We start from the raw sequence: 222,897 nt of genomic DNA, 5'->3' as shown, positions 1-222,897 counted from the left end.
AACAAGGAGATGCAGTGAGCGTCACGGCAGCAAAGGGATTCACGGCGGCGGGCATCGTCGCCGGGATCAAGGAGAGCGGTAACCCCGACCTCGCCCTCGTGGTCAACGAGGGCCCCCGTCTGGCCGCCGCCGGCGTCTTCACCTCCAACCGCGTCAAGGCCGCTCCGGTCCGCTGGTCCGAGCAGGTGCTCAAGGGCGGGCAGGTCTCGGCCGTCGTCCTCAACTCCGGTGGTGCCAACGCCTGTACCGGTCCGCTGGGCTTCCAGGACACGCACGCCACCGCCGAGAAGGCGGCCGAGGTGCTGGGGGGCAACGCGGGGGAGATCGCCGTCGCCTCGACCGGCCTCATCGGGGTGCGGCTGCCGATGGACAAGCTGCTGCCGGGCATCGGGAAGGCCGCCGCCGAGCTCTCCGCGCACGGCGGTGAGAAGGCCGCCATCGCCATCAAGACCACCGACACGGTCCACAAGACGGCCGTGGCCCAGGGCGACGGCTGGACCGTCGGCGGCATGGCCAAGGGCGCGGGCATGCTCGCCCCCGGCCTCGCCACGATGCTCGTCGTCCTCACCACCGACGCCGACGTCGACGCGGCCGGACTGGACGCGGCCCTGCGCTCCGCCACCCGGCAGACCTTCGACCGGGTCGATTCGGACGGCTGCATGTCCACCAACGACACCGTGCTGCTCCTCGCCTCCGGTGCCTCGGGCACGGTCCCGGCCGCGGACGCCTTCGCCGAGGCCGTGCGGACGGTCTGCGACGATCTCGCCCGCCAGCTCATCGGGGATGCCGAGGGGGCCTCGAAGGACATCCGTATCGAGGTCGTCGGTGCCGCCACCGAGGACGACGCCGTCGAGGTGGGCCGCTCCATCGCCCGCAACAATCTCCTCAAGTGCGCCATCCACGGCGAGGACCCGAACTGGGGCCGGGTGCTTTCCGCGATCGGCACCACCTCGGCGGCCTTCGACCCCGACCGGCTCAATGTGGCCATCAACGGTGTCTGGGTCTGCAAGGAGGGTTCGGTGGGCGAGGACCGCGACCTCGTCGACATGCGCTACCGGGAGGTCCGGATCACCGCCGATCTGTCGGCCGGCACCGAGTCCGCCGTCATCTGGGCCAACGACCTCACCGCCGACTACGTCCACGAGAACAGCGCGTACTCCTCATGAGCGACACGAGCCCGGCGACCACCCCGCCGACCACCGCCCGCAAGCACACCGCCCTGCCCAAGGCCCGGACCCTCGTCGAGGCCCTGCCCTGGCTGACGCGGCATCACGGCAAGACCGTCGTCATCAAGTTCGGCGGCAACGCCATGGTCGACGAGGAGCTGAAGGCCGCCTTCGCCCAGGACGTCGTCTTCCTGCGCCACGCGGGCCTGCGCCCGGTCGTCGTGCACGGCGGCGGGCCGCAGATCAGCGCGCAGCTGGAAAAGCTGGGCCTGACGTCCGAGTTCAAGGCCGGGCTGCGGGTCACCACCCCCGAGGCGATGGATGTCGTGCGGATGGTGCTCGCCGGGCAGGTGCAGCGCGAGCTGGTCGGGCTGCTCAACGAGCACGGGCCGCTCGCCGTCGGTATGACCGGCGAGGACGCCCACACCATGACCGCGACCAAGCGCTACGCCGAGAGCGACGGTGAGCGGGTGGACCTCGGCCGGGTCGGCGAGATCGCCGCGATCGACACCGGGGCCATTCAGGCGCTGCTGGACGACGGCCGGATCCCCGTCGTCTCCTCCATCGCCCGCAGCGCGGACGACGATCACGTGTACAACGTCAACGCCGACACCGCCGCGGCCGCCCTCGCCGCCGCCCTGGGCGCCGAGACGCTGATGGTCCTCACCGACGTCGAGGGGCTCTACGCGGACTGGCCCAACAGCGACGACGTCATCAGCCAGCTCACCGCGAGCGAGTTGGAGACGCTGCTGCCGGAGCTGGCCAGCGGGATGGTCCCCAAGATGGAGGGCTGTCTGCACGCCGTGCGCAACGGCGTCACCACCGCCCGGGTGATCGACGGCCGGGTCCAGCACTCGATCCTGCTGGAGATCTTCACTGATGAGGGCGTCGGCACGATGGTCGTGCCGGACAAGCCGGTCGAGGGGGCCACGCTGTGAGCAACGACGAGCTGACGCGGCGCTGGCAGGGCGCCCTGATGGACAACTACGGCACCCCGCGGATCCCCCTGGTCCGCGGTGCGGGCACCGAGGTCTGGGACGCGGACGGCAAGCGCTATCTGGACTTCGTCGGCGGCATCGCCGTCAACGCCCTCGGCCACGCGCACCCGGCCGTCGTCCGGGCGGTGTCGGAGCAGATCGCCACGCTCGGCCACGTATCCAACCTCTTCACCGCCGAGCCCCCGGTCGCGCTCGCGGAGCGGCTCCTGACGCTCGCCGGGCGCCCCGGTCGCGTCTACTTCTCCAACTCCGGTGCCGAGGCGATCGAGGCGGCCTTCAAGATCGGGCGGCGTACGGGCCGTACCCACATGGTCGCCACCCTCGGCGGTTTCCACGGCCGCACCATGGGCGCCCTGGCGCTCACCGGCCAGCCGGCGAAGCAGGATCCGTTCCTGCCGCTGCCCGGCGAGGTCACGCACGTCCCGTACGGGGATGCCGAGGCGCTCCGCGCCGCGGTCACCACCGACACCGCGCTGGTGGTGCTGGAGCCGGTGCAGGGCGAGAGTGGCGTGGTCGTGCCGCCCGCGGGCTATCTCGCCGCCGCCCGTGAGATCACCCGGGCCACCGGGACGCTCCTGGTCCTGGACGAGATCCAGACAGGTATCGGCCGCACCGGCCATTGGTTCGAGCACCAGGCGCAGGGTGTCGAGCCCGATGTCGTCACCCTCGCCAAGGGCCTCGGCGGCGGGCTGCCGATCGGCGCGACCCTGGCCTTCGGCCCCGCGGCCGACCTGCTGACGCCCGGTCAGCACGGCTCGACCTTCGGCGGCAACCCGGTCGCCTGCGCGGCCGCCCTGGCGGTCCTGGACACCCTCGCGGGCGACGGGGTACTTGACGGAGTCAAGCGCACGGGAGAGTTGCTGCGTGACGGGATCACCGCCCTCCGGCACCCCCTGGTCGACCACGTCCGTGGCGCGGGCCTTCTGCTGGGTATTGTCCTTTCGGAGCCCCTCGCACCGAACGTGCAGCAGGCGGCACAGGACGCCGGCCTCCTGGTGAACGCGGTCGCACCCCACGTGGTGCGGCTGGCCCCTCCGCTGATCATCACCGAAGATGACGTGGAATCGTTCCTCCGGGCGCTGCCCGGTGTCCTGGACGCTGTCGCGGGGGCGCACGAGGCCGACGGGGCCCATGGGGAACGACGATCCGGAGACTGACGAGACGATGACCGAGGCGCAGGAGCCCGAGCCGTTCCACGGCGGGCAGGCAGTACCGCAGACCCGCACCGCCCGCCACCGCCGGATCGTGGACATCCTCGGCCGGCAACCCGTGCGGTCCCAGAGCCAGCTGGCCAAGCTGCTCGCCGACGACGGCCTGTCCGTCACCCAGGCGACGCTCTCCCGGGACCTCGACGAGCTGGGCGCGGTCAAGATCCGTAACACCGGTGGCGAGCTGATCTACGCCGTGCCCTCCGAGGGCGGCGACCGCACCCCGCGGGCCCCGCTGGGCGAGTCCGCGACCGAGGCCCGGATGGGCCGGCTGGCGGCCGAGCTGTTGATCTCGGCGGAGGCGTCCGCCAACCTCGTGGTGCTGCGCACCCCGCCGGGGGCCGCCCAGTTCTTCGCCTCGGCCATCGACCAGGCGGGCGTCCACGAGATCATCGGCACGATCGCCGGCGACGACACCGTCATGCTCATCAGCCGCGACCCCAAGGGCGGCCAGGCGCTGGCGGACCACCTGCTGCGGCTGGCCCAGAAGGAAGGCTGAGCCCCGGCGGCAGCCGCCCCACCGCCCCACGGCCATCCCGCGCGCCTCGCGCCGGGGTGGCCGTCGTCGTGTGACGGGCCGTCACGGGGCATGGCCGCAGCCAATGAAAAACGGCCCCGCCGCCCGGAGGAGAACCTCCGAGCGGCGAAGCCGCTTCCGCACCGTCGGGACGACAGGATTTGAACCTGCGACCCCTTGACCCCCAGTCAAGTGCGCTACCAAGCTGCGCCACGTCCCGGTGCACGCCCCGTCTGCGGGTTTCCCCTGAACGGGCGCGCAGAAGAAAAATACCCTGTTCCGGGGCGAATATCGAACTCGGGTCACCGACCCCCCTGTGCGCGGCCCCCGCACGGCCCTCGCCGCTGCCGTCGGACGCCCTCGCGGCGCGGGACCGTCCCCCTCGGAGTCCTCCGGATGAGGGCGTTTGATTCCGGTTGATCACTAAACGGCCGCCCCGCCGACCCCGTCCGACGCCCGGATTCCCGTCGACGTTGACGAAACATACGGTCCAGTGCATACTTATGCTCATCAGCGTTTGCACCGTAAGGAGAAACCCGTGACCGAGCGCGTCGTACTCGCCTACTCCGGCGGCCTGGACACCTCCGTCGCCATCGGCTGGATCGCCGAGGAGACGGGCGCCGAGGTCATCGCCGTCGCCGTCGATGTCGGCCAGGGCGGCGAGGACCTGGACGTCATCCGCAAGCGCGCGCTCGCGTGCGGTGCGGTCGAGGCGGAGGTCGCGGACGCCAAGGACGAGTTCGCCGACGAGTACTGCCTCCCGGCGATCAAGGCCAACGCCCTCTACATGGACCGCTACCCGCTGGTCTCCGCCCTCTCCCGGCCGACGATCGTCAAGCACCTCGTCGCCGCCGCCCAGAAGCACGGCGCGACCACGGTCGCCCACGGCTGCACGGGCAAGGGCAACGACCAGGTGCGGTTCGAGGCCGGTATCTCCTCCCTCGCCCCGCAGCTCAAGTGCATCGCGCCGGTCCGTGACTACGCCATGACCCGGGACAAGGCCATCGCCTTCTGCGAGGCGAAGGACCTCCCGATCGCGACCACCAAGAAGTCCCCGTACTCCATCGACCAGAACGTCTTCGGCCGGGCCGTCGAGACCGGCTTCCTCGAGGACATCTGGAACGCGCCGATCGAGGACGTCTACGACTACACCGCCAACCCGGCCACCCCCCGGGAGGCCGACGAGGTGATCATCACCTTCGAGCAGGGTGTCCCGGTCGCCATCGACGGCAAGCCCGTCTCGGTCCTGCAGGCCATCCAGCAGCTCAACGAGCGGGCCGGTGCGCAGGGCGTCGGCCGGCTCGACATGGTCGAGGACCGGCTGGTGGGCATCAAGTCCCGGGAGATCTACGAGGCGCCCGGCGCGATCGCGCTGATCACTGCGCACCAGGAGCTGGAGAGCGTCACCGTCGAGCGCGAGCTCGCCCGGTACAAGCGGCAGGTCGAGCAGCGGTGGAGCGAGCTGGTCTACGACGGCCTGTGGTTCTCCCCGCTCAAGCGGGCCCTGGACGGCTTCATCGCCGAGGCCAACGAGCACGTCTCCGGTGACATCCGGATGACGCTGCACGGCGGCCGGGCCGTCGTCACCGGGCGGAAGTCCGAGCAGTCGCTCTACGACTTCAACCTCGCCACCTACGACACGGGCGACACCTTCGACCAGTCGCTGTCCAAGGGCTTCATCGAGATCTTCGGTCTGTCGTCGAAGATCGCCGCCAAGCGTGACCTGGTCTGACCCGTCGCGTTAAGCGCCGCGACACGGCTTTCACGCCTGTCACCCCTCGTTTCGAAGCCGCCTCCCCGCCCCCGGGCGGGGAGGCGGCCGCACACCACCAGCCTTGAGGAGCAGCAAGTGAGCAACGCCAGCAGCGGCGACGTACGGCTGTGGGGCGGCCGGTTCGCGGACGGACCCGCCGAGGCCCTCGCCAAGCTCTCCGCGTCCGTCCACTTCGACTGGCGTCTGGCGCCCTACGACATCGCGGGCTCCCGCGCGCACGCGCGCGTGCTGCACCGGGCCGGGCTGCTGACGGCGGACGAACTCCAGCGGATGATCGACGGGCTCGGGCTACTCGAGGCCGACGTCGCGGCCGGCTCCTTCGTCGGCACCATCGCCGACGAGGACGTGCACACCGCCCTCGAGCGGGGGCTGCTGGAGCGGCTCGGCCCCGACCTCGGCGGCAAGCTGCGCGCCGGCCGGTCCCGCAACGACCAGGTCGCCACGCTCTTCCGGATGTATCTGCGCGACCACGCCCGGATCATCGGCGGACTGATCACCGACCTCCAGGAGGCCCTGGTCCAGCTGGCGGAGGCGCACGCGGACGTCGCCATGCCGGGCCGCACGCACCTCCAGCACGCCCAGCCGGTGCTCTTCGCCCACCACGTCCTCGCCCATGTCCAGGCGCTGGGCCGGGACGCCGAGCGGCTGCGGCAGTGGGACGAGCGCACGGCCGTCTCCCCGTACGGCTCGGGCGCCCTCGCCGGATCCTCCCTCGGGCTCGACCCGGAGGCGGTCGCCGCCGACCTCGGCTTCGAGCGCGGCTCGGTGGGCAACAGCATCGACGGGACGGCCTCGCGGGACTTCGTCGCCGAGTTCGCCTTCATCACGGCGATGATCGGCATCGATCTGTCGCGGATCGCCGAGGAGATCATCATCTGGAACACGAAGGAGTTCTCCTTCGTGACCCTCCACGACGCCTTCTCCACCGGCTCCTCGATCATGCCGCAGAAGAAGAACCCGGACATCGCGGAGCTGGCCCGGGGCAAGTCCGGGCGGCTGATCGGCAATCTGACCGGGCTGCTGGCGACGCTCAAGGCCCTGCCGCTCGCCTACAACCGCGATCTCCAGGAGGACAAGGAGCCGGTCTTCGACTCCTGTGACCAGCTGGAGGTCCTGCTCCCGGCCTTCACCGGGATGATGGCGACCCTCACCGTCAACCGCGCCCGGATGGCGGAACTGGCCCCCGCGGGTTTCTCGCTGGCCACCGACATCGCCGAGTGGCTGGTCAAGCAGGGGGTGCCGTTCCGCGTGGCGCACGAGGTCGCGGGGGAGTGTGTGAAGGAGTGCGAGGCGCGGGGCATCGAGCTGGACGAGCTGACCGACGAGCAGTTCGCCGCCATCTCGCCGCACCTGACGCCCGAGGTCCGCACGGTCCTCAACGTGCCCGGCGCGCTCGCCTCGCGCTCCGGCCGGGGCGGTACGGCGCCGTCGGCGGTCGCCGTCCAGCTGACCGAGGTCAAGGCCGACCTCGCGGTCCAGCGGGAATGGGCGGACGCGAAGCGGAGCTGACCGGGTCCCTGACGCACCACTGAGACGTCGACCCTGAGACGTCGACCCTGAGACGGCGATCACCCGAATGAGACATCACTGTCTCATTCGGGTTATCGTCGTCTCATGAGTGTCGACCGTGACCATGTGCTCGCCGAGGCGGCCGCCCTGCTCACCCGCAAGGCCACCGCCTCCATGGACGAGATCGCCAAGGCCGCCGGAATCAGCCGCGCCACCCTCCACCGCCACTTCGCCGGGCGCGACGCGCTCGTCCGGGCCCTGGAGGACCTGGGCATCGAGCAGTTCGAGCGGGCGTTGGACGAGGCCCGGACCGAGGAGGGTGACGCGGCCGAGGCCCTGCGCCGGCTCATCGCGGCGACCGAACCGGTCGCCGGGATCATGGCCTTCCTCTACACCGAGAACCAGCTCTACGAGGCCGGCCTCAACGAGGGCTGGAACAGACTCGACGCCCGCGTCACGGCCCTCTTCCAACGGGGCCAGGAGGAGGGCGCCTTCCGGCTGGAGCTGTCACCCGCCTGGCTCACCGAGGCGCTCTACGGACTGATCGGCGCCGGAGCCTGGGCCGTACAGGACGGCCGGGTGGCCGCCAAGGACCGCACCCGCATGGTCGCCGAGCTGCTGCTCGGGGGCGCGCAGCGGAGGATGAAACAGTGACCGGCCCCACCGACAGCCGTACCGACGGCCCGCAGTCCGAAACGCCGCGTCCCGGGCGCTGGCTCGCACTCACCGTCCTCGTCCTCGCCGTCCTGCTCGTCGCCATCGACGCGACCGTCCTCGGTCTCGCGACGCCCTTCCTCAGCGAGGACCTGCGCCCGTCGGCCACCCAGCTGCTGTGGATCGGCGACATCTACTCCTTCGTCATCGCCGGACTCCTGGTCTCCATGGGCAGCCTCGGTGACCGCATCGGGCGCAAGAGGCTGCTGCTGACCGGCGCCGTGGCGTTCGGCGCGGTGTCGGTGCTCAACGCCTACGCGACGAGCCCGGAGATGATGATCGTCGCCCGCGCCCTGCTGGGCGTGGCGGGCGCGACGCTGATGCCCTCCACCCTCGCCCTCATCCGCAACATCTTCCACGACCCCAAGGAGCGCAGCTTCGCCATCGGCATCTGGGGTGCGATGGCCTCCGCGGGAGCGGCCGTGGGCCCGGTCGTGGGCGGCTTCCTGCTGCAGCACTTCTGGTGGGGTTCGGTCTTCCTGATCAACCTGCCGGTCATGGCCGTCCTCGTCCTCGTCGGCATCAAGCTGCTGCCCGAGTCGCGCGACCCCTCGCCCGGTCCGTGGGACCTGCCCAGCGTCGCCCTGTCGATGATCGGCATCGTGGCGATCGTCTTCGCCATCAAGGAGGGGGCGGCGAACGGCCTCCACTGGTACGTCCTCCTCGCGGCCGCCGTCGGCGTGCTGGCGCTGGTGTGGTTCGTCCGCCGGCAGCTCACCCTGCCCTCGCCCCTGCTGGACATGCGGCTCTTCCACCACCGGGGCTTCTCCGGCGCCGTCCTCGCCGATCTGCTGACGATCCTCGGCCTCTCCGGGCTGGTGTTCTTCCTCTCGCAGTTCCTGCAGCTGGTCCAGGGCCGCGACCCGCTGGAGGCGGGCCTCGCGGAGCTGCCGGCGGCCGTCGGCGCGGTCACCGCGGGTCTGCTCGCGGGCAGGGTGGCCCGGCGCTACTCCGTGCGGTCCGTGGTGGCGGGCGGGCTCGGCGCCATCGGTGTCTCCCTCGCCGTGCTCGTGTGGCTGCAGACCGACACGGCCTATCCGATCCTCGGTGCGTTGTTGCTGCTCGTCGGTGTCGGTGCGGGCTTCTCCTTCACCGTCACCGCCGATGTGATCCTCTCCAGCGTGCCCAAGGAGCAGGCGGGCGCGGCCTCGGCGGTCTCCGAGACGGCCTACGAGCTCGGTGCCGCCCTCGGCATCGCCCTCCTCGGCTCGGTCGTCACCGGCGTCTACTCCGACTTCGCCACCCCCGAGGGCGTCCCGCCGGCCGCGGCGGCCGAGGCCCACGAGTCCCTGGGCGGCGCGGTCGAGATTGCCGCCGACCTCCCGGCGGACACCGGTGGGGCCCTGCTCGCCTCGGCCCAGGAGGCCTTCGTCGACGGCCTGCAGATCGCCTCGGGCGTCGGCGCGGTGGTCCTGCTCGCCACGGCGGTCGCCGCCTGGTTCCTGCTGCGCGGACAGCGGCTGGAGGGCGGCGGGCACTGAGGCCGCCCGGCGGAGCCCGCAACGTCACGCGGACCGGAGCATGTTGCTCCGGTCCGCGTGACGTTTTCGTGAACAAAAGTGTCTTGACGGGGTCCTTATGCGCGCGGAACCATCGTGGTTACCGGTCGGTATTGCCGAACAGCGTTCGGCTGGTGTGTCCGGACGACGACGTTCGGACGAGAGTCCCGTGCCTCGAAGGAATCCCCCCATGCGTCTGCGTAGAACAGTCCGGTTCCTGATCGCCGCCGCGGCCACCGCCGCGCTCGGCCTCACCGGTCTCTCGGCCCCGGCCTCCGCGTCGGTGCTCGACGTCCCGCCCAGCGGTGCCAACGACTGGTCCTGCAAGCCGGATTCGGCCCACCCGCAGCCCGTCGTGCTGGTCAACGGCACCTTCAAGCTGATGGCGGAGAACTGGTCGAAGCTCTCGCCCAAGCTGAAGGAGGCGGGCTACTGCGTCTTCGCCTTCAACTACGGGCACCTGGAGACCGACCCGATCCCGCAGTCGGCCGCCGAGCTGCGGGACTTCGTCGAGGCCGTGCGGGGCGCGACGGGCGCCGAGAAGGTCGACATCGTCGGCCACAGCCAGGGCGGCATGCTGCCGCGCTACTACGTGAAGTTCCTCGGCGGCGCCGACAAGGTCGACGACCTCGTCGGCATCGTCCCCTCCAACCACGGCACGAAGAACCCGCTCGCGATCGCCGCCGGCTGGACCTTCTGCCCGTCCTGCGTCGACCAGCAGGTCGGCTCCGAGCTGCTGCAGAAGCTCAACGCGGGTGACGAGACCCCGGCCGGACCGGACTACACGGTCATCACCACGCGCTACGACGAGGTCGTCATCCCGTATACGAGCGCGCTGCTCACCGGGGAGAAGGAGCACCTCACCAACGTCGTGCTCCAGGACAAGTGCCCGCTCGACCTCTACATGCACGACCAGGCGACCAAGGACCCGGTCGTCGCCCAGTGGGTGCTCGACGCCCTGGCGCACAAGGGCCCGGCCGACCCGGGCTTCCAGCCCCGTTGCGTCGGCCGGGCCTAGTGGTCCCGGGTCAGGAGTGCTGCCGTCGGGCGGCCGTCAGGCAGCCTTCTCCCGTGCCTTGGTCGCGTACATGTCGACGTACTCCTGGCCCGACAGTCGCATGACGTCGCTCATGACCTCGTCGGTGACGGCCCGCAGGACGTAGCGGTCGCGGTCCATGCCCTCGTAGCGGGAGAAGTCCAGCGGCTCGCCGAAGCGCACGGTCACCGGCGCGATGCGGGGGATGCCCTTGCCGTTCGGCTGGACCTTCTCGGTGCCGACCATCGCGAACGGGACCACGGGCGCGCCGGTCATCAGCGCGAGGCGCGCGATGCCGGTGCGACCGCGGTAGAGACGGCCGTCGGGGGAGCGGGTGCCCTCCGGGTAGATGGCGAAGACCTTGCCCTCCTGCAGGACGCGCTTGCCCGTCATCAGCGCCGCGGCGCCACCGCGGCCGCCGTCGCGGTCCACCGGGATCATGCCGGACGAGGTGAAGAACCACGCCATCAGCCGTCCCTTGACGCCCTTGCCCGTGACGTACTCGTCCTTGCCGATGAAGAAGACCTGCCGCTTGAGGATCAGTGCGAGGAACAAGGAGTCCACGAAGGTGACGTGGTTACCGGCCAGGATCACCGGACCGTTCTCGGCGATGTGCTCGACGCCCTCCACCTTCGGGCGGTACAGGACGCGCATGAGCAATCCGAGAAACGCCTTGAGCAAGATGCGGGACAACGGGCCCTCCGGTCGTGATGTTCGGTGTGGCGCATGCCTGCGCAGGTGAGGACGATACTCGCGGGTACCTCCCCCGCGCACACCGGGTTCACGGAGTGGATACACAGCGTTGACGTGAGTTTCCACCACGTTCCCGCCCCGTCTTCCCCTATGACAGTCGTACGTGTCTACGATCGGCGCGTCTGACAGGTGCCGGACAGGTGCCGGACGAAAGCACAACGAGGAGTGTTCATGCAGCAGGAGCAGCGGCCGGGCAGGCGCACGCTGCTGGGGGCCGCCGCGGCCCTCGGCGCCGGAGCGGTCGTCGTGGGCAGCGGTGCGGCCCCGGCGGTGGCGGCGCAGAGCGGCACGGGACGCGACGGTCAGGCCGGCCACGGCGGCTCGTACAAGGACCTGCCGAAGCCGACCGTCATCGGCCACCGCGGCGGCAGCGGCTACCGGCCCGAGCACACCCTCGGCTCCTACCAGTTCGCCCTCGACAACGGCGCGGACGTCATCGAGCAGGACGTCGTCCCCACCAAGGACGGGCACCTCGTCTGCCGCCACGAGAACGACATCACCGGCACCACCGATGTCGCCGCCCGCCCCGAGTTCGCGTCCCGCAAGACCACCAAGACCGTCGACGGCGAGGCGCACACCGGCTGGTTCACCGAGGACTTCACCCTCGCCGAGCTGAAGACGCTCCGCGCCAAGGAGCGCATCCCCGGCACCCGCGGGCACAACACCCTCTACGACGGCCGCTGGCAGGTGCCCACCCTCGAAGAGGTCCTGAAGTGGGCCGACGAGCAGGGCCGCAAGCGCGGCCGGCGGATATGGCTGCACATAGAGACCAAGCACCCCACGTACTTCCGCAAGGCCGGCCTCGGCCTGGAGGAGCGCCTCGCCAAGCTGCTGCGCCGCTACGGGCGCGCCGGGCGCAACAGCCACACCTTCCTGCAGTCGTTCGAGCCCGGCAGCCTCCAGCGGCTGAACCGGCTCGGCGTCGACTGCCCCAAGGTGCTCCTGCTGGACGACCTGAACACCCGTCCCTGGGACTTCGTCGAGGCCAAGGACCCGCGCACGGTCGCCGACCTCATCACGCCCAAGGGCCTGAAGTGGGTCACCGGCTTCGCCCAGGGCATCGGCCCGTGGCTGAACCTGATCATCCCCCGGGACAAGAACGACAAGCTCACCAAGCCCACCACCCTCGTCCGTGACGCGCACGCCGCGGGGCTGATCCTGCACCCCTACACGATGCGCAACGAGAACAGCTTCCTGCCCGCCGACTTCCGCCGCGGCACGGACCCCAACGCCTACGGTGACGTCTTCGGCGCGTTCAAGACCTACTTCGCCACCGGCATCGACGGCATCTTCTCGGACAACTGCGACACGGCGGCCCTCGCGCGGGCCGACTTCGTCAAGGGCTGACCCCGGCCGGGTCTCCCACCCCGGGGGACCCGCGTCAAGGTGACCCCGTCAACGGACGGCCCCGCCCCGGCGCGGGGGCGGGCGGCGCCACGGCGTACGCCCACCCCCGCGCCGGGCCGGGCCCCACCGGCCTCTCGCGCCGGGTGCCCGCCCCAGGAACCATTCTTCTCCCGCCGGGTAAACCCACTCGTGCGAGTGATGGCACCCCGCACCCGGAAACCGACGGATCGCGCGGCACGTCCCGCCCGGCATGACACCGAACGATCTTCTGACCTCGCTGCGCCCGCTGCTCGCGGCGGAGTGCGCGGCGGAGGCACCGGCGGCCGGCGTGGAAGCGGCCGACCTCGAACAGGGCGTCTGGGTACGGCTGCTGAGCGAGGGCCGGCACGGCCCCTCGGCGATCGGCCGCGGCAGGGGAGCCGCCGCGCGGTTACGCGCCGCGGTACGGGCCGAGGCCCGCGCCGCGCGCCGCCGCGCCCGGCGCGAGGTGCCGTACGACCCCACCGGCGTCGAGCCGCCGCAGCCCGCCCCCTCCCGTGACGGGTCCCGCGTCGAGCAGGAGGTCCTCGCTGCCGAGACGGGCCGCGAACTGCGCGCCGCCGTGCGGCGGCTGCCCGGCCGGTGCCCCCGGCTGCTGAGCGCCCTGCTGTCCGGGAGCGACCCGACCTACCGAGAAATCGCAGGGGAGTTGGGTATCTCACAAGGATCATTGGGGCCGGTCCGTTCCCGATGCCTGGGATGCCTGCGCAGAATGCTCATGGCGGAGGTTGCGGCTCCTGAACGCGGGGGAAAGGAGCGTTAGACGGCCGACGTCACGGAGACGACGTACAGCGCGGCGGCTCCTGTCAGAGCGGACCGAACCGAAAAGGGGAGGCATGCGCACATGGGCATGAGCGTGACCATCTCTGCGGCGACCGAGCACGATGCCGAGCAGATCTTCAAACTCCAGTACCTCTGTTACCAGAGCGAAGCCGAGCTGTACGGCGACTACTCCCTCGAACCTCTGACGCAGAGCCTCGACGCGCTCCGCGCCGAACTGGGCGACGGCTGTGTGCTGGTGGCCCGGCTGGGCGAGGAGGTCGTCGGATCGGTGCGCGGCACGGTCGACGGACAGGGCACGGCCGTGATCACGGGGCTCATCGTGCATCCCCGGATGCGGCGGCACGGCCTGGGCGGCCGGCTGCTCGGCGCGCTCGAGGAGCGGCTGGCGGGGGAGTGCTCCGCACGTCTGTACCGCCTCGCCACCGGCCAGCGCAGCGAGGGCAATCTGCGGCTCTACCGCAAGTGGGGCTACGCGCAGACCGGCACCGAGCAGGTCACACGGAAATTCACCCTGGTCACGCTGGAGAAGGCGGTGGGGGCCGCACAGGAGGTCCAGGAGGCCGTCTACGTGCCGAGCGCCTGAGGGGCCGGCCGGTCTTGGCGGGTGTGCGCTTGGCCCAGCGGGCCGTGGCGTGTGCACCTCCGCTGCGCGGCGGTGTCCTCAAGCGCTGGACGGGCTGCTGTGCTGTGTCCTCAAGCGCCGGACGGGCTGAAATCAGCCCGTCCGGCGCTTGAGGACGCGCCCGCAGGGCGCTCGCCGCCGCAGGCGGGACTTTGCTGACACGCCCTAGCGGCGGGCGGACCGGCGCAGCCAGACCATCGCGGTCACGGGCAGGATCACCGGGATGAAGAGATAGCCCATGCCGTAGTCCGACCAGACCGTCGCGTCGGGGAAGGCGGACGGTTCGACGAGCGTCCAGGTGCCGACGACGAGGACACCGGCCAGCTCGGCGGCGCAGCACACCAGCGCCGCCTTGCGGGCCGTCTCGCCGCCGCGCACCAGGGAGTACGTGATGAAGGCGTACACCACCGCGGCGACGGCGGACAGGACGTAGGCGAGCGGCGCCCGGCCGAAGTCCAGGATCACCTGCACGACGGAGCGGGACGCCGCCGCGACGGTGAACACCCCGTAGAGCCAGACGAGCAGTCGCCCCGGGCCGCTGCCGAGATCGAAACCGGGCTTGTCGTCGGACGCGCCGGCGGCGCCTTCGCGCACCTTCACGGGTTCGGACACGGTCAGCCTCCCCAGATGTCGTACAGCCGGACTTCGAGCACCGCGAGGATCACGGCACCCGCCGAGACGGTCGCCGAGCCCCAGCGGGTCCGCTCGGCCAGCGACATGAACCCCGCGGCCGGCACGGTGGCCGCCGAGCCGAGCAGATAGGCGAGGAAGATCGCCATGCCCTGTGCGGGCCTGTCGCCGCCGGCCAGCCGCACCACACCGACGACGAGCTGGACGAGCGCCAGGACGGACACCACGGCCATGCCGATGAAGTGCCAGTCCTTGGTGGACTGGTCGCGCGAGAACGCGAAGCCGCACCAGGCGGCCAGGGCGAGGGCGGCCAGGCCGACCGCCAGCGTCAGCGCGTCGATCACCGGGGCCTCCGGGCTGCGGCGCGGACGGGCGGAGGGGGCTGGACAAGCATGGGACGACTTTAATCGGCGGACGCGGGGCCACCGCGCGCGGCCCCGGGCCGACGCGTGCGCGAGGCCGCCGCCGCGACGGGCCGGGAGGCCCACCCGGCAGCGACGGGTACCGTGGCCTGTGCCACACCCGAGGCGTCCGGGGTGCCGGCCGGACGACTCCCCGACGAGGGCTTACCGGCGGTATTCACGCAGGCCACAGGTGCTGTGTCGAAGATCGCCGAAGGTCACGGCGAACGGGGGGAATACATTCCGGATCCGTCCGCCCCTCGAACAATCTCGTCCAGTATTCGGACAAGCTTGTTCGACTCGCATGTCCTTCTGTTTTACTGGCTCGCATGACCACGACGAGCAGCCGCACCCTTGCGACCGAGGCGATGACCACGCCCGGTGCTGCTTGCATGTGTCGAATGTGTGACCGCTGAGGGCCCCCGTTCTGTGCCTCGCGCCCCGAAGCGAGACCCTGTGAGCCCCCCGACCGGCACCGCCGCCGGACCGGACCGCTCCGCCCCGCGTCACCAGGAATCCCGAAGCCGCGCCTGACCGCGCCCGCCGGGTACTCCCCATGCCGCGTTCCGCAATGAATGCCCGTGCCCGGTGGCACCGCCACCGCGCACTCGACAGTGACGGAATCCCCTGTGATCACCACTACGGGCCTGACAAAGGTCTACCGCTCACGCGGCCGCGAGGTCACCGCCCTCGACGGCGTCGATCTGCATGTGCGTGAGGGCGAGGTGTACGGCGTCGTCGGCCAGAGCGGCGCCGGAAAGTCGACCCTCATCCGCTGCGTCAACCTCCTGGAGCGCCCCAGCTCCGGCACGGTCACCGTCAACGGTCAGGACCTCACGGCCCTCGCCGGCCGCGGTCCCCGCGCCAACGCGGGGCTGCGCAAGGCGCGCAGCCACATCGGCATGGTCTTCCAGCACTTCAACCTGCTCTCCTCGCGGACCGTGCAGGCCAACGTCGAGCTGCCGCTCGAGATCCTCGGCCTCTCCGGCAAGGAGCGCAGCCGCAAGGCCCTCGAACTCCTCGACCTCGTCGGCCTCGCCGACAAGGCCAAGGCCTACCCCGGTCAGCTCTCCGGTGGCCAGAAGCAGCGCGTCGGCATCGCCCGCGCCCTCGCCGGCGACCCCAAGGTGCTGCTGTCCGACGAGTCGACCTCCGCGCTCGACCCGGAGACCACCCGCTCCATCCTCCAGCTGCTGCGCGACCTCAACCAGCAGCTCGGCCTGACCGTCCTCCTCATCACCCACGAGATGGACGTCGTCAAGACCATCTGCGACTCCGCGGCCCTGATGAAGGGCGGCCGCGTCGTGGAGTCCGGCACCGTCTCCGAGCTGCTCGCCACCCCCGGCTCCGAGCTCGCGGCGGAGCTCTTCCCCGTCGGCGGCGAGCCGTCCGGCCCCGACCGCACCGTCGTGGACGTCACCTTCCACGGCGACGCCGCGACCCAGCCGGTCATCTCCCAGCTGTCCCGCACGTACAACATCGACATCTCGATCCTGGGCGCCGCGATGGACACCGTCGCCGGCAAGCAGGTCGGCCGGATGCGCATCGAGCTGCCCGGCCGCTTCGAGGAGAACGTCGTCCCGATCGGCTTCCTGCGTGAGCAGGGCCTCCAGGTCGAGGTCGCCCCCCACGGGGAAACGGCCTCCGCCACCGTCCCCTCGCCGGCCCCGGCCGACGCGCTCCTCAAGGAAGGTGCCAAGTGACCTGGTCCGAGATGCAGCCCCTGCTGCACGACGCGTGTCTGGACACCCTCTTCATGGTGTGGTGGTCCGCGGTCTACTCCGTCATCGGCGGCGTCCCGCTGGGCATCCTGCTGGTCCTCACCGACCGCGGCGCGCTGCTGCAGAACGTGGTGGTCAACCGGGTGATCGGCACGATCGTGAACCTCGGCCGCTCGCTGCCCTTCATCATCCTCATCGTCTGGCTGATTCCCCTCAGCCGCGCGATCGTCGGCACGTCCATCGGCCCCAGCGCCGCCGTGGTGGCCCTGGTCATCGGCGCCGTCCCGTTCTTCGCCCGCCTGGTGGAGACCGCGGTCCGCGAGGTGGACAAGGGCCTGGTCGAAGCCGCGCAGTCGATGGGCGGCGGCACCTGGACCGTCGTCTTCAAGGTGCTGCTCCCGCAGGCCCTGCCCTCGCTCATCGCGGGCCTGACCACCACCGTCATCGCCCTCATCGGCTACTCCGCGATGGCCGGCGCGGTCGGCGGCGGCGGCCTGGGCAACCTCGCCATCACCTACGGCTACATGCGCCACGAGACCGGCCTGATGAACATCACCATCGTGCTGCTGATCGTCATCGTGACCGTCGTGCAGTTCGCCGGTGACCTGGCCGTACGGCGCCTCGCCCGACGCGGTGGCGCCCAGGCGGCGGCCGTGGGCCTGCGCAGGCTGTGGGCCCCGTCCGTCAAGCCCGCCGCACCGGCCCCCACGCCGGAGCCGGCCACGAACGAAGCGGTCGCTCTCACCGAGACCCGCTGACCGGCGGGGCCACACCCCCCACCGAACCCACGAGCCCGGACCCTTTGCCGGGCGGCAACACCTCGTGAACCCGAGAAACACAAGATAGGGGCACTCTTCGTGCGTACCACCATCAAGCTCACCGCCGCCGTCGCCGCAGCAGCCGCGCTCACCCTCGGCCTCAGCGCCTGCAGCGCCCCCTCCGACACCTCCTCCAGCGGCTCGGGGAAGAAGGGGAAGGACGCCGACCCCAAGGCCACCCTCGTGGTCGCGGCCAGCCCCACCCCACACGCCGACATCCTGAACTACGTCAGAGACAACCTGGCGGAGAAGGCCGGTCTGAAGCTGGAGGTGAAGGAGTTCAACGACTACGTGCTCCCCAACACCGCCACCCAGAACGGCGAGGTCGACGCCAACTTCTTCCAGCACAAGCCGTACCTCGACGACTTCAACAAGAAGAACAAGACCGACATCGTGCCGGTCGTCAACGTCGAGATCGAGCCGCTCGGCCTCTACTCCAAGAAGGTCGACAAGGTCGGCGACATCACGTCCGGCAACACCGTCGCCGTGCCCAACGACGCCACCAACGAGGGCCGCGCCCTCAAGCTCCTCGCCGACAACGGCGTCATCAAGCTGAAGGACGGCGTCGGCGCCGAGGCCAAGCTCTCCGACATCGAGGACAAGAAGGGCATCCAGTTCACCGAGCTGGAGGCCGCCCAGATCCCGTCCCGCCTGGCCGACGTCGACGCCGCCGTCATCAACGGCAACTTCGCCATCGGCGCCAAGCTCAACCCGGCCAAGGACGCCCTGGCCCTGGAGAAGGCCGAGGGCAACCCCTACGCCAACTTCCTGGCCGTGAAGAAGGGCAACGAGGCCGACCCGCGCATCGCGAAGCTCTCCAAGCTCCTCAACTCCGACGACGTCAAGAAGTTCATCGAGAAGAAGTTCTCCAACGGCGCCGTCCTCCCCGCCTTCGGCAACGCGCAGAGCTGACGCTCCGTAACCTCCGCCGACCGCATACCTCCGGCCCCGCGTACGCTCACGGCGTGCGCGGGGCCGAGGCGCTTGGCGCACCACGGTGCACATGCTGCATGCTGGTGCACTCAAGACGGTCCTGAGCCCACCCGCCCCCGGCGTTGGAGCAGCGCATGACATCCATCTTTCCGGACATCTCCCTCAGTACCGACCGGCTGGTGCTGCGCCCCTTCGACGCCGCGGACATCCCCGCCCTCGCCGAGATGATGAACGACGAGCTCATCACCGCGTGGACGTCCGTGCCCCACCCCTACACCACCGCCGACGCCCGCGAGTGGGCCCTGGTGCGCGCCCCCGCCGAGCGCACCGAAGGACGCGGGATCGTCTTCGCGGTCACCGAATTCCTCACCCACCGCCTCGTCGGCATCGTGTACCTGCGCCACACCGACTGGCGCACCCTGGCCGCCGAGGTCGCCTACGCCGTCGCCCCCTGGGCCCGCGGCGAGGGATACGCCTGCGAATCCGTGGTCGCCGTCGCCCAGTGGCTCTTCCGCGACCAGAAGTTCGAACGCCTCGAACTGCGCACCGCCGCCGACAACACCGCTTCCCAGCAGGTGGCCCAGAAGGTCGGCTGCATCAGCGAAGGCGTCCTGCGCAACGCCTGCATAGCGCGCAGCCGCACCGAGGACGGCGGCTGGACCGACATCCGCACCGACCTCATCGTCTGGAGCCTCCTCCCCGAGGACCTGGACGAGATGGAGGAGCAGTACAGCGGCGGCACCGACTACGCCGCCGCCTTCCCCGACTGGCGCTGAGCCCCCCTTCTTCCGCGCACCGCCGCACCCCCTCCGGTCCGGGCCTGCCGGGGTACCCTCACCGTGCCCGCGCAACCACGGGCCCCGCCCCGCGACAAGCCCCCCGCGACAAGCCCAGGAGACTGACGACGATGGCCGACCGGGTCACGGTGATCGGGTGGGACGGCTCCCCCCTGTCGGACGCGGCCCGCTCCGCCCTGGCCGCCGCCACCCTCGTGGCCGGCGCCGCCCACCACCTGGCCCTGCCCGAGCTGCCGCCCACCGCCGAGCGCGTCCGGCTCGGCAGCGTCGACCTCGCCGCCCGCCGCATCGCCCAGCACCGCGGCTCCGCCGTGGTCCTCGCCGACGGCGACCCCGGCTTCTTCGGCGTCGTACGGACCCTGCGCGCACCCGAACACGGCCTCGAGGTCGAGGTGGTACCCGCCGTCTCCTCCGTCGCCACCGCCTTCGCCCGGGCCGGCATGCCCTGGGACGACGCCCAGATCGTCGTCGCCCACGCCCGTGACCTGCGACGCGCCGTCAACGTCTGCCGCGCCCACCCCAAGGTCGCCGTCCTCACCTCGCCCGGTGCCGGGCCCGCCGAACTCGCCCTGCTGCTCGGCGACGTCCACCGCACCTTCGTCATCTGCGAGGAACTGGGCACCGCGCGGGAGCGGGTCACCGTCCTCACCTCCGACAAGGCCGCCGACCACTCCTGGCGCGACCCCAACGTCGTCATCGTCATCGGCGGTTCCGGCGCCGCCCCGAGCCCCCCGCCGGGCGCCGTCCAGGGCAGCGGACACCCCCGGCCGAGGACCCCGGGCGGCTGGATCGCCGGCCGCGACCCCGGCTACCCGCCGGCCCTGCGCGGCTGGGCGCTGCCCACCGACGCGTACGGCGGCGGCCGGGGCGAGGGCGAGGGCACCGAACTGCGCGCCGCCCAACTGGCCCGGCTCGGCCCGCGCGTCGGCGACCTGGTCTGGGACATCGGCTCCGGCAGCGGCGCCCTGTCCGTCGAGGCCGCCCGCTTCGGCGCCGCCGTCCTCGCCGTGGACCGCGACGCCGACGCCTGCGGCCGCACCACCGCGGCCGCCCGCCGGTACGGGGTCCAACTCCAGGTCGTCCACGGCACCGCGCCCCAGGTGCTGGAGGACCTCCCCGAGCCCGACGTGGTCCGCGTCGGCGGCGGCGGGGCCCCGGTCGTCAGGGCCTGTGCCGCCCGCCGCCCCGAGCGCATCGTGACGCACGCGGCCACCCGCGACGAGGCCGAGGCCGTCGGCAGGGCGCTCGCCGAAGGCGGCTACGCCGTGGAGTGCGCGCTGCTCCAATCCGTGGAGTTGGACACAACCGCCTGGGTGGAGCGCGAGCGCGCCGTAGCCTTTCTGCTGAGTGGTCGTCGTACGCACCCGTGACCTCGGACGACTGTGCGGAGGGTAGGCTGGCGGATCGTTGTGCCGCCGCCCGGTGTCCGACGCCACAGTCACCAATGTCCCGAACGCACCCCCTTCTTGGCGGGGCGCACGGCAGGGTGGGTGCGGGCGACGTACAACGTGCCGCGAGGCACGGACGCTCGTTCTTGACTATGGGCGTGAGCGGTTGGAAGGAGCACTACCGATGGGCGAGGGGTACGCATGACCGACACCGGCCAGTTCCCGGGCGAGGGACAGCCGGAGAACGCAGGCGCACTGACCGGCCAGCCGCACCCCGCGGAGGCCGCAGCCCCTGCCGACACCGGTACCCCCTCCTACACCTTCCTCGACGCCGCCGACGGCACCGAGGAGGACGACCTGCTGCTGATGCCGGGCGCCCAGGGCGCCTGGATGGAACAGCCGGCGGTCCAGGGCGGTACGCACGAGTCCGGCGGCCGGGACACCGGCTCCGTCGACTACGGCGACGTCCGCGTCCCGCCGCCCGCGGCGCCCTCGCGGCGCCCGCTGCACATGGGCCCGCCCGTGCCGGATCCCACCGGCGGCGTCGTACGGTCCCTCGCCGACCGGGGCCCGGCGGCACCCCAGCCGGTCCAGCCCGTACCCGTCCCGGTCCAGCAGCCGGGCCCCGAGTACCTCGACGTCCCGCGTGCGGACCCGGCCTCCGCGCAGCTCCAGCAGCCCGGCGCGGCCCCGGCCCAGCCCGGCCCGTGGGACGCCCAGCCCCAGCAGCCCCAGCAGTCCGTGCCCGCCCCGGCGGTGCCGTCGGTCTCCGCGGTGCCGTCTGTCCCTTCCGTGCCTTCGGCGTCTTCAGCGCCCGTGGCAACGGCTGCCCCGCAGGCCGCCTTCGTCCCGCAGCAGGCCACGGGCGGTCCGTCCGAGCAGGCCATGGGCGCGCCGGTGTCCGTCCCCGGTCAGTCGATAGTCGCCGATGAGCCGTCACAGACCGCTGTGCAGGCCGTCGTGGAGCCGGCCGTCGAGGCCGCCGCGCCGATCGCACCCGCCGTGCCCGTCGAGCCGGCCGCTGCCGTCGTCGCCGAGGCCACGGACGCACCCGCGAACGTGACCGAGCCCGCGGCCCCTGTGGCCCCCGTGGCCGCCACGCCCGCCGACGAGCAGCCGGAGCAGACGACGTCGGCCGCGCCCGACGTGGTGGCGCAGGCCGCCGACGCCGTCCAGCAGCCCGCGACCGCGCCGATCCCCGACGCACAGCCCGTCGCCGCCGTCCCGCAGCCGGTCGCGCCCGTCGCGGAACCCGCGCAGCCCGTTCCCGCGACGGCACCTGACAGTGTCTCCGTGCCGGCGCAGACCGCCCCCGGCCCTGACACGGTGTCAACCACCACCGAGGCCCCTGACGCCCCGGCCGTCCCGCAGCCGGTGGCCGAGGCGGCCCCCGCCGCGGAACCGGAGCCGACCGCGCCGGTCGCCCCGACCACGACCGCCGAGGCCCCCGAAGCCGTCACCGCCGAGCCCGAGGCGCAGGCCGCCGCGCCGGTCGCGGCCGAGCCGCAGACCCCGGTAGTGGCGCCTGTGCCGCCGGTCACCGCCGAGGCCGTGCCCGAGGCCGCCCCCACGCAGCCTGAGCAGCACACCCCGGCCGATGTGCCCGTCGTCCCCGCTCCCGTCGTTACCGCTCCCCAGCAGCCTGCCCAGGCAGCCGCGCCGGTCCCGGCCGAGGCCGCACAGCAGCCGGTCCCGGCCGAGGCCGCACAGCAGGAGCAGGTTCCCGCCACGGCCCCCGCCGAGCAGACGCCCGTCGTCGCCGTGCCCGAGCAGCAGGCCGCTCCCGTGGCGCCGGTCGCCGAGGCCACGCCGGAGGAGCCGACGGACGTCCACCGGCTGGCCGCCGAGAGCGAGCCGTCGGCCCAGCCGGTCCAGGCCGTCGCGGACGCCGCGCCCCAGGGTCCGGTCGTGCCGCCCGCCGCCGAGACGCCCGAGTCCGTGCCCGGTCAGCAGGACACGGCCCCCGTCGTCCCGGCGCCCGCCGAGCCCGTGCAGCAGGCCCCGGCAGAGGTGGCCACCCCGCCGGTCACCGCCGAAGCCGTGCCCGAGGCCGCCCCCGCGCAGCCCGAACCGCAGGCCCCCGCCGACGCGACCGACACCGAGGGCGCGCAGCGGACACCCGATCAGGACGGCGAGCCGGCCGGTCAGGCCGAGCCGACCCCTGCTGCCGGTGCCGACGCCGCCACCCCGGCCGAGACCCCGCACGCCGCTCCCGAAGGCGCCCCCGCGGCAGCGCCCGCCACCCCCGGACAGCAGGACTCGGCCGCAGTGCACCTCCCGACCACCCCGCAGACCGTCCCCGACCCGGCCGCGGAGGCCCCCGGGGCCCCCGAAGCCGTGCACCTCGAACTCGTACGGACCGAGCCGGAGCAGACCGAGGCCGCCCCGCAGGAGTCGGCCGCCGCCCTCGCTGAGGAGAGCGCCCCGGCCGAGGAGTCCGCCGGGGAAACCGTCCCCGCCGAGGAGAGCGCCCCGGCCGAGGAGCCCGCCGAGGAGCCCCTGCCCGCCGAGTCGGCGGGACCCGCCGCCGTCGGGTACGGCGACGCCGAGCGCGCCGCCGTGCACCGCGTGATGCGCGAGCGCCGCGACATCCGCAAGGGCTTCCGCACCGACCCCATCCCGCACGAGGTGCTGCTGCGCGTCCTGGAGGCCGCGCACACCGCGCCCAGCGTCGGGCACTCGCAGCCCTGGGACTTCGTCGTCATCCGTTCCGCCGAGACCCGGCAGACGATGCACGAGCTGGCGGCCCGGCAGCGCGACGCGTACGCGAAGTCGCTGCCGAAGGGGCGGGCCAAGCAGTTCAAGGAACTGAAGATCGAGGCGATCCTCGACACGCCCGTCAACATCGTCGTCACCGCCGACCCCACCCGCGGTGGCCGGCACACCCTCGGCCGGCACACCCAGCCGCAGATGGCCCCGTACTCCTCCGCGCTGGCCGTCGAGAACCTCTGGCTCGCCGCCCGCGCCGAAGGCCTCGGCGTCGGCTGGGTCAGCTTCTTCGACGAGCGCGAGATGGTCCGCGAACTGGGCCTGCCGGAGCACCTCGAGGTCGTCGCCTACCTCTGCGTCGGCTACGTCGACGAGTTCCCGGACGAGCCCGAGCTGATGCAGGCCGGCTGGTCCAAGCGACGGCCGCTGTCGTGGGTCGTGCACGAGGAGGAGTACGGCCGCCGTGCGCTGCCCGGCGAGGACCCGCACGACCTGCTCGCCGAGACCCTGCGCGGCATCCGCCCGCTCGACGCCAAGGCGCTCGGCGAGGCGTGGGAGCGGCAGAAGCGCATGACCAAGCCCTCCGGCGCGCTCGGCATGCTGGAGATCATCTCCGCGCAGCTGTGCGGTCTGTCCCGCAAGTGCCCGCCGCCCATCCCGGAGCCCGCGGCCGTCGCGATCTTCGCGGGTGACCACGGGGTGCACGCCCAGGGCGTCACCGCGTGGCCGCAGGAGGTCACCTCGCAGATGGTCGCCAACTTCCTGGGCGGCGGCGCCGTGTGCAACGCCTTCGCCAACCAGGTCGGCGCCGAGGTCTGCGTCGTCGACGTCGGCGTCGCGGGCGAACTGCCCAGCACCCCCGGCCTGCTGCCCCGCAAGATCCGCCCCGGCACCAACGACTTCACCACCGGCCCCGCGATGTCCCGCGAAGAGGCGCTGCGCGCCGTCGAGGTGGGCATCGAGACGGCCCGTGACCTGGTCGCCGCCGGCAACAAGGCGCTGCTCACGGGCGAGATGGGCATCGCCAACACCACCGTGTCGGCCGCCCTCATCTCCATCTACACCGAGGCCGACCCGGGCGAGATCACCGGTCGCGGCACCGGCATCAACGACGAGATGCACGCCCGCAAGATCGACGTCGTACGGCGCGCCCTGGAACTCCACCAGCCGGACCCCAAGGACCCGATCGGCGTCCTCGCGGCGGTCGGCGGGCTGGAGCACGCCGCGCTCGTCGGACTGATCCTGGGCGGCGCGTCGCTGCGCACCCCCGTGATCCTGGACGGCGTGAGCGCCGGAGCGGCCGCACTCGTGGCCCGCGCCATCGCCCCGGAGGCGCTCGCCGCGTGCATCGCGGGCCACCGCAGCGCCGAGCCCGGCCATGTCGCCGCGCTCACCAAGCTGGGCCTGCGCCCGCTGGTCGACCTCGACCTGCGCCTCGGCGAGGGCACGGGCGCGCTGCTGGCCCTCCCGGTGGTGCAGAGCGCCGCCCGCGCCATGCACGAAGTGGCGACGTTCGACTCGGCCGGGGTCGCCGAGAAGGGCTGACGCCACGGGGGCAGGCTGCTGCCCCTGCCGAGTACGTTCCCGGAACCGGGGCGCTGTCGCCCTCGATCGCCGGGCGGGCCCGAAGACCAGGCCCGCCCGGCGATCGAGGGCATCCGGCTCCGTCGGAGCCCGGGCACCCGGCACCGTAGGGTGTCCCCCAAGACTCTGACCAGCCATTCCGGAGGAGATCAGCACCCCCATGGCCGAGCACACCGAAGCCGCCGCCTACCCCGTCGGACTCCGCCTCGCCGGGCGTCGCGTCGTCGTCCTCGGCGCCGGACAGGTCGCCCAGCGCCGACTGCCCGCGCTGATCGCGGCGGGCGCCGACGTCCTGCTGATCTCCCCCTCCGCGACCCCGTCCGTCGAGGCGATGGCGGAGGCCGGGGAGCTGCGCTGGGAGCGCCGCCGCTACCGCGACGGCGACTTCGAGGGCGCCTGGTACGCCCTGATCTCCACCGACGACCCGGCCGCCAACGAAGCCGCCTCCGCCGAGGCCGAGGCCCGCCGGGTGTGGGCCGTGCGCAGCGACGACGCCGCGGCCGCCTCCGCCTGGACCCCGGCCACCGGCCGCAGCGAGGGCGTGACGGTCGCCGTACTCACCGGAGCGGACCCGCGCCGCTCGGCCGCCGTGCGCGACGCCGTCGTCGAGGGCCTGCGCGACGGCTCGCTGGCCGCGCCGCACTACCGCAGCCGCGCCGACCGACCCGCCGTCGCCCTCGTCGGCGGCGGCCCCGGCGACCCCGACCTGATCACCGTGCGCGGCCGCCGGCTGCTCGCCGAGGCCGACGTGGTCATCGCCGACCGGCTCGGCCCCCGCGACCTGCTCGACGAACTCCCGCCGCACGTCGAGGTGATCGACGCGGCGAAGATCCCGTACGGCCGCTTCATGGCCCAGGAGGCCATCAACAACGCCCTCATCGAGCACGCCAAGGCCGGCAAGGCCGTCGTCCGTCTCAAGGGCGGCGACCCGTACGTCTTCGGCCGCGGCATGGAAGAGGTCCAGGCGCTCGCCGAGCACGGCATCACCTGTACCGTCGTCCCCGGCATCTCCAGCTCGATCAGCGTCCCCGCCGCGGCCGGGATCCCCGTCACCCACCGCGGCGTGGCACACGAGTTCACGGTCGTCAGCGGGCACGTCAGACCCGACGACCCCCGGTCGCTGGCCGACTGGGAGGCGCTCGCCCGGCTGCGCGGCACCCTCGTCCTGCTGATGGCGGTGGAGAACATCGCCGCGATCGCCGAGACCCTCGTGGCGCACGGACGGTCGCCCGAGACCCCCGTCGCGGTGGTGCAGGAAGGCACGACCGCCGCCCAGCGCCGCGTCGACGCGACGCTCGCCACGGCGGGGGAGCGGGTCAAGGCCGAGGGGATACGCCCCCCCGCCGTCATCGTCATCGGCGACGTGGTGGCGGTCGGCCCGCCCGTCGACCGGTAGACCGGCCCCGCATCCCCCGTAGGCCCGACCAGGACAAGGCAGTATCACCCCGTGGCTGAACTCATCACCATCGACGACCCCGACGACCCGCGCCTGCACGACTACACCGGCCTGACCGACGTCGAGCTGCGCCGCCGCCGCGAACCGGCCGAAGGGCTCTTCATCGCCGAGGGCGAGAAGGTGATCCGCCGGGCCCGCGACGCGGGGTACGAGATGCGCTCGATGCTGCTGTCGGCCAAGTGGGTCGACGTCATGCGTGACGTCATCGAGGAGTCGACGGCCCCCGTCTACGCCGTGACCCCGGCCCTCGCCGAGCAGGTGACGGGCTATCACGTCCACCGGGGAGCGCTGGCCTCCCTGGAGCGCAAGCAACTGCCCCCGGCCGAGGAACTGCTGCGCGGCGCACGCCGCGTCGCCGTCCTGGAGTCGCTCGTCGACCACACCAACATCGGCGCGATCTTCCGCAGCGCCGCGGCCCTGGGCATGGACGCGGTCCTGCTCTCCCCGGACTGCGCCGACCCCCTCTACCGGCGGTCCGTGAAGGTCTCCATGGGCGCCGTCTTCTCCGTGCCCTACGCACGCCTGGACAGCTGGCCCCGCGACCTGGAGACCGTCCGCGAGGCCGGCTTCAGGCTCCTGGCCCTCACCCCGGACGAGAAGGCCACCCCCCTCGACACGGTCGCCCCGCACCGCCTGGACCGGGTCGCGCTGATGCTCGGCGCGGAGGGCGACGGCCTGTCCGCCCGCGCGCTGCGGGCGGCCGACGAATGGGTCCGCATCCCGATGGCCCACGGAGTCGACTCGCTCAACGTCGGCGCCGCGGCAGCCGTGTCGTTCTACGCCGTGGCCACGGGCCGCCCGCAGGACTGACCCCTGCGGGCTCCACGGGGTCAGCCGGTGGACGGTCCGGAAACGTTCGCCACCGCCGGGACCGGGGGCACGGCACCCTTGCTGTTCGCCGGCCCCTGACAGCCCTGCGCCGCCGCGATCCCCAGCGCGACCAGCAACGTCACCACGACGAAGACGATCAGCCGCTGCCGGAGCAACCGGGGGTCGGCCGGCCGCCGGGCACCCGGCCCCGTACGGCCGCCCGGCCGCGAACCGGTGCGAGGAGTCCGTGCCGCGCCGCTCGTCCCGCCCGTCCGTCGCGCACCGCTCGGGCGGGCCCCGCCCGGACGCGGCGCCTGCGGCCGGTTCGCCTCGGCGGGCCGGGACGGCGATTGCGGGCGCGGCGGCGGGGTGCTGCCGGGACGCCGCAGGGTGCGCTGCTCCGCGTACTCCGCGGCGCGCTGCCCGGACGGCCGCTCCGGCTCACGGCGCGGCGCCGGCGGGCGTCCGTCCGAGAGGCCCTGCGCCTCGCGCGCCGCGATCTCCTTGAGCCGCAGCGACAGCTGAAGCGTGCTCGGCCGGTCCTCGGGGTCCTTGGCCAGACAGGCGTGCACCAGCGGCGCCAGCGCGTCCGGCACGCCCATGAGCTGCGGTTCCTCGTGCACGACGCGGTAGAGCATGACCTCCGAACTGCCCTGGCCGAAGGGGGAGTCCGCGGTCGAGGCGTAGGCGAGGGTCGCGCCGAGGGCGAAGACGTCCGTCGCGGGCGTCACCGCGGCGCCCCGCACCTGCTCGGGCGCGAGGAAGCCGGGTGAGCCGACCGCCGTGCCGACGTGCGTCAGCGTGCTCGCCCCGGTCGCCCAGGCGATGCCGAAGTCGATGATCCGGGGGCCCTTGGGGGAGAGCAGGATGTTCGACGGCTTCAGATCGCGGTGCACCACCCCCGCGTCGTGCACCGCGAGCAGCCCCTCGGCCAACGCCGCCCCGATGGAGGCGGTCTGAGCCGCCGACAGCGGCCCTTCCTCGTTCACCTTGTCGTGCAGGGAGGGGCCCGGTACGTACTGCGTGGCGAACCACGGACGGTCCGCCTCCAGGTCCGCGGCGACCAGCCGCGCCGTGCAGCCGCCGCGGATCCGCCGCGCGGCCGACACCTCCCGCGCGAACCGCGAACGGAACTCCTGGTCCTCGGCCAGATCAGGCCGGATCACCTTCAGCGCCACCCGCTGCCCGCGCCGGTCGGAGCCGAGGTACACCACGCCCATGCCGCCGGCGCCCAGCCGGCGGTGAAGCCGGAACGAGCCGACGACACGCGGGTCCTCGCGCCGGAGCCGCATCATCGTCATCTTCATCCCCGCTGCCCGGTCCCGTCTGACGTGGCACAGCTTACGGATTGCCGGGCGGGCGCGCTGATAGGCCGCGCATGCGTCGGCGACCGGATTGTCAGTGCCCGGTGGGATCCTGACGGAGTGGGCACGGAGCGCCGGCAGCGGGGCCCCGGCCCGGGTGCGCGACCTCAAGAGGCCGTCGCGGAAGGGGGATTGAAGCCGTGAAGGGTGATCGGGTGGAGATAGTCGTGGACGCGGGGGACACGACACGGACGTACGAAGTGGTGGCCGGCAGGGCCGGCCGGAGGGTGGAGACGACGGTGCGCCGGGGCGTGGTGGAAGTGAGCGAAGTCACCCGGGGAGGCTCGGTCGTGCGTACGGCGCGCTTCATGGCCGGCCGGGTGCTCGCCCTGGTGGAGCACCCCGTGCCGAGGGCCGACGAGACGCCCTGACCCTGCCGGCCCCTGGGGGAAGACCCCAAGGCCCGGGCCCCGGTCTCCACCCAGGGGAGTAGCCCCGCGCGGTCCGGGTCATCCTCGGGGAGGCCCGTCAATGGGTACGAGGGCATGACGCCGGGATGTCGCCCGGCGCCTAGATTGGAATCGAGCGGCGGGCGGCAGCACTCGTCCCCCGAGGTCAGGCGCCCGCCGCTCTCGAAACGACAGGAGAGGGACGATGGCGGACAGTGCAGGACGCGCGGCCGACCGGTCGCAGGAGCACCGACTCGCGGGCGTCTTCGGCGACCGTCCGTCCGGCACCCGTCATCCCCTGGTCGCGGCGGCGATGGTGCTGCCGCTGGCGACCCTCCTCGCCGTGGTCTTCGGCGGCTGGGACGCCGTCGTCACCCAAGCGTCGTCCGTGGCCGGAATGCTGGGGCACTGAGAACGTGCCCCGGGCCCGGGAGAGCGGCCCGGGCCGGGGGCAGGCCGGCCGATAACCCCGTGGGGACGGGGGTGCGGCGGACGGCACGAATGGCCGGGCACCTGGGGAGGTGCCCGGCCATCGCGCGTCCGCATACACGGCATACGACGACAAAGGGCCGGAGCTCGAAAGCCCCGGCCCTCGGCCGATTCCTGTGCGCGATACTGGGATTGAACCAGTGACCTCTTCCGTGTCAGGGAAGCGCTCTCCCGCTGAGCTAATCGCGCGGGAGGGTCCGTGAAGACCCTGGTGGACGATACTGGGATTGAACCAGTGACCTCTTCCGTGTCAGGGAAGCGCTCTCCCGCTGAGCTAATCGTCCGGGATGTACTGCGTTTCCGCAGGTAGCGTGCGCGATACTGGGATTGAACCAGTGACCTCTTCCGTGTCAGGGAAGCGCTCTCCCGCTGAGCTAATCGCGCGGGAAGGTCTATGAAGACCCTGGTGGACGATACTGGGATTGAACCAGTGACCTCTTCCGTGTCAGGGAAGCGCTCTCCCGCTGAGCTAATCGTCCTTGGAGGTGGAGACGGGATTTGAACCCGTGTAGACGGCTTTGCAGGCCGTTGCCTCGCCTCTCGGCCACTCCACCAGGAGTGTGGGGGCCGGGAAGACCCCCATACATCGAGCGGACGACGAGACTCGAACTCGCGACATCCACCTTGGCAAGGTGGTGCTCTACCAGCTGAGCTACGTCCGCAGTGTCTGCCCGGTCCGCTTGCGCGTCCCGGCGACGTGTTGAACTCTAGCGGATTCCAGCGCCAGCTCAAATTCCGTTTCCCCAGCTTGCTGCGGTTTTCTTTCACCCTTCCGGCCACCGGCCGCCCCGAGACGTTCACGCCGACCGCCCCGGACGACCTCGCCATAGACTCGTTGACGTGCACGACCTCCCTCCCATGGCCCGCTTCGGCGGCCTCCTCGCCACCGACCTGCGCGACGTCACCAGTGATCCCGCCGCCCTGGACTCCACGGGCTGGTGGGCGGTGGTCGCGGACTTCGAGGGACGCCTCGTGTGCGCCCGCTTCGGCGACGTACGGCCCGACCCCGCCCCCGCGGTGGCCCCCGGCCGCTGGCGCGGGCCCGCCCCCGACGCCTGGACCAGCTCCCTGGACCGCGCCGCCTACACCGCGGGCGTACGACGCATCCGCGAGCACATAGCGGCCGGCGAGGTCTACCAGGCCAACCTCTGCCGCGTGATGAGCGCACCACTGCCCGATCCCGGGGCGGCCGATGTCGACGCCCTGACCGCGCTGCTCGCCCACGGCAACCCCGCCCCCTACGCGGGAACGGTCCGCCTGCCCGCCCACGGCGTGGAGGTCGCCACCGCCTCGCCCGAGCTGTACCTGCGCCGCACCGGCCGGACCGTGACGTCCGGGCCGATCAAGGGAACCGGCCGCACCGCCGAGGACCTGCTGGAGAAGGACCACGCCGAGAACGTCATGATCGTGGACCTGGTCCGCAACGACCTCGGACGGGTCTGCGCCACCGGCTCGGTGACCGTTCCCGAACTCTGCGCGATCGAAGCCCACCCCGGGCTCGTCCACCTCGTCTCCACCGTGCGCGGGGAGCTGCCCGCGGACCCCCGCGGCGGCGGGGCCGGCTGGACGGAGCTGCTCGCCGCGACCTTCCCGCCCGGGTCCGTCACCGGCGCCCCCAAGGCCAGCGCCCTGCGCATCATCGAGGCCCTGGAGACCGCGCCCCGCGGCCCGTACTGCGGCGGCATCGGCTGGGTCGACGCCGACCGGGGCACCGGCGAGCTGGCCGTCGGCATCCGCACCTTCTGGATCGACCGGCAGGCCACCGGCGGCCCGGCCCTGCGCTTCGGCACCGGCGCCGGCATCACCTGGGGCTCCGACCCCGAGCGCGAGTGGGCCGAGACGGAGCTCAAGGCGGCCCGGCTGCTCGCGATAGCGTCGGGAACCCATCAGCCGCTCGGAGGGACACCACGGTGACGATCTGGCTCGACGGAGCGCTGCGTGACGCGGACAGCGCCCACGTCTCGGTATTCGACCACGGGCTGACGGTCGGCGACGGCGTCTTCGAGACGCTCAAGACCGTCCACGGCCGGCCCTTCGCCCTCACCCGGCACCTCGCCCGGCTCGCCACCTCCGCCCGCGGCCTCGGCCTGCCCGAGCCCGACCTCGACGAGGTCCGCCGGGCCTGCGCGGAGGTCCTCGGCGCCAACCCCGTGCCGCTCGGCCGGCTGCGCATCACCTACACCGGCGGACTCTCCCCGCTCGGCTCGGACCGCGGCACCACCGCGCCCACGCTCGTCGTCGCCGTCGGCGAGACCACCCGGCGCCCCGACACCACGGCCGCCGTCACCGTGCCCTGGACCCGCAACGAACGCGGTGCCCTCGCCGGACTCAAGTCCACCTCGTACGCCGAGAACGTCGTCGCGCTCGCCCGGGCCCGTGAACACGGCGCCTCCGAGGCGCTGTTCGCCAACACCGTCGGCGCGCTCTGCGAGGGCACCGGCTCCAACGTCTTCGTCGTCCTCGACGGGCAGCTGCACACCCCGCCCGTCGCCTCCGGCTGTCTGCCCGGCATCACCCGGGCCCTCGTCGTCGAGTGGACCGGGGCCAGGGAGACCGACCTGCCGCTCGACATCCTGGACCGCGCCGAGGAGGTCTTCCTGACCTCCACCCTCCGCGACGTCCAAGCCGTGCGCATGCTCGACGGCCGTGAACTGCCCGACGCGCCGGGCCCGGTGACCGCGAAGGCCATGCGGATCTTCGACGAGCACGCGAGCGCGGACCTCGATCCGTAAATCCCGTGACGCGACGCCGCCGGGCCGGTACAACACCAACGTGACCACCACCCTGCGGCCCACCGCACCCGAACAGCGCACCGGCGACGGAGGCCGCTCCCGCTGTTACGAGATCTGCGTCAACAGCCGGCCCGTCGGCCGCGTCGAGCTGACCACGGACCGTCGCTTCGGCCCCCGCGTCGGCAGGATCGCCCACCTCGCCGTGGACGAACGCGACCGGCACCGCGGCCGCGCCACCGTCGCCGCCCTCGCCGCCGAGGAAGTGCTGCGCGGCTGGGGCTGCGAGCGCGTCGAGGTGTCCATAGAGGCCGATGCCGAGGTGGCCCTGGGCCTCGCCGGTGCCCTCGGCTACGTCGAGCGCAACCGCAACATGGCCAAGCCCCTGACCGACGCTCCCCGGCTGCCCGAAGGCGCGGAGGGGCGGCCGATGACCGAGGCCGAGTTCGCCGTCTGGCAGGAGCGGGCCAAGGCCGCGTACGCCCAGGACTGGATCAGCCGCGGCGTCCCCGCCGACCAGGCGCACGCCAAGGCCGAGGCCGACCACGCCGGCGCGCTGCCCGCGGGCCTCGCCACCCCCGGCACGCTGATCAGCGTCCTCACCCACCACGGCACCACCGTCGGCACCCTCTGGATCACCCTCCGGGAGGGCGGCCCGGACGAGCCGGGCGCGTACGTCTACGACGTCGAGACCGCCGAGGAACACCGGGGCCGGGGGCACGGACGGTCACTGATGCAGCTGGCGGAGACGCAGTCCCTGGCGGCCGGTGCCCGCCTCCTCGGCCTCAACGTCTTCGCGAACAACACTCCGGCGCTGCGCCTGTACGAGTCGCTGGGCTACCGGCCGACCGTCTTCCACCTGTACAAGGCGCTGCTCTAACCCAGCAGCCGGTCCACGATCTCCTCGATGCGCTCCCGCAGCCCCTCCTGGCTCTGACCGCCGTCCAGCCGCTGACCGTCGATGACGTACGTGGGCGTGCCCGTCACCCCGATCGCCTTGCCCTCGGCCTGGTCCGCGTCGACGATCAGCAGGTGCCGCCCGTCGATGAGCGCGGTGTCGACTTCCTCGGCGTCCAGGCCCAGCTCCTCCGCCACCGTCACGAGCAGCTTCTCGCCCCGCTCGCCCAGCTCCTCGGCCCGCGCCAGCACGGCCTCGACGTACGGCCAGGCCTGGCCCTGATCGGCGGCCTCCTCGGCGGCCTGCGCGGCCGCGTAGGCGTGCTTGTGCTTCTCCAGCGGGAAGTGCCGCAGCCGGATCTCCAGGCGGTCGCCGTAGCGGGCACGCAGCGCGTGGAGGTCGTCCAGGGCCTTGCGGCAGTCGGGGCACTGCAGCTCGCACCAGACATCGAGGACGGGGCGGACGGGGCGGGTGGTGCGGTCGGTGTCGGCATCGCTCATGGGGCCAGTCTTCCAGCCCGCGCCCTCCCGGTCGGCCTCCGGCCCGGCCCCGAGGCCGGGCCCCCTCGGCCCTGAGGAGGAGAGCGCCCCTGCCCAACCCCTAGATCCCCCCGATCCCGGCCCCGATCCTGGCCCGCCTCGCACCGACCGGTGCAGGATGGACAGGAGGAGCCCCACGGCTGGAGGACCGGATGTTGATCTCGACCGTCTGCGCCGCGGTGTCAGCGGCCGGCCTGGGCATCGCCCTGCTGACGGCTTACCGCAAGCGTTTTCTCGCCGCGACCCGCATCGCGGCCTATGCCCTGATACCCGTCGGCCTGGTCATGACCGGCATCATCGACTGGGTCACGGACCTGGTCCTCAAGCCCAGTGTCTGGGCGGGCTTCGGCGTGCTCGCGCTCTCCGTCGCACTGTTCATGATCACCAGGGCGGTGGAGCGCCGCGGCGGCACCACGGGCACCCGCAAGGAGCGCCGGGCGGCCGCCGCCGAGCGGCCCGAGGCCGTGGCCCCCGCTGCCGCCGCACCCTCCCTGGGTCCCGGCCGTACCGCGCGGGCACCCAAGGCCAAGGCCAAGGGCAAGCCGGGGGCGGGCGGCGACGACTTCTCCGACATCGAGGCCATCCTGAAGAAGCACGGAATCTGATGAACTGACGTGCCGCGGAGGCGCATTGGTAAGATCACCGCCTCCGGCTACGCCATGATCAGGCGGAGATGAACGATGAACCCGCCGAGCTGACCGAGGAGCCGCGCGGATGTCTTTTCGCGCTCTCCCAACCGCCGCTGATGTTGTTTCTCGCCTTCGTCGGCACCCTGATCTTCCTGACCGGCCTGCACGATCTGTACCGCTGGTGACCCGCCGCACCGCCCCCGCGGCCCCGGCGGCCGCGCGGGTCTCAGTCCGCCGCTTCCTTGCGGCGCGCCCGGTACGCGGCGACATGGAGCCGGTTGCCGCAGGTCCGCCCGTCGCAGTAGCGGCGCGACCGGTTACGGGAGAGGTCCACGAAGGCCCGCCCGCAGTCGGGCGCCTCACAGCGCCGCAGCCGCTCCCGCTCACCCGCCACGACGAGGAACGCGAGCGCCATCCCGCCGTCGGCCGCGAGGTGCTCGGCGACCGAGGCGCCGGGCGCGAAGTAATGCACATGCCAGTCATAGCCGTCGTGATCCGTCAGCCGCGGTGTGGTCCCGGCCTCGGCCACCAGCGCGTTCAGCAGCTCCGCCGCCTTCCGCGCGTCGCCGGCTGCGAACACCTGAGCGAATCGGTCCCGCACGGCCCGTACGGCCGCCAGGTCCCGCTCGCCCAGCGCGCCGACATCGCTCAGGTCCGTGCTCTCGACGAACCGGCGCAACGCCGCCAGATCCGTCAGTCCGTCGCCCGCCGGGCCGTCGGGCCCCTCCGGGGCGGTGTTCAGCAGCTCGACGACGGCGTTGAGCGCGCACCGGGTGTCGTGGTTGATCAGCACGGGCGTTCGCTCCCTGGCCTGCCGGGGACAGACGGCATCTGTTCGATTGCGGGCCGACTCTAGCGGCTCCCCACGCGACGGCGCCGTCGCGCGCGGTGGATCCGCGGCGACGGCGCCGTGCACATGCCGTATGCGAGGGTGCGCACCCCGCCTCCCCGAGTGGGCGGGTGCGCGTCGGGCCGGATTCCTCCCTGACTCAGCTCTCGGCCAGGATGTGGGACAGCTCCGTATCCAGGTCGAAGTGCCGGTGCTCGGTGCCCGGCGGGACGGCGGCGTCGGTCCGCTTCAGGAACGACTCCAGGGCTCGCGCCGGGGCCTCCAGCAGGGCTTCCCCCTCCGGAGAGCTCAGCGCGATGCAGACGACGCCCTGACCGTGGCTGCGGGACGGCCAGACACGGACGTCGCCGGTGCCGGTGGGACGATGCAGCCCTTCGGCGAGCAGATCTCGCGCGAAGACCCATTCGACCGTCTCTTCGGCTCCGGTGTGGAAGGTGGCGTGCACGGCATACGGATCGGCCGTGTCGTAACGCAGCCCTGCGGGTACAGGCAGTGAGGACTCGCTCGACACGACGAGGCGCAGGTGCAGCTCGCAGCTGACCGTGGTGTTCATAAGCGCCAGGGCCTTTCGCTCAGTGTGCGCTCGGGGATTCGCACGTCGGCGAAATCGACATGCCACCTACGGTGCCGTTGTAAACCCCTCTGACCGTTTTGAGGCTCTTCGGATACCTCGGACGGCGGTGTTGTTCCGTCGCTTGTACCGCCATACCGGTGAGCACTTCCCGGTCGGGTACGTTGGACCCCATGAACGCGGAGAGTGACGAGCGGCCAGCGGCGGCCGCGGCGGGGGACAGCGCCAAAACCGAGCCGCCTCTCGGCTCGAAGGCGCCGCACTTCATCAAGCGGTCCCGGCCCCTGCACGTGAGCTGGCAGGTCGGCGTCTTCATCGTCGGCCTCGCCGTCGTCGTCGCCGGCATCATCATGCTGCCCCTGCCCGGCCCCGGCTGGCTGGTGATCTTCGGCGGCATGGCCATCTGGGCCACCGAATTCGTCTGGGCCCAGCTCGTGCTGCGCTGGACCAAGCGCAAGGTCACCGAGGCCGCCCAGCGCGCCCTCGACCCCAAGGTGCGCCGCCGCAACATCATCCTCACCACCGTCGGCCTCGTGATCATCGCGGTGCTCGTCGGCGTCTACGTGTGGAAGTTCGGCATGGAGCTGCCGTGGAAGGTCCGCGACTGATTCCCGCCCGCCCCGGCACAGGGTGGCCGCCATGGTCCAAGGCACCGTCTGACATGCGGTAATGTTTGCGGTGCGCCCGGGCGATTAGCTCAGCGGGAGAGCGCTTCGTTCACACCGAAGAGGTCACTGGTTCGATCCCAGTATCGCCCACATCGGACCGAGGGTCCGCGAGGTTAACCCCTTGCGGACCCTCGGTTTTTTGGTGTCCGCTGACCCCCATGCCCCGCAGCCGCCACACCTTCCGCTTCCGCAGTGACTGGACCCTGCCCGCCCCGCCGGATGCCGTCTACGCCGCCCTGGAGGCCGTGGAGAGCTACCCCGCCTGGTGGCCCCAGGTCCGGGACGTGCACACCCTCGACGGGACCAGCGGCACCGCACGCTTCCGCTCCCTCCTGCCGTACGACCTCACCGTCACCGCCCGCGAACGACGCCGCGACCCGGCCGCCCGGATCCTCGAGATCACCATGACCGGCGACCTCGAGGGATGGGTCCGCTGGACCGTGCAGCCTCACGGCGCCACGGGCAGCCACGTCCGCTTCGAGCAGGAGGTCGAGGCCCGCAGCCCCCTCATGCGGCGCTTGGCGCTGCCCGCCCGCCCGCTCTTCGTCGCCAACCACGCGTGGATGATGCGCGCCGGACGACGCGGACTGCGCGCGCACCTGGAGCGCCGGGCGGGGGAGATTTGATGGAGAGCCGCCACGGGCTGTATTGTTCACTGCGTTGCCGGGGGAAACGCCGGGAACGCACTCGGGCGATTAGCTCAGTGGGAGAGCGCTTCGTTCACACCGAAGAGGTCACTGGTTCGAACCCAGTATCGCCCACCCGAGAAGGCCGGTACGTCAAATGACGGACCGGCCTTGTGCGTTGTGCGCAGCGGCCGTCGCAGCGACCGCCGGCGGACCGCCCGCCTGAGGGCCTCACGCCGCGGCGGGCACATCCGGCCGCAGCGGCCAGGCCGGGTCGCACACCTCCTCCGAGCCGTTGCGCGCGAACCACGCCTGAAGGCCACGGGCCTGCGCCGAGTGCCACACCGCCTGCCGCGTGTGCAGCTCCGCCGGGCTCAGCCGCTCCAGCCGCGCCGAGAACCGGCGCCCCACCGCCCGCACCACCTCCAGCGCCGCCGTGGCATCCGCCGCCGCGTCATGGGCGCCCGTCAGCTCCACGCCGTACTGCGCACACAGATCCGTCAGCGTGCGGCGCCCCTTGCGGTACCGGTCCAGATGCTTGTCGAGCACCCAGGGATCCAGCACGCACAACGGCGTGACCCCCAGATACTCCGACAGCGGCGTCGCCCGGTGCCGCCGCAACTCGCGGTCCAGCAGCGTCAGATCGAACGGCGCGTTCATCACGACCAGCGGCACCCCCCGCGCCGACTGCCGCGCGAGCGCCCGCGCCACCTCCTCCATCACCGGAGCCGGCCAGCGCCCGTTCCGCTGGAGGTACTCATCCGTCAGACCGTGTATCGCCGTCGCCCCCTCGGGCACCGGCACCCCCGGATCCACCAGCCAACTGGTGACGATCGGCGCGGCCCCCGACTGCGACTGCAGCACGAGAGCCGCCGACACTATCCGGTCATTCTCGACATCGACCCCCGTGGTCTCGGTGTCGAAGGCGGCGAGCGGTCCCTCGAACCAGCACGACATGTCCACAACTCCTCGCGCTTGACCGGCAATTGGCGTGTTCTCCTCCTTGCCAGGTGATACCCGGCCACCCCCGGATGCGAACCGTCCCTGTTTGCAACGGAGTTCATACGGTGACAACACAGATGTACGGAACCGTTGGACCGGTGCAGCCCGGAAGGTATTTCGGACATGACCCTCGCGCAGCCCGACCCGGCCCTGCCGGCGAGCGGCCTGCTGCCCGACCGGATCCCCCCGCCGCGCGGGACGCTCGCCACCACCGCCTGCATGGAGACCCTCCAGGTCGGCTATCTGCACGCCGTCGCGGCAGCCGCCGGCTGCTCACTCGCCCAGCCCTTTCCCGACTACGGCATCGACTGGCACGTCAGCCACAGCACCCCCCGCCACGCCGTCGACGACGAGGTGACCATCAAGGTGCAGCTCAAATGCACCTACCAGCTCGCCCCCCGCCCACCCGGGCCGACCTTCTCCTTCACCCTCGACAACGACCACCTGGCCAAGCTCGCCCGCACCCCCGTGTCGGTGCACAAGATCCTCGTCGTGATGATCGTGCCCCGGGCCCGGGACGATTGGCTGCGGGCCGGCCACGACCGCCTCGAACTACGCCACTGCTGCTACTGGACCAACCTGGCCGGCCATCCCGTGACGGGCAGGCGCAGAACCACAGTGCGGATCCCGACCACGCGCGTCTTCGACGACCGCGCGCTCTGCGAGATCATGACGCGGGTCGGGGCGGGAGGGAGACCCTGATGCACCGACCGGCCGACGGCCCCCTACGACACCCCGCCCGGGAGCGGGTCGATCCCTTCGTCCTCGGCGCCCTCCTGGCCCGCCACGGCTGGCGCCGCCGCGGCGGAGAAGCGGGCCGCTACGGCCGCTGGACCCCACCCGACGGCACCGGCACCAGCCTCCTCGTCCCCGAGAGCCCCGCCTTCCCCGACAGCGCCGACCTGCTCGCCGAAGCCCTCACCGCCCTCGAACGGAGCCCCGTCCCCTCCGCCCGCGACGTCCTCGTCTCCCTGCGCACGCCCAGCGACGAGGTCCGCTGGCGCCGCGAGGTCGCCGAACCCGCCGCCCCCGCCGCCGCCTGGACCGCGCAGGAACGGCTCCGGGCCGGGGCCCGCGCCATGCTGCTCGCCGGAGCGCTCGCGGCCCACGGGCACGCGGGCCACCACGGCGCGCGCCGCCGCAGGCAGGCCGAGACCGCCCTGGACCCGCTGCTGGTGGGCCCCGCCCCGGGCGGCCGTGAACTGACGGTCTTCCTGCCGGTCGGGACACCGGGCCCCGCGGGCCCGGACGCCATCGGCGGCCGCCGGGTCGCCACGGCCCTGTTACGGGCCCTGCAGGCGACCCGGGACGCCACCGACTACCAGCGGGCGACCGGCAGGACCGAGGCGTTCGACGCGGCGCCGGAGGCGGGCGTGTGCCGCGAGCTGACCGAGGCGATCACCGCGCTGGTCCGCGGCTCGCAAGGCATCCGCGTCACCCTCGACTGGGCGCCGGCCGTCCCCCCGCCCCAGGGGTTCGCAGCCCGGCCCGAGCCGGTGGAGTTCTCCCCGGGCGACCTCCCCGCCCTCCGGGCCGCCGGGGCCCGGTACGTACGCGACGAGCCCTCCGTACCCGTGCGGCTCACCGGCACCGTCGTGCGGATGCGACGCGAGGCGCCGGGCGGGACCGGAGTGGTACGTCTGCGCGTGCTCGCCGGCGCGGACGTGGCACAGGTGCGGGTGGCGCTCGACGAGGACGACTACCGGATCGCCGGCCACGCCCACCTCGTAGGACTCCCGCTGCGCGTCAGCGGACGGCTGGAGAGCCGGGGCGGCTTCCGCCGGCTGACCGGGGCGAGCGACGTCGTACCGGTACACGTCGACGAGGCGGAGCGGGACCGCCTGCTGAAGTCCCTCCACGTCGCCTCCTTCGAGGAGACGCGCGACGACTGACGTCTGCCCGGCGGTCTTCCGACCGTGGTTCGTCGTGCCGGCTGCGGGCGCGACACCGCTGCGCAGCGGTGTCGCGCCCGGCCACTGCCCGCGCGGCAGCGGCACCCGGACCGGGTGAGCGTGCGCGCAGCGCAACCGTTTCGCGACCAGGGTGCCCGGCTCGGTACGATTCAGGCGCGCAGCGTTCGCTGTCGCGCCCCGTGAGTCAGGAGAGACCGGTGTCAGACGTCCGTGTGATCATCCAACGCGATTCCGAGCGGGAAGAGCGCGTGGTGACGACGGGCACTACGGCCGCCGACCTGTTCGCCGGAGAGCGCACCATCGTCGCCGCCCGTGTCGCGGGCGAGCTGAAGGACCTCGCGTACGCGGTCGCCGACGGCGACGAGGTCGAGCCCGTCGAGATCTCCTCCGAGGACGGCCTCAACATCCTGCGCCACTCGACGGCGCACGTCATGGCCCAGGCCGTGCAGGAGCTCTTCCCCGAGGCCAAGCTGGGCATCGGCCCGCCGGTCAAGGACGGCTTCTACTACGACTTCGACGTCGAGAAGCCCTTCCACCCCGATGACCTCAAGGCCATCGAGAAGAAGATGCAGGAGATCCAGAAGCGGGGCCAGAAGTTCTCCCGCCGTGTGGTGACCGACGAGGCCGCCCGCGAGGAGCTCGCCGACGAGCCCTACAAGCTGGAGCTGATCGGCCTCAAGGGCTCCGCCTCGCACGAGGACGGCGCGGACGTCGAGGTGGGCGCCGGCGAGCTCACCATCTACGACAACCTGGACCCGAAGACCGGCGAGACGTGCTGGAGCGACCTCTGCCGCGGCCCGCACCTGCCGACCACCCGGTTCATCCCGGCGTTCAAGCTCATGCGCAACGCGGCGGCCTACTGGCGCGGCAGCGAGAAGAACCCCATGTTGCAGCGCATCTACGGCACCGCGTGGCCGACGAAGGACGAGCTGAAGGCGCACCTGGAGTTCCTCGCCGAGGCCGAGAAGCGCGACCACCGCAGGCTCGGTTCCGAGCTGGACCTCTTCTCCATCCCGGATGAGATCGGCTCGGGTCTCGCGGTCTTCCACCCGCGCGGCGGCATCATCCGCCGGGTGATGGAGGACTACTCGCGCCGCAAGCACGAGGAGAACGGCTACGAGTTCGTCTACACCCCGCACGCCACCAAGGGCGCGCTCTTCGAGAAGAGCGGCCACCTGGACTGGTACGCCGACGGCATGTACCCCCCCATGCAGCTCGACGCGGGCACGGACTACTACCTCAAGCCCATGAACTGCCCGATGCACAACCTGATCTTCGATGCGCGCGGGCGTTCGTACCGTGAGCTGCCGCTGCGTCTGTTCGAGTTCGGGACCGTGTACCGCTACGAGAAGTCGGGTGTGGTCCACGGCCTGACCCGCGCCCGTGGCTTCACGCAGGACGACGCGCACATCTACTGCACCCGCGAGCAGATGGCGGAGGAGCTCGACACGACGCTGACCTTCGTCCTGGACCTGCTCCGCGACTACGGTCTGACCGACTTCTACCTGGAGCTGTCCACCAAGGACGAGACCAAGTTCGTCGGCTCCGACGAGAACTGGACCGAGGCCACCGAGACCCTGCGCAAGGTCGCGGAGAAGCAGGGCCTGGAGCTCGTCATGGACCCGGGCGGCGCTGCCTTCTACGGCCCGAAGATCTCGGTGCAGGCCAAGGACGCGATTGGCCGTACGTGGCAGATGTCGACCATCCAGCTCGACTTCAACCTCCCGCAGAGGTTCGATCTCGAGTACACGGCGGCCGATGGCACCAAGCAGCAGCCGGTCATGATCCACCGTGCGCTGTTCGGCAGCATCGAAAGGTTCTTCGCCGTTCTGCTGGAGCACTACGCGGGCGCGTTCCCGGCGTGGCTGGCTCCGGTGCAGGCGGTCGGCATCCCGATCGGTGACGGGCACGTCGAGTACCTGCAGGAGTTCGCCGCCGAGGCGAAGAAGAAGGGTCTGCGGGTCGAGGTCGACGCCTCCTCGGACCGGATGCAGAAGAAGATCCGAAACGCTCAGAAGTCCAAGGTGCCTTTCATGATCATCGTCGGTGACGAGGACATGGCCGCGGGTACGGTGTCCTTCCGCTACCGGGACGGGTCGCAGGAGAACGGGATTCCCCGTGCCGAGGCGATCGCGAAGCTCGTTGATGTCGTAGAGCGTCGCGTCCAGGTGTGACGCGTTCCCCGCGCAGGCGGGGGTGAGCCGCGCTCCGGTAGTTTGAAGTCCAGCTGGATTGTGTTCTCCGCGACCGGCGGGGTGAGAGGGGCGGCCCATCAGGGCCGCCCCTCGGCGCATCTTCGCCCGCCCGGGGAATATGCTGCTCAACATGACGACTGAGCCGGAACAGCAGATCGGAGTCGGGACGCCGGACGCGTTCCAGCGCCTGTGGACGCCCCACCGGATGGCGTACATCCAGGGTGAGAACAAGCCGACCGGCCCCGGTGCCGACGACGGCTGTCCGTTCTGCTCGATTCCCGAGAAGAGCGACGAGGACGGGCTGATCATCGCCCGAGGTGAGCGCGTGTACGCGGTGCTCAACCTCTATCCGTACAACGGCGGGCACCTCATGGTCGTCCCCTTCCGGCACATCGCCGATTACACGGAGCTCGACGACGCCGAGACCCTGGAGCTCGCGGAGTTCACCAAGCGGGCCATGGCCGCCCTGCGGGCCGCCTCCGGGGCGCACGGGTTCAACATCGGCATGAACCAGGGCAGCGTGGCCGGCGCCGGCATTGCCGCCCACCTGCACCAGCACATCGTGCCGCGCTGGGGCGGGGACACCAATTTCCTGCCCGTCATCGGCCACACCAAGGTGCTGCCCCAACTGCTCGCCGACACGCGGAAGATGCTCGCCGACGTCTGGCCGACCGTCTGACCTCGCCGTATAGCCGTAAGACGAGGACACGCCTCAGTTAAAACGGGCAAATCGCCCCAATTGTTTATAAAGAAGCTCTAATGGTGCGGTGACCTTCCTTCACCGCCGCACGGTGCTGCGCGCGGCCGCGCGCGGTGCCCTCGCCGGGGCCGCGGGGGCGGCCGCCGCGGGCTGCGCGGGGCACGACGGGACCGCCGGCGGTGGCGCGGCGGCCAGGAGCCCGGCGGCGTCGACGTCGGCCGGGGCGTCCAAGAAGCCCGTCGCGCCCAGGCCGCTCGTGCTGCCCGCGCTTCCGGCCGGGCTGCCCGCCCAGATCGAGCACGGTCCGCGCACCGGCAACGCGGTGGCCCTCACCTTCCACGGCCGGGGCGATCCGAAGATGGCCACGGACATGCTGGCGGCGGCCGAACGGGCCAAGGCGCGGCTGACGGTGCTGGCCGTCGGTGACTGGCTGGACGCGCAGCCGCGGATGGCGCGCCGGGTGCTCGACGGCGGGCACGAGCTGGGCAATCACACCATGCGCCATCTGGACATCTCCACGATGAGCGCCCCGGCGGCCGCCGCCGAGATCCGTGAGTGCGCCGAGCGGTTGCGGCGGCTCACGGGCGGGATCGGCCGCTGGTTCCGGCCGTCGCGCGCGCGGCACGCCACCGATCAGGTGGCCCGGCTCGCACGCGAGGCCGGATACCCGCACGTCCTGTCGTACGACGTGGACTCCCTGGACTTCACCGACCCGGGCGCGGAGGCGGTCCGGCGTACCGTGTTGGGCGCGGTGCGGCCCGGGTCGGTCGTGAGTCTGCACTTCGGGCACGCCGGCACGGTCGCCGCGCTGCCCGCGATCCTCGACGGCTTGCACCGCCGCGGTCTGCGCGCGGTGACGACTACGGAGCTGCTGACCCGATGATCCTCCTCTCGCACCACCGTTCCCGCCCCCGCCCGCGGGGGGCCCGCCGGGCCGCGCTGTTGGCGGCCGCCTGTGCGCTGCTGGCCGCCGGCTGCGGTGGCACCGCCTCGAACGACGCGGCGGACCAAGGCTCGCACCGGGGCGCGCACCATCAGAAGGTGGCCGCGCCACCGGGGCTGCCCGGCATGCCTCCGGTGCTCGACCCGAACGACCTCTACGCGGCGGACCGGCCGAACGCCCTGTCTCCCGTGGTGAAGAACTTCCCGTCGCGGGTGTACGTGCCCAATACCGAGTCCGACACGGTCAGTGTCATCGACCCGGAGACGTACAAGGTCATCGAGACGATCCCGGTCGGTGTGCAGCCACAGCACGTGGTGCCGTCGTGGGACCTGAAGACGCTGTGGGTCAACAACAACCGCGGGCACACCCTTACGCCCATCGATCCGGCCACCGGCGAGGTGGGGAAGGCCGTCGAGGTCCACGACCCGTACAACCTCTACTTCACGCCGGACGGCAAGTACGCGGTGGTGATGGCGTCGATGGACCGGGAGTTGGTCTTCCGCGACGCGCACACGATGGAGCGGAAGCGGACGGAGCCGGTGACGTGTGCGGGGGTCAATCACGCGGACTTCTCGCCGGACGGGAGGTACTTCGTCGTCTCGTGCGAGTTCTCCGGTGAGCTGCTCAAGGTCGACACGGCGAAGATGAAGGTCATCGGTCAGCAGAAGCTGCCGTTCAAGGGCGCGATGCCGCAGGACGTGAAGATCTCCTCGGACGGCAAGACCTGGTACATCGCCGACATGATGGCCGACGGCGTCTGGGTGCTGAACGGCGACAAGTTCACCAAGCCCTGGCTGATGCCGACGGGCAAGGGCGCGCACGGGCTCTATGTGAGCCGGGACTCGAAGTCGATGTACATCTCCAACCGGGGCGAGGGCTCGGTCTCGGTGCTGGACCTGCCGAGCCGCAAGCTGGTGAAGAAGTGGGAGCTGCCGGACGGCGGCAGCCCGGACATGGGCGGGGTGTCGGCGGACGGCAAGGAGCTGTGGCTGTCCGGCCGCTACGACTCCGAGGTGTATGTGATCGACACCCGGGACGGGCACCAGATCGCCCGGATCCCGGTGGGTGCCGGGCCGCACGGGCTTGCCGTCTACCCCCAGCCGGGCCGCTACTCGCTGGGCCACACCGGCATCTTCCGCTGAGGGACTCCCGGGCCGTGCAGGGCCCCTGACGCATAGTGAGGCCCCGGGGCGCCCATCAGGTCCCGGGGCCTCACCCATGCGGTGTCAGGGTGCGGATCAGGCGTTGTACACGTCCGCCTGAGTGGGCTTCACATCCTGGATGGCGACGCTGAGCGAGCCGGCGCGCTTGCCGAAGTGCTCGGTGTCCACGCCGTTCTCCTTCAGCACGCGCAGGGCGGCCTCGTGGACCACCCGCAGGACGGGGGTGGCGGCGCGCAGCGCGTCGTCGGCCATGAAGCGGTGCCGCCAGGGCTTGTCGGCCCAGGCGTGGCGGAGACCGAAGGGCTCGGGGAGGACGAGCTTGCCGCCCCAGTACTCCAGCAGGGGCGGGTACCAGGTGAGGGGGGCTCGGGCGGCGAGCCGCACGACCTCGCGGGGGGCGACGACGGGCAGGGTCACGGTCCGGGTCTCCCAGAACTTGAGACCCTTCTTGAAGGTCTTGGTGCGGTTCTTGGGCTTGCCGTTGAACACGGAGTGGGTGGGGCCGAGGGCGTGGCCGGTGACCTCGATGCGCAGCGTCTTGTGCAGCACGGTGACGGTGATCAGGAGGGTGATGACCAGCTGGCCGTCCCAGAGGACGAACTGGACGCCCAGGTAGTGGCGGTCGCCGCTGCCGAACTGCTGCTCGTTGCAGATCTTCTGGAGCTCCGCGCCGCGTATCTGGAAGGCGCCTTCGGTCCCTTCGGGCCGGGAGACGGCGGTCGCGCCCTCGCCGATGGGGGAGACCACCCAGTGCTCGACGAAGGGCGGGGTGAAGCCGCCGGTGTGGACGGGGCTGCGCTCGAGGAGGCGCAGCTGGTCGTGGATGGCGCGGATGACGTCCCAGCTGCGGAAGGGGTTGATTTCCTTGTCGGGGTCGAGGGGGATGAGCTCCTCGGCGAGCTGCCAGCTGCCCCAGCGGGTGCCCATGCCGAGTATGCCCTTGGGGCCGGCGTAGAAGACGATGTTGCTCCGCTGGTCGGCGCTGAGCCTCTCCAGGCTCTGGCGCAGTCGCTCGGCGGCGGTCTCGCCGGGGCTCTGGGGGACGGCTTCGGGGATCTTCGCGGCGACGCCACCGCCGCCGAGCAGCCCGGTCCAGGCGCTACGGAGGTCCTTGGCGGTGCGCTCGCAGATGCGCTTGGCCCACAGGCCGCCGATGACGGGGGCGATGACCATGGCCCGGACGTAGATGCTCCAGAAGCCGTGGACGGGCAGTTTGACCAGGAAGATGACGGCGATGACGCCGAGGACGGTCAGCAGGAGGGTGCTGAGGGCCCCGGCGCGCTTGTTCTGCGCTCCGGCGAGCATGCGGCGGAGCTGGAAGACGCCGAGCCAGAGCAGGACGCCGGGCAGGAAGAGCAGCCCGCAGACGGCCATGATGAGGGTCAGTCTGGCGTCGCGCTGTTTGCGGATGCGGTTGGCGGCGAGGCAGTGCTCGACGACGGGCCGCGGTTCGAGGCCGAAGGACTGGATGAGGGGTTTGCCGCCGAGCATCCGCTGCTGCACGGCGCGGGAGAAGGCTTCGCCCAGATTGGGTTCGAAGAGGGCGATGCGGGGTTTCTTGACCTCGGAGGTGGCCCAGTCGGAGTTGGCCTTGAGCAGTTCCTCGACGGCGTCGTCGCGGTAGGCGGCGGAGGCCAGGGCCTGCGTCGCCGCGGTCTGTCCGGCGGCCCCCGAGAGCGGAATCTGTGCGCCCGGACTGAAGTCGAACGGGTCCCCTGCTGCCACTGTTGCCCCCAATGCCGCGCATTCCCGATGCTGCGACGTGCTCCCGACTACGGCCCGATGTCATACGTTATGGGCCGCGTGCTCAGCGTAACGGGTGGGGTGCCGCCTGTCGTGGGAGATCGGAAAGCCGCCCGCCTCCGGTCAGTTGGGGCGGGCGGCTTGTGAACTATGCGCCGTTCTCGGCCTGTTCGCGGACGCGGTCCGCGACGTTCTGCGGCATGGGTTCGTGCCGGGCGTAGGAGCGGCTGAAGCGTCCGGTGCCGTGCGAGAGGGAGCGCAGGTCCACCGCGTAGCGGTCGATCTCGATCTCCGGGACCTCGGCCCGTACGAGGGTGCGGCCGTCCCCGGACTGCTCGGTTCCGACGACGCGGCCGCGGCGGCCGGAGAGGTCGCTCATCACCGGGCCGACGTAGTCGTCGGAGACCAGGATGCGTACCTCGGCGACGGGTTCGAGGAGGTGGATCCGGGCCTCGGCGGCGGCTTCGCGCAGGGCGAGGGCGCCCGCGGTCTGGAAGGCGGCGTCGGAGGAGTCCACCGAGTGGGCCTTGCCGTCGAGGAGGGTGATCCGGACGTCGACGAGGGGGTGGCCGGCGGCGACGCCGCGGGCCGCCTGGGCGCGGACGCCCTTCTCCACCGACGGGATGAACTGGCGCGGCACGGCGCCGCCGACGACCTTGTCGACGAATTCGATGCCGGAGCCGCCGGGCAGCGGTTCGACCTCGATCTCGCAGATGGCGTACTGGCCGTGGCCGCCCGATTGTTTGACGTGCCGCCCGCGCCCGGCGGCCTTGGAGCCGAACGTCTCGCGCAGGGACACCTTGTACGGCACGGCGTCGACGCGTACGCCGTAGCGGGTGCGCAGCCGCTCCAGGGCCACGTCGCGGTGGGCTTCGCCGAGGCACCACAGGACGACCTGGTGGGTGTGCGGGTTGTGTTCCAGGCGCATGGTGGGGTCCTCGGCGACCAGGCGGGCCAGCCCCTGGGAGAGCTTGTCCTCGTCGGCCTTGCTGTGTGCCTGGATGGCGACGGGCAGCAGGGGGTCGGGCATCTCCCAGGGTTCCATCAGGAGCGGGTCGCCCTTGGCGGAGAGGGTGTCGCCGGTCTCGGCGCGGGTGAGTTTGGCGACGCAGGCGATGTCCCCGGCGATGGCCTGGTTGAGCGGCCGCTGGTGCTTGCCGAAGGGCGAGGAGAGGGCGCCGACGCGTTCGTCGACGTCGTGGCTCTCGTGGCCCCGGTCCTCCAGTCCGTGTCCGGAGACGTGCACCGTCTCGTCGGGGCGCAGGGTGCCGGAGAAGACCCGGACCAGGGAGATCCGGCCGACGTACGGGTCCGAGGAGGTCTTGATCACCTCCGCGGCGAGGGGGCCGGCCGGGTCGCACTCCAGGGGTGGGCGCGGGGCGCCCTCCGGGGTGGTGACGACGGGGGTCCGGCGTTCGGGCGGGGTGGGGAAGGCGCCGGTGATCAGTTCCAGCAGCTCGACGGTGCCCAGGCCCGCCTTGGCGCCCTCGGCGGCGGGGGCGGCGGCGAGGACCGGGTGGAAGGTGCCGCGCGCGACGGCCCGTTCCAGGTCCTCGACGAGGGTCTTGACGTCGATGTCCTCGCCGGTCAGATAGCGGTCCATGAGGGTCTCGTCCTCGCTCTCGGCGATGATCCCCTCGATGAGCTTGTTGCGGGCCTCCTCGATCAGCGGCAGGTGGTCGGGGGCGGGCGCGCTGTCCGTCCGCGTCCCCGAGGAGTAGTCGAAGATCCGCTGGGAGAGCAGGCCGATGAGGCCGATCACGGGGCGGTGCCCGTCGGGGCCCTCCGCGCCGCGCAGCGGCAGATACAGCGGCAGTACGGAGTCCGGGGAGTCGCCGCCGAAGGCGTCGCGACAGGTGCGGGTCATCTCCTCGAAGTCCGCGCGGGCCGCTTCCAGGTGGGTCACCACGATCGCGCGGGGCATGCCGACCGCCGCGCACTCCTCCCACACCGTGCGGGTCGCGCCGGCGATGCCTTCGGTGCCCTCGGCCGCCGAGACGACGAAGAGGGCCGCGTCCGCGGCGCGCAGACCGGCCCTCAGCTCGCCGACGAAGTCGGCGTAGCCGGGCGCGTCCAAGAGGTTGACCTTGATTCCGGCCCATTCGACGGGGACCAGGGACAGCTGTACGGAGCGCTGCTGGCGGTGTTCCATCTCGTCGTAGTCGGAGAGGGCCGCGCCGTCCTCGACCCGGCCCGCGCGGTTGACCGCGCCGGTGGCCAGGGCCAGGGCCTCCACCAGCGTCGTCTTCCCGGACCCGCTGTGGCCGACCAGCACCACGTTCCTGATGCGGCTGGGCCGGTCGGCCGACGCTGCCCTGCCCGCGGCCCCTGGGTGTGTGCTCGTCTTCTCGCCCATGTGTCTTGCCTCCCGGTCGACACCTGCGGTCCTTCGAGCTTTCCACCGTGGTCACGCTGCGTCCATACGTCGAACACGGGGCCGCCACCGTCGGCCGGGCACGCGGCCGGGCCTGCGGGAGGGGGCGGCTCCGGTCTCCCCGTCCCGTGCGGCGGGTCGGCCGGGCCGTGGACCTGCGGGTTTCGGCCCGGGGCCCGCCGGGTGTGCCGGGCCGGCCGACCGGGGGCGGGCGCGAGTGCGGGCCGGGACGCCGGTGGGTCCGTTCGACGGAGCCCCGCCGTAGGACGTCCGGTTTCCGGCCCTGTCTTCCGGCCCTGCTTTCCGGTGCCGCCGGTCGGGGTGGAGGTGCCGGGCGGGCGGGGGAGCAGCACGTGATCTTCCGCATGTCGTGCGCCGCGGGACGGCGGCCGCGCCGGGGGGCGCGCGCGGCGGGCCCGCCACCGGGCCGCCCGCGATCGGCCGTCGGACCGGGCCCGTTGGCCGGGGCGGCACGGAGGCGGCCGGTCGGGCACCGCCGTACGGGTGTGACCTGCGCCTTGGGCTCCACGAGTGATGCGTGCGCGGCGGGCCCCGGGCGCCTGGCTACGATGGGCCAGCCGGTGGCCTTCCGACCACCCGGCCCGACACGACCCTTCGGGAAGGCCATGCTGAACAAGTACGCGCGTGCGTTCTTCACGCGTGTTCTCACGCCGTTCGCCGCCCTGCTCATCCGCCTGGGCGTCAGCCCCGACGCGGTGACCCTCATCGGTACCGGCGGTGTGATGGCGGGTGCGCTGGTCTTCTACCCCCAGGGGGAGTTCTTCTGGGGCACGGTCGTCATCACGCTGTTCGTCTTCTCGGACCTGATCGACGGCAACATGGCCCGTCAGCTGGGCCGCTCCAGCCGGTGGGGGGCCTTCCTCGACTCCACCCTCGACCGGGTCGCCGACGCGGCGATCTTCGGCGGGCTCGCGCTCTGGTACGCCGGAGGGGGCGACAGCATCACCCTGTGCGCGGTGACGATCTTCTGCCTCGCCAGCGGCCAGGTGGTCTCGTACACCAAGGCACGCGGCGAGGCCATCGGCCTGCCGGTCAATGTCAACGGTCTGGTCGAGCGGGCCGAGCGGCTCGTCATCTCCCTGGTGGCCTGCGGCTTCTCCGGACTGCACAAGTTCGGCGTCCCGCACATCGACAAGCTGCTGCCCATCGCCCTGTGGATCGTGGCCGTCGGCAGCCTGGTCACCATGATCCAGCGGGTGGTGACCGTGCGCCGCGAGGCCGCCGAGGCGGACGCGGTGCCGGCCGGCGGGGGCGAGACCGGGTGAAGGAGAAGCTGACCGACGCGCTGTACGGGCTCGGCTGGGCCACGGTCAAGAAGCTTCCCGAACCGGTCGCCGTACGGCTGGGCCGGCGGATCGCGGACACCGTCTGGAAGCGGCGCGGCGCGGGCGTGCGGCGCCTGGAGGCCAACCTCGCCCGGGTGGTGCCGGACGCGGACGCGGCGCGGCTCGCCCGGCTGTCCCGGGCGGGCATGCGCTCGTACACCCGCTACTGGATAGAGTCCTTCCGGCTGCCGGCCTGGAGCAGGAGCCGCGTCCGTGACGGCTTCACGCCCGAGGGCCTGCACCACCTGGAAGAGGCCCTGGCGGCGGGGCGCGGCGCGATCATCGCCCTGCCCCACATGGGCAACTACGACCTCGCCGGGGCCTGGGTCACCACCAAGCTCGGGGTGCCCTTCACCACGGTCGCCGAGCGGCTCAAGCCCGAGGCGCTCTACGACCGGTTCGTCGCCTACCGCGAGGGGCTCGGCATGGAGGTCCTGCCGCACGCGGGCGGCAGCGCCTTCGGGACGCTCGCCCGGCGGCTGCGCTCGGGCGGTCTGGTCTGCCTGGTGGCCGACCGTGATCTGTCCTCCTCCGGCATAGAGGTCACCTTCTTCGGCGAGGCGGCGAAGATGCCCGCCGGGCCCGCGATGCTCGCGGTGCAGACCGGCGCGCCGTTGATGCCGGTCACCCTCTGGTACGACCGTTCGCCGGTCATGCGGGGGCGGATCCACGCGCCGATCGAGGTGCCCGCCACGGGCACCCGGGCGGAGAAGGCAGCGGCCATGACGCAGGGGATGGCCGACGCCTTCGCCTCCGGCATCGCCGAGCACCCGCAGGACTGGCACATGCTCCAACGGCTGTGGCTCGCCGACCTCGAGCCGCGGACCGGTCGCGCCGATCAGAGTTCCGGAACGGGGAAACGTTGAGGATCGGGATCGTCTGCCCGTATTCGTGGGACGTGCCCGGTGGCGTCCAGTTCCACATCCGGGACCTCGCCGAGCACCTCATCCGGCTGGGCCACGAGGTGTCCGTGCTGGCCCCGGCGGACGACGAGACGCCGCTGCCGCCGTTCGTCGTCTCGGCGGGCCGTGCCGTGCCCGTGCCGTACAACGGCTCCGTGGCGCGGCTCAACTTCGGCTTCCTGTCCGCCGCGCGGGTCCGCCGCTGGCTGCACGACGGCGACTTCGACGTCATCCACATCCACGAGCCCACCTCGCCGTCGCTGGGCCTGCTGGCCTGCTGGGCCGCGCAGGGGCCGATCGTGGCGACCTTCCACACCTCCAACCCGCGCTCCCGCGCCATGATCGCCGCGTACCCGATCCTGCAGCCCGCGCTGGAGAAGATCAGTGCGCGGATCGCCGTGAGCGAGTACGCGCGCAGGACGCTCGTCGAGCACCTCGGCGGCGACGCGGTGGTCATCCCCAACGGCGTCGACGTGGACTTCTTCGCCCGCGCCGAGCCCAAGCCGGAGTGGCAGGGCGGCACGATCGGCTTCATCGGCCGCATCGACGAGCCCCGCAAGGGCCTGCCCGTCCTGATGCGCGCCCTGCCGAAGATCCTCGCGGAACGCCCCGGCACCAGGCTGCTGGTCGCCGGGCGCGGTGACGAGGAGGAGGCCGTCGCGAGCCTGCCCGCCGGGATGCGCGAACGCGTGGAGTTCCTCGGCATGGTCAGCGACGAGGACAAGGCGCGGCTGCTGCGCAGCGTCGACGTGTACGTGGCGCCCAACACGGGCGGCGAGTCCTTCGGCATCATCCTGGTCGAGGCGATGTCGGCGGGCGCGCCCGTCCTCGCCAGCGACCTGGACGCCTTCGCCCAGGTCCTCGACCAGGGCTCGGCGGGCGAGCTGTTCGCGAACGAGGACGCCGACGCGCTCGCCGCGGCGGCCCTGCGCCTCCTCGCCGACCCCGCGCACCGCACCGGACTGAGCGAACGGGGCAGCAAGCACGTGCGCCGCTTCGACTGGTCCCGGGTCGGGGCGGACATCCTGGCCGTCTACGAGACGGTGACGGCGGGTGCGGCCTCGGTGGCCGCCGACGAACGCGTCAGCCTCCGCGCCCGCTTCGGCCTGGCGCGGGACTGAACGCTCGCCGCGTGGCCGCTCGCCGCTCGGCCGCTGCCGCGCGGGGTGTGCCCCCGCGGAGGCGGCCTCTGTTCCCCCGGGCATGGCCGCCCGGTGTGCCGAGCCGAACGCCCGGCCCGGACTCCGTCGGCGTGGTCCCCCCCCCGCCATGCCTTCGGGTGGGGCCCGGCGGACGGTCCGGCAGAGCGGCGGCCGTCCGTCGCGTCGTCGGCTCGTGGTCCCGGCTGAGCCGGGGAGTGGATCGCACGGCCGTAGCGCGGCCGTCGGCCGGTTCGGCGGGCCTGTGCGAGTCCGGCGGCGCGGCAGTGGCAGCCGCGGTGGGGCAGGGGTAGTGAGGGCTGCCGTTTCGTCAGCTCGTGGCCCGGCGGAGCCGGAGGGGTGCGGCCGCTGGGTCGTACCGCGGTGGTCGGCCGGTTCGGCAAGGCCGTGGGCGGGGCCCGGCGGACGGTGCGGCAGGGCGGCGGCCGTCCGTCGCGTCGTCGGCTCGTGGTCCCGGCTGAGCCGGGGGGTGAGCGGACCGCACGGTCGCACCGCGGCCGTCGGCCGGTCCGGCGGGCCCCTGGGCGGAGCCCCACGGCGCGGCAGCGGCACCCGCGGCGAGCGGTAACGTGAGGCCGCGTGACCACACTGATCTGGATCGCGGCCGCTCTGGTCGTCATCGGCGTCTATCTGAGCTGGACGGCCGGCCGACTGGACCGGCTGCACAGCCGTATCGACGCCGCGCGGGCGGCGCTGGACGCCCAATTGCTGCGGCGGGCCTCGGTCGCCCAGGAACTCGGCACCGCCTCCGTCCTCGACCCCGCCTCCTCCATCGTTCTCTACCAGGCCGCGCACGCCGCCCGGCAGGCCGAGGAGGAGCACCGCGAGGTCGCCGAGAGCGAGCTGAGCCAGGCGCTGCGCGCCGTCTTCGCCGAGGCGCCGCAGGTCGAGGCCGTGCGGCAGGCGCCGGGCGGTGAGGAGTCACTGCGGGAGCTGACGGAGGCCGTACGCCGGGTGCCGATGGCCCGGCGGTTCCACAACGACGCGGTGCGCGCCGCCCGGGCCGTGCGCAGACACCGGGTGGTGCGCTGGTTCCGGCTCGCCGGCCACGCGCCGTTCCCCCTCGCCTTCGAGATGGACGACGAGCCTCCGGTGGCGCTCGGGGACCGGGCGGGCCACTAAGAAGCCACCGGCCTCGGATTGGCCCTTTTTCCCCGGGCCAGGCGCTGGGTTGTATGAGGGTGCAGTATTGCCGCCGCCCTTGATAGTGAGGTCACCATCGTGTCCAGCACGACCACCAGCACGTCCGCCAACCCCGAGACCGGCACCGCGCGCGTCAAGCGCGGCATGGCCGAGCAGCTCAAGGGCGGCGTGATCATGGACGTCGTCAATGCCGAGCAGGCGAAGATCGCCGAGGACGCGGGCGCCGTCGCGGTCATGGCGCTGGAGCGGGTTCCGGCGGACATCCGCAAGGACGGCGGCGTGGCCCGGATGTCGGACCCGAACATGATCGAGGAGATCATCGGCGCCGTCTCCATCCCGGTCATGGCCAAGTCCCGCATCGGCCACTTCGTCGAGGCCCAGGTCCTGCAGTCCCTCGGCGTCGACTACATCGACGAGTCCGAGGTCCTCACCCCGGCCGACGAGATCAACCACAGCGACAAGTGGGCCTTCACCACCCCCTTCGTCTGCGGTGCCACCAACCTGGGCGAGGCCCTGCGCCGCATAGCCGAGGGTGCGGCCATGATCCGCTCCAAGGGCGAGGCCGGCACCGGCAACGTCGTCGAGGCCGTGCGCCACCTGCGCCAGATCAAGAACGAGATCGCCCGTCTGCGCGGCTACGACAACAACGAGCTGTTCGCCGCCGCCAAGGAGCTGCGCGCCCCGTACGAGCTCGTCAAGGAGGTCGCCGAGCTCGGCAAGCTGCCGGTCGTGCTGTTCTCCGCCGGTGGCGTCGCCACCCCCGCCGACGCCGCGCTGATGCGCCAGCTCGGCGCCGAGGGCGTCTTCGTCGGCTCGGGCATCTTCAAGTCCGGCGACCCGGCCAAGCGTGCCGCCGCCATCGTGAAGGCCACCACCTTCTTCGACGACCCGAAGGTCATCGCGGACGCCTCCCGCAACCTGGGCGAGGCCATGGTCGGCATCAACTGCGACACCCTCCCCGAGTCGGAGCGCTACGCCAACCGCGGCTGGTAGTCCCGTCGTCTTCCGTGTGGGCGGTCCCCTTCCGCGGGGCCGCCCACCGGCCGTAGAAAGTGTTTGAGAGGTCCCACCGTGTCCACTCCCGTCATCGGCGTACTCGCTCTCCAGGGCGATGTCCGCGAACACCTCATCGCCCTCGCCGCGGCGGACGCCGTCGCCCGCCCGGTCCGTCGCCCCGAGGAGCTCGACGGCCTCGACGGCCTGGTCATACCCGGCGGCGAGTCCACCACCATGTCCAAGCTCGCGGTGGCCTTCGGCATGCTGGAGCCGCTGCGCGAGCGGGTGCGGGCCGGGCTGCCGGTCTACGGCACCTGCGCCGGCATGATCATGGTCGCCGACAAGCTGCTGGACGGGCGGGAGGACCAGGAGACCCTCGGCGGCATCGAGATGATCGTGCGCCGTAACGCGTTCGGGCGGCAGAACGAGTCCTTCGAGGCGGCCGTCGAGGTGGCCGGCATCGAGGGCGGACCGGTCGAGGGCGTCTTCATCCGCGCCCCGTGGGTGGAGTCCGTCGGCGCCCGGGTCGAGGTCCTCGCCAGGTACGACGGGCACACCGTCGCCGTGCGGCAGGACAACGTCCTGGCCACGTCCTTCCACCCCGAGCTGACCGGAGACCACCGGGTGCACGCCCTGTTCGTCGGGATGGCCCGGCAGCGCATGGGTACGGTGGGCGCCACGACCTGAACCGATCCCGGTAGGATCTCAGTCGTTCGTTAAGTAATTGGTTACGCGAAGGAGACAGGCGGATGTCCGGCCACTCTAAATGGGCTACGACGAAGCACAAGAAGGCCGTGATCGACGCCAAGCGCGGCAAGCTCTTCGCGAAGATGATCAAGAACATCGAGGTGGCGGCCCGTACGGGCGGCGCCGACCCGGCCGGTAACCCGACGCTCTTCGACGCCATCCAGAAGGCCAAGAAGAGCTCGGTCCCCAACAAGAACATCGACAGTGCCGTCAAGCGCGGCGCGGGTCTCGAAGCCGGCGGCGCCGACTACCAGACCATCATGTACGAGGGCTACGGGCCGAACGGCGTCGCGGTGCTCATCGAGTGCCTCACCGACAACCGCAACCGCGCCGCCTCCGACGTGCGCGTCGCCATGACCCGCAACGGCGGCTCGATGGCCGACCCCGGCTCGGTGTCGTACCTCTTCAACCGCAAGGGCGTCATCATCGTCCCCAAGGGCGAGCTCAGCGAGGACGACGTCCTGGGCGCGGTCCTCGACGCGGGCGCCGAGGAGGTCAACGACCTCGGTGAGTCCTTCGAGGTCGTCAGCGAGGCCACCGACATGGTCGCGGTCCGCACCGCCCTCGTCGACGCCGGCATCGACTACGACTCGGCCGACGCCAACTTCCTGCCGACCATGCAGGTCGAGCTGGACGAGGACGGCGCGCGCAAGATCTTCAAGCTCATCGACGCGCTGGAGGACAGCGACGACGTGCAGAACGTCTTCGCCAACTTCGACGTCTCCGACGAGGTCATGGCCCAGGTCGACGCCTGATTTCGCGAACAGAGCAACGGGCCGACGGACACACTCCGTCGGCCCGTCGCTTTGTCAGTGGCAGCCGATAGCCTGCACAAACAGGTGACCGAAGGGAGGGGCGCGATGCGGGTGCTGGGCGTGGACCCGGGGCTGACGCGCTGTGGCGTCGGCGTGGTGGACGGCGTCGCCGGCCGACCGCTGAGCATGGTCGGCGTCGGCGTCGTGCGGACCCCGGCGGACACCGACATCGCCGAGCGGCTCGTCCTCGTCGAGCGTGGCATCGAGCAGTGGCTGGACGAGTTCCAGCCCGAATTCGTCGCCGTGGAGCGCGTGTTCAGCCAGCACAACGTCCGCACGGTCATGGGTACCGCCCAGGCCAGCGCCGTCGCCATGCTCTGTGCCGCCCGCCGCGGACTGCCCGTTGCCCTGCACACTCCCAGTGAGGTCAAGGCGGCCGTCACCGGCTCCGGCCGGGCCGACAAGGCGCAGGTCGGTGCCATGGTCACCCGGCTGCTGCGGCTCGACGCGCCGCCCAAGCCGGCCGACGCCGCCGACGCCCTGGCCCTGGCCATCTGTCACATCTGGCGGGCCCCGGCGACCAACCGGCTGCAGGACGCCGTCGCCGCCCACCGCCGCGCCACCGCCCCCCACGCCGCCGCCCGGGTCGCGGGCACCCGCATCCCGGCGCTGCGTCCCGGGGGAACCCAGAAGGGCACCTCATGATCTCCTTTGTCTCCGGCCCCGTAGCGGCCCTCGCGCCGGACACCGCTGTCGTCGAGGTCGGCGGCATCGGCATGGCCGTCCAGTGCACCCCCGGCACCCTCGCCACGCTGCGCGTCGGCCAGCACGCCAAGCTCGCCACCACCCTGGTCGTCCGTGAGGAGTCCCTGACCCTCTACGGCTTCGCCGACGACGACGAGCGCCAGGTGTTCGAGCTGCTCCAGACGGCCAGCGGCGTCGGGCCGCGCCTCGCCCAGGCCATGCTCGCCGTGCACAACCCGGACGCCCTGCGCCGCGCCGTCGCCACGGGCGACGAGAAGGCGCTCACCGCCGTCCCCGGCATCGGCAAGAAGGGCGCCCAGCGCCTGCTGCTCGAGCTCAAGGACCGTCTCGGCGACCCGGTCGGCCCCGGCCAGGGCATCGGCGCGCCCGTCACCTCCGGCTGGCGCGACCAGCTGCACGCCGCCCTGATCGGCCTCGGCTACGCCACCCGCGAGGCGGACGAAGCCGTGACGGCCGTCGCCCCCCAGGCCGAGGCCGTCCTCACCGAAGGGGCCCAGCCCCAGGTGGGCCAGCTGCTCAGAGCCGCGCTGCAGTCGCTGAACCGGGCACGCTGACCGGGCCCCGAACCCCGTCCACCTCCCGCATCCGGGGCCCGCCCCGGCCCCGGCCCTCGCCGGAAACCTCCCGGCGGCAGCCGGGAAGACCGAGGGCCACCGCTACGAACCGTGAGGCATCACCCGTGAACTGGGACGACGAGTCCGCACCCGAGACAGACGGCCCGTACGCCGCAGGCGACCGGCTGGTCGGGTCCCTCGCCGACGGTGAGGACCAGGCCGTCGAGGCGGCCCTGCGCCCCAAGGACCTCGACGAATTCGTCGGGCAGGAGCGGGTCCGCGAGCAGCTCGACCTCGTGCTCCGCGCCGCCCGCCAGCGCGGCGCCACGGCCGACCACGTGCTGCTCTCCGGCGCGCCCGGCCTCGGCAAGACCACCCTCTCGATGATCATCGCCGCCGAGATGGGCGCCCCCATCCGCATCACCTCCGGCCCCGCCATCCAGCACGCCGGCGACCTGGCGGCGATCCTGTCCTCCCTCACCGAGGGCGAGGTCCTCTTCCTCGACGAGATCCACCGCATGTCCCGGCCCGCCGAGGAGATGCTGTACATGGCGATGGAGGACTTCCGCGTCGACGTCATCGTCGGCAAGGGCCCCGGTGCCACCGCCATCCCGCTGGAGCTGCCGCCCTTCACCCTCGTCGGCGCCACCACCCGGGCCGGACTGCTGCCGCCCCCGCTGCGCGACCGCTTCGGCTTCACCGGGCACATGGAGTTCTACGCCCCGGCCGAGCTCCAGCGCGTCATCCACCGCTCGGCCCGTCTCCTCGACGTGGAGATAGAGGGGGAGGGGGCGGCCGAGATCGCCGGCCGCTCCCGCGGCACCCCGCGCATCGCCAACCGGCTGCTGCGCCGGGTGCGCGACTACGCCCAGGTCAAGGCCGACGGCGTCGTCACGCGCGAGATCGCCGCCCAGGCGCTGAACGTCTACGAGGTCGACGGCCGGGGTCTGGACCGGCTGGACCGTGCCGTGCTGACCGCGCTGCTGGGGCTCTTCGGTGGCGGTCCCGTCGGCCTGTCCACCCTCGCCGTCGCCGTCGGCGAGGAGCGCGAGACGGTCGAGGAGGTCGCCGAGCCCTTCCTCGTCCGGGAGGGTCTGCTGGCCCGTACCCCGAGGGGCCGGGTCGCCACCCCGGCGGCCTGGGCACACCTCGGTATGGTGCCGCCCCAGCAGGCCGCGGGCGGCCCCGGCCAGCAGGGACTCTTCGGCGGGTGACGGCGCGGGGACTTCTCGCCTCAGGAACCCCGGTGCCATGCTGAGCGTTGTTCCTTAGGCGCGGACTCGCTTAGACTCCGCCGATGCCGTCCGTATCGGTACGGCATACCACCCCCGTAGACCAGGCCGCCCCCCGCGGTCGTGTGAAGGAAACCCCGCCCCGTGAATATCGTGACTCTCCTGCCGTTCATCGTGCTCATCGGGGCCATGTTCCTGATGACGCGATCGGCCAAGAACAAGCAGCGCCAGGCCGCGCAGATGCGCGACCAGATGCAGCCGGGCACCGGTGTGCGGACGATCGGCGGCATGTACGCGACCGTCAAGGAGATCAGCGAGGACTCGGTGCTCCTCGAGGTCGCCCCGGGCGTCCACGCCATCTACGCGAAGAACTCCATCGGCGCCGTCCTGGAGGACGCGGAGTACAACCGCATCGTCCACGGCATCGAGCCCGACGAGACCGAGGTCCCCGACGACGCCTCCTCGCTGACCGAGGGCGACGCCCCGGCCGACGAGAAGAAGATCGACCTCGGCAAGGAGGCCCCCGAGGCCCCGGCTGTGGCCGATAAGGCCGACAAGGCCGACGAATCGGGCGAGGCCCCGGCGAAGGACGCCAAGCAGGACACCAAGCGGGACGGCGACGCCGACGCCAAGTAACCCCTTCAAGGAACCGCGGAACACCCACCGAGCGGTGTGCCGCGGTTCTCTTACGGTCTAGGCTCCGGCGGGGGGCAAGTCCCCACAACACATCGTGGCCGTCCGGCGAACACCCGACGCCCGGCGGTTGGACAGGGAGAAACGACAAGGTGGCAGCACCCAAGAAGGGCCGCAGGTCCCCGGGCGGCCAGGGCAGGCCGGGCCGCGTCCTGGCCCTGATCCTGATCGCCATGGTGGCGCTCATCGGGGGCATGTTCGCCTCCGGCGACACCACGCCACGGTTGGGCATCGACCTCGCGGGCGGCACCAGCTTCACGCTGGAGGCCAAGAACGAGCCCGGCAAGCCCAACGCGATCAACAAGACCAACATGGACACCGCGGTCGGCATCATGGACCGGCGTGTCAACGGTCTGGGCGTCTCGGAATCCGAGGTGCAGACGCAGGGCGAAAAGCACATCATCGTGAACATCCCCAAGGGGACGAACGCGAAGCAGGCCCGTCAGCAGGTCGGTACCACCGCCAAGCTGGGCTTCCGCCCCGTACTGACCTCGGCGCCCGGGGTCAAGTCCCCCGAGCCCAAGCCGAGCGCCTCGGTCGGCGACAAGGACAAGGGCGACAAGAGCAAGGACGGCAAGACCAAGCCGTCCGCCTCGGCCTCCGCGTCCGCCAGCCCCCAGGGCCGTGCCGTCACCGACGCCCTCAAGGCCGATCCCTCGGCGGACCCGAGCGCGTCGGCCAAGGGCGACAAGGCCGGGTCCGACAAGAAGAAGGACCCGAAGGCGCCCACGCCCACGCCGACCCCGGGTGACGTCGCCGCGCTGCAGAAGCAGCTCGCGGCGCTCGACTGCTCCACCCCGGCGTCCCGCGCCAAGGCGAGCGAGGCCGCGGCGGCCGCCAAGGCCAGCGACCCCATCGTCGCCTGCAAGACCGACGGCTCCGCCAAGGAGATCCTCGGCCCGGTGGCCGTCGAGGGCACCGGCGTGGACAAGGCCTCCGCCGTCATCGACACCCAGCAGGGCAAGGGCTGGATCGTCCAGCTCAAGTTCACCAAGGACGGCTCCAAGAAGTTCGCCGACGTCACGGGCAAGCTGGCGACCCAGCAGCCCCCGCAGAACCAGTTCGCGATCGTCCTGGACGGCGAGGTCGTCTCCGACCCCTCGGTGACCAGCTCCATCGCCGGCGGCCAGGCGGAGATCTCCGGCGGGTTCACCCAGGCGAGCTCCCGGGACCTCGCCAACGTGCTGTCCTACGGCGCGCTGCCGCTGTCCTTCGACGTCGTCAACGAGACGACGGTCAGCCCCGCGCTCGGCAGTGAGCAGCTGCGCGCCGGTCTGATCGCCGGTGCCATCGGCCTCATCCTCGTGGTCATCTACCTGGTGGCGTACTACCGCGGACTGGCGCTCGTCGCCCTGGCCAGCCTCCTGGTCTCCGCGATCCTCACCTACACGATCATGGTGCTGCTCGGTATCGCCCTCGGCTTCGCGCTGAACCTGCCGGCCGTCTGCGGCGCCATCGTGGCGATCGGCATCACCGCCGACTCCTTCATCGTCTACTTCGAGCGGATCCGGGACGAGATCCGGGAGGGCCGGTCCCTGCGTCCGGCCGTCGAGCGTGGCTGGCCGCGTGCCCGTCGCACCATCCTGGTCTCCGACTTCGTCTCCTTCCTCGCCGCGGCGGTGCTCTTCATCGTCACCGTCGGCAAGGTGCAGGGCTTCGCGTTCACGCTCGGTCTGACCACGCTCCTCGACGTCGTCGTGGTCTTCTTCTTCACCAAGCCGCTCATGACGCTCCTCGCCCGCCGCAAGTTCTTCGCCAGCGGCCACCCGTGGTCCGGTCTGGACCCCAAACGTCTCGGCGTCAAGCCGCCGCTGCGGGCCTCCCGCCGCCCCGCCGCCCCCGTCGACCCCAAGGAGGCGTGAGATGTCGAAACTCGGAAACCTCGGCGCCCGGCTCTACCGCGGTGAGGTCGGCTACGACTTCGTCGGCAAGCGGATGATCTGGTACGGCATCTCGATCCTCATCACCATCACGGCCATCGTCGGCCTGTCGGTGCGCGGCCTGAACATGGGCATCGAGTTCTCCGGCGGCGCGGTCTTCAACACCCCGAAGACCTCTGTCTCGGCCACCCAGGCCCAGCACGTCGCGGAGGAGACCTCCGGGCACACCGCCATCGTGCAGAAGCTCGGCAACAGCACGCTGCGCGTCCAGGTCAGTGAGCTGACCACGGAGCAGTCGCGGGCGACGCAGGAGGCGCTGGCCAAGAAGCTCGACGTCCCGCTGGACAAGATCAACACCGATATCGTCGGCCCCAGCTGGGGCGACCAGATCGCCAACAAGGCCTGGACCGGCCTCGCGATCTTCATGATCCTGGTGGTGATCTACCTCGCGATCGCCTTCGAGTGGCGCATGGCGCTCGCCGCCCTGATCGCCCTGATCCACGACCTCACCATCACCGTCGGTGTCTACGCACTGGTCGGCTTCGAGGTCACCCCGGGCACCGTGATCGGTCTGCTGACCATCCTCGGTTACTCCCTCTACGACACCGTCGTCGTCTTCGACGGTCTCAAGGAGGGTGCGAAGGACATCACCAAGCAGACCCGCTGGACGTACAGCGAGATCGCCAACCGCAGCCTCAACGCGACCCTGGTGCGTTCCATCAACACCACGGTCGTGGCGCTGCTGCCGGTCGCCGGTCTGCTCTTCATCGGCGGTGGCTTCCTCGGCGCGGGCATGCTCAACGACATCTCGCTCGCCCTGTTCGTCGGCCTCGCGGCCGGTGCGTACTCCTCGATCTTCATCGCCACCCCGCTGGTCGCCGACCTCAAGGAGCGCGACCCGCAGATGAAGGCCCTGACCAAGCGGGTGCGCGCCAAGCGCGCCGCCGCGGCGGCCAAGGGCGAGTCGGGCACGGAGCAGCCGCAGGACGCGGCGGGCCAGGACGCCGAGAGCGGCGAGGACGACGACACGGCCGCGGCCGGTGTCGTCGGCCCGCGCCGCCAGTCGGCGGGCCGGAGCGGCCGTGACGGCCGCGGTGGCCGCGGCGGCCGTCCGTCGGGCAAGCGCCGATGAGCGCGGCGTACACCGGCGGCGCCGGCCCGGAGCTGCGCGAGCTGCTCCTGGACCGAATCCACGACGTGCCGGACTACCCGAAGCCGGGCGTGATGTTCAAGGACATCACCCCGCTGCTCGCCGACGCCAAGGCGTTCGGCGCGCTGACCGACGCCCTCGTCGAGCTGTGCGAGCGGTACGGCGCGGACAAGGTCGTGGGCCTGGAGGCCCGCGGCTTCATCCTCGCCGCCCCGGTCGCCGTCCGTGCGGGCCTCGGCTTCGTGCCCGTCCGCAAGGCGGGCAAGCTGCCCGGCGCGACGCTGGCCCAGGCCTACGACCTGGAATACGGCACCGCTGAGATCGAGATCCACGCCGACGCGCTCAGCAGCGGCGACCGGGTGCTGGTCATCGACGACGTGCTGGCCACCGGCGGTACGGCCGAGGCGTCGCTGCGGCTCATCCGCCGCGCCGGCGCCGAGGTGGCCGGTGTGGCCGTCCTGATGGAGCTCGGGTTCCTCGACGGCCGGCAGCGGCTGGCGGGCGCCCTCGAGGGCGCCCCGCTGGAGGCACTGATCACGGTCTGATCCGTACCGACGTCATGGACCCGCCCAAACCGGTCCGTGACGGCGCTACGGGCCCGGAAAACGGGCACGCGAGGCCACGAGGCGGGCACCGGGGAGAACCCGGTGCCCGCCTCGCGCGTCTCTTCGGATGCCGGGCCAGCGGGAGCGATCCGGCCGGGATCGATACCATGGCAGTCCGGACCTGATCGGGGGGCCGGACCCCGCATGAGGAGTGCTCTTGCCAGACAAGGCCCAGCCGCTCACCGCCGCACAGTCGGACAAGTCGTCTCCCGAGGCCGCGGCGGCCAAGGGCACGCCCGAGGGCAGCCCCCGCAGCGGTGCGCCCGAGTCCGGCTCCACGGCCGCGGGACAGAGCGCGGCGCAGCCGAACAACCCTCCGGCGGCCGAACCGCGCCACGAGGCCGCCTCCCGCCCCGAGGCGCCCACTCCGGCCGCACGGCCGCGCACCTCCGGCGACAAGCCGGCCACCGTCGCCGGCGCCGGCCCGGTCCGGCCCGCGCCCCCGCAGGGCCCCACGCCCCGCCCCGGCTCCTCCAGCCGCGTCCGGGCGCGCCTCGCCCGCCTCGGCGTGCAGCGCTCCAGCCCGTACAACCCCGTCCTCGAACCGCTGCTGCGCATCGTCCGGGGCAACGACCCCAAGGCCGACGTCACCACCCTGCGCCAGATCGAGCGGGCCTACCAGGTCGCCGAGCGCTGGCACCGCGGCCAGAAGCGCAAGAGCGGCGACCCGTACATCACCCACCCCCTCGCCGTCACCACGATCCTCGCCGAGCTGGGCATGGACCCGGCCACCTTGATGGCCGGGCTGCTGCACGACACCGTCGAGGACACCGAGTACGGCCTGGACGACCTGCGCCGGGACTTCGGCGACCAGGTCGCGCTCCTCGTCGACGGCGTCACCAAGCTCGACCGGGTGCAGTTCGGCGAGGCCGCGCAGGCCGAGACCGTGCGCAAGATGGTCGTCGCCATGGCCAAGGACCCCCGGGTCCTGGTCATCAAGCTCGCCGACCGCCTGCACAACATGCGCACCATGCGCTACCTCAAGCGGGAGAAGCAGGAGAAGAAGGCCCGCGAGACCCTCGAGATCTACGCCCCGCTGGCGCACCGGCTGGGCATGAACACCATCAAGTGGGAGCTGGAGGACCTCGCCTTCGCGATCCTCTACCCCAAGATGTACGACGAGATCGTCCGCCTCGTCGCCGAGCGGGCCCCCAAGCGCGACGAATACCTGGCCATCGTCACCGACGAGGTCCAGGCCGATCTGCGCGCCGCCCGCATCAAGGCCACCGTCACCGGCCGCCCGAAGCACTACTACAGCGTCTACCAGAAGATGATCGTGCGAGGCCGCGACTTCGCCGAGATCTACGACCTGGTGGGCATCCGCGTCCTCGTCGACACCGTCCGCGACTGCTACGCGGCGCTCGGCACCGTCCACGCCCGGTGGAACCCGGTCCCGGGGCGGTTCAAGGACTACATCGCGATGCCCAAGTTCAACATGTACCAGTCGCTGCACACGACGGTCATAGGGCCCAGCGGCAAGCCCGTCGAGCTGCAGATCCGCACCTTCGACATGCACCGCCGCGCCGAGTACGGCATCGCCGCGCACTGGAAGTACAAGCAGGAGGCCGTCGCCGGAGCGTCCAAGATCCGCACGGACGTCCCCAAGAACGCCGGCAAGAACCAGGACACCGTCAACGACATGGCCTGGCTGCGGCAGTTGCTCGACTGGCAGAAGGAGACGGAGGACCCGGGCGAGTTCCTGGAGTCCCTGCGCTTCGACCTCTCGCGCAACGAGGTCTTCGTCTTCACGCCCAAGGGCGACGTGATAGCGCTCCCGGCCGGTGCCACACCGGTCGACTTCGCCTACGCCGTGCACACCGAGGTCGGCCACCGCACGATAGGCGCCCGGGTCAACGGGCGCCTCGTCCCGCTCGAATCGACCCTGGACAACGGCGACCTGGTGGAGGTCTTCACCTCCAAGGCGCCGGGCGCCGCGCCCTCGCGCGACTGGCTCGGCTTCGTCAAGTCGCCCCGCGCCCGCAACAAGATCCGCGCCTGGTTCTCCAAGGAGCGCCGCGACGAGGCCATCGAGCAGGGCAAGGACGCCATCGCGCGGGCCATGCGCAAGCAGAACCTGCCGATCCAGCGGATCCTGACCGGCGACTCGCTCGTCACCCTCGCGCACGAGATGCGCTACCCCGACATCTCCTCGCTCTACGCCGCCATCGGCGAGGGGCACGTCGCGGCCCAGGGCGTCGTGCAGAAGCTCGTCCAGGCCCTCGGCGGCGAGGACGCGGCGACCGAGGACATCGAGGAGTCCGCACCGATCCGCGGCCGCTCCAAGCGCCGCTCCAGCGCCGACCCGGGCGTGGTCGTCAAGGGCGTCGACGACGTGTGGGTCAAGCTGGCCCGCTGTTGCACGCCGGTGCCGGGCGACCCGATCATCGGCTTCGTCACCCGGGGCAACGGCATCTCGGTCCACCGCGCCGACTGCGTCAACGTCGATTCGCTCTCGCAGCAGCCCGAGCGGATCCTCGAGGTCGAGTGGGCGCCCACGCAGTCCTCGGTCTTCCTCGTCGCCATCCAGGTGGAGGCGCTGGACCGGTCCCGGCTGTTGTCGGACGTCACCCGGGTGCTGTCCGACCAGCACGTCAACATCCTCTCCGCCGCCGTGCAGACCTCCCGCGACCGGGTCGCCACCTCGCGGTTCACCTTCGAGATGGGCGACCCCAAGCACCTGGGCCACGTCCTGAAGGCGGTGCGCGGCGTCGAGGGCGTCTACGACGTCTACCGCGTCACGTCGGCCCGCAGGCCGTGACACGGGCATGTGTAAGGGGCTCCGGCTAAAGCCGGAGCCCCTTACACATGCGGAGAAGATCAGCCGCCGAACTCCTCCAGGCCCTTCAGGGCCTGGTCCAGCAGCGCCTTGCGGCCCTGGAGCTCCTTGGTGAGCTTGTCCGCCTTGGCGTCGTTGCCCGCGGCACGCGCCTTGTCGGCCTGCTCCTGGAGCTTGTCGACCGCGGCCTGGAGCTGCCCCGTCAGACCGGCCGCACGGGCCCGCGCCTCCGGGTTCGTCCGCCGCCACTCGGCCTCCTCGGCCTCCTGGATGGCGCGCTCGACCGCGTGCATCCGGCCCTCGATCTTCGGCCGGGCGTCCCGCGGCACATGACCGATGGCCTCCCAGCGCTCGTTGATCGAGCGGAAGGCGGCCCGCGCCGCCTTCAGGTCCGCGACCGGCAGCAGCTTCTCGGCCTCGACGACCAGCTCCTCCTTGCGCGTGAGGTTGCCCGCCTGCTCGGCGTCGCGCTCGGCGAACACCCCGCTGCGCGCCTGGAAGAAGACGTCCTGCGCGCCGCGGAAGCGGGTCCACAGGTCGTCCTCGGACTCGCGCTGCGCACGGCCCGCGGCCTTCCAGTCCGCCATCAGCTCGCGGTAACGCGCGGCCGTCGGGCCCCAGTCCGTGGACCCGGAGAGCGACTCGGCCTCGGCGACCAGCTTCTCCTTGGTCTTACGGGCCTCCTCGCGCTGCGCGTCCAGCGAGGCGAAGTGCGCCTTGCGCCGCTTGGAGAACGCCGAGCGGGCGTGCGAGAAGCGGTGCCACAGCTCGTCGTCCGCCTTGCGGTCCAGCCGCGGCAGGCCCTTCCAGATGTCGACCAGGGCGCGCAGCCGCTCGCCCGCCGACCGCCACTGCTCGCTCGCCGCCAGCTCCTCGGCCTCGGCGACCAGCTTCTCCTTGGCCGTACGGGCCTCGTCGGACTGCTTCGCCTTCGCCGCCTTGCGCTCCTCGCGGCGGGACTCCACGGCGGCGACGAGCTTGTCGAGCCGCTCGCGCAGCGCCTGAAGATCGCCGACCGCGTGGTGCTCGTCGACCTGCGTCCGCAGGTGGTCGATCGCGGTCATCGCGTCCTTGGCGGACAGGTCGGTGGTCCTGACCCGGCGCTCGAGGAGGCCGATCTCGACGACCAGGCCCTCGTACTTGCGCTCGAAGTAAGCGAGGGCCTCCTCGGGAGACCCCGCCTGCCACGAGCCGACGACCTGCTCGCCGTCGGCGGTACGCACGTACACAGTCCCCGTCTCATCGACGCGGCCCCATGGGTCGCTGCTCACAGCGCCTCCTCCACATGATGCCGGGGCCGGCGTGCGACCCGCGGGCATCGTCCACAGTTTGTTCCGGCAGGGCCGCGCCCTGACCGGTCCGACGGCTTGTCATTGGGGTGCGGGTCGCCGTCGGATCAGGCACCCTACACAACGCAAACATAGGCGACCGGTGGCCTGGCTGTCCGTATCCCGCGCGACCGAAATTTCGACCGCGCGGGCGCCGCCGACCGCCCGGTCGTCAGGATTTCCTGACGACCGCCTTGTTGATCACCACGGTCGCGTTCGGGGCACCGTCGCCGGCGCCCGACTGCTCGCCCGCGGCGGCGATCTTCTTGAGGACCTTCATGCCTTCGGCGCCGATCGTGCCGAAGGGCGTGTACGTCGGCGGCAGCTGGCTGTCCTGGTAGACGAGGAAGAACTGGCTGCCCCCGGTGCCGGGCTGACCGGTGTTGGCCATGGCGACCGTGCCCGCGGGATAGACGTTCCCCTTGAGCCTCGAGTCCTTGAGGTTCTCGTCCGGGATGTTGTAGCCCGGGTTGCCCTGGCCGGTGCCCTTCGGGTCGCCGCACTGCAGGACGTAGATCCCGCCGGTGGTGAGCCGGTGGCACTTGGTGTGGTCGAAGTAGCCCTTGCCGGCCAGGAAGTCGAAGGAGTTGACCGTGTGCGGGGCGTTCGCCGCGTCGAGCTTGATGTCGACGGTGCCGCACGTCGTCTTCAGATCCATCGCGTACGAGGCCGACTTGTCGACGGTCAGCTCCGGCTCCTTCTTCCACGTCGCCGTCGCGGGGACGCCCGGCTCGGCCTTCGCGCAGGGGTTCGGCTTCTTCGCCGGCGGCGAGTCCGGCGCCGCGGCGTCGGACTTGTCCTTCTTGTCGTCGCCGGACAGCGCGCCCGTGGCGAACGCGGTGGCTCCGGCGGCCAGCACCACCGCGAGACCCGCGGCGATCACCGCGTTGCGGCGGACCACCTTGCGCCGGGCCGCCTCGCGGCGCTCCTGCTGCCGTTCGAACTTCTCCCGGGCGAGCTGCCGCCGCCGCTGCTCGTTCGTGACCACCGGGCGTCTCCTCGTATGCCGACTGTGTGCCGTCTTGTTTGTGTCTGAGCCGCGTGTTGCAAGCGTGCCCGTACCGTATACGGGTTCGCCGCGGCGGGAGTGCCGCCGGTAGGCTCTTCACCAGCCGGGAACCCCCGCCCGGGGGCTCCCGCCGACGCCACCGCCGGCTACCGCTGGTCGATCATTAAGGACGAATGTGCTCATTGCCGGGTTCCCCGCCGGGGCCTGGGGGACCAATTGCTACCTGGTCGCCCCCGCCGCGGGCGAGGAGTGCGTGATCATCGACCCGGGCCACCAGGCGGCCCAGGGCGTCGAGGACGCACTCAAGAAGCATCGGCTCAAGCCCGTCGCCGTCGTCCTCACCCACGGCCACATCGACCACGTCGCCTCGGTCGTCCCGGTGTGCGGCGCCCATGACGTCCCGGCCTGGATCCACCCCGCCGACCGCTACATGATGAGCGACCCGGAGAAGGCCCTGGGCCGCGCCTTCGGGCAGCAGCTCATGGGCGAGCTCACCGTGGGCGAGCCGGACGACGTCAAGGAGCTGACCGACGGCGCCCGGCTGGACCTCGCGGGGATGGAGTTCACCGTCGCGCACGCGCCCGGCCATACCAAGGGGTCGGTGACCTTCCGGATGCCCGAGACCGCCGAGATCCCTTCGGTGTTCTTCTCGGGCGACCTGTTGTTCGCCGGCTCCATCGGACGCACCGACCTGCCCGGCGGTGACCACGCCGAGATACTCCAGTCGCTGGCCCGTGTGTGCCTGCCCCTGGACGACTCGACCGTGGTGCTGTCCGGCCACGGCCCCCAGACCAGCATCGGCCGCGAGCGCGCCACCAACCCGTACTTGCGGGAAGTGGCGGACGGCGCGCGACGCGGCTTCGGAGGCGGCGCTACCGCCCCTCCGCGACGAGGAATGTGACGATTTTTCCGTGAGCACCTTCAAGGCCCCCAAGGGCACCTACGATCTGACCCCGCCGGACTCCGCGGTCTACCTCGCCGTGCGCGAGGCCATCGCCGCGCCGCTCAAGCGCTCGGGGTACGGCTACATCGAGACCCCCGGCTTCGAGCAGGTGGAGCTGTTCTCCCGCGGCGTCGGCGAGTCCACCGACATCGTGACCAAGGAGATGTACACCCTCACCACGCGCGGCGGCGACGAGCTCGCGCTGCGCCCCGAGGGCACCGCCTCTGTGCTGCGCGCGGCGCTGGAGGCCAATCTGCACAAGGCCGGCAATCTGCCGGTCAAGCTCTGGTACTCCGGCTCGTACTACCGCTACGAGCGCCCGCAGGCCGGCCGCTACCGCCACTTCTCGCAGGTCGGCGCGGAGGCCATCGGCGCGGAGGACCCGGCGCTGGACGCCGAGCTGATCATCCTGGCCGTCGACGCCTACAAGTCGCTCGGCCTGAAGAACTTCCGCCTCCTGCTGAACTCGCTCGGCGACAAGGAGTGCCGCCCCGCCTACCGCGAGGCCCTCCAGGAGTTCCTGCGCGGCCTCGAACTCGACGAGGACACCCGCCGCCGGATCGAGATCAACCCGCTCCGCGTCCTCGACGACAAGCGCGAGGCCGTCCAGAAGCAGCTGGTCGGCGCGCCCATGCTCCGCGACCACCTGTGCGAGGCCTGCAAGGCCTACCACGAGGAGGTGCGCACGCTGCTGACCGCTGCGGGCGTCGCCTTCGAGGACGACGAGAAGCTCGTGCGCGGCCTGGACTACTACACCCGCACCACCTTCGAGTTCGTCCACGGCGGACTCGGCTCGCAGTCCGCGGTCGGCGGCGGCGGCCGCTACGACGGCCTGTCCGAGATGATCGGCGGCCCCGCGCTGCCGTCCGTCGGCTGGGCGCTGGGCGTGGACCGTACGGTGCTCGCGCTGGCGGCCGAGGGCATCGAGCTCGAACTGCCCTCCGCGACCGAGGTCTTCGCCGTGCCGCTCGGCGAGGAGGCCCGGCGGGTGCTGTTCGGTCTCGTGACCGAGCTGCGCCGGGCGGGCGTCGCCACCGACTTCGCCTTCGGCGGCAAGGGCCTGAAGAACGCGATGAAGTCCGCCAACCGTTCCGGCGCCCGCTACGCGCTCGTCGCGGGAGAGCGGGACCTGGCCGAGGGCGTGGTCCAGCTCAAGGACCTGCAGAGCGGTGAGCAGAAGGCCGTCGCGCTCGACGCGGTCGTGAGTGAACTCCAGGCCGCGCAGGGCTGATTACGAGGGCGTTGGTGCAGAATGGGCCGCAACGACCGACTGATGGGATCAACGGCGCTATGACCACTTCGGCTCTTGACCGCTCCGACCTCGACGGCGACGAGCGGGACGGGCCCGCCACGGGCCCGGTGGGCGGTGGGCGCGGCTTCGCCCTGCTGCTGGTGATCACCGGTGCGCTGGGACTGCTCGCGGCCTGGGTCATCACGCTCGACAAGAACAAGATCCTCGAGGCCAAGGCCGAGGGGAAGACGTTCACCCCCGGGTGCAGCCTCAACCCCATCGTCTCCTGCGGCAACATCATGGAGAGCGACCAGGCCGAGGCGTTCGGGTTCCCGAACCCGATGCTGGGCCTGGTCGCCTACGGCGCGATCGTCGCGATCGGGCTGGCCCTCCTCGCCGGCGCCCGCTACCGCCGCTGGTACTGGCTGGGCATGCAGGCCGGCACGCTCTTCGGCGTCGCCTTCTGCACCTGGCTGCAGTACCAGTCGCTGTACGTGATCGGCTCGCTGTGCCTGTGGTGCTGCCTCGCCTGGGTCGCGACCATCGTCATGTTCTGGTACGTGACCGTGCAGAACCTCCGGCACGGCTTCCTCCCGGCCCCGGCGGCGCTCAAGCGCGGGCTGCTGGAGTTCCACTGGGTGGTGCCCGTCCTGTGGGTCGGGATCATCGGGATGCTGATCCTCACCAAGTGGTGGTGGTTCTGGACCGGCGGCACGGCTTAGCGGGCCTGCTGCCGCGGCGAGCGCCCTGCGGGCGCGTCCTCAAACGCCGGACGGGCTGGATTCGGCTGAGCTCAGCCGAATCCAGCCCGTCCGGCGTTTGAGGACACCGCCGCGCAGCCGTGGTGCGGGCGACACTGCCCGCAGCGCGCCCGCTCACATGATCCGCCGGACAGGCCCCGGCATTGTCAGAGGGGTGCCATAGGGTTTCCAGCGTGGAACCCGACCTGTTCACCGCAGCCGCAGAGGACCGCCAGGAGAAAGACCCGGCGAGCAGTCCGCTGGCCGTCCGCATGCGCCCCCGCACCCTCGACGAAGTCGTCGGCCAGGGCCATCTCCTCAAGCAGGGCTCACCGCTGCGCCGATTGGTGGGGGAGGGGAGCGGCGGCCCCGCCGGGCCCTCCTCGGTGATCCTCTGGGGCCCGCCCGGCATCGGCAAGACGACGCTGGCCTATGTCGTCAGCCAGGCCACCAACAAGCGCTTCGTCGAGCTGTCGGCGATCACCGCCGGGGTGAAGGAAGTGCGGGCCGTCATCGACGGCGCCCGTCGTGCCTCGGGCGGCTACGGCAAGGACACCGTCCTCTTCCTGGACGAGATCCACCGCTTCAGCAAGGCACAGCAGGACTCCCTGCTGCCCGCCGTCGAGAACCGCTGGGTCACCCTCATCGCGGCCACCACGGAGAACCCCTACTTCTCGATCATCTCTCCGCTGCTCTCGCGTTCCCTGCTGCTGACGCTCCAGGCGCTCACCGACGACGACCTGCGCGGTCTGCTGCACCGCGCGCTCACCGACGAGCGCGGGCTCGGCGGTGCGGTGACCCTGCCCGAGGACGCCGAGGGCCATCTGCTGCGGATCGCCGGGGGTGACGCCCGGCGTGCTCTGACGGCCCTGGAGGCGGGGGCCGGGTCGGCCATCGCCAAGGGCGAGAGCGAGATCACCCTGGAGACGCTGGAGGACGCCGTCGACCGGGCGGCGGTGAAGTACGACCGCGACGGCGACCAGCACTACGACGTGGCCAGCGCGCTCATCAAGTCCATCCGCGGCTCGGACGTGGACGCCACGCTGCACTACCTCGCCCGCATGATCGAGGCCGGGGAGGATCCGAGGTTCATCGCCCGGCGGCTGATGATCTCGGCGAGCGAGGACATCGGCCTGGCCGACCCCACGGCCCTGCAGACGGCGGTCGCCGGCGCCCAGGCCGTCGCGCTGATCGGTTTCCCCGAGGCACGGATCGTGCTGGGGCAGGTGGCCGTGGCGCTCGCCCTGGCCCCGAAGTCCAACGCGGCGTATCTCGCGATCGACGCCGCCCTCGCGGACGTGCGGGCGGGGCTCGCCGGGCCCGTGCCCCCGCACCTGCGCGACGGGCACTACAAGGGTGCCGAGAAGCTCGGCCACGCGCAGGGCTACCTCTACCCCCACGACCTGCCCGGCGGTATCGCCGCTCAGCAGTACGCACCGGACGCGATCCACGGCAAGCGGTACTACGAACCGACGCGCTACGGCGCCGAGGCGCGCTACGCGGACGTGGTGGAGCGGGTACGGTCCCGGCTGCGCGGCGAGCAGCCGCCGGCCGCGGAGCAGTAGCCGGGCGGCCGGGCGAGGGTCCCCCGTCCGGGTGATCCCCGGTGTTCACCCCGCGGCGGCCTCGAAGAGGGTGTGCATGGCATGGCGCAGTTCGGCGATGTCGCGGACCGGCTCGGGGAATTCGAAGCGGGCGTCGAAGGACCGGTCCGCCGCGCTGCCGCCGCCCCTCGCCCGGGTGAAGCGCACCCGCAGGCCGAAGCGGTCCAGGGCCACCGGCACGGCAGCCGCCCCCGTCTCCCGCGCGGCGCGGCCGCCGGCGCCGGCCCCCTCCGCACCGGCACACCCGTCGCGTTCACCGAGCAGGCCCCACAGCCCCCGCACCTGGTCGCCGTGGGCGGAGTGCAGATGCTGCAGGAGTTCCGCCTCGTGGTCGACGAGCGGATCGGCGCAGGAGCGGGCGAAGTCCTCCGGCTCGACGCCCGAGGCGCCCCACAGGTCGTCGACGCACACCTCGCCGACCTCCAGCCGCAGCAGCATCCGGCCGGGCTCGGTCACCCCGGGGCAGGAGGTGAGCCAGCCGGAGATCCACGCGCGGCCGCGGATACGGTTGGGCACGGAGACCGGCGCGACGTCGGTGATCTCCAGTACGGCGGCCAGCTCGTCGTCCTGCGCGTGGGTGGCGGCCCGTACGGCCGGTGAGTCGGCGGGGAAGACCAGGAACAGCTCCCCGTCCGGGCCCACGCTGCGCGCCTCGGGCATCAGCTGGTCCGGGCGGGCACCCTCCAGGCCGGGGATCAGCACTACTGCGGAGCATGTACTCTGTACGAGAGTTCGTGTGCGCTCGGCTGCTGACGGCATCCGTGCGATTTCAAGCCCGCTGGGACGCGGCTGACCATGATCTGATCGGACCTCCGTCGTATCGATGCCCTGCGCGGCGTCGACGCTGTCTGTGCTGTCCGTGTGCGTGGTTTTCCCCGGGCGAGACATGCGATCTCCTTAAGTAAGGTGAGCCTAACCTAACCTACAACGGAGGTCTGGAGAACGTGCCTAACCAGTCGCGTCCCAAGGTCAAGAAGTCTCGTGCGCTCGGCATCGCGCTGACGCCGAAGGCCGTCAAGTACTTCGAGGCCCGCCCCTACCCGCCGGGCGAGCACGGCCGTGGCCGCAAGCAGAACTCGGACTACAAGGTCCGTCTGCTCGAGAAGCAGCGTCTGCGCGCCCAGTACGACATCAGCGAGCGCCAGATGGCCCGCGCCTACGACCGCGCCAAGAAGGCCGAAGGCAAGACGGGCGAGGCCCTGGTCATCGAGCTCGAGCGCCGTCTCGACGCGCTGGTCCTGCGTTCGGGCATCGCCCGCACCATCTACCAGGCCCGCCAGATGGTCGTCCACGGCCACATCGAGGTCAACGGTGGCAAGGTCGACAAGCCGTCCTTCCGCGTCCGTCCCGACGACGTCGTGATGGTCCGCGAGCGCAGCCGCTCCAAGCACCCCTTCCAGGTCGCCATGGCCGGTGGCTACGACACCGACGGTGAGACCCCGCGCTACCTGCAGGTCAACCTGCCGGCGCTGGCCTTCCGTCTGGACCGTGAGCCGAACCGCAAGGAGATCCCCGTGATCTGCGACGAGCAGCTCGTCGTCGAGTACTACGCCCGCTGACCCGGACGTATCGCTCTCCTTTCGCTCAGCCCGCTTCCTCCCCGGCCCCCGCGGCCGGGGAGGAAGCGGGCTGGTGCGTTTCCGGGACCGGGTGCCGCTGCGGCCCCCGCGGGCCCGGCACCGCGGCCGCCCGCCCGCCGCCCGCGCCCCGCAGCGCCCGCGCCACCGCCGCGTCCAGATCCAGCCCCGCGCCCTCGCGCAGGCACTCCTCGTACCGCTCGGCGCCCAGCCGCTCCCGCGCCCGCCGTTCGCACAGCGCGTGCGGTGCGTTGAAGAACCGCGAGCCGAACAACGGCAGCCCCACCGAGCGCCACAGCCGCCCCGCGGCCCCCTGGAGCACCGCCGCCTCCACGGCATCCCCCTCCATGCCCTCCTCGGCCGCCCCCTCGACGCGCTCGTCCAGCGCCATCAGGGCCAGCAGCTCGAGCGCCAGGACCGCGCCCACCAGGTCGTGGAAGGCGTGATCGATGACCAGGCACTCCTCCAGCAGCGCCCGGGCCCGCCTCCGGTCCCCGCCGCTGAAGGCCGCGAAGGCCAGCACGTAGAGCGCGTAGGCCAGCGTCCAGCGCTCGCCGTGGTCCTCGCAGACCTCCCGCACCTCCTCGCACAAGGCCACCGCACCCGCGAGATCCCCCTGGAAGGCGACGGCCATCGCCAGCTCCACCCGGCCCATCAGCACATTGCTGTTCAACTCGCCGATCTCGCGATAGCGGGCCAGCGCCGCCCGCAGCGACCGCTCGGCGCGCGGCATGTCGTCCGAGACCAGCGCGAGACAGCCCATGCGGTGCTCGGCGTAGGCCGCCGCCCGGTCGTCGCCCGTGCGCTCCGCCAGCTCCCGGCACTCGCCGAGCGCGCCGACCGCCCGCGCCTGGTCGCCCTGGAGCACCGAGACGTGGCCCAGCACCCACAGGGCCTTCGCCCGGGTCTCCGTGTAGTCGGCGGGCGCGCGCAGCGCCCGCTCCAGCCAGTACCGGCCCTCGGCCAGCCGCCCGCACCCCACCCAGCAGAACCACAGGGTCCCCGCCAGGCACTGGCCGAGATGCGCCTCGTCGCTGTCCTCCAGACTGTGCTCGAGGGCGGTCCGCAGATTGGGCAGCTCGGCCTCGACCCTGGCCGCCACCTCGGCCTGGCGCGGGCCGAACCAGTCGAGCTCGCACCAGGTGGCCAGGCCCATGTACCAGTCGCGGTGCCGCCGACGCATCCGCTCGTCGTCCCCCAGCGCCCGCAGCCAGTCCGCGCCGTAGGCCCGCACGGAGTCCAGCAGCCGGTAGCGCGGGCCCAGCGGGCCGTCCTCGCGGACCATCACGGACTGGGCCACCAGCGAGGTCAGCACGTCGAGCAGGTCCTCGGCGGGCAGCTCCGGGCCCGAGCAGACGTACTCCGCCGCCTCCAGGTCGAACAGCCCCGCGAAGACCGTCAGCCGCGCCCACAGCAGCCGCTCGGCGGGCGTGCACAGCTCATGGCTCCAGCCGATCGCCGTCCGCAGCGTGCGATGGCGGGGCAGTGCCCCGTGCGACCCCCCGGTCAGCAGCCGGAAGCGGTCGTCCAGCCGGTCCAGCACCTGGTCCGCGGAGAGGGCGCCCAGCCGTCCGGCCGCCAGCTCCAGGGCCAGCGGGATGCCGTCGAGACGTCGGCACAGCTCGGCCGCCGCGACCAGCTCGCCCGCCCCGGCGGGAAAGTCGGGCCGGACCGCCGTGGCCCGGTCCTCGAACAGCGCGACGCCATCGGCCCCGCCCATCGGCGACAGCGGGAAGACCTGCTCGCCCGCGACGCCCAGCCGCCGACGCCCTGCCGCCAGCACGCTCAGCCCCGGTGCCGTCCGCAGCAGCGCGTGCGTGAGCAGGGCGCACTCCCGGGCGAGATGCTCGACGCCGTCCAGCACGAGCAGCAGCCGGCGGTCGGCGAGCTGCTCCAGCAGACACGCGCGCGGCGGACGGTCCGTGTGGTCGGTGAGCCCGAGGGCCGCGGCGACCGCGTGATCCAGCAGCGCCGGGTCGGTCAGCGCCGAGAGCTCGGCCAGCCACACCCCGTCGCAGAAGCGATCCTGCACACCCTGCGCGGCCCGGATCGCCAGCCGCGTCTTGCCGACCCCGCCCACCCCGGTGACCGTCACCAACCGGGACCGCCCCAAGTGCCCGGCCAGGGCGTGGAGTTCACGGTCACGGCCGATGAAGCGGCTCGGCTCGGCGGGCAGATTGCCCGGCGGCCGGGCCGGTGCGGCGCCGTCGTCGGACGACGGGCCGGGGAACGGGGAGCCGGAGAGCGGTGCCATGGCACACAGAGCGTACCGACGGGTGTGCGGACCGTAAACTCTGCCTGGTGAACCGCCCGGTCGCGGCCGTAATGCGGTACGGGCCCCGACGCCCGGCGCGATAAGGTCGGTACCCGACGTTTTACGATCGCGGGCGACCAGCGACGAGCAGCTCGACGACCAGCTAAGGAGCGGTGCAACGTGTCCGGTGGAGAGGTGGCCGGGATCCTCGTGGCCGTCTTCTGGGCGATCCTCGTGTCCTTCATCGCCCTGGTGCTGGTCCGGCTCGCGCAGACGTTGAAGGCGACCACGAAGCTGGTGGCCGAGGTCAGTGAGCAGGCCGTGCCGCTGCTGGCCGACGCCTCCGCGACCGTGCGCTCCGCGAACACCCAGCTCGCCCGCGTCGACTCGATCGCCGCGGACGTCCAGGAGGTCACGGCGAACGCCTCGGCGCTGTCCTCGACCGTCTCCTCCGCCTTCGGCGGGCCGCTGGTCAAGGTCGCCGCGTTCGGCTACGGCGTGCGCCGTGCGATCGGCCGCAAGGCGGAGCCCGCGCCGAAGACCACCGTTTTCGTCGGCAGGACCGCACAGGATCTGCCGTCCGCAAGGCGCGGCAGCCGCCGTACCCGTGGGAAGGGTTGACCCCGGAAATGTTTCGCCGCACGTTCTGGTTCACGACTGGTGTAGCAGCCGGTGTCTGGGCCACCACCAAGGTCAACCGCAAGTTGAGCAAGCTCACCCCGGAGAGCCTGGCCCTGCAGGCCGCGGACCGCGCGGTCATCGCCGGCCGCCGCGTCAAGCTCTTCGCGCTGGACGTCCGCGACGGCATGGCCGATCGCGAGGCGGCGCTCAAGGACGCGCTGGGCCTCGGCCCGGTGGCGGAGCCCGAGCGCCGGGAGCTGCCCGAGCAGCGCCGGCTGGTCGCCCTCGACCAGCGCCACCCCTACAACTCGATCACCCGGAAAGAGGACCACTGATGGAGTCGGCTGAAATCCGCCGCCGCTGGCTGCGCTTCTTCGAGGAGCGCGGGCACACCGTCGTGCCGTCGGCGTCGCTCATCGCGGACGACCCGACCCTGCTGCTGGTCCCCGCGGGCATGGTGCCCTTCAAGCCGTACTTCCTCGGCGAGGTCAAGCCGCCCTTCCCGCGCGCCACCAGCGTGCAGAAGTGCGTCCGCACCCCGGACATCGAAGAGGTCGGCAAGACCACCCGCCACGGCACGTTCTTCCAGATGTGCGGCAACTTCTCCTTCGGGGACTACTTCAAGGAAGGCGCCATCAAGTACGCCTGGGAGCTGCTCACCAGCTCCGTGGCGGACGGTGGCTACGGCCTGGAGCCCGAGAAGCTCTGGATCACCGTCTACCTCGAGGACGACGAGGCCGAGCGCATCTGGCGCGACGTCGTCGGCGTGCCCGCCGAGCGCATCCAGCGCCTGGGCAAGAAGGACAACTACTGGTCCATGGGCGTCCCCGGCCCGTGCGGTCCCTGCTCCGAGATCAACTACGACCGCGGCCCCGAGTTCGGCGTCGAGGGCGGCCCGGCCGTCAACGACGAGCGGTACGTGGAGATCTGGAACCTGGTCTTCATGCAGTACGAGCGCGGCGCCGGCGAGGACAAGGAGAACTTCCCGATCCTCGGCGACCTGCCCAGCAAGAACATCGACACCGGTCTCGGCCTCGAGCGCCTGGCGATGATCCTGCAGGGCGTGCAGAACATGTACGAGACCGACACCCTGCGCGTCGTCATGGACAAGGCCACCGAGCTGACCGGTGTCCGCTACGGCGCCGCCCACGGCACCGACGTGTCGCTGCGCGTGGTCGCCGACCACATGCGCACCTCCGTCATGCTCATCGGCGACGGCGTCACCCCCGGCAACGAGGGCCGTGGCTACGTCCTGCGCCGCATCATGCGCCGCGCCGTCCGCAACATGCGTCTGCTCGGCGCCACCGGCCCGGTCGTCGCCGAGCTGGTCGACACCGTGCTCACGACGATGGGCGAGCAGTACCCGGAGCTCCTCACCGACCGCAAGCGCATCGAGACCGTCGCCCTCGCCGAGGAGGCCGCGTTCCTCAAGGCCCTCAAGGGCGGCACCAACATCCTCGACACCGCCGTCACCGAGACCAAGGCCGCCGGCGGCACGGTCCTCGCCGGCGACAAGGCGTTCCTGCTGCACGACACGTGGGGCTTCCCGATCGACCTCACCCTGGAGATGGCCGCCGAGCAGGGGCTGTCCGTGGACGAGGACGGCTTCCGCCGTCTGATGAAGGAGCAGCGGGAGCGGGCCAAGGCCGACGCCAAGGCCAAGAAGACCGGCCACGCCGACGTCTCCGCCTACCGCGCGGTCGCCGACACCGCAGGCTCCACCGTCTTCACCGGCTACACCGACACCGAGGGCGAGTCCACCGTCGTCGGTCTGCTGGTCGACGGCGTGCCGTCGCCGGCCGCCCAGGAGGGCGACGAGGTCGAGGTCGTCCTCGACCGCACCCCCTTCTACGCCGAGGGCGGCGGCCAGCTCGCCGACCAGGGCCGGATCCGGCTCGACACCGGTGCCGTCGTGGAGATCCGCGACGTCCAGCAGCCCGTGCCCGGCGTCAGCGTCCACAAGGGCGTCGTCCAGGTCGGCGAGGTCACGGTCGGCTCGTCCGTGTACGCCCAGATCGACGTGCGGCGCCGCCGGGCCATCGCCCGCGCCCACAGCGCCACCCACCTCACCCACCAGGCGCTGCGCGACGCCCTCGGCCCGACGGCCGCCCAGGCCGGTTCGGAGAACTCGCCCGGCCGCTTCCGCTTCGACTTCGGCTCCCCGGCCGCCGTGCCGGGCACCGTCCTCACGGACGTGGAGCAGCGGATCAACGAGGTCCTCTCCCGTGAGCTCGACGTGCACGCCGAGGTCATGAGCATGGAGGACGCCAAGAAGCAGGGCGCCATCGCCGAGTTCGGCGAGAAGTACGGCGACCGGGTGCGCGTCGTGACCATCGGCGACTTCTCCAAGGAGCTGTGCGGCGGCACGCACGTGCACAACACCGCCCAGCTCGGTCTGGTGAAGCTGCTCGGCGAGTCCTCCATCGGCTCCGGTGTGCGCCGTGTCGAGGCCCTCGTCGGCGTGGACGCCTACAACTTCCTCGCCCGTGAGCACACGGTCGTCTCCCAGCTGACGGACCTGGTCAAGGGCCGTCCGGAGGAGCTGCCGGAGAAGATCTCCGGGATGCTCGCCAAGCTGAAGGACGCCGAGAAGGAGATCGAGCGGTTCCGCGCCGAGAAGGTGCTCCAGGCCGCCGCCGGTCTCGCCGAGGGTGCCAAGGACGTCCGGGGCGTGGCGCTGGCCGTCGGCCGGGTGCCGGACGGCACGGGCGCCGACGACCTGCGCAAGCTCGTCCTCGACGTCCGGGGCCGGATCCAGGGTGGCCGCGCCGCCGTGGTCGCGCTGTTCACCGTGGTGAACGGCCGCCCGCTGACCGTGATCGCCACCAACGAGGCCGCGCGCGAGCGTGGGCTCAAGGCCGGTGACCTGGTGCGTACGGCCGCCAAGACGCTCGGTGGCGGAGGCGGCGGCAAGCCGGACGTCGCCCAGGGCGGCGGCCAGAACGCCGACGCTCTCGACGAGGCCATGGCCGCCGTCGAGCGTCTCGTCGCCGAGGCGGCCTGATCGTGCGACGCGGCAGGCGGATCGCCGTCGACGTCGGGGACGCCCGGATCGGGGTCGCCTCGTGCGACCCCGACGGGGTCCTCGCCACCCCGGTCGAGACCGTCCCCGGACGTGACATCCCGTCAGCTCACAAGCGGCTGGCGGCGATTGTCGAGGAATACGAACCCGTCGAGGTCGTGGTCGGCCTGCCCCGCTCGCTGAGCGGGCGGGAAGGCCCGGCGGCGGCCAAGGTGCGGACCTTCGCCAAGGAGATGGCCCGGCGCATCGCTCCCGTACCGGTCAGACTGGTCGACGAGCGGATGACGACGGTCACGGCCACGCAGGGCCTCCGGGCCTCCGGGGTCAACTCCAAGAAGGGCCGCTCCGTCGTCGACCAGGCGGCGGCTGTGATCATTCTGCAGAACGCCCTGGAGATCGAGAAGATCTCCGGTCGTCCTCCGGGTGAACCCGTAGAAGTGGTCATCTGATCGCGATACGGTAACGTTCCGCGCGACATGGCAGCCGTTCGAACGTCTTCCGTACAGGACCGGACGCATCGAACGTGTACTCCACGGAGCGCTCACCGGCTGCCGCTGTGCGGCTCTAGGGGATCGATGACTGAGTATGGCCGGGGCTCCGGCTCCCAACCGTGGCATCCCGAGGACCCTCTGTACGGGGACCAGGGATACAACGGGCAGCAGTATCCGCAGCAACAGCCGCAGCAGCAGTCGCAGCCTCCGTACGGTCAGCAGTACCCCGAACAGCAGCAGTATCCGGAACAGCAGTACGGCTGGGACCCCTCGCAGAGCGCGGGGGGTCCGTACGGTGCGACCCCGGGGGAGCAGTACGGCCGCCAGGACTACTACGGCACGCCCGACGGCTACCCGCAGCAGCAGGACCACCACACCGGTCAGCACCAGCAGCCCCACCAGACTGGGCAGCATCAGCAGCCCCATCACACGGGTCAGCACCAGCAGCCGCACGACACCGGCCAGCATCAGCAGCCCCACCACACGGGTCAGCATCAGCAGCCCCACCACACCGGCCAGCACGAGCAGCCGCACCAGACGGGGCAGCATCAGCAGCCGCGTCCCGGTGTGCCGCAGCAGGCGCATGACACCGGGCAGCATGAGGAATGGCGCCCGGAGTCCGAGCAGGAGCAGGAGCCCGAGCCCGAAGAGGAGAAGCACCCCTTCTTCACCGGTGCCGACGACCCCGACGGCGCGGACGACCCCCGCGACGAGGGCCGTCGCGACCGTCGCGGCAAGGGCAAAGGCAAGGCCAAGGGCAAGACCAAGCGCCGCAGCGGCACGGCCTGCCTGCTCGTCGCCGTCGTACTCGTCGGCGTCGTGGGCGGTGGCGGCTACCTCGCCTACGACTACTGGCAGACCCACTTCGGTGCAGCCCCCGACTACTCGGGCGAGGGCAGCGGCGAGGTCCAGGTCGAGATCCCCAAGGGTTCCAGCCTGACCGGGATGGGCCAGGTCCTGGAGAAGGCGGGCGTGGTCAAGAGCGTCGGCGCCTTCACCGCGGCCGCCGGCAAGGGCGTGGCCATCCAGCCGGGCACCTATACCCTCCGCAAGGAGATGTCGGGTTCGGCGGCCGTCGCGATGATGACCCACACCGGGAACTTCCTCACCATCGGTGAGGGGCGCCGGGCCGTCCAGATCTACGCCGCTATCGACCAGAAGCTCGGTCTGAAGCAGGGCACGACCAAGGACGTCGCCACCAGCCAGGTGAAGAACCTCGGGCTGCCCGAGTGGGCCAACAGCGACCCGAAGATCAAGGATCCGCTCGAGGGCTTCCTCTACCCGTCGCAGTACAGCGCGGCCAAGGGCACCAAGCCGGAGGTCATCCTCAAGCAGATGGTCGCGCGGGCCAAGGAGAACTACGCCAAGGAAGACCTGGAGGGCAAGGCCAAGGAACTGGGCCTGAAGTCCCCGCTCCAGCTCATCACCGTGGCGAGCATGGTCAACGCGGAAGGCATGACGAGTGATGACTTCCGCAAGATGGCGCGCGTCATATACAACCGCCTCAAGCCGACCAACGTCGAGACGAACGGCAAGCTGGAGTTCGACTCGACGTACAACTACCTGAAGAACCAGAGCAAGCTGGACCTCAGTCCCAAGCAGCTCCGGTCCTTCGACCACCCGTACAACACGTACTTCTACCGAGGTCTGACTCCCGGTCCCATCGGCAACCCCGGAGCCGAGGCGCTCAAGGCCGCGATGGATCCCGAGGCCGGCGACTGGTACTACTTCGTCTCCATCGACGGGAAGACGCGGTTCACCAAGAACCTCAAGGAACACCAGAAGCTCGTGGACGAGTTCAACGACAGCCAGAAGGCGAAGAAGCAGGGATGAGTGACCCGAGGGAGCACCGCCGCCGGGCGGCGGTGCTCGGTTCGCCGATCGCCCACTCGCTCTCCCCGGTCCTGCACCGGGCCGCGTACGCCGAGCTGGGCCTGGGGGAGTGGACCTACGACCGCTTCGAGGTCGACGAGGCCGCGCTGCCCGGCTTCCTGGAAGGGCTCGACGGCGCCTGGGCGGGGCTCTCCCTGACCATGCCGCTCAAGCGGGCCGTCATCCCGCTGCTGGACGGGATCAGCGCCACGGCCGAGTCCGTCGAGGCCGTCAACACCGTCGTCCTCACCGACGACGGCCGTCGCCTCGGCGACAACACCGACATCCCCGGCATCGCGGCGGCGCTGCGCGAGCGCGGCGTCGAGAAGGTCGGCTCCGCCACCGTCCTCGGCGCCGGGGCCACGGCCTCCTCCGCCCTCGCCGCCCTCGCCCGGATCTGCACCGGCGAGGTCACCGCGTACGTCCGCAGCGCCGAGCGCGCCGCCGAGATGCGGCACTGGGGCGAGCGGCTCGGCGTCGCCGTCCGCACCGCCGACTGGAGCCGCGCCGCCGAGGGCCTCGGCGCGCCGCTGGTCGTCGCGACCACCCCGGCCGGTGCCACGGACGGCCTCGCGGCCGACGTCCCGGAGCACCCCGGCACGCTCTTCGACGTGCTGTACGAGCCGTGGCCGACCCCGCTGGCGGCCGCCTGGGCGGGCCGCGGCGGCGCGATCCTCGGCGGTCTGGACCTGCTGGTGCACCAGGCGGTGCTGCAGGTCGAGCAGATGACCGGGTGCCCCACCGCCCCGCTGGCCGCGATGCGCGCGGCGGGCGAGGCGGCCCTCGCGGCCCGTACGGCCTGACCCGCGACCGGCCCCCGGCCCGTTCCCGGAGCCGACGCGACCGGTCCACAACCCGGACCGGCTGCCGGACAGGGCTCCGGGTCGTGGGAGGATCTGAGGTGGCGGGCCCGGGCCGCGCACGCGCTCCGGACACGCCACCGCATGATCCAGGCGCGAGCAAGAGGAGTCCCGTTGAGCAGGTTGCGCTGGCTGACGGCCGGGGAGTCGCACGGCCCCGCACTCGTGGCGACGCTGGAGGGCCTTCCCGCCGGCGTGCCGATCACCACCGACATGGTGGCGGACCACCTGGCCCGACGGCGCCTCGGCTATGGGCGCGGCGCGCGCATGAAGTTCGAGCGCGACGAGATCACCTTCCTCGGCGGTGTCCGCCACGGCCTGTCCATGGGCTCCCCGATCGCGGTCATGGTGGGCAACACCGAGTGGCCCAAGTGGGAAAAGGTCATGGCGGCCGACCCGGTGGACCCCGACGAGCTCGCCTCGCTGGCCCGCAACGCCCCGCTGACCCGCCCCCGCCCCGGTCACGCCGACCTCGCGGGCATGCAGAAGTACGGTTTCGACGAGGCCCGGCCGGTCCTGGAGCGCGCCTCCGCCCGTGAGACCGCCGCCCGCGTCGCCCTCGGCGCCGTCGCCCGTTCCTTCCTCAAGGAGACGGCCGGCATCGAGATCGTCTCGCACGTGGTGGAGCTGGCGGCGGCCAAGGCCCCGTACGGCGTCTACCCCAAGCCCTCCGACGTCGAGCGGCTCGACGCCGATCCGGTGCGCTGCCTGGACGCCGACGCGTCGAAGGCGATGGTCGCCGAGATCGACCAGGCCCACAAGGACGGCGACACCCTCGGTGGCGTCGTCGAGGTCCTCGCCTACGGCGTGCCGGTCGGCCTCGGCTCGCACGTCCACTGGGACCGGCGTCTGGACGCCCGCCTGGCCGCCGCTCTGATGGGCATTCAGGCCATCAAGGGCGTCGAGGTCGGCGACGGCTTCGAGCTGGCCCGGGTGCCCGGCTCCAAGGCGCACGACGAGATCGTGGCCACCGAGGACGGCATCCGTCGCACCTCGGGCCGCTCCGGCGGCACCGAGGGCGGTCTGACCACGGGTGAGCTGCTGCGCGTCCGGGCCGCGATGAAGCCGATCGCAACCGTCCCGCGCGCGCTGGCCACCGTCGACGTCGTCACCGGCGAGGCGACGCAGGCACACCACCAGCGCTCCGACGTCTGTGCCGTCCCGGCCGCCGGCATCGTCGCCGAGGCCATGGTGGCGCTCGTCCTGGCGGACGCGGTCGTCGAGAAGTTCGGCGGCGACAGCGTCACCGAGACCCGCCGCAACGTCCGCGGCTACCTCGACAACCTGGCCATCAAGTGACCCCACCCGTCACGCCCGTGGTCGTCCTGGTGGGCCCGCCCGGAGCGGGCAAGTCCACCATCGGTGCCCTGCTCGCCGAGCGGCTGGGTACCGGCTACCGGGACACCGACGCCGACATCGAGCGGACCGCCGGCAAGCCCATCCCGGAGATCTTCATCGACGAGGGCGAGCCGCACTTCCGTGAGCTGGAGCGGCGGGCCGTGGTCGCCGCCGTGGCCGAGCACCCCGGGGTGCTCTCCCTCGGCGGCGGCGCCGTCATGGACCCCTCCACCCGTGCCCTGCTCACGGGCCTGCCCGTGGTCTTCCTCGACGTCGAGCTCGCCGACGCCGTCCACCGGGTGGGCCTGGACGCCCCGCGGCCGCTGCTCGCCGTCAACCCCCGCAAGCGGTGGCGCGAGCTGATGGAGGCGCGCCGCCCGCTCTACACCGAGGTCGCCCGCGCCGTCGTCGGCACCGGCGGCCGCACCCCGGCCCAGGTGGCCGACGCCGTGCTGGAGGCACTCCAGCTGCCCCGGGCCCACACACCGGACATCCCGCAGTGAGGAACGCATGACCGACGCCCCTACCCGTATCCAGGTCGCCGGCAGCGCGGGCACCGCGCCGTACGAGGTCCTGGTCGGCAGCCAGCTGCTGGGCGAGCTGCCCGGCCTGATCGGCACCGCCGCCCAGCGGGTGGCCGTACTCCACCCCGAGGCGCTCGCCGAGACCGGTGAGGTGCTCCGCGCGGACCTGGCCGCGCAGGGCTACGAGGCCATCGCGATCCAGCTCCCGAACGCCGAGGAGGCCAAGACCGTCGAGGTCGCCGCCTACTGCTGGAAGGCGCTCGGGCAGACCAACTTCACCCGCACCGACGTCATCGTCGGGGTCGGCGGCGGTGCCACCACGGACGTGGCGGGCTTCGTCGCCGCCACCTGGCTGCGCGGGGTCCGCTGGATCGCCGTGCCCACCACCGTGCTGGGCATGGTCGACGCGGCCGTCGGCGGCAAGACCGGCATCAACACCGCCGAGGGCAAGAACCTCGTCGGCGCCTTCCACCCCCCGGCCGGGGTCCTGTGCGACCTCGCCGCGCTGGAGTCGCTGCCGGTCCACGACTACGTCAGCGGCCTCGCCGAGATCATCAAGGCGGGCTTCATCGCCGACCCGGCGATCCTGGACCTCATCGAGGCCGACCCCGAGGCCGCCCGCACGCCGCGGGGCCCGCACACCTCGGAGCTGATCGAGCGCGCGATCAAGGTCAAGGCCGACGTCGTCTCCTCGGACCTGAAGGAATCGGGCCTGCGGGAGATCCTCAACTACGGCCACACCCTCGCCCACGCGATCGAGAAGAACGAGCGCTACAACTGGCGGCACGGCGCGGCCGTCGCCGTCGGCATGGTCTTCGCCGCCGAACTCGGCCGGATCGCCGGCCGTCTGGACGACGCGACGGCCGACCGGCACCGCGCCATCCTCGAGTCCGTGGGCCTGCCCGTCACCTACCGTGGCGACCAGTGGCCCAAGCTGGTGGAGACCATGAAGGTCGACAAGAAGTCCCGCGGCGACCGGCTGCGCTTCATCGTCCTGGACGGCCTGGCGAAGCCGACGGTCCTGGAGGCACCGGACCCGGCGATGCTGCTGGCGGCGCACGCGGAGATCGCCGCGTGAGCGGGCGCCGGGTGCTCGTCCTGAACGGGCCGAACCTCGGCCGGCTGGGCTCCCGCGAGCCCGACGTCTACGGCTCGACCTCCTACAAGGGCCTGGTCGAGGAGTGCACCCGGCTCGGCGGGGAGCTCGGCCTCGCCGTCGAGGTCCGGGAGACCAACGACGAGGGCGAGTTGATCCGCTGGCTGCACGAGGCCGCGGACGGCTCGGTCCCCGTCGTCATCAACCCCGGGGCCTTCACGCACTATTCGTACGCGATGCGTGACGCGGCGGCCCAGCGCACCGCGCCCCTCATCGAGGTGCACATCTCCAACCCCTACGCCCGCGAGGAGTTCCGCCACACCTCCGTCATCGCGGCGGTCGCCAGTGGCACGGTCGCCGGGTTCGGCATCGGCTCCTACCGGCTGGCGCTGCGGGCGCTGGCGGAGGAACTCGCGGGCTGACGCGGGCGTTGCCCCTAGGGAGAGGCGGGCGCTTACTCTCGGGTACGCTCCCGTCGGGTTTCGGCCCCGGTCCCGCCCTTTCGCCGTTTCCCGGGGCTCTGCCCCGGACCCCGGTCCTCAATCGCCGGACGGGCTGAAGAATCAGCCCGTCCGGCGATTGAGGACACCGCGCGCAGCGCGGTCCGGGGGTCTGGGGGCGGAGCCCCCGGTAGCTGGGGGAGGGACCGGGGAAGCCCCACTGCCCCACTGCCCCGCGCCCGAACGAGACGGAGTGCCACCGGATGCAGCACCCTGTGGGACCGCCGCTGCCCCCCTCCCACCCCCCGGCGCAGCCTCCCCAGGCCCCGGGGTGGCCCCCTGCCGTGCCGGTACCGGCCGGGACCCCACCCGTGACGCCCCCCGTGACCCCGCCCGGGGCAACCGTCACCGGACACTTCCCGTTGGCCACGGCCGTCGCCGACCCCTCCGTCGCCGCCGTCGCGGTGCTGCTCATCGGTCCGGCGGGCGCGGGCAAGACCACCGTGGCCCGGCACTGGGCCGACACCCGCCGGGTGCCCACGGCCCACATCAGCCTCGACGACGTACGCGAATGGGTGCGCTCCGGCTTCGCGGACCCGCAGTCGGGGTGGAACGACCACTCCGAGGCCCAGTACCGGCTCGCCCGCCGCACCTGCGGCTTCGCGGCCCGCAACTTCCTGGCCAACGGCATTTCCTGCATCCTCGACGACGCGGTCTTCCCCGACCGGCCCGTCGTGGGCCTCGGCGGCTGGAAGCGGCACGTCGGCCCCGGTCTGCTGCCCGTGGTGCTGCTGCCGGGCCTCGAGGTCGTCCTGGAGCGCAACGCCGCGCGCAGCGGCAACCGCCGCCTCAGCGACGAGGAGGTCGCCCGGATCCACGGCCGCATGGCCGGCTGGTACGGCTCCGGTCTGCCCATCATCGACAACTCCCAGCAGGACGTCACCACCACGGCCCGGCTCCTCGACGACGTGGTCGCCCGCTCACTGAGCAGCCCGCCCAGCTGGTAGACCCGCGGGGCTGCTGCCGGTCGGCCCTCGGTCGGACGCGCTGGAACGGCCGCCCACGGCGCCTGACCGTACGCTCGGAAGCATGTCCGAGGTCTACGCGGCACGGCGCACGCGGCTGCGCGAGCGGTGCGAGGCGGCCGGCAGCGAGGCCGCCCTCGTCTCCGGTGACGCCAACGTCCGCTATCTCGCCGGCGGGGCACCCTCCGGCGCCGCGCTGCTCGTCGGCCCGGACCAGGACGTGCTGTTCTGCGCCGACGATCCGTACGCGGACGCCTCGGTCGGCCGGCCCGCCGAGGACCTGCGGGTCGTGGTGCTGCCGACCCCGGAGGGCGACCCGGCCGTCGCGGGTGCCGAGCGCGCCGTGGCCGCCAAAGTGGGCTCGCTCGCGGTCGAGGAACACCATCTGACCGTGGCCCGGCACCGCGCGCTGCGCTCCGTCGCGCCCGGGCTGCGTCTGGCGGACCTCGGCACGGCCGTCGAGCAGCAGCGGATGGTCAAGGACGACGAGGAGATCTCCAGTCTGCGCATCGCCGCGGAGATCGCCGACCACGCCCTGGGCGAGCTGCTCGAATCGATCCTCGTCGGGCGCACCGAGCGGCATCTCGCGCTGGAACTCGAGCGCCGGCTGATCGATCACGGCGCGCGGGGCCCCGCCTTCCCGACCTCGGTCGGCTCCGGGCCGAATTCGGGTCTGGTCGGTCATCCGCCGTCCGACCGCCGGGTCGAGGAAGGCGATTTTCTCAGTGTCTGCCTGGGTGCCGACTACCGTGGCTACCGCAGCGAGGTGGCCCGTACCTTTGTGATCGGCACCTCCCCGGCGGACTGGCAGATCGAGCTGTACGAGCAGGTGTTCGCAGCCCAGCGGGCCGGTCGGGAGGCGCTCGCACCGGGCGCCGCGTACCGCGAAGTGGACCGCGCGGCACGGCTCGTGCTGGAGGGCGCGGGGCACGGAGAACGGCTCGGACCGCGCATCGGCCACGGTGTGGGACTCGAAATCGGCGAGGACCCTCGGTTGGCGCCCTCGGCCATGGGTAAACTGGACGCTTGCGTGCCGGTCACCGTAGATCCGGGGGTTCACCTCCCGGGGCGGGGCGGCGTCCGGATCGATGACACGCTCGTCGTCCGCCCTGAGGCGGACGGCGGACCCGAGCTACTCACCATCACGACCAAGGAGCTGCTCGCGCTCTAGCGCGCATCTCCTGGTTCCACCAGCTTCAGTCCAGGAGATTCCGCAACCGTGGCTTCCACGAACGACCTCAAGAACGGCATGGTGCTCAAGCTCGACGGGGGCCAGCTCTGGTCCGTCGTCGAGTTCCAGCACGTCAAGCCCGGCAAGGGCCCCGCCTTCGTCCGTACCAAGCTCAAGAACGTGCTGTCGGGCAAGGTCGTCGACAAGACCTTCAACGCCGGCGTCAAGGTCGAGACGGCCACCGTCGACAAGCGCGGTATGCAGTTCTCGTACATGGACGGCGAGTACTTCGTGTTCATGGACATGGACACGTACGACCAGCTGCACGTCGACCGCAAGGCCGTCGGTGACGCCGCCAACTTCCTGCTCGAGGGCTTCGAGGCCGTCGTCGCGAAGCACGGCGACGAGGTGCTCTACGTCGAGCTGCCGGCCGCGGTCGAGCTCGTCATCGAGCACACCGACCCGGGTGTCCAGGGCGACCGCTCCACCGGTGGCACCAAGCCCGCCAAGCTGGAGACCGGCTACGAGATCCAGGTCCCGCTCTTCATCACCACGGGTGAGAAGATCAAGGTCGACACTCGCACCGGTGATTACCTCGGTCGGGTGAACAGCTAACCGTGGCCGCCCGTAGCAAGGCCCGTAAGCGCGCCTTCCAGATCCTCTTCGAGGCCGATCAGCGCGGTTCCTCCGTGCAGAACGTGCTCGCGGACTGGGTCCGGCACTCGCGGTCCGACGACCGGCAGCCGCCGGTCAACGAGTACACGATGCAGCTGGTCGAGGGATACGCGCAGCACGTGTCCCGGATCGACGAGCTGATCGCCACCTACGCGGTCGACTGGGACCTGGACCGGATGCCGGTCGCCGACCGGAACATCGTGCGCCTCGGTGCGTACGAGCTGATCTGGGAGGACGAGACCCCGGACGCGGTGGCGATCGACGAGGCGGTGCAGCTCGCCAAGGAGTTCTCCACCGACGACTCGCCCGCCTTCGTCAACGGTCTGCTCGGCCGTTTCAAGGAGCTCAAGCCGGGTCTGCGGCGCGCGGAATAGCCGCCGGGGACCACACAGCGCAAAAAACCGCCGGGGGCGGTGAGAACCCGAAAGGGTTCCACCGCCCCCGGCGGTACGTTTCTGCTCAGATTTCCGCGGTTTTCGCCACGGTCTGCTCAGAAGACGGCGACCGACGCCAGGCGTCAGGCGTCTTCGTGCTGCACGGCACGGCGCGCGTCCGCGTCGAGCACGCCCCAGCTGATCAGCTGCTCGGTCAGCACCGAGGGCGACTGGTCATAGATCACCGCGAGGGTGCGCAGGTCGTCCTGGCGGATCGACAGCACCTTGCCGTTGTAATCGCCGCGCTGGCTCTGGATGGTCGCGGCGTAGCGCTGGAGGGGGCCCGCCTTCTCGGCCGGCACGTGGGCCAGCCGCTCCAGGTCCAGAACGAGCTTCGGCGGTGGCTCGGCGGCCCCGCCGGGCGTGGTGCCCGGCAGCAGCTCCTGCACCGGCACACCGTAGAAATCGGCCAGCTCGGCCAGGCGCTGCACGGTCACGGCACGGTCGCCGCGCTCGTACGAACCCACTACCACGGCCTTCCAGCGGCCCTGGGACTTCTCCTCGACGCCATGGAGGGAGAGGCCCTGCTGGGTGCGGATGGCGCGGAGCTTGGCCCCGAGCTGTTTGGCGTATTCGCTGGACATAAAGCTCCCCGGACGCTGTATCAACGTGCGGCTCTGCCGCGTGGCTGGTTACTCACTGTGAGGTTACGCAGCGTAATCTGGCTTCGTCAAGCCGAATGGTCCACACCCTCGTCCACGCGGGGCGGTGGCGAGTGTTTCCCTGCGGTGCTGGTAACGTGAAACACGTTAATCCGACGTCCTTTAAAGTCCGTCCCGTGAGGCGGAGAAGGAGGTCCGTTTCGTATGGACGCAAACCGTGACGTGAAACCGGCGGCGAACCCGACCGGCTCCGCGCGTCCCGTGCTCGAAGCACCGGACATCGCCCGGGTACTGACCCGGATCGCCCACGAGATCGTCGAGCGCGCCAAGGGCGCCGACGACGTGGTGCTCCTCGGCATCCCCACGCGTGGCGTCTTCCTCGCCCGCCGACTGGCAGCCAAGCTCGAAGAGATCACCGGCGGCAAGATGCCCGTCGGCTCCCTCGACATCACCATGTACCGCGACGATCTGCGGCTCCGCCCGGCCCGCGCGCTCGCCCGCACCGAGATCCCCGGTGACGGGATCGACGGCCGGCTGGTGATCCTCGTCGACGACGTGCTCTTCTCCGGCCGCACCATCCGCGCCGCGCTCGACGCGCTCGGTGACATCGGCCGCCCGCGCGCGGTCCAGCTCGCGGTCCTCGTGGACCGCGGCCACCGTGAGCTTCCGATCCGTGCCGACTACGTCGGCAAGAACCTCCCCACGTCGCTGCGGGAGACGGTCAAGGTGCAGCTCACCGAGGAGGACGGCCGCGACAGCGTGCTCCTCGGCCTCCGCGAGCCCACCGCGGCCGACGAGCAGTAGCGCCACGCCCCACCGCGCCGGGCCCGGCACCCCGACAGGGCCCGGGACCGTGCCGCCGCATGCCCGGCAGCTGCTCGCCCAGGCACCCCCATACCTCCTCAACCACGGAGTAACCGGATGAAGCGCCACCTCATCTCGGCCGCCGACCTCACGCGCGACGACGCCGTCCTGATCCTCGACACCGCCGAGGAGATGGCGCGGGTCGCCGACCGGCCGATCAAGAAACTGCCGACCCTGCGCGGCCGCACCGTCGTCAACCTCTTCTTCGAGGACTCGACCCGGACCCGCATCTCCTTCGAGGCCGCCGCCAAGCGGCTCTCCGCCGACGTCATCAACTTCTCCGCCAAGGGCTCCTCGGTCTCCAAGGGCGAGTCGCTCAAGGACACCGCCCTGACCCTGGAGGCGATGGGCGCGGACGCCGTCGTCATCCGGCACGGCGACTCAGGCGCCCCGCACCGGCTCGCCACCTCCGGCTGGATCGGCGGCTCGGTCGTCAACGCGGGCGACGGCACCCACGAGCACCCCACGCAGGCGCTGCTCGACGCCTTCACCATGCGCCGCCACCTGGCGGGCGCCGCCGACGGCGGCCCCACCCACCACCAGGGGCCCGGCGACGGCACCGGCCGCGATCTCGAAGGCCGCCGGATCACCATCGTCGGCGACATCCTGCACAGCCGCGTGGCCCGCTCCAACGTGCACCTGCTGACCTCGCTCGGCGCCCAGGTCACCCTGGTCGCGCCGCCCACGCTCGTGCCCATCGGCGTCGAGCGCTGGCCCTGCGAGGTCTCCTACGACCTCGACGCGGTGCTGCCGAAGTCCGACGCCGTGATGATGCTGCGCGTCCAGCGCGAGCGCATGAACGCCGCCTTCTTCCCCACCGAGCGCGAGTACGCGCGCCGGTACGGGCTGAACGGCGACCGGATGGCCCGGATGCCCGAGCACGCCATCGTCATGCACCCCGGCCCGATGAACCGCGGCATGGAGATCACCGCCGAGGTCGCCGACTCCGTGCGCTGCACGGCCGTCGAGCAGGTCGCCAACGGCGTCTCCATCCGGATGGCCGTCCTGTACCTGCTGCTCGGCGGGGCCGTGCTCGATTCTGAGAACGCGCCCGCGTCCGCTTCCACCGCCCGCAACGAGGAGAACAAGTAACCATGAGCAAGATCCTTATTCGCGGTGCGAAGGTCCTCGGCGGCGAGCCGCAGGACGTCCTCATCGACGGCGAGACCATCGCCGAGGTCGGCGTCGGCCTGTCCGCCGAGGGCGCCCAGGTCATCGAGGCCGACGGGCAGATCCTGCTGCCGGGCCTCGTCGACCTCCACACCCACCTGCGCGAACCCGGCCGCGAGGACTCCGAGACCGTCCTCACCGGCACCCGCGCCGCGGCCAGCGGCGGCTTCACGGCCGTCTTCGCCATGGCCAACACCTTCCCCGTCGCCGACACCGCGGGCGTCGTCGAGCAGGTCTGGCGGCTCGGCAAGGAGTCCGGCTACTGCGACGTCCAGCCCATCGGCGCCGTCACCGTCGGTCTGGAGGGCAAGAAGCTCGCCGAGCTCGGCGCGATGCACGAGTCGGCCGCCGGGGTTCGGGTCTTCTCCGACGACGGCAAGTGCGTGGACGACGCCGTGATCATGCGCCGCGCCCTGGAGTACGTGAAGGCCTTCGACGGCGTCGTCGCCCAGCACGCCCAGGAGCCCCGCCTCACCGAGGGCGCCCAGATGAACGAGGGCATCGTCTCCGCCGAGCTCGGCCTCGGCGGCTGGCCGGCCGTCGCCGAAGAGTCGATCATCGCCCGCGATGTGCTGCTCGCCGAGCACGTCGGCTCCCGTGTGCACATCTGCCACCTCTCCACCGCCGGCTCGGTCGAGATCGTCCGTTGGGCCAAGTCCCGCGGTATCGACGTGACCGCCGAGGTCACCCCGCACCACCTGCTCCTCACCGACGAGCTGGTGCGCTCGTACAACCCGGTCTACAAGGTCAACCCGCCGCTGCGCACCGAAGCCGACGTCATGGCCCTGCGCGAGGCGCTCGCCGACGGCACCATCGACATCGTCGCCACCGACCACGCCCCGCACCCGCACGAGGACAAGGACTGCGAGTGGGGCGCGGCGGCCATGGGCATGGTGGGGCTGGAGACCGCCCTGTCCGTCGTCCAGCACACGATGGTCGACACCGGTCTCCTCGACTGGGAGGCCGTCGCCGACCGGATGTCCGTCCGCCCGGCCGCCATCGGCCGCCTCGAAGGACACGGACGGCCGATCGCCGCCGGGGAGCCCGCCAACCTCACCCTGCTCGATTCCGCTTACCGTGGTGTCGTGGACCCCGCGGGCTTCGCCTCCCGCAGCCGCAACACCCCTTACGAGGGCCGCGAGCTGCCGGGTCGCGTCACCCACACCTTCCTGCGGGGCCGGGCAACGGTCGTGGACGGGAATCTCGCGTGACATCTGTACTGATCAATCTGGCGGCCGAACAGAAGTCCGCGGACGTCACCGACTGGGCCGCGCGCATCGGCTGGGTCGTCGGGCTGCTGCTCTTCATCGCGCTCGTCTACTGGCTGATGCGCGAGGGCTGGAAGTGGCGGGCCACGCTCCAGGGCGACCTGCCCGAGCTGCCCACCGCCCCCGCCGAGCCGGGTACGCCCTCGCTCACGATGACCGGGCGCTACCACGGCTCCACCACCGCCGGGCAGTGGCTCGACCGCGTGGTCGCGCACGGCCTCGGCACCCGCAGCCGCGTCGAGCTCACCCTGACGGACCAAGGCCTGGGCGTCGTCCGGCCGGGGGCGCAGGACTTCTTCATCCCCGCGGACCGGCTGCGCGGCGCCCGGCTGGACAAGGGCATCGCCGGCAAGGTCCTCGCCGAGGGCGGCCTGCTGGTGATCACCTGGGAGCACGGCGGCAAGCAGCTGGACTCCGGCTTCCGCTCCGACCGGGCGGCCGAGCACGCGGCCTGGGTCGAGGCGATCGCCTCGCTACAGGCACCGGCACAACCACAGCACAACGAGAACCAGACGGAAGGCGCACGATGACGACCTCCACCCGGGGAGCCAGCAAGGTTCCCGCCGTACTCGTCCTGGAGGACGGCCGTACCTTCCGCGGCCGCGCCTACGGGGCCGTGGGGGTGACCTTCGGCGAGGCGGTCTTCAACACCGGCATGTCCGGCTACCAGGAGACCCTGACCGACCCCTCGTACCACCGCCAGGTGGTCGTCATGACCGCCCCGCACGTCGGCAACACCGGCGTCAACGACGAGGACCCCGAGTCCGGCCGCATCTGGGTCGCCGGTTACGTGGTGCGCGACCCCGCCCGGATCCCCTCCAACTGGCGCTCGCGCCGCTCCCTCGACGAGGAACTCGTCGCCCAGGGCGTCGTCGGCATCAGCGGCATCGACACCCGCGCCCTCACCCGCCACCTCCGCGAGAGCGGCGCCATGCGGGTCGGCATCTTCTCCGGCAACAGCCTGCCCGACGAGGGCACCATGCTCGCCGAGGTGCGCCAGGCCCCCGAGATGCAGGGCGCCGACCTCGCCGCCGAGGTCGCCACCAAGGAGGCGTACGTCGTCCCCGCGATCGGTGCGAAGAAGTTCACCGTCGCCGCGATCGACCTCGGCATCAAGGGCATGACCCCGCACCGGATGGCCGAGCGCGGCATCGAGGTGCACGTCCTGCCCGCCACCGCCACCGCGGAGGACATCTACGCCCTCGACCCCGACGGCGTGTTCTTCTCCAACGGCCCCGGCGACCCGGCCACCGCCGACCACCCGGTCTCCGTGATGCGGACCGTCCTGGAGCGCAAGACGCCGCTCTTCGGCATCTGCTTCGGCAACCAGATCCTCGGCCGCGCGCTGGGCTTCGGCACGTACAAGCTGAAGTACGGCCACCGCGGCATCAACCAGCCCGTGCAGGACCGGACGACCGGCAAGGTCGAGGTCACCGCGCACAACCACGGCTTCGCCGTCGACGCCCCGCTCGACGCCGCGACCGACACCCCCTACGGCCGCGTCGAGGTCTCCCACGTCTGTCTCAACGACAACGTGGTGGAGGGGCTCCAGCTGCTCGACCAGCCGGCTTTCAGCGTCCAGTACCACCCCGAGGCAGCAGCCGGTCCGCACGACGCCGCGTACCTGTTCGACCGCTTCGTGAAGCTCATGGAGGGCCAGCGTGCCTAAGCGCACCGATATCCAGTCCGTCCTGGTCATCGGCTCCGGCCCGATCGTCATCGGCCAGGCAGCGGAGTTCGACTACTCCGGCACCCAGGCCTGCCGGGTGCTGAAGTCCGAGGGCCTGCGGGTCATCCTCGTCAACTCCAACCCGGCCACGATCATGACCGACCCGGAGATCGCCGACGCCACCTACGTCGAGCCGATCACCCCGGAGTTCGTCGAGAAGATCATCGCCAAGGAGCGCCCCGACGCGCTCCTGCCCACCCTCGGTGGCCAGACCGCGCTCAACACCGCGATCTCCATGCACGAGAACGGCGTGCTGGAGAAGTACGGCGTCGAGCTCATCGGCGCCAACGTCGAGGCGATCAACAAGGGCGAGGACCGCGACCTGTTCAAGGGCGTCGTCGAGGCCGTCAACGCCAAGATCGGCCACGGCGAGTCCGCCCGCTCGGTCATCTGCCACACGATGGACGAGGTCATCGCGGGCGTCGACACGCTCGGCGGCTACCCCGTCGTCGTCCGCCCCTCCTTCACCATGGGCGGCGCCGGCTCCGGCTTCGCCCACGACGAGGAGGAGCTGCGCCGCATCGCCGGCCAGGGCCTCACGCTCTCCCCGACCACCGAGGTGCTCCTGGAGGAGTCCATCCTCGGCTGGAAGGAGTACGAGCTGGAGCTGATGCGCGACAAGAACGACAACGTCGTGGTCGTCTGCTCCATCGAGAACTTCGACCCGATGGGCGTGCACACCGGTGACTCGATCACCGTCGCCCCGGCGATGACGCTGACCGACCGCGAGTACCAGCGGCTGCGCGACATCGGCATCGCGATCATCCGCGAGGTCGGCGTCGACACCGGCGGCTGCAACATCCAGTTCGCCGTCAACCCCGACGACGGCCGGATCATCGTCATCGAGATGAACCCGCGCGTCTCGCGGTCCTCGGCGCTGGCCTCCAAGGCCACCGGCTTCCCGATCGCGAAGATCGCCGCCCGGCTCGCCGTCGGCTACACCCTCGACGAGATCCCCAACGACATCACCGAGAAGACCCCGGCGTCCTTCGAGCCCACGCTCGACTACGTCGTCGTCAAGGTGCCGCGATTCGCGTTCGAGAAGTTCCCGGCCGCCGACGCCACGCTGACCACCACCATGAAGTCGGTCGGCGAGGCCATGGCCATCGGCCGTAACTTCACCGAGGCGCTGCAGAAGGCGCTGCGCTCGCTGGAGAAGAAGGGTTCGCAGTTCGACTTCGTCTCCGCGCCCGGCGACAAGGCGGAGCTGCTCGCGAAGGCCGTCGTGCCGACCGACGGCCGGATCAACACGGTCATGGACGCCATCCGTGCCGGGGCGAGTGCGGAGGAGGTCTTCGACGCCACGAAGATCGACCCGTGGTTCGTCGACCAGCTCTTCCTGATCCACGAGATCGCCCAGGAGCTCGCCGCCGCCGAGAAGCTGGAGCCGGAGATCCTCGCCGAGGCCAAGCGGCACGGCTTCTCCGACGCCCAGATCGGCGCGATCCGGGGCCTGCGCGAGGACGTCGTCCGCGAGGTCCGGCACGCGCTCGGCGTCCGCCCGGTCTACAAGACGGTCGACACCTGCGCCGCCGAGTTCGCCGCGAAGACCCCGTACTTCTACTCCTCCTACGACGAGGAGTCCGAGGTCGCGCCGCGCGAGAAGCCCGCCGTGATCATCCTCGGCTCGGGTCCGAACCGCATCGGCCAGGGCATCGAGTTCGACTACTCCTGTGTCCACGCCTCCTTCGCGCTCAGCGACGCCGGCTACGAGACCGTGATGGTCAACTGCAACCCCGAGACCGTCTCCACCGACTACGACACCTCCGACCGGCTCTACTTCGAGCCGCTCACCCTGGAGGACGTCCTGGAGATCGTCCACGCGGAGACCCTCGCCGGTCCCGTCGCGGGCGTCATCGTCCAGCTCGGCGGCCAGACCCCGCTCGGCCTCGCCCAGGCCCTCAAGGACAACGGCGTGCCGATCGTCGGTACCTCGCCCGAGGCCATCGACCTCGCCGAGGAGCGCGGCGCCTTCGGCCGGGTGCTGACCGAGGCCGGGCTGCCCGCGCCGAAGTACGGCACCGCCTTCTCCTTCGAGGAGGCCAAGGGCATCGCCGCCGAGATCGGCTTCCCGGTCATGGTCCGCCCGTCCTACGTGCTCGGCGGCCGCGGCATGGAGATCGTCTACGACGAGCCCTCGCTGGGGGAGTACCTCACCCGCCACGCCGGTCTGATCTCCGAGCACCCGGTCCTCATCGACCGCTTCCTCGACGACGCCATCGAGATCGACGTCGACGCGCTCTACGACGGCCACGAGCTCTACCTCGGCGGCGTCATGGAGCACATCGAGGAGGCCGGCATCCACTCCGGCGACTCCGCGTGCGCGCTGCCCCCGATCACCCTCGGCGGCTTCGACATCAAGCGGCTGCGGACCTCCACCGAGGCCATCGCCAAGGGCGTCGGCGTCCGTGGCCTGATCAACATCCAGTTCGCCATGGCCGGCGACATCCTCTACGTGCTGGAGGCCAACCCCCGCGCCTCCCGCACGGTCCCCTTCACCTCGAAGGCGACCGCCGTGCCGCTCGCCAAGGCCGCCGCCCGCATCTCGCTGGGCGCGACCGTCGCACAGCTGCGCGCGGAGGGCATGCTGCCCAAGGAGGGCGACGGCGGCACCCTGCCGCTCGACGCGCCGATCTCCGTCAAGGAGGCCGTGATGCCGTGGAGCCGCTTCCGCGACGCCTCCGGCCGCGGCGTGGACACCGTCCTCGGCCCGGAGATGCGCTCCACCGGCGAGGTCATGGGCATCGACACGGTCTTCGGCACGGCGTACGCCAAGTCGCAGGCCGGTGCGTACGGCGCGCTGCCCACCAAGGGCCGCGCGTTCGTCTCCGTCGCCAACCGCGACAAGCGCTCGATGATCTTCCCGGCCCGTGAGCTGGTCGCCCACGGCTTCGAGCTGCTCGCCACCTCCGGCACCGCCGAGGTGCTCAAGCGCAACGGCATCAACGCCACCGTCGTGCGCAAGCAGAGCGAGGGCGAGGGCCCGAACGGCGAGAAGACGATCGTCCAGCTCATCCACGACGGCCAGGTCGACCTGATCGTCAACACCCCGTACGGCACCGGCGGCCGCCTCGACGGTTACGAGATCCGCACCGCCGCGGTCGCCCGCGCGGTGCCGTGCCTGACGACGGTCCAGGCCCTCGCGGCCGCCGTCCAGGGCATCGAGGCGCTGACCCGCGGTGACGTGGGCGTGCGCTCGCTGCAGGAGCACGCGGAGCACCTGACCGCCGCCCGGCAGTAATCCTCTCCCGCCCGCCCTCCCCGCCGGGGGAGGGCGGGCGGCCCTGACGGGTACCCCGCTCGCCCAACGAAGGTCTGGCCTCCCATGTACTCCCTCCTCTTCCGACTGCTCTTCCAGCGGATGGACCCCGAGCGGGCTCATCACCTGGCCTTCGGCTGGATCCGCCGGGCCGCCCGCGTCCCGGTGCTGCGCACCTTCGTCGCGGCCGTCCTCGCGCCCCGCCACAAGGCGCTGCGCACCGAGGCGTTCGGCCTGCGCATGCACGGTCCCTTCGGCCTCGCCGCCGGCTTCGACAAGAACGCCACCGCCATCGACGGCATGACGATGCTCGGCTTCGACCACGTTGAGATCGGCACCGTCACCGGCCAGCCGCAGCCCGGCAACCCCAAGAAGCGGCTCTTCCGCCTCGTGGCGGACCGCGCGCTCGTCAACCGCATGGGCTTCAACAACGACGGCTCCGCGGCCGTGGCGGAGCGCCTGGCCGCTCGGAAGGCAGTCTTCCGTACGACGGTGGGCGTCAACATCGGCAAGACGAAGATCGTCCCCGAGGACGAGGCCGTCGCCGACTACGTCACCTCCACCGAGCGCCTCGCCGCGCACGCCGACTACCTGGTCGTCAACGTCTCCTCCCCGAACACGCCGGGGCTGCGCAACCTCCAGGCCACCGAGGCGCTGCGCCCGCTGCTGACCGCCGTGCGCGAGGCCGCCGACCGTACGGTCACCACGCGGCGCGTGCCGCTGCTGGTGAAGATCGCCCCCGACCTCGCCGACGAGGACGTCGACGCCGTCGCCGACCTCGCGCTCGAGCTGGGCCTGGACGGCATCATCGCCACCAACACCACCATCGCCCGCGACGGGCTCGGCCTGAAGACCCCGAAGCGCACCGTCGAGGCCATCGGAGCCGGCGGCCTGTCCGGCGCCCCCCTCAAGGCCCGCTCGCTGGAGGTCCTGAGCCGTCTGTACGCCCGTGTGGGCGACCGGATCACCCTCGTGGGTGTCGGGGGCATCGAGACCGCCGACGACGCCTGGGAGCGCATCCTGGCGGGTGCCACGCTCGTCCAGGGCTACAGCGCCTTCATCTACGAGGGCCCGTTCTGGTGCCGGAAGATCCACCGGGGCCTGGTCGAGAGGCTCGCCGCCAGCCCCTACGCCACCCTCGCCGAGGCGGTGGGCGCTGCCGCGCGGGAGACGACGGCGTGATCTCGCCGCTCGGGTTGTGCTCACCCGTTCCGCCGTGCGGAACGGGTGAGCACCACCCGACCACCGGCCCGCAGCCGACTCACGCGCCCCGCCCTGCCCCGAACCTCGGAGGAACCCCGTGACCGAGACCACCACCCTCGAGCCCTTCGGCGCCCGGCTGCGCCGTGCCATGGACGAGCGCGGCCCGCTGTGCGTCGGCATCGACCCGCACGCCTCGCTGCTCGCCGACTGGGGCCTGTCCGACGACATCGCCGGCCTGGAGCGCTTCACCCGCACCGTCGTGGAGGCCCTGGCCGACCGCGTCGCGGTCCTCAAGCCCCAGTCCGCCTTCTTCGAGCGCTTCGGCTCGCGCGGCATCGCCGTCCTGGAGCAGGCCGTCGCCGACTCCCGGGAGGCCGGCGCGCTGGTCCTGATGGACGCCAAGCGCGGTGACATCGGCTCGACCATGGCCGCCTACGCCGCGACCTACCTCGACCCGGCCTCGCCGCTCTTCTCGGACGCCGTCACCGTCAGCCCCTACCTCGGCTACGGCTCGCTGCGCCCCGCCCTGGACCTGGCCCGCGAGAGCGGCACCGGCGTCTTCGTCCTCGCGCTCACCTCCAACCCGGAGGGCGCGGAGGTCCAGCACGCGGTGCGTGCCGGGGGCGCGAGCGTCGCCGCGACGATGCTGGAGCACTTGAAGGCCGAAAACGCCGACGCGGCGCCCATGGGCTCGTACGGCGCGGTGGTCGGCGCGACCCTGGGCGACACGCTCGGCGCGGCCGGCGCGGACCTCGCGATCAACGGCCCGCTGCTCGCCCCGGGCATCGGCGCGCAGGGCGCCACCCCCGCCGACCTGCCCCGCGTCTTCGGCGCGGCCGTCCGCGACGTCGTCCCGAACGTCAGCCGCGGTGTGCTGCGGCACGGTCCGGACGTGGCCGCGCTGCGCGCGAGTGCCGCGCGGTTCGCCGGTGAGGTACGGGACGCCGTGGACACGGCTGCGTCGCGTTAACGCCAAAATTGTTGGTCAGTATGTCCAGAAAAGTCCTGGTCGAGAGAGTCTGACCAGGACTTTTCGTCTGTTCTCGCTGACTGGAGCGGGATCGGCCGCTAGTCTCCGACGAGAGCGAACGAGCAAGCGCGTTGTTCGTTGCTCCGCAGGTGTGGGCCGACTAGGTTCCTCACCGGTCCTTATCCGACAGTTCGACATCCGAGGTGACGTAGGCGTGGCTCTTCCGCCCCTTACCCCTGAACAGCGCGCAGCCGCGCTCGAGAAGGCCGCCGCGGCTCGCCGGGAGCGCGCCGAGGTCAAGAATCGACTCAAGCACTCCGGCGCCTCGCTGCATGACGTGATCAAGCAGGGCCAGGAGAACGACGTCATCGGCAAGATGAAGGTCAGCGCTCTCCTGGAGAGCCTTCCCGGTGTGGGCAAGGTTCGCGCGAAGCAGATCATGGAGCGGCTCGGCATTTCCGAGAGCCGCCGCGTGCGCGGGCTCGGCACGAATCAGATCGCCTCTCTTGAGCGTGAGTTCGGCGGCAAAGCCGCCTGACGTTCCCAGGCACTCCCGGGAACCGGGATAATCGCTGCATGAGTACTGCAGTCTCCCGGGGGACGTCCCCCGTACCCCCGGCCAGACAACCGCGGCTGACCGTGCTCTCCGGCCCCTCCGGGGTCGGTAAGAGCACGGTCGTCGCCCATATGCGCAAGGCCCACCCCGAGGTGTGGCTCTCGGTCTCCGCCACCACCCGCAAGCCGCGGCCCGGTGAGCGGGACGGTGTCCACTACTTCTTCGTCGACGACGAGGAGTTCGACAAGCTCATCGCCAACGGCGAGCTGCTGGAGTGGGCCGAGTTCGCGGGCAACCGCTACGGCACGCCCCGGCAGGCGGTGCTCGACCGCCTGGAGGCGGGCGAGCCCGTCCTGCTGGAGATCGACCTCCAGGGCGCGCGGCAGGTCCGCACGTCCATGCCGGACGCCCAGCTGGTCTTTCTCGCCCCGCCGAGCTGGGACGAGCTGGTCCGCCGGCTCACCGGCCGCGGCACCGAGTCGCCCGAGGTCATCGAGCGCCGGCTGGCCGCTGCCAAGATCGAGCTGGCGGCCGAGACCGAGTTCGACGTGACGCTTGTCAATACCTCCGTCGAGGACGTCGCGCGTGAGCTGCTAGCCTTGCTGCGTTGAGCTGGGGTTGGCTCAGAGAAATGTGCCGACCCGCAGCTTGAAGCTTTACCTCCTTCTCCACCCCCCTTCGGAAGGCAGAGAGTGTCCTCTTCCATCACCGCGCCCGAGGGCATCATCAACCCGCCGATTGATGAGCTGCTCGAGGCGACCGACTCGAAGTACAGCCTGGTGATCTACGCCGCCAAGCGTGCGCGCCAGATCAACGCGTACTACTCGCAGCTCGGCGAGGGCCTGCTGGAGTACGTCGGCCCGCTGGTGGACACCCACGTCCACGAGAAGCCGCTCTCCATCGCGCTCCGCGAGATCAACGCGGGCCTGCTGACCTCCGAGGCCATCGAGGCCCCGGCTCAGTAAGCATTCGGTTTTCACCACCACAGGCCCGGCAGCGCAGCTGCCGGGCCTGTGGTGTGTCATAGGACGCATACGACCGTACGTACGCACGACTGCGCGGGGAGAAGCGAAGCGATGGACAAGCCCAAGGTGGTCCTGGGGGTCAGTGGCGGGATCGCCGCCTACAAGGCCTGCGAGCTGCTGCGCCGCCTCACCGAGTCGGGCCACGACGTACGGGTCGTGCCGACCGCGTCGGCGCTGCACTTCGTGGGGGAGGCGACCTGGTCCGCCCTGTCCGGAAACCCGGCGGGCACCGAGGTGTGGGAGAGCGTCCACGAGGTGCCGCACGTGCGGATCGGGCAGGAGGCCGAGCTCGTCGTCGTGGCGCCCGCCACCGCCGACATGCTCGCCAAGGCCGCCCACGGCCTCGCCGACGACCTGCTGACCAACACCCTGCTCACCGCGCGCTGCCCGGTCGTCTTCGCCCCGGCGATGCACACCGAGATGTGGGAGAACCAGGCCACCCAGGAGAACGTCGCCACCCTGCGCCGCCGGGGTGCGATCGTCATCGAGCCCGCCGTGGGCCGTCTCACGGGCGTCGACACCGGCAAGGGCCGGCTGCCGGATCCGGGCGAGATCTTCGAGGTCTGCCGCCGGGTGCTGGCGCGCGGCGCCGGGCAGCCCACGGCGGACCTGGCCGGCCGCCACGTGGTGATCAGCGCGGGCGGCACCCGCGAGCCGCTCGACCCGGTCCGCTTCCTCGGCAACCGCTCCTCGGGCAAGCAGGGGTACGCCCTGGCCCGTACGGCCGTCGCCCGGGGGGCCAGGGTGACGCTCGTCGCCGCCAACAGCGAGCTGCCCGATCCGGCCGGCGCGGACGTGGTCCGGGTCGGTACGGCGGTGCAGATGCGCGAGGCGGTCCTGGCGGCCGCGGCGGACGCGGACGCCGTGGTGATGGCGGCCGCGGTGGCCGATTTCCGGCCCGCGCAGTACGCCGAGGGCAAAATCAAAAAGCGCGACGGCCGGGAACCCGAGCCGGTCGCGCTCGTCCGCAACCCCGACATCCTCGCAGAGATCTCGGCGGACCGGGCGCGCCCCGGACAGGTCGTCGTCGGCTTCGCGGCCGAGACCGACGAGGTGCTGGCGAACGGTCGTGCCAAGCTCGCTCGAAAGGGCTGTGACCTGCTGGTTGTCAATGAGGTGGGGGAGCGCAAGACGTTCGGTTCCGAGGAGAACGAGGCCGTTGTGCTCGGCGCGGACGGCAGTGAGACCGCCGTTCCGCACGGTCCGAAGGAGAGCCTCGCCGACATCGTCTGGGACCTCGTGGCACCGCGGCTTTTCTGAGGCCGCGGGGGCGGGTGTCGCAGGTCACGCAGGGCTTGATGCGAGACAGGATGCCCCAACCACGAGAACGCCGGATAAACTGGCCTCTGGATCCGCGTCGAGCGCAGCTCTCGGCCGGGTCCATAAATGATCAGCCAGCAGCCGCTGCAACCCCAGGGAGCGATGTGTCCCGCCGCCTGTTCACCTCGGAGTCCGTGACCGAGGGTCACCCCGACAAGATCGCTGACCAGATCAGTGACACCATCCTCGACGCGCTCCTCAAGGAGGACCCGACGTCCCGGGTCGCCGTCGAGACCTTGATCACCACCGGCCTCGTGCACGTGGCCGGCGAGGTGACGACCAAGGCCTACGCGCCGATCGCCTCTCTGGTGCGCAACAAGATCCTCGAGATCGGTTACGACTCGTCCAAGAAGGGCTTCGACGGCGCCTCCTGTGGCGTCTCGGTCTCCATCGGCGCGCAGTCCCCGGACATCGCGCAGGGTGTCGACACCGCGTACGAGCAGCGGGTCGAGGGCGACGAGGACGAGCTCGACAAGCAGGGCGCCGGCGACCAGGGCCTGATGTTCGGCTACGCCTGCGACGAGACCCCCGAGCTGATGCCGCTGCCGATCCACCTGGCGCACCGGCTCTCCCGTCGTCTGTCGGAGGTCCGCAAGAACGGGACCATCCCCTACCTGCGCCCCGACGGCAAGACCCAGGTCACCATCGAGTACGACGGCAACAAGGCCGTGCGCCTGGACACCGTGGTCGTCTCCTCGCAGCACGCGTCCGACATCGACCTGGACTCGCTGCTCGCTCCCGACATCCGCGAGTTCGTCGTCGAGCACGTCCTCAAGGAGCTGATCGAGGACGGCATCAAGCTCGACACCGAGGGCTACCGCCTCCTGGTCAACCCGACCGGCCGCTTCGAGATCGGCGGCCCGATGGGCGACGCCGGCCTGACCGGCCGCAAGATCATCATCGACACCTACGGCGGCATGGCCCGCCACGGCGGCGGTGCCTTCTCGGGCAAGGACCCGTCCAAGGTCGACCGCTCGGCCGCGTACGCGATGCGCTGGGTCGCGAAGAACGTGGTCGCCGCCGGTCTCGCCACGCGCTGCGAGGTGCAGGTCGCGTACGCGATCGGCAAGGCCGAGCCGGTGGGTCTGTTCGTCGAGACCTTCGGGACCGCCACGGTCGAGGTCGAGAAGATCGAGACCGCGATCGCCGAGGTCTTCGACCTGCGTCCGGCCGCGATCATCCGCGACCTGGACCTGCTCCGTCCCATCTACGCGCAGACCGCCGCGTACGGCCACTTCGGCCGTGAGCTGCCGGACTTCACGTGGGAGCGCACGGACCGCGTGGACGCGCTGAAGAAGGCTGCCGGCCTGTAAGCCTCCACAGCCTGTATGACACGACGGCCCCGGACCGCTTGGTCCGGGGCCGTCGTGCTGCCGATCACGGGCCGGGCCCGTAGGGTGAGCGGCAGCTCCGGGGTGCCCGGTGCGCAGGCGACGGATCCTTCTGGGGCGAATGAGCCCCTCGCAGGTTCAAATCCTGTCATCGGCTCATGAGAGCCGATGTGGCCGAGCGGTCCAAGGCACAAGCACACCGTCACCGACCTCTGATCTCGGGCACCCCGGCAGCGCACCGCCCACTGTCAGTGGCGTCTGCTAAGACTGAGGCTGTGAGCAGCGAGAACGGGCGACCCGGGGAGCCCGCGGGGGAGCAGGCGGAGCAGCTCGCGTTCATTCGCGAGACCGTGCGCAAGGCCAAGGTGCCGCGGGCCAAGCCGCGCACCTGGCGGGGGGCCGAGCTGGCCAAGGAGCTGCCTGTCGCGCGCGTGCTGGTCGACAAGGGCCCGGTCCACCTCGACCGCCTGTGGGACTACGCCGTGCCCGCCGAGCTCGACGCCGACGCCCGGCCGGGGACGCGGGTGCGGGTGCGGTTCGGCGCGGGCGCCCGCAACGTGCGCGGCGGACGCCGGGAGGGCGGCGGGCTGCTCGACGGATACATCGTCGACCGGGTGGCCGAGTCCGACTACCAGGGCCCGCTGGCCGCCATCGCCCAGGTGTTGTCCCCGGAGCCGGTGCTCGGCCCCGCCCTGTTGCAGCTCTGCCGCTCCGTCGCGGACCGGTACGCGGGCTCCCTCGCCGATGTGCTCCAGCTGGCCGTGCCGCCCCGGCACGCCCGTATCGAGGCCGAGGCGTCGCCCGAGCCGGTGCCGCCGCCCGCCCGGCCCGAGCCCGGATCCTGGTCCCGCTATCCGACCGGGCCCGCCTTTCTCGACGCCGTCGCGCGGGGCGACGCCCCCCGCGCGGTGTGGACCGCGCTGCCCGGGCCGCACTGGCCCGAGGAGCTGGCGCGGGCCGCCGCCGCGGCCCTCGCCTCGCGGCGCGGCGCGCTGATCGTCGTGCCGGACGGCCGGGCCGCGGCCCGGGTCGACGCCACGCTCACCGAGCTGCTCGGCGCCGGCCGGCATGTGCTGCTGACCGCCGACACCGGCCCCGAGGAGCGCTACCGCCGCTGGCTGGCGGTCAGCCGCGGTGCGGTACGGGCCGTGGTCGGCACCCGGGCCGCGATGTTCGCCCCCGTGCGCGACCTCGGGCTCGCGGCCATCTGGGACGACGGCGACTCCAGCCACAGCGAGCAGCACGCCCCGCAGCCGCACGCGCGTGAGGTGCTCCAGCTGCGGGCGGCGCACGAGAAGGCCGCGTTCCTGCTCGGCGGGTTCGGCTGCACGGTCGAGGCGGCGCAGCTCGTGGACACCGGCTGGGCGCTGCCGCTGACCGCCCCGCGCGACCGGGTGCGGGCCACCGCCCCCCTGATCCGTACGGTCGGCGACGCCGACCAGGCGCGGGACGAGGCGGCCCGCGCCGCCCGGCTGCCCACGCTCGCCTGGCAGGCCGCCCGGGAGGGCCTCAAGCACGGCCCGGTGCTCGTCCAGGTGCCGCGCCGCGGTTACGTACCGCGGCTGGCCTGCGAGCGGTGCCGGGAGCCCGCCCGGTGCGCGCACTGCGCGGGCCCGCTGGAGGCGCGCGGGGACGACGGCGCGCTGCACTGCACCTGGTGCGGACAGGAGGCCCGGGACTGGCACTGCGGCGAGTGCGGCGGCTTCCGGTTGCGCGCGCAGATCGTGGGGGCCCGGCGCACCGCCGAGGAGCTGGGCCGCGCCTTTCCCACCGTGCCCGTGCGGACCTCCGGGCGTGACCACGTGCTGGACTCGGTCCCGGACCGGCCCGCCATCGTCGTCTCCACGCCCGGCGCCGAGCCCGTCGCCGAGGGCGGCTACGCGGCCGCCCTGCTGCTGGACGGCTGGGCCCTCCTCGGCCGCCCCGATCTGCGGGCGGGTGAGGAGGCGCTACGCCGCTGGCTCGGCGCGGCGGCCCTGGTCCGGGGCCAGGACGCGGGCGGCACCGTGGTCGTCGTCGCCGAGCCGACGCTGCGGCCCGTGCAGGCACTGGTCCGCTGGGACCCGGCCGGGCACGCGGTGCGCGAGCTGGCCGACCGCGCCGAGCTGGGCTTCCCGCCCGTGTCCCGGATGGCGGCGGTCGCCGGTCCCCCGGCGGCCGTCGCCGAGCTGATCGCCGCGGCACAGCTGCCGGATGGCACCGAGGTGCTCGGTCCGGTGCCGCTGCCGGTGACGGCGCCCGGGCGGCCGCGCCGCGCGGGCGACCCCCCGCCGGGGGAGAGCTGGGAGCGGGCCCTGCTGCGGGTGCGCCCCGGACAGGGGGCCGCGCTGGCCGCCGCCCTCAAGACGGCGCAGGCCGCCCGGCTGACGCGCCGTGACGGGGAGCCGGTCCGGCTGCGCATCGATCCGCCGGACATCGGCTGACCGACGGATAGCCGCCGTGGCGCCTCCGGTGCGGGCGCCGGCATCCCGGTGTCGGCCGCGGCCGGCCCCGGGTCTCCTTGACGACCCGCGTCGACGGCCTGCGTCCACGAGGTGTCGGCCGGTGGTCTCCCGGACGGGGCAACTCCATGGTTGCCCCGAGCCGTGTCGCAGCCCATGACGTCGGCCGCACAGGGAGCGTGCCGCCCACGGCCGCCGCGCCGGTGCCGGCCGTCGCGTCCGCCCGTCAGCCGTTGCGCGGGCCGGGGAAGGCCGGGGGGCGGGGCTCGTCGCGGTGCGGCACGGGCGGCTGGCCCGGCATGGAGCGGGCGGCGGGGACGATCGGCACGGACTGTGGCTCGGCGGTGCGCACCGACTCGGTGCCCTCGGCGGAGACCTGGCCGTTGCTGCGGCGCGCGCCGTAGCGGCGGTGCACGGCCTGCTTGGTGACGCCGAGCGCCGAACCCACCGCGTCCCATGAGAAGCCCAGCGAACGGTCGAAGTCCACCGCCGCCGTCACCAGCGTCTCGACGCTGTCGCGCAGCTCCTGCGCCAGCCGTACGGTCGGGGCGGGGGCGCGCCCGTAGACGACGAAGCCCGCGGAGGGGCCCGTGCGGCGGGGGCGGTAGACATTGCCCAGCTGGGCGGTGAGGGTACGCAGCGCGTCCACCTGTCGGCGGACCCGCTCGATGTCCCGCACCAGGAGGTGCAGGCTGGCCCGTGCCTGGGCGTCGTGGGTTGCGTGGTCGGCCATGAACAAGCCTCTCGGACCGGCGGTGAAAAGGACGGAGAAAGCGGAACAAACGGAAAAGGTGCGAGCGGACCGAGAACGGGAGCGGGCCGCGGCAGCGGCCCGTTTTCGGTCAATCTCTCTTGACCACAACGCGCCACAGCCCGCCGGGTCACGGTATGGGGGCGCACGTCCGATGAAATGGGGCGCGCGGCGGCCCCTTACGCCCCTCGATTCCGGGCCCTCCGTCCCGGCGGACGGGGGAGCGGGCCCGAGGCAGCCTCCCGCCCGGGTCCGCCCGTGGTCCGCCCGTGATCACCGCACTAGACTGGGGCGCCGTTCCGCTCGGCGCTTGAGAGGTAGTTCGCCACCCATGAGGCTCGTCTTCGCCGGTACCCCCGAGGTCGCCGTACCCGCCCTCGACGCCCTGCTCGCCTCGGACCGGCACGAGGTCGTCGCCGTGGTCACCCGGCCCGACGCCCCCGCAGGGCGCGGTCGCCGGCTCGTCGCGAGCCCCGTCGCCCAGCGCGCGGAGGAGGCGGGGATCGAGGTGCTCAAGCCCGCCAAGCCGCGCGATGAGGACTTCCTCGCCCGGCTCCGCGAGATCGCCCCCGACTGCTGCCCGGTCGTCGCCTACGGCGCGCTGCTGCCCAAGGCCGCCCTGGAGATCCCCGCCCACGGCTGGGTCAACCTGCACTTCTCGCTGCTGCCCGCGTGGCGCGGCGCGGCCCCCGTGCAGCACGCGATCCTCGCGGGCGACGAGGTCACCGGGGCCTCCACCTTCCTGATCGAGGAGGGCCTCGACTCCGGGCCCGTCTTCGGCGTGCTGACCGAGCAGGTCCGGCCCACCGACACCAGCGGCGACCTGCTCACGCGGCTCGCGTTCGCCGGGTCCGGGCTGCTCCTGGCGACCATGGACGGCATCGAGGACGGCACCCTCGAGGCCGTTCCGCAGCCCGCCGAGGGGATCTCCCTCGCCCCGAAGATCAATGTCGAGGACGCCCAGCTGGACTGGTCCGCGCCGGCTCTGCGCGTCGACCGCGTGGTGCGCGGCTGCGCCCCCGCGCCCGGCGCCTGGACGCTCTTCCGCGGCGAGCGGCTGAAGGTCATGTCCGTGGCCCCGGCCCCCGACCGCACCGACCTGACGCCCGGGGAGATCGCCGCCGCGAAGAACTCCCTGCACGTCGGCACCGGCTCGCACGCCGTGGAGCTCCTGTGGGTCCAGCCGCAGGGGAAGAAGCCGATGAAGGCCGCCGACTGGGCCCGCGGCGTTCGTATCGCCGCAGGCGAGCGGCTCGGCGGCGCGTAATCGCAGCGCGTACGCTGGACCCCTTCACCACCCCAGCTCCGGAGCACCTTTCGTGAACGATCGCGCGCCGCGTCGCCAGCCCAGCCGCCCTGCGAAGCCCTACCGCCGTCCCCAGAAGGACCCGGTGCGGATCCTGGCCTTCGAGGCCCTGCGGGCCGTGGACGAGCGGGACGCGTACGCGAACCTCGTGCTGCCGCCCCTGCTCCGCAAGGCCCGCGAGGGCGGCGGCTTCGACGCGCGTGACGCCGCGCTCGCCACGGAGCTGGTCTACGGCACGCTCCGCCGCCAGGGCACGTACGACGCGATCATCGCGTCCTGCGTCGACCGGCCGCTGCGCGAGGTGGACCCGCCGGTGCTGGACGTGCTGAGCCTCGGCGCGCACCAGCTGCTCGGTACGCGCATCCCCGCCCACGCCGCGGTGTCGGCCAGCGTCGAGCTGGCGCGGGTCGTCCTCGGCGACGGGCGGGCCAAGTTCGTCAACGCGGTGCTCCGGAAGATCACCGCCCATGACCTCGACGGTTGGCTGGAACGAGTCGCTCCGCCGTACGAGGACGACCCCGAGGCGCACCTCGCCGTCGTCCACTCGCACCCGCGCTGGATCGTCTCAGCCCTCTGGGACGCCCTCGGTGGCGGCCGGGCCGGCATCGAGGACCTGCTGGAGGCCGACAACGAACGGCCCGAGGTCACCCTCGTCGCCCGCCCCGGGCGCTCGACGGTCGAGGAGCTGATGGCCGCGGTGGGCGAGGACTCGGCTCTGCCCGGCCGCTGGTCGCCGTATGCCGTGCGGCTCGCCGAGGGCGGCGAGCCCGGTGCGCTGCAGGCCGTCGGCGAGGGCCGCGCGGGCGTCCAGGACGAGGGCAGCCAGCTGGTCGCCCTCGCCCTCGCCCATGCCCCGGTGGACGGCCCCGACGCCCGCTGGCTGGACGGCTGCGCGGGCCCCGGCGGCAAGGCCGCGATGCTCGGCGCGCTCGCCGCGCAGCGCGGCGCGAGCCTGCTGGCCTCCGAGAAGCAGCCGCACCGCGCCCGGCTCGTCGAGCGGGCCCTGGCCGGCAACCCCGGCCCGTACCAGGTCATCGCGGCGGACGGCACCCGTCCGCCGTGGCGCCCGGGATCCTTCGACCGGGTCCTCGTCGACGTGCCCTGCACCGGCCTCGGCGCATTGCGCCGTCGCCCCGAGGCCCGCTGGCGCCGTCGCCCCGAGGACCTGGACGGCTTCGCGCCCCTCCAGCGCGGGCTGCTGCGCGAGGCGCTGGCAGCCGTCCGGGTCGGCGGCGTCGTCGGCTACGCGACCTGCTCCCCGCACCCCGCCGAGACCCGCGCGGTCGTCGAGGACGTCCTCAAGGGCCGGGGCGGCCCCGCGGCGAGCGCCGAGTGGATCGACGCCCGGCCGCTGATGCCCGGCGTCCCCGCACTGGGCGACGGCCCCGACGTCCAGCTGTGGCCGCACATGCACGGCACGGACGCGATGTACCTGGCCCTGCTGCGCCGGACGGCCTGACGGCCCGTGCCGGCCCCTGCGGGTGCCGTGGTGTGCGCACCTCCGCTGCGCGGCGGTGTCCTCAAGCGCCGGGCGGGCTGCTGTGCTGTGTCCTCAAGTGCCGGACGGGCTGCAACAGCCCGTCCGGCACTTGAGGACGCGCCCGCAGGGCGCCCGCCGACGGCGGCGGCGTCCGGAACCTTCCCTTCCACCCGGCCGGCGGAGCCGATTGCTGACTCCGGCGTCAAGACTGCGGCAAAGGCATGGCAGGCTTGGGGCATGGCCGTGCAGATCAACCCCAGCATCCTGTCCGCTGACTTCGCCCGCCTCGCCGACGAGGCGGAGGCCGTGAAGGGCGCCGACTGGCTCCATGTCGACGTGATGGACAACCACTTCGTGCCCAACCTGACGCTCGGCGTGCCGATCGTCGAGTCGCTGAGCCGGGCCACCGGGACGCCGCTGGACTGCCATCTGATGATCGCGGACCCGGACCGCTGGGCCCCGCAGTACGTCGAGGCCGGGGCGGGGTCCGTCACCTTCCACGCCGAGGCCGCCGCCGCGCCGGTGCGGCTGGCGCGGGAGATCCGGGCCAAGGGGGCGCGGGCGTCGATGGCGCTCAAGCCGGCGACGCCGATCGAGCCGTACGAGGATCTGCTGCCCGAGCTGGACATGCTGCTGATCATGACCGTGGAGCCCGGCTTCGGCGGACAGGCGTTCCTCGACATCATGCTTCCGAAGATCCGCCGGACCCGTGAGCTGATCGCGCGGCACGGCCTGGAGCTGTGGCTCCAGGTCGACGGCGGGGTCTCGGCCGACACCATCGAGCGGTGCGCGGAGGCCGGTGCCGATGTCTTCGTCGCCGGATCCGCCGTGTACGGCAAGGACGACCCGGCCGCGGCCGTGCGCGCGCTGCGCGCGCAGGCGGAGGACGCCACCGCCGCGGCGGCCTGGGCCTGCAAGCACTGAGCCGAGGCCGTGCTCGCCCGAAATGCTGAGGGCGAAGGTCAAGGCCTGATCAAGGACCGCCGTTTCTGACAGGATGACGGTGATAAGTCCACAGCTTCAACGTAGTGAGGAGACCGCGGTGTCGACGGGCCGTTCAGCCACGCCGATGGGGCCCGCCGAGCTGGTGCAGGCGGCGGCCATGGCCCGCCGTTTCTACCTCGAGGGCAAGTCGAAGATCCAGATCGCCGAGGAGTTCGGCGTGAGCCGCTTCAAGGTGGCCCGGGTGCTGGAGACGGCTCTCGAGCGCGATCTCGTGCGGATCGAGATCCGGGTGCCCGCCGAGCTGGACGCGGAGCGTTCCGACGCCCTGCGCGCCCGCTACGGCCTGCGGCACGCGGTCGTCGTCGAGTCCCCGGCCGACGCGGCCGATGACGCGCCCGACCCGGAGAATCTCGGCGAGGTGGCCGCTGACCTGCTCGGCGAACTGGTGAACGAGGGCGATGTGCTCGGCCTCGCCTGGGGCCGCTCGACCATCCACATGGCCGCGGCCCTGCACCGGCTGCCGCCGTGCACGGTCGTCCAGCTCACCGGTGTCTACGACGCGGGCACCGCCGAGCGCGGCTCGGTGGAGGCCGTGCGCCGGGCGGCGCAGGTGTCCGGCGGCGAGGCGCACCCGATCTACGCCCCGATGCTGCTGCCCGACTCGGCCACCGCCGCGGCGCTGCGCGGCCAGACGGGCATCGCCCGTGCCTTCGACTACTTCGACAAGGTCACCGTCGCCGCCGTCTCCATCGGCTCCTGGGCGCCGGGCATCTCGACCGTCTACGACATGCTCAGCGAGGAGGAGCGCGCGCAGTACGCCTCGCTCGGGGCGGCCGCGGAGATGTCCGCGCACCTCTTCGACGCCGAGGGCCGCCGCATCGGCCGCGACCTGGGCGAGCGCTGCATCACGGTCGAGGCCGACCGGCTGCGCCGCATACCGGAGGTCGTCGCGATCGCCGGCGGGCTCCGCAAGGCGGCGGCGATCGGCGCGGTGCTGCGCTCCGGGCTGGTCACCAGCCTGGTCACGGACACCGCCGCCGCGGACTATCTGCTGCTGGAGACCGGCCCGGGCCCCCGCCCGGCCCTGGACCGGGCGGACCCGGACGGCGCGTAGCGCGCGGGGCGGGGGCCCGGCCGGGAGCCACCCCCCGCCCGCCCGGACCCGGCGTTTTGGAGAATCGGACCACGCCGTCCCGCAGAGCCTGGACGTTCGTCCCGGGCATCGCATTCAGGTCTACATGGGACAATGAAGTACGTGCTCTTTCCTCGGCATGAGCTTGTCGAGGGTCACCTCCGAACGACTTGGATGTTCAGCACGTGCGTTTCCTCAATGACCAGAAGCCGCCGTACGACCTGACGTACGACGATGTGTTCATGGTGCCGAGCCGCTCCGCGGTCGGTTCCCGGCAGGGCGTCGACCTGTCGGCGCCGGACGGGACCGGCACCACCATCCCGCTCGTGGTCGCCAACATGACCGCGATCGCAGGCCGGCGGATGGCCGAGACGGTCGCCCGCCGCGGTGGCCTCGTCGTCATCCCCCAGGACATTCCGATCGAGGTCGTCACCGACGTCATCTCCTGGGTCAAGAGCCGGCACCTGGTGCTCGACACCCCCATCGTCCTCGCCCCCACCCAGACCGTCGCCGACGCGCTGTCGCTGCTGCACAAGCGGGCGCACGGCGCGGGCGTCGTCGTCGACGGCGAGCAGCGTCCGGTCGGCGTCGTCACCGAGTCGGACCTGACCGGTGTGGACCGCTTCACCCAGCTGACCGAGGTCATGTCGACGGAGCTGCTGCTCCTCGACGCCGACATCGACCCGCGCGAGGCGTTCAACCAGCTCGACGCGGCCCACCGCAAGCTGGCCCCCGCGGTCGACAAGGACGGCCGGCTCGTCGGCATCCTGACCCGCAAGGGCGCCCTGCGTGCGACGCTGTACACCCCCGCCACCGACGCGGACGGCAAGCTGCGCATCGCCGCGGCCGTCGGCATCAACGGCGATGTGGCCGGCAAGGCCAAGCAGCTGCTGGAGGCCGGTGCGGACACGATCGTCGTGGACACCGCGCACGGTCACCAGGAGTCGATGATCAGCGCGATCAAGGCGGTCCGCGCGCTCGACCCGCAGGTCCCGATCGTGGCGGGCAACATCGTCGCCGCCGAGGGCGTGCGCGACCTCATCGAGGCCGGCGCGGACATCATCAAGGTCGGTGTGGGCCCCGGCGCCATGTGCACCACCCGCATGATGACCGGTGTCGGCCGCCCGCAGTTCTCCGCCGTCCTGGAGTGCGCCGCCGAGGCCAAGAAGTTCGGCAAGCACGTCTGGGCCGACGGTGGCGTCCGTCACCCGCGTGACGTCGCCATGGCGCTCGCCGCCGGCGCGTCCAACGTGATGGTGGGCTCCTGGTTCGCCGGTACGTACGAGTCCCCGGGCGACCTCCAGCAGACCGCCGAGGGGCGGCTGTACAAGGAGAGCTTCGGCATGGCCTCGGCCCGTGCCGTGCGCAACCGCACCAGCGAGGAGTCGGCCTACGACCGGGCGCGCAAGAGCCTGTTCGAGGAGGGCATCTCCACCTCCCGCATGTTCCTCGACCCGGCCCGCCCGGGCGTCGAGGACCTGATCGACTCGATCATCGCGGGTGTCCGTTCCTCCTGCACCTACGCGGGCGCGGGCTCCCTGGAGGAGTTCGCCGAGCGCGCCGTCGTCGGTGTGCAGAGCGCCGCGGGTTACGCGGAGGGCAAGCCGCTGCACGCCAGCTGGCAGTAACGATCAGAGAACATTTACGCGGACGGCCGGAGGGCCGACCGCGTGAGCGTTCCCGAAGGGGCGCGGCCTTCCGGCCGCGCCCCTTCGGCTTTTCCCCGTCCTCCCCGCGTCCTTCCTGCCGTTTTTATGCCGCGCGAATGTCCGCCCATGCCCCGTGAATATCTTCCGAACCCCCGCCGAACAGCTCGGAACGGGAGGTTCCCGCAGGTTCCTCCCGCGCGGCCGCCGGGCGGCGACATGTACCGATTCATGATGAGGCGTGCAACGATCACCCATTCCGGGCCCCCGCGCGCAACGTTCGTACGCGCATACGCAAGGATGGTGCATTACGAGCGCAGGCACCCACCTCGTAGGGTCTGCGCTGTACGTGGAGTGGCGGGTACCGCTTGCTCGGCGGTCCCCCTCGTTTTCCGGACATCGGCTTCGTCGTGTCCGCACCCCCCGAGTGGCCCGCCGTCGGCCCCTGCCCTCGACCGGCACGATGAACGGAGCCACCCAGTGTTGGACCAGGGCACAGCGCCACCCGCCACCGGCGACGACCAGTCGTCCCCGCGGCCCACCGCCGGTCTCGGCGCCCGTCTGATGCGGCGCAAGCCCGTCGAGCGGCTCGTGGCCGAGGGTGGCCAGGGCGAGGGCGGTTCGCTGCGCCGGTCGCTCGGCATGTGGCAGCTGACGATGATCAGCATCGGTGCCACCCTCGGCACCGGCATCTTCGTGGTGCTCGGCGAGGCCGTACCGAAGGCCGGCCCGGCCGTGGTCGTGTCGTTCATCCTCGCCGGCCTCACCGCGCTCTTCTCGGCCCTGTCCTACGCGGAGCTGGCCGGCACCATCCCGGTCTCCGGCTCCTCGTACTCCTACGCCTACGCGACCCTCGGCGAGATCATCGCCTGGGTCTGCGGCTGGTGCCTGATCCTGGAGTACGGCGTCTCGGTCGCGGCCGTCGCGGTCGGCTGGGGCGAGTACCTCAACGAGCTGCTGGACGGCACGATCGGCGTGACGATCCCCGCCGCGCTGTCCAACCCGCCCGGTGAGGGCGGCGGCTGGTTCAACCTGCCCGCGCTGCTCGTCGTGCTGCTGTGCATGGCCTTCCTGCTCGGCGGCGCCAAGGAGAGCGCCCGCGCCAACACCATCATGGTCGGCGTGAAGATCGTGGCCCTGCTGCTCTTCTGCGCCGTCGCCTTCATGGGCATCCGCGCCGGCAACTACAAGCCCTTCATGCCGCTCGGCCTCGGTGGCGTCTCCGCCGCCGGCGCCAGCCTGTTCTTCTCCTACATCGGCTTCGACGCCGCCTCCACGGCGGGCGAGGAGGCCAAGGACCCGAAGAAGGACCTGCCCAAGGCGATCATGCTGTCGCTGCTCATCGTGACCGCGATCTACGTGCTCGTCGCGGCGGTGGCCGTCGGCGCCATGCCGTGGGGCGACTTCGAGGGCTCCGAGGCCGCACTCGCCGGGATCATGAAGGACGTCACCGGTCAGAGCTTCTGGGCCGTGCTCCTCGCCGCCGGTGCCGTCATCGCCATCGCGAGCGTCGTGCTGACCGTGCTCTACGGCCAGACCCGCATCCTCTTCGCGATGTCCCGCGACGGGCTGGTGCCCAAGACCTTCTCCAAGGTCCACGAGAAGACCGGCGTGCCGCGCGCCAACACCGTGATCGTCTCGGTGTTCTGCGGTCTCCTCGCCGCGGCCGTGCCGCTGGGCGAGCTCGCCAACGCCACCAGCATCGGCACGCTCTTCGCCTTCGGCCTCGTGAACATCGCCGTCATCGTGCTGTTCTTCACCCGCCCGGACATGAAGCGCAGCTTCAAGGTGCCGCTGTTCGGAGTCAGCATTCAGCTCGGCTCGCTCCGGATTCCGCTCGCCCCGGTCTTCCCGGCCATCGGCTTCGGCTTCTGCGTGTACATGATGCTGAACCTGCCCGGCATCACCTGGCAGTGGTTCGGCGGCTGGATGGCCGTCGGACTCGTGATCTACTTCCTGTACGGGAAGAGCCGCTCGCGGCTCGCCCTGGAGGAAACGCAGGTAACCCTAGAGAAGTGATCCACCCGCAGTGCGACTGAACGATCTCGACGAACGCATCGTCCACGCCCTCGCCGAGGACGCCCGGCGCTCCTACGCCGACATCGGCACCGAGGTCGGCCTGTCCGCGCCCGCCGTCAAGCGGCGCGTGGACAGGCTGCGCGCCGAGGGCGCCATCACCGGGTTCACCGTCCGGGTGGACCCGGCGGCGCTCGGCTGGGAGACCGAGGGCTTCATCGAGATCTACTGCCGCCGGAACACCTCACCCGAGGCGATCCACCGCGGCCTGTCGCGCTACCCGGAGGTGGCGTCCGCCTCGACCGTCACCGGCGAGGCGGACGCCATCGTCCAGGTCTTCGCCTCCGACATGCGCCACTTCGAGCGGGTGCTGGAGCGCATCGCGGGGGAGCCGTTCGTCGAACGCACCAAGTCGGTGCTGGTGCTCTCCCCGCTGCTGCGCCGCTTCAGCTCCGGCGCGCCCTCCTGAGCGGGCCCGCCACGGACCGCCTCCCCGCGCACGGCACGCGGCCGGTGCTCGCGGCATGAGCGACGAGTCCGGTGCGAGCGGACCGCAGGCCGCGGGGAACCTGTCGAGAATCGACCTCAATCTGTTCGTGGCCCTCGACGCCCTGCTCGCCGAGGAATCCGTCACCGCGGCCGCCGACCGGCTCGGCCTGTCCGGCCCCGCCATGAGCCGCACCCTCGGCCGGATCCGCCGGGCCCTCGGCGACCCCGTGCTCGTCCGCGCCGGACAGCGCATGGTCCCCACCCCGCGCGCCCTCGCCATGCGCGACCGGGTCCGCCGGCTGCTCGAGGACGCCCGCTCGCTCTTCGCGGCCGAGGAGCCCGCCGACCCCTCCGGCCTCGTCCGCACCTTCACCCTCAGCGCCCACGACAGCAACGTGCTGGCCTTCGGCGCCGCACTGCTCGACCGGGTGGCCCGCGAGGCCCCCGGCGTCACCCTGCGCTTCCTCGCCGAGGGACCCACCGGCGTGGCACCCCTGCGCGACGGGGCCGTCGACCTGGAGATCGGGGTCGTCGACCGCGACGAACCGGAGGTCCGCGTCGAGCCGCTGATCGAGGACCGCATGGTCGGCGTCGCCCGGGCCGGCCACCCGCTGCTGGACGGGACCGTGACGCTGCGCCGCTTCGCCGCCGCGAGCCATCTGCTGGACTCCCGGCGCGGCAGGCTGTCCGGTCCGATCGACGACGCCCTGGCCGCCCACGGGCTGCGTCGCCGTGTCCTCGGCACCGTTCCCACCTTCGGTGCGGCGCTGCACGTCCTCACCGGCACCGACGCCGTCGGCATCGTCTCCGAGCGGCTCGGCGCACCGGCCGCGGCCGCCCTGGGCCTGGGGACCTTCGAGATCCCGCTGGAGCTGCCGCCGCTGGAGATCTCCATGGCCTGGCACCCGCGGCACGAGGCGGACGGCGGCCACCGGTGGCTGCGCGGCCTGGTGCGCGACGCGGTGACGGGGTTCGGCCGGCCGGCCGGCTCCGACGTTCCCCGGACCTGAGCGGGACCTCACCCGCCGGGGCCGGAAGCTACCGGTGAGTCACCTCGGCGCGTTGTCGATCAACCTCCGGTCGCCCCGCGCAACGAATCGGCGCGAAGGGCGGTCAACGCGCAACGAATCGTCCGTCGGTGCGCAACGGTCGCGCCTTGTCCGGTCGAGAGAGCGACCCGTACCGTCAGAGCGTCTTGATGAATGTCTGACGAATACCTGTTTGACATGGCTGTTCGCCACACCCGCCCCATCGGCTGAAGAGGACGCATGACGCCGCTGCGTATCGCGCTGTACCAAGGCCCCAGCGGCGTTCCCACCTCCACCGCCGACAGCCTCGACGCCCTGGCCGGCGCCGCCCGCCGCGCCGCGGCCGCCGGCGCCCGGCTGCTGCTCACCAATGAGCTGTACCTCACCGGGTACGCCCTCGGCGACGCGGTCCGCGATCTCGCCGAGCCCGCCGACGGCCCCGGCGCCCGGGCCGTCGCGCGCATCGCCACCGAGCACGGCCTGGCCATCGGCTACGGCTACCCCGAGCGCGACGGCGCCGACCCGGCGGCGATCTTCAACTCCCTCCAGCTCATCGGGCCGGACGGCGAGCGCCTCGCCAACTACCGCAAGACCCACCTCTTCGGTGACTTCGAGACCACCTCTTTCCGGCCCGGCGACGAGCCCGTCGTCCAGGCCGACTTCGAGGGCCTCCGCCTCGGCCTGCTGATCTGCTACGACGTCGAGTTCCCCGAGCCCGTCCGGGCCCACGCGCTGGCCGGCACCGAGCTGCTGCTCACCCCGACCGCGCTGATGCGCCCGTACGAGATCGTCCCCCAGACGATCGTCCCGGCCCGCGCCTGGGAGAGCCAGCTCTACATCGCCTACGCCAACCGCTGCGGCACCGAGGGCGACTTCTCCTTCGCCGGTCTCAGCTGCCTCGCCGCCCCCGACGGGACGGTACGGGCACGGGCGGGGGCCGACGAGGACCTGATCGTGGCCGACGTCGACCCCGCACTGCTCAAGGCCTCCCGCGCGGAGAACACCTATCTGAGCGACCGCCGCCCCGAGCTGTACGGACGGCTCACCTGAGCCGGTCCGGCCCCGGTCCGTCACCTCAGACCCCCCCAGCTCTTCCCCCAGTCCTCCCACACCCCCTGCCAGTAGGAGTCCCGCCGATGACGTCCACGGTGCCCACCGCCGTCCACGACGAGCAGCACGCCGAGGCCCAGGCCGCGCCGCCGATCACCATGTTCGGCCCGGACTTCCCGTACGCCTACGACGACTACCTCGCCCACCCGGCGGGCCTCGGCCAGATACCGGCGACCGAGCACGGCAGCGAGGTCGCCGTCATCGGCGGCGGGCTGTCCGGCATCATCGCCGCGTACGAGCTGATGAAGATGGGCCTCAAGCCCGTCGTCTACGAGGCGGACCAGATCGGCGGGCGGCTGCGGACGGTCGGTTTCGAGGGCTGTGACGCCGAGGGCGACAGCGGGCCGCTGACCGCGGAGATGGGCGCCATGCGCTTCCCGCCGTCCTCCACCGCCTTCCAGCACTACATCGACCTCGTCGGGCTGGAGACCAAGCCGTTCCCCAACCCGCTCGCGCCCGAGACCCCCTCCACGGTCGTCGACCTCAAGGGCGAGTCCCACTACGCCGTCACCGTCGACGACCTGCCGCAGGTCTACCGCGACGTGATGAACGCGTGGAACGCCTGCCTGGAGGAGGGTGCGGACTTCTCCGACATGAACCAGGCCATGCGCGAGCGCGACGTGCCGCGCATCCGTGAGATCTGGGCGAAGCTCGTCGAGAAGCTCGACAACCAGACCTTCTACGGCTTCCTCTGCGAGTCCGAGGCCTTCAAGTCCTTCAAGCACCGCGAGATCTTCGGCCAGGTCGGCTTCGGTACGGGCGGTTGGGACACCGACTTCCCCAACTCCATCCTGGAGATCCTGCGCGTCGTCTACACCGAGGCCGACGACCACCACCGCGGCATCGTCGGCGGCTCGCAGCAGCTGCCGCTGCGCCTCTGGGAGCGCGAGCCCGAGAAGATCGTCCACTGGGCGCAGGGCACCTCGCTCTCCTCCCTGCACAACGGCGAGCCCCGCCCCGCCGTGACCCGGCTGCACCGCACGGCCGGCAACCGCATCACGGTCACCGACGCGACCGGCGACATCAGCACCTACCGCGCCGCCGTCTTCACCGCGCAGTCCTGGATGCTGCTGTCGAAGATCGAGTGCGACGACTCGCTCTTCCCCATCGACCACTGGACGGCGATGGAGCGCACCCACTACATGGAGTCGTCCAAGCTGTTCGTTCCCGTGGACCGGCCGTTCTGGCTGGACAAGGACGAGGAGACCGGCCGGGACGTCATGTCGATGACGCTCACCGACCGGATGACCCGCGGTACGTACCTGCTGGACGACGGCCCGGACAAGCCGGCCGTCATCTGCCTGTCGTACACGTGGTGCGACGACAGCCTCAAGTGGCTGCCGCTCTCGGCGAACGAGCGCATGGAGGTCATGCTCAAGTCGCTGGGCGAGATCTACCCCAAGGTCGACATCCGCCGTCACATCATCGGCAACCCGGTCACCGTCTCCTGGGAGAACGAGCCCTACTTCATGGGCGCGTTCAAGGCCAACCTGCCGGGCCACTACCGCTACCAGCGGCGTCTGTTCACCCACTTCATGCAGGACCGCCTCCCCGAGGACAAGCGCGGCCTGTTCCTCGCGGGCGACGACATCTCCTGGACGGCCGGCTGGGCCGAGGGCGCGGTGCAGACCGCGCTCAACGCGGTGTGGGGCGTGATGAACCTCTTCGGCGGCGGCACGGACGCCACGAACCCCGGCCCCGGTGACGTCTACGACGAGATCGCTCCGGTGGAACTGCCGGAGGACTGAGACCGGTGAAGGGCCCTGGGACCGCCGAGGTTCCAGGGCCCTCGGTCTTCCCGCCTCACCCCAGCGGGGTGAGCAGACAGCGCCCCACCAGGCCGACGCTCGCGTCGACGCGGTCGGTGAACTCCGCCGCCAGATCGGGCAGTCCGCGCACCGCCCACAGCGCGCGGAACGACGCCCACGCCGCGTCCCGCGCGGCCTCCAGGCTCCACGAGCCCACCAGATGCGTCAGCGGATCGGCGACGTCCAGCAGATCCGGGCCGGGCATCAGCTCCTCGCGGATCCGCTCCTCCAGGGCGACGAGCAGCCCGCCGATCCGGTCGAAGTCGCCCTCCAGCGCGCGGGGTTCGACACCCAGGATCCGGCACGTGTCGGCGAGGGCGAGCGCCAGGTCGTGCCCGATGTGGGCGTTGATGCCCGCCAGCGCGAACTGCAGGGGCCGTACGGCCGGGTGGCCGCGCATCTGGAACAGCGGCCGCCAGCAGGCGGGCGGCCGGCGACCGGAGGAGCAGCGGTCCACCGCCGCCAGATACCGCCCGGCGAAGCGGACGTCCAGCTCCGCCGCCGCGACCGGATTCCCGAACGCGCCCGTCGTCACGCGCCGGCCGATCTCCTCGGTGACCGACAGGTACACCCGGTTGAAGACGGCCACCCCGTCACCCGGTGGTAGTGCCGCCTGAAGCTCCCGCATCCGCGTCAGCACCCCGTCGATCCCGGTGGGCACGTTCGGCTCCGCCCGCGTCGTCGTCATGCGCACAGAGTGACAGGCGTGTACGGAACGTAGGGGGACGCGGAGGAGCGGTGTACCGGAACGGATGAACGGCCCCGGCCGGGGGCGGGTGGCGGCGTCAGCCCGCGCGGCCCGCGGGCCCCTCGCCGGTGGTGCCGTCGTAGCCGCTCGTACCGGAATCCAGCAGCGGCTCCTGCTGCTTGAGGTGCGCCGGCGCCAGGGCACGCAGCACGTGGTAGCCGGTGATGACGACGATCGTGCCGAGCGCGATGCCGCTCAGCTCGAAATTGTCGCTGATCTTCAGGCTCACCCCGCCGACGCCGATGATGACGCCCGCCGCGACCGGCACCAGATTCAGCGGATTGCGCAGGTCCACCTTGTTGTGCACCCAGATCTGCGCGCCCAGCAGGCCGATCATGCCGTACAGAATGACGGTGATCCCGCCCAGCACGCCGCCCGGTACGGCGGCGACGACCGCGCCGAACTTCGGGCACAGGCCGAACAGCAGCGCGAAACCGGCCGCGGCCCAGTAGGCGGCGGTGGAGTAGACGCGGGTGGCCGCCATGACGCCGATGTTCTCGGAGTACGTGGTGTTGGCCGGGCCGCCCACCGCCGTGGAGAGCATCGTCGCCGCGCCGTCCGCGGCGATGGCGGTGCCCAGCTGGTCGTCCAGGGGGTCGCCGGTCATCTCGCCGACCGCCTTGACGTGACCGGCGTTCTCCGCGATCAGGGCGATGACGACGGGCAGCGCCACCAGGATCGCGGACCAGCCGAAGCTCGGGGCGTGGAAGGAGGGCAGGCCGACCCAGTCCGCCTTGGAGACACCCGAGAGGTCGAGCCGCCAGTGGTCGACGGCCTCCGGGCCGCCGTGCACCGAGTGGATCTGCCCGAAGACCCGGTCGAGGACCCAGGAGAGGGCATAGCCGAAGAGCAGCCCGAGGAAGATCGCGACGCGCGACCAGAAGCCCCGCAGGCACACCACGGCCAGACCGGTGAAGAGCATGGTGAGCAGCGCCGTCCACTGGTCCTGCGGCCAGTACGTGCTCGCCGTGACCGGCGCGAGGTTGAACCCGATCAGCATCACCACGGCACCGGTCACCACCGGCGGCATCGCCGCGTGGATGATCCGCGCGCCGAACTTCTTCACCGCGAGACCGCTCAGGAACAGCACCGCGCCGACCACCAGGATCGCGCCGGTGACGGCCGCGCTGCCGCCGCCCTGCGCCCGGATGATGGCCGCGACGCCGACGAAGGAGAGGCTGCAGCCCAGGTAGCTGGGCACCCGGCCGCGGGTCGCCAGCAGGAAGATGATCGTGGCGACGCCCGACATCATGATGGCGAGGTTGGGGTCCAGGCCCATCAGTACGGGAGCGACGAACGAGGCTCCGAACATCGCCACGACGTGCTGCGCGCCGAGGCCTGCGGTGCGGGGCCACGAGAGCCGTTCGTCGGGTCTGACGACCGCTCCGGGGGCGGGGGTGCGCCCGTCGCCGTGCAGAGTCCAGCGCACGCCGAGGCCCATGGTTGCTCCCTGTGTTCTTGAAATGGATCCGGACCATGCTAAGCGGGGGCGTCCGGTGCTCCCCGCCGCCGTGGGCGTCCGGTTGGCGCAGCGCGTTGCGACGACCGGCCCAATTCGCCCCCCGTACGACTGTATGACCCGATACAACCGCTACTGCCCGGTGTGTGCGAGGTATGCGTCCCTGTGTCCGATTCCTGCAAACAGGGAGACATACATGCGCAAGCTCGTCGGCCGCACAGCAGCCGCCGCGATCGTCGCCGCCGCCGCCATCGTGCCGATGTCCGGGGTGGCCCAGGCCGCACCGCAGGCCCCCGCCGCGGTGTGGGGTCACGACGACGACGACCGTAACGGCCACGACCGGGACGGTGACTGCCACCGTCGCTGCGGCGGCGGTCACCACGACGGCGACCACGACGGCGACCACCACGACGGCGGCTACGGCCACCACAACGGCGGCCACAACGGCGGCTACGGCCACCACAACGGCGGCCACAACGGCGGCTACGGCCACCACAACGGCTGGAACTACGGCGGCTTCGGCCACCACAACGGCTGGAACGACGGTCTCTGGGCCTGGCTGGGTGGCTGGGGCGGTGGCTGGGGCCACGGCCACAACGGCGACCACGACGGCTGGGGCGACCACGACGGCTGGGGCCACCACAACGGCGACCACAACTGGGGCCACCACAACGGCGACCACAAGTGGGGCCACCACAACGGCGACGACAACGGCCACCACAACGGGGGCCACAACGGCCGCCACAACGGCGACGACGACAACGGGCACCACAACGGCCGCCACAACGGCGACGACGACAACGGCCACTACAACGGGCACCACAAGGGCGACCACAACGGCGACCACAAGTGGGGCCACCACAACGGGGACCACAACGGCCACTACAACGGCCACCACAACGGCGGCTACGGCCACCACAACGACGACCACGACGGCGGCTACGGCCACCACGGGAAGAACCACGGCGGCTACGGCCACCACGACAAGGGCCACAACCTGCTGATCATCAGCCTCTGACGGCTGGCACACGACGGTCCGCCCCGCGGGCCGTACGCCGGACCCCTCGTGGGCCCGCCGTACGGCCCGCGGAGTCGTGTCCGGGGTACCGGCGCGTCAGGTCTTCGTGGCGGAGGCCGCGCGGTGCGCGCTCGCCCCGCGGGCCGGAGCCCGCAGGACGCCCGCTCCGGCCACCAACCCCGCGGTCAAGGCGGTCACCGACGAGAACGAGACCACCAGCGAAGTGGCGTCGGCGATCTGACCGATGGCCGCCGGGGCGATCAGGCCCGAGGTGTACGTGACCGTCGCGACCGTGGCGATCGCCCGGCTGGGGTCCGCGCCGCTGCGCCCGGCCGCCGCGAAGGCCAGCGGGACGACGACGGCGATGCCGAGGCCGACGAGACCGAAGCCGGCGATGGCGGGCACCGGGCCGGCCGCGGTCACCACCAGCACCCCGCCCGCGGTCGCGGCCACCCCGCCCACCCGTACGGTGCGCACCGGGCCGAACCGCCGTACCGCCGCGTCACCGGCGAACCGGGCCGCCGCCATCGTGCACGAGAACACCGTGGTGCACGCGGCCGCGACGCCCGGCCCGGAGCCGACGACCTCACGGAGATAGACCGCCGACCAGTCCAGGCTCGCCCCCTCGGCGAAGACCGCGCAGAATCCGACCGCGCCGATCAGCAGCGCGGAGCGCGGTGGCAGCAGACCCCGACCCCGTCCCCCGCTCCGCTCCGTCGTCGGCCGTTCCTCCGCGGCCGTGCGCAGATCGAGGACCCAGCGGCAGGCGACCGCGCCGATGACGGCCAGGGCGGTGGCGGCGAGGACGAATTGGATCCGGGCGTCGACGTCGGCGTGCGCGGCGACGGCACCCACCGCCGCCCCCACGAGCCCGCCGACGCTCCACATCCCGTGCAGCGAGGACATGATCGAGCGGCCCAGGCGGTCCTCGGTCTCCACACCGAGCGCGTTCATGGCGACGTCCGCCATCCCGGCCGTCGCGCCGTACACCGCCAGCGCCGCGCACAGGGCGAGCAGGCCGGGGGCGAAGGCGGGCGGCACGAGGGCGGCGCACCACAGGACGAGAAGTCCGCGCAGCGCGGCGCGCGAGCCGAAACGGCGGCTGATCCGGCCCGCGAGCGGCATCGCGACCGAGGCGCCGATCGCGGGGAAGGCCAGCGCGATGCCGAGCTGCCCGGGGCTGATGCCCGTGTGCTCCTGGACCCATGGGACGCGGGCGGCGAAGTTGCCGGTGACGGCGCCGTGCACGGCGAAGATCGCGGCCACGGCGATCCGCGCGCGGCGCACCCGGGGGTCCGCACGCTTGTGTGTGGTGGTCATCGCCCCGCATCCTTCCCGACGGGCCCGCGCCGGTCGACCCCGCGTGCGCGTCGTCGGCGTCCGAGGGCCGGCCCCGGGGATCGGGCGGGAGGACGCCCCGGGGCCGGCCGGTGGGGGACGGGTGGATGCCTCAGCAGCTGCCGAGGTCCTGCCACACCCCCCATTCGCCGGTGGTGCCGGGCTCTTCGCCCCGCGTCCACCATTTGGCCTTCCAGGAGTGGGCCTTCCAGGAGACGGTGGCACCTCCGTTGTAGGCGTTCGCGCTGTTCCAGGACGGTGCCGCGCAGGCCCCGCCGGTCGGGGTGGCGGTGGGCGTCGGGGTGGGGGTGCCGGTCGGGGTCGGGGTGGGGCCGCCCGGGTCGACGACGGTCGTGCCCCGCGCCAGGTCACCGGCGAGGGCGTAGGTCTTCCCGCCGAAGCTCACGGTCCAGTTCGAGGGGGTGGCGGCCGGCAGGTAGTAGACGAAGTCGAGCTCCGCCGAGGCCCCCGGCGCGAGCGGCTGCCGGTCCGGCAGCTTCACCGAGACCCGGTTGTAGTCGCCCTTGAGGCCGCCGATGTTGTTCGGGGCGGTGTGGTCGCTGCGGATCACCTTCAGGCCCCAGCCCGACTGGTCCTTGGCGTTGCCCGGTGCGGAGCTGCCGTAGTCGAACTGGAACTCCGAGCCGCCGGGGACGGTGGCATTGGTGTTGTTGGTGATACGGATCTTCGGGTTGACCGGGTAGTTGGAGTCGCCGAGCGGGAAGTTCGTGAGGCTCACGTCCAGATCGAGCGCCTCGGTCGGCAGCTGGGTGGTGGCACGCCGGCCGCCGTAGCCGGGGGCGGACTTGAAGGCGTCGTACAGCGTGGTGGTGAGGGTGTCGCCCGCCTCGTACTGCCCCTTGCCGGCGTTCCAGCCGTAGTCGCCCGCGAGCTCCCAGATCATCGTGCCGCCGAGCCCCTTGTCGATCACGTACTGGGCCTTGGCCTTGACCGACTGCTCGTCCTCGGTGGAGAGGAAGACCTTCTTCTCGGCGTTCCAGAGCCAGGGGGCGGTCAGCGTGGAGTCGTACCGGCGGGTGTAGCTGCCGGTGAGCTTGGTGCCGGCCGGGAATCCGTATGTCCCGGCGTAGTCGCCGACGACGCCCTTCTCCAGGTTCTTCGCGTGCCACATCGGGTTCGAACCGGCCGGGGACTCCTTGCCGTCGTCGTCCTTGTCGTGCCAGAGGTTGTCGATGCCGACCGCGCCGTCACCACAGCTGGTCAGGCCGGATCCGGCGGGACAGGAAGTGGTCTTCGCGGTGCCCCACAGGCCGTTCGTACCGCCGGTGACGTTCTTCCAGCCGCGGGTGTAATAGGGCAGGCCGAGATTGACCCGCCCCGCGGGCAGGGCCCCGCGAAAGTAGTGGTACGCCCAGTCGCCGTTCAGATAACCGGTGCCGCCGTACTGTGCCGTGGAGTAGACGCCCCACTTGGCGAGTTCCGCGTCCTTCCCGTCGTCGTACAGCGCGGCGTTCGGCCCGACGAATTCGTTCCAGGCGCCGTGCAGGTCGTACGACATCACGTTGACGTAGTCCAGGTACTTCGTCGTCTGGTATGTCTCCATGCCGCGCAGCAGATACGCGGACGACGGTGCGGCGACGGACAGCAGATAGTGCTTCCCGTCCGCCGCGCCGGCCCGGTCGAGCTTTTCCCGGAGCGTCTTCATCAGCGCCGCGTAGCCCTTGTTGAGACCGCCCCGCCGGGCGTTGGCGAGCGCCCAGTCCTTGGGGTTCCCGGCGTCCTTCATGGATGTCGGGTATTCGTAGTCGATGTCGAGGCCGTTGAATCCGTATTTCTTGACGAACGCGACGGCGGAGTCCGCGAAGGTGTCGATCCCGGCCTGGTTGACCGAGCCGTCGGCGTTCGTCGCGGTCCGGTAGAAGCCGCCGGCGTCGACGCGCTTCCCGTTCTCGTCGATATAGCCGCCGGTTTCCGCCCAGCCGCCCACGGAAATGAGCGTCCGGACGTTCGGGTGCTGTTTCTTGAACTTGTTCAGCAGATTGAAGTGGCCCTGGTAGGGGAGGGCCGGGTCCATTTCGGCGCCCGCCACCCCCGGCCAGGTCATCCCGGTGGCCGGGTTGCCGGCGCCGTCGGCGCCGACGGAGATCTTGTTGCCGCCGTCGACGTGCGCGAAGGCGTAGTTGATGTGGGTGACCTTGTCCCACGGGATGTCGGAGGCGAGATAGGCGGGGGTGCCGTCCTTGCCGGTGCGCCAGCCGGTGAAGTAGCCGATGACGCGGCGCTGGTGGTCGGCGCCCATCTTCTCGCGGCCGGCGGCGTCGTAGACCGAGCAGTACGGGACGTTCACGCCGGGGGTGGCGTAGAGCCCGTCGGGGCGGCAGGCGGACTGGTCCTCGGCGTGCGAGGCGGTCGCCGTGAGGGTGCCCAGCAGCAGTCCGGTGACCGCGGCGCCGGCCGCGGCGAGGGTGACCCGGGTCCGGGTGCGAGGGGGTCTCTTGCGGAACAACACGATCGGTTTCCTCCAGTGGGGGGCTCGGCTGAGCGGTGCGTGGGGGGTGCGACGTGCTGTGGCCCTTGGTCTGCGCAGACCGGCGGGCCGTCTCCTCGGAGGTGTGGCAGAGGTTAAGAGGACTAGACCAGTGCGTCAATAGGTCTGAACCAAGTCCTGAACGGCGGGTAAGCAAGTGGAATCCGGGCCGCCGGTCGGGGGCCGCCGTCGGGCGTGCCCCAGGGCCGGTCGGGCGGCCGTCCAGCTCCGCTCCAGTTCCCGTCCAGTGGTGGTCCAGCTCCGAGGTGCCGTGTCAAATCCCCGTGGACATCGCGGCGCCCGGCGGCGTACGCTCGGAGTCGTCGGAGCTGCGGAGTGATCAAACCCGCAGGTCAGGCGCCATGTACCATAAGGTCGAAAGTTATTTACGCAGCGCACTCCGGGGTCGGTGAAAGTCCGAACCGGCGGTTACAGTCCGCGACCCGTCCGCAGCCAGCGGCCGGTTGACCAGGTGAAATTCCTGGACCGACGGTTAAAGTCCGGATGGGAGGCAGTGCGCGGCGGGCACGCATCGGCACACCGTCGCAGGTGGTCCGTCCCCTCGTGGACGACGGCCCCACCCTGACCTTCGGTGTATTTCCCCGTTGCGGCGTACCCGCTCTTCGTCGTCCCGTACGACAGCCCCGGAGTCCGTGCCCGAAGAGGCAGGAGGACCCCGGTGGGCACCGTGACCGAAGCCGAAGCGATGCGACGCGCCATCGCGCTCGCCGCCCGCGGCCTTGGCTCCACCAGCCCCAACCCCGTCGTCGGCTGCGTCGTCCTCGACGCCCGGGGCCGCACGCTCGGCGAGGGCTGGCACCGCCGCGCCGGCGGTCCGCACGCCGAGGTCGAGGCCCTGCGCGACGCCGCGGAATCCGGGCACGACGTCCGCGGTGCCACCGCCGTCGTCACCCTCGAACCCTGCAATCACACCGGCCGCACGGGCCCCTGCGCCCAGGCGCTCATCGACGCGGGCATCGGGCGCGTCGTCTACGCGGTCGCCGACCCGAACCCCACCGCCACCGGCGGTGCCGCGACCCTCGCGGCCGCCGGCGTCGACACCGCGGGCGGCCTCCTCGCCGACGAGGCCGCGGCCGGCAACACCGCCTGGCTCACCGCGGTCCTGCGCCGCCGCCCCTTCGTGCTGTGGAAGTACGCCGCCACCCTCGACGGCCGCAGCGCCGCCGCCGACGGCACCAGCCGCTGGATCACCTCCGCCGAGTCCCGCGCCGACGTCCACCGGCTGCGTGCCGAGGCCGACGCCGTCGTGGTCGGCTCCGGCACCCTGCGCGCCGACGACCCGCACCTCGCGGTGCGCGGCGTCGACGGCGCGAGCCAGCCGCTGCGCGTCGTCGTGGACACCCACGCCACGATCCGGCCCACGGCCCGGGTCCTGGACGCGGCGGCACCCACGCTCGTGGCCGTCGCCGAGGACGCCGACACCCGCCACCTGGCGGGTGCCCTGACCGTACGTCTGCCGCGGGCCGAGGCCGGCCTCGACATCCCCGCCCTGCTCGCCGAGCTGTACGCCCGCGAGGTGCGCTCGGTCCTGCTGGAGGGCGGCGCGACCCTCGCCGGCGCGTTCCTCGCGGCCGGGGTCGTCGACCGGGTCGTCGGCTATCTCGCCCCCGCCCTCCTCGGCGCCGGACCGGCCGTCCTCGGTGACGCCGGAATCGGCACGATCGCGCGGGCGTTGCGCCTCGACGTCACCGACGTCGCCCGGCTCGGCCCCGATCTGCGGATCACCGCCACCCCGCTCGTCCCCCCTCTTGTCTCCGTCCCCGCCACCACCCCCGAAGGGAACTGACGTGTTCACCGGAATCGTCGAAGAACTGGGTGAGGTCGTCGCCGTCGAGAACCTCGGCGACTCGTCCCGGTTCACGCTGCGCGGACCCCTCGTCACCGAGGACGCCAAACACGGCGACTCGATCGCCGTCAACGGCGTCTGCCTCACCGTCGTGGACACCGCCGACGGCGCGTTCACGGCCGACGTCATGGCGGAGACCCTGAAGCGCTCCAGCCTCGGCGCCCTCGGCGCCGGCTCCCGCGTCAACCTCGAACGCCCCATGGCGCTCGGCGGCCGCCTCGGCGGTCACCTCGTCCAGGGCCACGTCGACGGCACCGGCACCATCGTCGAGCGGCAGCCCGGCGAGCACTGGGAGATCGTGAAGATCGCCCTGCCCGCCGAACTCAGCCGCTACGTCGTGGACAAGGGCTCCATCACCGTCGACGGCATCAGCCTGACCGTCGTCCAGGCGGGGGCCGACTTCTTCACTGTCAGCCTCATCCCCACCACGCTCGAGCTGACCACCCTCGGCGCCAAGGGCGTCGGCGAGCCGGTCAACCTCGAAGTGGACGTCCTCGCCAAGTACGTCGAGCGCCTCCTCGGCGGCTCGGACCGCACCCCCGGGGAGCCGGTCGCATGAGCGCCTTCGACTGGCTCAACGGCCAGGCGTTCGAGGTCCTCGGCCAGCGCGTCATCTGGTCCGACATGATCGGCAACACCGTCGGACTCGTCGCCCTCGCCCTCGGCTGGCGGCGCTCCATATGGACCTGGCCCGCCCAGTTCCTCTCCGGCGTCATCCTCGTCGCCGCCTACGCCTCCGCGCAGCTCAGCGGCGGCGTGGGCAAGCAGCTGCTCGTCATCGGCGTCGCCGTATGGGGCTGGCGGCAGTGGCACCGCGGCCGCCAGCGCGCCCAGGACGGGTCCATCGCGATCCGCTTCGCCACCTGGCGCGAGCGCGCCCTGCTGCTCGCCGGCACCGCCGTCGGCACCCTCGCCGTCGGCGGCCTCTTCACCGCCGTGCCCGAACTGTCCTGGAACCCCTGGCCGGACGCGTACATCTTCGTCGGCACCCTCGCCGCGATGATCGCCCAGGCCCGCGGGCTCGTGGAGTTCTGGTTCGCGTGGCTGCTCGTCGACATCGTCGGCGTCCCGCTCGCCTTCGACAGCGGCCTCGCCTTCTCCGGCCTCGTCTACGTCGTCTACCTCGCCCTCGTCCTGTGGGGCATGCGCGATTGGTGGCTGCGCTCGCGCACGAGCGTCAAGCCCGCACTGGAAGGAGTGGCAGCATGACCGTCCTGGAGAGCTGGTTCACGGCCGAGGACCTCACCCTCGACCCCGTCGAGCGCGCCATCGCCGACATCGCGGCCGGCCGCCCCGTCGTCGTCGTGGACGACGAGAACCGCGAGAACGAGGGCGACCTCGTCGTCGCCGCCGAGAAGGTCACCACCGAGACCGTCGCCTTCATGATGTCCGAGTGCCGAGGCCTGATCTGCGTCCCCCTGGAGCAGCCCGACATCGACCGGCTCGACCTGCCGCAGATGGTCCGGGACAACACCGAGTCGATGCGCACGGCCTTCACCGTCTCCGTCGACGCCACCCGCGACCACGGCGTCAGCACCGGCATCTCCGCCGCCGACCGCGCCACCACCATCCGCCTGCTGGCCGACGCCGGCACCACCCCCGGCGACTTCGTCCGCCCCGGCCACGTCTTCCCGCTGCGCGCCAAGCCCGGCGGGGTCCTCGTCCGCGACGGCCACACCGAGGCCGGGGTCGACCTCGCCCGCCTCGCCGGGCTGCGCCCCGCCGCCGCCATCGTGGAGATCGCGGGCGAGGACGGCGCCATGCTGCGGCTGCCCGAGCTGATCCCCTTCGCCCGCAAGCACGGACTGTCGATCATCTCCATCGAGGACCTGATCGCCTACCGCAGGTCCGCCGAGCCCACCGTCCGGCGCGAGGCCGAGACCCGGCTGCCCACCGCCTTCGGCGACTTCCGCGCCTTCGGCTACCGCTCCACCGTCGACGGCGTCGAGCACGTCGCCCTGGTCTCCGGCGACATCGGCGACGGCGAGGACGTCCTGGTCCGGGTCCACTCCGAGTGCCTGACCGGCGACGTCTTCGGCTCGCTGCGCTGCGACTGCGGCCCCCAGCTTCAGGCCTCCCTGGAGCGGATCACCGCCGAGGGACGCGGCGTGGTCCTCTACCTCCGCGGCCACGAGGGACGCGGCATCGGGCTGATGTCCAAGCTGCGCGCCTACGAGCTCCAGGAGGGCGGCCGTGACACCCTCGACGCCAACCTCGAACTCGGCCTCCCGGCCGACGCCCGTGACTACGCCGCCGGCGCGCAGATCCTCACCGACCTCGGGGTGCGTTCGCTGCGGCTGATGACCAACAACCCCGACAAGACCGCGGCCCTGGTCCGGCACGGCCTGAAGGTCACCGGACGGGAGCCGATGCCCGTCCAGGCGGGCGAGCACAACCTGCGCTACCTGCGCACCAAGCGGGACCGGATGGGCCACGACCTGCCCTGGCTGGACGCCGACGAGGTGTCCCCCTGCGCCAACCAGTGATCCGCCGTGCGTCTCCCGTTACGCAGAAAGCCCCGTGACGTACGGTCCGACAACCCCCGTAACCCCCAAGACCCCCACAGCCGACAGCCCCATGGCACGAGCAGGAAACCGAGGACAGACGTGAGCGGCAAGGGCGCCCCCGAGCTGAGTGTGAAGAACTGCCAGGACCTGCGGGTCGCCGTGATCGCGGCGCAGTGGCACGAGAAGGTGATGGACGGCCTCGTCGACGGCGCCCTGCGCGCGCTGCACGACCTGGGCATCGACGAGCCGACCCTGCTGCGCGTCCCCGGCAGCTGGGAGCTGCCGGTCGTCGCCAAGGCCCTCGCCGGCCGCGGCTACGACGCGGTCGTCGCCCTCGGCGTCGTCATCCGTGGCGGCACCCCGCACTTCGAGTACGTGTGCCAGGGAGTGACCCAGGGCCTCGCCCAGGTCTCCGTCGACACCGGCGTCCCCGTCGGCTTCGGCGTCCTGACCTGCGACACCGAGCAGCAGGCCCTGGACCGGGCCGGCATCGAGGGCTCGACCGAGGACAAGGGCCACGAGGCGGTCACCGCGGCCGTCGCCACGGCGGTGATCCTCCGTTCGGTCTCCGAGCCCTGGCACTGACACCGGGAGCGGACCCCGTAGGGTAGGAGCACCATGTCCAAGAAGACGTTCGAGGAGCTGTTCACCGAGCTCCAGCAGAAGGCCGCCTCCGGCGACCCCGCCACCTCCCGCACCGCCGAACTCGTCGACAAGGGCGTCCATGCCATCGGCAAGAAGGTCGTCGAGGAGGCCGCCGAGGTGTGGATGGCCGCCGAGTACGAGGGCGCCGACGCCACGGCCGAGGAGATCTCCCAGCTCTTGTACCACGTTCAGGTGATGATGGTCGCCCGGGGCATCTCGCTCGACGACGTCTACGCCCATCTGTAGACGCCCACTCGTCGGCGAATCCCCGCGGTTGCCCGCATCCCCCGCATTTCCCTGTTGTTCCCCGTAATTCCCGCAATCCCCACGCACAAAGGAAACCGACCTCATGCTGCGCATCGCCGTTCCCAACAAGGGTTCTCTCTCCGAGCCTGCGTCGGCGATGCTCCATGAGGCCGGCTACCGCCAGCGCAAGGACCGCAGGGAACTGGTCCTGGTGGACGCGGCCAACGACGTCGAGTTCTTCTTCCTGCGCCCCCGCGACATCGCCGTCTACGTGGGCTCCGGCAAGCTCGACATCGGCATCACCGGCCGCGACCTGCTGCTGGACTCGGGCTCGCAGGCCGAGGAGATCATGCAGCTCGGCTTCGCCGGGTCGACGTTCCGCTACGCCACCCGGCCGGGCACGGCCAAGGACGTCAGCGAGTTCGGCGGGATGACCGTCGCCACCTCCTTCTCCGGCCTGGTCACCAAGCACCTCGCCGACAACGGCGTGTCCGCCTCCGTCGTGCACCTCGACGGCGCGGTCGAGACCGCCATCCAGCTCGGCGTCGCCGAGATCATCGCCGATGTCGTCGAGACCGGCACCACCCTGCGCAACGCCGGGCTGGAGATCATCGGCGAGCCGATCCTGGAGTCCGAGGCCGTCGTCATCCGGCGGGCCGGCGCCCCCGCCGACGACCCCAAGGTGCAGCAGTTCCTCCGCCGCATGCAGGGCGTCCTCGTCGCCCGCCGCTACGTGATGATGGACTACGACATCCGGGTCGAGCACGTGGAGCGCGCCGTCGCCCTCACCCCCGGCCTGGAGTCGCCCACTGTCTCCCCGCTGCACCACGAGGGCTGGGTCGCGGTCCGCTCGATGGTCCCGGCCACCGACGCCCAGCGCATCATGGACGAGCTGTACGAACTGGGTGCCCGCGCCATCCTCACCACGGGCATCCACGCCTGCCGCCTCTGATCCGCGCACGGGCCGGCGCCGACCGGAGCCGGCCCGGCCCGACCGCGAAAGAACGTACGCCGTGCCTTCCCCCGTACCCCCGACCGGCCTGCCGGACCTGCCGGTCACCTTCCGCCCGACCCGCACCCGGATCGTGCTGCTCAGCATCGGCGTCGCCCTGCTGGCCGTGCTCACGGTGATGTCGCTGGCGCTCCCGTCCCTGAGCACGGAGGACCGGGCCTCCTTCATCGGCACCGGGCTGCTGGTCTTCGGCGTCCTCACCCTGCTCAGCCGGCCCAAGGTGGTCGCCACGCGCGACGGTGTGACGGTCGTGAACCTGACGACGAAGCGCCGACTGGCCTGGGCGGAGATCGTCCGGGTCAATCTGCGCGCCGGTGACGCCTGGGTCCACCTCGACCTCTCCGACGGCACCAGCCTGCCGGCCATGGGCATCCAGCCCGGCGTCTCCAAGGCGCAGGCGGTCGCCGACGCCCGCGCCCTGCGGGCGCTCGCCGAAACATTCGGAACCGGTACCTCCGCGACCTGAGGGTGGTTGCCCGCCCTCGCCGGGGACTCCTTGATTACTCTGGTGCCACGGGCACGACGTGCCCCGCCCCGCACCGAAGCGGCCGCGCTCCCCGCGCGGCACGCGCGGGAGCACCTGCGAACCAAGGAGTGAATCCCTCCGGCAATGGACGGATCGTCCTGTAGTACCTGCGCCGCCCCCCACCGCGAGGCGGCGTCATGAGTATCACCGTGTCATTGCTGCTGCTCGCGGCGGCACTGCTCCTCATCCTCGCGAACGGCTTCTTCGTCGCCGCCGAGTTCGGTCTGGTGACCGTCGAGAAGCCGGCGGCCGAACGGGCCGCGGCCGACGGCGACCGCCGGGCCCGCTCCGTGGTCGCGGCCCTGCGGGAGCTGTCCTTCCAGCTCTCGGGCACCCAACTGGGCATCACCATCACCTCCTTGGTGGTCGGCATGCTCGCGGAGCCCGCCCTCGGCCATCTGCTCACCGGCCCGCTCGGTGCGGCGGGCCTGCCGCACGGCGCGGCCCCGGGCGTCGCCGTCGTGATCGGCATGCTGGTGGCCTCCGCCGTGCAGATGGTCATCGGCGAGCTGGTGCCCAAGAACTGGGCGGTCTCCAGGCCACTACAGGTCGCACGCTTCGTCGTCGTCCCGCAGAGCGCCTTCGCCCACTTCTTCCGGCCCGTGATCACTCTTCTCAACACCGTCGCCAACCGGCTCGTGCGGGCCATGGGCGTGGAGCCCGCCGAAGAGCTGGCCTCCGCCCGCACCCCCGGCGAACTCGTCTCGCTCGCCCGGCACTCGGCCCGGGCCGGCACCCTGGAGCAGGACACCGCCGACCTGTTCGTACGGACCCTCTCCCTCGGCGACCTGACCGCGCAGCACGTCATGACGCCCCGGGTGAAGGTCAGCGCCCTCCAGTCCTCGGCGACCGCCGAGGACGTCCTCAACCTCACCCGCGCCACCGGCCTCTCCCGCTTCCCGGTCTACCGCGAGCGCCTGGACGAGGTCGTCGGCATGGTCCACCTCAAGGACGCCCTCGCGGTGCCCGGCCACGACCGGCTGCGCACCCCGGTCGGGCGGATCGCGGTGGCCCCCATGCTGGTCCCCGGGACGCTGCCCGTGCAGCCGCTGCTGGAGCAGCTGCGCAGCGAACAGCCGATAGCCGTCGTCGTCGACGAATACGGCGGCACGGCCGGGGTGGTGACCCTGGAGGACATCGTCGAGGAACTGGTCGGCGAGGTCCGTGACGAGCACGACCACGCGGACGCCCACCTTCCGGAACTGGCCCCCCTCCCCTGCGAGGACGGCCGGTCCGCGTGGGACGCCGACGGCGGCTGCCGGGTCGACACCCTGCGCCGCATCGGCCTGGAGGCGCCCGACGGCCCGTACGAGACCGTCGCCGGACTCGTCGCCGACCTGCTGGGCCGCATCCCCGCCCCCGGTGACACCGCGGAGCTGCCCGGCTGGCGGCTCTCGGTGCGCCAGGTCGGGCACCACCGCGCCGAGCGGGTACGGATCCTCCGTACCGAAGCGGTGCCCGCTCTGCGGGGGGAGTCGCGATGAGCGTGCTGCAACTCCTCTTCGCCCTCCTGCTGGTGCTGGCCAACGGCTTCTTCGTCGGTGCCGAGTTCGCGCTCGTCTCCGTACGCCGCAGCCAGATCGAACCCCGTGCCGCCGAGGGCTCCGCCCGGGCCCGTACGGTCCTGACCGGGCTCGAGAACCTGCCGCAGATGATGGCCGCGGCCCAGTTCGGCATCACCGTCTGCTCGCTGACGCTCGGCGCGGTCGCCGAACCGACCGTCGCGAAGCTGCTGGAGCCCCTCTTCCACGCCGTGGGGCTGCCCGAGGGGCTGATCCACCCGCTGGGCTACGTCATCGCCCTGGCCCTGGTGGTCTTCCTGCACCTGGTGATCGGCGAGATGGTGCCGAAGAACCTGGCCATGTCCGCCCCCGACCGGGCGGCCCTGTGGCTGGGACCGGGGCTCGTGACCTTCGCCCGGCTCTGCCGTCCGGTCACCGCCCTCCTCGGCGCGTGCGCGCACGGGGTGCTCCGGCTCTTCCGCGTCGAGCCCAAGGACGAGGTGGAAGCGGTCTTCACCAGCGAGCAGCTCACCCACCTGGTCGAGGACTCCCGCCAGGCCGGGCTCCTCGAACCGGCCGAGCAGGAGCGCCTGGAGGACGCCCTGGGGCTGGGCAGCCGCCCGGTCACCGACGTCCTCCTGGACCCGGCCACCCTGGTCACCGTCGCCCCGACGGTCACCCCCCGGCAGATCGAGGAGCTGACCGTACGGACCGGCTACTCCCGCTTCCCGGTCCGCGCGCCCGGCGGCGCCTTCATGGGCTATCTGCACGTGAAGGACGTCCTGGACCTGGAGGACCGGGAGCGGGCCGTGCCCCAGCACGTCTGGCGGCGCGTCGAGACCCTGCGGGCCGAACTGCCCCTGGACGACGCGCTCACCGTGATGCGCCGGGCCGCCTCCCACCTGGCGGCCGTCACCGACGCCTCCGGGCGGGTGCTGGGCGTGGTCGCGCTGGAGGACGTGCTGGAGATGCTGGTCGGCGAGGTCCGTGACCCCGCGCACCGGACGGCGTCCCCGCGCCCGGACGGGGCCACGCCCGGCACCCGGCTGAACCGCCCCCGCGCGGCGGCCGCCGTCCCGGTGGAGGCCCCGGCCCCCGTGCCGACGGAACGGGACGCGATGGCAGGGTGAGACTCGCCCTCAAGCGTTGGACGGGCTGGTTGCGGCCGAGCCCGTCCAGCGCTTGAGGACACGGCGCGGCAGCGCGTCCGGCGTGTGAGGACGCGTCCGTAGGGCGCCCGCCGCCGGCGTACGGCCCGCGGCCGAAGATCTGCCGGACACGGCCGAGCGCTCAGCGTCACGGCGGCGGGTCCTGCGGGTCGCGGGTCATCGGCCCGCGGCCCGACAGGACCTCGCCGTACGCCTGCATCAGGTCCGGCAACCGCAACGTGGCGAGGTCGTCGCGGGTCGGCGTGCCCGCGTAGCCCGACAGCCGCAGATCGCGGTACGCGCAGCTCTTCTCGTACAGGGTGCGCAGGAAGCGGCCGTTGCCCAGCTCGTCGATCCAGCCCTGGGCGACCACGTGGCCGCTGATGCTGCGCAGCTCCTCCAGGGCCTCCTCGTCCCACTTGTCGCCGTTCTCACCGGCCAGCACCTCGCCGATGCTGGTCAGCTCCAACGGGCGGTAGCTGGGGAAGTCCACCCGGGTGGTGAAGCGGGAACCGAGCCCCGGATTGGCGGCCAGCAGCCGGTCCATGCCCTCCGGATAGCCCGCCAGGATCACCACCAGCCGGTCGCGGTTGTCCTCCGCGCGCTTGAGCAGCACTTGCAGCGCCTCGTCGCCGTACGCGTCGCCCTTGCTGTAGCCCGAATTGGACAGGCTGTACGCCTCGTCGACGAACAGCACCCCGCCGAGCGCCGAGTCGATCAGCTCGTTGGCCTTGACCGCGGTCTGGCCGAGGAACTCACCGACCAGGTCGGCGCGCTGCGCCTCGACCAGATGGTCGCCGCCCAGCAGCCCGAGGGCGTAGAACACCCGGCCGAGAATCCGGGCGACCGTGGTCTTGCCGGTGCCCGAGGGGCCGGAGAAGACGAAATGACGCTTGGGAGGCTGCACGGGCAGCCCCTGACCGGCGCGCAACCGCGCCATGTGCAGCTGCGCGGAGAGCGCCCGCACCTGCCGCTTGACCGGCTCCAGACCCACCATCCGCTCCAGCTCGGCCAGCGCCTTCGCCAGCAGGACGGGGTCGGAGCGGCCGGGCAGCGGCTGGGCGGTGGGCTGGGCCGGAATGCGGATCTTCTCGCGCACGCCGTCGGCGTCGACCGGCGCGGTGCCGGTGGGCTCCGGGTCCGTGCCGGTCAGGACGTCGCGCCCGTCGAGGGTGTCCGGGGCGGCCAGCAGATCGGGGTCGCCGGGAGGATCGACGGGGTCCTGGCCCGAGCCGCCCAGCGGCACCGGGGAGAGGTCGGTGTGGTCGTCCAGACCGTTCCCGTCCGCGATGGCGGTGAGCCGCGCCGAGGTGTCCATGAAGGAGGGGTCCACCCGGTGCACGGCCCGGTAGAGGGGGAGGGCCGCGGCGCTGCGCCCCGTGCCCTCGTGGGCGCGGGCCAGCCAGTAACGCAGCTCCTTGCGCTGCGGCTGCTCGCTGCGGCAGCGCATCAGCGCGGCGGACAGCAGCGGCTCCGCCTGCCCGAACATCTCCAGCCGGACCCGGGCCATGCCGCCGAACAGCCCCGCCTCGATGCCCAGCAGCGGGTCGCCGAGCAGCGGCTCGGTGTGCCGTACGAGCTGCTCCCAGTCCTTGACCAGATAGGCGCGGCAGGCGTGCAGGAAGCGCACCTGCGGGTCCGCCTCGACCGGCGGACAGCCGGCCAGCGCCCGGTCCAGCTCCGGCACATGACGGCCGTCGAGCCAGTGCGAGGCGTGCGCGAGCAGCAGATCACGGCCGCTCTCCAGCACGGGCTGGACCCACCAGCCGAGCCAGTACCAGGAGTTGAGGGTGCGCCGGTGGCGGGCGCGCTGCTCGCCGAACCGGTCCCGGTGGCGGTACATGCGCAGCAGCGCGGTGGTGGTGTCGGCGCGCAGCGCGTGCAGGCCGAGCCAGGCGTCGGCCATCCCCGGGTCGACGTGGACCGCGGCCCTGAACTCCTCCTCGGCCTGCGCGTAGGCGCCCATGGTGTAGGCGTCGACGGCGCGCAGCCAGGCGAGATCGGCCGGGGCGGGTGGGCCCTGCATGCCGAAATCCATCACGTCCCCCACAAACCGTTCCCCCGTAGCGTGCTGCCGGGCGAGTACCTGGCGCGCCTTTCCGAACCGCTGTGCTGTGGACGGGAGTTGACCAGTGTGCCAGTGCACCCGCCGAGAGGTGCACCGAGTCGCATCGTACCTGCGCAGGCGGCATCGGCCGAAGGGTGGCGCACTGCCGATCGCGGCGTGATCGCGGCGTGAAAGCGATCCCGCGGTGAAGGGCCGACAGGGGCCGGGGCCGGGAAGCCGTCCGGAATGCGGTCACTCAGGGTGACGTCTGGCGGGCGAGCGATGGCGCAAAAGCGTCCAAATCGCAAGAGTGGAGGTGGTACGAAGCCCCCGATCACGGGGGAACAACCGGGGGCCTCGCGTCCGCAGGCGGCCTGCGTGGGCCGCACATTGAGAACGTAAGTCCTGTACGCCCCCTCGGTCAAGCGAAGTTGAGGCACTCGGCGGGGATCGGCCGGGGGTGTCGGGCAACCCGACCGTCCATGGTCACGGACGGTGACGATTGAGGGAGCTCAAGGGGATCCATGGGGCCCCGGCAGCACCTCGTACCCCTCCTGGCGCTGGTGCACCAGGAGTTCCGCATACGGGCGCGTGGGGTCGGCCGCGAAATGTTCGCGCTCCGCTCGCTTCCAGCCGTCCCAGAATGTGGACATGCTTGGGCCGTCGCGAAGTTGACCCCGTTCCCAGGAGCTCACATCCGTCAACTCCATCCACATCAGGCACGCCAGATACGGCCTCAGCGCCCGGCGTCCCGCCCCGACCCCCTCGACGATCACGACCGGCGCCGCGGCCAGCTCGCGCTCGCCCGCGAACTGCCGCGCGACCCAGTCGTAGGTGCGATAGCGGGCGGTCTCCCCGTGGGAAAGGGGGGTCAGGATCCATTCGTCCAGTCGGTCGGACCAGTCGAAGAGCTCCTCGTGGGTGGCGAGGTCGTCCAGATGCAGCACGGGGGCGCCGCCCAGCGCCGCCGCGAGCCGGCCGCTGAAGGTGGTCTTCCCCGACCCGGCGTGCCCGTCCACGGCGACGAGCCGCACCGGTCCGACGGACGGGGGCAGCGCCCGGAGCCGACGGGCCAGGGCGTCGAGCGCGGGGTCGGCAGGGGTGGCGGGGGCGACCGGATCGCGCGGGCGCAGGGGATCGTTCACCGGACCACCCTAGGGCGGCTCGGGGCATCGGGTCGCGGGAGCGGCTCGCGGACGGCGGAACCGGCTCGCGGTGTTGGGGACGCGCCCCACGGGGAATCACTGGCCCATGTCGCCGAAGCCCAGCAGACCCGCGCCCGCCGATCAATCCCCGACCACTCCCGGCCCACCTGCCCCTACCGCCCCGCGCCGCAGCGTGCTTGCCGCCGCCCTAGGGGTCGCGGCGGCCGCGACCGTAGCGGCCACGTCCTCGCTCACGGTCGTCACCTCCGCGTCCGCCGCCGCACCCGGAGGCGGCCCCAAGGGCGGGAGCCCCTCCATCGACTACCACGCCTGGACCACCCTCACCGACTGGCGGCGCGGCAGCGCAGCGGGCACCCGGGTCCGGCCGGGGGCACGCCCCGGCGTGGTCATCGACCGTCCCGTCGGCACCTTCGAGTACACCGACCCGCACACCCACACCACGGCCACCTGGGAGTACGCCACGTGGACCGCCCTGGTCCGCGACCTGCCCACGCCCGCGACCGAACTCATCGCCTCCTGGAACGCCCGCACCCCCGCCGGCACCTGGCTCCAGGTCGAGCTGCGCGCCGCCTACACCGACGGCACGAGAACCCCCTGGTACGTCCTCGGCCGCTGGACCTCGGGCGACGCGTCCGGCGACATCCGGCGGACCTCCGTCGACGGACAGGGCGACGGCAGGAGCAACGTCTCCACCGACACCCTCGCCATCGACAAGCCCGAGAGCGGACTGCGTTTCACCTCGTACGAGCTCCGCCTCACCCTCCACCGCAAGCCGGGAACCGATCTCACCCCGACGGTCTGGCGGCTCGGCGCGATGGGTTCCGACATCCCCGACCGCTTCACGGTGCCCGCCTCGCGGCCGGGGGAGGGGGCGGGACGGACGCTGCCGGTGCCGCGCCACTCGCAGGAGATCCACAAGGGGCAGTACCCCGAGTACGACAACGGCGGCGAGGCGTGGTGCAGCCCGACCTCCTCGCAGATGGTCCTCGCGTACTGGGGCCGCGAGCCCACCGCCGAGGACCTCGCCTGGGTCAACCCGGCCTACGACGACCCACAGGTCTGCCACGCGGCCCGCTTCACCTACGACTACCAGTACGCGGGCTGCGGCAACTGGCCCTTCAACGCCGCGTACGCCGCCACCTACCGCGACATGCAGGGCCTGGTCACCCGGCTGCGGTCGCTGCGCGACGTCGAGAAGCTGATCCGCGCACGGATCCCCGTGATCACCTCCCAGTCCTTCCTGGCCGCCGAGCTCGACGGCGCGGGCTACGGCACGGCGGGACATCTGATGTGCGTCGTCGGCTTCACCGAGGCGGGTGACGTGATCGCCAACGACCCGGCGAGCCCGTCGAACGCGGCGGTCCAACGCGTCTACAAACGCCGCCAGTTCGAGAACATCTGGCTGCGGACCAAGCGCTACAACGCGCAGGGCCAGGTCCGGAGCGGCTCGGGCGGCGTCTGTTACCTCTACTTCCCGACGCGCCCGGCGCCGCGGCAGATCGCGGCACTGGCCGAACTCGGCATCCGCTGAAGGCGAGTTGCCGGGAGCTCCTGGACGGCTACCCCACCGACGCTGGAATTCGGGCGTCCGTACGATCGTCGCGACGCATGCGCATCACGGCACCACCCGTATCGCAGGCGTCACTTCATTCATACGGTGCTGGAGGGGAACGCAACCATGAGTCGGGTCACCACTGTCCTGCCGGGCGTCTTGCCGGGAATCCGTCGGGCCCGGAAGGAGGAGAGGGAGGAGATCAGCCGGCTGCTGGGCGAGGCGTTCATGGCGGACCCGGTCAGCGGCTGGGTCTTCCCGGACGAGGAGCACCGGCGGACCGTCCACCCGCGCTTCTTCGGCGTGTTCCTGGACGCGGCGCTGCGCGACGGCTGGGTCGATGTGCTGGAGGACCACTCGGCGGCCGCGCTGTGGCTGCCGGTGATGGTGGGGGAGACGGCCGGTGCCGGAGCGGGTCACGGTGAGGACGACGGTCACGACGAGATGACCGAGGCGCTGGCGGCCGCGGACCCCGGCAACGAGCGCACCCGGATCGTGGGCGAACTGACGGCGCTCGCCCATCCGATGGACCGGTCGCACTACTACCTGCCGAACATCGTCGCCGCCCCCGGTCGCACGGGCGGGGGGCGGGGCAGCGCGCTCCTCAAGGCCGTACTGGAGCGTTGCGACCGGGAGGGCATGCCCGCGTATCTGGAGGCGAGCAACGCGCGGAGCAAGGCGCTGTACGAGCGCCACGGCTTCGTCTTCACGGGCAGGACCGTCGACCTGCCGGGCGGCCCGCCGATGTGGCCGATGTGGCGGGAGCCGCGCGGCTGACCCGGGTGTGCGCCACGGCCGGGGCGGCTGACCGCAGGTGAGCCCCCGGCCGGGCCCCCGGCGCGGCATCCCGCCGGGGGCCGGCTTCGGGGTACCCCCGCACGCCTGTCACCTCGCCCCTTCATATGATCATTTGGGTGATGTGATCGATGATGTGGTTCATAACGTGATGGATCGCGCACACCGACGCACCGAGAAGTGATACCGAGGGCCTGCGGGCCGTGTGGAGAACACCCGATGAGGGAGACGCATGTCACGCGTGTGGGTGGTTTCGCACGGCCTCCGAGGACGCACCCCCAGGGGGCGCGGGGGAGTGGTGGCCAAATGCGGACCGCCGATTTCCACTTGCTTCTTCCATTCGAACGAACGATCAGTAGCCTCTGCTCAAGACCCCTGCGATGAGCTGGAGAGACAGACTGATGGAGCGTCCGATCTGGGCCCCTCATGGCATCGACCTGTCCGTGCCGAGCGTGTCCCGCATCTACGACTACTACCTGGGCGGCTCGCACAACTTCGAGGTCGACCGTGAGGCCGGACGACGGGCCGTCGACGCTTTTCCGGGGCTGCCGAAGATCATGCAGGCCAACCGGGCCTTCATGCGCCGCGCCGTGCGGTACGCCGTCGGCCAGGGCGTGACCCAGTTCCTCGACATCGGCTCCGGCATACCGACGTTCGGCAACGTCCATGAGATAGCCCAGGCCGCGGCCCCGGAAGCCCGGGTCGTGTACGTCGACCACGACCCGGTCGCCATCGCGCACAGCCGGGCCGTGCTGGCGGGAGACGAGCGGACCGATATCGTCGCCGCCGACCTGCGGACGCCGCATGACATCCTGGCCGCCGAGGAAGTGGCCCGGCTCCTGGACCTGCGCCGGCCGGTCGCGTTGCTGCTCGTCGCCGTGCTCCACTTCACGGAGGACCGGGACGAGCCCTGGAAGGCGGTGGCCGAGCTGCGTGACGCGCTCGCGCCGGGCAGTCTGCTGATCCTGACCCACGCGTCGACCGACGAGGGTCCGATGAAGCCGGAAGAGGGGGAAGAGGTGCAGGGTGTCTACCGCAGGGTCGGCTCCCCGCTGCTGATGCGTTCGAAGGGGGACGTGGCGCGGTTCTTCGAAGGGTTCGAGCTGCTCGAGCCGGGCCTCGTGCCCATCTCGGCATGGCGGCCCGACGTGGACGACGACTCGGCCGAGTGTGCCGGTTACGCGGGAGTGGGGCGCAAACCGTGACCATGACGCCGGGCGTCAGGACGCCGGTCGGGGGCGGCGCGGGGAGAAGCGGTACGCAGGTGCGTACCGGGGCCGGGAACACGGCCCTGGGCGGGGCCGGGGACATAGCCGTGGATAAGGCCGTGAACAGGACGATGGACAGGGCAACAGGCGGTACGACGGGCAGGTCCGGCGGGGGCGGGACGTGGGAGGGCGGCATCGGGGCGCAACCTGACGGAAGCGGGAACGGGGGTGGGAACAAGGGCGCCGCGCGGTCCTACGGCGACGCCACGGTGTTCGGCGACGCCACCGCCCGGGACGACCGTCTCCAGCGGTTCGCGGCGATCTGGAGCCGGGCCGTCTACCCGGCCACGACGACGTTCATGACGCGCGCCGAGTTCGAGGACTACCTCGTACCGCTCGCGGGCCTGCTCAGCGAGAGCCTGCGCGCGCAGCCCTTCGACCCCCGGCCCGCCGCCGAGGTGGGCGTCGCCCTGATCCGGGCGCACTGCACCGACCCCGACGCCCTCCCGCTGATCCTCGACGTCATCGACGCCTACCTGGTGTTGTACTGCCCGCCCGACGACGCGATGCCCGCCGAGGAGAGCCGCACCCGTTGCTCCCGCCTCCAGCACGCCGTGGCCGCCGGCTTCGCCGGTGCCCTGCGCGAGCGCACCCGCGTCGAGCAGGAAGCGATCTCCCGCGCCGCGCTCGCCGCGGCGGCCGAGACCGAGCGGGCCCTGCACACGAGCGAGGCCCGGTTCCGCGCGGTGTTCGAGGGCGCGGCCATCGGCATCGGCATCGCCGACGTCAAGGGCCGCATCACGGACGTCAACGAAGCCCTCACCCGCATGTTCGGCAGCATGGAGCACCAGGTCAGGGGCCGCAACGTCGGTGAGATGGTGCACCCCGACGACTCGCCCGAAGTCTGGGGCCTGTACCGGGAACTGGTCCGCGGCGACCGCGACCAGTACCGCGTCGAGAAGCCGTACTACCGCACCGACGGCAGCGTCCTGTGGACCGACCTCACGGTCTCCCTGCTCCGCGACGCCGCGGGCGAGCCGCAGTACCAGCTCGCGCTCATCGAGGACATCACCGAGCGCCGCGTGCTGCACGAGCGGCTGCGCTACGAGGCCACGCACGACGCCCTCACCGGCCTGCCCAACCGCACCCTGTTCTTCGAGCGCCTCGACCGGGCCCTCGAACCCGGCGGCGACGGCGCCCGCTTCGGCCTGTGCTACCTCGACCTCGACGGCTTCAAGGCCGTCAACGACAGCCTCGGCCACGCGGTCGGCGACCAACTGCTCCTCGCCGTCGCCGAACGGCTGCGCTCCTGCGCCACCGCGCCGGACGAACTCGTCGCCCGTCTGGGCGGCGACGAATTCGTGGCCCTGGTCACCGGCCCCGCCGCGCAGAGCGACGTGACCGCCCTCGCCGGCCGGATGCTGGCCGCCCTCGCCGAGCCCGTGACCATCGACGGCCGCGACCTGTCCGTACGGGCGAGCATAGGCATCGTCGACGGACCGGCCGGTGAACTGGGCGCCGCGGAAGTGCTGCGCAGCGCCGACATCACCATGTACCGCGCCAAGGCCGCCGGCGGCAACCGCTACGAGCTCGCCGACGCCGACTCCGACGCCCGCGTCATCGCCCGGCACAGCCTCACCAACTGCCTGCCGGCGGCGCTCGACAACGGCGAGTTCTTCATCGAGTACCAGCCGCTGGTACGGCTCACCGACGGCACCGTACGCGGCGCGGAGGCGCTCGTCCGCTGGCTGCACCCGCTGCACGGGGTGCTCGGCCCGGACCAGTTCATCCCGCTCGCCGAGAGCACCGGACTCATCGTGCCGCTCGGCCGCTGGGTGCTGGAGGAAGCCGCCCGACAGGCCCGCGCCTGGCGCAGCGAGGGCATGTGCCGGGGCCCGATGCGGGTCAACGTCAACCTCTCCCCGTCCCAGCTGCGCTACCCCTCCCTCGTCCCCGACACGGTCGCGGTCCTGAAGAACGCCGGCCTGGACCCCTCGGCCCTCTGCCTGGAGGTCACCGAGAACGCGCTCATCGGCGCCGACGAGGAAGAGCTGCGCCCGCTGCGCCAACTCGCCGACATGGGCGTGGACATCGCCCTCGACGACTTCGGCACGGGCTACTCCAACCTCTCCTACCTGCGGCGGCTCCCCGTCAGCACCCTCAAGCTCGACCGCTCGTTCACCCGCGGCATGCAGTGCTCACCCGCGGACCCGGTCGACGTGAAGATCGTGGAGGGCATCGTCTCGCTCGCCCACACCCTCGATCTGTCGGTCACGGTCGAGGGCGTGGAAACCGGGATACAGGCCGACCACCTCCGGTTACTCGGTTGCGACACCGCACAGGGCTGGTACTACGCCCGCCCCGGCCCGCCGGAGCGCCTCCACACGCTCTCGCACGTGGACGCCACCACCTGAGGGTCCCGCCCGTCCAGCACCCGTGTCTCCTCATCGGTCAGCAACCGCGACCGGATCAGGAACCGCACCCCTTCGGGGGCCTCGAGCGAGAACCCGCTGCCGCGCCCGGGCACCACATCCACCGTGAGGTGGGTGTGGCGCCACCGCTCGAACTGGTCGGCCGACATCCAGAACCCGACCGCCTCCCCGGCCCCCTCGACGTCCAACTCCGCGAGCAGCACATCGGAAGCGCCCGTACGGAACTCCCCCCGCGGGTAACACATCGGCGAGCTGCCGTCACAACACCCGCCGGACTGATGAAACATCAGCGGCCCGTGCTCCGCGCTCAGCCGTCGAAGCAACCGTGCCGCACCGGGCGTGAGCGCGATCCGGGAGACGCTGTCGTCCATCGGGCCCGTCGTACTCACCGGGCGTATCGAACTCATCGTGCACCCCTCCTCCAGGCCGGCCCGACCCCCCGCCGGGCACCCCGACAGCCTGCCTCGCGCGCCGCGCTGATCGCCAGGGGGAGGAAAGTGGCGGACGCCCCTTGACTCGGGACAAATAGTGAGGAAAATAACGAATACACCAGAAAACCAGAGCGAGCCGCACCATCGGCGAAGACGTTCGTCGACGAGCGTGACCACTTGTTGGCTCTGGCCAGGCCCCCGGCAGATCCTCCCGATCCCGGAGCGTTCAGCGACGGCTGGAAACTCACGGGATGGAGAAGGACTACCGGGGACTGCCTTTTGTGTGCGTCCGCTACTCAGAGTAGTCAAATCCATGCGATGTGCGACGGGTGTGTTGGGTTCGCCCGCTACGTACCTCTGTCTTCTTGGAACACCCCACCCTGGGCAGGGGTGCCTGCCCGCAGACGCCGGTCGCCGGCGTCCTCATCCGGCTGGAACTCCCGCGTGGGGAGCGGCGCCCAGTGCGCACGGGGTTCGGGAGGTCCGTTCCGCGTGGACAGGTCGGCGGTCGTCACTCGAATGGAGCACTCGATATGACGGCGGGAGGGGGTCACCGTACGGTTATGGGTCCAGATGTCCGACCCGTCGAACATCTGATCCCCCTCATGGAGGTCACCATGAACCGTCTTCGAATCCACGCCCTCGCAGCGGCCCCCATAGCCCTGCTGATCGGCCTGGCGGTCCCGGCAGCGGCAGCCGCAGCGGAAGACCCGCAGCCGAACACGACGAAGGCCGCGGTCTGCGACGCGCCGGCCCGCGACGCCGTCCTCACCGCCCAGGAAGGCATCGCGCTCAAGAAGTGCAGCGACAGCACGAAGGCCGCCCAGCCCAAGACCTGGCACTGGATGGGCAACTACGGATCGGTCTACGACGTGGCCAACGCGGCCAACGGCGGAGGGATCGGTGCCGGTGAGGTCATCACGCAGTACCTCAACGGCCTGTACCCGACGTTCATGTTCTACTGACCGTCAGTAGGGCCCGCACGGACACGGCCGACAGTCCCGCATGGCCGAAAGACGATCGTCAACCGCACGCCGTCATGGCGTGCGGTTGACGGCGGGATGCGGAAGCGGACCGGGCCGATCGACACCCCGCGCCGCCCAACGCCTCCCGGAACCGGCCGCCGTGATCCGGCACAACCGGAACGCCGGTTCCACAGGCAAACGTTCCTTGATCGCCTACGACCACTGAAGTCAGCGGACTCCTTGATCTAGACTGCGCCGACATGAAGGCTCTCGTACTGTCCGGCGGGGCCGGAACCCGCCTGCGGCCCATTACTCACACCTACGCCAAGCAGCTTGTCCCCGTGGCCAACAAACCTGTGCTCTTCTACGGGTTGGAGGCCATCGCGGAGGCCGGCATCAGCGAGGTCGGCATCGTCGTCGGCGACACGGCCCCCGAGATCCAGCGGGCGGTCGGCGACGGCTCCGCCTTCGGCCTCGATATCACCTATATCCAGCAGTCGGCGCCCCTCGGCCTCGCCCATGCCGTCCTGATCGCACGGGAGTTCCTCGGCGACGAGGACTTCGTCATGTATCTCGGTGACAACTTCATCGTCGGCGGTATCGCGGATCTCGTGGACGAGTTCCGGGGCACCCGGCCCGACGCGCAGATCCTGCTCACCAAGGTGGCCGACCCCAGTGCCTTCGGCGTCGCCGAACTCGACATCTCCGGCAAGGTGGTGGCCCTGGAGGAAAAGCCGGCCGCCCCGCGCAGCGATCTGGCCGTGGTCGGCGTCTTCCTGTTCACCCCGGCCGTGCACGATGCCGTGCAAGGGATCGAGCCGTCCGCGCGTGGCGAGTTGGAGATCACCGACGCCCTGCAGTGGCTCATCGACCATGGGCGTGACGTCCGCTCCACGACCATCTCCGGTTACTGGAAGGACACCGGGAACGTCATCGACATGCTGGAGGTCAACCGCGCCGTGCTGGAAGGCGTCGAGGGCCGCATCGAGGGCTCGGTCGACGCGGCCAGCGAGATCATCGGCCAGGTCACGATCGAAGCCGGCGCCGAGATCCGGGGCTCGCGGATCGTGGGACCGGTCGTGATCGGCGCGAACACGCAGATCATCGGTTCCTACGTCGGCCCGTCCACCTCGATAGCGCCGGACTGCCGGATCGAGTCCAGCGAGATAGAGTTCTCCATCGTCCTGGCCGGGGCCACGGTCCAGGGGGTCCGCCGCATCGAGAGTTCGCTGATCGGGCGGGACGTCGAGGTCACCCCCGCCACCGGTGTGCCGGCGGCCCATCGGCTGGTTCTCGGGGACCACAGCAAGGTGCGTATCTCGTCATGACCACCACCAGGATCCTGGTCACCGGCGGTGCCGGCTTCATCGGCTCCCACTACGTCCGCACCCTGCTCGGCCCGCAGGGGCCGGCCGGGGTACAGGTCACCGTGCTCGACAAACTGACCTACGCCGGCAACCCGGCCAATCTCGACCCGGTGCGTGCGCACCCCGGGTTCGCCCTCGTCCAGGCCGATGTCTGCGACGCCGCGGTCGTGGACCGGCTGGTCGCCGAGCACGACCAGATCGTGCACTTCGCCGCAGAGTCGCACGTGGACCGATCGATCCTGGGCGCCGCCGAGTTCGTCCGGACGAACGTCAGCGGTACGCAGGTCCTGCTCGACGCGGCGCTGCGCCACCACGCCGACGGCCGGGGCGTCTTCGTCCACATCTCCACGGACGAGGTGTACGGCTCCATCCCGCACGGTTCCTGGCCGGAGACGCACCCGGTGTCGCCCAACTCGCCCTACGCGGCCTCGAAGGCGGCCGCCGATCTGATCGCCCTCGCCTACCACCGCACACACGGTCTCGACGTCCGGGTGACCCGCTGCTCCAACAACTACGGCCACCACCACTTCCCCGAGAAACTGATCCCGCTGTTCATCACCCGGCTGATGCAGGGACGCACGGTCCCGCTGTACGGGGACGGGCTCAACGTCCGCGACTGGCTGCACATCGACGACCACGTCCAGGGCATCGAGCTGGTCCGCACGAAGGGCCGTCCCGGCGAGGTCTACAACATCGGCGGCGGCACCGAACTCACCAACAAGGAGCTGACCTCCCTGCTGCTGGAGGCGTGCGGAGCCGGCTGGGAGTCGGTGGAGTACGTCACCGACCGCAAGGGCCACGACCGCCGTTACTCGGTGGACTGCGCCAAGATCACCCAGGAGCTGGGCTACCGGCCGCGCAAGGACTTCGCCACCGGGCTCGCCGAGACCGTCTCCTGGTACCGCGAGAACCGGCACTGGTGGGAGCCGCTGCAGCAGCGCGCCGAGCTGGGAGCGGCGGCCGGGTAACCGCCCCGGTACCCGGTCGCGCGGGCTTGCGGGGCCAGCCCGGCGGCCGGTGGCCGCCGGGTCACCGACCGCGGCCGGGACGCAGGGCCAGGACGTGGTGGCTGGGCCGTCCTCCCCGGACCGTGGTGGACGACACCTGCCGCAGGGAGGTGGAGGCCCTGCGGCTCAACGACGAGGGGTCCCGCCCACTCGCAGTGAAGGCCTGGAGGCCTGGAGGGCGGCCCGAGGGTCCGCTGACCTCCCCAGGAGGCCCGAGGTGCTCCGATGGGCCGCCAGACGGCCACGAGGGCCCGCGAGACGGCCCGGGACGGTGTCCGTCACGTGGACGGCGGTGACAGTGTGCCGGTGACCGCCTCCCGGGTCACCGGCCGGAGCGACCACTGACGCGGAACGCGCCCGGCGGACAGCGCGGGCATGTCGGGGAACACGACTGCCGGTCCGCGCTGTCCGCCGGGTGGAACACGTCCGGTCCTCTAGTCCTCGGGAACGCTGGCGACGCCCGGTGGCAGGAACCGCCGGCCCGTCACCCGCTCCGACACGCCGACCCGGTCGAGGTACGGCGTGATCCCGCCGAGCCAGAACGGCCAGCCGACGCCCAGGATCAGGCACAGGTCGACGTCCTGCGGTTCGGCCACCACACCCTCGTCCAGCACCCGCCGGATCTCGTCGGCGAGCGCCGCCGATGTCCGGTCCAGCAGGTCGGCCGGAGTGGACGGTGACGACCCGGCCTGCCACAGTGCCGCGACCTCGGGGTCGAGGGTCTTGTTGCCCTCGGCGTCCCAGAGCCACACGGAGGTCTTGCCCGCTTCGACGAGCCGCCGCAGGTTCCCGCTCACGGCGAACCGGTCGGGGAACGCCGTGTGCAAGGTCTCGGCGACGCGCAGGACGGCCGCGGGACCGACGAGCTGCAGCAGACCCAACGGTGTCATCGGCAGCCCCAGCGCGTCGAACGCGTGGTCCGCCGACTCGAACGGCATGCCTTCGTCCAGGGCCGCCACGACCTCGCCCAGGAACCGGGCGAGCACCCGGTCGACCACGAACGCGGGCGCGTCCGAGACCACTACGCAGGACTTCCCCAGCTTTTTGCCCAGCGCGAGCGCCGTCGCCACCGTGGCGTCGTCGGTCCTGTCCGTGCGAACGACCTCCAACAGCGGCATGGCGGCGATCGGGTCGGCGAAGTGGAACCCCACCACCCGCTCCGGGTGCCGCAATTTGACCGCCGCTTCAGCGACCGACACGCACGACGTGGTGGTCGCCAGAACGCATCCGGCCGACACGTATTCCTCGATCTCCGCGAACACCCGCTGTTTCACCGAGAGGTCATCGTCCCCGGCCTCGACGACGAAGTCGGCCCCCCGGAGCGCTTCCCTGTCCGGCGAGCCGGATACCAGTGCCTTGACGCGGTCCGCTTCGTCCCGCGACATCTGTTCGCTGTCGAGCAGCGCGTCGACGTCGGTGTGCACGCGGCCCACGCCTTCGTCCACACGGGCCCGGTCGGCGTCGGTCAGCACGACCGGGACGTCCAGCTGTCGCGCGAACAGCAAGGCCAGCTGCGAGGCCTTGGGACCCGCACCGACGATCCCGAGACTTTCCACCGGACGCGCCAGTGAGTCGTCGGGTGCGCCCGGCTGCATGGCCGTGCGCCACTGCACCAGGCTGAACGCGTACAGGCTGGCACGCGACTCGTCGCTCATCAGCACGTCGGCCATGGCTTCGGACTCGGCCGGGTAGCCGCGGTCCAGGTCGTTGTGGCGGGCGAAGTCCAGCAGTTCCACAGCCCGCAACGGTCCCGGCGAGGCGCCGTGGGTCTTGGCTTCGACGAGCGCGCGCGCCCGTGCGATCGCCGCGTCCCAGCCCGCGCCGCGGTCGAACTCGGGGCGGGGAACCGTGGTGTCGCCGTTGACCACACCGACGAGCCAGCGCAGCGACCGGTCGAGGTAGTCGGCCGAGTCCAGCAGCACGTCCGCGATGCCCAGTTCGACGGCCTCCACGGGCTGGAGCATCTTGTTGTCGAACGCGTTCTCGATGATCACGGTGACCGCGCGGTCCGGACCGATCAGGTTCGGCAGCCGCTGCGTGCCGCCCCAGCCCTGGAACAGGCCGAGGGCGCACTCCGGAAAGCCGATCGCGGGGACGTCCGAGGCCACCGTCCGGTAGTGGCACGACAACGCGAGTTCCAGTCCACCGCCGATCGCCACCCCGTTGACGAACGCGAACGTCGGGATCTCGGAGTCGGTGAAGCGGCGGAACGCGTCGTGGCCGAGCTTGCCGACGGTCAGCGTGGTGTCGCGGTCCATCCCGACGGCGGCCAGGTCGGCGCCGACGGAGAAGCAGAAGGGCTTGCCGGTCACCGCGATCGCCGCCGGGTCCGCGGCCAGCGCCGCGTCGAAGGCGGCGTCGATGCTGCTGAGCCCCTCGCGGCCGAACGTGTTCGGCTTGGTGGGGTCGAGCCCGTTGTCCAGGGTGATCAGCGCGACCGGTTTCGCCAGCCCGGGCACCGCGACCACCCGGGTGGTCGCGCGGGTCACGACTTCGTCTCTCACTTGCCCCTCCAGTGTGGGTTCTGCCTGATCATGGTGGGTCCCCGGACGGCCGACCGGGAACGGCTGTCACCGCACCGCGCACACAGGGGGTTGTCGGCGCACCCGGCACCGGTCCGGGCGAGCGGGTGGGCAGCGCGACGGCACGCCCGTGTCGCCGCCTGCCTCACCACACGATCGGGAGGGAGAGCGGCCCCTGGATCGTGTCGCCCGGTGCAAACGGGATCTGGTCGACCGGGCCGGCCAGGCGCAGGTCGGGCAGGCGGGCGAACAGGGCCCGCAGCGCGATCTCCATCTCGACCCGCGCGAGGTTGTGACCGAGGCAGAGGTGGATGCCGTGGCCGAACGTGATGTGGTGGCGCGCCGAGCGCGTCAGGTCCAGCTCGTCGGGGGCCGGGTAGACGGCCGGGTCCCGGTTGACCAGCGAGGTCGCGAAGAACACCGCGTCGTCGGGGCGGATGACCACCCCGCCGATCTCTATCTCCTTGGTGGCCACCCGGGCCAGGCCCTCCACGATGGAGAGGAAGCGGAGGAGTTCGTTCACGGCGTTCGGGAACAGCGAGTCGTCGGCCCGCAGCGCGGCGAGCTGCTCGGGGTGCTCCAGTAGCGTCAGGGTGCCCAGCGTGATCATGCTGGCGGTCGACTCGTGACCGGCGATGAGCATGAAGATCGCCAGGCTCACCGCGTCCTGGCGTTCCAGCTCGCCCGCTCGCATGTGGGCGACCAGGGTGTCCAGCAGGTCGTCACCCGGCTCGCTCTCCTTGCGGGCGATCAGTTCTCCCATGTAGGTCATGAGTTGAACGGCAGCACCCGCGGCCTCCTCACCCGTCGTGGCGCGCAGCAGGAGCGAGGACTGTTCCTCGAAGAATTCGCGGTCGGAGTAGGGCACACCGAGCAGCGCGCAGATCACGCTCGACGACAGCGGGAGCGCGAACTGCGTCACCAGGTCGGCGGTCGGGCCCTTCTCGACCATGTCGTCCAGCAGCGTGTCCACGAGCTGCTGGATGTGCGGTCGCAGGTCGCCGACGCGCTGGTTGGTGAACCTCGGCATCAGCATGCGGCGCTGGGCGTGCTGCTCGGGGCCGTCGGTGCCGAGCAACGGGGTGCGGCGCTGTTCGAGCGGGATGGCCGCGAAGCGCGGCGAGGTCACGGGGAAGGCGGGGTTCTCGCGGACCGACGACAGACGCTCGTCGGTCAGCAACTGCCGTGCCTCGGCGTGGCCCGTCACGACCCACGCTTCGCGCCCGTCGTAGAGCTTGACGCGGGAGACCGGCCCCTCTTCGAGCAACGGCTGGTAGCCGGTGGGCGGGTGGTAGGGGCAGGATCGTTCCTGCGGAAAGGAAACGGCTTCTGTCACGTCTGAACCTCTGTCACGTCTGAACCCCTCAGGCGAATATCGGTCCCCGGCAGCGACTGTGCCCAGGAACTGGATCATCCCGGTGCGCCCCTGGCCGGTCAACCGCGTTCGGTCGTGAGCGGGTTCACCACGACGCCGGGCCGCACGGTGCGCCCGCGTGCGCAGGCCCCGTCCCCTTCGGGTTTCCGGCTCCTGCCCGTGCCGCGGGCCGAGGCTTCGGATTCCGATGCCGTTGTGTGGACAACGACTTCTCCAACGGCCGCGACCTGCGACGATGCGGTCGTCGGCACCCCGGGGCGCCCAACTGACCTTGGGCGGGAAGGGCCGTCCGTGTCAAGATTGATCAAGGTTCTTCAACTACCTTGACGTGCCACTGATGTCGGGTATCGTCCCTTGTACCTGCGGTCCGAACAGGCGCAGGCAGTTTGGGGGGACGATGAGGGCATGTTCGTGGAACGACAGGCGCGGAGACGCGTCGGCGCGTCGGGCAAATCCCCGACCGCGCCAATGAGTTCGTTCGCGGTACACGTGCCGTTCGTCGTCGTGTAAGGCGCCCGCTCGCTCTTCGATGCCAACGTGAACCAGACGCGGCTTCGAGGGAGATCACGCTGAGAGTGTGACCCGGCGAATGTCGGTGGGCGACGGAGCCCACGCGGCGCATGGTTGCACCGCCGTCTTGATCCGCTGTCGGACCGACACGCGACGTTGAAGTCCTTTCCTGATCGCCGCACCCTCTCGGTCGTGGCCTTTCTCGATCGGGATGTCGGGGGTTTGAAAGAGGGCTTTTCTGTGCAGAGCAACGACATCGCCATCATCGGCATGGCCTGTCGGTTCCCCGGAGCTGACGACTACCGCCAGTTCTGGGCCACTGTGGAGCGCGGCCGCGCGCACATCGGCGAGGTGCCCGGAAGCCGCTGGGACTGGCGGGCGTACGCGAACACCGAGGGCCCGGGAACCAGCAGGTGGGGCGCCTTCCTGACGGACGTGGAAGCCTTCGACGCCGCGTTCTTCCGTGTGTCTCCGCTGGAGGCGGAGAGCATGGACCCGCAGCAGCGGATCATGCTGCACCTCGCCTGGTCCTGCTTCGAGGACGCCGCCGTGCGCCCCGGTGAGCTGGCCGGCAGCGACGTCGGGGTCTTCCTCGGCGCCTTCAACCTGGACTACAAGGGGTTGCAGGAAGCGGAGGTGCGCGAGCCTGCCGCGCACTACGGCACTGGGACGGCGGGCGCCGTCATCGCCAACCGCGTATCCCACTTCTTCGACTTCACCGGTCCCAGCGTGACCGTCGACACGGCATCCTCCGCATCGCTGGACGCCGTGCACCTGGCCGTGCAGTCCCTGCGGCAGAAGGAATGCAGCGTCGCGATCGCGGGCGGCATCAGCCTGGTGCTGACGCCCGCGCGGACCGTCTCGTTCTCCAAGGTCGGGATGCTGTCCCCGACCGGCTCCTGCAAGACCTTCGACGAACGCGCGGACGGGTACGTGCGCGGCGAGGGCGGCGGCCTGGTGCTGCTCAAACCGCTCGCGGACGCCCTTCGCGACGGCGACAGCATCCACGGTGTGATCAGGGGCAGCGCCGTCAGCCACGGCGGGAGGACCCGCAGCCTCACCCATCCCAGTGCCGACGCGCAGGCCAGGGTCATCTCGACGGCTCTCGCCCAGGCGGGTGTCCCGCCGGAGACCGTCAGCTACGTCGAAGCGCACGGCACCGGTACGCCGACCGGCGACCCGATCGAGATCCGCGGACTGGTGGAAGGCTTCCGGAAGGCCCGTGGCGACGACGCGGGCTCCGGACCGTACAACTACTGCGGCCTCGGCTCGGTCAAACCGAACATCGGCCACCTCGAGCCCGCCGCGGGGATCGCGGGCGTCATCAAGGTCCTGCTCTCGATGGCGCACGAGAAGATACCCGGCCTGCCGGACTTCACGAAGCTGAACCCCGCCATCACGCTGGAAGGGACCCCCTTCTACATCGTGGATTCCCTGCGGGAGTGGGAGGTGCAGCGCTCGGAGGCGGGCGAGCCGGTCCCACGCCGCGCCGGGGTCAGCTCGTTCGGCTTCGGCGGGACGAACGCGCACGTGATCCTGGAGGAGGCGCCGCCCAGGGAGCCGATCGCGCCGCAGCCCCGTCCCGCCTACCTCGTCTGCCTGTCCGGCAGGACCGAAACGGCGTTGCGGCGCCGGGCCCGGGACCTGGCCGACTGGCTCGGGCGGTCGGGGACCGACGTCGACCTGATGGACCTCAGTGCCACCCTGCTGCTGGGACGGGAACACCTCGGCGTCCGGGCGTCGTTCGTCGTGCGGAGCGTCGCCGAACTGCGGAACAAGCTGAAGCGCTTCATACGCAAGGGCCACGCCGCCAACTGCTTCCACAACCTCGGTGAGGGCAGGAGCGCGCCCGCGAAGGCACTCCGGCCGGAACTCCCGGACTTCCACCTCGGGGCGGAGGTTTCCGCACCCGAGTACGTCCAGCACCTCTCCGCCCTGGCCGAGTCCTTCGCCGCGGGCGCGGACCTCCACGGGCGCGACCTTCTCGCCGAGGTCCGGGCCGAGAAGCTCCGGCTGCCGACGTACCCGTTCGACGAACAGCGGTTCTGGATCACGGCCGACACGGCGCCCGACTCCCCGTCCGAGCAGCTCCCCCCGAAGCCGAGTGGCCGGCCGGAGGTCGCGGACCTGGTCCGGGCCGACCTCCGCCGTATCGCCTGCGGCGTCCTCAAGCTGTCGGCGGACGGCATCCAACCGGCTGACAAGCTCTCCGACCTGGGCTTCGACTCGGTCGGCAACACCCGGTTGGCCTCCGAGCTGAGCGAGCACTACGGGATCGAACTCACACCGTCGGACCTCTACACGCACTTCACGTTGGGCATGCTCCAGGACCACCTGGTCCAAGATCACAGCGAAGCCGTGGCGCGGACGTACGCGGGGACCGAGGATCCGCTGCCCGTGCGGCAGGACACCGCCCGGTCGTCGCGGCCGGAGCCCGGTGCCGCACCGGCCACCGCTCCCGGCGAGGACGACATCGCCATCATCGGTCTGAGCGGACGCTTCCCGCAGGCGCGGACAGCCGATGACCTCTGGGACATCCTCGCGGGCGGCCGGGACGTGGTCGGGCCCCTTCCGGCGGAACGACGGCGGGACTGGGCCGGCGCGCCCGGCGACCAGGAACCCCAGGGCGGATGGCTGCCCGGCGCGGCCGAGTTCGACCCGCTGTTCTTCGAGATCGTCCCCAGCGAGGCCGAGGCCATGGACCCGCGGCAGCGACTGCTGCTCCAGGAGTCGTGGCGGGCACTGGAGGACGCGGGCTACGGCGCCGGGAAGCTGCGCGACAGCACGATGGGCATGTTCGTCGGTGCCGAACAGGGCGACTACCAGCGGGTCGCCGGCAGCGGTGAAACCCTCACCTCCGCCCACGACGGCATCCTGGCATCGCGCCTCGGGTACTTCCTGAACTTCTCCGGACCGGTCCTCACGATCAACACGGCGTGCTCGGCCGGGCTGGCCGCTGTGCACCAGGCCTGCGTGAGCCTGCGCACCGGCGAGTGCGACACCGCGCTCGCCGCGGGCGTCAACATCCTCGCGACCTCCCAGTTCTTCCAGCACGCCAGCCGGGCCGGGATGCTGTCCGACGACGGCGTCTGCCGCCCCTTCGACAAGCGCGCCAACGGGATGGTCGTGGGCGAGGCGGTCGCCGTCGTGGTGCTGAAGCGCCTCTCGAAGGCGCAGGCGGACGGGGACCGGATCCACGCCGTCATCAAGGGAAGCGGCATCAACTACGACGGCCGTACGAACGGGATCACCGCGCCCAGCCGGTCGGCGCAGTCCTCGCTGCTGCGTTCCGTGTACGAGCGGTTCGGCATCGACCCGGGCGGGATCGAGCACGTGGTGGCGCACGGCACCGGCACCCGGCTCGGCGACCCCATCGAGGTGAACGCCCTCGCCGACGCCTTCGGCCGGTACACCGACAGGAAGCAGTACTGCGCACTGACCTCGGTCAAGAGCAACCTCGGTCACACCCTGGCCGCGTCCGGGGTGGTGAGCCTGATCGGCCTGGTGCAGTCGCTGCGGCACGAAACCCTGCCCGCGAGCCTGCACTGCGAGCAGGACAGCGACTACATCGACTGGGCGCGGAGTCCCTTCTACGTCAACAAGGAGACCCGTCCCTGGAAGGGCGGGCCCGGCAGCAAGCGGCTGGGGGCAGTCAGCTCCTTCGGAATCAGCGGAACGAACGCCCACGTCGTCGTCGAGGGGTACGACGCGCCGGAGGCCGTGGACACCGGTGATCCCGCGCGGCCCCACCTCCTCGTGCTCTCGGCCAAAACCGCCGAGGCGCTGACGGCGGAGGTCGCCGAACTCCTGGCCTTCCTGGAGAACAGGGGCCAGGACAAGGGCGATCTCGCCCGGATCAGCGCCACCCTCCTCGTCGGCAGGCACCACTTCGCGCACCGCTGCGCACTGCTCGCGGCCACGCCCGAGGAAGCCGTGCGACTGCTCCGCCAGGTACGCGAAGGACAGGAAGCACCCCACACGTTCCAGGGCGTGCGTCCCCGGGACTTCGCACCTCAGGCCGCGTTCGCCGAGTACGCCAACCAGTTGGTCGCGCGTGCGGGCGACCCGGCCGGCGACCGCAGCAAGCACCTGGACACCCTGCGCGCGCTGGCCGACCTGTACCGCCAGGGCTACGACCTGGAGTGGGAGGGCCTGTTCGGCGACCGGGTGCCGCCGGTCACGTCCCTGCCCACCTACCCCTTCGCCCGTGAGGAGTTCTGGACCGACGGGCCGTACCAGCCCGCGGTGGAGCAGCCGCCGACCGCGGGCCGCGGAAGCGAGGACCTGCACTTCTACGTGCCGCGCTGGGTGGCGGAACACACCACGGCGGAACCGGGCTCCGAAGCGGGCTCCGGGTCGACCCTGCTCGTCTTCGACGACGAACCGGCACGCGTCGCGCTCTTCCGCCGGCATCATGCGGGACCCGTGATCCAGGTGCGGGCCGGCGCGTCGTTCGAAGAGCACGCCGCGGACCACTACGTCGTCGACCGGCGCAGCCAGGCGGACTTCGACCGGCTGCTGACCGCCGTGGACCTGCGGGGGCGGATGCCACTCGCCGTCGCCAACCTCTGGCCCCTGGCCTCGGACGGTTCGGACCGCACGATCGAGCTGGAGAGCCTGCTCCACTTCTTCCGGGCAGCACACCGCACCGGGCTCGAACGCGAACTCCATCACCTGTCCGTCGTGCCGGGGGAGCAGGGACCCGCCGGGGCGGCGGCGCAGTCGCTCTCGGGGTTCGCGCGCGCCATGACCCCCGTGAACCACCTGATCCGGATGAACACCCTCCAGTTCGACGGGGTGCGGGACGCCGAGTCCGTGGTGGTCGGGGTGCTGGACGAACTCCGCGTCGCGGAGGGGACGTCCGCCCGCGGCGGGCAGGAGGTCCGGCGTGCCGGTGGCGTCCGTTCGACGAGGGTGCTGCGGCGGTGGACCGGTGGCGTGGACCCCGTGTCGTCCGGCCTGCCCCTGAAGGAGAACGGCGTCTACCTCATCAGCGGCGGAGCGGGCGAACTCGGCGGGCACCTCGGCAGGTACCTGGCCGAGCAGTGCCGGGCGAGGCTCGTCCTGCTCGGCCGCAGGGCACTGGACGCGGGCCTGCGGGAGAGGATCGCGGCGCTGGAGGCGGCGGGCGCGCAGGTCGAGTACCTGCGCTGCGACGTCGCCGACCGCGACGCGGTGCGCGTCGCGCTGGACGCGGCCCGGGCGCGGTTCGGCCCTCTGGACGGGGTCTTCCACAGCGCGGGCGTCATGGGGGGTACCGACGCCCTGTCCGCGACGAAGGCCGACTTCGACGGGGTCCTGGCGCCCAAGGTGCACGGAACCGTCCACCTGGACGAGCTGACGCGCGAGGAGTCGCTGGACTTCTTCGTCCTGTTCTCGTCGATCGCCGCCCACCTCGGTGACTTCGGGCAGGGCAGCTACGCGGCCGCCAACCGCTTCCTCGACGCCTACGCCCACCGTCGGGAAGCGCTGCGAGCCGGAGGCGAGCGCCGCGGCCGGACCATCTCGGTCGACTGGCCCTACTGGGACGAGGGCGGAATGCTCGGGGACATCGAGCATGACGCCACCTCCAAGGCCCTCTACTTCGACCACTCCGGCCTGCGCGGCCTGGGAACCGCAGAGGGCATCCGGGCGCTGATGGCGATCCTGGCCTCGGACGAGACGCAGGTCGTGGTGGCCAAGGGCGAGCGGGGGAAGATCGAGCGGGTCCTGCGCGTCGCCGAACGCGAGCGGGCGGAGGTGCCCGCCGAGCCCGAGCCGCGGCGCTCGACCGCCGAGCCGGCCGCGGCGGCCGCCCCCGACCTGTTCACCGGGGCCGTCGACTACCTCAAGGGCAAGATCTCCCAGGTCTTCAAGATCAAGCCGGAGCGCGTCGACGCCGCCGCCGAACTCGGCGAGTACGGCATCGAGTCGATCCAGATCCTGGAGCTGCTGCGGCTGCTGGGCAAGGACTTCGAGTCCGTCCCCGGCACGCTGTTCTTCGAGTACCGCACCATCCGCGACCTGGCCGGGTACTTCGTCCGCGAACACGCGGAGCGGATGACGGCACTGCTCGACACCGGTCGGACCGTTGCCCCGGCGACCCCCACCGCGGCGGCCCCCACCACGCTGCCGGCCACGACCGGGCAGGCCCGGGTGACCGCGCGCGTCGAGGCGCCGAGCACGTCCGGGCGGTCCCGGGACGTGGCCATCATCGGGATCAGCGGCCGCTACCCGCACGCCGACGACCTCGACCGGTTCTGGGAGGTGCTGCGGAAGGGCGAGGACTGCATCGAGGAGATCCCGCCGCACAGGTGGGACAAGGACGCGTACTACGACCCCGAGACCAAGCCCGGCAAGACCACCGGCAAGTGGGGCGGTTTCATCGAGGGGGCCGAGAACTTCGACGCCATGTTCTTCGGCATCCCGCCGAAGCGGGCCGCCGCGACCGACCCGCAGACCCGGCTCGTCCTCCAGGCGGCCTGGGCCGCCATGGAGGACGCCGGGTACACGCGGCAGGGCCTCCGCTCCGACGGGGCCGGGAAGGTCGGTGTGTACCTGGGCATGACCTGGAACGAGTACCAGCTCTACAGCGGCCAGGACGTGTCCGACCGTGCGGAGGCCGCCAACCTCGTCTCCTACTTCCTCGACCTCCACGGGCCGAGCCTCACCGTCGACACGGCCTGCGCGTCTTCGCTGTACGCGGTCGCCATGGCGTGCGAGAGCATCAGGAGCGGCGAGACGTCGATGGCCTTCGCGGCAGGCGTGAACCTGTCGCTGCACCCGAACAAGTACGTGGCGCTCAGCCAGCTGAACTTCCTCGCCGCGGACGGGCGTTGCCGCTCGTTCGGGGAGGGCGGCACCGGCTACGTCCCGGGGGAGGGCGTGGGCTGCGTCCTGCTGAAGCCCCTGGACCGGGCCGTCGAGGACGGGGACCACATCCACGCCGTGATCCGGGGCGTGGCGACGCGGCACGGCGGAAAGACCAACGGCACCACCGTGCCCAACCCGTCGGCGCAGGCCGACCTGGTGGTGGCCGCGCTGCGGGACGCCGGGATCTCCGCGGAGGACGTCAGCTACGTCGAGGCGCACGGGACCGGCACGTCGCTGGGTGACCCGATCGAGATCACCGGTCTGACCCGGGCGTTCCGCGAGGACACCGACAGGTCGGGGTTCTGCTCGATCGGGTCGGTCAAGTCGAACATCGGCCACCTGGAGGCCGCGGCGGGCATCGCGGGCATCACCAAGGTGGTCCTGCAGATGCAGCACCGGATGATCGCGCCTTCGCTGCACTCGCGGCAGCTGAACCCCTACATCGACTTCTCCGACTCGCCGGTCCGCGTGCAGCAGGAGCTGGAGCAGTGGAAGCGGCCCACGCGGACCGTCGCGGGGGTGACCGCGGAAGTGCCCCGCATCGCCGCTGTCTCCTCGTTCGGTGCCCATGGCGCCATCGCCAACGTACTGCTCGAGGAGCACACCCGGCCGGAGGACCGGCCGGTGCCCGACCCGGCACCGGAGCTGGTGGTGCTGTCGGCGAAGAACGCCGAGCGCCTGCGGGAGAAGGTGCGTGCGCTGGTGGGCTGGCTCCCGGAACGGGGCCGGACCGCGCGGCTGGGCGACATCGCGTACACGCTCCAGGTCGGCCGGGAAGCCATGGAGGAACGGCTCGCCCTGCTGGTGGAGAGCCGGGACGAACTGCACGAGAAGCTCCGGGCGTTCCTCGACGGAGCCCAGGACATCGACGGTGTGCGCCACGGCCGGACGCGGCGGACCCGCGAAGCGCTCGCGGACTTCGAGGCCGACGAGCAGAAGCAGCAGACGGTGCGGCAATGGCTCGAGCGCGGTGAGCACAGGGAGCTGATGGACATCTGGGCGGACGGCCTGAACGTGGACTGGGAGCTCCTCGCCCGCACCACGACGCCGCGCCGCGTTCCCCTGCCCACGTACCCCTTCGCACCCGAGCGCCACTGGGTCACCGCACCGCGCGAATCCGGGGCGGCCGGCGGGCAAGGCAGCGCCCGGTTGCACCAGTTGGTGCACACCAACACGTCCACCTTGGAGGCCCAGCGGTTCGACTCGGTGTTCTCCGGTGACGAGTTCTTCCTGCGGGACCACGTCGTCAAGGGCGACCGTGTGCTGCCGGGTGTGGCGTATCTGGAGATGGCGCGGGCGGCGGTGGCGGCGTCGGTCGAGAGCCGTCCGGGTGGGCTGACGCTGCGCAACGTGGTGTGGGCGCGTCCGGCCAAGGTGGGAGAGCGGTCGGTCCGGCTCCGCACGGTGTTGGCCCCCGCGGGGGGCGGCGAGGTCGCGTTCGAGATCTCCAGTCTGCCGGAGGCGGCCGGTGACGAGGCGGTGCCCGTGGTGCACAGCCAGGGCGTGGCATCGCTCGGCGAGCCGGCGTCCGCCGATCCGGTGGACCTGGCGGAACTGCGGGCCGTGTGCGAAGGGACGCGGCTCGACCCGGAGCACTGCTACCGGACCTACCAGCGGCTGGGCCTGGCGTACGGGCCCGCGCACCGCGGGATCGAGAGCGTCTCGGCCGGGGGCGGTCAGGTGCTCGCCCGGCTGCGGCTGCCCGCGGAGGTGCACGACTCGCTCGACGCGTTCGTGCTGCACCCGAGCCTGCTGGACTCGGCGTTGCAGGCGGCGATCGGTCTGGGGCCGGTCGAGGACGCTGCCCACATCCCGTTCGCGTTGGACGAGCTACAGGTCTTCGGACCGTGCAGCGAGGTGATGTGGGCCTGGGTGCGCCGCAGTGCCGACGACCGGCCCGAGAGCCGGGTGCGCAAGCTCGACATCGACCTGTGCGACGGATCGGGTGTCGTGGCCTGCCGCTTCAAGGGGTTCTCCGCCAGGCCCTACGAGGCCGAGGACGCGACCGCGCGGTCCCGGCCGGAACTGCCCGGCCGGGTCGCTTCCGCGTCACCGGGCGCCGCCTCCGCCGCACCGGCCGAGGCGGCTGTGAGCGGGGACGGGCTCGACGACCGGACCTCCCGGTACCTCATCGGGCTGCTGGCGTCGGAGCTGGGCCTGTCCGCGGACCGGATCGACGCCGACGACGCGTTCGAGGTCTACGGCATCGACTCCGTCATGACGATGGCCCTGACCACCAAGCTGGAGCAGGTCTTCGGCTCGCTGCCCAAGACCCTGTTCTTCGAGTACCAGAGCATCCGCGCCCTGACGCAGTACTTCCTGGAGACCCACGAGGACGAGCTGAGGCCCCTGCTCGGTGGGGACACACCGACGCCGGGGACCGGCTCCTTCGACGGAGCCGCCGCCGACCGGAACACCGCTGACGGGAACGCTGTCGGCGCCCCCGCTGCGGCGGGCCGTTCGGTCATGGCGTCCCGGAGCCGCTTCGCACCGGTGACCCCGCGTGCGGCGCGGCCCCGCCCCGAGGCTGCCGCGGGTTCCGTCGACGTCGCCGTCATCGGCCTGGCGGGGCGCTACCCGCACGCGCGGACGGTGCGGGAGTTCTGGCGGAACCTGGTCGAGGGCAAGGACAGCATCACCGAGGTTCCGCGGGACCGGTGGGACCACAGCCGGTACTTCGACGCGGACGTCAACGCCGCGAACAGGACCTACTCGAAGTGGGGCGGCTTCCTGGAGGGGGCGGACCGCTTCGATCCGCTGTTCTTCAACATCTCTCCGCGCGAGGCGGAGTACATGGACCCGCAGGAGCGCCTGTTCCTGGAGTGCGTGCAGGAGACGTTCGAGGACGCGGGGTACACCCGCGCGGCGTTGAGCCGCGATCGGGGCGAGGGCGGCCCCGGCGGGAACGTCGGCGTGTTCGTGGGGGTGATGTACGAGGAGTACCAGCTGTACGCCGCCCAGGAGCAGGCCAGGGGCCGGAACGTCACGCTGGCGGGCAGCGCGTCGTCGATCGCGAACCGCGTGTCGTACTTCTACGATCTGCACGGGCCGAGCATGGCTGTCGACACGATGTGCTCCTCGTCGCTCACGGCGATCCAGCTGGCGTGCCAGAGCCTGCTGACGCATGGGTGCGAGCTGGCCGTCGCGGGCGGTGTGAACCTCTCCCTGCACCCCAACAAGTACCTGATGCTCGCGGGCGGCAAGTACCTGTCGAGCAAGGGCCAGTGCGAGAGCTTCGGCGAGGGCGGCGACGGTTACGTCCCGGGTGAGGGCGTCGGCGCCGTGCTGCTGAAGCCGCTGGCGAAGGCGGAGGAGGACGGCGACACGATCTACGGTGTCATCCGGGGCGTGGCCGTCAACCACGGTGGCAAGACGAACGGCTACTCGGTTCCCAACCCCCGTGCGCAGTTCGACGTCATCGGCCGGGCATTGCGGGAAGCGGGCGTGGACGCGCGGTCGGTGAGCTACGTCGAGGCGCACGGCACCGGCACGTCGCTCGGCGACCCGATCGAGGTCGCGGGCCTGACGAAGGCGTTCCGCGAGTACTCCGACGACGAGCAGTTCTGCGCGATCGGTTCGGTGAAGAGCAACATCGGACACGCGGAGAGCGCCGCGGGCATCTCCGGTCTGACCAAGGTGCTGCTCCAGATGAAGCACGGGCAGCTGGTGCCCTCGCTGCACTCCGAGGTGCTGAATCCGCACATCGACTTCGAGAGCAGTCCCTTCTTCGTACAGCGCGGGCTGTCGGAGTGGCAGCGCCCGCTGTCGGCCGACGGCACGGAGCTGCCGCGCATCGCCGGGATCTCCTCCTTCGGTGCGGGCGGCTCCAACGCTCACCTGATCGTGGAGGAGTACGTCCCCGAGCCGGCGCGACAGCGCCCGCAGGACGGCCCCGCGGTCGTCGTGCTCTCCGCGAGGACACCGGACGCCCTGCGGGAGCGGGCTGAGCAGCTGGTCCGGTGGATCGTCGAGGAGGACGGCGCCGAGGCTTCGCTCGCGGACGTCGCGCACACCTTGCAGACGGGCCGGGAGGCGTTCGAGGAGCGCCTCGGTCTCGTAGCGGACACGACCGCCGACCTCGTCGCCAAGCTGACGCGCTTCCTCGGCGACGGCGATGTTCCCGGTCTGCACCGGGGGACGGTCAAGCGGCGCCGGGACGACGCGCTGCAGCTCTTCGCCGCGGACGAGGACATGGCCCGCACGCTGGGCGCGTGGGCGGAGAAGGGCAAGTTCGACAAGCTGCTCAAGCTGTGGGTGACGGGCGTGGCGGTCGACTGGGGGAAGCTCCCCCGTCGGGGCGTGCCGCGTCACATCCCGATGCCGACCTACCCCTTCCAGCGCGAGCGCTACTGGCCCGCCACGAGCACGGACACCGAGCCGCCGCTGCGGGCGGCGGCACAGCTCCACCCGTTGGTGCACACGAACACGTCCAGCCTGAGCGGGCAGCGGTTCACCTCCGTGTTCACCGGGGACGAGTTCTTCCTGGCCGACCACCGGGTACACGGTGAGCGCGTGCTCTCCGCGGCGGCCTGCCTGGAGCTGGTGCGGGCCGCTGTCGAGGCGTCGCTGGACGAGCCGCACGGTGCGCTGAGCATCGCCGACGTCGTGTGGGCGCGGCCGGTGACCGTGGGCGAGGGGCATCAGACCGTCGAGGTGCGCCTGCTGCCCAAGGGACAGGACGAGATCGGCTACGAGATCGTCAGCCGGCCGTCCGACGCGGACCCGGTGGTCCACGGCGAAGGCGTGGTGCGGGTGCCGCCGGCGCCCGCCGCGGCCCCCACGCCCGTCGAGGTGGACATGGCGCGCCTGCGCGCGGAGTGCGAGAGCACCACGATGGACGCCGACCAGGTCTACGACTGGTTCCTGGCGCAGGGCATCGCCTACGGCCCCGGGCACCGGGGCGTCGAGCGCCTGTGGATCGGCGACGGTCAGGTCGTGGCCCGGCTGACGTTGCCGGATGCCGTCGGCACGACCCTGCCGGCCTACGGGCTGCACCCCGCCCTGCTGGACTCCGCGCTCCAGGCCTGCATCGGCATGGTGCCGGGGGCGGGGGCGCAGCGCGAACTGCTCCTGCCTTTCGCCGTGGACGAGGTGCAGGTCCTCGGCGCGTGCACCGCGTCGATGTGGGCGTGGGTGCGCGGTGGCGCCGACGCGTCGGCGTCCGCCGGTTCCACGGTCCGCCGTCTCGACATCGACATCTGCGATGACGCGGGGACGGTGTGCGTCCGGCTCAGGGGCGTCTCGCTGCGGGCGCTCCCGGCGGAGCAGCCCACGGGTGAGCAGCCCACGGGTGAGCTGCTCGCCTCGCCGCGCTGGGTCGCCCAGGACCGGACGCGGGACGCGCAGGAGGCGGAAGGCACGCCTGCCGCGCTGGCCCTGCTCATCGGTCTTCCCGAGGTCGCGGAGGTGCTGCGGTCACGCGGAACCGGACGGGTCGTGCTCCTGGACTCCCGTTCGGCGAGCGTCGACGGGCGTTACTCCGACTACGCCCGGCAGGTCCTCGCGACCGTCAAGGAGCTGCTCGGCGAACGGGCGCACCACGCCGTCCGCGTCCAGTTGGTCGTCCCGGCCGACGCGGACGCGTGGCTGTGGACGGGCCTGGCAGGCATCCTCAAGACGGCTCAGCTGGAGAACCCCCGTGTTTCGGGGCAGCTGGTCCTGGTCGACCCGCAGGACGGGCCGGAGCGTGCCGCGTCCTGTGCGGACGCCGATCGGGCCGTGCCGGCGGACGCGGCGGTCCGGTACCGGTCCGGTGTGCGCGAGGTGCTGCGGTGGCGCGAGTTCGAGGGCGCACCCGCGTTCCCGCTGCCGTGGAAGGACGGCGGCGTCTACCTGATCACCGGTGGTGCCGGTGGGCTGGGCGCGTTGTTCGCGCGGGACATCGCCACGAAGGTGAACCGGCCCCGGATCGTGCTGACCGGGCGTGCCCCGCGGGACGAGGCCAAGGACGCGCTCCTGGAGCAGCTGCGGCTGCTGGGCGCCGACGTGGTCTACCGGCAGGCGGACGTCTGCGCCGAGGAGGACGTCGTGGCGCTCGTGGACTGGATGCGCCGGACGTACGGCCGGGTGGACGGGATCCTGCACTCCGCCGGAGTGCTCCGGGACGGTTTCATCCTGAAGAAGTCGGCCGAGGACTTCTCCGCCGTACTCGCCCCGAAGGTCTCCGGCCTGGTGCACCTGGACTCCGCGACCCAGGACGCGGACCTGGACTTCCTCGTCCTCTTCTCGTCCTTCACCGGTGCGTTCGGCAACGTGGGACAAGCCGACTACGCGGCGGCGAACGCGTTCATGGACGCCTACGCGGGGTACCGGAACGGGCTCGTGGCACAGGGCAGGCGCCGGGGGCGGACGGTGTCGGTCAACTGGCCGCTGTGGGCCGACGGCGGCATGCACGTCGAACCGGGCGTCGAACAGTGGCTGCGGGCGCAGTTCGGCCTGGTCCCGCTGCGCGAGGACACCGGGGTGCGGGCCCTGTACCGGGCGCTGGCCGCGCCGGACGACCAGGTCCTCGTCCTCGAAGGCGACCGGGCCCGAATGAGGGACACTCTGCTGGCCGCGGACGAGCCCGAGTCCACGACCGCACCGCGGCGTACAGAGGACCGTCGCACGGCGCAGTCGGCGCAGTCGGCGCAGTCGGCGCCGGAGAAGGCGGAGACGGCGGAAGGCCTGGCCGGCAGGGCCGAGGCGTACTTCAAGAAGCAGCTGTCGTCGGTGATCAACCTGCCCCCGGCCAAGATCGACGCGGAGGCGGTGCTCGACGACTACGGCGTCGACTCCGTGATGACCATGGACATGACGCGGGCCCTGGAGGAGGTCTTCGGGTCACTGTCGAAGACCCTGTTCTTCGAGCACCGCACCATCGAGGCGCTCGCCGGTCATTTCCTCGACGCCCACCCGGACCGGATGCGTGAACTCCTGTCCGCAGGGGAGAGCGGTCCCGGTGCCGGGGGAACGGTCCGCGCCACCTCCTCGACGAGCGCCGCCGAGCGGCAGCGCACATGGCGGACTTCCGTGCCCGTCCCTGCCGTGGCCCCCGCGCGGGCCGTCGCTCCGGAGGCCGTCGCCGCGGGGCAGATGGACATCGCGATCGTCGGCCTGGCGGGTCGCTACCCGCAGGCGCGCGACGTGGCGGAGTTCTGGGAGAACCTCGCGGCGGGCAGGGACAGCGTCACCGAGATCCCCGAGTCGCGCTGGGACCACGGGCAGTTCTTCGATCCGCGCAAGGACGCCGTCGGTAAGGCGTACAGCAGGTGGGGCGGCTTCCTCGACGGTGCCTACGACTTCGACCCGCTGTTCTTCAACATCTCCCCGCGCGAGGCGGAGATCATGGATCCGCAGGAGCGACTGTTCCTCCAGTGCGTCCACGAGACCCTGGAGGACGCCGGGTACACGCGGGGCGGCCCGAAGAGCCGGACCGGCAACGTGCTGGACGGGCGGGTCGGTGTGTTCGTCGGTGTGATGTACGAGGAGTACCAGCTCTTCGGCGCCCAGAACCAGGTGCTGGGCGGTGCGTCGGCAGTGGCGGGCAGTTCGGCCTCCATCGCCAACCGGGTGTCGCACGTCTGCGGGTTCCACGGTCCGAGCATGAGCATCGACACGATGTGCTCGTCCTCGCTGACGGCCGTTCACCTCGCGTGCCAGAGCATCAAGTGCGGTGAGTCCGAGGTGGCGATCGCGGGCGGTGTCAACCTCTCGCTGCACCCGAACAAGTACCTGCTGCTGAGCCAGGGCAAGTTCGCCTCCAGCGACGGCCGGTGCCGGAGCTTCGGGGCCGGTGGCGACGGCTACGTACCCGGTGAGGGCGTGGGCGCGGTCCTGCTGAAGCCGCTGGCGAGGGCGATCGCAGACGGGGACAGGATCTACGGCGTCATCAAGGGCACCTCGGTCAACCACGGCGGCGGTGCCGGCGGCTACACGGTGCCCAACCCCAAGGCGCAGTCGGAGGTGATCGGCCGCGCTCTGGAGACGGCCGGGGTCGGCGCACGTGAGGTGAGCTACATCGAGGCGCACGGCACCGGGACCGCACTGGGGGATCCGATCGAGATCACGGGCCTGTCGAACGCCTTCCGGGAGCACACCGGAGACAAGCAGTTCTGCGCGATCGGTTCGGTGAAGAGCAACATCGGTCACGCCGAGAGCGCCTCGGGCATCGCGGGCATCACCAAGGTGCTGTTGCAGATGCGGCACGGCAAGCTGGCGCCCTCCCTGCACGCGGAGACGTTGAACCCGCACATCGATTTCGCGGACACCCCGTTCGTCGTCCAGCGCGAACTGGCCGACTGGGACCGGCCCGTCCTGCCCGGTGGCGGCACGGGTGCCACGTCGCCGCGCGTCGCCGGGGTCTCGTCCTTCGGCGCGGGCGGATCGAACGCGCACGTCGTCCTCGCGGAGTACGTCCCGGACGGTGACGAGGACGGGTCCCCGGTCGACCCCGCGCTCGGTGCGGTGGTGCCGTTGTCGGCACGGACCGAGGACGGGCTGCGGGCGCAGGCCGAGAACCTGCTGGAGTGGCTGGAACGGCCCGAGAACGCGGCCGTGGGGCTGGCGGACGTGGCGTACACGCTGCAGGTCGGGCGGGAAGCGATGGAGGAGCGCCTGGGCGTTCTCGCCGCGTCCGTGGCGGACCTGGTGGCGGGGCTGCGCGGTTTCCTGACCTCGGGCAGCGGTGTCACCGGGGACGTGGTGCGCGGCTCGACCAGGCGTGACAGCACCGTGCGGACGCTGCTCTCCGCCGATGCCGATCTGAGCACGATGGTCTCGACCTGGGCCGACAAGGGGAAGTACGACAAGCTCCTGGAGCTGTGGGCGAACGGTGTGCCCGTCGACTGGCGGGTTCTCTACAACGGCCGGACCCCGCGCCGCATCGGGCTGCCGACCTACCCCTTCGCCCGCGAGCGCTACTTCCCCTTCGACAACCAGCCGCTCACCGCGGGAGAGCACGCCGGTCCGGTCAGGTCCCCGGCCGGTGCGCCCGCGGAGCGCGCGCGGCCTCTCGTCTTCGTCGAGGACTGGGAGCCCGAGCCCCTGCCGGAGAGCCCGGCGCGACGGCTCGGCAGCATCGTCTGCCTGTGCAGCGGTTCCGAGCGCCAGGCCGAGGTCGCGCGGGCGGTCCGAGCCCTCGACCCCGACGCCCGCGTCGCCTTCGTCGGGCAGGGCACCGCCTTCCGCCGGATCTCCCCGGACTCGTACGAGGTCCGCAAGGCGGAGGCCGGTGACTACGCGGACGCGTTCGCCGCCATCGCCGCGAGCCACGGCGGCGTCGACGCCGTCCTGGACCTCTGGAGGCTGGAGTCGGGTTCGCGCCCCGACGACGTCAGCGAGGTCGTCCTCGCCCTCCAGGCGCTGGCCCGGACCGAGGTCTCCGCGCGGCGGTTCGTGCTCGCGGGTCAGTACCGCGACGGCGTCGAGCGCGCCCATCTCGAAGCGGCCATCGGTTTCGAGCGCTCGCTGGGGCTCGTACTGCCGCAGCCCGCGTTCACGGTCGTGCTGCAGGACGCCGCTGATCCGCAGCGGCCCGTCGGAGTCGCGGGCTGGGTCGAGCGGCTGGTCGCCGAACTGCGCCAGGAGACCGCGTCCAGCGCCCTGTACCGGGACGGCGGGCGTTTCGTCAGCCGCGTACGGCAGACAGAGGTGACCGAGGCCCCCAGCGTCTTCAAGCGCGGCGGGACCTACCTCATCACCGGCGGTCTCGGCGGCCTCGGGCTGATCGTGGCCGAGCACCTCACCCGCAGCCACGGGGCCAATGTCGTGCTGACCGGTCGCTCCGCGCCGGACGCGCGGCGGCAGGAGAAGCTGCGCGAACTCGGCGCGGACAAGGTCCTGTACACCCGGGCGGACGTCTGCGACGCGGGCGACGTGAAGCGCGTCCTGGCGGAGGCACGTGAGCGCTTCGGGTCCGTGCACGGCGTCATCCACGCCGCGGGGGTCGAAGGCGGGGGAAGCATTCTGGACAAGAGCGTGGCCGCCTTCGAGCAGACCACAGCCGCCAAGGTCGCCGGCACGCTCGCGCTCGACGAGGTGCTGGCGGGCGAGGTCCTCGACTTCGTCTGCTACTTCTCCTCGACCTCTGCGGTGATCGGTGACTTCGGCACCTGCGACTACGCGTTCGGCAACCGCTTCCAGACGGCTTACGCCGCCCACCGCGGCGAACGGAACGCCGCGGGGGAGATCTCCGGCAAGACCGTGGTGATCAACTGGCCGCTGTGGCGCGACGGCGGCATGGGCCTCGACGAGGACGCGTCCGAGCTGTACCTGCGCTCCAGCGGTCAGGACTTCCTGGAGACCCGGGACGGACTCCGCCTGTTCGAGTCCCTGCTGGCCCAGGACGCCGTCCAGCACATGGTCGTGGTCGGGGAGCCGAGCCGGGTGCACCGCTTCCTCGGCCTGCTGCCGCCACCGTCGGCGGTCGCCGCCGACGAACCCTCCGCCGACGAACCCTCCGCCGCCGAGCCCTCCGCCGCGTCCGTCGCGCCGCGTCCCGGGCCGTCGGGGGCGAGTGTCGCCGAGGGCCTGGACCAGGACCTGCGGGACATCATCTGCCGCGTCGTCAAGGTCTCACCCGACAGGGTCCACGAGGACGACAGCCTCTCCGCGTACGGCTTCGACTCGGTGGGCCTCGTCGAACTGGCCGCCGGTATCGGCAGGCGCATCGGCGTCGAGATCACACCGTCGGTCTTCTTCAGCCACCCCACGCTCGGGAAGCTGCGGAACCACCTCCTCGGCAAGCACACGGACGTCCTTGAGGCGCTCTACGGCACAGCACCCGCGACGACGGCGGTCGAACCCGCCCAGGCGCCCGTCGTGCCCGTCGTGCCCGTTCGGGAGGAGACGACGCCGGCCGCGCAGGTGGGCTCCGCGCCCCGGGCGCGGTCCGCGGGCAGCGACGACGCCGTGGCCATCATCGGCATGAGCGGGCGCTTCCCCGGTGCGCGCGACGTCGATGAGCTGTGGTCCGTCCTCTCGGAGGGCCGCGACGTCATCAGCCCGGTCGGTGCCGAACGGCTCGCGTTGTGGGGCGAGGAGGCGGACAGCCCGCTCGGTGCCTTCCGCTGCGGTCAGCTCTCGGGGCCGGAGGAGTTCGACCCGCTGTTCTTCGAGATCTCCCCCAAGGAGGCTCGCAGCCTGGACCCGCGTCAGCGCCTGCTCCTGCAGGAGTCGTGGCGGGCGCTGGAGGACGCGGCGTGGAAGCCCGGTTCGCCGGGCAAGGTCGGCATGTTCGTGGGCGTCGAGCACGGCGACTACGAGGGTCTGGCCGAGAGCACGGGCAGCATCACCGCCAACCACGACGGTGTCCTCGCCGCGCGGCTCGCCCACTTCCTCGACTTCACCGGCCCGGTCCTGGCGATCAACACCGCCTGCTCCTCCGGGCTCGTGGCCGCCCACCAGGCCTGCCTGAGCATCCGCGACGGCGAGTGCGACACCGCCCTCGCGGCGGGCGTCAGCCTGATCACCACGCCCAGGCAGCTCACCGACATGCAGCAGGCGGGAATGCTGTCCGAGGACGGCGTCTGCTACGCCTTCGACGAGCGGGCCAACGGCATGGTGGTCAGCGAAGCCGTCGCCGTCGTCGTGCTGAAACGGCTGTCGGCGGCCATCGCGGACGGGGACCGGATCCACGGCGTCATCCGCGCCAGCGGGATCAACTACGACGGCAGGTCCCACGGCATCACCGCCCCCAACGGTGCCGCGCAGGTCGAACTCCTGCGGTCGACCTACGAGAAGTACGACATCGACCCGGCGGAGATCGACTACCTGGTCGCCCACGGCACGGGCACCCGGCTCGGCGACCCGGTGGAGGTCAACGCGCTCAACGACGCCTTCACCGGCCTCACCGGCAAGCGGCGGTACTGCGCGCTGACCTCGGTCAAGCCCAACGTCGGCCACACGCTCGCGGCGTCCGGGCTGGTCAGCCTGATCGGGATCCTCCAGGCCATGCGCCACGAGACCATCCCGGCCGGCCTGCACTGCGAACGGGAGAGCACTTACATCGACTGGCAGGACAGCCCGTTCTTCCTGAACCGGGCGAACAGGCAGTGGCCGCGCACGGCGGGGCGCGAGCGCGTCGCGGCCCTGAGCGCATTCGGTATGAGCGGAACCAACGCACACATGGTGGTGGAGAGCTTCGTGACGCCCGACAACGAGCATGACGCGATGATGCCTGCCCACGTCTTCGCCGTGTCGGCGAAGGATCCGGAGGCGCTGCGGCAGCGGGTCGCCGACCTGGTCGACTTCCTCGACGCCGCCGGTGGGCACAGCCCGCGCCACGTCAGCGCGACGCTGCTCGACGGCCGGGCCCACTTCCGGCACCGGTGCGCCGTGGTGGCCCGTGACACGGGTGAGGCCGCGCGCCTGTTCCGCGATTGGCTGGGCGGCGCGGCGGCGCCGGACGTCGTCGAGGGCAGTGTGCCCAAGGGCTTCGTCCCGCGGGCCGAGGTGCTGGAGGCCGGCAACGACCTGGTGCGCGAAGCGACCCTGCTGCGCCACGACCGGCCTGCGTTCGCGGAGGCGCTGCGCGCTGTCGCGAAGCTCTACTGCCAGGGACACGACCTGGACTGGCGGGAACTGTTCGGCGGCGGGCGCCCGACTCCCGTGTCGCTGCCCGGGTACCCGTTCGCCAAGAGGCGTTGCTGGCCTGCCGACGTCGCGCGGCTGCCGGCGGCGGTACAGGCCGAAGCGGTCGAGGGCGGGACCGTCGACGACGTCCGGCTGCGGCGGGTGATCGCGGACTCCGGGAGCGGCCGCGGTTTCGACGACGACCTCCTCTGCGGGCTGTTGGTCACGCAGTTGCAGGCGCTCGGCATGGCGGCGGAGGGCAGCGGCTCCGTCGCCGACCTCCGGGACGGCCTGAAGCCGGGCCGTGTCCACAGCCGCTGGCTCGACGAAAGCCTCCGCTTCCTGGCCGAGCACGGCTACCTGGAACTGGACGCGGAGCGCTACGCGCTGACCCCGAGGGCGTCGGCGGCCGGTGGCACCGCGTGGCGGCGCTGGGCGGCCGTCTGCCGGGAGAGCGGCAGCACGAACCCCTATGTCAACCTCATGGACCAGGCGATCCGCGCGTGCCCGGACGTCCTGTCGGGACGCAGCAGGGGAACCGACGTGATCTTCCCCGGTGCCTCGACGTCGCTGGTCGAGGGCGTCTACCGGCACTGCGACAGCGCCGAGGCCCTCAACGAGATCGTCGCGGAGCAGGTGGCGGACCGCGTCGAAGCCCTGCTCGCCGCGGACCCCGGCCGCCGGGTTCGCGTACTGGAGATCGGTGCGGGCACGGGAGGCACCACCGACAAGGTGCTGCGCGCGCTGAGCCGTCACCGGGACGGCGTCGCGGAGTACTGCTACACCGATGTCTCCGCCCACTTCCTGCGCACGGGTAAGAAGGAGTTCGGCGCCGAGCACCCGTACCTGCGGTACGAGCACTTCGACGTGGAGCGGAGCCCGGCCGGTCAAGGCCTGGCCGAGGGGGCGTACGACATCGTCCTCGCGACCAACGTCCTGCACGCCACCGGCGACGTCCGGGCGGCGGTGCGCCACGCGCGGGCACTGCTGGGGCACGACGGCACGCTCGTGTTGAACGAGCTGGCCGCCCGCACCCTGTTCTCGCACCTGACCTTCGGCCTGCTCGACGGGTGGTGGCTCTACCGGGACCCGGAGCTGCGGATCGACGGATGCCCCGCGCTGGAGCCCGACCGCTGGCGGTCGGTGCTGCACGACGAGGGCTTCGCGGCCGTGTCCTTCCCCGCCGCCGCGGCCCACGACGCCGGGCACCAGGTCGTCGTCGCCCGCACCGGCGCCGGTGCGCCCACGTCGGACGCGGACCACCAGGACCTCGACGCGCACGCACCGGACGCACACGGACCGGACGCGCACGAACTGGACGCGCACGTGCGGCGCGAGATCGTGGCGCAGCTTCGGCAGGCCCTGGAACTGGAGGAGGACGAGATCCACGTCGAGGACTCGTTCGCGGACTACGGCGTGGACTCCATCGTCGGCGTCCAGCTGGTCCGGGACCTCAACGAGATCCTCGGCGGGGTGCTGGAGCCCACCGACCTGTTCGACCACAGCTCGGTCCGGCGGCTGGCGGCCTACGTCACCGAGACCTTCCCGGCGCAGGCCGGCGCCCGCCTGGCGCGACCCGAGCAGGCTCCGCGGGCCGCGCTCCCCACGGTGGCCGCGGCACCCGCGGCGGCCACGGCCGACGCCGGCGTGGCGCGGGCCGGGAACACCGAACCGCACCTGGAACCGATCGCGATCATCGGCATGAGCGGCCGGTTCGGCCGGGCGGAGAGCGTCGACCGGCTGTGGGAGCACCTCGCCAACGGGGACAGCCTGGTCGGCGAGATCACCCGCTGGGACATCTCGCGGTTCGTCGAGCCCGGTGCGGACTTCCCCCGGCACGCGTCGCTGATGAACGACATCGATCGGTTCGACCCGGCGTTCTTCCAGATCTCGGGTGTCGAGGCGACCTACATGGACCCTCAGCAGCGCATCGCCCTGGAGGAGTCCTGGCGGGCGTTCGAGGACGCGGGCTACGCCGGAGCGGGGGCCCAGAGCACCAACTGCGGTGTCTACATCGGTACGCAGCCCGTCGACTACCTGCCCTCGCCGAGGGAGGACGCCCCGGCGCAGGCCATGTGGGGCAACGCCGAGTCGATCATGCCTGCCCGCATCTCGTACCACCTCGACCTGCGGGGTCCCGCCGTCGCCGTCGACACGGCGTGCTCGGGCTCGCTGGTCGCCGTGCACCTGGCGTGCCAGGCACTGCGCGCGGGCGAGGTCGAGATGGCCCTGGCCGGCGGGGTCTCCGTCCAGTGCGCACCCCACTACTACCTCCAGGCCCACCGGGCGGGGATGCTCTCCCCGACCGGGCGGTGCCACACCTTCGACGAGCGGGCGGACGGCTTCGTACCCGGCGACGGCGTCGGCTTCGTCGTGCTCAAGCGCCTGCGCGACGCGCTCGCCGACGGTGACCACATCCACGGCCTCGTCCGCGGCTCCGGCCTCAACCAGGACGGCACCTCCAACGGCATCACCGCGCCGAGCGCGAAGTCCCAGGAGCAGCTGCAGCGGGCCGTCTACGACAAGTACGGCGTCGACCCCGCCGACCTCGGGCTCGTCGAGGCGCACGGCACCGGCACCCGGCTCGGCGACCCCATCGAGTTCCAGGCGCTGACCCGGGCGTTCCGTGGCTACACCGACAAGCGGGAGTACTGCGCCATCGGCTCGGTCAAGACCAACATCGGTCACACGTCGCCGACAGCGGGCGTGTCCGGGCTCATCAAGATCCTGCTCGCGCTGCGGCACCGCGAGATCCCGCGCTCCCTGAACTTCGAACAGGGCAACGCGCACATCGATTTCGCGGCGAGCCCGTTCTACGTCAACACGGTCCACCGGGACTGGACCACCGAGGCCGGCCGGCCGCGTCTCGCGGCGCTGAACTCCTTCGGGTTCAGCGGGACCAACGCCCACATGGTGGTCGAGGAAGCGCCCGTGCGGCCGCGTGACGGGGTGCGCCCGTCCGCCCACCTCGTCACACTGTCCGCTCTCTCCCACGAGCAACTGCGCACCCAGGCCGAGCAGTTGGCGGACCACCTGCGCGCCCACCCCGACACCGACCTGGGCGACGTCAGCCTGACGTTGCTGCTCGGGCGCAGGCACTGCGCGGTCCGGCTGGCCTGCGTCGCGCGGACCACCGACGAGCTGGCGGACCGGCTGCGGGAGTGGTTGTCGACCGGACGCGAGGAGCACGTGCGCGTCGCCGACCTGTCCGAGAGCCGCCCGAGCGGGGACACCTCGCAGGCGCGGCGCGGCAACTCCCGCATCCGGCAGTGCGCCGCCGGTGCGTCGGAGAGCGACCGCGTCGAGCACCTCGCGGTCGTCCGCGACCTCTACCTCCAGGGCTGCGAGCTGGAGTACGCGGAGCTGTTCGCAGCCGGCGCGCACCGGCGGACCCCGCTGCCGACGTACCCCTTCAGCCGCCAGCGGTACTGGCTGCCCGAGGCGGTCGAGGCCCCCAGCAGGCCCCCCGCCGCGCGCGTGGAGCCCGTACCCGCAGAGCACCCGGCGCCCCCGGCGGACGGGAACCACCTGACGCTGGCACCCGTGTGGGTCCGGGACCAGGCTCCCGCGCAGGAGCTTTCCCCGCAGTCCGGCGTGGTCGTGTTCGGCGCGGACGCCACCGAACGCGCCGGGCTCGCGGCCGCGTTCGGCGCGCCGGCCTTCCTCGACGTCGAGCCCACGCTCGGCGTGGCCGCGCTGACCGCGCGGCTGCGGGGCGTCGGGGACATCCGGCACCTGGTCTGGATCTCGCGGACGGGGGAGGACTCGGACGCCACCGCGCTGCTCCGGCGGACCGATGCCGGGGTGGTCGTGTTCTTCCGCCTCATCAAGGCGCTGCTCGCGCTGGGGCACGCGGGTGCGGACCTGACCTGGACCGTCGTCACCCGGCAGACGCAGCCCGTACTGCGCGGCGAGCGGGTCCACCCCGCCGACGCGGGCGTGCTGGGCCTGGCCGGCGTGATGGCCAAGGAACTCCCCAACTGGCGGGTGAACTCGCTCGACCTCGGCGCGGGCGACGCCCTCCCCGTGTCCACCCTGATCGGTGCCTCTTCGCAGCCGGTCCGGGCGCTGCGCGGCGGGCAGTGGTTCCGCCAGCGGCTGGTGCCCGCCGAGCTCGCCGCGCCGTCCGGCAGCCCCTACACCAGGGGAGGCGTGTACGTCGTCCTGGGCGGGGCCGGTGGCCTCGGCGAAATCTGGAGCGAGGACGTGATCCGGCGCTTCGGCGCCCAGGTCGTGTGGATCGGCAGGCGGGAACTGGACGACGACATCCAGCGCAAGATCGACAGGCTGGCCGCGCTCGGCCCCGCGCCCTGGTACGTCCGCGCCGACGCCGCCGACCGCGAGTCCCTCGCCGCCGCCCACGCGCTGATCAAGCAGCGTTTCGGCACGGTCGACGGCGTGGTCCACTCCGTGTTCGGCCTGGTGGACCAGAGCCTGCCCAACACCGAGGAGCAGCGGTTCCGGTCGGGCCTGAGCGCCAAACTCGACGCGAGCGCGTGGATGGCCGAGGTCTTCGACGCCGACGACCCGGACTTCATGCTGTTCTTCTCGTCGATCTCCTCGCTCAACCCGGCCATGGGCTATTGCAGCTACGTCGCCGGCAGCGCCGTCGAGGACGCCCTCTCCCACCGCCTGTCCGCCGAGCGGCCTTACCCCGTGCGGGTGGTCAACTGGGGGTACTGGGGTGCGGTGGGCAGCGGCCTCGACGTGCCGCAGCACATCAGGGAGCGTCTCTACGAGCAGGAGGGGCTGGCCGACATCGACCCGGCCCTCGCCATGGCCACCGTCGAGCGCCTCCTGACCTCGCCGCTGGTGCAAGTGGCCCACCTCAACACGCGCAAGCCGGAGAAGTTCGAGTCGTTCGACGCGCGGGAGTCGGTCCGCGTGCTGGGGCCCTCGGTGCGGACGCCCGCGCTCACCCCGGCACTGCCGTCGCGCGCCGACCAGGTGCAGGCCGTCCGCACCGGCACGAAGGCCAAGGCGATGGAGCTGGACGAGGTCCTGGCCAGGCTGCTGTGGTGCGACTTGAACGAGCGCGGCTGGTTCGGCAGGCAGATCTTCGACGTGGCGTCCTTCATGCAGGACAACGGGGTCCTGGACGGGTTCGACCGGTGGGTGGGGGAGTGCTTCGCGGTCCTGACGCGCTTCGGCCACCTCAAGGAGACCGGCTCCGGGTCCTTCACCGCCGCCGGGAAGCGGCCGGACGCGCGAGAGGCCGAGCGGGCGTGGGAGCGTGGCAAGCGGGTGTGGCTCGCCGATCCGGAGCTTCGGGCCACGGCCGACCTGGTCGACCGGACCTTCCGCGTGCTGCCCGAGATCCTGACGGGGACGGCCTCGGCCGTCGAGGTGATCTTCCCCGGGTCCTCGCTCGAACTCGTCGAGGGCATCTACAAGCGGAACATGATCGCGGACCACTTCAACGACGTCGTCGGTGACTGCGTCGTCGAGCTGGTCGAGCGCAGCATCGCCGAGAACCCCGACGCCCAGTTCCGCATCTTCGAAGTGGGTGCGGGGACGGGCGGCACGACCGCCACGCTCATGCGGCGGCTCAAGCCGTACGCGCGGAACATCGGCGAGTACTGCTACACCGACATGTCGAACGCCTTCCTCATCCACGGCACGCGCGAATTCGGCGAGGAGAACCCCTTCCTGCGCTGCCGGCTGTTCGACGCGGGCAAGCCGGTGGCGGAGCAGGGCTTCACCGAGGGCGCCTATGACCTCGTCGTCGCGACCAACGTGCTGCACGCCACCCGGGACATCCGTGAGTCGTTGCGCAACGCCAAGGCGCTGATGAAGCCCGGGGCCGCGGTGGTCATCAACGAGATCGACGGGTACACGCCGTTCAGCCTGCTCACGTTCGCGCTCCTGGACGGTTGGTGGCTCTACGACGACCCCGAGCTGCGCACCGAAGGTGGCCCCGCGCTGGCACCCGGGATGTGGCAGTCCGTGCTGGAGTGGGAGGGATACGGGTCGGTCGAGTTCCCCGCCGCCGACGCGCACGTGCTCGGCCAGCAGGTCGTCGTGGCCTACAGCGACGGGGTGATCCACCAGGCCCGCGGCGGCGAGCAGCCGGACGCCGTCGAACCACCGGCCCCCGTGACGCCTGCCGTGCCGCAGGCGTCGATGCCCGCGGCGCAGCAGACCCGCGTGGACCCGGAACCCCTCGCGGAGACGCGTGTGGACCCGGCACTCCTCAAGGAAGCCGTGCTCACCTATCTCAAGGACCTGGTGGCGCGCACGTTGATGATCCCGGCGGACTCCATCAGGGCCGGAGAGCCGCTGTCCACCTACGGCATCGACTCCATCCTGATCCTCCAGCTGCTCAACGGGCTGCAGAAGGACCTCGGGGAGGTCGGCAGCACGCTCTTCTTCGAGTACCGCACCGTCGGCGCGCTGGCCGACCACTTCGTCACCGAACGGCAGGAGGACATCGCCCGCGTCGTCGGTCTCGCGCCGCAGCCGCAGGAGCGCCCCGCCCCGGCGCCCGCCGAGATCCGTCCCGTCGAGCCCCGTCCCGTCGAGCCCCGTGCTGTCACGGCACCGGCTCGTGCGGCGGAGCCGCAGCGGGAACGCGCGGCGCGGCCGCGCCGCGGCGGGGACATCGCCATCATCGGCATGAGCGCGCGGTTCCCGCAGGCCGGCACCCTGGACGAGTTCTGGGCGGGTCTGCGGTCCGGCAGGGACTCGATCACCGAGATCCCCGCGGACAGGTGGCGGCTCGACGGCTTCTACGAGGCCGACAAGGACCGGGCCGCCGACGAGGGCAAGAGCTACAGCAAGTGGGGCGGCTTCCTCGACGGCTTCGCCGACTTCGACCCGCTGTTCTTCGCGATGACGCCCAACGAGGCAGTGGAGGTCGATCCGCAGGAGCGCCTGTTCCTTCAGGAGACGTGGAAGGCCTTCGAGGACGCGGGCTACACGCGGGCGCGCCTGGAGCAGGAGCACGGCGGGCGCGTCGGGGTCTTCGTCGGCATCACGCGCGCCGGTCACAACCTCTACGGTCCGGAGAGGTGGCAGCGCGGCGACACGACGTCCCCCTACACCTCCTTCGGGTCGGTCGCGAACCGCGTGTCGTTCAAGCTCAACCTGAACGGCCCCAGCATGCCCATCGACACGATGTGCTCGTCGTCGCTCACGGCGCTGCACGAGGCGTGCGAGCACCTGCTGCGGGACGAGTGCGAACTGGCCGTGACGGGCGGGGTGAACCTCTACCTGCACCCGTCGGGCTACGTCGGCCTCTCCCGGCTGCAGATGCTCTCGGACGACGGCAAGTGCCGCAGCTTCGGGCGCGGCGGCAACGGGTTCGTGCCGGGCGAGGGCGTCGGTGCGCTCATCCTCAAGCGACTCGACGACGCGGAACGGGACAACGACCGTATCCACGCCGTCATCCGCGCCACGGGTGTCAACCACGGGGGCACGACGAACGGCTACACCGTTCCCAACCCGGTGGCACAGGGGAACCTGATCCGCCGGACGCTGGACAAGGCGGGCATCGACGCCGGCACGATCAGCTACGTGGAGGCCCACGGCACCGGGACCGCGCTGGGGGACCCCATCGAGATCAACGGATTGAAGCGCGCGTTCTCCGACGACACCCAGGACACCCAGTTCTGCGCGATCGGCTCGGTGAAGAGCAACATCGGGCACGCGGAGGCCGCTGCGGGCGTGGCGGGCGTGTGCAAGGTCGTGCTCCAGATGCGCCACGGCGAGCTGGCGCCCACGCTGCACGCCGACGAGGTGAACCCGCACATCGACTTCGCGTCGTCGCCGTTCGTCGTCCAGCGCGAGCGGGCCGCGTGGCAGCGTCCCGTCGTCGACGTCGACGGGGTCGCCCGCGAGGTGCCGCGCAGGGCCGGGGTGTCGTCCTTCGGCGCGGGCGGCGCCAACGCCCACGTCCTGATCGAGGAGTACCGCCCGGCCGAGCCCCGGTCCCCGCGGGTCCCGGACGGCGCACCGGCGGTGGTCGTGCTTTCCGCGATGGACGGGGAGCGGTTGCGGGAGCAGGCGAGCGCGCTCCTGCAATGGCTGTCCGACCCGGAACGGGGCGAGGTGCCGCTCGCCGATGTCGCCTACACGCTGCAGGTCGGCCGTGAGGCCATGCCCGAGCGGCTGGGGACGGTCGTCGGCTCCCTCGACGAACTGGCAGTCAGGCTGCGCGGCTTCCTCGACCGGCCGGAGCACGCGGACGGCGTGCACCGCAGCCGGGTGAACCGCAACGGCGGTGGCGCGCTCACCGCTGACGAGGGACTGGGCGAGGTCGTCGCGGCCTGGATCGCCAAGGGCGAGTACGCCAAGGTGCTCGACCTGTGGGTGAACGGCTTCGACATCGACTGGCGGGCGCTGCACGTCGGCGCGGACGTGCGCCCGGTGTCCCTGCCGGCCTACCCCTTCGCCCGGGAGCGGTACTGGGTCGCCGAGGAAGGGACCGGCCGGCCCGACGACGCGGCGGACCCGGACGGCGGCGGCCCGCGATCGCAGGTCGACGACGTCCTCGACGACTACCTGAACGGCTCACTCGACTTGACCGCCGCGGCAGAGATGCTCAGCCCGGCGTTCACCACCGCGCCGGTGCGCACAACGGAAAACGGAGGGGCGGCGAAGTGAACGACGTACTGGTCAAGATGCTGCTGGACCTCAAGGCGAACCGCATCTCCAAGGAGCAGTTCAAGGAGGCCGTGAACAGCGGGGCGGTGCGAGCGGGCGAGGAGACCGGCCCGGAGCTGGTGAGGTTCGGTCCCGTCTGGGAGCGGGCGGCCGGCGGCACCGCCGCCGCGGAGATCCCCGGGCACGTCGTGCTGCTCGCGGAGCCGCGGCAGGCAGTGGAGGCGTTGCGGACGCAGAGCGGCGCCGCCGCGGTGCACCTCCTGGAGAGCCCGGCCTCCGGGCTCGCGGCGCGCTATGCGGATCTCGCCTGCCAGGTGCTCGACACGGTCAAGCGGCTGCTCGCCGACCCGGCGCTGCCCCGGACGCTCGTCCAGCTCGTCTGCCCGGAGACCGGCGAGGACTCGCTGCTGTCCGGTCTTCTCGCGATGCTGCGGACCGCGGCGCTGGAGAACCCGAAGGTCGTGCCCCAGTTGGTGCTCGTCGACCGGGCCGCGCGCGTGGAGCGGGTGGCCGAGCAGGTCCTGGAGGCACGGGACCACGCGGACTCCTCGGCGGTGCGGTGGCGCGACGGTGAGCGGGAGGTCCTGGTCTGGCGGGAGCTGCCCGCCCCCGCGCACACCGACCTGCCCTGGAAGGAAGGCGGCACCTACGTCATCACCGGTGGCCTGGGCGGCCTGGGGCTGATCTTCGCCGAGGACCTGCTGCGGTCGGTCCGCAGCGCGACCCTCTTCCTGACCGGCCGTTCGCACCTCGACGGTGAGCGGGCGCGGGCGCTGGAGGCGCTGAGCCGCCCGCACGCGCAGGTGCGCTACGTGCCGCTCGACGTCGCGGACACGGCGGCCGTCGAGGCGTTCGTGGCCGGGGTCCGGCAGGAGTGCGGCTCGATCGACGGCATCATCCACAGTGCCGGGGTCACCAGGGACGGCCTCATCCGCACCAAGAGCGCGGACACGCTGCGGGAGGTCCTGGCCCCGAAGGTGACCGGGACGGTCAACCTCGACAACGCCAGCCGGGACCTCGCGTTGGACTTCTTCGCCACGTTCTCCTCGGGGGCCGCGGTCACGGGCAACACCGGCCAGGCGGACTACGCGGCCGCCAACGCGTTCATGGACGCCTTCGCGCACCACCGCGACGCTCTCGCCACCGCCGGACAGCGCTCCGGGCGCAGCCTGTCCGTCAACTGGCCCCTGTGGGCCGAGGGCGGCATGACCGTCGACGAGGAGACGGTGCGCGTGCTCCACGCGGACCTCGGCATGGCTCCGCTGCGTACGGCGACCGGAATCCGCGTCCTGCACGAGTTCCTCCTCTCGGACCACAGCCAGGTGATGGCCGTCGAGGGCGACGGCCCCCGGATCCGTCACGCGTTCTCCGCCCCGTCCGCCACTGCCCGGTCCGCCGCGGCCCCGTCCTCCCCGGCGCACACCGCGGCGACGGTCCCCGTGGCGGCTGTCGACGAGGACGAGCTGCGCGACAAGGTGCTCGACAAGCTCGGCAGGCTGTTCGGCGGCGTCACCGGTCTGCGGGCCGCGCAGATCGATCCGGGGGCGTCCCTGGAGAGCTACGGGATCGACTCCATCGTCGTCACACGGCTGAACCGGAAGCTCGCGGAGGTCTTCCCCGGCCTTTCGGCCGCACTGCTGTACGAGTACAACTCGCTGGACAGCCTCGGCGCCCACTTCGTGGCGGAACACCGTGAGCAGTGCCTCACCTGGACCGGTGTCGACGGAGCGCGCCCCGTGGGCGCGGCCGTCGTCGCGGAGCAGGCTCCCGTCCGGGTCGCCCCCGCTCCGGCCGTCGTCGTGCGGGACACGCCGGACGCCGCCGACGCCATCGCGGTCGTCGGTGTGAGCGGGCGCTTCCCCCAGGCGCGCAACCTCGACGAGTACTGGGAGAACCTGGCCGCGGGGCGTGACTGCGTCTCGGAGGTCCCACCGCAGCGCTGGGACCTGACGGGCTTCTTCCACCCGGACCGCGACGAGGCCGTCGCGCACGGGCTGAGCTACAGCAAGTGGGGCGGCTTCCTGGAGGGCTTCGCCGACTTCGACCCGCTGTTCTTCGCCATCTCGCCGCACGAGGCGATGAGCATGGACCCCCAGGAGCGCCTGTTCCTCCAGGAGTCCTGGAACGCGATCGAGGACGCGGGCTACACCCGGCAGCGCCTGACGGACCAGCACGGCGGGCGGGTCGGCGTCTTCGCCGGCGTGTCCAAGACCGGCTTCGAGCTGTACGGGCCGCGGCTGTGGGAGCAGGGCGAGAACCTCCACCCCGTCACGTCGTTCGCGGCCGTGGCGAACCGGGTGTCCTACTTCCTCGACCTCAAGGGCCCGAGCCTGGCCGTCGACACGATGTGCTCGTCGTCGCTGAGCGCCGTCCACGAGGCGATGGAGCACCTGCGCCGCGGCGAGTGCGACGCGGCCATCGCGGGCGGGGTCAACCTCTACGCCCACCCGTCGAGCTACGTCCTCATGTCCAGGGTGCGGATGCTCTCCGACGACGGGAAGTGCCGCAGCTTCGGCGCGGGCGGCACCGGATTCGTCCCCGGTGAGGGCGTGGCCGTCCTGCTGCTCAAGCGACTGGCGGACGCGCGGCGCGACGGCGACGTCATCCACGCCGTGCTGCGCGGCAGCAGCATCAACCACGGCGGCCGGACCCACGGCTACACCGTGCCCAACCCGGCCTCCCAGGCCGAAGCGGTGCGCGAGGCCATGGACAGGGCCGGGGTGTCGGCGCACGACATCGGCTTCGTCGAGACGCACGGCACCGGGACCGCCCTCGGCGACCCCATTGAGATCGGCGGCCTCTCCCGGGCGTTCGCGAAGGACACCGACGCCCGTCAGTACTGCGCGATCGGCTCGGCGAAGAGCAACATCGGCCACCTGGAAGCGGCGGCCGGCGCCGCCGGGCTGGTCAAGGTGGTGCTCCAGCTGCGGCACGGGCAGATCGCCCCCAGCCTGCACGCGCAGGAGCTGAACCCCGAGATCGACTTCGGCTCGACCCCGTTCCGCGTCCAGCGGGAGCTGGCCGAGTGGAAGCGCCCCACGGCCGAGGTCGACGGGGCGGTGGTGGAACGCAACCGCGTCGCCGGGGTCTCCTCGTTCGGCGCCGGAGGCTCCAACGCGCACGTGATCGTGGAGGAGTACCGCAGCGCGGACACGGCGGGCACCACCCCGGACGACCACGGCCCGCAGGTGGTCGTGCTCTCGGCGAAGGACCGTGCCCGCCTGCGCGAGCGGGCAGGGGACCTGGTGGCCTGGCTCGGCCGCCAGGACTCCGCACACCTGCGCCTCGCCGATGTCGCGTACACGCTGCAGGTGGGTCGTGAGGCGATGGAGTCGCGGCTCGCGCTGCGCGTGGCCTCGTTCGCCGACCTCGCGCACAAGCTGACCGCGTTCGCCGCGGGCGACGACGACGTCGAGGACCTGTACCTGGGCGATGTCAAGCAGCACAGGGAGACCCTGGCCCTGCTCGCCGCCGACTCCGACATGGCGGCGACCGTCGGAGCGTGGATCGACAAGGCCAAGTTCGCCAAGCTGATGGACCTCTGGGTCAAGGGACTGGCGTTCGACTGGGAGACCCTTCCCCGCGCGGGCGCGGTGCGCCGGGTGTCCCTGCCGTCGTACCCGTTCGCCAAGGAGCGCTACTGGGTCGGTGACGTGGGAACGGCAGCGGCGCGCGTCGACGGCGCGCGGAGCGTGGGCGTGGTCCACCCGCTGGCGCAGGTGAACTCCTCGACCCTGGACGTGCAGCGCTTCGACTCGGTGTTCTCCGGTGACGAGTTCTTCCTGCGGGACCACGTCGTCCAAGGCGAGCGGGTGCTGCCCGGTGTGGCGTACGTGGAGATGGCGCGGGCGGCGGTCGAGGCGTCGGTGGACGGCGTCGGCGAGCTGAGGCTGCGCAACCTGGTGTGGGCGCGGCCCGTCAAGGTGGCCGAGGAGTCCGTGCGGGTGCGGACGACGCTGGTGGTCGAGTCCGAGGGAGAGGTGGGCTTCACGATCACGACGTCCCCCGACTCGGTGGACGGCGAGGTGGTGCACTGCCAGGGCGCGGCGGTGCCGGGCGGGTCGGGCTCGGTGACGGCGGTGGACGTCGACGGCGTGCGGGCCGCCTGTGACGGTGCGCGGTGGGACGCGGAGCGCTGCTACGCCCTGTACCGGTCGTTGGGGCTGGACTACGGCCCCGCGCATCGTGGGGTGGACAGTGTCGCGGTCGGCGACGGCCAGGCACTCGCACGGTTGCGGCTGTCCGCGGAGGCAGCGGATTCCTTGGGTGAGTTCGTGGTGCACCCGGGCCTGATGGATTCGGCGCTGCAAGCGACCGTCGGTCTGCTCGCCGAGAGCGGCGATGCCGAAGACGGTGCGCTGTTCCTGCCGTTCGCGGTGGACGAGGTCGAGATCCTCGCTCCGTTCCGCGACAGCATGTGGGCGTGGGTGCGCTACAGCGCCGACGACACCCCCGGTAGCGGGGTGCGCAAACTCGACATCGACGTGTGTGACGACGACGGCGTGGTGTCCTGCCGGTTCACCGGGTTCTCCACCCGCGCCTACGGCACCGGCGAGGTGCCTGCGCCGCAGGTCGCCGCAGACACGTCACACGCGGTTCCCGAGCGGCAGTCGCAGTCGCAGTCGCAGCCGGTGTCGGATCCGGGCCCGGACCGTCGTGCGGGCGCCGGGCGGCCGGACGGCACGTGGGACGAGCGCGTGTGCGCCTACCTGGCCGGGGTGCTGGCGACCGAGCTGCGCCTCACCGTCGACCGGATCGATGTCGACGATGCCTTCGAGGTGTACGGCATCGATTCGATCATGACCATGAACCTGACCGGCAAGCTGGAGAAGGATTTCGGGTCGCTGCCCAAGACCCTCTGGTTCGAGTACCAGAGCATCCGTGCCCTCGCCGGGTACTTCGCGACGGCGCACAAGGACCGACTGACCGTGCTGCTCGGCGTGGCCGGCGGGTCTTCCGGCGGGGAGACCGAGCGCACCGACGGTGCGACCGCTGACGGTGCCGACGCGACCGCTGCCGCGGTTGCCCGGCCTGCCCCGGTGTCGGGGAAGCGGTCGGGGAAGCGTCCCCTGGCGCGGGCGCGCGGTGTGGTGCGGCCGCGCGCCACGGGTCGTACCGATGTGGCCGTCGTGGGCGTGGCCGGGCGGTATCCGGGGGCGTCGAACGTGCGGGAGTTCTGGCGCAACCTCGTGGAGGGCAAGAACTCCGTGACCGAGGTCCCGGCGGATCGTTGGGATCACGGTCGCTACTACGACGCGGACCAGCACGCGGCGGGGAAGACGTATGCGAAGTGGGGTGGATTCCTGGATGGTGCGGACCGCTTCGACGCGCTGTTCTTCAACATCTCCCCGCGCGAGGCGGAGTTCATGGATCCGCAGGAGCGGCTGTTCCTGGAGTGCGTGCAGGAGACGTTCCAGGACGCCGGGTACACGCGGTCGGAGCTGAGCCGCCACCCCGCCGACGAGCTCGAGGGCAACGTCGGTGTCTTCGTCGGCGTGATGTACGAGGAGTACCAGCTGTACGGTGCTCAGGAGCAGGCGCGGGGCCGCAACATCGCGTTGTCCGGCAATCCGTCCTCCATCGCGAACCGGGTGTCGTACTTCTTCGACCTGCACGGTCCGTCGATGGCGGTGGACACGATGTGCTCCTCGTCGCTCACGGCGCTGCACCTGGCCTGCCAGAGCCTCCTCAACGCCGAGTGCGAGGTGGCCGTCGCCGGTGGTGTCAACCTGTCGCTGCACCCGAACAAGTTCCTGATGCTGGGCAGCGGCAAGTGGGCGTCGAGCCGCGGGTTGTGCGAGAGCTTCGGCGCCGGTGGCGACGGCTACGTCCCCGGTGAGGGTGTGGGCGCGGTCCTCCTCAAGCCGCTGGACCGCGCGGAGGCGGACGGGGACACGATCTACGGTGTCATCCGTGGCACGGCGGTGAACCACGGCGGGAAGACGAACGGGTACTCGGTCCCGAACCCGCGGGCGCAGTCCAAGGTGATCGGCCGGGCCCTCCGCGAGGCCGGTGTGAACGCCCGGGACGTGTCGTACGTGGAGGCGCACGGCACCGGCACGTCGCTGGGCGACCCGATCGAGATCGTCGGCTTGACGAAGGCGTTCCGGGAACACGCCGAGGACAACCAGTTCTGCGCGATCGGGTCGGTGAAGAGCAACATCGGCCACGCCGAGAGCGCTGCCGGTATCGCCGGGCTGACCAAGGTGCTGCTGCAGATGAAGCACGGCACGCTGGTTCCCTCGCTGCACTCCGAGGTACTGAACCCGCACATCGATTTCGAGGGCAGCCCCTTCCGGGTCCAGCAGTCCCTGGCCGAGTGGACCCGCCCCCGTACCGCCGACGGCACCGAGTCGCCGCGGATCGCCGGGGTGTCCTCGTTCGGCGCCGGAGGGGCGAACGCGCACGTCATCGTGGAGGAGTACCTCCCCGACCGCGTCGTCGACCACGCTGATGGCGAGCCGGACGCCGAGGTGGCGATCGTGCTGTCCGCGCGGACCGAACCCGCTCTGCGCGACCAGGCCGAGCAACTCCTGGACTGGCTCGCCCAGGACGGGGCGGCGGAGGCGCTGTCCGACATCGCCTACACCCTGCAGACCGGTCGGGACGCGTTCGAGGAGCGGCTCGGCGTCGTCGTCGCCACCAGCGGCGAACTCACCGAGGCGCTCCGGGGTTTCCTCGCGGGCGAGAACGTTCCGGGCCTGTACCGCGCGAAGGCCAAGCGCCGCGGCACCGACGACAGCCTGCGCGTGTTCGCCGTCGACGAGGACATGGCGCGGGCGCTGGACGCCTGGATCGAGAAGAAGAAGTACGGCAAGCTGCTCGAACTCTGGGTGGCGGGCCTGGCGGTGGACTGGGCGAAGCTTCACCGGCCCCGCACGCGGCGCCTGGTCTCCCTGCCCACCTACCCCTTCCAACGCGAGCGCTACTGGCCGTCCCTGGACGAGGACCGGGCGCCGATGCAGGGCGCCGGGCAGTTGCACCCCCTGGTGCACACGAACACGTCCAGCCTGGCCGGGCAGCGGTTCAGCTCGGTGTTCACCGGGGACGAGTTCTTCCTGCGCGACCACCAGGTGCGCGGTGAACGGGTGCTCTCCGGGGCGGCGTGCCTGGAACTGGTGCGGGCAGCCGTGGCGGTGTCCCTGGACGGCGAGCCGCACGGGACGATCCGCCTCACCAACGTCGCCTGGACGCGGCCCGTCATCGTGGGAGAGCGGCCCCTGGCCGTGCACGTGAGCCTGCGTCCGGGTGCCGGGGACGACATCGGCTTCGAGATCTTCAGCCACCCCGACCAGGACCCCACCGCCCAGCCGGTGATCCACAGCGAGGGCGTGGTGCTCGTGCCTCCCGCGGCCGCGGGAGGCACCCCCCGGACCACTGTCGACCTGGCGGGCCTGCGGTCGGAGTGCCGGGATTCGGTGCTGGACGCCGATGAGGTGTACGGCGCCTTCGCGGCACACGGCATCGCCTACGGTCCGGGCCACAGAGGAATCCAGCGGCTGTGGGTGGGTGACGGCCAGGTCGTCGCCCGGCTGGTGCTGCCCGACACCGTCGGGGCGACACCGGACGGCTACGGCCTCCACCCGTCCTTGCTGGACTCGGCCGTGCAGGCCGCTCTGGGGGTCACCGCGGACGACGAGGGGACACCGCACCTGCCCTTCGCGGTCGACGAGGTGGAGATCACCGGTGACTGCGCGCGGTCCATGTGGGCGTGGGTGCGCTCCAGCACCGGCCGGCAGGAGGATTCCGCGGTCCGCCGTCTCGACATCGACCTGTGCGACGACGACGGGACGGTCGCTGTTCGGCTCAAGGGCCTGTCCTTGCGGGCCTACTCGGCCGGGAAGGACAGGAAGGCCGAGGATGTCGGGCTGTTCCTCGCCGCGCCGCACTGGGTCGGCGAGGAACACCAGGGCGGTGCGCGCGAGGGCGAGCCTGCCACGGTGACGGTGGTCGCCGGGCTGCCCGGGGTCGCGGAGGCGCTCGCATCGCGCGGAGGGACCCGGGTCGTCCGGATGGACTCCGACGCGTCGGGTGTGGACGGTCGGTTCTCGGACTACGCGTTGCAGGTCTTCGGCGTGGTGCGGCAGGTACTGGCCGAGCACGCGCACCACGACGTGTGCGTGCAGGTGGTGGTGCCCGCCGACGGGGAGTCGTCGGTGTGGTCGGGGCTGGCCGGTGTCGTGCGGACCGCGGGGTTGGAGAACCCGCGTGTCGCGGGCCAGGTCATCCTGGTGGAACCGTGGGAGGACCCGGAGCGGGTCGCTCCGTGGGTCGGGGCCGACCGCGCCGCGGCGGAGGACGCGGTGGTGCGGTACCGCGGTGGTGCCCGTGAGGTGCTGCGGTGGCGCGAGCTGCCCGGCGCCACCGCCGGCGGTGACGTGGCGGTGGCGTGGAAGGACGCCGGGGTGTACCTGATCACCGGTGGTGCCGGTGGGCTGGGCGTGCTGTTCGCCCGTGACATCGCCGCACGGGCGCCGGGCGCGCGGATCGTGCTCACCGGCCGCGGAGCCCTGGACGAGAGCCGGGGCGCGGTCATCGCCGAGCTGCGGTCGTCGGGTGCGGAAGCGACGTACGAGCAGGTCGACGTCACGGACCCGGCCCAGGTGGAGGCGCTGGTGCGCCGGATCCGCGACGCGTACGGCCGCCTGGACGGTGTTCTGCACAGTGCGGGTGTGATCCGGGACAGCTTCATCCTGAAGAAGACCGAAGCGGACTTCGGCGCCGTACTGGCGCCGAAGGTGGCGGGCCTGGTGAACCTGGACGAGGCGACGGCGGACGTCGGTCTCGACTTCCTCGTGCTCTTCTCCTCGGTCGCCGGTGTGTCGGGCAACGTGGGGCAGGCCGACTACGCGGCCGCGAACGCGTTCATGGACGCCTTCGCCGGACACCGCAACACCCTGGTGGCCAGGGGCGAACGGCAGGGCCGGACGCTGTCGGTGAACTGGCCGCTGTGGGCCGAGGGCGGCATGGGCGTCGACGCCGGAACCGAGCGGTCGATGCGCGAGAACTTCGGCATGGTCCCGCTGCGGACCCGGACCGGGATCAGCGCCCTGCACCGGGCGCTGACCACCGACGAGGACCAGGTCATGGTCCTCGAGGGCGACACCGAGCGCTTCGCGGCCCTCATCGGCGCCCCGGCGGACGGGCACGGGTCCGCCCCGGCCGGACCCGCCGCCGACGACCTGACCGCCGACGAGCGCGCCGACATCGAGCGCGCCGGCATCGAGTCCGCTGGCATCGAGTCCGCCGGCATCGAGCCCGACCTCACGGGGGAAGGCATCGAGCGCGCGGCGGTGGCGTACTTCACGAAGCTGCTGTCGTCGGTGATCAACCTGCCCGCCGCCCGGATCGACCCCGAGGCGTCGCTGGAGGACTACGGCATCGATTCCGTGATGACCATGGACCTCACCCGGGCCCTGGAGGAGGTCTTCGGGTCGCTGTCGAAGACCCTGCTCTTCGAGTACCAGAGCATCGAGGCCCTCGCCGGGCACTTCGTCACCGCCCACCCGGACAAGGTGCGCGCACTCGTCTCCACCGGGAGCAGCGGTGCACGGGCCGTCGCGGCGGGCGAGCGGACCACCCGCGAGACCGCGCCCAGGGAGGCGGGCACCCGGCGGGACCGCGGCAGGCGGCCGCGAGCCGAGCTGCCCGCGGCGGGCACGGCTCCGTCGGGGCCGGTCGACATCGCGATCATCGGCCTGGCGGGCCGCTACCCGCAGGCACAGGACGTCCACGAGTTCTGGCGGAACCTGGCTGACGGCAAGGACTGCGTCACCGAGATCCCCGTCGAGCGGTGGGAGCACGACCGCCACTTCGACGCCGACCGGCAGGCCGCGGGGAAGACGTACAGCAAGTGGGGCGGATTCGTCGACGACGCCTACGCCTTCGACCCGCTGTTCTTCAACATCTCTCCGCGGGAGGCGGAGATCATGGACCCGCAGGAACGGATGTTCCTCCAGTGCGTGTACGAGACCCTCGAAGACGCCGGGTACGTCCGCGAGTCCGTGAGGACCCGCACCGGCAACGTGCTGGACGGCCGGGTCGGGGTCTTCGTCGGCGTGATGTACGAGGAGTACCAGCTCTACGGCGCGCAGAGCCAGGCGCTCGGCGATCCCCTCGCGGTCAGCGGCAGTGCCGCCGCCATCGCGAACCGGGTGTCGTACTTCTGCAACTTCAACGGCCCGAGCATGAGCGTGGACACCATGTGCTCGTCGTCGCTGACGTCGATCCACCTGGCGTGCCGGAGCATCCAGTGGGGTGACTGCGACGTGGCGGTCGCGGGCGGGGTGAACCTGTCGCTGCACCCGAACAAGTACCTGCTGCTGAGCACGGGCAACTTCGTCTCCAGCTCCGGACGCTGCCAGAGCTTCGGCGCGGGCGGCGACGGCTACACCCCGGGCGAGGGGGTGGGCGCGGTCCTGCTGAAGCCGCTGGCGAAGGCCGTCGCGGACGGGGACCGGATCTACGGGGTGATCAAGGGCACGGCGCTCAACCACGGCGGGAAGACCAACGGTTACACCGTGCCGAACCCGCACGCCCAGGCCGGAACCATCGCCGACGCGCTGAAGACAGCGGGTGTCGGTGCCCGCGAGGTCGGCTACGTCGAGGCCCACGGCACGGGGACCGCGCTGGGCGACCCGATCGAGATCACCGGGTTGTCGAAGGCATTCCGTGAGCACACCCAGGACAACCAGTTCTGCGCCATCGGATCGGTGAAGAGCAACATCGGCCACGCGGAGAGCGCTGCCGGGATCGCCGGCCTCACGAAGGTCCTGCTCCAGATGCGGCACCGCAAGCTCGCCCCGTCCCTGCACGCGGAGACGCTGAACCCGAACATCGACTTCACCAGCACTCCGTTCAGCGTCCAACGCGAACTCGCCGACTGGCTGACGCCCGACCCGGCGACCCCGCGGATCGCCGGGATCTCCTCCTTCGGCGCGGGCGGTTCCAACGCCCACGTCATCGTCTCGGAGTACCTCCCCGCACCGGGGGAGCGCGCCCCCGCGGTCGCGGGCCCCGTCGTCGTCCCCCTGTCGGCGCGCACCGGGGACGAGCTGCGCGACGTGGTCCGCAACCTCGCCGCATGGCTGAGCCGTCCGGAGAACGCCCACCTCGACCTGGCGGACGTGGCGTACACGCTGCAGGTCGGACGTGAGCCGCTGGCGGAGCGCCTCGGCATCCTGGCCACCTCCGCACCGGACCTCGTCGACAAGCTCCACCACGTCCTCGCGGGCACCACCGCCGACGACGTCGTGCGCAGCAGGGCCAAGGACGAGAACACCGTCTCCGCGCTGTTCTCCCAGGACGCCGACCTCGACATCCTGATCGCGACCTGGGCCGAGAAGGGGAGGTACGACAAGCTGCTCGAACTGTGGGTCAACGACGTCCCCGTGGACTGGCACCGCCTCTACCCCGGCGGTGCGACACCGCGACGTGTCGCACTTCCCACCTACCCCTTCAGCCGCGAGCGCTACTTCCCGTTCGACAACCTGGGTGTGGACACCCGTGGGCCGCGCGTGCTGCACCCCTTGGTGCACGAGAACACCTCGGACCTGGCGGAGCAGCGGTTCACCTCGGTGTTCACCGGGCACGAGCCGTTCCTGCGCGACCACGTCGTCAACGGCGCGAAGCTCATGCCGGGCGCGGCCCTGCTGGAGATGGCCGTCGCCGCGACCTGCATCACCTGCCGGACCCAGGCCGAGCCGTCGGCGCCGGTGGCGCTGAAGAACGTCGTCCTGGCGCAGCCGCTGCACGTGAACGGCAAGCCGCGGGAAGTGCACATCGGCCTGCACCCGCAGGCCGACGGCGACATCGGGTTCCGGGTCTACAGCACTGCCGACGACGCGGAACCGGTCGTGCACAGCGAAGGCGCCGTCTACCTGGCGGAGGGCGCCGCGGAAACGGTGCTCGACCTCCATTCCCTCCGCGATGCCTGCGACCGCGCGGAACTCACCGCCGAGCAGTGCTACCAGGCGTACAGCGCCGCCGGCATCACCTACGGCCCCGCGCACCGGGGCGTCCGGCACATCTGGGTCGGGCAGGACCAGGCGCTGGCCCACCTCGTGCTGCCCGCTGCGGCCCACGGCACGCAGGGCGACTACACGGTGCACCCGAGTCTCGTCGACGCGGCGCTGCAGGCGTCCATCGGCGTGATCGGCAGCCTGGGGGCGCAGCGGGAAGACGCTCCGCTCGTGCCCTTCGCGATCGACGACGTCCTCGTCCTCGACAGCAGCACGGCCGCCATGTGGGCGCTGGTCCGCCCACGTGCGGAACAGCCGGGCGACGCGCTCCACAAGGTCGACGTGGACCTGGCCGACGACCAGGGCCGCGTGCGCGTCCGGATCGGTGGCCTGTCCTTCCGTACCCTCGACGGGCCGTCGGGGCACGGGGAACCGGTCGAGCGCACGAAGGAGCCGACCGACGTCCGGGCGCTGCTGCACCCGGAATGGCAGGCGCGTCCCGTGACGAACACGCTGTCGGAGGACGACGACGTGCGGCGCACCGTGCTTCTCGTCGAGATGCCGGAGGCGGCGGCGTTGCTGTCCGAGCACGACAACGCCGTCGTGCTGACCTCCGGGGACAAGGAACTCGACCGGCAGTACACCGCGTACGGGCTGCAGGCCCTCGAACACGTGCGTTCCGTGCTGCGCGGCGCGTCCGCGGGCCGGGCCGGCATCCAGTTGGTCATCGGCCAGGGCCCCGCATCCGGTCCGCTGTCCGGACTCGTCGGACTGCTGCGCACGGCCACGATGGAGAACCCCAACGTCTCGACGCAGGTCATCCTCCTGGAGGAGACGGACACGCCCGAGACCGCGGCCCGGCGGGTGCGGGAGAACCGTGCGCACCCCGACGACACGATCGTGCGGTACGTCGACGCGCGGCGCGAGGTGCCCGCCTGGATCGAGGACGGCGCCGGCACCGCCGACGTCCCCCCGGTTCCGTGGCGGGAGAACGGCGTCTACCTCCTGACCGGTGGGACGGGAGCGCTGGGCCTGGTCTTCGCGCGGGAGATCGCGACGCGGACGCGCAGCGCCACGCTGGTGCTGACCGGGCGTTCCCCGGTGGGCCCGCGGGTGCGGGAAGCGCTGCGGGAGCTGGAATCCCACGGTGCGGCGGCGCACTACCGGCAGGTCGACGTCGCGAACGAGGCCGAGGTCGACGCCCTGGTGGACACCCTGGTGGCAGAACACGGCCGGATCGACGGCGTCATCCACGCCGCCGGGGTGACGCGGGACGGCTTCATCCTGACCAAGCAGGCCAAGGACTTCGCGGACGTCCTGGCCCCGAAGGTGTCCGGGGTGGTGAACCTGGACAGGGCGACGTCCACGCTGCCGCTGGACTTCTTCGTGACGTTCTCGTCCACGACCGGGGCGTTCGGCAACGCCGGCCAGGCCGACTACGCGGCGGCGAACGCCTTCATGGACGCCTACGCCTGGCACCGCCAGGACCTCGTGGCCCGGGGGGAACGCTCCGGGCACAGCCTGTCCGTCAACTGGCCGTTGTGGGAGGACGGGGGAATGGGCGTGTCACCGGAAGTACGGTCGATGCTGCGCTCGCGCTACGGCGTCGTCCCCCTCGACACGGCGACCGGGGTTTCGGCCTTCCACCGCGTCCTCGCCTCGACGCACAGCCAGGTCATGGTCGCTTCTGGACCGGGCCGCGCGGGAGCCGGGGACACCGGCTCATCCGCTTCGTACCAGAGTTCCCCTTTCTCCTCTGATGCCGGGACGAATCAGTGACGCACAACGACCCCAACTCCCTCGAAGCCAAGGCGACGGCGTTCTTCACGCGTGTCCTCTCCGAGGTCATCAAGCTCCCGGCCGACCGCATCGACGCCCGTGCGGCGTTCGACAGCCTGGGGCTGGACTCGGTGATGATGATGAAGATGACGGACGAGCTGGAAGCCGTCTTCGGGTCGCTGCCGAAGACCCTGTTCTTCGAGTTCGGCGACATCCGTGCGCTCACCGGCCACTTCCTCGCCGCGCACGGGCCCGAGCTGGCCCGGTACCTGGGCGCGGAGCCCGGCAGCGGGCAGCCGGGTGCCCCCGCCGACCCCGCCCCGGCGCCCACCCGGGGCAGGGACGTCGCACCGGGGCGGGCCGCCTTCGCGCGCAAGCCGCTCAGGACGGGCAGGTGGTCGACGCGGTTCGACGAGCCGCGGGCGCTCCCGGCCACACCCCCGCCGGCGCCGCAGAGCCCGACGACGGGACTCGACATCGCGATCATCGGGCTGGCCGGGCGCTACCCGAAGGCCCGCACGCTCGACGAGTTCTGGGAGAACCTGGCCGCGGGCCGCGACTGCGTGACCGAGATCCCGGCCGACCGCTGGGACCAGAGCGTGTACTACGACGCCGACAAGGAAGCGCCCGGCAAGACCTACAGCAAGTGGGGCGGATTCGTCGACGGCGTCGACGAGTTCGACTCCCTGTTCTTCCGCATCTCGCCGCCCGAGGCGAAGCTGATGGACCCGCAGGAGCGGTTGTTCCTCCAGTGTGCCTACGAGGCCGTCGAGGACGCGGGCTACACCCCCGAACGGCTGAACACCCCGCTCGGCGACGGGACCCGGACGCGCGTCGGCGTCTACGCCGGTGTGATGTACGAGGAGTACCAGCTCTACGGCGCGCAGGAGCAGGTCCTGGGCAACTCCGTGGCGCTGTCCGGCAATCCCTCGGCCGTCGCCAACCGGGTGTCGTACTTCTTCGACTTCCACGGTCCGAGCATGAGCGTCGACACGATGTGCTCGTCGTCGTTCACCGCCATCCACCTCGCGTGCCAGAGCATCGAGTCCGGCGCGTGCGACGTCGCGCTCGCGGGAGGGGTGAACCTGTCGGTCCACCCCAACAAGTACCTGATGCTCGGGCAGGGCAAGTTCGTGTCGAGCAAGGGCCGGTGCGAGAGCTTCGGCAAGGGCGGCGACGGCTACGTCCCCGGCGAGGGCATCGGCGCCGTCCTGCTCAAGCCGCTGGCCCAGGCCGTGCGCGACGGGGATCGCATCCACGGGGTCATCAAGGGGATCGCGGTCAACCACGGGGGCCGGACGAACGGGTACTCCGTTCCCAGCCCGCAGGCACAGGCCCGGTCCGTCTCCGACGCCTGGCGGCAGGCGGGGGTCGACCCGCGCGCGCTGAGCTACATCGAGGCGCACGGCACGGGGACCTCGCTCGGCGACCCCGTCGAGATCGCCGGGCTCACGCGAGCGTTCCGGGAGCACACCCAGGACAACCAGTTCTGCGCGATCGGTTCGGTGAAGAGCAACATCGGCCACGCGGAGAGCGCCGCGGGCATCTCCGGTCTGACCAAGGTGCTGCTGCAGATGAAGCACGGGCAGCTGGTGCCGTCGCTGCACTCCGCGGAGCTGAACCCGCACATCGACTTCGGGAGCAGCCCCTTCTCCGTGCAGCAGACGTTGGCCGAGTGGAAGCGGCCCGCGCTGACGGTCGACGGGGCGGAGCGGGAGTTCCCCCGTATCGCGGGGATCTCGTCGTTCGGGGCGGGCGGTTCCAACGCGCACCTGGTCGTCGAGGAGTACCGGGCGGAGCCGCCCGCCGCCCGTACGGACGGGACACCTGTGGCGGTCGTGCTCTCCGCACGCAGCGTCGAGAGGCTGCGGGCGAAGGCCGCCGACCTGGCCGACTGGATCGAGACGAAGAAGCTCTCCGCAGCCGACCTGCCCTCGCTCGCCCACACCTCGCAGGTCGGCCGGGAGGCCATGCGGGAGCGGCTCGGCATCGTCACGGACTCCATGACCGACCTGCTCTCCCGACTCAGGGACTTCGTCGCGGGGGCGGAGGACGGCCTCGCGCGCGGCCAGGCGGTCCAGGGCTCCGAGAGCCGTTTCGACGCCGCGGCATCCGGCGACCCCGCCGAGTTGGTGGACCTGTGGGTGCGGGGTGCCGCCGTCGACTGGTCCGTGCTCCACGGCGACGGGACGCCGCCGCGCATCGCCCTGCCGACCTACCCGTTCGCCAGGGAACGTCACTGGATCGACACCTCCGCCACGGCCCGTGCCGTGCGGCAGGACACCCCAGGGGCCCTCGTGTTCGAGGAGTTCTGGGAGCCCGTGGGCGCTCCGGTCCGGCAGCACGCCGGACCGAGGACCCTGGTGTGCCTGTGCTCCGACCCCGCGAACCAGGCGGAGCTGGAGCGAGCCGCCGGCGAGACCGATCCCGAGGCGACGCTCGTCTTCGTCTCGCGGACACCGGCCTCGGGCGATGTCGCGCGACGCCGCTGGGCGGTGGACGCGGGGGAGCAGACCGACTGGATCCGCGTCTTCGCGGAGATCCGCGAACGGTTCGGCCCCGTGGACGCTGTACTGAACCTGTGGCCGGTCGAGGAGGGGGCAGGACCGCGGTCCTCCACCGACACCGTCCACCTGCTGCAGGCTGTGGCGACGACGAAGCCGGGCGTCCGGCACGTCCTGCAGGCGGGCGAGTTCCGCGACGGGATCGAGCGCGCCTACGCCGAGTCGTGGATGGGGTTCGAACGCTCCCTCGGCCAGGTCCTGCCCGGCGTGGCGTTCGTCGCGGTGATCGAGGACGCCCGGGGCACGCGTGCCCGGACGACCATGACCGATTGGTTCGCGCGCCTGAGCGCCGAACTCGCCGGGCCCACGAGCACCCTGTACCGCGACGGGACGCGCCACGTGAGCCGGGTCCGCCCGGCCACCGCCGGCGCCGGGAAGGACCTGCTGAAGCAGGGCGGCACCTACCTGATCACCGGTGGCCTGGGGGCGCTGGGGCTGCTGTTCGCCGAGCACCTCGCCCGGACCCGGTCGGCACGGCTGGTGCTGACCGGCCGGTCGCCCCTCGACGCGGACCGGGCGCGGCGGATCGCCCGGCTCGGGTCACTGGGCGGTGAGGCCCACTACGAGCAGGCGGACGTCACCGACCGGCGGGCCATGCGGGAGGTCGTCCGGTCGGCACACGAGCGCTTCGGCGGGATCGACGGCGTCATCCACGCCGCCGGTGTCCCCGGCACGGGCAGCGTGCTCGCCGACGACGCCCGCGCCTTCCAGGGCCTGCTCGCCGCCAAGGTGGACGGCACGCTCGTGCTCGACGAGGTCCTCGCGGACGAGCCCCTCGACTTCGTCTGCTACTTCTCGTCGTCCTCCGCGCTGCTCGGGGACTTCGGCGGCTGCGACTACGCCGTCGGCAACCGGTTCCAGACGCTGCACGCCCACCACCGCGACGAGCTCGTCCGCCAGGGAACCCGCTCGGGCGCGACCGTCGCCATCAACTGGCCGCTGTGGCGCGACGGCGAGATGGGCTTCGACGACGTGCGGGCCACCGAGCTGTACCTCACCTCCAGCGGCCAGCGCCTGCTGGAGAACGCCGAGGGCATCCGGCTCTTCGAGCAGCTCATCGGCCAGGGCGTGCCGCAAGGGCTCGTCATGGCGGGCGAACCGCAGCGCTTGCGCCGCCTGCTCGGGATCGATGCGGCGTCCGCAGTGCCTGCCGCGTCCGCGGAGCCCGAGCAGCCGAGCACGCAGGTCGCCGCCACCGGTGCTCCGGTCGCCGGCCCGGGCCACGAGCACCTCGCCGCCCGTGTCCTGTCCGACCTCGAGACGCTGATCGCCGAGACCGTCCGGGTGCCCCGCGACCAGATCCACGCCGACGAGAACCTCGCCCAGCTCGGGTTCGACTCGATCACCTTGGTCCGGCTCGCGAACGCGATGACCACGCACTTCGGCGTCGACGTCGTCCCCTCGGTGTTCTTCTCCCACCCCACCCCGGAGAGGCTGGTGGCGCACCTGGTGTCCGAACACACCGACCACCTCCGGCACCGCTACCCGGCGGAGCCCACGGCCCCGGCCGCACCGGCCGCGGCCGGCCACCGGCCCCAGGCCGCGGCCCCGGCTCCGGCCGCGACCCCGGCACCGACGGGCCCGGAGTCGGGACCGGAACCCATCGCCGTCATCGGCATGACCGGCCGGTTCCCGGCTGCCCGGTCGGTGGACGAGTTCTGGCGGATCCTCGCGGACGGGCGCGACGTGCTCTCGGCCGTCCCCGAGGACCGGCGCCCCGACTGGAGCGACCCGCAGGCCCCGGCCCCCGCGACGGCGCGCTGCGGCTTCGTCCCCGGGATCGGCGAGTTCGACCCGACCTTCTTCGAGATATCGCCGCGCGAGGCGCGCACGATGGACCCGCGGCAGCGCCTGCTGCTGCAGGAGGCGTGGCACGTCCTGGAGGGCGCGGGCTACGGCGAGCGGAAGCTGCGTGACGAGCGGATCGGCATGTTCGTCGGCGCGGAGCAGGGCGACTACCTGCACCTGGGCGGGGGCGAGGGCACCCTGACGGGGCACCACGAGGCGATCCTGGCCTCCCGGCTGGGCTACCTGCTCGACTTCGCCGGACCGGTGCTCGCCGTCAACACCGCCTGCTCCTCAGGCCTGGTCGCGGCCCACCAGGCCTGCACCAGCCTGCGCAACGGCGAGTGCGACGCCGCCATCGTCGCCGGGGTCAACCTGGCGGCGAGCTCCCGTGTGTTCGCCGAGACGAGCAAGGCGGGAATGCTCTCCGCGAGCGGTGCCTGCTTCGCGTTCGACCGGCGCGCGGACGGCATGGTGCTGGGCGAGGCCATCACCGTCGTGATGTTCAAGCGCCTGGCGCAGGCGGAGGCCGACGGCGACGACATCCTCGCCGTGATCCGCGGTAGCGGCATCAACTACGACGGCCGGACGAACGGCATCACCGCGCCGAACGGCGCGGCGCAGGCGCGCCTGTACCGCGCCGTCTACGAGCGGCACGGGATCGAGCCCGAGCACATCGGCCATGTCGTCGCCCACGGCACCGGCACCCGGCTCGGCGACCCGGTCGAGGTCAACGCGCTGAACGAGGTGTTCTCCGAGCACACGGACAGGACCGGGTTCTGCGCGCTCACCTCCGTCAAGCCCAACGTCGGGCACACGCTGGCCGCCTCCGGCATCGTCAGCCTGATCGCGCTCGTCCAGTCGCTGCGCCACGGCGTCATCCCGCCGAGCCTGCACTGCGAGCAGGACAGCGACTACATCGCCTGGCAGCGGAGCCCGTTCTACGTCAACAAGACCCTGAAGGCGTGGCCGGAGAACCCGACCGGGACGCGGCTCGGGGCCGTGAGTTCGTTCGGCATGAGCGGCACCAACGTCCACATGGTCGTGGAGAGCTACCGGGCCCGTGCACGCGTGGCGCGGCCCACCGACGCCCCCGCCCGCCTGCTGGCCCTGTCCGCGAAGACCGAAGGGGCGCTGCGCGACCGCATCCGTGACCTGCGCGAGGCGCTGCGGACCGCGGACCGTGACGTCGTCTCCCTCACCGACGTGAGCCACACCCTGCTGGAGCGCAGGCAGCACTTCGATCACCGTTGTGCGCTTGTCGTCGGTGACCTCGACGAGGCCGTCTCCGTGCTGGGCGCCGCCGAGCGGGGCGAGCAGCACGCCGGGGTCCGCTTCGGCGGGGTGCCGAGCGACCGCCGGGACCGGCCGCGGGAAGCCGACGGCGAGGCGCTGTTCGCGAGGCTCGCCGCGGCGGGCACCGACGGGCACCGTGATGTGCTCCTGGGGCTGGCAGACCTCTACTGCCGGGGCGCGGCCCCCGACTGGCGGGTGCTGTTCGCCGACGACGATCCGCAGCTGGTGGCCGTTCCCGGCTACCCCTTCTCGCGCAAGGTGTATTGGGTGAACCGGGAGAACCCCGTGGTGAAGCGGTCGGTGTCCGACGAGGCCGTGCCGTCCGGCGCCGCGGCAGCGCAACCGGCACACGAGGAGCCGGTGGGTCCCGTCGCCGGACGCCGTCGGGTCACGCTGCGGAACCCGGCCGAGGTGATGACCGTGTCGACGCCGGCGGCCGCCAAGCCGAGGAACGTGCGGCTGGCCGACCTGGGGGAGCGGTCCGCCGCTCCGGCGGGCCCGGCCTCCGCGGCCCTGCCGCCCGCCGCGCCGGTGACAGCGCCGGTGGCAGCGCCGGTGGCAGCGCCCGAGCCTGCCGCGGCCCGGGCGGACGCGGTCCCGGTGAAGGCTCTGGGCGAGCTGCGGCAGGAGCTGAGGAGCGGCCTCGCCGACGTCCTGCAGATGCCGGAGGGCGACATCGACCCCGGCCGTAACTTCATGGATCTGGGCCTGGACTCCATCCTCGGGGTGGAGTGGGTCAAGGCCATCAACAAGAGGTACGCGACGAAGCTCACCGCCACGAAGCTCTACGACCACCCGTCGGTGCGCGAACTCGCGGACTTCGTCCGGGGCGAACTGGCCGCGTCTGCACCCGCGAAGGCCGCACCCGCCAAGGCCGCACCCGCCCGGCCGGTACCCGTGGAGGCCGTGCCCGCTCCGACGGTGGAGCCTGTCGCGGCCCCGGCACCGGACCGTCCCCGGGTCTCGAAGGCCGTGCTGCTGGAAGGAGTGCGCACCAGCCTCGCCGACGTGCTGTTCCTCGCCCCTGAGGACATCGCCGCCGATCGCAACTTCGTCGAACTCGGCATGGACTCCATCGTCGGCGTGGAGTGGGTGAAGATCCTCAACAAGAACTACGGGACGTCGCTCGCGGCGACTCAGCTGTACGACCACCCCACGGTGCGCAGGCTCACCGACTTCCTGGTGACGCTGGTGGAGACGGCCGCCGTGTCCGCGGCGGCCACGCCGAGCGAGGTCACCGAGCCGGTCGCGCACATCGCGCCGGTCGCGCACATCGCGCCGGTGGTGGGCATCGCGCCGGTGGTGGACGCGCCGGTGGTGGACGAACCGGCGCCCGCCACCCGGGCCGGCGACAAGGTGGCCGTGGTCGGGATGTCCGGGCGCTACCCCGACGCGGCGGACCTCCACGCCTACTGGGACAACCTCCGCAGCGGCCGCGACTGCGTGACCGAGGTCCCGCCGTCGCGCTGGGACGTCTCGCGGTACTACGACCCCCGGCCCGGCCAGGAGGGCAAGACGTACTCCAAGTGGATGGGGTACCTGGCGGACGCCGACCACTTCGACCCGCTGTTCTTCAACATCTCCCCGCTGGAGGCCGAAGGGATCGACCCGCAGCACCGGCTGTTCCTCCAGGAGGCCTACCGGGCGTTCGAGGACGCGGGGTACGACCCGCAGTCCCTCGGCTCCCAGAAGTGCGGCGTCTACCTGGGCATCAGCGGCAGCGAGTACAGCTTCCTGGTGTTCGGGGGCGACGGGGTGTCCGCGTCCGCGACGAGCAGCAGCAACGCCATCGCCGCCTCGCGCATCGCCTACTTCCTCAACCTCAAGGGCCCGGCCGTCGCCGTCGACACGGCCTGCTCGTCCTCGCTGGTCGCGCTGCACCTCGCCCGGCAGGCGCTGCTGAGCGGTGAGATCGACATGGCGCTCGTCGGCGGTGTCTCGCTGTACCTGCTCCCCGACACCTACGTCGGCATGTGCCAGGCGGGGATGCTCTCCCCGGAGGGGCGGTGCAGGTCGTTCGACAACGGCGCCGACGGGTTCGTGCCGGGTGAGGGGGTCGGTGCCCTGGTGCTCAAGCGCCTCAGCGACGCCGAGGCCGACCGCGATCACGTCCACGGTGTCGTCGCGGCGTCCGGCATCAACCAGGACGGCAGGACGAACGGGATCACGGCGCCGAGCGCCGCCAGTCAGACCGAACTCGTCCGCACGGTCTACGACCGCCACGGCATCGACCCGGCGACCATCGACTACGTCGAAATGCACGGCACGGGCACGAAACTGGGCGACCCGATCGAGCTTTCCGCACTGGGCACCGTGTACGGCGAGTCGGGGGTCCCCGCGCGGTCCTGCGCCATCGGGTCGGTGAAGAGCAACATCGGGCACCCGTCCGAGGCCGCCGGGGTCGCGGGCGTGCACAAGGTGCTGCTGAGCATGCGCCACGGCACGCTGGCGCCGTCCCTCAACTTCGACTCGCCCAACGAGCACTTCGACTTCGAGAACTCGCCCTTCCGCGTCGTCACGGCCCCCGAGCCGTGGCAGACGCCGTCCGGTGCCCGGCCGCGGCGCGCCGCCGTCAGCTCGTTCGGGTTCAGCGGGACCAACGCCCATGTCGTACTGGAGGAGTACCGCACCGGGGCGAGCGGCTCCCCGGCCGCGTCCGGGCCCGTCGTCATCGCCCTGTCCGCCAGGACCGGGGAACAGTTGGACGACCTGGCCGAGAACCTGCTCGCGTTCGTCGAGGACGAGCCCCGGCCCGACCTGGCGCGCCTGGCGCACACGCTCCAGGTGGGCCGGGAGGCGATGGAGGAGCGACTGGCGTTCGTGGCGGGCTCCCCGACGGAGGTCGTGCGTGGGCTCAGGGCGCATCTGGACCGGGCGGCCGACGGCGGGCTCGTGCGCGGACGGGTGACGCCGGACCAGTCGGCCCGCCAGGAGGACGACGAGCAGCAGCAGGCGCTCGTGCGGACGTGGACCGCGGACAAGGACCTCCGGCGGCTCGCGGAGGCGTGGGTCGACGGCTGCGCCGTCGACTGGCCCGCGCTCCACGCGGGCCCCGCGCCGCTGCGCCTGCCGTTGCCGACGTACCCCTTCGCCAAGGAGCGGTACTGGGTCGAGCCGAAGCCGCGTGCGACGAGCACGTCGACCGCGGTGCTGCATCCGCTGGTGCACCGCAACACGTCCGGGTTCGCGGCGCAGCGCTACACCTCGACGTTCACCGGCGAGGAGGAGTTCCTCGCCGGCCACCGCGTGGGCGGCCGGAAGGTCCTGCCGGGCGCGGCCTACCTGGAGCTGGCGTTGGCGGCCGTGGCCGACGCCTCGGGAGCGACGCCGCCCACGGGGCTGGCGCTGACCGGCGTGGTCTGGTCCCGGCCCTTCCAGGTGGACGACCGTCCTCGCGATCTGCACATCACCCTGCGCCGGGACGACGCGCGGACCACGCACTTCGAGGTCTCCGCACCGGTGTCGGACGCCGACGGCGAGGCGACGGCACCGGTCGTCCACAGCGAGGGCTCGGTCGTCCCGCTCGCGGAAGACACGGTGGACCACATCGACCTCGCCCGGCTCCGCGGCGAGTGCGGCGCCCGTGAGCTGGACGCCGCGCAGGTCTACGCCGCGTTCGAGGCCGCGGGCATCGAGTACGGCGACTCGTTCCGCTGCATCGAACGCGTCTTCGTCGGCGACGGCCAGGCACTGGCACGTCTCGCGCTGCCCGCCGCCGTGCCGCGGATCCCGGACGGCTACCTGCTGTACCCGGGGCTCACGGACGCAGCCCTGCAGGCCGCCCTGGGAGTGCTGTGGAACACCGAGGGAACCTCGGGTCCCCTGCTGCCGTTCGCCGTGGAACGCGTCGAGCTGCTCGGTGCCCTGGAGCCCACCATGTGGGTCCGGGTCCGCGAGGACGCGGACGGGCGGTCCGACGGGTCTGTTCGCCGCCTGGATCTCGACATCTGCGACGACACGGGTCGCGTCCGCGTGCGGGTGAAGGGCTTCACGGTGCGGGCCGCGGTCGGCGGCGCGGCGGAGGAGCCGGGCGTCCTGCTGTTCCCGCGCTGGCAGAAGCACGAGCTGCCGGAACCCACGCGGAACACGGGTGGTCCGCACCACACGCTGGTCTGCGTGGAGCAGGGGGCCCTCGCGGACGCGATGGCCTCGGACCCCACGTGCGAGGTGCTGGTCCTCACCTCGCGGGCGACCACGGCTGACGGCCGTTACGCCGACTACGCGCTGCAGGTCTTCGAGAAGACGAAGACGATCCTGCGCGACAGGCCGCGGGCCGAGACGCTCGTGCAGCTCGTGGTGCCGGACCGGCCGGAAGCGGCGGCCCTGTCCGGCCTGGGCGCGTTGGTGTGGAGCGCACGCCAGGAGAACCCGGGGATCTCGGGGCAGGTCGTCATCGTGGACGACCACGACGACGTGGCCGCCCTGCGGGCACACCTCGCGGCCGAACGGCTGTGCCCCGAGGACGCGACGGTCCGGTACCGGGACGGGCGACGCGAAGTGGTCGTGTGGGACGAGGAACGCGCGGCGGACCGGCCCCGTTCCCCGTGGCGGACCGGAGGCGTCTACCTGATCACCGGTGGCCTCGGTGGCCTCGGGCGCATCTTCGCCGAGGAGATCGCCGGGCAGGTCGACGACGTCACCCTCGTGCTGACCGGTCGCTCTCCCGAGACCGAGCAGTCGCGCCGGTTCCTGGCGGCGCTGCGGGCGTCGGGGGCGCGGGTGTCCTACACGCGGCTCGACGTCACCGATCGGGCCGGCGTCGAGGCCCTGGTCGCCGCCACCCTGCGGGACGCGGGGCGCCTCGACGGCATCATCCACAGTGCCGGGGTGAGGGAGGACAACTTCATCCTCAAGAAGTCCGGCGAGGAGTTCACCCGCGTCCTGCCGCCCAAGGTGAGCGGCACGGTCAACCTGGACGAGGCGACCCGGGAGGTGGACCTCGACTTCTTCGTGATGTTCTCCTCCGGCGCCGCCGTGACCGGCAACATGGGCCAGGCCGACTACGCGACGGCGAACGCGTTCATGGACACCTACGCCGAGTACCGGCAGCATCTGGTGGCCCTCGGCGCGCGTCGCGGCCGCACGGTGTCCATCAACTGGTCGCTGTGGGCCGACGGCGGGATGCGTCCCGACGCCACCAGCGAGGAGATTCTCCGCGAGCGCTTCGGGATCACCCCGCTGCGCCGCGACGCGGGGCTCGAAGCCTTCGCGCGATGCCTGCGGACGAGCCACCACCAAGTGCTCGTCGTCGCGGGGGACGTGGCGGCCTTCCGAAGCGCCCTCAAGGCACAGCACCCGAGCGAGGACAAACGACCTATGAGCGCCGAGAGCAGGACGGCAACACCGACGCCGCAGGAGAACGACCTGGAACCGGCCGCGGTGAACTACATCAAGTCGCTGCTCGCGACGGCCCTGAAGGTGCCGTGGCAGCGCATCGAGGCCGACCTCCCGATGGAGCGCTACGGCATCGACTCCGTGATGGCGCTGACCATGACCGCCAGGCTGGAGGAGGTCTTCGGGCGCCTGCCGAAGACGCTCTTCTTCGAGTACCAGAACATCACGGCCCTGGCCGGGTACTTCCTCGCCGTGCACGAGGCCCGCTTGCGGGAGCTGCTGGGGGCCGACGCCACCACGGCCGCGACCGGGACGCCGGTACCCGAGCCGGGACCGCGGACGGCGGTCACCACGGCGCCCGCGGTCGCTTCGCCCGCGGCCGCTCCGGCGCCGGTCGGGTCGGCGGCGGTCGTGCCGCCCGCCGCCGACATCGCGATCATCGGGCTGGGCGGGCGCTACCCGCAGGCCGGCAACCTGCGCGAGTTCTGGCGCAACCTGTCCGAGGGCAGGGACAGCATCGTCGAGGTCCCCCGCGACCGTTGGGACCACAGCCTCTACCACGACACGGACGGCTCGAAGCCGGGCACGACGTACTGCAAGTGGGGCGGGTTCCTCGACGACATCGACCGGTTCGACCCCCAGTTCTTCAACATCTCGCCCCGCGAGGCGGAGGTGGTCGACCCCCAGGAGCGCCTGTTCCTGGAGTGCGTCTACGAGACGCTGCAGGACGCCGGGTACACGCGGCAGGCCCTGCGCGAGCACCGCTCGAACGGCGTCGACGGCAACGTCGGCCTGTTCGTGGGCGTGATGTACGACGAGTACCAGCTCTACGGGGTCGGCGGGCAGGGGCCGGACGCCGCCCAGGTGATACCGGGCAACTCGGCCTCGATCGCCAACCGCGTCTCGTACTTCTGCGACTGGCACGGGCCGAGCGTCGCGGTGAAGACGATGTGCTCGTCGTCGCTGACGGCACTGCACCTGGCGTGCCAGAGCCTGCGGCTCGGCGACTGCGAGGTGGCGGTCGCAGGTGGTGTCAACCTGTCGCTGCACCCCGCCAAGTACGTGCTGCTCGGGCAGACCGGGTTCGCGTCGAGCAGGGGGATGTGCGAGAGCTTCGGCAGCGGCGGTGACGGCTACGTGCCGGGAGAGGGCGTGGGCGCCGTGTTGCTCAAGCCGCTCGACCGGGCCATCGCCGACAACGACCGGATCTACGGTGTCATCAAGTCCACCGCGGTCAACCACGGGGGCAGGACCAACGGCTACACGGTCCCCAACCCCAACGCCCAGGCCGCCGCGATCGCGTCCGCCCTGGACAAGGCGGGTGTCGACGCCCGCACGGTGAGCTACGTCGAGGCGCACGGCACCGGGACCGAACTCGGCGACCCCATCGAGATCGCGGGCCTGACCAAGGCGTTCTCACGGGACACCGACGACCGCCAGTTCTGCGCGATCGGCTCGGTGAAGAGCAACATCGGGCACTGCGAGAGCGCGGCGGGAATCTCCGCGCTGACCAAGGTCCTGCTGCAGCTCCAGCACCGCAGGCTGGTGCCGTCGCTGCACGCGGAGGTGCTCAACCCGCACATCGACTTCGCCGAAACGCCCTTCCGGGTGCAGCGCGAGTCCGCGGAGTGGAAGCGGCCGACGGTCACCACGGCCGACGGCGAGGCGCGGGAGTACCCGCGCATCGCGGGCATCTCGTCGTTCGGCGCGGGCGGCTCGAACGCGCACGTCATCGTGTCGGAGTACGTCCCGGCGGACACGACCGCCCCGGAACCGGTGGCGGACCCGCTGTCGTCCGTCGTGGTCGTGTCCGCAAGGACCGCCGAACAGCTGCGGGAGTACGCCCAGCGGCTGCTCGACTGGGCGGAGGAGGAACGGATCACCGACGCCGACCTGCCCGACATCGCGTTCACGTTGCAGGCGGGGCGTGAGCACATGGACGAGCGGCTGGCGTTCCTCGCCGGGTCCGTGCCGGAGTTCCTCGCCGGGCTGCGCGCCCACGTCGAGGGCGGCGAGGCCGCCGGGTTGTACCGGGGCAAGGCCCAGCGCTCGACGGCCGCCGTGTCGTCGCTGTTCGAGGACGAGGACCTGACCGGTGTCGTCGACGCCTGGCTCCGCAAGCGCAAGCTCGGCAAGCTCCTGGAGCTGTGGGTCAGCGGGCTGAGCCTCGACTGGCGCAGCTGCTACACGACCCTGCCGCGCCGCGTCGCGCTGCCGACCTACCCCTTCGCACGCAAGCGGTCCTGGGCCCCGGGGAGCACCCGTCCGGAGAGCACGGTGGAGACCCCGCCGCGTGCGGTGCAGAAGCCTTCCGCGGTGGCGAAGTCTTCTGCGGTGGCGAAGTCTTCTGCGGTAGCGGAGGAAGCACCGAAGGAGAAGGCGGCCGAGCCGGCCCGCACCTCGCCGTCGGTCGGCGCGGCCGTGACGTCGAAGCCACGGGGCATCGGCCTCGCACCGCTCAGCAGTGCGGTGCGGACCCCCAAGACGGTCGAGGTGCAAGCGCCCGCGCGGCGTTCCGTGCCGTCCGTGACCCTCACCGCCGCGGACGCGGTCCCCGAAAGGACCACCGAACGCGCCCCGGCCCGACCGGTGGCTCCGGTCGCGGGCCCGGACGAGGAGACGCTCGTCGCGGAGCTGACCACGCTCCTCGCCCAGGCCCTGTACCTGGACGAGGAGGAGGTCGACCCGGAGGCGAACTTCACCGACCTCGGCCTGGACTCCATCGTCGGCGTGGAGTGGATCAAGGCCATCAACAAGCAGTACGGTGTTGCCCTGCAGGCCACCAAGCTCTACGACACACCCACCGTCACCGGGCTGGCCGCCCACCTCAAGGCCTTGCTGCCCACCGCTCAGGAGCGGCCGCAGGTCCGGGTCGAGCCGCCCGCGGACACGACGGCGGACGACGACGTCGAGGAGCCGGTCGCGGTCGTCGACGAGGGGGAACCCGTCCTCGATGAGGACCAGGTGCAGGCCGAACTCCTGGACAGTCTCGCCGACGCCCTGTACCTGTCGGTGGACGAGCTGGACCTGGACCGCAACTTCACCGAATTCGGGCTGGATTCGATCGTCGGCGTGGAGTGGATCAAGGCGATCAACAAGCGGTACGGCATTGCCCTGCAGGCCACCAAGCTCTACGACCACCCGTCCGTCCAGGAACTCGCCGCCCGCGTCGTCGCGGAGGCCGGAAAGACGGGTGCCCCCGGGCAGCCCCGCGGGCTGACGACCCCTGTCGCCGCCCCCGCTCAGGCCCCCGTGCCCGTTCAGGCTCCGGTGCCCGTTCAGGCTCCCGCCCCCGCTCAGGCCCCCGTGCGTGAGCCGGCCCCCGTGCCCGCTCAGGCCCCCGTGCGCGAGTTGGTGGTGGAGCCGGAACCCGTGGTGGCCCCGGCGGCGGCGCGGACCCGCTCCGCCGCCCCTGCTGACGCGATCGCCGTCGTGGGCATGGCGGGCAAGTACCCGCTCGCCGACAACCTGGACGACTACTGGGACAACCTGGCGAACGGGCGCGACTGCGTTCGGGAGATCCCGGAATCCCGGTGGGACGTCGCCCAGTACTACGACCCGCGGCCGAACCAGCCCGGCAAGGTCTACTGCAAGTGGATGGGGCTGCTCGACGACGTCGACGTCTTCGACCCGCTGTTCTTCGGCATCCCGCCGGCGGAGGCCGAGGCGATGGACCCGCAGCAGCGCCTCTTCCTGCAGGAGGCGTACCACGCGTTCGAGGACGCGGGGTACGACGTCCAGGCGCTGAGCGGGCAGAAGTGCGGCGTCTACCTGGGGATCATGAGCAACGAGTACGGCGCGCTCATGCGGGAGCAGGGCGGCGACGCGAGTTCGGCCACCAGCAACAGCAACGCCATCTCGGCCGCGCGCATCGCCTACATCCTCAACCTCAAGGGCCCGGCGATCGCCCTCGACACGGCCTGCTCGTCCTCGCTCGTCGGTACCCACCTCGCGACCCAGGCACTGCGCGCCGGCGAGATCGACATGGCGCTGGTGGGCGGAGTCACCCTCTACCTGACCGCGGAGTCCTACATCAGCATGTGCGGTGCGGGGATGTTGGCGCCGGACGGCAAGTGCAAGACCTTCGACAACGCCGCCGACGGGTTCGTGCCGGGCGAGGGCGTGGGCGCGCTCGTCCTCAAGCGGCTCGCGGACGCCGAGCGCGACGGGGACACCATCCACGGCATCATCAAGGGCTCCGGCATCAACCAGGACGGGCGGACCAACGGCATCACCGCGCCGAACGCCGCCAGCCAGCGGGAACTCCAGGCCGACGTGTACGAGCGGTACGGCGTGGACCCCGGCGGCATCAGCTACGTCGAGATGCACGGAACGGGCACCAAGCTCGGCGACCCCATCGAACTGGAGGCCCTGGCCTCGGTGTACCGGGAGAGGACCGACAAGGTCGGCTACTGCGCCATCGGTTCGGTCAAGAGCAACGTGGGGCACACGTCGGCGGCCGCGGGCGTGGCCGCCGTCCAGAAGACGCTGCTCTGCATGAAGAACAAGCAACTCGTCCCGACGCTGCACTTCGACACCCCCAACGAGCACTTCGACTTCGACAACTCGCCGTTCTACGTCAACACCGAGTTGGCGCCGTGGAAGGTGGGTCCTGGTGAGACCCGTCGCGCGGCCGTGAGTTCCTTCGGCTTCAGCGGCACGAACGCCCACCTCGTGCTGGAGGAGTACGACAGCGGTGACGAGGACACCGAGCCGGTGGCGACCGCCGGGACCTCGGTCTTCGTCCTGTCGGCGAAGGGCGAGGAACAGCTCAGGACCGTCGCCGAGCGGATCAAGGACCACGTCGAAGCGCACCCGTCCGCGCACCTGCGGAACCTGGCGTACTCACTCCAGACAGGGCGTGAACCGATGACGTGGCGGCTGGCCTTCGTCGCCGCGACGCGCGGGGAGTTCATGGAGAAGGTGACGCGGTACCTCGACGGTGGCCCGGCGGACGGCCTGTTCACCGGACGGGTCAAGTCCCGCCGGGGCAAGGACGCGGCCGCCGCGGGGAAGCAGCCGATCGTCCCCGCAGGCGGTGTCCTGACCACTGCGGAGGGCGAGGAACTCGCCGACCGCTGGGTCCGGGGCACTTCGGTCGACTGGACCCTCCTCTACCCGCAGGGCAACCCTCGCCGCGTACCGCTGCCCGCCTACCCCTTCGCGCGTGAGCGCTACTGGCTCGGCCTGCCTGCCGAGGCCCCCGCTGCCGCTCCTGCGGTGAAGCCCGTGGCCGAGGACACGACTTCGGACACGGCCTCGGACGCGACCTCGGGCACGACCTCGGGGGGCACGAACGTCCTGCTGAAGCCCGTCTGGGACGCGGTTCCCAGGCCCGAACCGGTGACCACGACCCTCCCGGCCGGCCGGGTCGTCGTGATCGGCGGGCACGGGCAGTGGGAGCGGATCCGCGCCGGTCTTCCCGGCGCCGAGCGGTTCCCGGTCGGCGAGGCCGACACCGTGGAGACGCTTGCGGAACGGCTCCTGGCACAGGACGGCCCGATCGACCACATCATCTGGGCCCCGGCCCCGGCCCCGGCCGAGGCCGCGGGAGGAGTCGACGACGCACTGGTCGAGGCGCAGGAAGGCGGCCTCTACGCGTGCTTCCGTACGCTGAAGGCGTTGCTGCGCTCGGGGTACGGCAAGCGCCCGCTCGAGGTGACCGTCCTGACGGAACGCAGCCAGCGGGCGCGGCGGGGCGACCACGTGGACCCGACCCACTCCGGTGTGCACGGCCTGATGGGTTCCGTGGCCAAGGAGTACCCCGGCTGGAACGTCCGCCTGGTCGACCTCGAGGACGGGAACGACCTGCCGCTGGCGGAGATCACGGCTCTGCCCCAGGTCGAGCGCGGCAGCATCTGGGCGCACCGCCGGAAGCGTTGGTACCTGCAGACACTCGTCCCGATGCAGAGCACGCCCCAGGAGTCCACGGGGCGTCCGGTGTACCGCCAAGGAGGCACCTACGTCGTGATCGGCGGTGCCGGTGGTATCGGCGAGGCGTGGACGGAACACCTGATCCGCACCTACGGCGCCCACGTCGTCTGGATCGGCAGGCGGGAGGAGGACGCCTCGATCCGGGGAAAGCTGAACAGGCTGGGGGAGTTGGGCCCCATGCCCAGCTACGTGCGGGCCGACGCGGCCGATCGGCAGTCGCTGCAGCGCGCCTACGAGCACATCAAGCGGAACCACGCGGTTGTCCACGGTGTGGTCCACTCCGCGATCGTCCTCCTGGACCAGAGCATCGAGCGGATGGACGAGGAACGCTTCCGCGCGGCCGTCACGGCCAAGATCGACGTCAGCGTGCGGATGGCGCAGGTGTTCGGGGGTGAGCCTCTGGACTTCATGCTGTTCTTCTCCTCGATGAACTCGTTCATGAAGGCGCCCGGACAGAGCAACTACGTTGCGGGCTCGGTGTTCGCGGACTCCTACGCCCACAGCCTGGCCGGGACCGCGTCGATCCCTGCCAAGATCATGAACTGGGGCTACTGGGGTAGTGTCGGCGTCGTCGCCACCCCCGAGCACCAAGAGCGCATGGGCAGGGCAGGAGCGGGCTCGATCGCGCCCGCCGACGGCATGTCCGCTCTCGACGTTCTTCTCGGCGGGGCATTCGACCAACTCGGCTTGGTCAAGGACAAGGGGGGTATCGCGTAAATGTGGGGCATAACCCGCAACGAGACCATCACCACGGCCCGGACCGGCGCCCCGGTGCCACTGTCCCGGCTGTGCCGGGACATCGCGGCCGGCGCGGAGGTCCACCTCACCGCGGCCCCCGGGGACGCGGACGCGCTCATCGACGAGGACCTGCTGAGCAGGATCCTGCTCGGCCAGTTGCGCAGCGCCGGGTTGTTCGCGGGCAGCGGTGGTCCCACGGTCGACGAGGCGATCGCCGGGCTCCCCGTCGGTGAGGAGTTGCGCCGCTGGGCCCGCGAATCGGTGCGACAGCTTCTGACGCGCGGTCACCTCCACGGCGACCCGGCCCACCCGAGCCCGAGCGGTGCGGAGAACAGCCGTGATCTGTGGGCGGAGTGGGAGGCGCGGAGCGCGCGTTGGGCCCGCGACGCGGACCTGCGCGCTCAGGTCGTGCTCCTCGACACCACGCTCCGGGCACTGCCGCGGATCCTCACCGGTGCCGTCCCCGCCACCGATGTCCTGTTCCCCAACTCCTCGCTGGAGCTGGTCGAGGGAATCTACAAGGGCAACCCCGTCACGGACGTCTTCAACGGTGTCCTGGCCGACACCGCGGCCGCTGTCGTGCGCGCCATCGTGCACAGCGACCAGCAGGCCCGGATCAGGATCCTCGAGATCGGTGCGGGCACGGGCGGTGGCAGCCTGAAGGTCTTCCAACGCCTGGAGCCGTTCGCGTCCCACGTGGAGACCTACTGCTACACCGACTTGTCGCGGTCGTTCCTCATGCACGCCGAGCAGGAGTACGGACCGAGCTACCCGTACCTGGACTACCGCCTGCTCGACATCGAGAAGCCGCTGGCCGCCCAGGGCGTCGAGCTCGGCAGCTTCGACCTCGTGCTGGCCACGAACGTCCTGCACGCCACGAGGGACATCCGCAGGACGCTGCGCAACGCCAAGGCGGCGCTCAAGGAGAACGGCGTCCTGCTCGCCAACGAGATCTCGGCGAACTCGCTGTTCACCCACCTGACGTTCGGTCTGCTGACGGGGTGGTGGCTGTACGAGGACGCCGAGTTGCGCCTCCCGGGCTGCCCGGGCCTGTCCCCGCAGTCCTGGTCGGAGGTGCTCGAGGACGAGGGCTTCGACCCCGTGTCGTTCCCGGCGGAGGGTCTGCACGACCTGGGGTACCAGATCCTCGCCGCGCAGAGCGACGGTCTGATCCGGCAGGAGGCCGAGCAGGAAACCGGCGCCCAGCAGGATGACAGCAGCCTTCAGGCCGCCGGAGCGGCGCGACCCGCGCCGCGGCGGGAGAGCCCCGCGCGGGGGGCGTCGGTATCCGACGACGCGCTGGAGCAGCACGTCGAGGACGTCGTCTTCGACCAGCTCGCACAGGCCCTCAAGGTCGACAGGACCCGGATCGACGCCGACGACGCCTTCATGGACTACGGCGTCGACTCCATCATCGGCGTCCGGCTGATCCACGAGATCAACGAGCGGCTCGGCGTCGACCTCACCACCACCGACCTGTTCGACCACCCCTCGGTCCGGCAGCTGACGGGGTACATCCTCGACGAGCACCGGGCGCAGGCCGCCGCCTCGCTGCCCGCCGGGCCGACGACCGCCACCCTTGAGCCCGAGACGCTCCCGTCGGAGCCCGCACCGGTCGGCGCGGACTCCCTCGGCGCGGACTCCGTCGGTGTGGCTCCGGTCGGTGCCGTCCCTGCGGACGCCGTGCGGGCGGCCGCCGGGGACCGGGAACCGATCGCGATCATCGGCATGAGCGGCAGGTTCGGCGGCTCGCCGGACGTCGAGGCGCTGTGGGAACACCTGGTGCGGGGTGACGACCTCGTCGAGGAGGTCACCCGCTGGAAGCTGCCGGACCCGCCCGCGGGCGCCCCGGAGTGCAGGCACGGCAGCTTCATCGACGACCACGACCGGTTCGACCCGGCGTTCTTCAACCTCTCCGGGGTCGAGGCCGCCTACATGGACCCCCAGCAGCGTGTGTTCCTCGAAGAGGCGTGGAAGGCCCTGGAGGACGCGGGCCACGCCGGGTCCGCCACCCGGGGCAAGCGCTGCGGGGTGTACGTCGGCTGCCAGGAGAGCGGGTACACTGCGCTCTTCGGCGACGAGGTCCCGGCGCCGGCCATGTGGGGCAACGCGCTTTCGGCCCTGCCCGCGCGCATCTCCTACCACCTCGACCTCCAGGGCCCGGCGGTCGCCGTGGACACCGCGTGCTCCAGCTCGCTGGTCGCCATCCACCTCGCCTGCCAGGGACTTTGGGGCGGCGAGACCGAGATGGCGCTGGCGGGTGGGGTCTCCGTCCAGTGCACGCCGCAGTTCTACCGGCTCGCAGGACGGGCGGGGATGCTCTCCCCGAGCGGTCGCTGCCACACCTTCGACGACCGCGCCGACGGCTTCGTGCCGGGCGAGGGCGTCGGGGTGGTCGTCCTCAAGAGGCTCAGCGACGCCCTCGCGGACGGGGACCACATCCACGGCGTCATCAGCGGTTCCGGGATCAACCAGGACGGTGCGTCCAACGGCATCACCGCGCCGAGCGCCAAGTCCCAGGAACGCCTGGAGACGTCCGTCTACGACGCGTTCGGGATCGACCCCGAGGGCATCCAGCTGGTCGAGGCGCACGGCACGGGCACCAAGCTCGGCGACCCCATCGAGTACCACGCGCTGAAGCGGGCCTTCGGCCGCTACACCGACCGACGGGAGTTCTGCGCGCTGGGCTCCGTCAAGTCCAACCTCGGGCACACCACCACCGCCGCCGGCGTCGCCGGGGTCCTCAAGATCCTGCTCTCGCTGCGGCACCGGCGCATCCCGCCCTCGATCAACTTCGAAGTGGGCAACTCCCACATCGACTTCACCGACAGCCCCTTCTACGTCAACACGGTGGACCGCCCCTGGGAGGCGGGCACGGACGGGAAGCGCCGTGCCGCCGTCAGCTCGTTCGGCGTCAGCGGGACCAACGCCCACATGGTGATCGAAGAGGCACCGCACCGCGCCCACCGCCCGGGCGGGTACCCGGCCCACCTCCTCACGTTGTCCGCGGACACCGCGGAGCAGCTGCGCGAGCAGGCCGAACGGCTGGTCGCACACTGCGTGGCGCACCCCGGGCTCGACCTGGGCGACGTGAGCTTCACCCTGCTGCTCGGGCGCAAGCACCTCCCGCACCGCCTGGCCTGCGTGGCGCGCGGCCAGGACGAGGTCGTCCACGCGCTGCGGCAGTGGCTGGCCACCGGAGCGAGCCCGCACGTGCACGTCGGCGAGCCCGCCCAGCGGGGGCAGGGCGAGCGGGCCTCGCTGAAGGGCTACGGCAACGACTGCATCCACCGGTCGGTGTCGGCCACCGACGCCGCACCCCGTACCGAACTGCTGTCGACGGTCGCGGACCTCTACGCGCAGGGGTACGACCTCGACTACGCGGGGCTGTTCGCCGGGCAGCGGCCCCTGCGCGTGCCGCTGCCGACCTACCCGTTCGCGCGTGACCGCTACTGGGTGCCCACGGCACAGCGCTCGGCGGCGGCGCTCGAACCGACGTCGTCGGCACCGCATCCGCTGCTGCACGTCAACGCCTCGACCTTCCGCTCGCAGCGCTACGAGTCCACGTTCACCGGCCGCGAGTACTTCCTCACCGACCACGTGGTGAAGGGACAGAAGGTCCTGCCGGGCGTCGCCTGCCTGGAGATGGCCAGGGCGGCCGCCGAACTGGCCGAGCCGGATCACACGTCGGGGATCACGCTGCGCAACGTCGTGTGGGCGCGCCCCGTGGTGGTCGGCGGGAACCCGGTGGCGCTCGCCACGACGCTCACCCCCGGCCACCAGGACGAGATCAACTTCGCGATCACCGGCGCGGACGCCGTCGTGCACAGCCAAGGACAGGTGATCCGGAAGTCCGGCACCCCGGCCACGCTCGACGTCGAGCGCGTCAGGGCCGCGTGCGACCGCGCCGAACTCGACGCCGCGCAGCTGTACCCGCTGTACGAGCGCATCGGCTTCGAGTACGGCCCCGCGCACCGCGGTGTCGAGCGCCTGCACATCGGCCGGGACGAGGTCCTGGTGCGGCTGTCGCAGCCCGGCTCGGTGCGCGACACCCTGGACGCGTTCGTGCTGCACCCCAGCCTGCTCGACTCGATGCTGCAGGGTTCCCTGGGCATGGGGGCGGCGTCCGCACCGGAGTCCGCCCTGGACGTCTCCGGGATGAAACCGTCGCTTCCGTTCGCCCTGGACGAGCTGGAGATCCTCGGCCCGTGCACGGAGGACATGTGGGCGTGGATCCGCTACAGCCCGGGCACGGCGAAGGACGGCAAGGTCTTCAAGCTCGACATCGACCTCTGCGACGAGCAGGGCTCGGTGCGCGCCCGCGTGAAGGGCATTTCCTACCGCGTTCTGAACGAGGAACCCGGCGACACGTGCGTCACCTTCCTCCCCGTGTGGGAGAGGACAGCGCAGGTCGCCGCGGAGACGGAGCCCGCGCGGAACATCGTGCTGCTGTGCGACATGCCCGAGCTGGCCGACGCGTTCGAGGCCCGGTGCCCGTCCGCCCGGGTCCTGCGCCTGACCTCCGCCGGGGCCGGGACGGCGGAGCGGTTCACCGAGTACGTCGTCACGGCGCTCGACCACGTCCAGCGCATCCTGCCCGGCTCGGCGCGGCAGCCCGTGCTGGTGCAGCTCGTCGTCCCGGAGGACGGTGACCCGGCACTGGCGCTGGGCCTGCTCGGACTGCTGAAGTCCGCGCGGGCGGAGGACCCCGCCCTGCTGGTCCAGGCCGTGCTCGTCGACGCGGGCGACAGCACCGACCGCCTGGTTTCCCAGGTGGTCGCGGGCAGCCGCGCCAACGGCGACTGCGTCCGCTTCCGCGGCGGCGAGGCCGAGGCGCTGACCTGGGCCGAGCACAAGGCGCCGCCGGAGCAGCGGGTCCCGTGGAAGAACGGCGGTGTCTACCTGGTCACGGGCGGGCTCGGCGGCATCGGCACGCTCGTCGCGGCGGACATGGTCGCCGAGGTCGGGAACGTCACCATCGTCCTGGCGGGCCGGTCACGGCTGCGCCCGGAGCAGGAAGCGCTCCTCGCGCAGTGGCGCGGGCAGGGGGCGGACGTGCGCCACGCCCGCGTCGACGTCAGCGACGCCGCGGCGGTCAAGGCCCTGATCGACGGCATCGTCCGGGACCACGGCACCCTGCACGGTGTCATCCACGGCGCCGGGGTCGTCAAGGACAACTTCGTCGGTCGGAAGACGCCGCAGGAGTGCCGCGAGGTGCTCGCGCCGAAGGTGGCGGGCGTGGTGAACCTGGACGAGGCCAGCAAGGACCTGCCGCTGGACTTCTTCGTCACGTTCTCCGCCGCGGCCGGGGTGTTCGGCAACACCGGGCAGGCCGACTACGCCGCCGCCAACGCCTTCCTGGACGCCTACGCCCACCACCGGCGCGGCCTCGTGCAGCAGGGCCTGCGGTCGGGTGCAGGCGTGTCCGTCGACTGGCCGTTGTGGGCCGAGGGCGGGATGCGCGTCGACGAGCACACCGAGTCGGTGATGCGCGAGCGGCTGGGCATGACGCCCATGCCGACCGCGATGGGCATCCAGGCGCTCTACGCGGCCCTCGACGCCGCCCACACCCAGGTCCTGGTCATCGCGGGCGACGCCACGAGGATCAGGCAGACGGTGCTGGGCGAGGACCCACGGCCGGAGCAGCGGGTACCCGCCCTCCCGGCCGCGAGCCGCCCTCACGCCGCCACCGATCGCGGGGCCACCGACCGCGGAGCCGCTCACCCCAAGGTCGTCGGGTACCTGCGCACCGTCATCTCGGAGGCCATCCAGGTCCCGGCGCACCGCCTCGACGCGGCCACGCCCTTCGAGCGGTACGGCATCGACTCGGTGCTGGCGCTGACCATCACCAACCGGCTGGAAGCCGACTTCGGCTCGCTGCCCAAGACGCTGCTGTTCGAGCACCAGTGCATCGACGACCTCGGCCGGTACTTCCTCGGCGCGCAGGCGGACGCGCTGGAGTCGGTCCTGGGCATCGGTGCCGGACCGGAGCAGCCGGCTGCCGCACCGCCGGCGCAGGCGCAGGCGTACACCGCGCCCGAACCCCTCGTACGACCGGCCGAACCCCGCGAGGAGGAGGCGATCGCGGTCATCGGTCTTGCGGGCCGCTACCCCGGGGCCGCAGACCTGGACGAGCTGTGGGAGAACCTGGTCACCGCCCGCGACGGCGTCACGGAGGTGCCCGCGGACCGCTGGGACGACGAGCGGGTCGCCGGCGAGCCGGGCGACGTCCCCCGCTGGGGCGGCTTCCTCGACTCCGTCGCCGACTTCGACGCGCTGCTCTTCAACGTCGCGCCCAGCGAGGCAGCGATCATGGACCCGCAGACCCGGCTGTTCCTCGAGTGCGTGTGGACCCTGCTGGAAAGCTCCGGGTACACACGGGAGAGGCTGCGGGCCAGGCACGGCGGCCGGGTCGGGGTCTACGTCGGCACCATGTACCAGCAGTACCAACTGCTGTCGTCCGACGTCGTCCACGAGTCCATCACGTCGGTGGTGTCCGGCAGCGCCGTCGCCAACCGGGTCTCGCACTTCTTCGACCTCCGAGGGCCGAGCATGGCGGTCGACACCACGTGCTCCTCGTCGCTGGTGGCCATCCACATGGCGTGCGAGGAACTGCGCCGGGGCGGCAGCGAGCTGATGATCGTGGGCGGGGTCAACCTCTCGCTCCACCCCAAGAAGTACCTGGGGCTGCGCATGACGGGTCTGATGGGCAGCGACCCGGACAGCAGGGCGTTCCTCGACGGCGACGGGTTCGTCCCCGCGGAAGGCGTCGGCGCCGTCCTGCTCAAGCCCCTCTCCCGTGCCGTCAGCGACGGGGACGAGGTCCTGGCGGTCATCAGATCGAGCGCGGTGAACCACAAGGGCCGCACCAACGGCCCCATGGTGCCCAGCGTCGAGCAGCAGGAAGAGCTGGTGGAGGAGAACCTGCGCAGGGCAGGAGTGCACCCACGCACCGTCAGCTACGTCGAGGCATCCTCCAACGGCTCACAGCTGGGCGACGCCATCGAGTTCGCGGCGCTCAGGAACGTCTTCGGCAGGCACACGCCGGACGAGGGGTTCTGCGCCCTGGGGACGGTCAAGTCCACGCTCGGCAACCTCGAAGCGGCGTCGGGCGTCGCCCAACTCAGCAAGGTCGCCCTGCAGATGCGGCACGGCAAGCTCACCCCGCCGCTACGGCGCGGCAGGCTCAACCCCGGCCTGGAGCTCGACGGGACCGCGTTCTACCTTCCGGAGCAGGCCACGCCGTGGGACCGGCCCGTGGTCGAGATCGACGGGGTGGAACGGCAGTATCCGAGGCGCGCGACCATCAGCGCCTTCGGGGCGGGCGGGTCCAACGCGCACCTGGTCGTCGAGGAGTACCTCCCCGCAGCCGACGGGCGGGTGCCCGCCGAGGACGCTCCGGCGCCGCGGATCGTGGTCCTCTCGGCCCGCACCGCGGCACGGCTGCGGATCCACGCCCGCCGGGTGCTGGAGTTCGTGAGGACGCACGACGGAGTGTCCCTCGCCGATCTCGCGTACACGCTCCAGAGCGGACGGGAGGCGATGGAACACCGGCTGGCCCTGGTCGCCGAGCACATGAAGCAACTCGTCGAGGGTCTGGAGCACTACCTGCGGGACGAGGTGGCGGAGCCGGCCCCGATCCCGCTCTTCACCGGCGACACCAGGCGCGACGGAGCGGACGTCGGCGCGCTGCTGACCGGATCGGCCGGTGACGCGCTCCTCCGGCAGCTCATCGCCGAGAACCGGCCGGAGGACGTCGCCCTGTTCTGGGCGCGGGGAGGAGAGGTGTCCTGGGACCGCGTCCAGGGCGCGGGCGAGGTCCGCAGGGTGGTGTCGGCGCTGCCCACCTACCCCTTCGACAGGCAGCGGCACTGGGTCAACCCCGGCCGGTCGGACGGGCCCGCGGCCCTGGCGCCGCGCACGGACACCCCGGAACCGGCGCCGCGGCCCGCACCGGACGGGATCGCGGCCCACGTCGCCGACCTGCTCGGCCTACCCGCCGCGGACCTCGACCTCGACACGCCGCTGGAAGACCTCGGCTTCAGCTCCATCCTGGCGACCCAACTGCTGCAACGCATCCAGCGGTTCGCCCCCGCGGCGAGCCTGCGGGAGCTGGCCGAGTGCCGGACGTCGCGGGACCTGGTGCGCAGGTTCGAGACCGCGCCCCGCTCGGGTTCCGAGGAACCGGACGGGATGCCGGAGGTCGTGCACCT

Annotated in this window: 139 protein-coding genes, 9 tRNA genes, 1 pseudogene and 1 riboswitch (1 of these 150 cut by a window edge); of the genes and pseudogenes, 117 read left to right on the top strand and 32 right to left on the bottom strand. The window is 71.8% G+C overall.

Annotated elements, in window-relative coordinates; translation table 11 throughout:
• Nucleotides 1–14 precede the first annotated feature (14 nt).
• Genes argJ through FHS38_RS12650 form a run of 4 tightly spaced genes read left to right on the top strand, consistent with a single transcriptional unit; the run spans nt 15 to nt 3,871 of the window.
• On the top strand, nt 15–1,166 hold the full coding sequence (gene argJ / locus FHS38_RS12665) for a bifunctional glutamate N-acetyltransferase/amino-acid acetyltransferase ArgJ (protein ID WP_184733621.1): 1,152 nt from the start codon (nt 15–17) through the stop codon (nt 1,164–1,166).
• Nucleotides 1,163–2,104, top strand: coding sequence for an acetylglutamate kinase (gene argB / locus FHS38_RS12660; RefSeq protein WP_184733620.1), 942 nt, complete (start codon nt 1,163–1,165; stop codon nt 2,102–2,104). The genes argJ and argB overlap by 4 nt, the downstream gene beginning before the upstream one ends.
• Nucleotides 2,101–3,321, top strand: coding sequence for an acetylornithine transaminase (locus tag FHS38_RS12655; RefSeq protein ID WP_184733619.1), 1,221 nt, complete (start codon nt 2,101–2,103; stop codon nt 3,319–3,321). The genes argB and FHS38_RS12655 overlap by 4 nt, the downstream gene beginning before the upstream one ends.
• A gap of 7 nt (nt 3,322–3,328) precedes the next feature.
• Nucleotides 3,329–3,871, top strand: a complete 543-nt coding sequence (locus FHS38_RS12650) for an arginine repressor (protein ID WP_184733618.1) — start codon at nt 3,329–3,331, stop codon at nt 3,869–3,871.
• A gap of 164 nt (nt 3,872–4,035) precedes the next feature.
• On the opposite strand, the gene FHS38_RS12645 is transcribed toward FHS38_RS12650, so the two are convergent.
• Nucleotides 4,036–4,109, bottom strand: a tRNA-Pro gene (locus FHS38_RS12645).
• A gap of 318 nt (nt 4,110–4,427) precedes the next feature.
• Here FHS38_RS12645 and FHS38_RS12640 point away from each other — a divergent pair.
• The 5 genes from FHS38_RS12640 (at nt 4,428) to FHS38_RS12620 (ending at nt 10,403) form a co-directional block, all read left to right on the top strand.
• Entirely contained in the window at nt 4,428–5,621 is a 1,194-nt protein-coding gene (locus FHS38_RS12640) for an argininosuccinate synthase (RefSeq protein ID WP_184733617.1), read from the top strand.
• 117 nt (nt 5,622–5,738) lie between these two features.
• Complete coding sequence (gene argH, locus FHS38_RS12635) at nt 5,739–7,172, top strand: argininosuccinate lyase (RefSeq protein ID WP_184733616.1); 1,434 nt, start codon at nt 5,739–5,741, stop codon at nt 7,170–7,172.
• Nucleotides 7,173–7,277: 105 nt separating this feature from the next.
• On the top strand, nt 7,278–7,826 hold the full coding sequence (locus FHS38_RS12630) for a TetR/AcrR family transcriptional regulator (protein ID WP_184733615.1): 549 nt from the start codon (nt 7,278–7,280) through the stop codon (nt 7,824–7,826).
• Nucleotides 7,823–9,367, top strand: coding sequence for an MFS transporter (locus FHS38_RS12625; RefSeq protein WP_184733614.1), 1,545 nt, complete (start codon nt 7,823–7,825; stop codon nt 9,365–9,367). The genes FHS38_RS12630 and FHS38_RS12625 overlap by 4 nt, the downstream gene beginning before the upstream one ends.
• Before the next feature lie 208 nt (nt 9,368–9,575).
• Complete coding sequence (locus FHS38_RS12620) at nt 9,576–10,403, top strand: alpha/beta fold hydrolase (RefSeq protein ID WP_184733613.1); 828 nt, start codon at nt 9,576–9,578, stop codon at nt 10,401–10,403.
• Nucleotides 10,404–10,439: 36 nt separating this feature from the next.
• Here FHS38_RS12620 and FHS38_RS12615 read toward each other — a convergent pair whose 3' ends face one another.
• On the bottom strand, nt 10,440–11,114 hold the full coding sequence (locus FHS38_RS12615) for a lysophospholipid acyltransferase family protein (RefSeq protein ID WP_184733612.1): 675 nt from the start codon (nt 11,112–11,114) through the stop codon (nt 10,440–10,442).
• A gap of 231 nt (nt 11,115–11,345) precedes the next feature.
• Between FHS38_RS12615 and FHS38_RS12610 the strand changes: the two genes are divergently transcribed.
• The 3 genes from FHS38_RS12610 (at nt 11,346) to FHS38_RS12600 (ending at nt 13,926) form a co-directional block, all read left to right on the top strand.
• Entirely contained in the window at nt 11,346–12,521 is a 1,176-nt protein-coding gene (locus tag FHS38_RS12610; protein ID WP_184733611.1) for a glycerophosphodiester phosphodiesterase, read from the top strand.
• Between the two features lie 250 nt (nt 12,522–12,771).
• Nucleotides 12,772–13,323, top strand: a complete 552-nt coding sequence (locus FHS38_RS12605; protein ID WP_184733610.1) for a sigma-70 RNA polymerase sigma factor region 4 domain-containing protein — start codon at nt 12,772–12,774, stop codon at nt 13,321–13,323.
• A gap of 81 nt (nt 13,324–13,404) precedes the next feature.
• On the top strand, nt 13,405–13,926 hold the full coding sequence (locus FHS38_RS12600) for a GNAT family N-acetyltransferase (protein ID WP_184733609.1): 522 nt from the start codon (nt 13,405–13,407) through the stop codon (nt 13,924–13,926).
• A 204-nt stretch (nt 13,927–14,130) separates the two neighbouring features.
• Here the strand turns inward: FHS38_RS12600 and FHS38_RS12595 are convergent, their stop codons facing one another.
• Entirely contained in the window at nt 14,131–14,577 is a 447-nt protein-coding gene (locus FHS38_RS12595) for a hypothetical protein (protein WP_373301802.1), read from the bottom strand.
• A gap of 2 nt (nt 14,578–14,579) precedes the next feature.
• Entirely contained in the window at nt 14,580–14,939 is a 360-nt protein-coding gene (locus FHS38_RS12590) for a hypothetical protein (RefSeq protein WP_184733608.1), read from the bottom strand.
• A 632-nt stretch (nt 14,940–15,571) separates the two neighbouring features.
• Here FHS38_RS12590 and FHS38_RS12585 point away from each other — a divergent pair.
• The 8 genes from FHS38_RS12585 (at nt 15,572) to FHS38_RS12550 (ending at nt 27,212) form a co-directional block, all read left to right on the top strand.
• Nucleotides 15,572–16,699, top strand: a complete 1,128-nt coding sequence (locus FHS38_RS12585) for a methionine ABC transporter ATP-binding protein (protein WP_221494903.1) — start codon at nt 15,572–15,574, stop codon at nt 16,697–16,699.
• Nucleotides 16,696–17,475: a methionine ABC transporter permease gene (locus FHS38_RS12580; RefSeq protein WP_229822402.1), complete on the top strand. Its 780-nt coding sequence runs from the start codon at nt 16,696–16,698 to the stop codon at nt 17,473–17,475. The genes FHS38_RS12585 and FHS38_RS12580 overlap by 4 nt, the downstream gene beginning before the upstream one ends.
• 99 nt (nt 17,476–17,574) lie before the next feature.
• Nucleotides 17,575–18,447, top strand: coding sequence for a MetQ/NlpA family ABC transporter substrate-binding protein (locus tag FHS38_RS12575; RefSeq protein ID WP_184733606.1), 873 nt, complete (start codon nt 17,575–17,577; stop codon nt 18,445–18,447).
• Between the two features lie 155 nt (nt 18,448–18,602).
• Entirely contained in the window at nt 18,603–19,244 is a 642-nt protein-coding gene (locus FHS38_RS12570; RefSeq protein ID WP_184733605.1) for a GNAT family N-acetyltransferase, read from the top strand.
• A gap of 131 nt (nt 19,245–19,375) precedes the next feature.
• Complete coding sequence (gene cbiE, locus FHS38_RS12565; RefSeq protein ID WP_184733604.1) at nt 19,376–20,635, top strand: precorrin-6y C5,15-methyltransferase (decarboxylating) subunit CbiE; 1,260 nt, start codon at nt 19,376–19,378, stop codon at nt 20,633–20,635.
• Nucleotides 20,636–20,854: 219 nt separating this feature from the next.
• Nucleotides 20,855–24,907, top strand: a complete 4,053-nt coding sequence (gene cobT, locus FHS38_RS12560) for a nicotinate-nucleotide--dimethylbenzimidazole phosphoribosyltransferase (protein ID WP_184733603.1) — start codon at nt 20,855–20,857, stop codon at nt 24,905–24,907.
• A gap of 199 nt (nt 24,908–25,106) precedes the next feature.
• Nucleotides 25,107–26,342 carry a uroporphyrinogen-III C-methyltransferase gene (gene cobA, locus FHS38_RS12555; protein ID WP_184733602.1) on the top strand — a complete coding sequence of 412 codons (1,236 nt, stop codon included), beginning with the start codon at nt 25,107–25,109 and terminating at the stop codon, nt 26,340–26,342.
• Nucleotides 26,343–26,393: 51 nt separating this feature from the next.
• Nucleotides 26,394–27,212, top strand: a complete 819-nt coding sequence (locus FHS38_RS12550) for a TrmH family RNA methyltransferase (RefSeq protein WP_184733601.1) — start codon at nt 26,394–26,396, stop codon at nt 27,210–27,212.
• A 20-nt stretch (nt 27,213–27,232) separates the two neighbouring features.
• Here FHS38_RS12550 and FHS38_RS12545 read toward each other — a convergent pair whose 3' ends face one another.
• A complete protein-coding gene (locus tag FHS38_RS12545; RefSeq protein ID WP_184733773.1) occupies nt 27,233–28,513 on the bottom strand; it encodes a serine/threonine-protein kinase in 1,281 nt (426 codons plus the stop codon).
• Between the two features lie 203 nt (nt 28,514–28,716).
• Here FHS38_RS12545 and FHS38_RS12540 point away from each other — a divergent pair, with 203 nt between their 5' ends.
• Both FHS38_RS12540 and FHS38_RS12535 read left to right on the top strand, forming a co-directional pair.
• Entirely contained in the window at nt 28,717–28,947 is a 231-nt protein-coding gene (locus tag FHS38_RS12540; RefSeq protein WP_184733600.1) for a DUF8836 family protein, read from the top strand.
• A 223-nt stretch (nt 28,948–29,170) separates the two neighbouring features.
• The gene (locus FHS38_RS12535; RefSeq protein WP_184733599.1) at nt 29,171–29,377 is read left to right on the top strand and encodes a hypothetical protein; all 207 of its coding nucleotides are present in this window, start codon (nt 29,171–29,173) and stop codon (nt 29,375–29,377) included.
• A gap of 194 nt (nt 29,378–29,571) precedes the next feature.
• Here FHS38_RS12535 and FHS38_RS12530 read toward each other — a convergent pair.
• From FHS38_RS12530 to FHS38_RS12505, 6 genes are all read right to left on the bottom strand, one after another.
• Nucleotides 29,572–29,643, bottom strand: a tRNA-Val gene (locus FHS38_RS12530).
• Nucleotides 29,644–29,663: 20 nt separating this feature from the next.
• Nucleotides 29,664–29,738 (bottom strand) — tRNA-Val (locus FHS38_RS12525).
• A gap of 28 nt (nt 29,739–29,766) precedes the next feature.
• Nucleotides 29,767–29,838, bottom strand: a tRNA-Val gene (locus FHS38_RS12520).
• A 20-nt stretch (nt 29,839–29,858) separates the two neighbouring features.
• Nucleotides 29,859–29,933: transfer RNA gene (locus tag FHS38_RS12515), tRNA-Val, on the bottom strand.
• Nucleotide 29,934: 1 nt separating this feature from the next.
• Nucleotides 29,935–30,008 (bottom strand) — tRNA-Cys (locus FHS38_RS12510).
• Between the two features lie 35 nt (nt 30,009–30,043).
• Nucleotides 30,044–30,116: transfer RNA gene (locus tag FHS38_RS12505), tRNA-Gly, on the bottom strand.
• 178 nt (nt 30,117–30,294) lie between these two features.
• Here FHS38_RS12505 and FHS38_RS12500 point away from each other — a divergent pair.
• From FHS38_RS12500 to FHS38_RS12490, 3 genes are read left to right on the top strand one after another with little or no spacing between them, the layout of a single operon-like run.
• Nucleotides 30,295–31,368, top strand: coding sequence for a chorismate-binding protein (locus tag FHS38_RS12500; RefSeq protein WP_229822401.1), 1,074 nt, complete (start codon nt 30,295–30,297; stop codon nt 31,366–31,368).
• Nucleotides 31,365–32,186: an aminotransferase class IV gene (locus tag FHS38_RS12495; protein ID WP_184733598.1), complete on the top strand. Its 822-nt coding sequence runs from the start codon at nt 31,365–31,367 to the stop codon at nt 32,184–32,186. Before FHS38_RS12500 ends, FHS38_RS12495 begins: the two co-directional genes overlap by 4 nt.
• Nucleotides 32,187–32,226: 40 nt before the next feature.
• Nucleotides 32,227–33,063 carry a GNAT family N-acetyltransferase gene (locus tag FHS38_RS12490; protein ID WP_184733597.1) on the top strand — a complete coding sequence of 279 codons (837 nt, stop codon included), beginning with the start codon at nt 32,227–32,229 and terminating at the stop codon, nt 33,061–33,063.
• On the opposite strand, the gene FHS38_RS12485 is transcribed toward FHS38_RS12490, so the two are convergent.
• Complete coding sequence (locus tag FHS38_RS12485) at nt 33,060–33,581, bottom strand: DsbA family protein (RefSeq protein WP_184733596.1); 522 nt, start codon at nt 33,579–33,581, stop codon at nt 33,060–33,062. The two genes, FHS38_RS12490 and FHS38_RS12485, sit on opposite strands and share 4 nt — an antisense overlap.
• 191 nt (nt 33,582–33,772) lie before the next feature.
• Here FHS38_RS12485 and FHS38_RS12480 point away from each other — a divergent pair, with 191 nt between their 5' ends.
• Both FHS38_RS12480 and FHS38_RS12475 read left to right on the top strand, forming a co-directional pair.
• Entirely contained in the window at nt 33,773–34,225 is a 453-nt protein-coding gene (locus FHS38_RS12480; RefSeq protein WP_184733595.1) for a hypothetical protein, read from the top strand.
• 68 nt (nt 34,226–34,293) lie between these two features.
• The gene (locus tag FHS38_RS12475; RefSeq protein ID WP_184733594.1) at nt 34,294–34,434 is read left to right on the top strand and encodes a hypothetical protein; all 141 of its coding nucleotides are present in this window, start codon (nt 34,294–34,296) and stop codon (nt 34,432–34,434) included.
• Nucleotides 34,435–34,475: 41 nt separating this feature from the next.
• Here the strand turns inward: FHS38_RS12475 and FHS38_RS12470 are convergent, their stop codons facing one another.
• Together FHS38_RS12470 and FHS38_RS12465 are read right to left on the bottom strand one after the other, a co-directional pair.
• Nucleotides 34,476–35,042: a CGNR zinc finger domain-containing protein gene (locus FHS38_RS12470; protein ID WP_184733593.1), complete on the bottom strand. Its 567-nt coding sequence runs from the start codon at nt 35,040–35,042 to the stop codon at nt 34,476–34,478.
• Nucleotides 35,043–35,238: 196 nt separating this feature from the next.
• Nucleotides 35,239–35,652, bottom strand: a complete 414-nt coding sequence (locus tag FHS38_RS12465; protein WP_003959770.1) for an SsgA family sporulation/cell division regulator — start codon at nt 35,650–35,652, stop codon at nt 35,239–35,241.
• Between the two features lie 191 nt (nt 35,653–35,843).
• Between FHS38_RS12465 and FHS38_RS12460 the strand changes: the two genes are divergently transcribed.
• From FHS38_RS12460 to FHS38_RS12445, 4 genes are all read left to right on the top strand, one after another.
• Nucleotides 35,844–36,278: a TIGR02611 family protein gene (locus FHS38_RS12460; RefSeq protein ID WP_184733592.1), complete on the top strand. Its 435-nt coding sequence runs from the start codon at nt 35,844–35,846 to the stop codon at nt 36,276–36,278.
• A gap of 78 nt (nt 36,279–36,356) precedes the next feature.
• Nucleotides 36,357–36,428, top strand: a tRNA-Val gene (locus FHS38_RS12455).
• A gap of 68 nt (nt 36,429–36,496) precedes the next feature.
• Complete coding sequence (locus FHS38_RS12450) at nt 36,497–36,964, top strand: SRPBCC family protein (protein ID WP_184733591.1); 468 nt, start codon at nt 36,497–36,499, stop codon at nt 36,962–36,964.
• A gap of 63 nt (nt 36,965–37,027) precedes the next feature.
• Nucleotides 37,028–37,099: transfer RNA gene (locus FHS38_RS12445), tRNA-Val, on the top strand.
• 96 nt (nt 37,100–37,195) lie between these two features.
• On the opposite strand, the gene FHS38_RS12440 is transcribed toward FHS38_RS12445, so the two are convergent.
• Nucleotides 37,196–37,921 carry a 3'-5' exonuclease gene (locus tag FHS38_RS12440; protein ID WP_184733590.1) on the bottom strand — a complete coding sequence of 242 codons (726 nt, stop codon included), beginning with the start codon at nt 37,919–37,921 and terminating at the stop codon, nt 37,196–37,198.
• Nucleotides 37,922–38,089: 168 nt separating this feature from the next.
• Here FHS38_RS12440 and FHS38_RS12435 point away from each other — a divergent pair, with 168 nt between their 5' ends.
• The 6 genes from FHS38_RS12435 (at nt 38,090) to FHS38_RS12410 (ending at nt 44,859) form a co-directional block, all read left to right on the top strand.
• The gene (locus FHS38_RS12435) at nt 38,090–38,668 is read left to right on the top strand and encodes a DUF4365 domain-containing protein (protein WP_184733589.1); all 579 of its coding nucleotides are present in this window, start codon (nt 38,090–38,092) and stop codon (nt 38,666–38,668) included.
• The gene (locus FHS38_RS12430) at nt 38,668–39,858 is read left to right on the top strand and encodes a hypothetical protein (RefSeq protein WP_184733588.1); all 1,191 of its coding nucleotides are present in this window, start codon (nt 38,668–38,670) and stop codon (nt 39,856–39,858) included. The genes FHS38_RS12435 and FHS38_RS12430 overlap by 1 nt, the downstream gene beginning before the upstream one ends.
• A 218-nt stretch (nt 39,859–40,076) precedes the next feature.
• Complete coding sequence (gene thrS, locus FHS38_RS12425) at nt 40,077–42,053, top strand: threonine--tRNA ligase (RefSeq protein ID WP_184733587.1); 1,977 nt, start codon at nt 40,077–40,079, stop codon at nt 42,051–42,053.
• 139 nt (nt 42,054–42,192) lie between these two features.
• Nucleotides 42,193–42,753: an HIT family protein gene (locus FHS38_RS12420; protein WP_184733586.1), complete on the top strand. Its 561-nt coding sequence runs from the start codon at nt 42,193–42,195 to the stop codon at nt 42,751–42,753.
• A gap of 88 nt (nt 42,754–42,841) precedes the next feature.
• Nucleotides 42,842–43,657, top strand: coding sequence for a polysaccharide deacetylase family protein (locus tag FHS38_RS12415; RefSeq protein ID WP_229822400.1), 816 nt, complete (start codon nt 42,842–42,844; stop codon nt 43,655–43,657).
• On the top strand, nt 43,654–44,859 hold the full coding sequence (locus FHS38_RS12410) for a YncE family protein (protein WP_184733585.1): 1,206 nt from the start codon (nt 43,654–43,656) through the stop codon (nt 44,857–44,859). Before FHS38_RS12415 ends, FHS38_RS12410 begins: the two co-directional genes overlap by 4 nt.
• 96 nt (nt 44,860–44,955) lie before the next feature.
• Here FHS38_RS12410 and FHS38_RS12405 read toward each other — a convergent pair whose 3' ends face one another.
• Nucleotides 44,956–46,605 carry an AbeC-like domain-containing protein gene (locus FHS38_RS12405; RefSeq protein ID WP_184733584.1) on the bottom strand — a complete coding sequence of 550 codons (1,650 nt, stop codon included), beginning with the start codon at nt 46,603–46,605 and terminating at the stop codon, nt 44,956–44,958.
• A 166-nt stretch (nt 46,606–46,771) separates the two neighbouring features.
• Nucleotides 46,772–48,979: an elongation factor G-like protein EF-G2 gene (locus FHS38_RS12400; RefSeq protein ID WP_184733583.1), complete on the bottom strand. Its 2,208-nt coding sequence runs from the start codon at nt 48,977–48,979 to the stop codon at nt 46,772–46,774.
• A gap of 644 nt (nt 48,980–49,623) precedes the next feature.
• Here FHS38_RS12400 and pgsA point away from each other — a divergent pair.
• The 15 genes from pgsA to FHS38_RS12325 all read left to right on the top strand — a co-directional run bounded on the left by pgsA (nt 49,624) and on the right by FHS38_RS12325 (nt 65,683).
• Nucleotides 49,624–50,283 (top strand): phosphatidylinositol phosphate synthase, encoded by a 660-nt coding sequence (pgsA, locus tag FHS38_RS35285; protein WP_184733582.1) that lies wholly within the window; start codon nt 49,624–49,626, stop codon nt 50,281–50,283.
• Nucleotides 50,280–51,209 carry a phosphatidylinositol mannoside acyltransferase gene (locus FHS38_RS12390; RefSeq protein WP_184733581.1) on the top strand — a complete coding sequence of 310 codons (930 nt, stop codon included), beginning with the start codon at nt 50,280–50,282 and terminating at the stop codon, nt 51,207–51,209. Before pgsA ends, FHS38_RS12390 begins: the two co-directional genes overlap by 4 nt.
• The gene (locus tag FHS38_RS12385; RefSeq protein WP_184733580.1) at nt 51,206–52,366 is read left to right on the top strand and encodes a glycosyltransferase family 4 protein; all 1,161 of its coding nucleotides are present in this window, start codon (nt 51,206–51,208) and stop codon (nt 52,364–52,366) included. The genes FHS38_RS12390 and FHS38_RS12385 overlap by 4 nt, the downstream gene beginning before the upstream one ends.
• A 618-nt stretch (nt 52,367–52,984) precedes the next feature.
• Complete coding sequence (locus FHS38_RS12380) at nt 52,985–53,527, top strand: LemA family protein (RefSeq protein WP_130876892.1); 543 nt, start codon at nt 52,985–52,987, stop codon at nt 53,525–53,527.
• A gap of 99 nt (nt 53,528–53,626) precedes the next feature.
• Complete coding sequence (gene pdxS / locus FHS38_RS12375; protein ID WP_130876891.1) at nt 53,627–54,541, top strand: pyridoxal 5'-phosphate synthase lyase subunit PdxS; 915 nt, start codon at nt 53,627–53,629, stop codon at nt 54,539–54,541.
• Nucleotides 54,542–54,619: 78 nt separating this feature from the next.
• On the top strand, nt 54,620–55,231 hold the full coding sequence (gene pdxT / locus FHS38_RS12370; RefSeq protein WP_184733579.1) for a pyridoxal 5'-phosphate synthase glutaminase subunit PdxT: 612 nt from the start codon (nt 54,620–54,622) through the stop codon (nt 55,229–55,231).
• Nucleotides 55,232–55,293: 62 nt separating this feature from the next.
• Nucleotides 55,294–56,046 (top strand): YebC/PmpR family DNA-binding transcriptional regulator, encoded by a 753-nt coding sequence (locus FHS38_RS12365; protein WP_184733578.1) that lies wholly within the window; start codon nt 55,294–55,296, stop codon nt 56,044–56,046.
• Nucleotides 56,047–56,151: 105 nt separating this feature from the next.
• Complete coding sequence (ruvC, locus tag FHS38_RS12360) at nt 56,152–56,751, top strand: crossover junction endodeoxyribonuclease RuvC (RefSeq protein WP_184733770.1); 600 nt, start codon at nt 56,152–56,154, stop codon at nt 56,749–56,751.
• Nucleotides 56,748–57,365, top strand: coding sequence for a Holliday junction branch migration protein RuvA (gene ruvA / locus FHS38_RS12355; RefSeq protein ID WP_184733577.1), 618 nt, complete (start codon nt 56,748–56,750; stop codon nt 57,363–57,365). The genes ruvC and ruvA overlap by 4 nt, the downstream gene beginning before the upstream one ends.
• A 125-nt stretch (nt 57,366–57,490) precedes the next feature.
• A complete protein-coding gene (gene ruvB / locus FHS38_RS12350; RefSeq protein ID WP_184733576.1) occupies nt 57,491–58,579 on the top strand; it encodes a Holliday junction branch migration DNA helicase RuvB in 1,089 nt (362 codons plus the stop codon).
• 162 nt (nt 58,580–58,741) lie between these two features.
• Complete coding sequence (yajC, locus tag FHS38_RS12345; RefSeq protein WP_184733575.1) at nt 58,742–59,233, top strand: preprotein translocase subunit YajC; 492 nt, start codon at nt 58,742–58,744, stop codon at nt 59,231–59,233.
• Between the two features lie 149 nt (nt 59,234–59,382).
• Nucleotides 59,383–61,152, top strand: a complete 1,770-nt coding sequence (gene secD, locus FHS38_RS12340; RefSeq protein ID WP_184733574.1) for a protein translocase subunit SecD — start codon at nt 59,383–59,385, stop codon at nt 61,150–61,152.
• A gap of 1 nt (nt 61,153) precedes the next feature.
• Nucleotides 61,154–62,302 (top strand): protein translocase subunit SecF, encoded by a 1,149-nt coding sequence (secF, locus tag FHS38_RS12335; protein WP_184733573.1) that lies wholly within the window; start codon nt 61,154–61,156, stop codon nt 62,300–62,302.
• Entirely contained in the window at nt 62,299–62,865 is a 567-nt protein-coding gene (locus tag FHS38_RS12330; protein WP_184733572.1) for an adenine phosphoribosyltransferase, read from the top strand. Before secF ends, FHS38_RS12330 begins: the two co-directional genes overlap by 4 nt.
• A 217-nt stretch (nt 62,866–63,082) precedes the next feature.
• A complete protein-coding gene (locus FHS38_RS12325) occupies nt 63,083–65,683 on the top strand; it encodes a RelA/SpoT family protein (RefSeq protein WP_184733571.1) in 2,601 nt (866 codons plus the stop codon).
• 59 nt (nt 65,684–65,742) lie between these two features.
• Here the strand turns inward: FHS38_RS12325 and FHS38_RS12320 are convergent, their stop codons facing one another.
• Nucleotides 65,743–66,972: a DUF349 domain-containing protein gene (locus tag FHS38_RS12320; protein ID WP_184733570.1), complete on the bottom strand. Its 1,230-nt coding sequence runs from the start codon at nt 66,970–66,972 to the stop codon at nt 65,743–65,745.
• 229 nt (nt 66,973–67,201) lie between these two features.
• Nucleotides 67,202–68,017 carry a peptidylprolyl isomerase gene (locus FHS38_RS12315; RefSeq protein WP_184733569.1) on the bottom strand — a complete coding sequence of 272 codons (816 nt, stop codon included), beginning with the start codon at nt 68,015–68,017 and terminating at the stop codon, nt 67,202–67,204.
• Between the two features lie 196 nt (nt 68,018–68,213).
• Between FHS38_RS12315 and FHS38_RS12310 the strand changes: the two genes are divergently transcribed.
• From FHS38_RS12310 to FHS38_RS12295, 4 genes are all read left to right on the top strand, one after another.
• Entirely contained in the window at nt 68,214–68,939 is a 726-nt protein-coding gene (locus FHS38_RS12310; protein ID WP_184733568.1) for an MBL fold metallo-hydrolase, read from the top strand.
• Nucleotides 68,940–68,949: 10 nt separating this feature from the next.
• Nucleotides 68,950–70,212, top strand: coding sequence for a histidine--tRNA ligase (gene hisS, locus FHS38_RS12305; RefSeq protein ID WP_184733567.1), 1,263 nt, complete (start codon nt 68,950–68,952; stop codon nt 70,210–70,212).
• A 59-nt stretch (nt 70,213–70,271) separates the two neighbouring features.
• Nucleotides 70,272–70,934 (top strand): vitamin K epoxide reductase family protein, encoded by a 663-nt coding sequence (locus FHS38_RS12300; protein ID WP_184733566.1) that lies wholly within the window; start codon nt 70,272–70,274, stop codon nt 70,932–70,934.
• A gap of 212 nt (nt 70,935–71,146) precedes the next feature.
• A complete protein-coding gene (locus tag FHS38_RS12295; protein WP_184733565.1) occupies nt 71,147–72,517 on the top strand; it encodes a replication-associated recombination protein A in 1,371 nt (456 codons plus the stop codon).
• 45 nt (nt 72,518–72,562) lie between these two features.
• Here FHS38_RS12295 and FHS38_RS12290 read toward each other — a convergent pair whose 3' ends face one another.
• Nucleotides 72,563–73,315: a DUF2470 domain-containing protein gene (locus FHS38_RS12290; protein ID WP_184733564.1), complete on the bottom strand. Its 753-nt coding sequence runs from the start codon at nt 73,313–73,315 to the stop codon at nt 72,563–72,565.
• A gap of 185 nt (nt 73,316–73,500) precedes the next feature.
• On the opposite strand from FHS38_RS12290, the gene rpsD reads away from it, so the two are divergent.
• Nucleotides 73,501–74,115 carry a 30S ribosomal protein S4 gene (gene rpsD / locus FHS38_RS12285; protein WP_184733563.1) on the top strand — a complete coding sequence of 205 codons (615 nt, stop codon included), beginning with the start codon at nt 73,501–73,503 and terminating at the stop codon, nt 74,113–74,115.
• A 25-nt stretch (nt 74,116–74,140) separates the two neighbouring features.
• Here the strand turns inward: rpsD and FHS38_RS12280 are convergent, their stop codons facing one another.
• Entirely contained in the window at nt 74,141–76,387 is a 2,247-nt protein-coding gene (locus tag FHS38_RS12280; RefSeq protein ID WP_229822399.1) for an ATP-binding protein, read from the bottom strand.
• Nucleotides 76,388–76,567: 180 nt separating this feature from the next.
• On the opposite strand from FHS38_RS12280, the gene FHS38_RS12275 reads away from it, so the two are divergent.
• The 14 genes from FHS38_RS12275 (at nt 76,568) to nusB (ending at nt 89,896) form a co-directional block, all read left to right on the top strand.
• Nucleotides 76,568–77,008 carry a DUF948 domain-containing protein gene (locus FHS38_RS12275; protein WP_184733562.1) on the top strand — a complete coding sequence of 147 codons (441 nt, stop codon included), beginning with the start codon at nt 76,568–76,570 and terminating at the stop codon, nt 77,006–77,008.
• An 8-nt stretch (nt 77,009–77,016) separates the two neighbouring features.
• Nucleotides 77,017–77,343: a DUF6167 family protein gene (locus FHS38_RS12270; protein ID WP_130876872.1), complete on the top strand. Its 327-nt coding sequence runs from the start codon at nt 77,017–77,019 to the stop codon at nt 77,341–77,343.
• Nucleotides 77,343–80,012 (top strand): alanine--tRNA ligase, encoded by a 2,670-nt coding sequence (alaS, locus tag FHS38_RS12265; protein ID WP_184733561.1) that lies wholly within the window; start codon nt 77,343–77,345, stop codon nt 80,010–80,012. The genes FHS38_RS12270 and alaS overlap by 1 nt, the downstream gene beginning before the upstream one ends.
• Before the next feature lie 2 nt (nt 80,013–80,014).
• Nucleotides 80,015–80,479 (top strand): Holliday junction resolvase RuvX, encoded by a 465-nt coding sequence (gene ruvX / locus FHS38_RS12260; RefSeq protein WP_184733560.1) that lies wholly within the window; start codon nt 80,015–80,017, stop codon nt 80,477–80,479.
• Nucleotides 80,480–80,605: 126 nt separating this feature from the next.
• On the top strand, nt 80,606–82,354 hold the full coding sequence (mltG, locus tag FHS38_RS12255; RefSeq protein ID WP_184733559.1) for an endolytic transglycosylase MltG: 1,749 nt from the start codon (nt 80,606–80,608) through the stop codon (nt 82,352–82,354).
• Entirely contained in the window at nt 82,351–83,196 is an 846-nt protein-coding gene (locus tag FHS38_RS12250; RefSeq protein WP_184733558.1) for a shikimate dehydrogenase, read from the top strand. Before mltG ends, FHS38_RS12250 begins: the two co-directional genes overlap by 4 nt.
• A gap of 171 nt (nt 83,197–83,367) precedes the next feature.
• The gene (gene aroC, locus FHS38_RS12245; RefSeq protein ID WP_184733557.1) at nt 83,368–84,552 is read left to right on the top strand and encodes a chorismate synthase; all 1,185 of its coding nucleotides are present in this window, start codon (nt 83,368–83,370) and stop codon (nt 84,550–84,552) included.
• Nucleotides 84,549–85,094, top strand: a complete 546-nt coding sequence (locus tag FHS38_RS12240; protein ID WP_184733556.1) for a shikimate kinase — start codon at nt 84,549–84,551, stop codon at nt 85,092–85,094. The genes aroC and FHS38_RS12240 overlap by 4 nt, the downstream gene beginning before the upstream one ends.
• Before the next feature lie 7 nt (nt 85,095–85,101).
• On the top strand, nt 85,102–86,193 hold the full coding sequence (aroB, locus tag FHS38_RS12235; protein WP_184733555.1) for a 3-dehydroquinate synthase: 1,092 nt from the start codon (nt 85,102–85,104) through the stop codon (nt 86,191–86,193).
• Nucleotides 86,190–86,633, top strand: coding sequence for a type II 3-dehydroquinate dehydratase (gene aroQ, locus FHS38_RS12230; protein WP_184733554.1), 444 nt, complete (start codon nt 86,190–86,192; stop codon nt 86,631–86,633). Before aroB ends, aroQ begins: the two co-directional genes overlap by 4 nt.
• 281 nt (nt 86,634–86,914) lie before the next feature.
• Nucleotides 86,915–87,658 carry an AAA family ATPase gene (locus FHS38_RS12225; protein ID WP_184733553.1) on the top strand — a complete coding sequence of 248 codons (744 nt, stop codon included), beginning with the start codon at nt 86,915–86,917 and terminating at the stop codon, nt 87,656–87,658.
• Between the two features lie 82 nt (nt 87,659–87,740).
• The gene (locus tag FHS38_RS12220) at nt 87,741–88,847 is read left to right on the top strand and encodes an aminopeptidase P family protein (RefSeq protein ID WP_184733552.1); all 1,107 of its coding nucleotides are present in this window, start codon (nt 87,741–87,743) and stop codon (nt 88,845–88,847) included.
• Nucleotides 88,848–88,895: 48 nt separating this feature from the next.
• Nucleotides 88,896–89,462, top strand: coding sequence for an elongation factor P (gene efp, locus FHS38_RS12215; RefSeq protein ID WP_130876862.1), 567 nt, complete (start codon nt 88,896–88,898; stop codon nt 89,460–89,462).
• Nucleotides 89,463–89,464: 2 nt separating this feature from the next.
• Complete coding sequence (gene nusB / locus FHS38_RS12210; protein WP_130876861.1) at nt 89,465–89,896, top strand: transcription antitermination factor NusB; 432 nt, start codon at nt 89,465–89,467, stop codon at nt 89,894–89,896.
• Nucleotides 89,897–90,039: 143 nt separating this feature from the next.
• Here nusB and bldD read toward each other — a convergent pair whose 3' ends face one another.
• On the bottom strand, nt 90,040–90,540 hold the full coding sequence (bldD, locus tag FHS38_RS12205; RefSeq protein WP_004948690.1) for a transcriptional regulator BldD: 501 nt from the start codon (nt 90,538–90,540) through the stop codon (nt 90,040–90,042).
• 222 nt (nt 90,541–90,762) lie between these two features.
• Between bldD and pyrR the strand changes: the two genes are divergently transcribed.
• From pyrR to FHS38_RS12135, 14 genes are all read left to right on the top strand, one after another.
• Nucleotides 90,763–91,362 (top strand): bifunctional pyr operon transcriptional regulator/uracil phosphoribosyltransferase PyrR, encoded by a 600-nt coding sequence (gene pyrR, locus FHS38_RS12200; RefSeq protein ID WP_184733551.1) that lies wholly within the window; start codon nt 90,763–90,765, stop codon nt 91,360–91,362.
• Between the two features lie 117 nt (nt 91,363–91,479).
• Nucleotides 91,480–92,514 (top strand): aspartate carbamoyltransferase catalytic subunit, encoded by a 1,035-nt coding sequence (locus FHS38_RS12195; RefSeq protein WP_184733550.1) that lies wholly within the window; start codon nt 91,480–91,482, stop codon nt 92,512–92,514.
• A gap of 2 nt (nt 92,515–92,516) precedes the next feature.
• Nucleotides 92,517–93,803: a dihydroorotase gene (locus tag FHS38_RS12190; protein ID WP_184733549.1), complete on the top strand. Its 1,287-nt coding sequence runs from the start codon at nt 92,517–92,519 to the stop codon at nt 93,801–93,803.
• Complete coding sequence (locus tag FHS38_RS12185; RefSeq protein WP_184733548.1) at nt 93,800–94,390, top strand: PH-like domain-containing protein; 591 nt, start codon at nt 93,800–93,802, stop codon at nt 94,388–94,390. Before FHS38_RS12190 ends, FHS38_RS12185 begins: the two co-directional genes overlap by 4 nt.
• On the top strand, nt 94,387–95,529 hold the full coding sequence (gene carA, locus FHS38_RS12180; protein ID WP_184733547.1) for a glutamine-hydrolyzing carbamoyl-phosphate synthase small subunit: 1,143 nt from the start codon (nt 94,387–94,389) through the stop codon (nt 95,527–95,529). Before FHS38_RS12185 ends, carA begins: the two co-directional genes overlap by 4 nt.
• Nucleotides 95,522–98,830, top strand: coding sequence for a carbamoyl-phosphate synthase large subunit (carB, locus tag FHS38_RS12175; RefSeq protein ID WP_184733546.1), 3,309 nt, complete (start codon nt 95,522–95,524; stop codon nt 98,828–98,830). Before carA ends, carB begins: the two co-directional genes overlap by 8 nt.
• Before the next feature lie 84 nt (nt 98,831–98,914).
• Nucleotides 98,915–100,030, top strand: coding sequence for a quinone-dependent dihydroorotate dehydrogenase (locus FHS38_RS12170; RefSeq protein ID WP_184733545.1), 1,116 nt, complete (start codon nt 98,915–98,917; stop codon nt 100,028–100,030).
• A 118-nt stretch (nt 100,031–100,148) separates the two neighbouring features.
• Nucleotides 100,149–101,021, top strand: coding sequence for an orotidine-5'-phosphate decarboxylase (gene pyrF, locus FHS38_RS12165; protein WP_268246180.1), 873 nt, complete (start codon nt 100,149–100,151; stop codon nt 101,019–101,021).
• A 214-nt stretch (nt 101,022–101,235) separates the two neighbouring features.
• Nucleotides 101,236–101,559 carry an integration host factor gene (locus FHS38_RS12160; protein WP_130876853.1) on the top strand — a complete coding sequence of 108 codons (324 nt, stop codon included), beginning with the start codon at nt 101,236–101,238 and terminating at the stop codon, nt 101,557–101,559.
• Between the two features lie 38 nt (nt 101,560–101,597).
• Nucleotides 101,598–102,188 (top strand): guanylate kinase, encoded by a 591-nt coding sequence (gmk, locus tag FHS38_RS12155; RefSeq protein ID WP_184733544.1) that lies wholly within the window; start codon nt 101,598–101,600, stop codon nt 102,186–102,188.
• 81 nt (nt 102,189–102,269) lie between these two features.
• On the top strand, nt 102,270–102,542 hold the full coding sequence (gene rpoZ / locus FHS38_RS12150) for a DNA-directed RNA polymerase subunit omega (RefSeq protein ID WP_004948662.1): 273 nt from the start codon (nt 102,270–102,272) through the stop codon (nt 102,540–102,542).
• Between the two features lie 111 nt (nt 102,543–102,653).
• Complete coding sequence (gene coaBC, locus FHS38_RS12145; RefSeq protein ID WP_184733543.1) at nt 102,654–103,862, top strand: bifunctional phosphopantothenoylcysteine decarboxylase/phosphopantothenate--cysteine ligase CoaBC; 1,209 nt, start codon at nt 102,654–102,656, stop codon at nt 103,860–103,862.
• A gap of 164 nt (nt 103,863–104,026) precedes the next feature.
• Complete coding sequence (metK, locus tag FHS38_RS12140; RefSeq protein WP_130876850.1) at nt 104,027–105,235, top strand: methionine adenosyltransferase; 1,209 nt, start codon at nt 104,027–104,029, stop codon at nt 105,233–105,235.
• A 293-nt stretch (nt 105,236–105,528) separates the two neighbouring features.
• A complete protein-coding gene (locus FHS38_RS12135) occupies nt 105,529–107,676 on the top strand; it encodes a primosomal protein N' (protein ID WP_184733542.1) in 2,148 nt (715 codons plus the stop codon).
• A gap of 244 nt (nt 107,677–107,920) precedes the next feature.
• On the opposite strand, the gene FHS38_RS12130 is transcribed toward FHS38_RS12135, so the two are convergent.
• The gene (locus tag FHS38_RS12130; protein WP_184733541.1) at nt 107,921–108,427 is read right to left on the bottom strand and encodes a hypothetical protein; all 507 of its coding nucleotides are present in this window, start codon (nt 108,425–108,427) and stop codon (nt 107,921–107,923) included.
• A gap of 349 nt (nt 108,428–108,776) precedes the next feature.
• Between FHS38_RS12130 and fmt the strand changes: the two genes are divergently transcribed.
• The 10 genes from fmt to FHS38_RS12080 all read left to right on the top strand — a co-directional run bounded on the left by fmt (nt 108,777) and on the right by FHS38_RS12080 (nt 121,345).
• A complete protein-coding gene (gene fmt / locus FHS38_RS12125) occupies nt 108,777–109,712 on the top strand; it encodes a methionyl-tRNA formyltransferase (protein ID WP_184733540.1) in 936 nt (311 codons plus the stop codon).
• A 52-nt stretch (nt 109,713–109,764) separates the two neighbouring features.
• Nucleotides 109,765–111,210 carry an RsmB/NOP family class I SAM-dependent RNA methyltransferase gene (locus FHS38_RS12120; protein WP_184733539.1) on the top strand — a complete coding sequence of 482 codons (1,446 nt, stop codon included), beginning with the start codon at nt 109,765–109,767 and terminating at the stop codon, nt 111,208–111,210.
• Nucleotides 111,211–111,468: 258 nt separating this feature from the next.
• Nucleotides 111,469–112,155 (top strand): ribulose-phosphate 3-epimerase, encoded by a 687-nt coding sequence (gene rpe / locus FHS38_RS12115; protein ID WP_184733538.1) that lies wholly within the window; start codon nt 111,469–111,471, stop codon nt 112,153–112,155.
• A 145-nt stretch (nt 112,156–112,300) separates the two neighbouring features.
• Entirely contained in the window at nt 112,301–113,290 is a 990-nt protein-coding gene (locus FHS38_RS12110) for a sugar-binding transcriptional regulator (protein ID WP_184733767.1), read from the top strand.
• 203 nt (nt 113,291–113,493) lie between these two features.
• The gene (locus FHS38_RS12105; protein ID WP_268246179.1) at nt 113,494–114,936 is read left to right on the top strand and encodes a GuaB1 family IMP dehydrogenase-related protein; all 1,443 of its coding nucleotides are present in this window, start codon (nt 113,494–113,496) and stop codon (nt 114,934–114,936) included.
• Nucleotides 114,937–115,434: 498 nt separating this feature from the next.
• Complete coding sequence (locus tag FHS38_RS12100) at nt 115,435–116,973, top strand: amino acid permease (RefSeq protein WP_184733536.1); 1,539 nt, start codon at nt 115,435–115,437, stop codon at nt 116,971–116,973.
• A gap of 10 nt (nt 116,974–116,983) precedes the next feature.
• Nucleotides 116,984–117,439 (top strand): Lrp/AsnC family transcriptional regulator, encoded by a 456-nt coding sequence (locus FHS38_RS12095; protein ID WP_095580789.1) that lies wholly within the window; start codon nt 116,984–116,986, stop codon nt 117,437–117,439.
• Between the two features lie 55 nt (nt 117,440–117,494).
• The gene (locus tag FHS38_RS12090) at nt 117,495–118,469 is read left to right on the top strand and encodes a LysR family transcriptional regulator (RefSeq protein ID WP_184733535.1); all 975 of its coding nucleotides are present in this window, start codon (nt 117,495–117,497) and stop codon (nt 118,467–118,469) included.
• 258 nt (nt 118,470–118,727) lie between these two features.
• The gene (locus tag FHS38_RS12085) at nt 118,728–119,537 is read left to right on the top strand and encodes a carbon-nitrogen hydrolase family protein (protein ID WP_184733534.1); all 810 of its coding nucleotides are present in this window, start codon (nt 118,728–118,730) and stop codon (nt 119,535–119,537) included.
• Between the two features lie 86 nt (nt 119,538–119,623).
• Nucleotides 119,624–121,345 carry a flavin monoamine oxidase family protein gene (locus FHS38_RS12080; RefSeq protein ID WP_184733533.1) on the top strand — a complete coding sequence of 574 codons (1,722 nt, stop codon included), beginning with the start codon at nt 119,624–119,626 and terminating at the stop codon, nt 121,343–121,345.
• Nucleotides 121,346–121,400: 55 nt separating this feature from the next.
• Here FHS38_RS12080 and FHS38_RS12075 read toward each other — a convergent pair whose 3' ends face one another.
• Both FHS38_RS12075 and FHS38_RS12070 read right to left on the bottom strand, forming a co-directional pair.
• Entirely contained in the window at nt 121,401–122,093 is a 693-nt protein-coding gene (locus FHS38_RS12075) for a DUF5995 family protein (protein WP_184733532.1), read from the bottom strand.
• Nucleotides 122,094–122,190: 97 nt separating this feature from the next.
• Nucleotides 122,191–123,594, bottom strand: coding sequence for a uracil-xanthine permease family protein (locus tag FHS38_RS12070; protein ID WP_184733531.1), 1,404 nt, complete (start codon nt 123,592–123,594; stop codon nt 122,191–122,193).
• Nucleotides 123,595–123,808: 214 nt separating this feature from the next.
• On the opposite strand from FHS38_RS12070, the gene FHS38_RS12065 reads away from it, so the two are divergent.
• Nucleotides 123,809–124,630 (top strand): hypothetical protein, encoded by an 822-nt coding sequence (locus FHS38_RS12065; RefSeq protein ID WP_184733530.1) that lies wholly within the window; start codon nt 123,809–123,811, stop codon nt 124,628–124,630.
• Between the two features lie 96 nt (nt 124,631–124,726).
• Here the strand turns inward: FHS38_RS12065 and FHS38_RS12060 are convergent, their stop codons facing one another.
• Complete coding sequence (locus FHS38_RS12060) at nt 124,727–125,950, bottom strand: MFS transporter (protein WP_184733529.1); 1,224 nt, start codon at nt 125,948–125,950, stop codon at nt 124,727–124,729.
• Between the two features lie 130 nt (nt 125,951–126,080).
• Complete coding sequence (locus FHS38_RS12055; RefSeq protein ID WP_229822394.1) at nt 126,081–128,438, bottom strand: chitinase C-terminal domain-containing protein; 2,358 nt, start codon at nt 128,436–128,438, stop codon at nt 126,081–126,083.
• Nucleotides 128,439–128,847: 409 nt separating this feature from the next.
• Nucleotides 128,848–128,978: riboswitch (FMN riboswitch) on the top strand.
• Between the two features lie 184 nt (nt 128,979–129,162).
• On the opposite strand from FHS38_RS12055, the gene ribD reads away from it, so the two are divergent.
• From ribD to FHS38_RS12005, 10 genes are all read left to right on the top strand, one after another.
• Nucleotides 129,163–130,263 carry a bifunctional diaminohydroxyphosphoribosylaminopyrimidine deaminase/5-amino-6-(5-phosphoribosylamino)uracil reductase RibD gene (gene ribD, locus FHS38_RS12050; protein ID WP_184733765.1) on the top strand — a complete coding sequence of 367 codons (1,101 nt, stop codon included), beginning with the start codon at nt 129,163–129,165 and terminating at the stop codon, nt 130,261–130,263.
• A gap of 1 nt (nt 130,264) precedes the next feature.
• Nucleotides 130,265–130,882 carry a riboflavin synthase gene (locus FHS38_RS12045; protein ID WP_184733528.1) on the top strand — a complete coding sequence of 206 codons (618 nt, stop codon included), beginning with the start codon at nt 130,265–130,267 and terminating at the stop codon, nt 130,880–130,882.
• On the top strand, nt 130,879–131,532 hold the full coding sequence (locus tag FHS38_RS12040; RefSeq protein WP_184733527.1) for a nicotinamide mononucleotide transporter family protein: 654 nt from the start codon (nt 130,879–130,881) through the stop codon (nt 131,530–131,532). Before FHS38_RS12045 ends, FHS38_RS12040 begins: the two co-directional genes overlap by 4 nt.
• A complete protein-coding gene (locus FHS38_RS12035) occupies nt 131,529–132,809 on the top strand; it encodes a bifunctional 3,4-dihydroxy-2-butanone-4-phosphate synthase/GTP cyclohydrolase II (RefSeq protein WP_184733526.1) in 1,281 nt (426 codons plus the stop codon). The genes FHS38_RS12040 and FHS38_RS12035 overlap by 4 nt, the downstream gene beginning before the upstream one ends.
• A 120-nt stretch (nt 132,810–132,929) precedes the next feature.
• Complete coding sequence (gene ribH / locus FHS38_RS12030; protein ID WP_184733525.1) at nt 132,930–133,415, top strand: 6,7-dimethyl-8-ribityllumazine synthase; 486 nt, start codon at nt 132,930–132,932, stop codon at nt 133,413–133,415.
• 33 nt (nt 133,416–133,448) lie between these two features.
• On the top strand, nt 133,449–133,721 hold the full coding sequence (locus FHS38_RS12025; RefSeq protein ID WP_087929011.1) for a phosphoribosyl-ATP diphosphatase: 273 nt from the start codon (nt 133,449–133,451) through the stop codon (nt 133,719–133,721).
• Nucleotides 133,722–133,824: 103 nt separating this feature from the next.
• A complete protein-coding gene (gene hisG / locus FHS38_RS12020; RefSeq protein WP_184733524.1) occupies nt 133,825–134,673 on the top strand; it encodes an ATP phosphoribosyltransferase in 849 nt (282 codons plus the stop codon).
• A gap of 61 nt (nt 134,674–134,734) precedes the next feature.
• Nucleotides 134,735–135,199: a PH domain-containing protein gene (locus tag FHS38_RS12015; protein ID WP_229822392.1), complete on the top strand. Its 465-nt coding sequence runs from the start codon at nt 134,735–134,737 to the stop codon at nt 135,197–135,199.
• Between the two features lie 197 nt (nt 135,200–135,396).
• Nucleotides 135,397–136,743: a hemolysin family protein gene (locus FHS38_RS12010; RefSeq protein WP_184733523.1), complete on the top strand. Its 1,347-nt coding sequence runs from the start codon at nt 135,397–135,399 to the stop codon at nt 136,741–136,743.
• Nucleotides 136,740–137,891 carry a hemolysin family protein gene (locus FHS38_RS12005; RefSeq protein ID WP_184733522.1) on the top strand — a complete coding sequence of 384 codons (1,152 nt, stop codon included), beginning with the start codon at nt 136,740–136,742 and terminating at the stop codon, nt 137,889–137,891. The genes FHS38_RS12010 and FHS38_RS12005 overlap by 4 nt, the downstream gene beginning before the upstream one ends.
• A 166-nt stretch (nt 137,892–138,057) precedes the next feature.
• Here FHS38_RS12005 and FHS38_RS12000 read toward each other — a convergent pair whose 3' ends face one another.
• Nucleotides 138,058–139,947 carry an AAA family ATPase gene (locus FHS38_RS12000; RefSeq protein WP_184733763.1) on the bottom strand — a complete coding sequence of 630 codons (1,890 nt, stop codon included), beginning with the start codon at nt 139,945–139,947 and terminating at the stop codon, nt 138,058–138,060.
• A gap of 521 nt (nt 139,948–140,468) precedes the next feature.
• Nucleotides 140,469–141,101 (bottom strand): uridine kinase family protein, encoded by a 633-nt coding sequence (locus FHS38_RS11995; protein ID WP_229822391.1) that lies wholly within the window; start codon nt 141,099–141,101, stop codon nt 140,469–140,471.
• Between the two features lie 193 nt (nt 141,102–141,294).
• Here FHS38_RS11995 and FHS38_RS11990 point away from each other — a divergent pair, with 193 nt between their 5' ends.
• The 4 genes from FHS38_RS11990 (at nt 141,295) to FHS38_RS11975 (ending at nt 147,091) form a co-directional block, all read left to right on the top strand.
• On the top strand, nt 141,295–142,653 hold the full coding sequence (locus FHS38_RS11990) for a C39 family peptidase (RefSeq protein ID WP_308433520.1): 1,359 nt from the start codon (nt 141,295–141,297) through the stop codon (nt 142,651–142,653).
• Between the two features lie 147 nt (nt 142,654–142,800).
• The gene (locus FHS38_RS11985) at nt 142,801–143,451 is read left to right on the top strand and encodes a GNAT family N-acetyltransferase (RefSeq protein ID WP_184733520.1); all 651 of its coding nucleotides are present in this window, start codon (nt 142,801–142,803) and stop codon (nt 143,449–143,451) included.
• A gap of 419 nt (nt 143,452–143,870) precedes the next feature.
• Nucleotides 143,871–144,674, top strand: coding sequence for an SAM-dependent methyltransferase (locus tag FHS38_RS11980; RefSeq protein WP_184733519.1), 804 nt, complete (start codon nt 143,871–143,873; stop codon nt 144,672–144,674).
• Nucleotides 144,675–144,796: 122 nt separating this feature from the next.
• The gene (locus tag FHS38_RS11975) at nt 144,797–147,091 is read left to right on the top strand and encodes a putative bifunctional diguanylate cyclase/phosphodiesterase (protein ID WP_229822390.1); all 2,295 of its coding nucleotides are present in this window, start codon (nt 144,797–144,799) and stop codon (nt 147,089–147,091) included.
• A 26-nt stretch (nt 147,092–147,117) separates the two neighbouring features.
• On the opposite strand, the pseudogene FHS38_RS11970 reads toward FHS38_RS11975, so the two are convergent.
• A pseudogene (locus tag FHS38_RS11970) lies at nt 147,118–147,480 on the bottom strand (DUF779 domain-containing protein); the annotation flags it as partial.
• A 677-nt stretch (nt 147,481–148,157) separates the two neighbouring features.
• Here FHS38_RS11970 and FHS38_RS34840 point away from each other — a divergent pair.
• The 3 genes from FHS38_RS34840 (at nt 148,158) to rfbB (ending at nt 150,840) form a co-directional block, all read left to right on the top strand.
• Nucleotides 148,158–148,505, top strand: a complete 348-nt coding sequence (locus tag FHS38_RS34840; RefSeq protein ID WP_221494895.1) for a hypothetical protein — start codon at nt 148,158–148,160, stop codon at nt 148,503–148,505.
• Nucleotides 148,506–148,765: 260 nt separating this feature from the next.
• Nucleotides 148,766–149,833 carry a glucose-1-phosphate thymidylyltransferase gene (locus FHS38_RS11960; protein WP_184733518.1) on the top strand — a complete coding sequence of 356 codons (1,068 nt, stop codon included), beginning with the start codon at nt 148,766–148,768 and terminating at the stop codon, nt 149,831–149,833.
• Nucleotides 149,830–150,840, top strand: coding sequence for a dTDP-glucose 4,6-dehydratase (gene rfbB / locus FHS38_RS11955; protein ID WP_184733517.1), 1,011 nt, complete (start codon nt 149,830–149,832; stop codon nt 150,838–150,840). Before FHS38_RS11960 ends, rfbB begins: the two co-directional genes overlap by 4 nt.
• Nucleotides 150,841–151,313: 473 nt before the next feature.
• Here rfbB and FHS38_RS11950 read toward each other — a convergent pair whose 3' ends face one another.
• Together FHS38_RS11950 and FHS38_RS11945 are read right to left on the bottom strand one after the other, a co-directional pair.
• Complete coding sequence (locus FHS38_RS11950; RefSeq protein ID WP_229822389.1) at nt 151,314–153,383, bottom strand: 3-hydroxyacyl-CoA dehydrogenase NAD-binding domain-containing protein; 2,070 nt, start codon at nt 153,381–153,383, stop codon at nt 151,314–151,316.
• Nucleotides 153,384–153,546: 163 nt separating this feature from the next.
• The gene (locus FHS38_RS11945) at nt 153,547–154,737 is read right to left on the bottom strand and encodes a cytochrome P450 (RefSeq protein ID WP_229822388.1); all 1,191 of its coding nucleotides are present in this window, start codon (nt 154,735–154,737) and stop codon (nt 153,547–153,549) included.
• A gap of 789 nt (nt 154,738–155,526) precedes the next feature.
• On the opposite strand from FHS38_RS11945, the gene FHS38_RS11940 reads away from it, so the two are divergent.
• The 4 genes in view from FHS38_RS11940 to FHS38_RS11925 are tightly spaced (each overlapping or abutting the next) and all read left to right on the top strand, a layout consistent with a single transcriptional unit that may run on beyond the window.
• On the top strand, nt 155,527–183,294 hold the full coding sequence (locus tag FHS38_RS11940; RefSeq protein ID WP_184733515.1) for an SDR family NAD(P)-dependent oxidoreductase: 27,768 nt from the start codon (nt 155,527–155,529) through the stop codon (nt 183,292–183,294).
• Entirely contained in the window at nt 183,291–197,033 is a 13,743-nt protein-coding gene (locus tag FHS38_RS11935) for an SDR family NAD(P)-dependent oxidoreductase (RefSeq protein ID WP_184733514.1), read from the top strand. Before FHS38_RS11940 ends, FHS38_RS11935 begins: the two co-directional genes overlap by 4 nt.
• Nucleotides 197,030–214,663, top strand: coding sequence for an SDR family NAD(P)-dependent oxidoreductase (locus FHS38_RS11930; RefSeq protein WP_184733513.1), 17,634 nt, complete (start codon nt 197,030–197,032; stop codon nt 214,661–214,663). Before FHS38_RS11935 ends, FHS38_RS11930 begins: the two co-directional genes overlap by 4 nt.
• Nucleotides 214,664–222,897 carry the 5' portion of an SDR family NAD(P)-dependent oxidoreductase gene (locus FHS38_RS11925; RefSeq protein WP_184733512.1) on the top strand. 946 nt of this gene lie beyond the right edge of the window, so the window shows 8,234 of its 9,180 coding nt (coding positions 1–8,234); it begins with the start codon at nt 214,664–214,666; the stop codon falls past the right edge of the window.

The organism is Streptomyces netropsis (genome assembly GCF_014203545.1).
GTDB lineage: Bacteria > Actinomycetota > Actinomycetes > Streptomycetales > Streptomycetaceae > Streptomyces > Streptomyces netropsis.
This window is presented reverse-complemented; position numbering and strand designations above follow the sequence as displayed.

Bases quoted from the DNA above. Each gene is read 5' to 3' on its own strand.
- argB (WP_184733620.1), top strand. From the start codon at position 1,163: ATGAGCGACACGAGCCCGGCGACCACCCCGCCGACCACCGCCCGCAAG.
- FHS38_RS12650 (WP_184733618.1), top strand. From the start codon at position 3,329: ATGACCGAGGCGCAGGAGCCCGAGCCGTTCCACGGCGGGCAGGCAGTA.
- FHS38_RS12630 (WP_184733615.1), top strand. From the start codon at position 7,278: ATGAGTGTCGACCGTGACCATGTGCTCGCCGAGGCGGCCGCCCTGCTC.
- FHS38_RS12620 (WP_184733613.1), top strand. From the start codon at position 9,576: ATGCGTCTGCGTAGAACAGTCCGGTTCCTGATCGCCGCCGCGGCCACC.
- FHS38_RS12610 (WP_184733611.1), top strand. From the start codon at position 11,346: ATGCAGCAGGAGCAGCGGCCGGGCAGGCGCACGCTGCTGGGGGCCGCC.
- FHS38_RS12605 (WP_184733610.1), top strand. From the start codon at position 12,772: ATGACACCGAACGATCTTCTGACCTCGCTGCGCCCGCTGCTCGCGGCG.
- FHS38_RS12600 (WP_184733609.1), top strand. From the start codon at position 13,405: ATGGGCATGAGCGTGACCATCTCTGCGGCGACCGAGCACGATGCCGAG.
- FHS38_RS12585 (WP_221494903.1), top strand. From the start codon at position 15,572: ATGCCCGTGCCCGGTGGCACCGCCACCGCGCACTCGACAGTGACGGAA.
- FHS38_RS12570 (WP_184733605.1), top strand. From the start codon at position 18,603: ATGACATCCATCTTTCCGGACATCTCCCTCAGTACCGACCGGCTGGTG.
- cbiE (WP_184733604.1), top strand. From the start codon at position 19,376: ATGGCCGACCGGGTCACGGTGATCGGGTGGGACGGCTCCCCCCTGTCG.
- cobT (WP_184733603.1), top strand. From the start codon at position 20,855: ATGACCGACACCGGCCAGTTCCCGGGCGAGGGACAGCCGGAGAACGCA.
- cobA (WP_184733602.1), top strand. From the start codon at position 25,107: ATGGCCGAGCACACCGAAGCCGCCGCCTACCCCGTCGGACTCCGCCTC.
- FHS38_RS12545 (WP_184733773.1), bottom strand. From the start codon at position 28,513: ATGACGATGATGCGGCTCCGGCGCGAGGACCCGCGTGTCGTCGGCTCG.
- FHS38_RS12535 (WP_184733599.1), top strand. From the start codon at position 29,171: ATGGCGGACAGTGCAGGACGCGCGGCCGACCGGTCGCAGGAGCACCGA.
- FHS38_RS12485 (WP_184733596.1), bottom strand. From the start codon at position 33,581: ATGAGCGATGCCGACACCGACCGCACCACCCGCCCCGTCCGCCCCGTC.
- FHS38_RS12480 (WP_184733595.1), top strand. From the start codon at position 33,773: ATGTTGATCTCGACCGTCTGCGCCGCGGTGTCAGCGGCCGGCCTGGGC.
- FHS38_RS12475 (WP_184733594.1), top strand. From the start codon at position 34,294: ATGAACGATGAACCCGCCGAGCTGACCGAGGAGCCGCGCGGATGTCTT.
- FHS38_RS12465 (WP_003959770.1), bottom strand. From the start codon at position 35,652: ATGAACACCACGGTCAGCTGCGAGCTGCACCTGCGCCTCGTCGTGTCG.
- FHS38_RS12460 (WP_184733592.1), top strand. From the start codon at position 35,844: ATGAACGCGGAGAGTGACGAGCGGCCAGCGGCGGCCGCGGCGGGGGAC.
- FHS38_RS12450 (WP_184733591.1), top strand. From the start codon at position 36,497: ATGCCCCGCAGCCGCCACACCTTCCGCTTCCGCAGTGACTGGACCCTG.
- FHS38_RS12440 (WP_184733590.1), bottom strand. From the start codon at position 37,921: ATGTCGTGCTGGTTCGAGGGACCGCTCGCCGCCTTCGACACCGAGACC.
- FHS38_RS12435 (WP_184733589.1), top strand. From the start codon at position 38,090: ATGACCCTCGCGCAGCCCGACCCGGCCCTGCCGGCGAGCGGCCTGCTG.
- FHS38_RS12430 (WP_184733588.1), top strand. From the start codon at position 38,668: ATGCACCGACCGGCCGACGGCCCCCTACGACACCCCGCCCGGGAGCGG.
- FHS38_RS12420 (WP_184733586.1), top strand. From the start codon at position 42,193: ATGCTGCTCAACATGACGACTGAGCCGGAACAGCAGATCGGAGTCGGG.
- FHS38_RS12410 (WP_184733585.1), top strand. From the start codon at position 43,654: ATGATCCTCCTCTCGCACCACCGTTCCCGCCCCCGCCCGCGGGGGGCC.
- FHS38_RS12400 (WP_184733583.1), bottom strand. From the start codon at position 48,979: ATGGGCGAGAAGACGAGCACACACCCAGGGGCCGCGGGCAGGGCAGCG.
- pgsA (WP_184733582.1), top strand. From the start codon at position 49,624: ATGCTGAACAAGTACGCGCGTGCGTTCTTCACGCGTGTTCTCACGCCG.
- FHS38_RS12365 (WP_184733578.1), top strand. From the start codon at position 55,294: ATGTCCGGCCACTCTAAATGGGCTACGACGAAGCACAAGAAGGCCGTG.
- ruvC (WP_184733770.1), top strand. From the start codon at position 56,152: ATGCGGGTGCTGGGCGTGGACCCGGGGCTGACGCGCTGTGGCGTCGGC.
- ruvA (WP_184733577.1), top strand. From the start codon at position 56,748: ATGATCTCCTTTGTCTCCGGCCCCGTAGCGGCCCTCGCGCCGGACACC.
- secF (WP_184733573.1), top strand. From the start codon at position 61,154: ATGTCGAAACTCGGAAACCTCGGCGCCCGGCTCTACCGCGGTGAGGTC.
- FHS38_RS12330 (WP_184733572.1), top strand. From the start codon at position 62,299: ATGAGCGCGGCGTACACCGGCGGCGCCGGCCCGGAGCTGCGCGAGCTG.
- FHS38_RS12300 (WP_184733566.1), top strand. From the start codon at position 70,272: ATGACCACTTCGGCTCTTGACCGCTCCGACCTCGACGGCGACGAGCGG.
- FHS38_RS12290 (WP_184733564.1), bottom strand. From the start codon at position 73,315: ATGCCGTCAGCAGCCGAGCGCACACGAACTCTCGTACAGAGTACATGC.
- FHS38_RS12280 (WP_229822399.1), bottom strand. From the start codon at position 76,387: ATGGCACCGCTCTCCGGCTCCCCGTTCCCCGGCCCGTCGTCCGACGAC.
- FHS38_RS12270 (WP_130876872.1), top strand. From the start codon at position 77,017: ATGTTTCGCCGCACGTTCTGGTTCACGACTGGTGTAGCAGCCGGTGTC.
- alaS (WP_184733561.1), top strand. From the start codon at position 77,343: ATGGAGTCGGCTGAAATCCGCCGCCGCTGGCTGCGCTTCTTCGAGGAG.
- mltG (WP_184733559.1), top strand. From the start codon at position 80,606: ATGACTGAGTATGGCCGGGGCTCCGGCTCCCAACCGTGGCATCCCGAG.
- FHS38_RS12250 (WP_184733558.1), top strand. From the start codon at position 82,351: ATGAGTGACCCGAGGGAGCACCGCCGCCGGGCGGCGGTGCTCGGTTCG.
- aroB (WP_184733555.1), top strand. From the start codon at position 85,102: ATGACCGACGCCCCTACCCGTATCCAGGTCGCCGGCAGCGCGGGCACC.
- FHS38_RS12225 (WP_184733553.1), top strand. From the start codon at position 86,915: ATGCAGCACCCTGTGGGACCGCCGCTGCCCCCCTCCCACCCCCCGGCG.
- FHS38_RS12220 (WP_184733552.1), top strand. From the start codon at position 87,741: ATGTCCGAGGTCTACGCGGCACGGCGCACGCGGCTGCGCGAGCGGTGC.
- bldD (WP_004948690.1), bottom strand. From the start codon at position 90,540: ATGTCCAGCGAATACGCCAAACAGCTCGGGGCCAAGCTCCGCGCCATC.
- pyrR (WP_184733551.1), top strand. From the start codon at position 90,763: ATGGACGCAAACCGTGACGTGAAACCGGCGGCGAACCCGACCGGCTCC.
- FHS38_RS12195 (WP_184733550.1), top strand. From the start codon at position 91,480: ATGAAGCGCCACCTCATCTCGGCCGCCGACCTCACGCGCGACGACGCC.
- FHS38_RS12190 (WP_184733549.1), top strand. From the start codon at position 92,517: ATGAGCAAGATCCTTATTCGCGGTGCGAAGGTCCTCGGCGGCGAGCCG.
- carA (WP_184733547.1), top strand. From the start codon at position 94,387: ATGACGACCTCCACCCGGGGAGCCAGCAAGGTTCCCGCCGTACTCGTC.
- FHS38_RS12170 (WP_184733545.1), top strand. From the start codon at position 98,915: ATGTACTCCCTCCTCTTCCGACTGCTCTTCCAGCGGATGGACCCCGAG.
- gmk (WP_184733544.1), top strand. From the start codon at position 101,598: ATGAGTACTGCAGTCTCCCGGGGGACGTCCCCCGTACCCCCGGCCAGA.
- coaBC (WP_184733543.1), top strand. From the start codon at position 102,654: ATGGACAAGCCCAAGGTGGTCCTGGGGGTCAGTGGCGGGATCGCCGCC.
- FHS38_RS12130 (WP_184733541.1), bottom strand. From the start codon at position 108,427: ATGGCCGACCACGCAACCCACGACGCCCAGGCACGGGCCAGCCTGCAC.
- fmt (WP_184733540.1), top strand. From the start codon at position 108,777: ATGAGGCTCGTCTTCGCCGGTACCCCCGAGGTCGCCGTACCCGCCCTC.
- rpe (WP_184733538.1), top strand. From the start codon at position 111,469: ATGGCCGTGCAGATCAACCCCAGCATCCTGTCCGCTGACTTCGCCCGC.
- FHS38_RS12110 (WP_184733767.1), top strand. From the start codon at position 112,301: ATGGGGCCCGCCGAGCTGGTGCAGGCGGCGGCCATGGCCCGCCGTTTC.
- FHS38_RS12090 (WP_184733535.1), top strand. From the start codon at position 117,495: ATGAGCGACGAGTCCGGTGCGAGCGGACCGCAGGCCGCGGGGAACCTG.
- FHS38_RS12085 (WP_184733534.1), top strand. From the start codon at position 118,728: ATGACGCCGCTGCGTATCGCGCTGTACCAAGGCCCCAGCGGCGTTCCC.
- FHS38_RS12080 (WP_184733533.1), top strand. From the start codon at position 119,624: ATGACGTCCACGGTGCCCACCGCCGTCCACGACGAGCAGCACGCCGAG.
- FHS38_RS12075 (WP_184733532.1), bottom strand. From the start codon at position 122,093: ATGACGACGACGCGGGCGGAGCCGAACGTGCCCACCGGGATCGACGGG.
- FHS38_RS12070 (WP_184733531.1), bottom strand. From the start codon at position 123,594: ATGGGCCTCGGCGTGCGCTGGACTCTGCACGGCGACGGGCGCACCCCC.
- FHS38_RS12065 (WP_184733530.1), top strand. From the start codon at position 123,809: ATGCGCAAGCTCGTCGGCCGCACAGCAGCCGCCGCGATCGTCGCCGCC.
- FHS38_RS12060 (WP_184733529.1), bottom strand. From the start codon at position 125,950: ATGACCACCACACACAAGCGTGCGGACCCCCGGGTGCGCCGCGCGCGG.
- ribD (WP_184733765.1), top strand. From the start codon at position 129,163: ATGCGACGCGCCATCGCGCTCGCCGCCCGCGGCCTTGGCTCCACCAGC.
- FHS38_RS12040 (WP_184733527.1), top strand. From the start codon at position 130,879: ATGAGCGCCTTCGACTGGCTCAACGGCCAGGCGTTCGAGGTCCTCGGC.
- FHS38_RS12035 (WP_184733526.1), top strand. From the start codon at position 131,529: ATGACCGTCCTGGAGAGCTGGTTCACGGCCGAGGACCTCACCCTCGAC.
- FHS38_RS12025 (WP_087929011.1), top strand. From the start codon at position 133,449: ATGTCCAAGAAGACGTTCGAGGAGCTGTTCACCGAGCTCCAGCAGAAG.
- hisG (WP_184733524.1), top strand. From the start codon at position 133,825: ATGCTGCGCATCGCCGTTCCCAACAAGGGTTCTCTCTCCGAGCCTGCG.
- FHS38_RS12010 (WP_184733523.1), top strand. From the start codon at position 135,397: ATGAGTATCACCGTGTCATTGCTGCTGCTCGCGGCGGCACTGCTCCTC.
- FHS38_RS12005 (WP_184733522.1), top strand. From the start codon at position 136,740: ATGAGCGTGCTGCAACTCCTCTTCGCCCTCCTGCTGGTGCTGGCCAAC.
- FHS38_RS12000 (WP_184733763.1), bottom strand. From the start codon at position 139,947: ATGGATTTCGGCATGCAGGGCCCACCCGCCCCGGCCGATCTCGCCTGG.
- FHS38_RS11985 (WP_184733520.1), top strand. From the start codon at position 142,801: ATGAGTCGGGTCACCACTGTCCTGCCGGGCGTCTTGCCGGGAATCCGT.
- FHS38_RS11980 (WP_184733519.1), top strand. From the start codon at position 143,871: ATGGAGCGTCCGATCTGGGCCCCTCATGGCATCGACCTGTCCGTGCCG.
- FHS38_RS34840 (WP_221494895.1), top strand. From the start codon at position 148,158: ATGAACCGTCTTCGAATCCACGCCCTCGCAGCGGCCCCCATAGCCCTG.
- FHS38_RS11960 (WP_184733518.1), top strand. From the start codon at position 148,766: ATGAAGGCTCTCGTACTGTCCGGCGGGGCCGGAACCCGCCTGCGGCCC.
- rfbB (WP_184733517.1), top strand. From the start codon at position 149,830: ATGACCACCACCAGGATCCTGGTCACCGGCGGTGCCGGCTTCATCGGC.